Raw genomic sequence first — 230686 nt, 5'->3', positions numbered from 1 at the left:
GAAGATAGAGTTTTTGGAATTGCTTTCTTTGCAGACTCGCATCATTTTTATGTAAATGATCCGCCGTAATCGTTACTCCATTGGCATCAAGTTCGTAACGTGTTATATTTCCGAGCATCATGGCAGCTTGAATTTCACCGGAAATTTCATAGGCCTCGTGCAAAGGGTCTGTACTGAATGCTTCCGGTCTAATCGCATACAAATTTTTTGAAAAGGTCTCGATATTCCCAAATAATTTTGATAATTGCTCACCTGTTAGAACATTGTAATTTCCAATAAATCTTGCAACAAATTCGTTTGCCGGACGGGTATAAATTTCATGCGGAGTACCGCTTTGAGCAATTACTCCATTATTTAAAATATAAATAAAGTCACTTACTGCCATCGCTTCTTCCTGATCATGGGTGACAAGAACAGTGGTCATATTAAGCTCCTGCTGAATTGCCCGCAGCTGTTTTTGTAAATTTTTTCGAATTTGTGCATCAAGGGCACTTAGCGGCTCATCTAGTAACAAAACTTTCGGTTCAGTCACAAGGGAACGTGCGAGTGCAACCCGCTGCTGCTGTCCCCCTGACAACTCACGGGGATAGGAAGCTTCCTTCCCACCCAATTCTACTAATTCAACAATATGCGCCACTTTCCTTTTGATTGTTTGCTGATCAAGCTTCTTCATTTTTAAGCCAAATTCGATATTCTCTTTAACTGTCATATTAGGAAACAATGCATACGATTGAAAAACCATACCCACTTGCCGGTCTTTAGGTTTTACATTTGTCACATTATTACCGTCAATATAAATCAATCCTTCTTCAGGCGTTAACAGCCCGGCAATCGAGCGTAATAGTGTACTTTTTCCGCAACCGCTCGGACCTAGCAAGGTAACGAATTCCCCCTCATTAATCGAAAGGTTGATCGAATGTAACACAGTTTCTTGATGAAACGATTTTTTTAGATTTTCGATCGTTACAAAACTCATTTTAGACATTCTCCTTTTTCGTACGAGTCGCTTTCACCATAATCGCAGAAAGAATACTAATTAACACAAAGTAACAAACGACTATAGCACTTGCGATATGCCCGCTTTGATTTAATTTTTGATATAAATAGACTTGAACTGTTTCAAAGCTGCCTCCCACTAATAGATTTACGAGGACGAATTCTCCGAACAGGATGGAAAACGAAAGCAAAGCGGATACAAGTATTCCCGACATGATATTTGGTACAATTACTTTTAAAAATGCGGTTAAACGGCTTGCTCCCAGCATTTCTGCTGCCTCCATTAAAGATTCAGCGTGAATGTTTCGCAAGGAATTCCGCGTCCCTTGGTACATATAAGGAAGAATCCCTACAAAATAGGCCCCCATGGTCACAACTACCATCGAAATGCCGCTATTTGTGTAAGCGCGGATTAAACCTACCGCCAAAATAATTCCAGGCATCGCATAGGTCATTACAATCAGTGACTGAATTAATTTTTCTAATTTTGGCGCATAAAGAACAATTGAAAATATCGCGGGAACCATAATCACTAGTGTAATAATCGTTGAACCTAAAGACATGATCAGGGACCGGGCTAAGGAGCTTAAAAAGCGAACATCGCCAAATAGATCGAGATACCATTTAAAAGTAAGTCCTTCAGGAAGAATTGTTTTGTGCCAGGAAGTAGCAAATGAATAGAGAAACGTTCCTATTAACGGGACCAATAAATACAGGAGGACGATTGTAATTGTAATATAATGATAGAATGGTTTTTTCATGATAAATCCCTCCGTATTTTTCTGGTTAACCATTCATTAATTAGCAAGGCAATCACTAAGGTAACTCCTAAAATACAGGCAACTGCGCTCCCCAGCTCCGGTTTTGCAAAAATATCACCGGTTGTTAAGGCACCAATTCTGATGGTAACGAGATTATACGTACTTCCAGCCAGGGCATATGCTGAGGCATAGGCGCCCATAGCATTTGCAAATAGAATACTAAAAGTTCCGGCGATACTTGGGCTGATAATTGGAACCCCGATTTTCAGCCAAAATTGTGCAGGCGAGGCGCCCAGCAGGAAGGCGGCTTCCTTCCACTGTGCCTGAATTCCTTGATAGATGGGATAAAGCATCATAACCGCTAATGGCAACTGGAAATAAACATAAATAAGGACCATTCCCGACCAAGAATATAAATTAAAGCGACTCAGCATGTCCCAACCAAAATATTTAAATAACAGGGTAAATAATCCGCTGTTTCCTAATAAAACAATAAATGCAAATGCGAGCGGAATCCCGGCAAAATTAGCGGTCATATTGGCAAATACTAAAATACGATCCTGAATTCTTTTAGAAAAAAGAGTGATCGAATAGGTTGCGAACACGGCTAGAATAATGGCTATTAGACTTGAAAAAAGGGATATTAAAATACTATTTTTAAAGGCTTGATGATAATAAACATTTTTAATAATTTCTTTATATTGATCAAAGGTAAAACCTGTTCCCCCATTCCCCTGAAAGCTGCTTAAAATCATAAAAAATAGCGGAACAAATAAGAAGAGAAGAATGATGAGAAAAAAAGGAATGATACTGGCAATCAACATGCCATTAAGACGTTTCAATCGGAAAACTCCTTTCTAAAAACCGCAAGCACGGTGGTTTTTTTAGGGAAAACCATTTTTAGTAAGAAACGCCTTCTTACAAAGAAGGCGCCCCTTTTAGGATAGGTATGGATAGCTTTTGCATCGCCGCAGACGGTTGAATCGACAATAATTCACATGCTAAAGGCGCGATCTGCAATTGTGGTATTTCCTCTTTGTATATTCCGGCTTTTACCCGGGGACTAACAATAAACAAAGGAACCTCGCGGTCGGACGCAGTCGTACCACCATGCTGGCCGTCATCATTCATCCCATGATCGGCAGTAACAATGATTTGGTAGCCGGCCTCCAGCCATTTTGGAAGCACACTTGCTAGAATCATATCAACGGCAATCGCGCGATTTCGATACTGCGCAGAATCTGCCGTATATTTATGGCCATCATCATCAATATTCATCGAATGAACATAGAGGAAATCTGGCCCATATGATTGAAGAAGATAATTAGCATCGGCAAATAAATGCGAATCAGGATAATGGTCCTCCCAGTAGAAAATTCCTCTTTCAATCGGTTTCTGGCCATCTAATTGAATCCGATCAGTACCTGGATTAAACGGAGCTGAATTATAAAGTTCACTTACCCAATAATAAGATGCCGTTGCATTTTTCAGTCCATTTTTCTTTGTTAAGTGGAATAAACTTTCTTCATGTGACAACCTGACTGTTTGATTGGTGGTAATTCCATTTTTAACGACAGGAGTCCCGGTTAGTAACACCTCATATAACGGGCGTGATAGACTCGGTAACTCCGACTTCACCTTAAACCGTGAAGCGTTTCCTTTTTCTATCAGATGATGCATATAGCCCATCTGGCTGCTAGCAGTATCATAGCGCAACCCATCCAACATGATAAAAATAAGCTTATTTGACATTAACAAGCACCTGACTTTGCCATAAATCTAATAATTGTTGAACTGTTTGTTCCCACGCCTTCATATCTTTTACCGGTCTTACATTTTTGTACATGTCATCCGGCAGAAGTTTTGCTTTGGCATCCTCCGGAAGTTTTACATTTTGACGAATTGGTCGTGCGTAGCCTCGTGCTAGATTTGCCTGCCCTGCATCTGAGAAAATATATTCTCTAGCAAGTTTGGCGGCATTAGGATGTTTAGCATATTTATTAATAACAGAAGCATAGCCTGACATGACCGATGTTTCTTCAGGAATGACTACATCAAAACGATTCGGATCAATTTGGTCACGGTAACCAAGACCATTAAAGTCCCAAACTAAAGCAACGTCGACTTCTCCTTTTTCTAACGCGGTTAACTTGGGATCTGTTGTGACTAAACGGCCCTTTTTAGCTAAATCTTTAAAGAAGTCTACACCTGGCTGGATGTTTTTTTCATCTCCTCCATTAGCAAAGGCAGCAGCCAATACGGCAAATTGGGCTTGGCTTGCTTTCAATACATCCCCAACCGTTACTTTATAATTTCCATCCACTAAATCCTTCCAAGTTTTTGGTGGGTTTTTGACGTTTGTTTTATCTGTAATAAAAGCGATGGTACCGGTATAGCCCACCATCCAGTGACCCTCATCATCCTTTGCCCAATCTGGGACATCATTCCAATAAGAGGTTTTATATGGAAGCGTCAAGCCTTTTTCTTTTGCAAGCGGACCGAAGTTAATCCCTACATCACCAATATCAGCGGTCGCATTCTCCTTTTCTGATTCAAATTTCGCAAGTTCCTCTGCGCTCGACATATCGGTATCGGTGTGTTTAATATTGTATTTCGATTTTAAATCGTCCCAAGTTTGTTTCCAGTTTGCCCATGCATCCGGCATTCCAACTGAATTTACTTCTCCTTCTTTTTGTGCCTTTTTCGTAATCTCTTCAATGGAAAGATTCTTGCTGCTATCATCCTTTTTTGTCCCCGATGATGATGTACTAGAACATCCTGCAATAAGTGAAACGGATAGTAATCCAACAGCGGCCATTTTAAACAGTGACCTTTTCCCCATAACCATTCCCCCTTTTTTTCTCATGCCTTTTTGGATTTGTTTTACACTTTAAATCGTACCAAAACAAAGTAAAGCCGATATGAAACAAACATGAATATTTTGTAATACTTTATTAAGAGATTGCAAAGAATATTCAAACTCTTAAAAATAAAATAACCCATTCAAGAATGAATGAGCTTAAGTAAGGGGAAAAAGGCTCAGGAAAAAAATACCTGAGCCTATACCTTTATATAAGTAGGATTTATGTTTTAATTGTCTTAGAGGTAGAAATATCGCTGTCATCGATTTCAGCAGCATCGCCTTTTTTTCCGCGAATGAAGAAATAAGATGCTACTACGAGCGCAGCAATAAGTAAGGTTAAAAATATTTGGGATCGCATGGAGTCAATAAAGACCATTGCGACTAAAATGGCGATAATCCCTGCGATCGTTACATAGGTTAAATAAGGGAATAACCACATTTTCACCTTAAGAAGCTCAGGATTTTCGCGCTGGACTTTACGTCGCATTTTTAAATGGGAAACAGCAATTACAAGGTAAACTAATAGCGCTATTCCCCCTGAAGCATTTACTAGAAAGAGGAAGACTTTATCAGGTGAAAAATAATTGAAGATGACACCAATGTAAGCAAAAACCGTTCCAAAAAGCACTGCATTTGCCGGAACACCTTTTTTACTAAGCTTTAAGAACGCTTTTGGTGCATCCCCTGTTTTCGCCATTCCATACAACATCCGTGAATTGGTATAAAGTCCTGAATTTAAACAGGAAAGGACGGCCGTTAAGACAACAAAATTCATTATTTGTGCTGCCGCAGGAATTCCAACATGCTCAAGGACGGCAACGAAAGGACTTTTTAAAAGATTAGCAGAATTCCAAGGAAGTAAGGTAACTACAACGGCAATCGATCCGATATAAAAGATAAGAATCCTCCAAATAACACTGTTTGTGGCAATTCGAACGGCTTTTGCAGGTTCCGCGGATTCCCCTGCGGCAACAGCAACAATCTCGGTACCCATAAACGAGAAAATGACCACCGTAATTCCAAGAAGAATGGAACTGATCCCGTGCGGCATAAATCCACCTAACCCGGTTAAGTTAGAAGCCCCTGGAGCTGTCACGCCTGGCATAAGACCAGATATAACCGCGAGACCAACGATTAGAAACAAAGTGATGGTTGCAACTTTGATGAAAGAAAACCAATATTCAAATTCACCAAAAGATTTTACAGAGTAAACATTGGTGAGGGTTAATAAAATTGTTAAAACTAAGCTTAATAGCCAGGCTGGGATATTTGGGAACCAGTACTGTATATTGGCTGCTCCAGCTGTTGCTTCGATCGCAATTACGATCACCCAGAAGAACCAATAAAGCCAACCTATGGTATATCCGGCCCATGGGCCGATCGCTTCACGTGCATATGTAGAAAAAGATCCACTTGTCGGATTAACAGTAGCCATTTCCCCAAGCATCCTCATGATGAAAATGACAAGCAGCCCGGCTAGTCCGTAAGAGATAATCGAACCAGGGCCAGCAGAGTGGATAACGGCACCACTTCCCATAAAAAGGCCAGCACCGATTACTCCCCCGATGGAAATCATCGTAATATGGCGAATTTTTAACTCTTTTTTCAAATTCTCTTGGTTTTGGCTCAAATTCAACACACCCTTTGTCCGAAATTTAAAACTTTTATGTTTCCTTTATTTCGACAAATATTAATCGGGAAGTATCACCTACTTTCTACTACAATATTATTGTACCAACGGTGGAATCAATTGGAATGCGACAAATATCCCAACATTCCAAATTGTTATTCTCTTTAAATATTATATCCAAGTGAGAAAGCGCATTCATTAGACAAATTGTAAAATAATTCTGCAGGAAGATATGACAAAATGGAAAAAGGGCATCAATGTCTGATGACCTTTTGTTTGTAATTTATTATTAATTGAATAGTATTTACTATTAATCATTTGTTAACCATTCTAAGGAAAAAGATTAAATCGGTAGAAACACTATTATGTCCGAGTTGATGGAGCACTGCTGAGGCGTTCCCGCGATGGTAGGTCCCATGATTGCTGAGGTGTTCAATGATTTCGTAAAGCTCATTTTGAAAAATTTCGCCTTTTGAATTTTGATACGAAATTTTTCCTTCTATTATATACAGTTGGTTGAATTGTTGATGAAGTTGATCAAATGCTTGAATGGCCATAGACGGAATATCAAATTTTATCGCTTCTAAAACGGGTGTTTTTTCACCGGAAATTCGTTTCAGCCACATAGAATCAACCGAATAAATATGTTCAAAAATGGCTGCAAGTGACGGAAAAATGCTGTTAACTTCTTTAATAAAAACCTCCTCATCTAATTGATTAATATGTTCTAAAAGTGTAAGGTTGGCCCAGTGGTGGTATTGAAGTTTTGTTTCCATTGATAATAACATCGTCTCCCCTCCTTCATTTAAATATACTACTCTAATTATATTTTTGAGATCATCCGTTATACAATCGTTAAAACATAGAAATTTCAATTCTGAGCAAAAGTATGTTAGGTAACCCTATTAACATAATAAAAAAGCGCAATATTCGCCTTACAGACTGTCCACAAATCCGAAGGATTTTGGATTTATCGACAGTCTTTTTTGTTTGGCTGCGTTATACTAGTCTGTTGATTTCCGTTCCAGGCGCTTCGCTTTCCGCGGGGCGGCGGTGAGCCTCCTCGTCGCTAAAGCTCCTGTGGGGTCTCACCTGTCCCGCTGCTCCCGCAGGAGTCTTCGCGCCTTCCACTCCAATCAACAGTGTGTAAAAATAAATATAGTACATAAACACAGCCTTTTATATAATTTAGGTAAAAGGTTTAAATGAGGTAGATGAAATGCTTACTAAAAATACACAGATCAATCGTGATCATTTTGCGGATGCAAAAGAAAATAATAGTATGCGATGGACAACCTTAAGAGGTCTAAAAAAATTGTCCATGCCGAATAGGGACATTCGGAATGCCTTTTGTCTATAATCTGAAAGGCGCAATATGCGCCTTGTTGTCATTTATACATCATTTTACAAGTTCCTTCTGATTTTTTTGAAGACGGAATGGTTTATGCGCAAAATACACCTTTGCAATAGCACGGTTATCACAAGCCGAGCATTTTATTTGATATGATGCTTTACTAATATGGGGAGTATCCATTAATGCAATGATTTCCTTCATATGACTGTTACATACCCACATAAGATCACCCGCCAATCATCTTGATATTAATCTACTAGAATACGAATTTTAGAGTACTAGCTAAACCGAAGTTACTTCCTTTTGTAGTTTATCTGGCTTTCTTTTAATTACCTGCTTTGTTACCTCTTCATCCCAGGATAGAGAGACATCTCCGTTGGTTACAAAGGTTTGGCACCCAAGGCGGTAGCCTTTTTCAAGCCATTCTTCCCCTAATTTTCTTTTTTCTTGAATTTTTACTTTATCCAGGTTTTCTGCTCCTTCAATCGCTTTAAAAACACATGTTCCGCAAATTCCTCCGCCGCAACGGTTTGGAAGCTCTCCGTCATAGCGAAGGGACATTCTTAAAATATTCGAATTTTCCGGCACCTCTAATTGTTTATCATTGTTAACAAAATGAATTTTCGGCATCTCCCAAGTCCTCCCTTTTTTATCTTTTATATTAGTAATTCATTTAGAGGGGATTTCCATTTTCCTTTTATTTAGCTTCTCTTTCCGGTTCTGTATATAGGTGATATACGCTTTTTTTGAGTTTTCGATATGAATTCTCATAAAATACTCTGCTAATTCTGTTTCTTGATTACGCAATGCTTTCATGATTTCAATATGTTCTCTTAGAGAATCTTTACGTCTCCCTGGTGTTTCGTATCCCATATTGGCAGCCATATGAATAAAATCAATCAAACTGGAAAGAATTTCAAACAATTTTGGGCTTTTCGATGCTTTGTTGATAAGGCGGTTCATTTGAATATGTTCAAGATTATAATTTTCTTCCGCCCCTGCTTCGAGTTCCATCAGTTCTTGGATTTTTTGATCAAGTTCTACTTTGGTATCCTCATCCATTTTTTCTGCGGCTAATTTGACAGCGAGAACTTCTAAAGAAGAAAGAATCGTAAACACTTCGATAACTTCATTTTCTGAAATATTGGAAACGACTACCCCTTTTCTGGGTACGGTTTTTACAAATCCTTGAGATTCCAAACGGAACAGAGCCTCTCGGATCGGGGTGCGGCTAATATTCAGTTTCCCTGCGAGTTCTCTTTCAATCAACCGGTCACCTGCTTTATATTCACCTTCAAGAATCATTTCTTTTAAGTATAAATATGCATGTTCTCGTACTGATAAAAGATTGTTTTCCTCCCATCTAATATCCATTCATCACACCCGCTTATTTCTAAGTATTTTCATTCCCTTTTATCCGATTATGATAAAAATACCCCGCCATAGATTAGCGCTCCAAGTATCAGTAATGATGGATGAAGCTTGATTTTAATTAAGGCGAAATAACTCACTACAGCTAACAAAACTAAATGAAAGACCCCGCTTTTTTCAAAAGCAGTTAAGAAAAATTGATAAGCCATTACACCTAGCAAGATAGCGATAATAGGCTGTACAGACTTGGTCATAAGCTTGACTCTTGCGTTATCTTTAAATAAATTTACAAATTTAAACAATATTATTACAGCTATGGCAGAGGGAAGGATTGTAGCTGCCAGCCCAACAATTGCGCCAATCGGACCACCCACTTGATAGCCGATAAACCCGCCAATTTTGGTTGCAATTGGACCAGGCAGGGCATTCGCAATCGCTAATATATTCCCGAATTCGGATGCTGACATCCAATGATAATGATTAACGATTTCATTTTGGTATAATGGAATTGTAGCAGGACCGCCCCCATAGCCCAGTAAATTCGAAATTAAAAATGCCCAAAAAATATGCAAATAGATCATGAACTTTTTTCCTTTCTTTTAACAACAACTTCGGACTGTTTGGCGGCAGCTTTTTCTTTACGGTCTGCAATAATAAAGGCAGTAATTAGAAAAATAGCGATTAAGATTCCTGGATGTAATCCTAGGAATTGGACTACGATTAATGATAGGACAGATAGGCTTATCATTTTCGATAAACCAAGTCCTTTTCGACCATTTTGGAAAAACCGGTAAGCCATTTCCGCGAGCATAAATCCAATTACAGGCGTAACCCCTTGCACCATTCCACTCACAATCGGGGAATTCCGAAACGAATACAGTGCGGTTAATAAGGCTAACATTGCAATGATCGATGGCAGGATATGAGCAAGAATGGCCACGGTTGCTCCTAATGTACCCTTTACTTTAAATCCAATATAGGCCGCCATTTTTGTCGCAATTGGCCCTGGCAATGTATTGGCCATCGCCAAAATCTCGGAAAATTCTTCTTCAGATGTCCAATGATATTTTTTGACTGCTTCATATTCAATCAACGGAATGGTTGAGGGCCCGCCCCCGTAGCCTGTTACACCAGTGCGGGCAAACCCAATCGCTAAATCAACATACGGTTTCACATGTGTATCCCCTTTCTTCAACCAAACATCTATTTCTTTGATAACAATCCCTTCCGGTTGAATGAAGATGGGCCTCATTCTGTCTAAGCTTTTAATTGAATGAGCTCACTATTTTTTAATATCTGCTGTAGTAATGACTTCAAGTCCGTCTTTTTCTACATAGTTTTGTAATGCTTGAAGTGCTGCCGTTCCAACTGCTGTATCTTGTTCACCGTTTCCACCGCTTACCCCAATGCCGCCAATCACTTCACCGTTAACCACAATCGGGAATCCACCTACAAAAATCGCAAATTTCCCTGGAAGCATTTGGTTGATACCAAATGCCTCATTCCCAGGCAGTGCAGGACCATTTGGTTCTTTATTAAAGAGGTGAGTAGATCGTTTATGCCCTGCTGCAGTATAGGCTTTGGCAATGGAAATATCGGGACCAGTGATTCGTGCTCCATTCATCCGCTCTAATGCAATGAGATTTCCCCCGTCATCTACAACAGCGATTGTTTCAAGAACATTGATTTCTTCTGATTTTTTCTTCGCCGCCTCAATCATTAATTTTGCTTCTTCTAATTCTAATTTTAATGCTGTTTTCATTTTATGTTCTCCTTTTCATTTTTTTAATAACCGATATATACTGTTTTCAATTGTGTAAAGAATTCAAGTCCCACTCTTCCAGATTCACGGAATGTAGAAGTGCTTGATTTTTTCAAACCACCAAAAGGTGCATTCATTAAATTACCAGTCGTCGTCCGATTTACTTTTACCGTTCCGGCTTGAATATCTTTGGTAAATTGGTTGGCAATCTTCAGATTATTGGTCACGATGGAAGCAGATAATCCGTACTCAACATCATTTGCAACAGCGATGGCCTCTTCATATGTATCCACTTCAATAACGGCCACGACAGGTCCAAAGATTTCTTCTTTAGCAATTCGATGATTCGGTTTTACATTTGTAAAAATGGCTGGTCTTACAAAGTAACCTTTTTCGTAATCGCCTGTTGTTAATAACTCACCGCCATAAACCAATTCTGCACCATCTTCTTTACCAAACTCGATATACTTTAAAACATTTTTCATTTGTTTTTCGTTTGCAAGTGGTCCTATTTTTACACCTGCTTCAAAACCATTTCCAATTTTTAGGGCACTGGTTTTTTCGACAAGCTTTTGAATATATGCCTCTAATACTTCCTTCAATACAATAACCCTGCTCGTTCCGGTACAAGCCTGCCCTGTTAGAGAGAAACCACCATTAACGGTCAGGGTTGCAGCTAAATCAAGGTCAGCATCATCCATGACAATTAATGGGTTTTTCCCACCAAGTTCCATCTGCGTTCGTGTTGTAATAGCAGCTTTACGATGAATGTCTTCACCGGCTGCAGTTGAGCCTGTAAACGTGACAGCCCTTACGGACGGATGGGTTACCAATCGGTCACCAATATCACTTGCCTTGCCCGTTACGAAATTAATAACACCTTTTGGAATGCCTGCTTCGTAAAGTGCTTCAACAAGGCGTACGGCAATGAGTGGTGTGTCAGAAGAAGGCTTAAAAACCACCGTATTACCTGTGATTAAAGCGGGAGCGATTTTTCTGGCAGGAATCGATAGAGGAAAGTTCCAAGGAGTTATGACACTCACCACTCCAAGTGGTTCTCTTTCCGTGGATACCTTCATGTTTGGGTCATCGTTTGGAAATGTTTCACCTGTAAAACTTTGCCCCTCAACAGCATAGTAACGGAGTGTTTGGGCAGAGCGTAACACTTCATTCTTAGCATCATTAACATGCTTACCTTCTTCACGGGTTAACTCTTCGGCTAACTGATCAGCTTTTTGTTCCAGAATACTTGCAGCTTGATTTAAAATGGCTGCTCGTTTGGATGGCGCTGTGTTAGCCCAACCTGGGAACGCCTTTTGGGCAGCTTCAATAGCTAAATTTACGTCTTCTTCATTAGAAGCTTGGAAAACCCCGACTACTTCTTCTTTATTGGCAGGATTTAAACTATTAAACGTTTTTTTGCTGACCGATTCCTGCCAAATCCCATCTATATAGTTATTAAATGTTTCTACTTTTGTAGTTATCACTACGATCACCTTTTTCGTTTATTTAAGTAAAACTTTCTAATAAAAGCGGCCGTCAATTAAACCTTTAACTACAAGATTATTCTGACGGCCTACAAATTAGGAAAGTAATTACTTATTTATATTTTCATAAACTGATATTATTTTGTTTCTACTAATGCGCCTAAATCTTGTTCTAAGTATTCCTTCCATAAGCCATCCATGTACATGCGGCGCATTTTTGCTCCAGTACGTACAATTTCTAGGCAGCGCTGTTGTAACTCTGGTGTGTCTGCGTGGTCAAGCACAATTTTATAACCGCGCTCACCATGGATTTCATCTGAAACAATGTGTAGATCGAAGAATTCAATTTCTTCATCTGTAAAGTTGTATTGCTCACGTAACGCTGGAGTTTGTTTACGGTAAATATCTGGGACCTGCGACTCAAGTCCAACTACTAATGCTGCAGTGGCAACAACGAAATTCTCACGTGCTGCAACCGCGAAACACCAGCTCTGCAATCCTAATGTAGTTGGAGCCATATTTTCAGGATCCATTACTCGTTCACGAGTAGTTCCACATGCCTCAGCGAAACGAATAAGGAGATCCGTGTGGCGGTCAGCAGCAATTTCTTCTTCATACATGTTTTGTAAGGTGAAATCTTTAGCAGCTTCGAATTTTGGATTGGTTGGAGTATTGTGATAAATATACGCTAAGTAATCAGCGAATGGGCCAACGTAGTGGTAATGGTTTTCTGCCCATCTAGCAAAGTGTTTTCTTTCCAATTTACCTTCAGCCCAAGCTAATGTAAACGGTGCCTTTTGGCTATGATTTCCTTTAATCGCTTCCTCTAATTCCTTGCGAAACTCATCTTTTGATAATAATTCTGCCATTTTAAATCTCCTCCTTAGTTTTTATGTAGATTTTAAATGCTGCAATTGGCATTTGATATTTTGTATACCAAAATCCGATAAAAAAAATAAAGTTTACTAGTTTTTTTACCGTTTCCACTATGCTAATAGTGTATTTGGTATACCTTGATTTAATAGTAACCGATAAATGAATACTTGTAAACATAATTTTTAGAATTTTTTAAAGATTATTGAAAAATACTTAATTTTCTCTAATTTCGATTTAGGAATGGACATCTACATGTATGTTTAATAATTTAAAGAGCTCTGCTGAAAGATTATCCAGTGACTCCTCTACGATCTCGCGGCCTATTGCAAAACTCGCTTTTGTTGCGTCACCAATACATCCGTTTTGGGTCATTTCCTCGTAACGATAAAATCCTTGTATTGCTTTCCCAGGTCTTAGCTGTTTCCATCTGCCTTCTTCCTGAATATCCCCTTTTTCTAATTGGTCCATTCGAACAATCTCTGGTGCTAAATATAAAGCTTCTGAAACTTCACGTTCACAGCTGTGACCAAATAAGCTTGAACCAATATAGTTCTGAATCGATTTTTTTGCAGATACAGTCGTTTTTGCATAGTAAACTTCTACATCCAGTTCTTTTGTTAAGGTCAGTGAAGCAACATTGAGTGTAGATTGATTCCCGCCATGTGAATTTAATAATAAAAATTTGTTAATTCCATGACGCTTCAAAGAGGAAATCATATCATGTAAAATCGCAATGAGTGTAGATGGATTCAGTGAAATCGTTCCGGGAAAATTCATATGGTGTTCCGAAACACCCATATTCACCGTTGGCGTAACGACCGCATAGGGAAACATTCTCTCCCCAAGCCGCTTGGCCATCCTTTCAGCCAGAACAGCATCACAGCTTTCCACCATATGGGGACCATGCTGTTCATGTGCTCCAACCGGGATAATTGCAACCTGAACACTTTTTAGTGCTTCTTTAACCTCTTTCCACGTCATCCTGGTTAAATCATAACCCTCCATCACAAATCTCCTTTGAGTATCAATGTACTTTGTATACCAATAAATCAGTTAAAAAAATAATCATCCATTAATTTGAATTGTTGATTGCTTTTTAGGAGCTTGGACTGAAATATTCTCTTGCGAAATTTCAATATCCCGCTGGATCGTTAATTGGCACGTTAATCGGTACCCCTCGTTCACTTTATCTCCAAGCATTTTTACTTCTTTCCAATTCGGCGCTGCTAAATCTTCTGCACCGTTAATCACCTGACATGTACATTTTGTACAACGCCCCATTCCACAGCCATATTTTAACTTTGGTAATAGACGTGTTGCCGCTAATACTACTAAGTTTGCATTATCTTTTACTTCTTGCTCCACTGTAGTTCCATCAACGTGCAGGATAACTTTCGGCATAAAATAGCCCCTTTCTGTTTTTTCTAAAAATTTTGATACTTTTCTGAAGTATACAATCTTTTTGGTAGATAAGTAAACTAAAAATTTTTTATTTTTATCTCGCTTCTTAAAATTTTTATCCGAATTTTCCTCTGAAAATCTATCTTCCTTGAGTTTTTTAAAGAGTAATTATTTAAATATTAAGAATATATTGTTGAATATTTTGTCTCCTTGATATAAAATACAAATTAAGTAGTTTTGGTATACAATGTTCCGAGGAGGTGTTTGGGCATATTACTACTCGCCAATTTGTAAGCGTTTAAAACTATTGAATTAATTTAAAGGAGTGAAGAAATTGGGAAAATATATTGTATTAACGAATAAAGATACCTTTCAAACAAGTCTCGAGAACGATGGTCTAGAACCTGTCGAAACCTACCATTTCTATTTCTTTGATAAATTAAAGGCGAAGTATACGATTGCCAAAGTGTTGGATGAAAAGATTAAGATTAAATTGTTCGAAGAATTTGAAGGAAAAGAATATGTAAACCATATCGGTGTAAAGTTTTTTGAAAGGTTTGAAACGATTGAAGCCGCACGCGAGGAATTAAATGAGATCGTAAAAGCCTCCGGTAACAGTGTGGATTCGGTAAACAGTAAACTTGTAAAATCCAGTGAGGTTGCTGTATAGATATTAATAGAGGCTTACGGCCGGAGAGATGGCAACGTCTCTCCGGTTTTTGCATATTAAATGGTATAAACGTAAAAAAACCCGCCACAGCTGCTATGCTGTGACGGTAAAGCAATTAAAATCGAAACATTAAAACTTAAGTGTTTTTCTCAATGATGCTAATTTTTTCTCCGCTTTTTCAGCAGCTTTTTTAGAATTAAATAAAAAATTTAGCATGTCAGTATCCCCCTGTTTTGTTTGCTATTTGTTATTTTTATTTTACAATGAGCTTTAAATAAACTCAAGACTTTTGTATACCAAATACCAAAATTACAAGTAAATATGGCAGATTTGTGACTGATCTTACTTGAATCTGGATATGTTGGTATACAATTATACAGATTTTAATTGTACCTCAAGTATCGATGTATTACATTTCCTTATAGTTAGGGTGTTGGTATGCTAAGATATCTGCTTTTCTTTGTAATCGTATTATACTTATTTTCTGTGCTTCTGCCCCAATTGCATATTGGCTTTCTTCTTTCCAGCTTGTGCCTTATTATTGTAGTCAGCACGTTTCTTCAAGCAAAACGTTTTGTGCAAATATTAGGAGGTACGTTTTTACTCCTTGGTGTTTTTTTACTTGCTTCAAGCGGAGCTCATTGGAAGCAATATATCCTTTCCTTCGGCCCAATGCTGGATTTACTCACCATGTTTACTCTGATTCCGATCTTAGGAATTCCGATTAAAATTGGCGGCTATAGCGGGGGCATTCAAAGCATTATTCAAAAAAATGTAAAAACCTCCGGACAATTGTATATGATTACCTCCGGAATTTCGTACTTTTTTAGTATTTTTATGAATCTTGCAACATTGCCAATGACTTATTTCTCGATAAGACCCGCACTCGGACTGTATACGGTGAATAACAAAGAGCGCTTCATGAGCAGGGCGATTACAAGGGGCTTTGCAATGCCATTAATTTGGGCACCGGTTACACCGATTGTCGGAATTGTAATTACGATGACGGGCGTTACTTGGGTATCCATACTTCCTTATGTTATACCTTTAAGTATTATCGGAATGGGACTTGATTGGTTTATAGGGGCAAGAAAATCAAAAAGAATGCTTCAAACTCAAAAGAATGTGACAGTGAATGAATTAGCAGCAACGGTTGAATCTGGTCAAATCAACCGTTCTGGAAGAGTCTTTCAAATCTTATTGGCCATTATCATTTTCAATGTCGTGATTTCGCTGGTTGAAACAAGATTTCCTTATCCGTTTTTGATTCTTATTTCTTTATTAGTGATTCCATTTGCCCTCACCTGGTCTTTATTCTTGAAGCAAGGAAAAGAGTTTGGTGTACACCTTTTGGAGCATTTCCAATCTTTTTCCGTTAGTATGAAAGATCAATTCTTTATTTATTTATCGGCAGGCTTTTTCATCTCGGCCATCAATGTTTCGCATACAAATGATCTGTTATATGGCTGGGTCATGAAGTTTATTCACGTGGCAGGTGTGGAAGTTTTCTTGATCTTACTTCCCTTTGTTCCTTTAGCATTAGCTTTTCTTGGTCTCCACCCTGCTGTTTCACTTGCATTAATGATTGAAGGGTTAAATCCACAAGCAATGGGAATTTCCCCTTACATCTTAACGGTAGCGATGTTAGCGGGGGCTGTTTCTTCCTTTTTAGTGGGTCCGTATAATGCTACATTAGGCCTGATGTCCAACATCGTAAAGGAAAGCTCTTATAAAGTATCAAATTGGAATCTTTCCTTCGCAGCCCTCTACATCGGCATCGTGATGGCGTATTTGTTCTTACTGGAATTACTACTAAACTAAATAAAGAAAAGGTGCTCCAGAGGGCACCTTTTCTTTTATCTATCCTTCGAAGGTTTTTGCTTAATTTCTTTGACGATTTCCTTTGCGAAATGGCCGAGACTTCCTTCACAATATCCTCTTATAACTTCAGGGGCGAGGGACATTAGTGCTCTTTGTACATATTCCTGCGGAAATCCCCTTCTTTCAAACTCACTTTCCAATTCAACGGCTGTTTTTACAGCATAATAGGTTGCTAATTTGTTAATTTCAGTTAAACAGCTTTCTTTTTCTAATTTAACCGCACCCAAACCTTGATAGAGTTCCACAATGGGCTTAGGTAGAGTCTTTTCGGTAATAAATAAACCATGGCCATGCTCCAATAAATCTTTCCAATGTCCCATAAATTTAACCCCTTCAATATTTAATGAAGGAAACTTTTCTTTTATTTCTTTCGTATCTAACGTCGTTGCCATATTAACGATCGTGGTTGAAGCAGGTAAATTACTTTCAAGCTTTAAATTTGTAATAAATGGAATAATCGTTGCAGCAGGTAAAGCTAAAATTAACACATCTAATTCCTTTAATTCTTGTTCTATTAGGATAGACCCGTTTGGAAACTGCTCCACAAACTGTTCGGCCTTTGTTTTTAATGGATGATAAATCCCAATCTTCCTATTCATTTTCTCCCATTGCTTCATCATCGCGGTCCCTAATTTACCAATCCCCACAAGCCCCACCTTACATTGTTCCATCAATCGAACCCCCTTTTCAAACCATAATGAAAAAAGGAGTTTCCAAAAGGTCATAGCACTTTTGAAAACCCCTTTATTCTAAAATTATATTTTATATTTTACTAAGAAATTCGTAAACTAGAACACTCTTTTACCATATAAACACGGCAAGTATGGTTGCAAGTAGAAGCCCGGAAACGACTGGGACGAAGTTTTTCCTGGCCAATTCCAACGGAGAAACTTGCAAGAACCCAGCTACTGCTACAAGAGATGACCAAGCGATCAGCGTTCCACCGCCGCTCCAAACTGAACCCATTTGTCCAATTGCCGCCATAACAGCAGGATCAATGTGACTTCCTGGCGCAATGGCTCCAGACAACGCACCCGTTAACGGTAGCCCTGCAAACCCTGAACCATCCAATCCCGTAATGATGCCAACAATTAATATACTGATTGCTGCAAAAAATGGACTATGTGGAATATAATTTTGCCCTGCTTGGATTAAATCAAATAGAAAGGCCGGCTTTGCTGCGGTATCACCTAATGATAGGATAGAACCCGAAAAATCCCCGCTTCCCATGAAAAAGTATCCAGCAATTGGAATGACCGGTGCCATTGCCTTAAAAGCAAAAACAAATCCTTCAGTGATATGTTCGCTAATTTTATCAAGGGCATGAATTCGGTTGAAGGCAATGGTCGCTAGCACTAATAGAATGGTTGCAACTCCACCAATAAAGGCTGCTCCGTCGCCCCCTTCAAATCCTGAACCGCCGCCAATTTTAGTTTGGAACATAAAAATCATAACACCTAGCATTGCCAGAGGAACAATAATGGCAAATAATCTTCCCCATGTTTCTTTTCTTTTGGTAAGCTCAGGACTCTCTTCTGCCGTAGCAGCAAGTTCATTGGCCACATCAAAGAAAGCCTTTTCTTCATTATTCAAGTTATTTACAGACCCGGATTTTTTCCTAATTGCTTTTCGAGATCTCACATAAACAATGGCTAAGGAGGTTACCCCTGTAATAAGAGAAAGAATGAATGCCTTATCTGAAACTGCGGATTTATCAATTCCCGCTGCTTTCGCACTAAGCATTGGTGCTACTTGCATAATATAATCTGAAGAAAGCGCCATACCTTGTCCAGCAATGACAATGACCATTGCGGATGTCATAACAGGCAACCCTGCACTCACGGCTGCTGGAACCAATAATGCACAAATTAATGGAACAGCGGGGGTTGGCCAGAAAAAGAGAGAGATTACATAAGTAGTGACCATTAAAACGATAAAAGAGATATGTCCGTTTACCATTATTTTTTGAATCGGTACAACCATCCTTTTATCCGCCCCAAGCTCCTTCAACGAATTAAGAAGACCAATCATAATGGAAATAATCAGGAAAATACTGAATAGCTCCTTTGCGGCAACTAGATTTGCATTAAAGACCGCTTGAAACCCTGCAATAAGACTCCCTTTATATACTGCTGCGACTAAAAAGGTCCCAATAATAAGAGGTAAAACAACACCTTTTCTAAAAAGCATAATCACAATGACAGCTGCAGTTACAACTAGATAAACCCAGTGAGCTAATGTTAATTCCATATCTTTCCTCCGTTGCTTTATAAGATATTAATCGAATTAATCTTGCAAGGTTTTCATAGCATTTGGCTTTTAAGCGAAGAAATATTGATTTTCAACCAATAGAATATTCAATCAAATTTTCTTTGCTTAACTTAACTATTCAGTTTTTTTCATGAGTCAAAAAATGTTAACCTGAAATTCCAAGGGTTTTTTGCACTTTGTGGATTGTGGATTGTATACCAATATGCTTTAAAAAATAAAAATGAAAAGCCAATTTTTTGGTGATGTTTCCATACCTGCTGAGTTTTTACAATAAGATCCTCATATCCCTCTTATTGTAAGCCCTTTCAATTATACAACGGAGACAAGATTAAACTCAGAAAGTGTATTTATGTACCCTCCTTTCACATTTTTCACTATATAGAGATTGTAAACTATATAGAATGAATTTAATATACCATTAAAAGAGGTTAAATAGCAAATAATTTTGAAAATTTAGATGTTTTTTTATTTTCGTAATTATCTCTTGCTTTTAAAAGGTTAATTCGATAAAATAAAACAAAGCTTTTAGGTATACGGTATACCATAAAATGAATCGAAAATAATTAAGTTATTGAGGTGATCAAAATGCTTAAAGCTGGGATCATAGGTTATGGTACCCTTGGCAAAGCAATTAGCGATTTAATCGTTTCCAATCAAGCAGGCAAGGTTGAAGTCAATTCCATTCTTGTTAGAAAGAAGCCTGGTATAAACGAATCTATTCCGCAAAATTGCGTTGTCACGACCGACGAAACCCTGTTTTTTAATCAAGATTTGGATATTATTATTGAAGCGGCCGGTCATAAAGCGCTACAGCTATATGGGGAAAAGGCCCTTTCCACTGGGAGTAATTTAATCGTACTCTCTGTCGGGGCTTTCGCAGATCATGAATTTTATGAAACCCTGAAAGTTGCTGCAAAAAAACACAATAAGCAAATCATACTTCCTTCTGCCGCCATTGCTGGATTAGACCGAATAGCCGCAGGGGTATTAGGAGAAATAGAAGAAATAACCCTTATCACGAGGAAACAGCCAAAAAGCTGGTATGGGACGATTGCTGAGGAAAAAGTAAATTTAGAGACAATCTCTGAGCCTTATTGTATATATGAAGGCAATGCCAGGAATGCTGCAAAATTATTCCCTGAAAACGTGAATGTATCTGCCGCATTAAGTATTGCCGGGGTTGGTTTCGAAAAAACAAAAGTTCAAGTATTTGTGGACCCAACCATTCAGGCAAATTTCCACACCATAGTAGCAAGGGGCTTTTTTGGTCAGGTTGAAATTAAAGTACAAAATACACCTTTTAAACAAAATCCTAAATCTAGTCCAATTGTAGCAATGAGTGTAGCAAAAGTGTTAAGAAACCTAACAGAATCCGTTATGGTTGGCCTTTAATCTGTTCGTTATGACCCAATAAAAAAGGTTGTCCAAAAGTCTTTTTTTATCCTGGACTTTTTGGACAACCTTTTACCCTTTCCTTTTTTCCTTGCTTTGATTAACAGCTTCAACATACGCCTTTTTTGAATTTTCCATATGGATTTTTGTCAAATATTCTGCCATTTCGCTCTCTTGATTCATAATGGCATCCATAATTTTAACATGTTCTTCCATAGATTGTACGGCTCTTCCTGGGTTCTTATAACCAATTTTGGCGAAAGCACGAATATAATCAGATAATCCGCTCAGTATTTCTTGAAGTTTAGAATTTTTAGCAGCACTATATAAGAGTTGATTGTATTCCCCATGTAAATCAGAAAAAGCCTCTTCATTATCTAAGCATTCTTCAACCTTTTTTATATAGGAATCAATATTGCTTTTTGTTTCTTCATCTAACTTTTGAACGGCCAATTTTGCTGCTAAAACTTCAAGAGAAGATAGAATCGTAAAAACTTCAATAATTTCCTTCTCAGAAATGTCCGCAACAATTACCCCTTTTCTCGGCACGGTTTTTACAAATCCTTGTGACTCCAACCGAAATAAAGCCTCACGAATCGGCGTTCTACTAATATTTAATCTGTCAGCAAGCTCCCTTTCAACCAGCCGATCACCGGTTTTAAATTCACCTTCTAGGATGAGGTCTTTTATGTGTAAATAAACCCTTTCTCTTAAGGAAATTAAATCTTCTGCCGCCCAATTAGTACTCATTAGATCTCCTCCCTTCAACTTTTTGTATACATTAAACCAATTATATCCTACCCGATAAAAAAACATCAAATGATATGGTTCAAATTACCACTAAAATTTTTGAACATTTCGTTTACAAATAAATGTAAATATGCAATTATTCCTCGTAATCTAATAATCTTCGATAGCGCGAGAAATAATCTTGGTTACGATATCTGCCAGCTTCATAACCGTATTTAATCTTGTGGTGTTCAAGGACTCCATTGGTTTATATGGGTCAAGATAATTGACAATCGCCTTCATGTGATAATCACCAACACTTGGCAATCCTTTATTAAGTGCCTTTCCAGGAAAAATAGCCCCTTCTTTCAAAACAATTAATCCAACTTGACTTTCTTCCCCTAAAGCAGCATCAATTGCTACAATAAAAGGTTCATTATGCGTTTGTTTAAGACCTTTCAGAATCTTCTTGAAATTCAGTGCGTGAACCGGTTCTTCTAATGTACCATATACAGGAAAAGGAATCTTTCTATCCTTTAACATTGTTCCCACCATTGGACCAAAAGAGTCCCCTGTGGAACGATCGGAACCTATACATAAAAAAATGATTTCATCTTTCGTACTATCTAGAACTAGTTTTAACTTTTTTGCCATTTTCTCAATTTCTCTTTCCTCAGTCGTTTCTTGTACGGAAAGTAAATCTGGCCTTTCACATTTTTCTAAGAACTTTTTCTTAAAAGGCCACATCACCTTTACCTCCCCCTACCGGTGTTTTATGCGCTGACCTTCTTTGGCACTTTTCATTGCCCATTTCTTTTATTTTATTATAGATAGTGTTAACTTCACCATATATTTATTTAGAATTTTAATTTGCACCCAATAAAGTTCGCAAAATTGTAATAAAAAAACTGCCCAATGATTTTGGGCAGCAACTTTCATTTAATGACTCTAATACAAATCCACATTTGGACTATTGCTATCAACCGAGTCAGAGTTTTGTCCGGGAACGGCCGTTTTGAAGCTTGTAATTTTTTCGTACTCGCCTTTTTGTAGAACGCTCTTATCACCTTTCATTAAATAGGTGTAGGCAATAATGGAGATAAATAATCCAAATGTCCAAGCATTATCCCATAAGAAGCGAAGTCCTGGAATCAAGAGGCCAAGAACCGGGATTGCAACCCCAATGATGAGCGCATATACACCATTTTTATTAAAGCCGCCTGTATAACTGTAGCGGCCGTTTACATCATACAACTCGTGGAGAGCCATTTGCCGTTTACGGACAAGCCAGTAATCCGCGATGGCAATTCCATCAATTGGGCCGAGTAAGGCACCGTATGTTCCCAGCCAGCCAAAAATATAGTTTCCAAAGTTCTCCATGATATACCAAGGCTGAATTAGGATGGCAAATAAACCGGTAACAAGAGCACCGATTCCAAACGTAATCCGTCGGGGATTTAAATTCTCAATCGCACGGGCCGGTGCGACTACGTTTGCTCCTACATTAATGGTTAATGAAGATAGAACAATGACTAAAGTACCTAGAAAAATAACAAATGGCGGGAATTTCGCAAGCAAGGCTACCGGATCCCAAAGTGCCTGCCCGAAAATGACGACTGTTGCAGAGGTTACAGCAATTCCAATAAAAGAGAAAATGGTCATGGTTAGTGGTAGTGAAAAGCTTTGTGCGATCATTTGCGATTTTTGACTTTTTGCATATCGGCAGAAATCCGGGATGTTTAAGGCAAGAGTAGCCCAGAAAGCAATTACCCCAGTAACAGCGGGAAAAAATACTTTTAAAAATTCACCAGCGGTTTGGAATTTAGATGGAGTCGATAAAATAGGCCCCCAACCGCCGGAATTGGTGAATGCCCAGATTAGGAGAATAATTGCAGAGACCCCAACGACAGGAGTCGCAATCAAACTTAAATACTTCATAGCTTGCGGACCTTTATAGGCAACAGCTACGTTTAGGATCCAAAAAAGAGCAAAAACAATCGCGGTATGTCCTGGGAAGCTCCAGAAAGAGAAAGAAGCGGATAACAATGTATCAATGGCACCTGTTCCAATCCAGGTGTTAATCCCAAACCAGCCTGCTGCAACAAGTGCTCTTGCTAAAGCTGGGATGTGTGCACCCTTTGAGCCAAACCAAAGTCGTGCAAACACTGGGTACGGAATCCCAAATTTTGTCCCAGCGTGCGAGTTCAATAAAATAGGAATAAGAACAATAACATTTCCAATAAGGATGGTTCCAATTGCCTGCCACCAGTTCATTCCTAATGAGATCATCCCGCTTGCCATCGTATAGGCTGGGATACATAAACACATTCCAATCCAAAGAGTAGCAAAATTTAGACCTTTCCAAGAATGTTCCTTCATTGTAGTCGGACGGAGATCGTCATTCCACATCTGGCTATTGCTTAAGCTGTCCGCCGCTTCTTTTGTCAAAATGACAATACCATTTTGCTCAATTTGCGTTTTCAATAAAATTCCCCCTTGTTTGGTTTTTCGAAGGATTTTCTGAGTAAAACCAATGCTGTGCATTCGCTAGAGAATATTTATGATCACCATGATATTATTGCCGTATCGTTTATTACTAGTGAGAATATTCTGATTCTCTACATTGCAATTTTTCACCAATTAACTTTTATTACCTTTTAGATTCCCTCACAAATGTAAGCGCTTTAAAATAATGCTGCAGCTTCGTTCATCGCATCACCTTCCTATCAATCTAAAATCGTCCCAAATACAAGAGATACCGAATTGGGAGCAAACCACAACTGCCTACCTTATATTATATATCACCAAATTAGGCTGTCATTGGACAAAAGGTAAAATAATTTAGACCGAATTTTTTATGTTTTGTAAAAAAACAGTCAATGATAAACTATTATTATCGTAACATTTCTAGTCCTCTATTCAATGAGAACCTGTCCTCAATTTCCAACAAAAAACTACACTTACATTCAAAAGAGTACTGTGTTATACACAGTACTCTTTTGAATGAACTACCTTATTAGATTGTTTTCGTGGCAACTGGAACTGACGTTAACACATCTACTAGTCGTTCCATTCCAAGCTTAATTTTTTCAGGAGTAGAATGGCTATAGTTTACACGGAAGGTATTGTGCTTGGGCTCGTTGACATAGAATGGTGCACCCGGAACAAATGCAACTCCCTTTTTAACGGCTTCGCCAAGCAAGGCAGTTGTGTTTAACTCCTCATTTCCTTCTACCCACATGAACATTCCACCTTTTGGCTCCTTACATGTGAACAATCCTGACCCTACTTTATCAAAATATTCCTTCATCAATTTCATCCGCTCATAATAAACGCTTCTGATTAAAGCAATATGTGAATCAAGGTTAAAATCGCGCAATAAATAATAGAGCGCCTGTTGATCGAGCGAACTTGAGTGTAAATCATTCATTTGCTTAGCTTGTGTCATTAGTTTAATGACTTCAGTTGGTCCGGTTACCCAGCCAGTCCTTAAAGCAGGGACAACTGACTTAGAAAAAGTGCTAGTATACAAAACAATCCTCTTATCTGTATCTAAAGCAGCCACCGGCTGATAGACCTCGTCTTGATGGAATTGAATATCGCCATATGGATCATCTTCAAGAATTAGAACATTCTTTTCGGAGCAAAGATTGAAAAGCTCCTGACGTCGTTCCTGACTCCACACCTTTCCATCTGGGTTTGCAAAGGTTGGGATGGTATAGACAAATTTCGGCTGGTAATTTTCAATTTTTTCTTTTAGATCCTCCATGATCATTCCCTGATCATCACTCTTTACAGCCACCACATTTGCACCATACGATCTAAAGACCTGTAATGCTGCTAAATATGTAGGATCCTCTGTGAGGACAACATCCCCTGGTGCAAGCATAATTCGTGAAAACAAGTCGATTACTTGCTGTGATCCAGTTGTAAGCAGGATGTTATCGGGATGTGACAAAATTCCTCTCTTTTCCATTTTCGCTTGAACCGCTTCTCGAAGGGGAATAAATCCTTCTGTTAGTCCATACTGCAAAGAAGATTTGCCTGAAGCAAATACTTTCTCATAGGCAATTTGAACCTGTTCAATTGGAAAAATGTCTTCTGCGGGCAGACCCCCTGCGAAAGAAATAACATGCCCTTGCTGTGTAACCTTTAAGATATCCCTTACGGCAGATGATTCATAGTTTTTGGTTTGGGGTGCAAATGGATAATTCATATAATGTCGCTTCCTTTTATTTAAAGTAAATTCAATCTTTTGATGTAAAAAAATATAATATATTAGATTTATAGTACATTATAAGATAATAAAATTCATTTTGCAAAATATTTAGAAAAATTTTTCGTTTAATTTTGTTTATACGTTATAGCACTAAAGCATTATAGAAATATGTTATAATATATTTATAAAGTAATATACTGTATCCAACAAAGGGGTTATATCATGGATAAGGATATCTTAACGGCTCAAATTGGCCAGCGGTTACGGTACTTCCGTCAGCAACGGAAATTAACTTTGGACGAGCTGGCTGACTTGACTGGGGTTAGTAAGCCGATGCTTGGTCAAATTGAGCGCGGAGCCTCTAACCCAACAGTTTCCATTCTTTGGAAAATTGCAGCTGGCCTGCAAATTCCTTTCGCTTCCTTTTTAGCAATAAATCCTTCTGTTAAAATGATTCGAATGGCTGACCAACCTTTTTTCAAAGAGGATAATGACTTATATGAGGTTTATAATACATTTGCTTCACCAGGTATACCGATTGAAAGTTACCGGGCACGTCTTCATCCAGGCTGCAATCACTATACTGAACCAAATGGAATTGGTGCGATTAAATCAATCACAGTCCACTCCGGTACCTTCTCTATTACCATTGGTAAGGAAGATCAGTATTCATTGCACCAAGGAGATTCCGTCTCCTTTTCAACAGATGTTTTTCAAATTTTTGAAAATATAGATAAAGAAATTTGTGAAATTAGCGTGGTTATTTACTATTCCAGTCCAAACATCCAACTTTAATCATGAAGAGAGGCAGATTTTTTATGAATAATTCAATTGAAACAGTTTATATATTAGAAAACCCAGAAAAGAAGATAACCAGATTTGCTACTGGCAGTCAAATTAGATATGAGGATGTGATAAAAGAAGTATATGGTGTAGCTTCTATCCAAGACCTTCCCATGATGATTCAATTTAATAAAGGTTTTCATGACAGTATTTGTGAGAGGTATGGGATTATAGGAAATAAAATTTCGATTGACCGATTAATCCGTATAGCATCAAAAGACGAACTTCTTCTGTTTAAAAAACAATTGGTTGAAAGATCTCGGGAGGAAATAAAGGGAACCATGGAACAAGTCATTACGATTCCGTGTCCGTTTAACGCAACCATTCGTTTACAGGAAGGAATTTTCGAATGGAATGACAGCGATTTTTCTTATGATTTAAAAACAAGTGCATAAAATACCTGATGAAAAAGGGTGACTCAATGGAGCCACCCTTTTTCTATTCTAATTTTCCGCTAATTTGGTTCTAACTTTTTTACTTGGTGAGTTTCCTTCAATGGGTTCTTCGGCTTGTTTGGCCCGTTTGATAAAGAAGGCTAGAACAAGTGCCAAAGCTGCAATAAAAGTAGCGACAAGGAAGGAATAGTTGATTCCATTTAACATCGCCTTCATCATAACCTGCTGCTTCATCTCAGCAAGTGCTGCCGGTGTTGGCTTCGATGTAAGATGCTTCATCGCCTCAGCACCAATTTCTTTGGCCTGTGATGCTGTGCGGTTTGTCATAATCGTTACTAGTAATGCCGTCCCAATGGCTCCTGCTACTTGGTTCAATGTATTATTCATTGCTGTTCCATGCGGATAAAGTGATTTCGGTAATTGGTTCAAACCATTGGTCGAAACCGGCATCATCACCATAGAAATCCCAAGACTTCGAATAGAATATAAAAGAATGAGATGTGTATAGGTTGTATGCAAGGTTAATTGGCTAAATCCATAAGTGGTAACGGTAACAATACCTAACCCAATGATGGCTAAGATGCGTCCACCGATCTTATCAAATAATTTCCCTGTAATCGGTGACATGATGGACATTAGAAGTGCCCCCGGCAGTAGTAATAGCCCGGCATCCATCGGAGAAATTCCCCTCAAGGTTTGAACATATATTGGAAGAAGCAGCATCCCAGAAAATAATGCCATATTCAAAACCATTGAGATAGCGGATGACAGGGAGAACATTGGGTATTGATAGACCTTGAAATTCAGCATTGGCCGTTCTTGTTTCAATTGACGGAAAATAAAAACAGTTAATGAAATAACCCCGACAATAATGGTTCCATACACTGCCGGGCTATCCCAGCCCTTTTTTCCTGCTGAACTAAAACCGTAAAGAATCCCGCCAAAACCTAGACTCGATAGGAGAAGCGAAATGAAATCCAAGCGCATGTTCATTTTCTCTTTTTTATCTTTGAGCATGAAAAAGCCAATCAATAGAACGATAATGGCAATTGGCGTTACAAAATGGAAAAGCATTCTCCAATCATAATGTTCAATAATCCAGCCGGATAAAGTCGGACCAATCGCTGGGGCAAACATTAGAATTAACCCAAATACCCCCATCGCTGCCCCTCTTTTTTCTACTGGGAAGCTTACGAGCATAACATTCATTAATAACGGCATCAAGATAGCCGAGCCAGAAGCTTGTATCATACGACCCGCCAATAACACAATAAATACATGAGCAAATCCCGCCAAAATAGTTCCGACGGTAAATAACCCCATTGCGACTAAGAAGAGTCTGCGAACCGTATATTTTTGAATTAAATAGGCAGTGGTTGGGATTAATATCCCGTTTACAAGCATATACCCTGTGGTCAGCCACTGAACCGTTGAGGCCTCTACATCTAAATCCTTCATGATGGAAGGAAGGGCTATATTTAATAACGTATTATTTAAAAAAGCAATAAAGGCCCCGACCATCAATACTGCGATGACACCATACGGCGGAGAAGCTGCCTTATTTAACGAATGATCCAAAATTGTATCCCCCTTAGTTGACTTGTATATATTTTCCTGCACCCCTATTGCGCATAAAAAACATCATATACCATCAGTTCAAAAATTGCAACCAAAAAAAATTCAGTCTACAAATAGGATTTACCAACTCAAAAAAATCATGCAATTTAGATTTTTATACAGGTAGTATAATTCGACAAAATTCGAGCGGTGACAGGCACCACCCGAATTTTGTCGAATTAAAAAAAGCCTGCCTTCTTTATTTGTTAAAGGAAGCAGGCTTGTATTTGGAACTTCTTTCGATTTTTAAACCCAATTGTCGTCCCCATTATCCCAGTCACTAAAGTCATTATCATTGTTGTCTTGTTGGTTATCCTGGTCATTATCGTCGATGTTATTTGGACCATCGCCATTTCGTTCTCCATCCCAATCACCATTATCATCTTGGTGCCCTAATTGTTCTTGTAGTTGATCAATTTCATGTTCTTGGAGAATATTTTGGTCCATTAATTCTCTCATGACTTCATGATCCTCTAGATTCTGCAGGGAATTGTATTGATCGAAGCCAATTCGTCCCTGCTCAAATAGATACGTTAGCAAGGCTCCAGCTGCCATTCCCCCTGCAATTCCTCCGAATCCTCCAAAGCCTCGGCCTGGCGAAGAACCATAGTAGTTTCTTGGACCATTATAGCCTCTTTGGTCATATTGATCCCTTCTTGGCTCGTAAATTTGCGGGTGATTCCGTCGGGTTAGCGGGCGAATAATAAGAAAATAGATTAACACGATAATAATGACAATACCGATAAAGGACATATTCTTTTTCCTTCCTTCTTTTAATACGCATAGATATGATGCAATAGTTTACATAGATTTCTAAAGTCAGTCCTTTTATTATGTACAAACAAATACGAATCATATCCTTTTCTATAACTCAAAATCAATTACAATCAAATCCTCCAAGCCAATTTCTTTTAAAAAAGTAAAGACTTCCTGATGTTTTGAATGGGGACCATAATTCTCTAAAGAATGACGATGATCAAAGCGAACCGTCAAACCTACTTCATACCCTTTATTCCGTTCTGAAAAATTATAGCCCTGCTGGATATCAATAATTCCCGGAATTTCATCTTTTAGTGCTAATGTCATGCGGATGGCATCATCTTTTTGTTCCCTTGTTGTCAATTCTGAGAATTTAAGTAATACGATGTGTTCAACCATGGTTCCCGCTCCTATTTTGTATTTAATGTTTCCTTGTCAAACCCTGCGATTCGTTTATATTGATTGGCGATATTCTCAAGTTCCTGCTGAGAAACCACATCATGTAAATGCTCAAACCCATTCGGTGCCCGTTCTTTTACAATTTGCATGACGACTTCCGGCCCATTTTTCCGATTACTTAAAACAATGTTCGCAGTTATAGCTAACCGTGCTGTTTCATAAGCTTTTAAGGCAAGCTCAATATCGGACTGTTCCAGAAGAGCTTGTCCTAATGCATCGGCATCCAAAATGGCTTGGGAAGCACCATTTGAACCAATCGGATACATCGGATGGGCTGCATCTCCTAGGAGCGTGACTCTTCCGAATGTCCATTGCGGCAGTGGGTCACGATCAACCATTGGAAATTCGTAAACGGCATCTGTTTGCTCAATTAACTTTGGTACATTTAACCAGCCGAAATCCCATGAAGCAAATGCAGGCGCAAAAATATCTTTATCAATTTTCTTGTTCCAATCAGCACGTGATGGTAAATCTCCGCCAACTGTAAGTTCAGCAATCCAGTTCACTAAGGAACTTCCTTTTGCCGCTGTTTTAGGACAAACAGGATAGGCAACAAATTTCTGATCCTGATAACCTGCCATAATCATCGTTTTACCCGTTATAAAAGGAGTAAATTCAGATATCCCCCTCCATAGTATCCGACCACTAAATATCGGTAATCCTTCATTCGGATAAAAATGTTTCCGAACAACGGAATGTATTCCGTCTGCCGCAACCATCATATCTGCGCGATAAAAGCCAAGTGACTCTCCTGTTTTTCGATTGACAAAATGAGCAACCACTTCATCACCTACTGTTTCAAACGAAGAAAGATGATGGCCTGTGATTACGGACTCCTCTCCTAGTTGCTCCTTCACTGCTTCTAATAAAAGCATTTGCAAGCGCCCGCGGTGAATCGAATATTGCGGCCAACGATATCCCGCATCGATCCCTCTTGCTTCCTGCCAAATTTTCTGACCAAATTGATTTACATAAATAAGTTCAGCCGTTGGCAAGCCTATTTTATTTAATTTATCGGTTAATCCTAATTCAGTAAGGACACGAACTGCATGTGGCAAGAGGTTGATTCCTACTCCTAACGCCTGAATGTTCTCGACACTTTCAAATACACGCACTGACGCGTTTGCGCGGTGAAGCTTAAGGGCAGTAACAAGCCCGCCAATACCTCCGCCAACAATAATTGCTGTTTTTCTTCTAGCCATCTGAATCCCCTCGCTGACTCTTTAAATTATTCTTAATTATTGCACAATGTATAAATTTATCAACAGAAATGCATAAATTATTAAAAGATATAGTAAAAACTACGAAGTAAAATAAACTCCGTAGTTTTTATGTTTTCGACATTTTTCAACAAAATCCGAGTGGTGACAGGCACCTCGTTATCGATTCCTGTTATTCCGATTTCGTAAGAACGCTGGGATATCTAGTGAATCTTCAGATTGTTGACTTTCTCGGTTATGTCCATATCCTGTTTCTTCTTTCTGCTGCCAATTCCTGTTCCGGGCTGGAGCCTCTTCCTCATGTTTTCGATTGTAATCTTGAACCCGCTCTTCACGGATTACATGTTCCCGTCTGTGCTGAGTTGGGACAGGTCGATGGGAATGGATTTCCCTCGATTGATTGGAGGCTTGATTTGAAGGCGCAGCTTCTTTATCATCAAAACCTGTTGCAATTACTGTAATCATGATTTCATCCTTAAGATGTTCATTTATAATCGAACCAAAAATCATATTCAATTCCTGGTCTGCCGCGGAAGCAACGATATCAGCTGCCTCTTGTACTTCATATAAACTTAAATCAGTGCCTCCGGTAATATTCATTAAAATCCCCTGAGCACCATCAATTGAGGTTTCTAATAATGGACTCGAAATTGCCTTTTTGGCAGCTTCAACTGCACGGCCATCTCCCTTAGCCACACCAATTCCCATCAGAGCTGTTCCCTGATTGGTCATAATCGTTTTCACGTCAGCAAAATCTAGGTTGATAAGCCCCGGAACGGCAATGAGATCCGAAATACCTTGAACCCCTTGGCGAAGGACATTATCCGCTTCACGGAATGCCTGTACCATTGGTGTTTTTTTATCAACAATTTGTAATAAGCGATCGTTTGGAACAATAATCAGGGTATCCACTGCTTCCCTCATTTGCTCAATCCCGCTTGCTGCATTTTTTGCTCGTTTATGGCCTTCAAAACCAAATGGGCGTGTGACTACGCCAATTGTCAGGGCGCCCAACCGGTGGGCGATTTGCGCAATCGCCGGTGCGGCACCTGTTCCCGTTCCGCCGCCCATTCCACATGTAACGAACACCATGTCCGCTCCTTTTAAAACCTCTTCAAGCTGCTGACGGCTTTCTTCAACGGCTTTTCTGCCTACCTCTGGATTCGCTCCTGCACCAAGTCCTCTTGTTAAAGAGCCACCTATTTGCATTTTAATTTCCGCTTTTGAGAGTTTAAGAGCTTGTGCATCTGTATTGACCGCAATAAATTCGACCCCTTGAACTCCATCCTCAATCATTCGGTTAACAGCGTTATTACCGCCTCCGCCGACACCAATTACTTTTATTCTTGCTACCTGATCTATATTTAAATCGAAATCCCACATGTTTGTTCCTCCTATTGAACCACTCTAGTAATGAAAATGGCGTGTTTCTATTTTCAAGAGTATTTTATATGTATTTTATAGTTATCTAATATTTTATCAAGATAATGTGATTTTTTATATAGTCCTGTGGTCACTCAAAAACGATAGGTATTCCTCACCTATACGACTGAAATAAACCAAGACTAATTTTTTTCTTTTTGGTCTCCTTTGATCCCTTGTTGGTCAAGCAAGGCAGTAATCTGTCGAAGATGCGAAGAGTCCTCTACAATCATATAATCTGGTTGAATTGTCTTCTTTTTAATATCAAAAGTCAATTTAAAGCCGTTGTCGACACGGGAATGATAACCATACAACTCATGCCAACGAACTATTTGTTCGGTTTCATATTGATGAATTTGGCTTGCCGCATAGTATTTTCCATTTAGAATAATCCCATTTGGCAAGATATACAAATTGCCTTGATGACGAACAAGGCTAATGATTAAATAGAACAAATAGGCCAAACTGAAAAATGAAGAACCTAGGAATTCAGTTGTAATCACTATTGCTAAGATTACCACTAAAATCAAAAGGGCAAACACAGTTCCCCATTTAACATACTGATACGACCTCGTATGTTTCGTAAGTGGGGTCATCTCTTTCCATTCAACCGGTACCAAAAGACTAGCAAACTCACTCTCTTTTAACGGATAAAGGGCATCTTGTGAAATTTCAGCAGCTTTCTTTAAATTTAATCGATACCGGACTAAATAAATGACACTAAGCAGAAAAATAACGGTAAATACAAAATTAGTTAGAATTCTTAATTTCCCCTTATCTTTAAATAATCTACCTTTGAATATTTTACCATAAATATTCATTCTTTTATGAGTAAAATTGTGAAAGAGTTACAATTCTATTATCTCAATTTTCTAATTAATATACAATCCATTCTAGTGGTTTTTTCAAAAACTTGTAGGATACAAACAAAATTAGATATGATAGAAATAGTTCCTTTTAGCTAAATAAAGCAAGAAAGCATTCTGTAGAGATTATAATCGAAGCTTCCCGGTTCATATTTCTAGCGGAAACAACGGAACTGAAATAGGAATTAGGGATTATGAGCTTTTCAGACGGTGGGCCATATCTCAATGATGGAGGAATTTTTTCATGAAAAAAGGAGTATTACTTCTTGTACTTGCTACAATCCTTTGGGGTGGCAACTATATTTGCGGTCGCTTCTTAGCACCTGCTTTACCAGCAACATTACTAAATACGATTCGCTGGGCTATTTCTACGTTTATACTTTGGGGGCTATTAGCGTTAAATAAAAAGAAATTTCCTATTTTTTCAAAGTGGAAAGAGTTATTGATTCTTGGCTTTTTGGGGATTTTTGCATTTTCAACATTGAATTATTTAGGGTTACGTTCTCTTAGTGCTTCCTATGCGGGAATGATTTCTGCGGGGATTCCAATCGCCATCTTACTTTTTACACCGCTTTTTTTAAAAGAAAAAATTAAAGCAAAATCCTGGTTAGGTGCTCTCGTTTCCATTATTGGTGTTATTCTTTTGGTTCAGGGTAAACAAGGAGGTACCACCTATGCTTCGATGATTGGTATCGTAGAAATCCTTCTATCGTGTTTAGCTTGGGGAGTTTATACAGTCCTTGGGAAAAAGTATGGCAGTAAGATCGATCCATTAACAATGACCGCAGGGGCATCCTTTTACGGTACCATTCTTAGTGCCATTAGTTGTATCGGGACTGTCCATCCGGACATGATTCATATGAATGCTACCGCATGGTTTGCCGTGGCATATGTAAGTACACTAGCATCCGTTTTAGCCTTCTTCGCTTGGAATGCAGGGGTAAAAATAGTCGGTCCTGCTCTGTCTGCACCATTTATCAACCTGCTTCCGGTTTGGACCGTTGTTTTTGGTGTTCTGCTTTTACATGAGCGCTTCTCGATATTAACACTTGTAGGAGGGGTGATTACGATTATTGGAGCCATATTGGCAACATATAGACGGCCAGAGAAGAAGAAGACAAAAAATCATGCCAAAGCATCATAATAGGTCTCAAGTAGATCACAAAAAAGGCCAGCCATTCACACGACTAATATGCTTAAAAATGGGGAATAATGGTTAACGTAAACCCTTGTATATGGGAACTGAAAGACTAGGAGAAATATTAGATGATTGGGAATACAAAACAGGTGGCATTATATAAAAATCGTAATTTATGGTCGGGAACAATGTTTGGTGTAGGGCTGGTTGCATTTTTGGATGAGGCTGTTTTTCATCAACTACTGCATTGGCATCATTTTTATGACAAATCCACAACCACTGTTGGTTTGGTATCAGATGGAATTTTTCATGCATTCAGCTGGTTTGCTACGGTTGGGGCATTGTATATGGTGGCAGACCTTCGCCGCAGAAAGGCTTTTATTTTTAAAAGGTGGCTTGGCGGCGTTTTGCTAGGGGCAGGTGTTTTCAATTTTTATGATGGCACCGTACAGCACAAATTGATGAGATTGCATCAGATTCGTTATAATGTGGATATCCTCCCCTATGACATGGCATGGAATATCATTGCCATTTGCTTACTAATGATCGGTATTGCCCTTCTTGTTCAAAGTGGAAGGGAATCTAATCAGACGGGGGTAAATCAAAAAAATGCACTTGAATAACCATGAATTTGAAAGCAAATTCCCCTTCCTGGAGGATCCACTTTTACTTTTAATCCTGTCCCTTATCTTGGGGCTATTTTTTTATAACGTATTTATTGGTTATAGACAACGTAACCTTTCATATCCACTCTACCGATCCATTTGTTTGGTTTTGGGGATTTGTTGTATCATTTCCGCGTCATTCGGACCATTAGCCTCCCTGGCACATATGGATTTTACTGCCCATATGCTTGTTCATTTGCTGCTTGGAATGCTCGCCCCGCTCCTAGTGGTTCTGGCTAGCCCACTAACGTTACTCTTAGGAACTCTTAAGGTAGAGGCTGCCCGTTCTCTAACAAAAATTTTAAGATGGAAGCTTTTTGCAATCTTAAGCAACCCAATCATTGCTTCAATTCTCAACATCGGAGGGCTTTGGATTCTCTATACAAGCACTCTATATTCCGCTATGGGGCATAATATTCTTCTGCATATGCTAGTACATATTCATGTGTTTCTTGCTGGGTATCTTTTTACTGCGGCCATTATTTATATGGATCCTACACCGCACCGAAAAAGTTACTTATTCCGTGCGATGGTTTTAGTTATCACAATAGCCGGACATGATATCCTTGCAAAATATCTCTATGCGCAACCACCAGCCAATGTTCCCATTAAACAGGCCGAAACTGGCAGCATGTTGATGTATTACGGCGGAGATATCATTGACCTTCTTTTAATAACCATTTTTTGTTTTCAATGGTTCAAAGCTGCCCGGCCCCGAGTCAATATGAATACGGACTTTTATTGATTTTAAAAAGCCGCAGCAGGTCTTCTGCGGCTTTATGTATTCAAGCATTTTCAATAAATCAAATTAAGACAACAACGGAATTCTGTCCCGATATCTCTCTATTAAACGATGGTTGTGTTCATCTGCCCCATCGATATTACCACTTAAGAATACTGGCGGTTCAAATCCGTTATCCGCCATCATTTTAATCGCCTCTGCGAAAATCGCATTTAAAATAACCGCCCCCACCACCGTGGAAGTTGAGCCAAAAGGAACAGCCACTTTTTCATAGGTAAGAGCAGCATCACCTTTTGTGGAGTGGTTATCAATCACTAGATCAACTGAATTGAAGAGGTGTTTTCCACTCTTATGTTTGGAAGGCTGACTTTTCGAATATTCCAATGAAGTAAGTCCAATCACAAAAGCTCCCTTTTTCTTGGCTTCCTGTGCCACGTCAACTGGAACAGGATTGCGTCCGGATGTCGATAAAACAAAGAAAACGTCTTCCGGAAGGATTTCTTGGTCTTTTATAAATTCCAGAGCATAATCGTTTTGTCGTTCTAACTGTGAGGATCTTAATGCCCCCTCGTGAAGCATCAAAGGTTCCACTAGTATCGGTTTAATGGGAACAAGTCCTCCGGCGCGGTAAAAAACCTCTTCTGCTAAAATATGTGAATGGCCGCAGCCAAACAGTTGGACAATCCCTCCGTTTTGAATTGCTTCTGCAACCTTTTCGGCTGCCTTCTTAAGCTTTTCCATTTCATACTTCTCAACTAGTTGAATCTTTTCTTTTGCTTTTTCAAAGTATTGGTTTAACACAATTGACTGCCTCCTAATTTTCTATCATTACATCTATAGTATGTTTCTCCAATTTAAACCTTCTAAAATTGTATTTTACTAAATACCTTCTAAAAGCATCAAGTAGCCATCCTTTTCTCAGCTTCCCAATAAAAAAGAACACATTGTATCCAATGTGTTCGAAAGTGTACCATTTATAGTGCCGGAGCTTCCATCCCCATCAGGCTCCACTCTTCCCGAGCAGGTCCATAAACACCAGGTACCTTCAAGCCAGCTTGGCGCATAAGGACTGTCAGCTGTCCACGATGATGGATAATATGCTTAATGAGGAGTGAAAGCGTCACTGCTTTAGGCATATCCATACCAAATACATTTATCATTTCCGTTAAGGATTGGTCTGTCCACTGTTCTTTTACCGCGTTGCTTGTATCAGCTGTAACCTTTCGAAAACTATCTGCAATTACTTTAGCAGAAGTCGGTACGGTCGTTGCGTTTTCCACAGCACCAACCTGAATTCCGAATTCATTAAGCATTTCAGGAGTACTTGTTACAATATGCCAGGCAATTCTGCCTAATGTACGATCTTCTTGCGATATCGCTTGTTGAAGTGAGCTATCAGTTAATGCATCCAAAACCTTTTGAGTGGATTCCATTTCCTGGTTCCATTCCCCATTAAATTCATTAATAGAAGTATACATTTTACATTCCTCCGTTTTATTTCTCACACTAAAATATGGCGATTTAAAGTATAGCATTAGAGAGCCCATTTACAAAATTTACATTCAACACTGTTCTTTAACAAAAGCCAAGAATTTAAAAAAAGTGCCATCATCCTTCCATAAAAAGATTACTGGCACTTATTCTTTTTAAATCCCCTCGACCAACATTTTTTCAAATGCCCCAATTGTCGTTGGCTTACTAAACAGATATCCCTGCACTTGGTTGCAGCGGTGATCATGTAAAAACTTTAATTCCTCTTCCGTTTCAACCCCTTCTGCTATAACATCCATTTTTAAAATCCGGGCCAAATGGATCATAGCAGAAGTAATTCCGGCATTTTCGGATTGAGAAGAAATATTATGAATAAATGAGCGGTCTATCTTAATTCCATCTAATTTAAAGGATTTCAAATAAGAAAACGAAGAATATCCTGTTCCAAAATCATCAATATAAATCTTAATACCCAATTTCTTTAAATCCTGAATCGTTTGCACGACATCTGCTTCATTTCGCATTAATGAATTTTCCGTAATTTCTATCTCGAGGAATTCACCAGCTACCCCGTACTCCTCCAATGTCTCCCTTACACTTTCCGCAAAATCCTTTTGCAAAAAGCGCTGGGCACTGATATTAATACTGATGGGAATAAGCGGAATTCCTGCTTCTTTCCATTGCACCAAAAGTTCACAAACCCTCTTTTTTATCCATTTGCCCATTGGAATAATCAAGCCTGTCTCTTCTGCCAATGGGATAAAATCAGATGGCGGAATTAACCCTAATCTTGGGTGATTCCAGCGGATTAATGCCTCAGCACTTGTTATTTTTCTTGTTCTTGAATCAACCCTTGGCTGCAGATGGACTATAAATTCATGGTTCAGCAATGCTTTTCGCAGATCTCGTTCAAGAAAAAAAGACTGATAACTCATTTTATCCATAACTGCAGAATAAATTTGAAAATTATTTCTCCCTTGATCTTTAGCTTTGTAAAGAGCAATGTCAGCATGTTTCATTAAATCTATGACATTATCACCGGCCGTTGGATAAATACTAATTCCAATACTGGCTGTCATAAAAAGCTCGTAACCTTCAATAAAAAAAGGATCCTTCAAACTGGCTAGGATATTCATAGCAACATTGGCGGCCTCTTCATCTACGTCAATCGAGGGACATAGAACCATAAATTCATCCCCGCCCATTCTGGCAATATAATTCCCATCACCAATTTGAATGTTTAACCGGCGGGAAATCTGCTCTAATAACTGGTCGCCAATCATATGCCCTAATGTATCATTCACATTTTTAAAGCGATCCAAATCAATATACATAACCGCAAGCTTTTGTTTGGAAGCTTGAGAATAAGTAATCACATTTTTTAGCTTTTCTTCAAACCCTCTTCTATTAAGGAGCTCAGTTAATTCATCATGGGTCGCTAAAAAGGCGTTTAATTCCTGTATCTTTTTTTGCTCCGTAATATCCTTCCCAATCGAATAGATCCCGGTAATATTCTGATCGACAATTATCGGTAGATAAGTTACGTTTAGAAAAATTTGATGTCCGTTCTGGTGATAGACAGCCATTTCAAAATTCTGCGGCTCTCCTTTAAGGGCTTTTTCAAAGCATGAGCGATGAATAGATTGATATTCTTTTACAATCAGTTCCGCGCCAGATTTCTTTTTAAAATTCTCTAAAGAATACCCTAACACCCTTTCCGTCGCAGGATTCATGGTAACAATCTTTGCTGTAGTATCAAAGGTGAACACCGCATCTTGGCTGTGTTGAAATAAGGATTGATAAAGCAGCCTATTTTCCTTAAGCTGTTTTTGTGTATTTCTCAACTCAGTAATATCATAAACTGTCCCGACAAGTTCAATGACCTTGCCGCCCTGTTTAATCGGCGTAACATCTACGTATACCAATCTGCCGAATAAGTCGATTTCATACTGGACGCTTTGTCCAGTAAAGGCCTTTTGATAGTGGAAGAGTTTAATGCTGGCAATATCTTTTGGAAAAACTTCATATGGGCTTTTATTTCGATGTGATTCTGTATTAAAGCCCATACTTTGAAGAAGTTTTCCCTCGGCCATTGTATAAACAATATTCCCGTCTATTCCCCTTTTCAATTTAAAAATACCATTCTCAAGAGTATTTACGGTTTGATTAAAATCATCCTTAAGGGACTTGTGAAATTCAGCTTCCATCTGCTTTTGCTCCGTAATATCAACACGAAAAGAAATATACCGATACGGTTTCCCTTTTTCGTTCAGAATAGGAACAATGGTGGTATGAACCCAATATAGTTTTCCATCCTTTGTTCGATTTTGGATTTCGCCTTTCCAGACTTCTCCAGAACCGATCGTTTTCCACATTTCGCGAAAAAACTCTTTTGAATGAAATCCAGAATTAATCATTCGATGGTCTTGCCCAATTAATTCTTCTATGGTGTACTTAGAAAGTTCACAAAATTTTTTATTCGCAACCTTGATGATGCCCCGCTGATCCGTTATGGCAATAATAGAAGATTCGTCTAACGCATATTTAAGTTCCGAGAGTTCCCTATTCAAAGCAATGATATCCTGGTAGTTTTCTATTTGAGTGAAAAAAGGATTTTCCTGCTGATGTAAAGTTTCCATATTGGGTTTCTCCTTAATCCCATTAGTATAAATATTATATATGGTCACCTCATGAAAATCGACAAATTTTTTATTGGCATCGGTTCTAAAATCATCCGCCTAGTATGTATGGACTTTAAGACTCTTTTTTTAAAATCTGTTATAATCTTAACTGATAAGGAAGTGATGATTTGAAAGAAACTATTCAATTATTAGCGGACATAGTCAATAATCTTCATGATTTTATACAAATATATGTGAGCAGCTCGTTGAATCTTCAATTAACGGATAAGGACCTGCATTTCTGGATCATGGGAATGATTGGAATCGTAGTTTTTCTTTTCGTGCTGGCCACCTCCAGATTTATTGTAAAAATGCCTTTTGGAATTACGATTCTATCTTTCTTATATACAACAACTTTTATGTTTGTTTTAGTATTTGCTATCGAAATCCAACAGGCATTGACGAATCGAGGAAATATGGAATTTGAGGATGCGATCGTAGGTCTTTTAGGTTTTTTCGCGTTTTTCCTAGTATTTGTTGTGATTGCATTTGTATTGTTTACGGCTAGAAGAATCGTAAAATCCTTTTTTAAAAAATAGATTTCCTAAAAAAATCCCCAATACGGGGATTTTTTTATACTATAAATACATTCTAAATAGCTAATCTCCCCCGTCAATTAAGCCGACCGTACTTTCTGCCTTCGGAATTGCAAATTTAATAGTCGGTCAAGTTTTTTACTTAATAGAACCGTTTCTGACGAGGTTAATCCTTTTGTCATTCCTACGGTTATCATTGTATTTCGTACCGTTTCAATTTGGTAAATTAAGTCATCGTTTGTCATATCTAGTAACTCCTTCTATTTGCAACTACAAGATTAAGTTTACCAATTGAAAACGCATTCAGAGAAACAGTATTTATCATCAAATATCGACATTATCCGTTGGTATCCTTGAATTTAACACACTTCCCTATAATTTCCACAAGCAAAAATACTTGAATATATTTCCAAAATTCAACAAAAACTGTTCTCTTCCCGCAAAAACGACTCGGTGTAAGGTTTGAAAAATAATTGACATCCTATGGCATTGATTTTATCGTTATCTATGTTCTACTAATTATTTGGCGTACTAAACCTACTAAAATTTCTGGAGATGTTCATGAAAGAATATGTTTTAAGGCAAAATGCCAAAAATTCTAAGCTGAAATTTACTTTTTTAAAAAAGGACCTGGTATTTACAATCTCCTTTATCTTAGCAATGGCGAGCAGCTTCATTCATCCGCCTAGACTGGAGTATATCAATTTTAAGGTATTAGTCAGCTTATTTAACCTGTTGCTCGCGATTAAGGCCTTTGAAGAACTAAAACTATTAGACAAATTCGCAATTGGGATATTGAATAAATGCAAATCTAGCAAACAGGTTTCTGCTATTCTAATATTATTATGCTTTTTTATCTCGATGTTCGTAACGAACGATGTAGCACTTATCACGTTTGTGCCATTAACCCTTATCATCAGTAAAAAGGCAAAAATTAACATGATGGAAACCATTATCCTACAAACCATTGCGGCGAATATGGGCAGTAGTTTAACCCCGATGGGAAATCCACAAAATTTATTTATTTTCTCCCATTATGGAATAAATCCGGCTCAATTTTTTACAACAATCTTATTGTTGGCATTTCTAGGAGGAAGCTCGCTTTATTTTTCTATTTACCGACTTAAAGGCAAAAAAATAAATATCGCACTAGACCCTATTCCAATAAAAAATCGAAAAAAAGCTGCGGTTTGGGGAATTATTTTTTGTATCATTATTGTTTCCATTTTTGGAGGAATGAGTTACCAGCTTGCTGCGATTATTACATTTCTTACTGCCTGTGTTTTAGATTATAAATTATTAGCAAAAATTGATTATCTCTTACTTATTACATTTATCTGCTTTTTTATTTTTATAGGAAATATCGCAAATATCGAAGCGCTCCGGGATTTTGCTAATGAAGGCTTGAAAGGCTCCACCTCTGTCTATTTTAGTTCAATCTTAGCAAGCCAATTGATTAGCAATGTTCCTGCCGCCATCCTTTTATCAAACTTTACGATGGATTGGAAGCCCTTATTATTAGGAGTCAATATTGGCGGTCTTGGTACAATCATTGCATCACTCGCAAGTGTGATCTCTTATAAGCTATATGCTCAATCAAACCCTGGTAAGAGCAAAAGGTATTTAATCCAATTCAGCCTTTACAACTTTACGTTCTTAATTTTCTTAGCATTGTTACAGTTTTTTATCCTAAGGCTGTTTTAAGCAAAAATGGAGAATTGCTTGAGAAATATAACCAATTAACCTTTGGCTATCAGAAAGATTGGGCCCGTTATGTTTACAGTGCAAAAAGGAAAGAAACCCAGGAAAAACGGCTACTGGAAATGGAGACGGTATTGGGCGAAGGATTTAAATCAATGGAATTGTACAGGCAAAGTAAAAAATAGGGTTTTAAAGATATGGCCACGATTTTGTTTATCGTGACCATATTTTAGTATTTAATTTAGATGAGATTAATTTTCATTTTACATAATATTGTTATGTTTCATCAAACGAAATTTAAATAACATCCTCAAATTCTCTTGCAATTCTTTCAAATGCTTCTTTTATAAGCGGCCTTGGTGACGGGATGCAAATCCTTTGAAAGTCAAGTCCTTCTTCCCCAAACATTTTACCGTCTTCGAGAATAACGTTTGCTTTATTATAGATCCGTTCATGGACTGCTTCTGGTGTCAGCCCATATCTACTGAAGTCCATCCACATAATATAGGTTCCTTCTGGGATTTTCACCTTTACTTTCGGCATTTTTTCTGCTAAAAACCTCACAACCCAATCCATCGTGCCATCAATATATTCTTTTAGCTGTTCTAACCAATCTTCCCCTTCAGTATAAACAGCGATCAGCGCAGAAACGGTAAACGGTGACGGCAAATGCATCCCCATTACCTTATTCATGGTTTTCCTCAGCTCAGGATTTAAAATAATTACATTTGTACAATGAAGCCCTGCTACATTAAAGGTTTTGTTAATCGCAGTAAAAGTGATAATATGGTCCACATTGTCAACGGCTTTGGCAATGGGAATAAACGTTTGATTACTCCGAACGAGGTCCCCGTGAATCTCATCTGCGACAATCAGAACATTATGTCTTTCGCAAATATCGGCTAATCTTTGTAATTCTTCCTGGTTAAATATTCTTCCTGTAGGATTATGCGGGTTACACAAAATAAACATCTTCGTCTTCTCTTGTTTTGCTTTCTCTTCAAAATCCTCAAAATCAATCTGATAATATCCGTCCGCTTCAGGTTTTAGCGCATTATTCTGTACCTCGCGATGATTCGCTTCAATCGCCGCTGTAAATGGGGGGTAAACCGGGCGTTGGATGATAATCCCGTCACCTGGATCTGTAAAAGCTCTTACGGCAATGTTCAACGCATGGACTGTTCCAGGACTGTAGATAATTTCTTCCTTTTGAATATCCCAATCATGTCGCTTTTTAAACCAATGCTGGATAGCCGTAAAATACTCTTCCGGAAAAACGGAGTAACCAAAGATTCGATGGTCAACTGTTTTATGTAAGGCATCAATCAAGGGCTGGGGTACAGGCAGATCCATATCCGCTGTAAACAAAGGAATCGTCTCTTCATCATATCTAGATGTGAGGCCGATCTCTTTTATCAGTTTTCCTCCATCCCATTTTAATGAATATGTACCACGGCGATTCACTACTTCATCGAAGTTGTATTTCATGAACAACACTCCTTTAAAAAAAGCCGAATTAACCAACCAATTTTGGTAAAATTATCATTTTTAGTTTCAAGCCCATTATACTACATATCTTAAACCGAATGAAATTGCATTTTCTAGCAATAGAGGTCCTCATTTCTGAGGACCCTCTCTAAAAATCCTATTATATAACCCAGCCAAACCATTTTACAGACTGTGTAATGACAAGCGGGACTAGAATGGCAATGACGGTTGGAATCAGGAATGCCATAAATGTCCACTTTTTACTTTTGGTTTCCTTATAGATATTGATTAATGTTGTACCACATGGATAATGCAACAATGAAAATAACATCATATTTAATGCAGTCAACCAAGTCCAGCCATGTTCAATAAGAATGGCTTTTAAATCAACAAGACTATCAACTTCAGTCAAAGAACCCGTTGATAAATATCCCATTAACAGGATTGGCAGGACAATTTCATTTGCGGGCAACCCCAAGATAAAAGCCATCATAATGTATCCGTCTAAGCCAAGTAATTTTCCAAAAGGGTCCAAAAACTGTACGGCATACATTAAAATACTTGTATCACCAATATAGAGATTTGCAAACACCCAGGTTAAAATAGCTGCAGGTGCTGCAACTTTCACTGCTCGCATTAAGACGGACCAGGATTTTGTTAAGGAAGAGCGAATGACCGTATCCAGGATTTTTGGTTTCCGGTAAGGCGGCAGTTCTAACGTGTAATGGGTCGGGACCCCTTTAAGGGCTGTTTTGGAAAGAATCCATGAAACAAAGAAGGTAACAAGGATTCCAAATAAGACGATCCCGACGAGAGTCGCAGTCGAAACAAATAATTTCATTCCACCGGTAAATCCCGCAGCCATAAATAACGAAGCAAACACAATCAGGGTACCCCAACGTCCATTACAAGGGACAAAATTATTGGTCAGAATCGCCAGCATCCGTTCACGAGGTGATTCTATAATTCTAGTCGAAATAACAGCAGCTGCATTACAGCCAAACCCCATTGCCATTGTTAGTGACTGCTTCCCATGCGCGCCGACCTTTTTAAACAAACGGTCCATATTAAAAGCAACCCGGGGAAGATATCCGTAGTTTTCTAAAAGAGCAAATGTCGGAAAAAAGATGGCCATTGGCGGCAACATTACCGCAATCACCCAGGTTGTTCCACGATATAAGCCAAGGACTAACATCCCATGAAGCCAATTCGGTGCGTGTAAAAAAGTAAAAACAGCTGTGATATACTGCTCTAACCATCCAAAAAAGTCAGCAATTAAGGAAGATGGAATATTTGCTCCAGCAATGGTAATATAGAAGACCGTTCCCAACATGATTAACATAATTGGAAAGCCGAAAATGGGAGAAGTGAAAATCGCATCTAGTTTTTCAGTCCGAGTATCCCTTTTCGATTTTGTATAGGAGACACCCACCTTGCAAAGTTGATGACTTCGGTCGTACAAATGTTGTACAACCTCATCTCTTAACTTCGCTGTCGACATCTTTTGAGCTTCATTGTATAGCTGTTCGATATTCATTTACGTCTCCCCCTTTAAGTCTTAGGTAATGATTAATTTCACCTAGTAAAGACTCATCACCATCCAATAAACGGAGGGAAACCCAGCGGGAGGATATATGGTCACCGACAATCTCACGTACTTTCGGTTCGATTTTTTCAATTTTTTCTTCGATCTCCTGCGGATATTTCACTGGAATAGGATGGCAAACTATTTCCCCAGTAACAATACGATGAATGGTATCAAGAAGCATGGGAAACCCTTTTTTATTTCTTGCAGAAATTTTGAGTACTGGAACCCCAAGCCGATTTGTAAGCAGATGCTCGTTAATGTTTATTCCTTGTTCTTCTGCAACATCGATTAAATTTATACAAATGACTACATTTTTTGTCATTTCCAAAACCTGCAGGGCAAGATTAAAATTCCGTTCCAAGGATGTGGCATCAAGGACAACGATTGTTACATCTGGTTTTTCAAATACAATGAAGTTTCGTGCCACCTCTTCATCCTTGGAATTTGAAAAAAGGGAATAGGTACCTGGGAGATCGATCAATTGAAATCGAGTATCTTTAAATGCAATGCTCCCCTTTGCAAGTGAAACCGTTTTTCCAGCCCAATTACCCGTATGCTGCTTCAAACCAGTTAAAGCGTTAAACAATGTACTTTTACCTGTATTGGGATTTCCCGCTAAAGCAATCCGATATTCATTCCCCATCTTTCACCAGCTCCCCTTCAATTTTTGAACTCTCCTCTTTTCTTAATGCAATGGTTGTTTGACTTACACGAAAAGCGATAGGGTCTCCCAACGGGCTTTTCCGAACTACCTCAACTAATGCATCTTTTACAAAGCCTAAATCTAATAATCTTCTTCTCATTACACCTTCCAGTTGAATCGAAGTTATTTTAATAATATCGCCTTTTTTTCCATCCTCAAGCTTAATAATATTAGTTGTCCCCATTATTTTTTCACACTCCTCAAAGTTTTTACCGAGTGCAACTTTTTACTAATTATATGTTGTGGTCATAAATTTGTCACCTAATTCGGCAAAGAATTTAAAAAAGCACGTCTGCCTATATGGCAAAACGTGCTCCTCTACAAAATAGCATTTTTAATATTATAGTTATTTAAATCAATCTCTGTTTCCTGTCCTGTGACTAATTTAGCGAGTTCTGCACCGAGGTATGGACCGCTAGTTAACCCAGATGAACCTAACCCATTGGCAACATAAATTCCATTCCAATCAGGCAAAGGTCCGGCTACTGGTAAAAACCCTGGAGTAAAGGGGCGGAAACCAACTCTTGTTTCGAGGACAGTACTGTCTGCTAATCCCGGTGCCGTTTCTAAGGCTTGACTTAAGATTTCATTGATTCCGCCTGCTGTTACACGGGTATCAAACCCTATATCATTTTCATGTGTGGATCCCACAACAACGCGTCCATTATCAAAAGTAAGGATGTATTGGGTATGTGGCGGCATGACAACTGGCCATGAACTTGTATCCGTTTTAGGCAGCTGTAAATGAATGATTTGTGCTTTTTGCGGTTTTACGGAAAACTCAATGCCTAGAGGCTCTAAAAGCTCTTTTGCCCATACTCCTGAAGTAACAATTACATGGTCAGCAAGTAAAGTTTTTTCTTCCAAGGTAATCCCCATTACCCGGTTTTCTTTTATTAGGAGCGATGCATCCCCTTTTAAAAAAGTCGCTCCATTCTTAATCGCTGTACGTGTTAAAGTATCTCGAAGTGCTCGGCCATTAACACGGGCTCCCCCGCTGACATAAACAGAACCGAATTCCTCTGATAAAGGTGGAAAAAGTTTTTTTGTTTCTGCTGGTGACAGAATCTTGATTTCACCGATTTCCGGAGCATCTTCTCTCCGTTTTCGTGCCCGTTCTGCCATCTGTTCGAGTTTATTTGGGTCGTTGTGTAAACTTAAAGCACCCACCCGTTTATATCCGGTTTCTGTTTCACCGTCTGCTTCTAATTTTGCGATTAATTCTGGATAGTAACGGGCGCCGCCTTTTGCTAATTGATACCATATTTTGTTCCTCCGCTGTGATAGCCATGGACAGACTATTCCGGCTGCGGCATCGGTTGCTTGGCCAGAATCTTCCCGGTCAACCATAGTAACTTGTGCACCTAGTTTGGTCAGGTGGTACGCGGTAGAAGCACCGAGAATCCCAGCTCCGATTACAATAATTTTTTGCATCATGACACCTTTTCTTTCAATATTAATTACAAATTTATCCATTTATATATCCCATTCAATCGGAATCAGGATTTGTATATAGGTTACATTATATACGAGCATGTTCTTTTGCTCAAAAACTTCGGCGGGAGTGATGAATCATGGCTAGAAACAAACTTTTGGTTCCTGGTGCAGGCAATGTTCTGGATCAAATGAAGGAGGAAATCGCCAACGAGTTTGGAGTTCAACTTGGTGCTGATACGACCGCGCGAGCAAATGGTTCAGTGGGCGGCGAAATGACGAAGCGTCTCGTTGCATATGCTGAACAATCCTTACGAAATCAACAAGGTCAATAACCTTTGATTTCAAAAGGCTGTCCCAAATTTGGGACAGCCTTCACAAAGAAGTTACAATTTTTTCAATACATAATAACACAAATCCGGATCAGACTTTGTTCTTAACAAATCAATTGCCGTCCAGCCATTTTTAAAATAATGAATAAATACCTCACGGGTCTTCATTCTCCATGCTATCGCAAGCTCAGGATTCTTTTTTTTCAGCGTTTGAAAATTACTCGGTACCGGAACAAAGAGGAAGCCTTCCGCAGTATCCAGCTCCAGAACCGTTTCACTTGGGTTCAAGTTTTCTTCTGAATCACGGTAAACCTTGAGTAACAAACGGCCCTCTACATCATACTCGCTTGGCCTTTCAACCAAATCCTCCCTAACCCACCATTCAACCGTAAACCGGTCGGACGGCATGCCTTGATTTAAATCGTCCTGCATTTCCCCATAACAATTCTCTACATAAGTCGAACATCTTGCTCCAAGCTTATGGAGATTCAAATAGGCATTTACTGTTTCAAGAGGATCATATGTCCATGTAACTAAATCATATCCCATTTTTAATGACTCTTCCTTTTGGGCAAGCTTTAGTTTTTCGCCAATCCCCAGTTTACGATATTCGGGATGAATTCCTAGTGTATGAGAACAGAGATAAATCTTATTATTTTTAAAACCCGGAAAACTATATTGAAAACCAATCAGTTCGTCTTCCAAAAAAGCGCCCAATGCCATGCCGCCGTTTTTAATGGCCGTAATGGTTTGACTGCTTGGTATGGACTCGTATTCACTCCAAATCAGCGATTCCAATTTTCTCAATTCTTCCAGCTCATCAATTGTTTCGAGAGTACGAATAACGATATTCTTTTCGCTCATTCAGTATACCTCCTTTTTGAAATTGTCCTAAAAATGATTATACATCTTCATGCTCGAAATCCATATCTTTCAATGTGACAACCTTTGTTTTTTTAATAAATTTATAGCCTAACCAAGCCGCCAAAAAGATTGGAATCCCCAAATAGGTAACAAGCAAGCCATTCCAGTCAATCTTATCTCCTAAAAATGCCTTATAGTCTTGTCCAAGGATAGCCACCATACATAAAGCCAATGTTAGGAAAGGGCCAAATGGAAACCACTTTGCTTTAAAAGGTAATTCATTTAAATCTCTTCCTTGAGCCACATAGCCTTTACGGAAACGGTAATGGCTGACAGCGATTCCAATCCAGGCAAGAAATCCTGATAAGCTGCAGGCATTCAACAGCCAGAAAAAGACCTTTCCATCACCAAAGATCGATGTTAAAAATGCAAGCATCCCGACAGCTGTTGTTGCATAAAGTGCATTTGCAGGAATTCCACGTGAATTTACTTTTGTTAAAAATTTTGGAGCATTTCCTTCCTTCGCCATTGTCCATAAAAGCCGTGAGCCGGCATACATTTGGGAATTAGCGGTGGAGAGTACAGCCGTTAAAACAACAGCATTCATTACAGAAGCTGCAAAAGCCAGTCCTGCTCGTTCAAAAACTAATGTAAACGGACTTTCTGAAACATTATCAGAGTTTAATAGTCTTGGATCATTATAAGGTACAAGGAATCCAATGATGATGATGGAAAAAATAAAAAATAACAAGATTCTCCAAAAAATCTGTCGAATGGCTTTGGGCATATTCTCCCTAGGATTTTCACTTTCCCCAGCAGAAAAACCAACCATTTCCGTACCTTGAAACGAAAAACCAACAATCATGAAAACGCTAATGATAGAAGCAAAACCACCCTTAAAAGGGGCTTCTCCTGCGGTAAAATTTTTAAATCCGACAGAGTGACCACCCATTATACCTAAGATAATCAAGACCCCAATCACCAAAAAGAGAATGATTGTAGCAACTTTAATAATTGAAAACCAATATTCTGCTTCCCCATAACCTCTTACAGATAAAAAATTTAATAAAAAGATAATAGCGAGAGAAGGAACGCTCCAGAAAATGGACGGAACATTTGGCAGCCAAAATTTCATAATTAAACCGGCAGCCGATAACTCTAGAGCGATAATCATGGCTGAATAATACCAATAATTCCAGCCTTGAGCAAAACCAAAGGCAGGATCGACAAATTTAGAGGAATAGGTGCTAAAGGTCCCGGAAATCGGCAAAAGCGTGGCCATTTCTCCTAAGCTTGTCATTAGAAATAACATCATTAAACCACTTAAGATATAAGCAACGATTGCTCCTCCCGGGCCCGCTTGACTGATTGTTCCCCCGCTTGCCAGAAATAACCCGGTACCAATCGTACCACCGATGGCAATCATGGTGAGATGTCTCGCCTGAAGATTCCGTTTCAGATGGTGGTGTTCGGAAAAATTCGTTTCTTTTTCTGTTTGTAATGCCGTATTATTCATATATGCACCTCTTTTCTCATTAATAAAAACTAACTAGTTTTGTTTAAAAGTCGCAAGAACAGTTCGAGTTAAAATTTCAATTCCATTTAAAAGGGCATCTCGATTAAACGACATATTCGGGTGATGCAAACCAGGGGCTAAGTCGCAGCCTAAACCCAGCATCGCGGCTTTCAAATGCGGGCGTTCTTTTGTGTAAAAATGAAAATCCTCCGCACCAGGTGTGATGACTGCAGGCATAACATTTTCATCACCAATGACTTCTGCAATCGCCTTCGCCATAATTTTCTGTGCCTTGGGATTTACCACAGCAGCATAAACCTTTTCTTTATGTTCAAATTCAATCTTCACCTCAAAAAGTGAGGCAACTTGCTGTAAAATATGGTCAACTTTTTGAACTAGCATATCCATCGTTTCATTTTTTTGCGCCCGTAAATCTAAATGAAATTGGGCAGATCCGGGAATAACATTCGTGTTATCCCCTCCTGCGCTGACTTGAGTCATTTTTACAGAGAAAGAATCAAACGGGTTCAAACGGATTCCTTTTAATTGCTCGACAATCGCGGAAACCACTTCTATGGCATTCACCCCTAAATCAGGACGAGCACCATGCGCATCAAAGCCAATAATTTTAGCGGATACGGTTTCAGCGGCCCCGTGAATAATACCCGGTGATGCCGTCCCCATCGAAAGTTCCTGAATAGGCCGTAAATGAACTCCGTACAAAAAGTCAATATCATCGATTACTTGTTTTTCAATCATTTTTAAGGCGCCATCCCCTACTTCCTCTGCCGGTTGGAAAATTAATTTTAGCCGTCCCGGCAGTTCTAATTGCATTTCTTTTAAAAGAAGCAGCGTGCCTAACACCATCGTCATATGCGCATCATGGCCGCAGGAGTGATTGGCTTGAAACCTCCCATTCACTTCCTGCCATAAAGAATCCATATCCGCGCGAACCCCAACCGTTAGGGGGCCATTTCCTAGTTCCCCTACTACTCCTGTATGGTCCGGAAACGTTCTAACCTCACACCCATTGCTCTTTAAAAAATTTGCTATGAAGCTAGTGGTGTTAACTTCTTTCCAGCTGACTTCCGGATTTTGATGGAAATGCTCAAATAGTTCAAAAATGATTGGGCTTAATTTTTCTAGTGTTTTTTTCATCTATATTCCCTCATTACTTGGATTGAACAGTTTCTTTTTTAATCGTTAATTCTTGAAGCGTTCCCTCATTCACTTCAACACCTAAACCAGGTTTTTCGCTTAGTACCACAAAAGGAATTTGATACTCAAGGTCACCAATATCTTTACTGAATAACAACGGCCCGGTTAATTCTGTGCTGGTGATATTTTTTCTGGCCATCGCAGTATGATATCCAGCTGCAGAGCCAATCGAGGATTCGACCATTGACCCAACTTGGCAGGAAAGACCTGCATATTCAGCTGTTTTAGCCATATGAATCGCAGGATAAATCCCCGCTGATTTCATTAATTTAATATTGATTTTGTCAGCAGCATTTTTCTTGATAATTTCATTTAGGTCGGAACCGTCATGTACACTTTCATCCGCCATAATCGGAATCACCGTTTTCTTTCGAAGCTCTGCAAGTCCGTCAATATCTCCCATCTTGATCGGTTGTTCCAGCCAGGAAATTCTGAGCGGTTCTAATAATGGAAGTGCCTGGGCTGCAGTCGAATAATCTTTCCAGCCTTGGTTAACATCGACTCGAATCGGCACCTCATAGCCAACTGCCTCTCGAACGGCTTTTACTCGTTCTAAATCTTTAAAAAGATCAAATCCAACCTTTAGTTTTAAAGAACTGTATCCGAGAGCAAGCGCCTGTTTGGCCTTTTCAGCCATCACTTCCGGTTCTTCAATACTTAATACCTTTGCAAAGGTAAGTTCATTATGAAATTTTCCGCCGATTAAATCATAGACTGGCTTGGCCGAATATTTACCCATCAGGTCATAGCATGCGATATCAATCGCAGCCTTTGCTGCCGGATTGCCATGGATTCGGCTACCCATAATATGGTGAATTTTTTCAATGGCAAAAGGACTTTCTCCCATGATAAAAGGCAGTAACTGATGTTTTAAAATTTCAATTCCGCTAAAAAATGATTCCCCTGTTACATGTTCATCCGGAACGGCTTCTCCATATCCGACAAGACCATCTTCCGTTTCGAGTTTCACAATAATCGATGGCATATAATCATATGTTTCGTACGAAATAATAAATGGGGATTGTAATGGTAAATGGATTCCAATAATATCTGCTTTAATAATTTTCATGGTGTTTTTTCCTCCTCTACATTTGCGACAGCGTCGTTTTATTGTCGCTAATCGGTTATTTTTATAATATACTGTAAATTTTCAAAAAACAATCCTTTTAGGAGAAATATTTTTTTAGCTTATCCGAAATATTATAAAGTGCCCGCGGGCGTCCTTGGTCATATGGCTGCTCTTCCCCCGTAATTGTAAGTAATTCTTTTTCAAGAAATCTTTTAATTAACCTCTCAGCAGAACGCCGGCTTACCGCTAAATAATCTGCCAATTCCTGTGCCGAGAATGAACGAAATTGATGAAGCCGAACGAAATCAAAAAAGCGGATTAGATTTTTCGCCGTCATTTTAAGTTGATCCGCTAAAGATTGGATATGTTGATTTTCATTTTTTAAGACATATTGTTTTTCATTTTCAAACAAAGGGCCAATCAGTTTTTTGTCTTCATCTAATATAAAAATAGTTGTTTTTTCTGTTGCCTGTTTTTCGGTAAAATATAAGGCTTCTGTCGCATGGTTTTCGGCCTCATTCATCGTATATCCATAACCGATTCCGATTTGTAAAGGCGAATTTATTTTTCCTTCAAGTTCAAGGATTTTTTGCAGATTTTGTTCTTTCAGAGCAACCTCCATTGAGCCGCGATTCGTATAAATAAAAAATGGCTGATGTTGGTCCAGTGATACTCTTGCATTTAATTGCCTTGCCATTTGGTTTAAATGCTGCAGAATCTGCAGGCGAAAAACTTGTTCTTCCTGTTGGGTTGGATAATTTGCTATTTTTATCGAGATGACAGCGATCTGTGAATCCTTTGTTTTCTTTAATCTAGTTAACGTCACTGCCCTTTCTAATCCTTCTTTTAGGGATTGCTTCGGCTGAACCATATAAATAGAAGGAATAGACAATTTCTGCAACTCTTCATATACGGCATGTATACTTGTTAAAGCAAATTGTGTTTTTTTCGCTTTATATAAATCCGCATGGAACTGAACGAATTGTGTAATATCAAAGACTGCCTTCTTTTCTTCTACGTCATAAACCCATGGGTAGTCTTTCACAAATAAAGTTGGGTCCGTAATATGGATTTCTTTTAAGACATTCTCTAAAAATTCCTGCTTAGGCAAATCAATCGAAATCTTTTCCAACGGGATTTTTTCATGAAAGTAAATTGAAAACAATGACAGCGAAACAACGAATTCATTAAATGGAACATAGGTAGCCATCAATTGGATTTCATTTATTTTGTTTTGCCCGAAATAATACGCGATTGCACCCGAGAAAAGTAAAAAATCCACCTCTTTCCCGGCTTGATCAATCAAATGATTAATTTCCCACGGGGAATCATATGTATAGTTGATAAACGAGATTTCCGGAAATAAATGATAATATGGAGATATTGCATCAATATAAAGGTTTGAACCTAACACACCTATCGCGACCATTATGACAACTCCCACCGTTATATTAAATAAGTGATACCATTTTCTAGTATATCATGGTTACGTATATCTTTGGGTCGTTCTTTCTCCGCCCTAAAAACAAAATGGACTTGCCATATAGGCAAGCCCGAATATCTTTCAAATAGTCATATCTCAACCAGTCGGTAACTTCATTTTTTCCATTATAGTTGAAATATAATTTCTAACCGTTCCAATCGTATCACTTCTTTGGCTTGAAGGTTGATTGGCGGATAAAGGTTCAAAAACAAGATCATCATCTTCTATTAACTCTGGGGAATAACTCCGCTCTCCAGCCATAATGCGGCGGATCGAGCAAGCCAACTCTTCGCTCGGACTGTCCTTTAATAAATAACCTCTAACATCCGCTTTTAAGGCTCGCTCAAAATATCCAGTCTTCGCAAAGGTTGTAAAAATAATCACTTTACATCCAGTTGACCTTAAAGCTTCTGCTGCCTCAAGTCCGCTCTTTTTAGGCATCTCGATATCCATCAGGCAAATATCTGGTTGTAGTTGCTTTACAAGTGCAAGGGCCTCTTCCCCATCACCTGCTTGGCCAACCACTTCCATATCTTCTTCCAAATTAAGCAGGGAACCAATTGCCCCTAAAAGCAGTTCTTGATCCTCAGCAATGACAATTCGAATCATCTAGGTTCTCTCTCCTTATCTGGGGTGTCTAATTAAGGAGACTCCCCTTATATGAAGGAGAGTCTCTAAAAATTAATGTTCAGGTTTAACTTGGACTGTAATATTGCGTTTTGCTAAATATTTAATCTCCCGAAAGCTTATAAAATTTTTGCTTTCCTCATCCCATAGGCGGAACTTTAGAGAGCGCAAACTTGTAGCAAGGGTAATGGTTGGTACGTTTTGTAATGGAAGCGTCTGATTATGTGCTTCTTCAAGTTTATAATTTGGAACCCTAGGACTTAAATGGTGAACGTGGTGATAACCAATATTACCTGTAAGGAATTGGATAACCTTCGGAAGCTTATAATAAGAACTTCCTTCAACCGCTGCCTTTACATATTCCCAATCTTTGTCTTCTTCAAAATAAGAATCTTCAAATGTGTGTTGTACATAAAACAACCAAATTCCAACAGCACCAGATAGTAAGAAAATAGAACCTTCTACCAATAGGAACGACTGCCAGCCGATTGCCCAAATGAGCAATCCAACGAGTGCAACGATTAAAACATTCGTTAAATAAGTGTTTAAGCGTTCCTTCTTTTTTGCACCTTTACGGTTAAATCTATTTTTAAGGAGAAAAACATAAATCGGTCCTAATCCAAACATAACAAATGGATTACGATAAAAACGATAGGCTAAACGCAGTCTAAGTGGTGCCGCTAAATATTCCTCCACTGTAAGTGTCCATATATCTCCAGTGCCGCGCTTATCCAAGTTGCCACTCGTCGCGTGATGAACAGAATGCTCATGTCCCCATTGATCAAACGGGAAAAGGGTTAATACTCCCATTGAAGTTCCAATGATCCGGTTGACACTGCGGTTTTTAAAAAAGGAATGATGGGTACAATCATGAAAAATAATGAAAATTCGTGTCAAAAAGCCTGAAGCTAACACAATGGGAACCAATGCTAACCAATAAGAAACGGAAAGGCTAATATAGGCAAGGTACCATAACAGAATAAATGGTACGACTGTGTTGATGAGCTGCCAGACACTTTCTTTTGTCGTTGATTTTTCAAAGGGAGCAACTTGTTTTTTTAAATTTTTCGTGTTTTCTAGGGTCATTTTTGTAATTCCCTTCTTGTTCTGTCGTTATTTAAAGTATATAGGAAGAATATTAGACATGTTAGTAGCAGGTGTCATGTACACGATATGACAAATGTCATGTACGAGCTGATTTTTATATACATGCGTATCTTAATTTGCGATAATTTCCGTGTTTATTTTTTTCAAAAAAAAAACTTCTTATGAGTTACAATACGAGAAAAGAATGAAAATCTGCATTTTGTAATTCCCTTCTTGTTTTGGGTATATAAGGTATATAGGAAGAAAATTAGACTTGTTAGTAGCAGGAGTTGCATGTGTCATGTTAAAGTAGATTACTTTAAAATAATGGGTGATTTGATTGGGTTTCAAGTATAATGAAACATATTCGATTTGCATATGAAATTTCTTTACGAGAAACCTAAATAACGATCGGATAATATAAAAAAACGAGGTTACCACATGAGTGATAAAAATTTTGACGATTTTCAGTTAAGCAAAGAAATAACACGAGCACTTACTATTTTAAAATATGATACTCCTACAGAGGTTCAGAATAAAGTTATCCCATTAGCAATGAAAAATCAGGACCTGGTTGTAAAATCCCAAACCGGGAGCGGCAAGACCGCATCCTTTGCGATCCCTCTTTGCGAGAGAATAGAATGGGAAGAAAAAAAGCCACAAGCATTAATTCTGACACCAACTAGAGAGCTTGCGGTTCAAGTTCGAGAGGATTTTACGAATATTGGAAGATTTAAACGGATTAAAGCCTTAGCCGTTTATGGAAAAGAGCCTTTTACAAATCAAAAAGAAGAATTAAATCAAAAAACGCATGTCGTCGTCGGGACACCTGGACGTGTTATGGACCATATTGAAAGAGGTACTTTAACTTTAGAAAAAATAAAATATCTAATCATCGATGAAGCGGATGAAATGCTAAATATGGGGTTCATTGACGAGGTAGAAGACATCATAAATGAACTTCCTTCAAACAGGGTAACCATGGTATTTTCTGCTACATTGCCTAAAGATGTTGAAAATCTCTGCCATAAGTATATGAAGGATCCCGTGAATATCGATATTGCGGCTTCAGGAATTACCACGGATACAATAGAGCACCGGTTAATCGAGGTAAAGGACGGCGACAAGATTTCCCTTCTAAAAGACGTTACAGTTCTTGAAAATCCAGATAGCTGTCTTATTTTTTGCAGAACAAAAGAGCACGTTGATAACGTTTATACTGAATTGGACGAGGCCAATTATTCTTGTGAAAGACTTCATGGAGGATTAGAGCAACAGGATCGATTTGCAGTAATGGACGGTTTTAAAATGGGGAATTTCCGTTATCTTGTAGCTACAGATGTGGCAGCACGAGGAATTGATATTGATCATGTGACACTTGTCATTAACTATGATGTGCCCATGGAAAAAGAGAGCTATGTACACCGAACAGGACGAACCGGCCGTGCCGGCAATAAGGGAAAAGCGATTACGTTTGCTACCCCTTTCGAGGGAAAATTCGTTAAGGCAATTGAAAAATACATTGGCTTTGAGATTCCGACAATGGAAACCCCGTCATCACAGGAGGTTGAAGCCGGAAAAGCTGCTTTTGATGAAAAAATTAGCGGTCGCCGTGTCGTAAGAAATAACAAAACAGCCCGGATCAACCAAGGCATTATGAAACTCCATTTTAACGGAGGAAAAAAGAAAAAGCTTCGCGCAATTGATTTTGTTGGAACGATTGCAAAAATTCCCGGGGTTACAGCAGAAGATATCGGCATTATTACGATTCAGGATCATTTGTCTTATGTTGATATTCTTAACGGAAAGGGCTCGCTCGTCCTTCAAGCCATGGAGCATACAACGATTAAAGGAAAAACGCTGAAAGTGAGCAAGGCACTTAAATAATGGAATTTGGAAGATTACGACAGTTTTGCTTAGTTTCCTTCATGAAAAATTAATCGCAATAATTTTTCAACAAAACAACTTCAGATGAGTTAAAATTAGAGAAAAAGAGTGCAATTACCGCATGTTGCACCAAGGGTTAAGGAGGAGTTGTAAATGTCTAATAAATATTGTCCTATATGTGGAGAAGATAACCAATGTATGACAGGGTCTGGAGAACATGGAAACTGTTGGTGTGACTCAGAGGCATTTCCGAATGAAATTTTAGAGTTGGTTCCTGCAGAAAGTTTAAGAAAACATTGTATCTGCAAAAATTGTTTAGATACCTATAAGGAAGATCATAAAATAAGCTAAAAAACGCGAGGGCACAATCCTTGCGTTTTCTCATGTTACCGATATTTTATAAATACTAATACCTTTCCTGAATCCTCCAGTTACTTTTTATTGATTGCCTCAGCAAAAATAAATAAATCACGATAATACTTATGTACCTCTGTTACATCAAAGCCATGGGCGGTTAATAATTCCAAGGTGTCCCGATTTAAACAGCATCCATCACAAATTTTTTTCCAAACAGGTGTTAAGCCCTCCTGTAGCGCAGCAAGAACACGATTTTCCATTTTCACATGTTCAAATAAAAGGATTTTCCCATCCGGCTTTGATACCCGTTTCATTTCTAACATGGCTCTTTCCGGGTTGGGAATCGTGCAAAATACAAGAGTGGCTACAACCGTATCAAAGGTATTATCTGCAAATGGTAATTCTTCGGCACTTGCCTGCACCAGTTCAATCGGGACAACCGATTGTTTTTTCTTTTCTAAGGAATTCTCAATCATATATGGACTCGGTTCAATGGCAGTTACCTTTTCAACTTCCATATATAAAGGAAAATTAATACCTGTCCCTGAACCTAATTCAAGTACAGTCCCCCCTGCCTTTGAGAGAAGTTCCTTGCGAATCCCATTAAATTTTTTATTTTCTAATGGACTCATAAAAAAATCATACCATTTAGCAAAAGATCGACTCAAAATCCTCCACTCCAAACAATAAAATCTCAAAATTCTACCTTACATTATATATGAAAAAAATTAAATTCATCATAGTTTCTCTTTTCATTCGACAAAAAACCACAAAAACCGGGTGGTGACAGGCACCTCAAAGTGGTATTCTAGGTTAATGTGAGCAGTATATATCGGGCAATATAAAATAGAAAACGGGCATGCTAGAGGTGAGGAATTTGAATAAAGCCTGGCTTTATGTGGGTTTAACTTGTTTGTTTGAATTAATATGGGTTTATGGATTTAATACAGCAGATACTTGGTGGGAATGGGCTCTTGTTATCGCAGTGATTTTTACTGATTTCCATTTTCTCCCGAATGCCTGTGCTACCCTTCCGACAGGCACGGTTTATGCCATCTTTTCTGGGGTCGGGGCAATTGGAACCGTATTAATGGATGTCTTCCTTTTTGGGGGAAGCTTTAATACAGGTATGATTTTATTTATCCTTCTAATTATTATCGGGGTCATCGGGCTCAATCTGGCAGATAACAAATCAGAGGAAAAAGAATCAGCGAAAGGAGCTGCCTGAGCATGGGCTGGTTGTTTGTTTTTTTAGCTGCAGCCTGCGAGGTCACAGGTGCAGCGGGGCTAAAAATGTATAGCCAACAGAAATCTTTAAAAAATGGAATATTATACATAGGCGGTTTTTGTACTTCCTTTGCTTTTTTATATACCTCCTTCCATTTTTTGCAACTGAGTATTGCCTATATCGTTTGGGTTGGGATTGGGACAGCAGGCGCTGTGACCATCAACATGTATTTATTTGGTGAATCGAAAAACATCGGGCGAATGCTAAGTGTCATATTAATTATCATTGGAGTCATCGGGCTTCGGGTATTGTCGTAAGGAAAAAAAACTCCGAACCATTTTTCGTTCGGAGTTTTTTTAAAATTAAGCCCTTCTAAAGCCTTCCTCTACTAAAAACACTTCTGCCTCTTCATAGGTACTAAAGGTTTCCTCTAGATTTAGGCCGAAATATATATTCCAGGTTTCATCTTCATTGATTAAAAGAAGAGTTTCATTCTCTTTATTCACCCATCGTTCTTCTTCTAGGTCGCCTATAATCGCTGCTTCAGCGATTGGTTTTTCAATAGCAGATAGGCTGGTGATTGCATCTTTAATCAATTGTTTTAAGTCCTCAGCAGAATAGTCACGAATATTGACCATCCCTTTATCATCGGTTTTGTAATTGGGAATACGACCAGCATAGACAAAGCCATTTCCATTTGGATGCAGGTGATAAACGACATTTTTCTTGTCATATACACTTTCATTAAATTGGAAATTTACTCGTCCAAGGGATACATTCACCCTCTCCAATTCAGGGTATGTCTCAATAATCGCAAGTTTTTCTTCAAAAGTTAGCATAGTTGCCTCCATATGTTTAGATAAACATTATTTTATCATAATGTTATAAAAAACATAGGCAGCTCTTCAAATTATTTCCTCATAAATGCTTCTATTTCTTCTACCGAACGAAAAATATCTTTTGAAAGCACTTCGCAACCGTCCTCTGTTACTAAAACATCGTCTTCGATGCGAATTCCAATTTCTTCTTCCTCAATATATAAACCCGGCTCAACGGTTAACACCATTCCCGGTTTTAAGGTCAAATCCTTATAATCGCCCACATCATGGGTGTCTAGTCCTAGAAAATGACTCACACCGTGATAATAATATTTGGTGATTTCACTTTCTTCTTTAATCAGCCCTACTTTGATGCACTCTTCGGCTAAAACTTTCTTTGTATGTTCATTCAATTTTGCATGGGGCACACCTGGTTTGATCAGTGCAGTAGTTTCTCTTAATGCTTTTAAAACAATATTGTAAAATGTCTTTTGCTTTTCCGTGAATTTACCGTTCACCGGAAAAGTATAGCTGATATCCCCGTTATAAAAATGATATTGAGCACCTAAATCAAGCAGTACAAGGCTCCCATCCTCAACCGTTGCATTATTTTTTTCATAATGAAGGATCGTACCATTCTTCCCGCTGGCAACAATTGTTGGGAAAGCATAATCCCGTACCCCTTCGGACTTAAGCGTAAAATCAAAATAGGATTCAAGCTGGTATTCCTTCATACCGGCTTTGGCGTGGCTCATTAAGTTTTTAATTCCTTCATTCGTAATTTCAATCGCTTTTTTAATTTCTTCGATTTCTTCCGGTGTTTTGTAAACACGCAGTTCGCAAATATCAGGATAAACATTTTTTATTTGCAGGTAAGGGTAATTCGCCTGGATTTTCTGAGCAAATTGCTGCGCTTGTGTCGTAACCTTATCTAGCTCTCTTCTTTCCAGGTCTAAATAAATAGTTGAAAATACATTCGTTAAAAGTGTTCGCGACAGAAAGGATTCAAATTGTTCAATGAATTGGATATTGCCGATTCCCGAGACATTTGCAGCATCTTCTTTGGTAATAGTTTTTCCGATCCATTTTTCCCATACAGGATCTGATTTTTCGATAAAAAGATATTCTTGTATGGCGTCATTTGTTTTATGTGCGAAAAAAATAATATTTTGCTCATCAATACCTGTTAAATAAAGAAAATTGCGGTTGGGAGTGAACCTATAGTCTTCATCAGCGGATTTTTGCGGGGCTTTCCCGGCAAACAAAACAAGCAGTGAACGGTCTTCGAGCTGTTCATATAACAGATTGCGATTTTTTACATAAAAATCTTTGTTCATGGAATTCCCTCTCTTCTAAAGGTATGTATATAGTTAAATATACTATACTATAAAAAAATTCATACTTTTTTCTATGCAACCCTTTCACGATACGTTTTAATTAATGAAAAAGGTTTATAAAAGGAGAAATGTATGAAGAAGAAAACAGCAATCGTAACAGGTTCCTCGAGCGGCTTTGGTCTGTTGACTGTGATAGAATTGGCCGTAAAGGGTTTTACAGTAATTGCAACGATGAGGGATTTAACTAAATCTGAGCAACTTTTAGAATTGGCAAAAGAAAAGCAGGTAGTGGATTTCATTCATGTCCATCTCCTTGATGTGACTTCACCTGAGTCTATTCATGCGTTTAAAAGTTTTCTGTCTGGGTGGCCATCTATCGATGTGTTAGTTAACAATGCGGGTTTTGCTGTCGGGGGATTTAGTGAGGAACTTTCAATCGAAGACTACAGAAAGCAATTTGAAACCAATTTCTTTGGTGTAATAGCCGTGACAAATACCGTTCTTCCGCTTATGAGGGCAAATGGTCAAGGAAGAATTATCAATATGAGCAGCATTAGTGGCAGGTTTGGATTTCCGGGGTTATCTGCCTATTCAGCCTCAAAACATGCGCTTGAAGGGTATAGTGAAAGCTTGAGGCTCGAGCTTAAACCATTAGGAATTGATGTTTCGCTAATAGAACCTGGTTCCTATCAAACGAATATTTGGACAAATGTGGATGACTTGATGGTCGATCCTGATTCCCCTTATGCTACTTATCTGAAAAGTATCTTGACAGAAATTGAAAGTGGTCAAGCGGACTATGGAGATCCGATGGAAGTTGCAAAACTAGTGGCGGAAATGGCTACCCAAGTCAAGTCGCCTAAACTAAGATACCCAATTGGAAAAGGTGTAAAATCAAACTTGTTTTTAAAGAATATTCTTCCGTGGGAAAAACTTGAAACATTTATTATCAAGAAACTTAAACAGTAGAAACTAGCCGTTTTTAAGGGCAAAATTTGTGAGGGACATAGAGAATGCCCATAAAAGGGGGCCAAGTTCATTTTGTCCCTCTAAAAATTCATCTCTCCTCAACAATTCGTCCCGGATGTGTATACACATTCAATGACTCATTGCGGATAAATCCGATTGTGGTAATGCCCAAATCCTCTGCCAGCTGGAGGGCAAGTTCCGTTGGCGCTGATTTTGACAAAATCACTTCGCAGCCAATTTTTGCAACCTTCAATAAAATTTCCGAAGAGATCCTACCGCTAAAAACAATGATTTTATCGGCAACAGAAATATTATTTTTCAAACAATATCCGTAAATTTTATCCAGAGCATTATGTCTTCCAATGTCCGTTCTACTCAAAACAATGCCATCATTATCACATAGTGCAGCCGTGTGCGCCCCACCAGTTTCTTGAAAAATAACGGCCGCATTCTCCAATTCCTCAATAAACCGGAAACAATCGTAAACAGATACACTTACATGATAATGGTCATCCATTTTCTTCGCAGTCATCGCATCATTCACGAAAACAAACCCCTGCCGGCTATTCCCGCAACAGGAAGTAATAAAGCGCTTTCCTTGAAGATTTTGATAAAAAGGATTTATTTTTGAGGTTTCGATGTGGACAATGCCCTCTTTTTCCTGAATCCACATGTTGTCAATGTCTTCATATTGGCGAATAACCCCTTCAGCTGCGAGAAAACCAACGACCATATCCTCGATGTACTCCGGGGTACACACAAGTGTTACAAATTCCTCGCCATTAATTTTTACCGTTACGGGAAATTCTGTTACGATGCTGTCCGATACATTCGTGAACCGCCCATTCTTAAACTGGAGAATCTCTCGGTGATTTTTAACTAGATTCATGCCCACTTCCCCCTATGAAGATATGTTTTTATCAAACACAAAAACAGATACAGCAATATCTTCTTTTACCTTAATATCTGAAAAAAGATGAACTAATTTAGCGCCAACGACCTCTTCTAAGCCTTCTGGAAGATTCTCAGAATAAACCTTTTGAATCATTTTTGTTCTAGCCATATGCACCATTTCCGTTCCATCCGGTGATTGGCATATAAACTTTTCGGTTGGAGTCAAATTGCCATAGAGTGTGGAAATCGCCATGTTTTCCGTAAATACCGTATGAATTCTTTCCGGCCCTTTTCCGAACAAATCTTTACGAAGCTTGCGAATAATATCATTGAATTCATGAATTACTTTTGACATTTTACCATCCTCCGGTGCTTCCAAACATTTATTAAAATATTAAATGATTCGTTTTTAAAAATAAAGAGAAATTTCCTGGAGAGAAATTAAAATATTGCGATTTTTTATGATTACCACTATAATTATAGTGTCATTGATGGACTCGATATATTGATTGTATGGAGTCTTTCTATTTAATTTAAAATATTGGATTGGTCTAATTGCAAGGACTGCTATTAAACTACTCCACCATGCAAACATACTGCCCGGAACGAAAAGGCAGCTGTGTTCGTGGTGGAGTTTTTTATTTTTCTTTATAAGGAGGTCAAACATGAACGACAAAATGATTACCGTCAAAATAAATAATCAAAGCTATACAGCAAAGCAAGGTTCAACCATTCTAGAAATCATCAATCAAAATGAAATTCCCCATCCGCAAGTTTGCTATGTTCCAGAGGTAGATCCGATTCAAACCTGCGATACCTGTATCGTCGAAGTCGATGGAATGCTAGTTCGCTCTTGTTCGACTGCAATTTCAAATGGGATGGACATTTCACTTTCTTCTCCGCGTGCGAAGAATGCGCAAACGGAGGCAATGGATCGGCTGTTAGAAAACCACTTGCTCTACTGTACCGTTTGCGATAACAATAATGGTAACTGTAAAGTACATAACACCGTTGATTTAATGGAAATCGAGCACCAAAAGTATCCCTATTCTCCAAAAGCAGATACGAATGCCGTTGATATGTCCCATCCATTTTATCGCTATGACCCGAATCAATGTATTGCCTGCGGACAATGTGTTGAGGTTTGTCAAAACCTCCAAGTAAATGAAACCCTTTCCATTGATTGGGAGGCAGAGCGGCCTCGGGTTCTTTGGGACAATGGGGTCAATATCAATGACTCCTCCTGTGTCAGTTGTGGTCAATGCGTGACCATTTGTCCTTGTAATGCCTTAATGGAAAAATCGATGCTCGGTGAGGCCGGTTTTATGAGCGGAATGAACCAAGGCCTGCTGACATCGATGATTGATTTAGTCAAAGAGGTAGAACCAAGTTACTCTGGTATTCTAGCTGTCTCAGAGGCAGAAGCTGCCATGCGCGAAACACGTACAAAAAAGACCAAAACCGTTTGTACCTTTTGCGGGGTAGGCTGTACGTTTGAGGTCTGGACGAAGGACCGAAAGATTCTTAAAATCCAGCCTTCCCATGATGCTCCCGTTAACGCCATTTCAACCTGTATTAAAGGGAAATTCGGCTGGGATTTTGTCAATAGCAATGAACGGATTACAAAACCATTAATTCGTAAAAATGGCGAATTTGTTGAATCTACGTGGGAAGAAGCACTTGCCCTCGTGGCAAATAAGCTAGAATCCATTCAAGAAGAGAATGGACCAGGTTCCATTGGTTTTGTCTCCTCTTCCAAAATAACCAACGAAGAAAATTATTTAATGCAAAAGCTGGCACGGCAAGTATTTGAGACAAACAATGTCGACAACTGCTCGCGCTATTGCCAGTCTCCTGCAACGGACGGTTTATTCCGGACTGTTGGAATGGGCGGTGATGCTGGAACGATTCGTGATATCGCAAAAGCTGGCCTGGTCATCATTGTCGGCGCTAATCCAGCTGAAGGACATCCAGTCTTGGCAACCCGAATAAAGCGAGCCCATAAGCTTCACGGTCAAAAATTAATCGTAGCTGATCTGCGTAAAAACGAAATGGCCGAGCGCTCCGATATTTTCATCAGTCCAAAGCAAGGCACGGACCAAGTATGGCTCATGGCCGTAACAAAATATTTAATTGACCAGGGCTGGAATGACCAAAAATTCATTGATGAAAACGTTAATTTCTTTGAAGACTTCAAAACGGTCCTTGAAAGGTACACTTTGGATTATGCAGAAAAAATCACTGGAATTACTCAGGAAACACTCATTCAAGTAGCCGAAATGATTCGTGATGCTGACGGTACCTGCATTCTTTGGGGCATGGGTGTTACCCAGAACAAAGGCGGTTCTGAAACCTCCGCTGCGATTTCTAATTTGCTGCTTGCAACAGGAAACTATCGCCGTCCTGGCGCCGGGGCCTACCCTCTCCGCGGACACAACAATGTTCAAGGAGCCTGTGATATGGGAACACTACCGGGATGGCTTCCAGGATACCAGCATGTAACCGATGAGGCTGCACGGACTAAATTTGAAAAAGCCTACGGTGTCATGATTGATGGATTACCTGGCCTTGACAGCATTCAAATGTTGAAAGCCGTTAAACAAGGAAGAATGAAAGCTATGTACTTGGTTGGTGAAGATATGGCGCTAGTTGATGCAAATGCGAATCATGTTCACGACGCATTAGCGAGCCTTGGTTTCTTTGTAGTCCAGGACCTATTTTTCTCTAGAACGGCTCAATATGCGGATGTTATTTTGCCAGCTGCGCCTTCTCTTGAAAAAGAAGGAACCTTCACGAATACCGAACGGCGTGTTCAACGTTTATACCAAGCATTACCAACACTTGGCGAATCAAAGCCAGATTGGTGGATTATCCAAGAAATTGCCAATCGCTTAGGAGCCCATTGGAACTACAGTCATCCAAGTGAAATTTTTGCCGAAATGGCCAGCCTCTCCCCTCTTTTCAGTCAAGCAAATTATAATGACCTTGATGGTTGGAACAGTTTCCTTTGGGGAAGCAATGATGGGGTTAGCACACCGCTTCTGTATGTAGATGGATTTAATTTTCCAGATAAAAAAGCTCGTTTCTCGCTGTCAGATTGGGTTGCTCCTGAGGAGTTCCCGGTTGAATATGATCTTCACATCAACAATGGCCGGATGCTTGAGCATTTCCATGAGGGAAATTTAACAAATAAATCTCTTGGAATCCAGGCAAAAGTTCCAGGAATTTTTGTAGAGGTGTCACCGGAGCTTGCGAAAGACCGAGGCGTTCAGGACGGTTCCATTGTCCGCCTTGTTTCACCTTTTGGTGCACTAAAATTACCGGCGCTTGTTACGGACCGCGTGAAAGCAAACGAACTATATTTGCCGATGAATTCAACGGAAAAGGACTCGGCCATTAACTTTTTAATCGGTACAACAACCGATTTACGAACGAATACACCTGCTTATAAACAAATGAAGGTGCGGATGGAGCTTATTCGTGAAGAGGGAAAAAATCCGCTTCCAAATACAAACCCGCGAAATAAACAACGGAATCCGCAAGCTGGGGTCGAGGTTCAGCGTAAATGGAATCGCCCTGGGTATGTTCATTTAACCGATTAACAAGGAGGTATTTTAGGTGGCACAGCCCATTACGATGATTAAAAAAGAGATTCCTACGAAAGAAGAGCGTGAAAGTGAAAAATTAGCAAACTTGCAAGCGCAGTTAGCTGAAAAGGATGAAGCTTTGAAAAAGCTTATGGATTTAGTCGGTGGGCTTAATCAGAGCGGAATGCTAGATTCGGCTAATGCAATGCTTCAGGCAAAGGAAAAAATCGCTGAAATCGCGCTCCACCAGGTGAACCGTGAGCCTGTGACGAATTTTATTAATAACTTTATGAGTGCATCGATGGCGTTCACCGATTTTCAACCGGAACAAACTAAGAAAATGATTAGTGGTTTAGCAGCGGGGATTGATGAAGGAACGGGATTTGTTCAGAGAAAAAAAAAAGTTGGAGTTCTTGATCTCATGAAGGCCTTGAATGACCCGGATATCAATCGTGCAGTGGGATTTGGGATACATTTCTTGAAGGGTATGGGGAAGAATTTGAAGGAAGATTAGAATTGAATAAAAAAAACCTTAAATTGGTCGCTTATTTGAAGGATAAGCGACCTTATCTTCTTTATCTGTCTTTTTGATTTTACTGTCGAATTAGCCGTTCAATTTCAGTTTCAACAGCATATACGCGTTTATTTAAGGCAGATGTCTTATTATCGACGTGGTTAGCAATTTTTTCGGTGTATTCTCCAAGACTTTTGATAATGTTTTTTTGAAGGAGTTCTTGGCCAGTTTTTATATCTTTTATATCTTGTTTCAATTCTTGCACATCTTCTTCAAGTCGTTCTTGCCCATCTTTCAGATGTTTAAAATCTTGTTTCATATCGTTTAATTCAGATTTTAATCCTTGCACATCTTCTTCAAGCCGTTCCTGTCCATCTTTCAGATGTTTAAAATCTTGTTTCATATCGTTTAATTCAGATTTTAATCCTTGCACATCTTCTTCAAGCCGTTCCTGTCCATCTTTCAATTGTTTAACATCTTGTTCAATGCCGCCAAGGCGTGAATTAATTGGATCTAATTCTTTTTTTAAAACTGATTGTAATACATCAATTATTGCTTTATCCATCATCCTAGACCCCCAAGTTTATTTATTATAGCACAAGAGTTAAAGATTATATTGAAATGAAATTGGAAAAAACCTTTTAAAAAAATGATTATGGAATGAATGTTTTATTTTGAAATTACTTTTTCATGATTTCATCGAAGATAATTCTTTCGATTTGCAGCATAGCGGAAAGTACGTGAAGAAAAGTTTCATGGGGAGTCGAACTTTTTGAAAATCTATCATAATAGTAGTGTACATGCCTAGCTATATCGATTCTTGCTTCATAATCAAAGTGGTAAAAATCAACGATTGGAGCATGTAAACCGTCTCCTAACGGTATGAGCGTCCCCATAACAATTTCCCCATTTTCCGGCGGGATTGCAAGCGGGTCACACACTAGTACATCAATTGTTTTTTCTGTTAAAATATCAACCACTACAAAGAACCGGTCATTATATTTATAGCCAACATAATAGAATTTAGGGATTGCCACCCAAGATTCCCTTAACCACGATTCAATCACAGGTCCCCTATCCAACCCTCGATCCTTTTCGGCTAAATATTCCGCAAGGCAGCTTTCACTATAATTGTAATGGGCATCATACAGAATTCGCCACCAAAATAAATTATGCAGCAGTATATCTTTTTTCTCTTCCCTCGTTTTAAGTTCTTCTACATATTCCTCTAAAAAGGGAGCTACCTCATGAAAATAGGAATCTAGCGTAAAGTCCATAAAATCGCTAAAGGTATCCATCATCCTTTCCCTTAACTCCTCAGAAACAGGATAATCCGGGCGAAAACTTTTTGTATTTGTTCCTGACTGGGCAAACTCAATAACCTTCTCTACAGTTTCCTTCATCTCTATCATGTAAACCAATCCTTTCAATAAAATAGATCTTTTAAATCCACGCTAAAACCATCTAAAAATTTCGATGCAACTGTTCCGCTCTCCGTTTTCAAATCGTGCTGCTCATACATACCTTCACGATTAAGAGAATAAACCGTTACAGAATTCAGCATTGGATTGAGTTATAGAATCATTCCGATATAGGGTGATGTTCCTCTCCTTTTACTTTTCTGACGAAGATGGTTTGCCGTCCCTCTTGTTCATTTTCCTCAAATAAGAGCACTTTCCAATCTCGAAATTCTTTTAGCAGCTCTTGAGGCTGCAATTTATATTGATTAGATACCCCGTTATTCTTGCTTTGTGAGTTGAGATAATAGGTTTCAAAAAACAAATAACCTTCTTCTTTTATAATCTTCTTTAACATGGGATATAACGATCTATCTAGATAGTAGGTAATGACCGCCAAATCAATCGAAGTGTCTTCCCACCAAAGATTGTTCAATTCCGTCAAATCACATACTTGTGGTGTGATATTGCGTTTATCCTTTGCAGCCTGTTCTTGAAGATAGTTAATCGCAACCTCAGATATGTCAACTGCTTGAACCTGATAGTTCAAACTTGCGAGATATAGGCTATTTCCTCCTAAACCGCAGGCAAAATCAAGTGCTGTGCCGCCAAGAAGATAAGGATATAGATTTTTTAATCTTAGATTTGGCGCGGGTACGTCTAATTTATTAAGGCGATCTTGATGTTTAATATTCCATTTTGTTCTAGTATCCATTGGAAAAAGGCTCCTTCTAACTGATTTAAGAATAAATGATAGAAATAGGAATAAACTGTCGGGTGGAAATTCAGAAGATTCGAGGAAAGTCAAAGGAGTTGAACGTCGAGTAGAATTTATAGATTTCTGGTTAATTATAACATCCCATTTTATAGAATGATCAAGCCTTTTAATGACTTCACAAAATTGTAATATATTTTACTGCTCTTTCCGATTTTAATGATAAATATCGTTATGAATTTCTCGTAGTGGGTAAAAAAATAGCCGGCCGCAATGAAAAGAGATTGTTTACACTTCTTCTCTTTTCCTATTGCATTGGCCGTACTAAATAACTAAAAGGATTAACAAAATAAGGCTTATCAGGATAGCTATTTTGCTACTAGTTTTTTTACCTTACACCATCAAGTACCACAAAAAGTTCGGTAAGGGAGGTTTGATGGTGCTGGTAAAGTGCAGAATTCTTCTTGTTCAGTACTGTATTCGTAAGGTCTTGACAGAACATTAAGCAGTTTTTCCATCACATTTAGGTCTCCCTCATTTACCGCAGCCTCGAGCGCCTCTTCTACCCGGTGATTCCGCGGAATAACTGCAGGATTGCTGTTTCGCATTAACTCTAGGGAAGATTCTCTTGATTCCTCCTGTCTCCCTCGTCTTGCCAGCCATTTTTCATGCCATTGCGTAAATTCTGGAGTCCCATTGAGAGGAGTATCTTCCATCTTTTCGATCGTTAGCGCACGGAAGGTATTCGTATAGTCCGCATGGTATTGCTGCATTATTTTGAGGAGATCTTCCACAAGGGTTGCATCCTGCTCTTCCTCGTTAAAAATCCCCAACTTTTCTCTCATTCCTGCAAGCCAATTCTTCTGATACAAATCCATATAGCCGGAAATGGCATCCTGAGCAATATTTACAGCCTCTTCTTGATTCTCATGCAATAATGGCAAAAGTGTTTCTGCAAATCGCGCAAGATTCCAACCGGCCATATACGGCTGATTACCATAAGCATAGCGTCCTTGAACATCGATCGAACTGAATACTGTTTCTGGATCATATGTATCCATGAAGGCACAAGGACCATAATCAATCGTTTCCCCACTAATTGTCATGTTGTCAGTATTCATCACTCCATGAATAAAACCAACTAACTGCCATTTTGCAACCAGCCCAGCCTGCCGCTTAATTACTTCCTTTAGCAGGGAAAGGTATTGATTCTCATTCACCTCAATGTCTGGGTAATGGCGTTTTATTGTATAGTCTGCGAGGATTCTAAGGTCCTCATCACTTCCCCATTTTGCCACATATTGAAAAGTACCGACACGAATATGACTTGCAGCCACACGGGTGAGGATTGCACCTGGCAAATAGGTTTCTCTGGCAATGGTCTCACCCGTTTCTACCACTGCTAAACTGCGGGTGGTCGGAATCCCAAGTGCATTCATGGCTTCACTGATGATATATTCACGAAGCATTGGACCAAGCGCTGCCCTTCCATCGCCCCCGCGGGAATACCGAGTTCTTCCTGAACCTTTAAGCTGAATATCATAGCGCTCTCCTTGAGGGGTAAGCTGTTCACCAAGCAGCAGCGCCCGGCCATCACCTAGCATAGTAAAATGTCCAAATTGATGTCCGGCATAGGCCTGAGCAAGGGGGGAACCGCCCTCGGGAATTCGATTGCCTGCAAGGACTGCGATTCCATCTTCCGACTGAAGTCTCTCGACATTCAAGCCTAGTGATTTTGCTAACGGTCCGTTAAGGATAATTAAATTAGGCGATCTGACAGGGTTTAGGTTTTGACCGGTAAAAAATGATTCTGGAAGCCGAGCATAACTATTGTCAAAATTCCAGCCTGTTTCATTTTGATTTGTCATGGTAACTCCTTTAAAAAAGATGGTTGTTTTTTCCTTCGCTGATAAAGCGTGTTAATTCGCTGATAAAACTAATAAATTCGCCGATAAGCTTCGATAATTCGCTGATAAAACTGATAAATTCGTTGATAAGGTGGATTTCACACCTCTTTTAATGAATTTAAATCATCTACTCCTCATATTAACACTTTTATTGTCCACTTCTTCAAAAACCAATATACCTACACGTCACCGCTATGATTTCTTTTTAAATAACAAATATGAATATAAGTAAATCCCCGCAACCCCAATAACTAACGCCGCAAAGAATAGCTGCATACCAATTGAACCAAACAAACCTGCTATAAGAGAGATAAGTCCAATAACAACTAAAACATAGCCACCAAATCTGTGCGTTTTTTTCCACACATATTCCGAGGCAAGTGTCCATGGTGATCGAAAACCAATAAAATAATTGTGGCGAATTTGCGCCATGTAATTACCAAGTACAATGAAAAGTATTCCAAAAAGGATAGGCACTATCTTTTGAAAAGGGACATAAATCCCAAGTGCACTTGCAATGGCAATTAGGTTCATACAGGATAAAAACAGGATAATCACCAGATTCATAATCGAATAGGCGTTTTTATGCAATTTATAAGATTGCTTTTTCGGGTCTATTACTGGTAAATAGTTTAGGAAAAAAAATAAGACAATAGGCAATGCACCAAGGCTGACAAGTTCCAGTTTAGGTCCATAGCGGTTAACCTCGCCCTTGATCCCCCAATGCACAGGCACTTTATCCGGTAAATTAGGATACGCCAAGAGATTCAGCAGCAATGTAATGATTGCAATTCCCATTGTTATATAATAAAGCTTATTTTTCCTCACACGTTTCTCCCCCTTAACTTTTTTTATCTAGCAGCCACTTAATGACATCCTGCAAAATAGTGGAATTTAACGAGTAAAGGATAAACTGGCCCTTTTTTTCATCGAGAACTAATCCTGCAGATTTAAGGATTTTTAGATGATTGCTGATGGAGGGCTTGCTCATATCAAATTGGTCGGCAATTTCACCCGCTGTTAAATCCTGCTCTTTCAACAAATCAAGAATTTTTCTTCTTGTTGGATCGGCTAGTGCCTTAAAAACTTCGTTCATTTAAGCCTCTCCTTTTATATTTAGTTAATTATCTAAATATATAATACCATATTTTTGAAATAAAAAAAGACCAAAATGGCCTTTTTCATTTAATCAACGTTCCCGGTTTACGATATAATTCAATAAATGCTTCAAAAAAGTAATATTGCGCGGCACTTCCTGTAACCCCTCGATTGCAAGACAGTAATGTTCCCACATCGCTTTTCGAGCACCCTCTAAACCAAGGATAGACACAAAAGTCGACCGATTGTTTTTAGCATCTATTCCGACAGGTTTTCCAAGTAAGACCCGATCCCCTTCCACATCTAGCAAATCATCCTTAATCTGAAAAGCAATGCCGGCATGGCGGGCAAAATTTTTCAAGGCCATCATTTCAGCTTCCTCAACCTGGGCTAGAATCGCTGGCATGATGAGTGACGCCTCAAAGGCGATTCCCGTTTTATAAAAGCACATCGTATTCAATTGTTCGAGTGTCATTGGTTTCCCTTTAGACTCTAAGTCCATCGCCTGTCCCATACACATACTCTCTGTAACCCGAGAAGAATACTGAATCAACTGCAGCACTGTTTTCGCATCAAACTGGTCAATAGAGGCTTGTTCTTCTGTCGCCTTTTGAATTAAAAAGATGCCGGATAATTCAGCAATAGCCGCATTATAGGTCTGATGGAGTGTAGGACGCCCCCTGCGCGTAGATGCATTATCCTGGGAGGGCAAATCATCAAAAATAAGCGAGGCAGTATGCATATATTCCAAAGATTTTAGCAGCGGTACCATCGCTTGCGGAGGAAATCCATAGGCGTTAACCCCCATCACCCAGGTAATAATGGGTCTCAGCCGCTTTCCATCCCCTTCCAAGCTATAATTTGCAGCCTCAATGATTGAATCGTGAAATTCAACTTTGGGAATCGGCAAAAGTCGGTTCATCTGATCACGTATACGCTCAATCGTAGTAGAGAATTCATCCTGCTCTTTCTGTTCATTTTTCAACATCGTAATTACATGATCTCGAAGCAGTTTATCAAAGAAATCTACATCCGCTGCTTTTCGGACCATTTTTTGAATCAGACGATTGAATTTAGGTACACCGGAAGCAAATAGCCTCATCACTTCATTGTATTTTTCTGTGCCCATTCGTTCTTTAAAACGTTTCAGGCCATTAATGGCACGATCGAGAATTACTTCACAAGTCTTTAGATCCGAGTGATACACGTTATGAATTAAATTTGAGATAACCGTCCAGTATAACTCGAAGGGATTGATCAGATCCTTACGCTTCTGATGATATTTTAGATAATAGGTATAGGGAGTGACCGCACCATCCTCCCAATCATGAAACATATCAGTAAAATCATCCGCCAACTGATTATAAATGCCGTAAAAGAAGGTACGGTTGTCAAAACCCTCGTCCTCAGGGGCACTAATAACAGACCTGGCAATCAATCGGGAAAAAGAAGATTTTAAAATGATAGGAAGATAAAGTTCTTCATTGCTATAGTTTGGATTGGATAGATTCTTTTCACGGTCCACTTCCTGAGAATGAAAGAAAACAAAGGATTGCTCAAAAAAACTGTTACGTGTTTCAGGAAGTTGATGGGCCTTAATATATTCAAAGGCTTCTCGAAGTTCTGAATGAATCGGGCGAATCATGTCTTCAATCGCCAAAGCCCACTCCCCCAGCTCAGGCACAGCGCCAGTAATAAGGGTGGTCCGGATTAGATTGGAATATTGTTTTTTCTCTTCATCAGATAAGACTTTGGCATCGAGAAGGTCGTCAATAAAAGGGTAGGTAAGTCCATAGGAATAACCCAGTCGAATCGCTTCATCCAGTTTGCGGGAACGTTCTTCCGGCGAAATCTCCTTGTCCATCTCTTCCGTCACATGCATGACGACACCGCCAATAATTTTAATTAATTTCCGCTGGGCATTTTCCGCGTCCATCCCCTTTGGAATTATTTCTGAAACCGTTTTAAGTTTATTAATTAACCAGATAATCGTAGATTCAATACGTTCCTTCTGGCCCCACCGGTACATTCCGGCCAAACTATACATTTCCGTTTTGACAGGTTGTGTGAGTTGATTTTTCAAGTGATCAACTACCTGACGGATCCTCTTTTGTGTGTCAGGGGAATCCAAGGCTTTACCCAGATCCCGCATAAATATATATGAGATACTTCGATCTAAATAGGGATCTAGTTTTCCTGTATAATCAAGCCAGCGGATATGATTGTAATATCCTGTTCTTTCCTTTTTACGTGAAAAAAAAGAGAGGGATGGATAACGATGAATATGATTATGTTTCCAGGACTGAATGTCTTTTGTTAAGACAGGAACAAAAGTCTTTTGCTGAACCTGGGTCAACAGTGATTGAAAATATTTTGCAGCCTTCTCTTCAGCCTGCTGATAGCATGTATCGGTATCATAAATTAGTTCCTTATTCATCGTAAACATTCCCTCTAGTTTATTTTTCTATTTTAAAAAAATATCCTATATCTAGTAATTATACAAAAATTTTCACTCGACCCTATTAAAATATATTTATATATAGTCCAAAAACAACCGCTTTATACGCTTTTCCTTAAAGGAAATTGAAAAGACCTGTTCCCTCATTACAGGAACAGGTCTTTTTGAAAGAACTCATTTAGCTTTTTGTCACAAGTTTCAATGGTGCTGGAATTTTTTTTGCTACCTTTTTACCTTGAACCACATCTCTCCCGGCATCAGCGATGACAATATAATCTGTATGGCCGAGGTCGGTTAAAATTTTAGAAATATGACTGTTTAACATTCCATGGCGTTTCATGTTACACACTCTCCTCTACTTCTTTTATAGTCGGCATACCGCCCTGCGCACCAAATTTGGTCACCGATAGCGATGCAGCACGGTTGGCAAAACGGACACTTTCCTCAAAGCTCTTTCCTTCCGCTAATGCCACGGCAAAGGCAGCATTGAACGTATCGCCTGCACCTGTCGTATCAACGGCTTCTACCGGAAAAGATGGAACCACTACCTCTTTTTCACCATCGTGAAAGCGAACGCCATTTTTACCTTCTGTGATAAACACTTTGTTTGGATATTGCGCTAATACTACGTGTAGGTCCTGATTTTCAAATAGGATCGCAGCCTCCGATTCATTCGGTGTAAGATAGGCTGCCTTCTCAATGACCTCTTTCCTAATTGGCCTTGCCGGTGCAGGATTCAGCAATAAAGGAACACCAAATTCATGGCATTTTTCGCAAACATATTCAATTGTTTCTTCAGGAATCTCTTGCTGAATCAAGACAATATCTGATTTACGAATTACATCGAGCGCTTTTTCCACAAAATTAGGTGTTACACAATTATTTGCACCCTTCACAACAATAATGCTGTTGTCACCATCTGCAAGGATAATATGAGCTGTTCCACTTTCCAAATGTGTAACCGGTTCCACATAGGTGGTAAAAACGCCATTTTTTTTAAAATTATCAAGAATCGTTTTTCCAAATGCATCGCTGCCAACACATCCAACCATATAAACCTCTGCTCCTAATCTTGCAGCAGCGACTGCCTGGTTGGCCCCTTTGCCGCCAGGCACAGTTTTAAAAGATTCACCAAGAATCGTTTCACCCTTATTTGGACGTCTTGGGGCAGTAACAACTAAATCCATCGATGAACTTCCAATTACGGTTATTTTAGCCATTTTCTTCAACCTTTCTTGTTGTTTGCCTTTCAATAAATGTAACAGGCAATTGAATATTTTTATGTTCCAATTTTTCATCATCTATGATTTGAATCAATAATTTTGCTGCTTCTCTTCCCATATCATAGGCCGGCTGGCGAATCGTCGACAAAGCTGGGTACAGTAAGCTGCTGAGCGGGATATCATCATATCCGATAATTTGCAGTTCGTCCGGAACAGAAATCCCTCTTCTTAACGCCTCATGCAAAATAGCTGCAGCACCAAGATCATTACTGGCAATCACTCCGTCTGTCTCCGGAAATTTTTCAAATAATTCCTTCGCAATTTTTTCAGCATCGTCAAAGGTAAAAGAAGCCGTAGTCATCACATTAAAATTAACATTATAGTTACAAATCTCATTGATTGCACCTTTAAACCGGTCTTGTGCTGTCCCTAATTCAATCGGTCCTCGAAGCAACGTAATCCGCTTGCTTCCTCTTTTTATTATTTCTTGTGCGGCTATTTTCCCGCCAGCCAAGCCATCTGCATAAACGGATGGATGTTCATTAGCTGTCCGATCCAGAAAAACAACTGGAAAATCTAAGTTTTCATAATGACTCGTTTCTGTCTGGTTGGTTGCGGATATGATACCGATTACATTATTTTGTTTAAAGGTATCAATATAATCAATTTCTTTCTTCGGCTTTTCATCAGCATTCCCAATGATCAGCCGTAAACCATGTTCCTGCATCTCGTCCTCTACCCCGCGTGCAAGCTCTGGAAAGAAAGGATTTCGAATATCGGGAAGCAATAGGCCGATTAATCTGGATTTTTTCCTATAGAGAGAACGGGCAACTTCATTTGGTTTGTAATTTAATTCTTGAATTGCTTGCTCTACAAGCTTTCTCGTATCTTCATGGATATAACCTTTATCATTTAAGGCTCTTGAAACCGTCGCTACAGATACTCCAGCTTTTTTCGCGACATCTCGTATTGTAGCCATTATGTTTCACCTCTTATATGTAACCGATTACACATCTAGATTAGCACAGAAAAAACATATATGCAATAAAGAAATTCTTTTAAGATGATATCTTTCCTATCACCATTAATTTGCCCATTAGTGAATAAGATTAAAGCATGGGGTCAGCCCCCCGGTACAATATTGTTTTACTCCGCTGAGTGTCAGGCTCTACATTTGTACCTTAGAAAGAAATCACCATAAAAATTCTTAAAAATAGTTATTTGTCCGTTTCAGAAAAATACCCGTCTCATACTATACGAATGAATGAAAAGGAGGAATACAAATGACACAATCAGATTTGCCTCAGTTAAGCCCACCTCAGTATACTTATTTTAACGAACTTAAATATTCAATTGGCAATGATCCCATGGTGCAGGTGCTTAACTTAATTGAGTTTCCAGAAGATGGAGGATATTTAATCCCTATCATTGTTTTTAGCAGTCGGAAAAAAGCTCGGGCATTGGCGACGATTCTAAATCTGCAAAAAGAATTAGGAAATATCACGGTGAATGCAATCGTCATTTATGATAAATCCATCGTCAGACCATATGGACGTACCTTTACTGCGGAGGGTCTTGTTGATTTATTTGAAGAGGCATTATCTTCAAATCGCTATTTTAAATTTGCTGAAACAAAACTTTTTTCTCCAGATACTCCTTCGGTGTATCCTGTATTCACAAAGAGTGTCATTCAATTTTTTAACGACGACATATCTGACCTCTATAATAATTTTAATGAAGTTGCAGCCTTTGTGTTCAGAGATGTATTAAGAGATGAAATTAATGGCATTCTTATTAATCCTTCAACTGAAATGGATTCATCGGCGACAGAACAAGACGCTGAATAACAAAGTAGGAATGGCTGTTTGATACACCAACCCTATACTAATTTTTTTGGACCCGATGGGATTCTTTTTTATTACTTTGAAAAATGGGATAAAGTATGTAAACAAATGATGATAAAGGAAAAATAAAGAGGAGCCCCTTCGATAACGAAATGGCTCCTCTTTTTATATAAAAAAACATTTATTTCGCTCGCTCAACAAGCTGTAGAAGTTCCTGATCCGGGCCGGGGAATAAAATCATCCGGCCGCCTTCAAGCGTTGGTTTGACTTCATCAGCAGAAAACTCGATTCCCTTTTTCTTTAAAAACTGAATCGACTCATCAATATTTGTTACTGTGAAGGCAAGATGATTAACAATTCCCTTGTCACTATATTCTCCTAAAAATTTAAGATCACGGATCAATTCAATCTCCATATCCGGTTGCGATTCTAGATAGATAAAAGCCATTTCCCGATTCGGATTACTTCCCCGAAGGCGAACCTTAAATCCAAAAATCTCAGTGTAAAACTGAATCGACCGATCCATATCCGTAACAATTATCGCTACATGTTCCATTTTACTAATCATTGCCTATCTCCCCTTATTATGAGTTCAGATCCCATGACTTATTTAAAAACAATACTCATTAATTCTTCACCAGTATATAAACCCTTTATGCCTGGTTTATTTTGGATGTAATCGTAGATTTCTATATTTGAATAATTACTTCGCAGGCCTTTTATAATGGTGGATAAATAGGATTGTGAAGGTTTCTCCCATTCCACTTCGTCTAGATTCCACGGAGCCGTAAAAGTGAAAATGGGATAACCCTTATCCTCGCCAAGGTAAACAATATTTCCGTACCAGGATGATCGAAAAGTAGTCGACCTGTTCTCGATTACTTCATTCAGATCAATATCAATTTCAATTCCACCATTTTCTTGGCTTACGATATCCAAAAATTGTTCAGTCGCGACAAGATATTTCGTGCTATAGGTCATGTTAGCGGGATCTGGTTTTAAACCGATAAAGGCAACACCCTGGAAATCCCAGCCTGCTGCCTTTTTTGCAAAATAAAGAGGATAGGGTATAGTAAAAGCCGACACATCAATTGGCAGGGAACGGTCTCTACATCCTGACTCCACTCTAGTAGACCCTTCAGGACTTCCTCCTTTGATATAACATAAAAATCGTTCAAACTTTAGATTTGATCCATAACTAGCGTACCAGACATATTGTTTCGCTTTATCCATAATGAATCACCCAACTCTATTAAAATTCTTCCTAATGGTAAGCAATCACTTTCAACTTATATGAATGTTCTAAGTTTATTATATCATCCGATTAGGTGATAAGATGCAATGGTCACTTCTAAAATAAAAAATGGGACAGCCTCTGCTATCCCATTTTTTATTTTAGGAGTATGAAAAGTGAAGATATTGCCTGGCTAACTCATTACTAGAAAAAATGGGTGTGGTATATACATTATTAAATAGTTATGTCATTACCAATAGTAAATAATGAGGGATTATTGAAATTTAGTGAATTTAGTGAAGTATTTATCCGATTCTTGGCTTCTGAATCTAATTCATAACGATTATCGCTTATTTTCTTTACTTGATTATCTAAAACATATACTCCTTTTAAAATGTGGGTTGCCCCCAACGTTGTAAGTACAGGTTTCAGGGCATAGTCAATCATTAATAGATGCCCAAAAGTGCCACCAACAGCAATGGGTAAAATGGTCTTATCCTCCAGACTATTTTGTGGCAAGAGATCCATGTAAGTTTTTAACACACCTGAAAAAGATGCTTTATAAACAGGGGTCAAAATAACTATAATATTTGAATCCTCTACCTTCTTATTAGCATCTAAAATTTCTTCACCATTAAATTTTGCATGAATTAATGCTTCTGGTGGAAGCTCGCGTACATTTATGATTTCGGGAGTATACCCACTTGCTTGAAAATAAGTTAAAACCTCTTGGAAAACTCCATTTAATCTTGTTTTCTCAGAGGGACTCCCTGAAATAATGGTAATATTGCTCATGATTCAACCGCCCTTTCTTCTATTAAATTCTCGATTTATTATTTTTTCTTATTCGAAAATTTTATGGATCCCAAATTACCATGGGGGTGTTGTTGAGATTTGAAAGTTCTATATTCGGTTTCTAATTCCGTAAGAGATAACTCAAAAAGATGTTTATCTTCACTCTTATATACATTAAAAGCAATTAGCTTTTCGATTAATTGCTTGCGCTTTTTTTCCACAGCATCCCGAAGTATATTCCCCATCCGAATCACTCCTATTTATATAATTAGTCTATAAATGAAACTTTTTCGTTTGGTTTTTATACTTTATAAATCATAACGATAGCATTTAACTAAAGTATCATGGTTAAAAAATTCCTTCGTTTGATCTCGTTTAAAGCCAAACCATTCATACAATCGAATCGCTTTTTGCATTTTATCACCTGTGTGCAAATACAATTTGTTTGCTCCTTGAGACTTTGCGAATTGAAGACCAGCTTTTAATAATTCTTGTGCTATGCCGCGTCCCCTTGCTTCCGGGTGAACAGCCAATAGCCGAATAATCGGTGAGAAAATCTGTAACTCTGGTCTTTGATAGGCCTTTTCTGAGGATAGAAATAGCTGTAAGGTACCAAGAATATTGTCATTACTTTTGGCAATTAAGATTTTTTCTACTTCAGGATTATCCACAGATGCCTTTATATTAGTTAGGTACTCCTCCCAAACTCGAGCATTTTTATATTCATTCTTATATTGTTGATAACTTTCGACCAATAATTGCTGTACTGCCTCTTTTTCTTCTTCTAGTAATTCTTTTATAACAATTTGATCAATCACAACATATAACACCCTTTCTTAAAAATGAACTAATTCACCCGCTCTTTTAAGGGAGTAAAAAATGATTCTCCCGATATTCTTTGTAGGAATCGTCGCGTCCGTTCTTCCTTTGGTGCAAGGAAAATCTCCAATGGGGTGCCTTCCTCGACTATTACTCCTCCATCCATAAACAAAACACGATCAGACACCTCTTTAGCAAAACTCATTTCATGTGTAACGACCACCATCGTAATCCCCTCTTGTGCAATTTCTTTAATTACTGAAAGCACTTCCCCAACTAATTCGGGATCTAATGCCGACGTTGGCTCATCAAAAAGAATAACCTCAGGATTTAATGCCAATGCTCTTGCAATTCCTACTCTCTGTTGCTGTCCCCCTGATAGTTGAGTCGGATAGTAATGTAACTTATCACTGAGACCGACTTTTGCAAGCACTTGTTCACTTACCATTTTTGCATCCTTTTTCTTTACTTTTTTTGCAACAATTAACCCTTCCATTACGTTTTCTAGCACAGTTTTATGAGCAAATAAATTATAATGTTGAAAAACCATTGCTGTTTGTTGTCTTATAGATAAAATTTCTTTTTTCGTAACCTTTTCAGCATCAACCTGAATATTGCCCATTTGAAAAATACCTGTTTCGGGCCTTTCTAAAAAATTTAAGCATCGTAGTAAAGTGGTTTTCCCTGAACCACTTGGTCCGAGAATCGTAACCACCTCTCCTCGGTTTATTTTGAGATTAATGCCTTTTAACACAGGCAATTTATTAAACGATTTTTTTATTTCTTTTAAAATAATCATGACACGCCTCCTCGACTATACAATGTCACCCGTTTTTCAAGTAAAAATGAAATGCCTTCCACAATGATTGTAAGTCCCCAATAGATGATTCCTGCCGCGATAAATGCTTCAAAGAATTTCAAATTGGTTGAAGCAACAATATTGGCAGCTCCTGTCAATTCTTTTTCAGATACAAGAAAGGCGATTGACGAAGTGTGTAAAAACCCGACAAAGACATTTGTAAAATTGGGAACTGACTGTGCCAACGCCTGTGGAAGTACAATCCGAACCATTGCTTGAAGCTTAGTCATCCCTACTGAGTAAGCTGCTTCCAATTGACCTGTTGAAACACTGATAATCCCTGAGCGGATAATTTCGGATAAATAGGCACCTGCTGCTAACGACAAGGCGATTAAAACAAACAAAACAATTGGAATCTTACTGGATTGGATATTTAAATCAAATCTTGACGATACTTGGTCCACTAGTAATGGAATTCCATAATATATGACCATAATATGCATGATAATAGGGGTCCCTCTAAAAAAGGAAACATACCCATTAGCAGCCTGGTATACAAACCTTGTTTTATAAATCCTTACTAGTGCAACACCCATTCCGATTAAAAAACCAACCAATAAGGGGACAATTGTTAAAATGAGCGTAATGGGAAGAGACTTAATAATTTCTTTAAAAGCGATCCAAATAAAAGGAATATCAATTGTCATTTAAATCTCCCCCTTTTTATGCAGCAACTGATAAATCAGCTTTCTGATATCGATTGAAATATTTTTCTAGTATTTTAAATATCTTCTCAAATAGTAGAACAACTGCATAATAGATAATCGAGAGGGAAATATATACCTCCAGGGCATGCGCAGTTGCTGAAATAAGCGTATCACCTCTGCCCACCATATCCATCACACCAATGGTAAAGGCAAGTGAAGTATCCTTTAATGAACCAATAACTGAGTTTGCTATATTCGGAAAAGCAATCCGTATAGCCTGTGGTAAAACGATTCGAAAGAAGTTCTGAGTGCTGGTCATTCCAACTGAATAAGCTGCTTCCGTCTGTCCTTTATCAATGGCGCGTATCGCTCCCCGAAAAATTTCTGAAAATCCTGCTCCATTACTAATTGCATAAGTAATAATGACAAAATAGATGGCCTCCATCTTAGAAATATCAAGATGAAAAACCATAAGAACAGCAGGGAGACCATAAAATACTAGGAATAATTGGATTAATATCGGTGTCCCGCGAATAAACGAAACATATAGAATCACTAATTGATTCAATAAAGGAATTTTAAACAGCCTCGGTATAGCGGCTGCTACACCGAAGATAAGTCCCAGTAAAATAGATGCCGCTAAGATCTGAAGCGTTACCCCTAGGTAATGCAAGAGGGTTGGTAAAAACTCGATAATTAATAAAGGATCAAATGCTTTCGCCATTTTTTGACAACCTCCAAACACTAACTTCCCTTTATTTAAAAGTTTACAGTGTAGTCCGCTCCTAACCATTTTTTACTTAATTCGCTAACTACCCCTTCTTTTTTCAATTCAACAAGCGCTTCGTCAATTCTCTTTTGCAATGGTGCTTCATCTTTTCTTAGAAGAAAATAAACTTTTGAATTTAAGAGCGGTTCACCGACTACTTTTTGCTGAGCATCAACTGCCTTATTATTAAAATCGACTGAAAATGGTGTTGTAATAGTGGCATCTGCTCTGCCTGTTTTTATTTGATTAATGGTAGAATCCGGCCCATTCCCTGCATAAACAATTTGTATACCAGCATTATGTTCCTTGTTATAATTTTCGATAAATACTGCTGAGTTACTAGTCGGACTCACGATTACCTTTTTCCCTTTTAAATCCTTAATAGAATGAATCTCATTATTATTTTTATTAACTGTTACATTGAGAGGAAATATATTATAAGGCTCTTTGTTAAAAAGAAATTTCTCCTGCCTTTCTTTATTTACTTCCATTTGGTGCGCGATAAAATCAATTTTGTTCGTCTCAAGGCTTAGCAAGAGATTAGAGAATTCCATTGTTTTAAACTCAAATTGATATTCAGGCAACTTTTCATCAATTTTTCGAACTAATTCCACATCATATCCAGTTAACTTTCCATTCTTATCAATAAAGCAGACATTCGGAAACTGTGTTCCTGTTCCCACGATTATTTTTTGTACTTTCGATTTGGAGCTAACTTTCGAAGTTGTTTTCGTTTCTTGTGAGGAGCATGCCCCAAGCATTAAACCCAGTAATAAAGTCATAAATATAGCAATTGTTTTCTTCATCTCGAAATCCACCCATCCTTAAATTCCTAATTATCGTCAACTAGCACAAGGAATATAGAAAAAATACTAATTCCCAGGCATTCACCTATTAAACATATAATTTATGTCGGAATTATACCGAAAATTTACTCTTCTTAACTTTCTCTAGAACTTTTTCTAAATGTTCGATCCCTACTTTTGTTACACCTTCATATACATCCCCCTGACCTATTTCAACAACAGGTACATGACGAACACCATACTTAATCTTTAAAATATCTCTGCGCTCATCATGATGGGTAACATCAACTGTTTCATATTTTATTCCTTTATCCTGTAAATATTGTTTTACCTCCCCACAATAGTGACAACCCTCTTTCGCCCAGACCACTACGGATAATTCTTTACCCATTTTTATTCCCCCCTTTCAGAATTCATTTTTTATTAACAAAAAAGGCTCCCCATTAAAGATTTTTCATCTTAAATAGAGAGCCTCTAGTTGTCTAGCCGGCATAAATTCTTAAATTGTTCAGTTGGTGTCATGATCTGCTGATTCTAGAATCCTCCTTTTAATTCCGAGTTATTTAATAGGAATTCTTTTTTAATCTTGTGCTTTATCCTAACACGTAAAGAAGAGGAATTCTACAGGTTACCTGATAGAAAAATATATTGTTTTCATTCATAAAAACTATAAGAAGAATAGGTAATTCATTAATCCTAAGCTATACCACACGGTGACTTACTTGTTGTTGAATGAAACGATGGCACCCTTCTACAATTACGTCCTTGTCATAATCCAATGATGCTACATGATAGGAATTTGGCAGCACAATCATTTCCTTTTCTGTTGACCCTATGTGGTCAATAATATAATCCGTATTTTCCGGTGGTACGACATGATCTACTGCTGACTTCATTCCCAGAACAGGACAATGTAGGTCTGGTAATATGGCAGGCGTTATGTCCATAAGTGTTTGCAGTTGATGAATGGCTTTAATTGGTACTTTTGAATAAGTGATTTCGTAAGCATCCCTTGCTTTTATGTCAGGATTTCCCTCACTAACATAACGGGGTAATTCTTTTCCTCTGAATTGTTCAAAAGAAGGAAGAGTCAAAGCAGGATTAACTAAGATAATCCCTTTTATTTCCTTATATTTATGAGCAAGCCAAAGCGATAGTGTACCACCCATCGACTGGCCCAATACAAAAACATCTCTACATTCCTGTTTTAATTCTTGATAACCCTTTTCCAATGACTCAAACCATTCTTCATGCGTGCATTCCCCCAAATCTGCATAATGGGTTCCATGCCCTTTTAATCTAGGACCCAAAACAGAATACCCAAATTCATCCAGTCTTTCACCTAGGTAACGGACGCTTTGCGGTGTACCAACGAAACCATGTGAAATGAGAATCCCAATTTTGTTACCCTTGAATTTAAAATTTTCTGCCCCCTTAATAATTGGAAACTTTTCTTTCATCAATATCTACCCCTTTTATGTCCAACTAATCCTATTTAATAAGTATGAATTAATAGTATAAAAAAAGTATAAAATACGATTAATGATAAAGCTATATATTTTTATTTAAAAAAACATTTATCCATTTTTCACTATAGATTGTGCATAACGGTTATCTGGGAATGGGAGTCCAAGATTTCCCCGCAATGTGTCAGATTCATATTCTGTACGGAACAAACCACGATCCTGCAGAATAGGAACTACAAGATCAACAAAACCCGTTAAATTGCTTGGAAGATTGAAGTGAATAATAAAACCGTCTGCCCCATATCCTTCAAACCACGCTTGGATTAAGTCTGCCACTTTTTCTGGTGTCCCAATAAACGGTGTTCTTGGTGTGGCCGCCCTTAGTGCTACCTGTCGAAGGGTTAGGTTTTTTTCTTTCGCTTCCTGCTTAATTCGATCTGTACCACTTTTGAAACTGTTCGAACCCAAATCACCGATTTCTGGAAAGGGTTCATCGAGTGGATACTGTGAAAAATCATGATGTTCAAAAAAGCGTCCTAAATAGTTCAATGCCTGTTCAATCGATACTAAATTAGCAATCTCTTGATATTTCTGTTCAGCTTCTTCCTCTGTTTTACCAACAATCGGCTCGATTCCTGGCAAAATTAGAATGTGATCCGGATTTCTCCCATATTCAGCAGTCCTGCGTTTGACATCTCGGTAAAATTTTTGTGCATTTTCCAAGGTATCTTGATTAGTGAAAATTACATCGGCATCTTTAGCAGCAAGGTTTTTCCCATCCTCAGAAGACCCTGCTTGAAAGATAATGGGCCGCCCTTGCTTTGATCTGCCAATATTTAATGGTCCTTGTACTGAGAAAAATTCTCCTTTGTGATTTAATTGATGCAGTTTTTCAGGATCATAAAATACACCTGATTTTTTATCACGTATAAATGCATCGTCTTCCCATGAATCCCATAATCCCTTGGCGACATCCAGGTATTCAGAGGCGATTCGGTATCTTTTTGAATGATTTGGATGCTCTTCAATGGTTTTGCTAAAGTTTAAGGCTGTTTTCTCTAATGGGGAAGTTACAACATTCCAGCCTGCCCTGCCATGACTAATATGATCAAGGGAAGAAAATTGCCGTGCGATAGTAAATGGTTCACTATATGATGTCGATACAGTACCAGCAAGGCCAATTCGTGAAGTGACAGCGGCTAGTGCCGATAGAATCGTAAGCGGTTCAAATCGGTTCAAGAAATGAGGCAATGATTTTTCGTTTATATGCAAGCCATCCGCAATAAAAACAAAATCAAATTTTGCCTTCTCCGATTTTCGGGCTTGCTCCTTATAAAATTCAAAATTCACACTTGCATTAGTTAATACCTCTGGATGTCTCCAAGCCGCAATATTCCCTCCCACACCATGAATGATCGTTCCCAATTTTAATTGTCTTTTCTTTGCCATCGCACTTTCCTTCCTTTCGCCTTCTAAATTATTCATTATTCCTACCTGAATAGTTGGTATTTGGTTAAAAAAAATATATGAACTCTCCATTGTCAATCTTACCTTCTTATAGGCTGGACAAACGTATTTGAATTATTTAAGGTACTTAACAGTCGAAATGATTGAAATCTTTCTACTTCTTGTTCAATTGGTGTATGTATAATAAATTCATCCACCTGATAAGTTTTGTGAAGATGATTTAAAACATTCTTTACATAATAAGGTGTACCAGCAATAATATCTGCTTCCTGTTCAGTAATTTCATATGATTCACCGGATTGCTTTCCAAAAACTTCTGCTTGCTCAATGGATTGTACCGTAACCGTTCTTCCGCTCTGAAGATTGACTTTGACTATTTTTCTGTCCCCTGCCAATTGTTCTGCTTCTGTCTGAGTAGGTGTAGCAATAACAGCTAATGAAATGATAAATCTTCCATGTGGAAAGCCTTCTCGATATAGATTTGCAGCTTTTTCCAGTACTCCTGCATCACTATTGATAAATTTAGCAAAAACAAATGATATACCCAAATCAGCGGCAAGCTGTGCACTGTTTGCACTTGCTCCAAGAAGGAAAATTTCTGGTTTTTCCTGAGGAATTGGTGTTGCTTGAATTCCTGCAAGAGGATGATAGTCATCTATCGAATTGTGAATTAATTCCGATAAAAAAATCAGCCGTTCTGTAAAATCCTTACCATCATTAACAGTTCCATACTGCAGCGCCTTTGTGGATAACGGAAGTCCGCCTGGGGCTTTCCCAACCCCAAGATTTACCCTTCCAGGTGCCAAATTGGATAAAACATGAAAGTTTTCAGCTACCTTATAAGGACTATAATGCTGAAGCATGACTCCACCTGACCCAACCTGAATTGTGTTCGTCCGTGCCAATAAGTAGGAAATTAGTACTTCAGGTGAGGAGCCAGCCAATTGATCTGTATTGTGATGCTCTGATACCCAAAAACGTGTATACCCCCATTCTTCTGCTTTTTGAGCCAGCAGAACTGTATTTTGTAACGCAGTAGAAGCTGTGCTTCCAGTAAAAATCGGACTTTGATCTAAAATACTAAGCTTATAGCCCATTTATAAATTCCTCCATTTTTATTCCGACTTAACACATTGAAAAAGTTTGTTTTTATTTGCTGATGTTTATCCTAGCACTGAAAATATTAAACTGGCAATACTTTCGGTGATAGGAAAATATTTAATCTTAATAAAAAAATTTTATATAGAAAAGAAACGATTCAGAGAAGATTTCATTTTTTAACGTAAATCATTAGTAAATTCATTCAGACTTCTTGCAAGTCCTCCATGACCAAATCGGATAAACTTCTGCTTATCTTTCTCGAGAATCTTATCTTTGAAAAAATCCAAGAATGCCAAAAGCTGAATCCTCCGATAATGAATATTAACAATGCCGTACTCATAAAACCATTGATCTATCGTATTATAGACTCCCCTATTCACCTTATACTTTTGATTACACCAAATAAAAAACTGTAAATCAGGCAGATTAAGATATTGACTTGTTTCAAAAAATTTTGATTGATTTGTTTTTGAAAAAAAACTAGCTGAACTCTTATTCTTTTGTGATTGCATATTTAACATCCTCCTTTTATACACAACAATACAAACCGGAATACTGGGAATTAAAACAATACTTTCCCTTTTTTTATATTTAACGTTATGATTGAAATTTATCCTACCACCGTGAAGATTGAAAGGGCAATAGATTAACTGATTGAAAAATTTAATCTTCAATTTAGAAAATTTAATTAATAAACCATCATATTTTTCTTCTCAAATTCTTTAACAGATAAAAGAATATCATTCCATAACTTGGAATACTGAAAACCATTTTTCAAATGAGTTGCAAAAATACGTTGATTGATTTGAAGAATATGAGAAACATCTATTTCAATTAAATTGCCATTTTCAAGGTCTTCCTTAATACAGAGGTAAGGTAAAAATCCAATGGCATTTTTGTTAAGAATAAACGATTTCGCTACCTCAAGATGGTCAACTAAAAATTCGATATTTGGTTCAACATTTGCCACTTCAAACAATTTATGAACCCGATTCCAGTCAAAAGCGCCGCATTCAAAAAATACCAATGGCTCCATGGCTAATTGTTGAACAGATATATTTTCTTTAAATTGAAAAGAATGTCCAGGGTAAACTACTAACCTGACAGAATTATTTAGCAGCTCATGCTTTTGAATACCACGATGATTAACATCCTTCATAAAAGCGATATCCAGTTGGTTTTGAAGAAGTTTATCGAGCAATACTTCGTTTGGTGCGGATATAAATTTAAATCGCAATGCAGGATTTTCCTTCTTTATGAAAGGGAGAGCAAATGGTATAAAATATTGGGAAGTAATCATATTTGCCCCAATGACAATTTCTTCAGGATTTTCTTCCCTCTTCAAACGTTTTTTCCCCTCACTATAGGTATTGATAATTTGCTCCGCATAGGGGATAAATGCTTTTCCTTCATCTGATAATGTCAAACTCCTTCCCTTTCTAATAAATAATTCGATACCAAGATCACGTTCTAATGTTTTGATTCTTGCTGTTACGGTTGGCTGAGATAAATACAATGCTTCAGCTGCTTTATGTATACTATCCAAATGTACTACATACATAAAAGCTTCCAGATGATCAATGTTCACTTTCTACAACCCCTCTCTTGATTTTTTTAGAATACTATTTTTGTTAACTAATCCTATAAGGGTTTGCTGCGTTCACAAAACGTAAAAAAGGCTCCTCTACGTGTAATACGTTTAGGAGCCTTTGGGTGACCAATCGGCAGATTTCCAATATTTATGATTTTCTAAACATTCTACTCCAATTAATCCAATAAGTAAAGTGTGAATTAGATAAAATTTTAAACACTCTTTCTCTGGCTTAAAATTCTTCATATACTGCAGGATCTTGATTATTTATTCTCCCATCTGGACGGGTTAATTCAGAAATCATCGACATCTCTGTTTCATTCAAAAAGAAGTCAAATATCGATATATTTTCAAGTTGCCGCTCAGAAGATGCAGACTTAGGAATGGATATGGCCCCGAGCTGATAATGCCAGCGTAAAATTATTTGAGAAATAGATTTGTTATGACCGCCAGCAATCTTTTGAAGTGTTTCGTTATGTAAGACTTCATTTGCCCGAGCAAGTGGACTCCAAGATTCTGTAAAAATATTATTTTCTTTATGCCATTTCCGTTGAGCGGCTTGATTAAAAAATGGGTGCAATTCGATTTGATTGACGCTTGGCTTTACGCCGGTTTCTTTTTCCAAACGCTCCGAATGTTCAGGCAAGAAATTACAAACACCAATCGAACAAATAAGTCCCGATTTTTTTGCATCAATCAATGCCTGCCATGCCTCCACGTATAGTTCCTGTTTCGGATTAGGCCAATGAATAAGATATAAATCATAATAGTCAAGATTAGTGCGATATAGTGATTCCTGAATGGTCGTAACCGCCTTGTCATAGGTTTGATAACGGCCAGGTAATTTCGATGTAATTCTTAAGTCTTCTCTCGGAATAGAACTGCGTCTAACGGCTTCACCGACGGTTCCTTCATTTTCATAATTATATGCAGAGTCAATTAATCGATAGCCTTGATTGATTGCAGATAGGATAGAATTGACTCCTTCATTCCCCTTAAGTTTATATGTACCTAATCCAATCACAGGCAAAGTAAGCCCATCATTTAATAGAATCTCTGGAATAGTTTTCACCAACGAGTCACTCCCTAGTTTTTTAGTAGTTTAAGATTACCATAATTATGGATTATTTTCACAGTTTTAAGTTTTCTGTAAATAGACGTTTTATTGCGATATCTGAAAAGCTGGGTGTGAACCCGATTGCTGCTCTAGTGGCAGAACCTTGAACTGTCAGGTATGTAAATATACTCCCCCTACCCACCAATCAATCCCAACCAGCTCAATTCGATTTTGGACCCCATTTAATACATCTAACCCATAGGAGGTTAATTCCAGCATTGGATTGGAAGCAGGGTGAGGATAATTTGGCAAAGGAATGTTACCTTTAAGCAACGGATACGGTCCTTTCATTAATTCTTTTAAAATAGCTGCCAAATGCAAGTTACTTAAACCATCATTAATTCTCTCTTCCATCATGCGAGAAAACAAATCATAAAATAAACATCCGTCTTCACGAAGGAAGGATAGTGCTAAATATTCAACCTCATTTAAGCCGGTTTGAATAGAGGGAAAATAACATTTATGATCTTGAAGTACTCGAAGGAGAAACGGTAGAGTATGGTTTTTAGATAAAATCCATTTTTCAATATCCACATTCTCAGTGGAGTTATAGGCAGTCCATCCAGTGGTCGCCTCATGGATTTGTTCAGTTGTTATCTTTTTTCTACTATCAAGCAGTCCCAATAATTGTCCTGATGATAATTGCCCTAATCCATAAAAAGGTGTTATACCAGGATACTGATCAATACTTATCAATGAAATATTTTCGCAGCCTTTAGTAGATAATTCCGTTAGTAAGTACATGAGCATGGTTTGGTCAAATCGGTCATGCTCAAACCAGAGAATAATCTCCTCTGACTTCGCTATCCCATTCAATATACGATCTTGATTTTGACAATTTTGAATAAAAATTTCTGATGGAATTTCAAGTTTTTCTTCAAAAAATTGAGCACGTTTTTTTATTTGCTCTTCTTTTGACCAGGTTAAATTTAAGGGACCAAAGTCATACATTTCTCTCCAAACCAGGATGTCACCTTCGATTTGTTTAATTTTATTACCAACTACATCGCCATTTACAATATGAATCATAAGATTACCTCACCTTTATCCTGACTATTTTCTTTCTACCTACAATACCTTATTTAAATAAATTGGATATTCTTCTTTTGTATAGCAAGAAATAGAAAACATGGGGTCACTCCCCCGATGCGAACGCTTTTATCCGCAGGGGGTCGGACCCCATGTTTCTTTTCTTTCCGTATCAAAAAGCAACTTTTAATCGATTGGTTAAGATGTCAGTAAAACGCCTTTTCATAAATGCATTTTGAAAGATTTCTTGACCTGTGATGTTTAATAAATCATTTTTGGTGATACCAAGATCATTTTCTAGGAAATCGATGCCCAAGTCTTCTTCGTAAACTTGGATAATAAATTTTGCAGCCTCTTCAGGCGAGCTAAAAACATGAAAGGATAATGCGGTTCCATTTAATTTCAACCAGTCCTCATTAAAACTTCTTGACCATTGTTTTATTTTCTCTAGGCATAAATGATTGTGATCATCCCAACTATTGTTTAACGCAAAATAAATTTCTTCCATTTTAGTTATTAATTTTATTTTATCAGGGGATTCATCCTTCAATTCGTCCAAAAGCTCTCCAAGGTCTTCTTCAAAATAATATTGATACTCCATTTCCGGATTAATTAACCCTATAAAGGCCGTAGGAAGATAGATAAATTTTAAAAATCCGAAGACACTTTGTGGATTAGGATAAACAGCCCAAGCGTTTTCCGATTGGTCACTATAAGAGTTAAGGATTACCGGATTGATAATCACCGAATTCTGTGTTATGGGTTGGTTCTCAAAAAGGCAACCCCATAACTCCTCATCTAGTCTGATCTTATTTCTCCAGTAATCTGCAATGGAATATTTACTTTGTTTCATAGGACCTCCTAATCAAGTATAAGAATTCCAATTTTTCATTTATCCCATTCATATTCTAATCCTAAATCCTATATGTTTAATCAATCCATTTTAAAAGTAATGCCATGAAATTTTTCACTATCACATTCTAAAAGTTGTTTTGGTTAATATTTATACTATATTCTATATTCCAAGAGTAATATCCTGTTTTATTTATGCTGTTCTGCCATTTTACCTATCCATATTTAATTCGGGCTTTAAAGTAAACTAAAAAAAAGAAAACCACAGTGTTGTCGGGGCACTGTGGTTTATCCTTTAAGAAAGCCATTGTTATTATAGTCCTTAAAAGTTGTAGTTTGCAACTTATAAGCTTTTGTACTTTAGAGTTGAAAAACAAACAAAATTAATATGCTAAGCTGAACAATGCTTTAATATGTGTTAAGTAGCGAACATTACTTGCTTCCTTCATTAAGGAAGCCGGAAGACCTTTTAGTGGAATAGAATTAGCACCAATAGTTGCAACAGCATCTTTACGTCCTAAGCTTGCAAGTGTACCAGAGTTAACTTGAGAAAACTCCTTAAAGGATTTATTTTCCAAGAATGCATATAGATTGTATCCTGTTTGTTCACCCATTTGCCAAGCAATTTGTGCAGTTGGTGGGTATGGACGACCTTCTGGGCCAAAGACAACAGCACTATCCCCTACTACAAATACTTCTTTATGGGATGTAGATTGAAGATATTCGTTTACTGTTGCACGTCCACGATTTACTTCAAGACCTGATTCACCAACTAAAGGATTACCTTGTACACCGCCAGTCCAAACAAATGTATTGGCAACAATCTTTTGTCCATCTTTTAAATCAATTACATTGCCTTCTACATTCGTAACAGGCAGACCCGTTAAGAACTGAACCCCACGAGCTTCAAGACTTGCAGTTGCGCGTTCAATTAATGGGTCCGGCAACACTGGTAGAATTTTAGGACCTGCTTCGACTAGAAGTAATTTCACTTCTTTCGGATCCACGCCATAGCCTCTTGCAAGCTTAGGCATAATATCAGCGATTTCACCAACTAATTCAACGCCAGTTAATCCACCGCCGCCAATTAGAATTGTTGCATCCGCTTCATTTTTCGTTTTAGCATATTCACTAATACGTTCTTCGATATGCTGGTAAATTTTATTGGCATCATCCGCAGATTTTAAAACCATACTGTTTTCTTCTAAGCCTGGAATTCCAAAGTAAGCAGTTTTACTTCCTAATGCCACAACTAACGCATCATATGTTAGATAGGAGCCATCTGAAAGTTTCACTTCTTTTTTATCCACTGAAAAAGACTCAACTTTTGCGATTCGCAATTCAATGTCTTTTCCTTTAAATAACTTCGCTAAAGGCATAGCCACCGCTTGTTCAGCAACACTCCCTGCTGCTAAACGATGAAGTTCTGTAATGATTTGGTGTGTAGGGTACTGATTTACTACTGTAACTTCTGCTTGGTCCTTATTTAAGTATTTACGAATATTGATTGCAGCCAATAGTCCGCCATAACCGGCCCCTAAAATGACGATTTTTTTTGACATAGTATTTCCCCCGTCCGTAGTATAATTAAAATTATTTTGTTGAACGATCTGCAGAAACTTCTAGGAAAGCGTTAAAGAAACGGAAAAGCTTCTGTGCTTGTGGGTCTTTCAACATTTTCAAAATTCCAAATAGGCCGATCACTTCGTTGCTTTCTTCCGCACGGTCTTTTGCTTCAATAACAGTCGCAGCAAGATTTTTCACAGAATCTTTTACGGGTTCTGCAATTTCTTTAATAGCTCCAACCGTATCATTTTTTAAAATCTCATCTGTTGCAACGGACTGAGCAAAATCATAAGACTTCGTTAATAAATTCACAAGTTCAGTCAATTTTGGAAGCTGTTCAACTAATGTAGTCAAAGATTCCTGAACCTCTGGGTTTAATAGCTGATCAAGCACATCGAGTCGTTCTTGTTTCGTTTCTACAGGTTTTTCCATAACATCTAACATAGCGAATTCCCCTTTCGTTAGGCGGCTGTTTGGAATACATGAAACAACTCTATATCCCTATGAACCTGCCTTTTCATCTTGCTGGTACGTTTCATTCTTAATTAATTACTATAAACATAATAATAAAATTGATTTCACAAGGTAAAATTTTATACCTATTAACGATAATTTTCAAGATGTTCGCCCGAAATTTTGGCTCTTTCTGCAAATATCTACTACAGAAATGAAAAAAAAGCCTTCTCAAGAAGACTTTTTTCTCATTCATCATTAATATAGTAATATTTTAATATGGAAACAGGTTTTCACCACATTTTTAGTTAAAAGCCATCTTTAATAAACAATAACGGCTTCATTTTGAACAAGATTGGCGTACACAGTTTTCATCACATCAGGCTTTATGTTCACACAGCCACCCGACCCATTGGTTAGATAGGCATTACTTGCCCAGTTTCTCCGCCATCCGGCATCATGAAACCCAACGCCATCCAACGTAAACGGGGCCCAATAAGTGACTTTAACAGAATAATTCGGATTTCCAACTTCGCTTCCTCTAAGAATGGATGGTGTTTTTTTATACTGGACATACCATACGCCTTTTGGTGTATCTTGGTTGACTCCATGCCAACCTGTAACCACAGAAGATGTCACTTTTAATTGGCTATTTTTATAAATCCAAATCCGTTGATCCTTAATGGACACTTCCGCATACGTATCACCTATGCCATTATTGGATGTAACATGATAGCCGACGCCATATGTGCTCCAACCAACGCCGTAAATATTATAGGCTTTGATTGAGTTTTCCCCTTTTTCAAAGGCCTTCACTATTCGTTTGGTTTCTGCATCAACATCGATTGCCCACCCGTAGGACTTTCCTTTTACTGAAATAACCTTACCTGAATGTGTTTTAAATTTGTAATTTTTATTTAAAGTAGATTGCGAACGATTCATTTCAGCAATCCTGTTCTTAATCCCGCTCGGATCAATGATATACTTCATTTTTTGAGAAAGGGATGCATTCTTGATAACTTCACTCGCTTTTAAAGAATAAATTTTATCCTGCAGTTTATAATTTACAGTTCGGTGCATAAGTTCTTGCAGCAAATTCTCTTCTTTTTTTACCAACGTATTATCCACTATATTAGATTTTATGTATACGGGATTCAAATGAATGACACTATTATATTCCTTTTTCAGATAATCCTTTATGGTACCGTCAACATCAACTAAATGACCAGCTTCGCTGTTTGGAGTGATCATCTTGCCATTTTTCAAAAAGACCACCGAATCACTTGCGCCTTTTAAGCTTTTATTTATAGCTTTGAGTTGATTTTCTACATTTCCCCTAATTGTTTGACTGTGATACTGATCGATATTACTTGGCAGCAGCGCATAATTTTTTTCCTTTGAGGAAGGTAAAAATGTCTTTTGCTTTTTTAATATTTCCTTGACATTATTTAGGTCTTTATTGCTAAAACCCGTTTTTGTATCTTTTCCATTGAAAATTCTATCCTTTCCCACAAAGACTTCGTTTTTTAATACCGTTGATTGTAATTTTTTTAAAGCATGATCTACGGTCAATCCACCAACTTTTGTGCCATTGATTTTAATATTTTGATTGAACCGAGTTGCCTGATAATAATAAATACCAGCAAACACTATGGCTATTAAAACGATAATGGCTATTACTATAGATTTCCCGTTTATTAACATTCTTAATGGGTTATTCCGCCTTTTATGAATTTGTCTAATTGGCATGTAAACCGTATTTCTCATTGACCTTCCCCCTTAGTTGAAACATAGCACCCTTTTCTTTTGGATTTCATTACAGCTTAAGCCTTTGATTGGTTGCCTATATCCTTAGTACTATTTTATTTGATTGAACACTTTGAATTTTGTCATAATTTGTATAAAAATATATTTAATTTTTTTATTATTTTAATCATTCCTAAATTTGGACATAAAAAAGACGCTTTCGAAAGAAAACGTCTTAGATTTCATATCCATAGTAAAAGGGAAAATGGATCCCACTCTTTTACTTTTTATGAAATTTTTTATAAATTTAAGTATTATTTAGGTTTTTCTAACTTTATATGCTATACTTGCATTACCATTTGATTTACCGTTTTATCTGCACCGCTCATTCGTGAGTGGTGTTTTTTATTGCCTTGAATAGGAAAAGCGCAAACGCCTTGGTCAGCCCCGACAAGTGCTGGAGGTCTGGCAGTGAAGTCGTTCTTTGACTTCATTGACAGTACCGAAGCAACCTAGGAAAAAAGCAGTTCATTTTTTCCCTCGAGGGGCTAGGCGATGGAGCTGGACAATTCTCAAAGGCAAAACTTATATATATCCTATCCTTAAATAAAAAAACAGACTCTAAAGTTAGAGTCTGTTTTTTTCATTATTATGCTTTACGAACGTTTGCTGCTTGAGCTCCACGTTGGCCTTGCTCAACATCAAAAGTTACGGATTGACCTTCTTCAAGAGATTTGAAACCTTCGCCTTGGATAGCTGAGAAATGAACGAATACATCTTCTCCGCCTTCACGTTCGATGAATCCGAAACCTTTTTCTGCGTTAAACCATTTTACTTTACCATTTTCCATTTGTGTTGCCTCCTAGTGTGTAATTACACACAATATATTACTATCCTTGCTCTCAGTGATCATCAAGACGAAAAGTTAGAAATCCACTTTCTTTACACCGGACAAAAATAATTCTTTTTTAATATACCACTTCTTCTAAAAAATTACAAGGGGACAATAAAATAAATTAAATTACCTAAAACAATGAAAGCCCTACCTCTCTTTCATCCTTACGGCTCCAATGGCCGTGCCAGTTTGAATTAGGCATAATAAATATATTTGTCCTAAATTAAAACGTTTGATAAAAATCGGAATTGAATATAAGTAGAAACGTCTGATTAATGTGAGGAAATAAAGAAGTTAATGATGAAAAGTTCTTGAATAGGATACATTTCTTCCGTTTAATCACAATAAACGTTAGAGGAATAAACTAGCCGACTTTATTATTTAACAAATCTGTTGCCTGGTTTTCAGTGAGCCCTTTAATTAATCCTAATTCACTTATGAATATCTTCCGCGCGCTCTCTAGCATTTGTTTTTCACTTGAATTAAGTGCTTTACTTTTGTTGATACGCATTAGATCACGCACAACTTCGGCGCCGTCTTTGATATTTCCTGTTTTCAATTTTTCTGAATTAATTTTGAATCTTTCTTTCATTGAAAGATTCGTATCGGTTTGTCCATGCTGAAAAATTTGCAATACGTTTTCAAGTGTAGGTATATCAGAAACTAAGCGAATACGTGATTTTTTTTCTTTCCCGATAGGAATCATTACCTGCATTTTACTGATTGGCATTTTTATTACATAGTATTGGTGTTTCTCACCTAAAACTTCCTTTTCTTCTATTGATTCAATAACACCGGCACCCTGCATTGGATAAACAATGTAATCACCAACTTGAAACAAATAAAACACCTCCAAAATTTAACCTACCTAAGCATAACATATAAATCATTTTTAATCAAATTTATTATTTTACCACCAAACAATATTTCGAGTCAATACATTTTACTTGTTTTTCAAAAAAAAATTCGAGGGGAAATTGCTCAATCTCACATGATAATTTCTGATATCATTCTATTTAACCATTCTGTTATGAATCGCCTCACAACGACAACCTGTATTTAGCATGTAATCTGTACTAATTTCGTAACGAAGGTGACACCATTTTGCAACAGCTGACACGGTCATCTATTACTTCACAGTATAAAATAAAGATAACACCACAGATAACGCTTACAAATACTTGCTTTAATTCTATTCTTAAATAGGAAAGGATGTTGAAGTGTGGACTATTTAGAAGTGATCTCGATCATTGAGAAAAACAAACTGAATTTAGTGAAGATGTTAGAGGGTAAGAACTTATCGAAAGAGCAAATGGATACAATCCAGCACTCGATTGACAACTATAACTATATTATTGAATTAACCGAAATGAATCACTTTGAAAGAGGAAATATACATTAAAAAGGAGCGAGGGTTTCGCTCCTTTTGTTTTGAGGTGAATTCAGATTAAAGAACTTCCTGTTTTAATGATGCTTTAACCAGCGTAATCTGTCCATTTTTAGGAATTAATTCACTGATATTTTCAAATTTTCCGTCTATTTTTGCATTGTCCTGGTTCTCCATTTTATATTCCTTAAAGGACCAGCAAAAGAGCTTTCGTTCGACTTTTCCTTTTTCACCAATGAGGTTAAACCAACTTTGCCCTACATAAAAAGAGTTCATGAGCATTTTATCAATGATAAAAGAAACTTGTTCATTCTCTTCCTCAGGTTCAAATTTGATTTTAGTGGAAAGGGCCAAAATAAAATAGTTTTTAAATTTGTCTAATTCAAGTAATTGAAGATGGTACCTCTTGGACTGCATTTGATTGAAGTCCTTCAAGACTGCTTTGATACTTTTTTCAACGTCGATTTCATATTTGCTCGCATCTCTCAAGGCTGATAAACGAGAATCATAAATGGACAGTGTCACTATATAATGCGCGGCATAACTTTTTGGTTCAAATCCTTCTTTACCAGCTTGCTTTACTTCTTCTGGTACTACTATAAAATTTTTATAATCAGCAAAAAAATTATCGTTCATATCCTATACCTTCCTTCATACCTTGATGAAATGGATGCTATTATCTTTTTCTATATCGCATTTCTCTTGTTATCTTTCAAAATATTTTAGATGGCAGATGAATCGTAGTTGTATTTAAATATATATATTTCTTTATTTAAACCAAGAATCCTTCTTTTTCTTCCAAAAATCCACAAATTTCATGTTTTTAATTACAAAGTCCTATTATTTTTTCTAAAAAATGGTGTTAATAGGACAAAAAAAAGACTGCTAATGCAGCCTTGTTTAATTTTTATTTACTTTAGAAATTCATAGTAATCCTGTGAATGATAGCTCCTAAAACCGCATGATTCATAGAGTCCAAGCGCACGGGCATTTTTGGCTTCCACTTCAAGAAAAATGGAAAGTCCTTTTTGATGCTCCATTTTTACCACTTTAGATAAAGCATTTCTCCCAATTCCCTTCCCGCGAAGTTCGGGATAAATAGCGAAACCGTAGATCCATGCTTCGCCATCTTTTTCATCCACACGCATTTTCCCTGCCGTTCTACCTATCGCTTCAATAATGAGCCATTGTTCGTTACTGTTCTTTCTAATCTCCTGTTGCATCTTACGAGCCTCATTTTCATATAGACCAAAGCCTAAGACATCCAGTTGGACTTCAGCTTCCCAATCATCATGTGAAATCGATGGCCTAACGATAATAGCCGGATCCTCTGTCAATTCTGTTTTGTGCCATTTCATTTGATATTCTGCGACGGTAAAGGTACAAGGAATATTTTTTAAAAACTCCTTTGCCCTTTGGGAGCTGGTAGGAGCATTTAACAAAATGTTTCTGACGTTTCGTTTCTTTACTTCCTCAAGTCCCATTTCAAGCAATTTAGTGAATATACCTCTTCTTCGGTAATTCGGATGGACCATTCCGCAGAGTTCCACTTTGTTCCCAAAATAATAGCTTCCGAGAAAACCAACGAGTCGGCCATTTTCATAATGAAAGAAATCATCCTTACTATTTTCTGCCCGGTTTTCAAGCATATCAAAATTCAACTTCAGGTGAAAGTTCCCCTCTAATTCACAAACCTCCTGAAGAGCTTTAATATCAAGTAAATCTAACTCTGTTAACATTTCAGATCACTCCTTTCACAACGCTTTATTTCTATTCTGGACAAACTCTAGACATTCCTGCTTTTTGGAAAATGTTCTTTCACTTTGTTGATTATCAATAAAATAAACAAAACAAAAAGGCAACGACCAAAGTTGGTTTCGTTGCCTTTTTTGTAAGCGTTAGCTACTATCAATTTATTTTAATACACGTCACGCTGATAACGGCCATTTGATTGCATTTCTTTTAGATACGCTTCAGCTGCATCACGAGCCATTTCGCCTTCTTTTTCAATCACAGTAATTAAGGCTTCATGAACATCCTTTGCCATATGTTCTTTATCACCACAAACGTAGAACGTTGCACCTTTTTCTAACCATGCAAACAATTCTTTGCCGTGTTCAAGCATTTTGTGCTGAACATAAACTTTTTGAGCTGTATCACGAGAGAATGCAGCATCAAGTTTTGTTAGGACTCCATCCTGTTGATATTTTTCTAACTCATCCTGATAAAGGAAATCCGACGCAGCATGCTGGTCTCCAAAGAATAACCATGACTTGCCTGATGCTTTATTTACTGCACGCTCCTCGATAAACGAACGGAATGGTGCAATGCCTGTCCCAGGGCCAACCATGATAATATCACTTTCCCCGGACTCCGGTAGATGGAAGTGTTTATTTGGTTGAACAAATACTGGAAGCGTATCGCCCTCTTGAACGCGGTCCGCACATTGTATCGAGCAAACCCCTTTACGATCACGTCCGTTAGAAGTGTATCGTACAGCACCAATGGTTAAATGTACTTCATTTGGATGAGCGGCAATGCTGCTGGCAATCGAATAAAGCCGTGGCGGCATTTTTCTTAAAAGGGAAACGATTTCTTGGGCAGTAGCTTTCCATGGACCAAAATCACGTAACATATCAAGCAAATCACGGCCAAAGCAATATTCCTTTAGTTGTACAGCGTTTTCAACCACCACAAGCTTTTGAAGCTCTTCATTTTCAGTGAATGCCGCTGCCTGCTGTAGAATCTTTTTATTCAGCAGGGTAATTTCAAAGAAGCTTGTGAGCGCTTCCTTCAATGGCAGTGTTTCACCTTGCTTATTAATAGTGACAACTGCTTCTTCATCCCAATGCATTTCCTCAAGAAGGGCAGCCACAAGTTCTGGATCGTTTTCAGGAACAACTCCAAGAGCATCTCCTGGTACATAAGAAAGGCCAGAACCTTCTAACGACAACTCTATATGTCTTGTTTCTTTATTAGAGCCTTCTCCATTTAAATTTACATTCTTAAGAATCCTTGCTGGAAATGGATTTGTTCTTGAAAATGTTGGTGTAGGTTTGTCTTTTTTTGCATTATCTGCTGTAACTTGCATTTCTCTTACCTCCCAAAGTTGTATATATGCTAGGATAACACAGAGAAAAGAAATCAGGTATGTTTTTTAACACATAATTTTCAAAAATTAAATCCCACTCACCCTCCTAATTGAAAAAATTCCAAATAATTAAAAATAAACTATAAAATCAAACGACAAAAAATGTTTTATTCTATGTTTTTCGATAGTATTTCTGCTCATATTTCCTCAACAATTGTGAGCAATCCTCGTATTTCATAAGAAAGTGACGATGAAAACTCATCATACCCAGAAAGGAAAGAACAAAACAATATTGAATTATACTTCATCAGGGTTAAAAACCTTAAAACAATTCGGAAAGGTTGTGAGTGGATGAGACTTCAGAATGTACAACCTAGGAAAAACTTCAGCTATATCTTCGTTCAATTTCCAGGTATGAAAATGAATGTCCCAATGCTCTCGAACGGTGAGAGAAAGGCGGTGAAAGAAGATATTGCGCTATGTGTCCAACTAAACCGCAATGAAAAAGTCAATCAATTGTATCTTGTGCGCACAGAGAGTATCAAACCGTTTGACTTCACAGATGATGAAATGGGTGCAAAAGCCTATTATCGAGTCATCAGGGAAAAAGAATCCTCTCAAGACTCACACACAAACGAAACCGAAGATTTTGTCACGTTCATTACGGATGAAGTGTCTGTTGTCCAAAAGAAAACGGAAACAGGATATCACTTCGTCTTGGTCTTAAATGAACGCGAAATAGGAATCGTTGCTTCGATTGAAGAAGAAGTTTTACAACCAGTAAACGTTTCATTGACACCTCAAGAAGAAGGGAAAGAGCCTGTCGCAGCTAAGACCGTTTCTTCAAAAAATAAAGCTGTCTTCTATAGGAGGGCTAAAAAGAGGATCTTCTTGGGAGGCCATGTCTTTCAGGATAACGTAGTTTTTGAGCCAATCCGAATTCTTTTGGAGGACGCTAAGAAAAAAGTTGCACTATTTTCTCCTGCCGCATTAGATTTTATCGGTCCGGGTGATTAGAACCAAACCATTTTTATCATGAAGGGATGGTGAAGGATTATTTTTAAAAGGAATATACAACTTCATACAATATCTAATAGAAGCAAAAGGATTAAAAAGGTAATCCTTTCGATTAGATAAATTCATAGATAAAAGGACGTGATAAAGAAAAGAAACTTTTTGCTAATAATAAACTTAAGGTGCTTAACCAATCGGGTTAAGCACCTTTTTTATGATTATCCGTTTATAAAACAATCATCATTAAAGTAATCATTTCAGTAAAGAATTTATAGCCTTGAATTTTTCAGAATGCTTCTTTAGATATTTTGTAGCATCCTGACCTATCATGAACCATATTCTGTTTAAGAACTTCTTCACAATCTTTTTTTCATTTTTGAAAAAAGTTGAATTACCTTCTTACAAATTTATTTCATTAATTTAGTTCTGTTACCTAAGATATTGCGTCCGGATGAAATTGATGTACCAGCGGAGAAACACCCTGCCGACTTACGTTGGTTGGATGACAAACTTTTGACTAAACTACATAAAAACCAATAAAAAATAGAAGCCTAACATTTAATGTACATTTTTGTAAAACTCGTTGGTTATTAGCATGAATTAGATTTTAAAAATTATGGAGGATTGCAATGGAGAAAAAAATAGTTGCACTCGATGTATCGAATTTATGGACTCCTTATATGAATAACACGATGGCTCTATGCGTAAACAAATATGCGTTGCAAACTATTCAAGATCCAGAAATTAACGCTGTTTTTTGCAATGCTTTGAATATAGCAGAGAACATTGTTCAAAAAATCACCGTCATTTTCAATCAGGAACATTTTCCGATTCCCCAAGGTTTTACAGAGGAAGATGTCCATTTAAACGCACCGCGATTGTTTTCAGATGAACTCTGGCTGTTCTATCTGCACCAAATGTCGATACACGGATTGACCGCTTATTCACTTGGAATCACCGCTTCCCGCAGGCCGGACGTTCGTCAATTCTATTTCGAAACATACAAGGAATCTTATGAATTGTACGAAACTACGTTAGGCATGCTGCAATCGAAAGGTTTCATGGAACGTCCCCCCACTATAGCGCTTCCGGAAAAAATCGAATTCGCGGAAAAACAAAACTTTTTAGCCGGCTGGTTCGGGCACCAACGCCCATTAAATACAATAGAAATCTCCAGTCTTTATTTTAATTTGCAGAAAACCATCTTGACTAAAGACTTGGCCCTCGGTTTCAGCCAAACCGCCAAATTAAAAGAGATTCGCCGGTTCATGGAGGAAGTGGTAAAAGTGGCAGCTGAACATATTGAAATTTTTACTACCATCCTTCATGAAGACTTCATCAGTTCTGCCATCACATGGGACACCCATGTTACAGATTCTCAGATTCCGCCATTTTCGGATAAATTGATGATGTTCCATTGCGCATTTTTAATTCAAGCAGCCATGGCTTATTATGGAACCGCCTTATCCGGCGCCATGAGGCGCGACCTCGGGCTCAAATATACGTCTGCCATCGCAAAGGATGTCAAGCTTGCGGAAGACTGCGCAAATATCCTGATTGCCAATGGATGGTTTGAGGAACCTCCAAGTTCCGTTGATCGGCGAGAATTATCTTAGTGAAACTTCACCATAACTGTGATTTTAAGAAGTACACACCCCCCCTTGAGACTCAAGGGGGGTGTGTACTTATCAATTATCCAAGCAAGTACATATTTCTAAATTAGTGTTTTAGTGCTGAATGAATTTTTCCCCATCTTACAAATATTAAAAATATTCAAAATTCTTTACCTCTCCTTTTAAAATTTAGAATGTTTCCCTCCTTTTTTGGAACAATACAATTGATTGTATTAACGAATAAGGAGGTTAATTAGAAATGGATAATCAAAAATTAGCCGATCATGAGTCATTGGATCTACATGAAGTAATTAATTTTAAAACCCTATGCTTAGCGAAATCAAAACTAATGCAAGGACTGGTATTTGATGATGATTTGAGAGCATTAATGCAAAAAGATGTTGAACAATCCATGCAAGCACTTGGAGAATTACAGGCAGTTTATCAACGTGCACCTTTTGAAGCCCCTGTTCCTCAAAACCGGCCAACACCTATAATAAATTGAAAGGAAGTAAAATTCATTGAATAATGACTATTTAGACCCTATAAACTCGTTACATGTGCCTGAGCTAGCTGATACCACATTTGCCATGGATTTCCTCCTTCGTGCCAAAGAAGGTGTCCGCAATATTGCGGTTGCATTAACGGAATCCGCATCACCTGATGTTAGAACCGTCTTACGAAACCAGTTAATGCAAGGGATTGCCATGCACCAAGAAATTACAGAATTAATGATTAGTAAAAAATGGTTCCATCCATACGAATTAAGTGAACAATATCAATTAGACCAACTCTCTGCCAACAATACTTTGATGATTGGCAAAATGAACCTATTTCCTGTTGAGACCAATAGAAAAGGTATGTTTGACCGGACACCTGATGAACATTAACACTGGAGGCTGTAACCAATGAAGGCAGTAACGTATCAAGGTATTAAAAATGTTGTAGTCAAAGATGTTCCAGATCCAAAGATTGAGAAGCAAGATGACATGATTATTAAAGTAACGAGTACAGCTATATGTGGGTCTGATTTACATTTAATTCATGGCATGATTCCTAACCTGCAAGAAAACTATGTTATTGGCCATGAACCAATGGGAATCGTCGAAGAAGTTGGTTCAGGTGTGACTAAACTAAAAAAGGGAGATCGAGTAATTATTCCCTTTAATATAGCATGCGGTGAATGCATTTACTGTAAAAACCATTTGGAAAGCCAATGTGATAATTCAAATGATAATGGTGATATGGGTGCCTATTTCGGATATTCTGGTACGACGGGTGGCTATCCAGGTGGGCAAGCTGAATATTTAAGAGTGCCATTTGCCAACTTTACTCATTTCAAGATTCCAGAGACTTGTGAAGAACCGGATGAAAAGTTAGCAGTTATTGCCGATGCCATGACTACTGGTTTTTGGAGTGTTGACAATGCAGGTGTAAAGGATGGAGATACAGTTATTGTTCTTGGCTGTGGTCCAGTTGGTCTTTTTGCTCAAAAATTCTGTTGGTTAAAAGGGGCAAAGCGAGTCATTGCCGTTGATTATGTCAATTATCGCCTACAGCACGCCAAGCGCACTAACAAAGTAGAAATTGTTAACTTTGAGGACCATGAGAATGTAGGAAGTTACCTGAAGGAAATCACCAAAGGCGGCGCTGATGTTGTCATTGATGCAGTTGGTATGGACGGTAAAATGACTGATATGGAGTTCCTTGCAAGCGGAATGAAGCTTCAAGGCGGAGCATTAAGTGCGTTTATCATGGCTTCACAAGCAGTGCGTAAAGGCGGGACAATTCAAGTTACCGGCGTTTACGGCGGCAGATATAATGGTTTCCCTTTTGGAGATATTATGCAGCGAAATATCAATATCCGCTCCGGTCAAGCACCTGTGATCCACTATATGCCATATATGTTTGAATTAGTTACCACTGGAAAAATTGATCCAGGAGATGTCGTAAGTCATGTACTTCCACTTAGTGAAGCAAAGCGTGGCTATGAGATTTTTGACACAAAAATGGATGATTGTATAAAAGTTGTGTTGAAACCTTAAGGAAGGAGATAAAAAAATGAATTACGCCTTACATGAAGTTCTTGAGGTCCATGAGATGGCTGCATTTAAGACCACTTGTTTAACTAAATCCAAAACCATGAAAGCGTTAGTCACAGATCCGCTATTAAAAGATATTATGCAGCAAGACATTGATGTATCTACGAGACAATTACAAGAATATGCTTCTATCCTTTCCAACGCTAAGCAGTAAATTAGGAGATGAATGAACATGAATCCAATCGTTGAAACTTTAACTGGCATGGACGCACTATCGGATCAAGTGGTTACAATGGATCTGCTTATTTCAGCTAAAAGTGGAATTAGAAATTATGCCATGGCAGTTACGGAGGCAGGAACACCGGAAATTAAAGAATTGCTCACTCGCCATTTAGTGGAAGCTCTTGATATGCATGAACAAATATCTGCATATATGGTAGAAAAAGGATGGTACCATGCTTGGGATACAAACGAACAAATCAGTTTGGATTTAAATAATATCAATACAGCATTGAACTTACCGACATTATAAAAAATATCAAGGAACAGTTTAATACTCACCAAATAAACTGTTCCTAGTCATAAGGGTATCTAAAGAAGAAGCCTTCCCACTATTTTAAAACATACATTAACAAAAAAACCGGCCATTTCTATTTAAGAAAGGCCGGTTAAATTTTGATTGTCTATCTCACTCATAACGGGCAGTAGATCCCCACAGATTCTAAGGAACCCGAAGAAGATAGTGGGGGATCAACTGACCGTTAAGGTCTGATTGGTTCACCTTACCATCAGTGGGGGATGAAGAAAACCCCCACTGATGGAAGGTTCACTTTATTTTGTCTGGGAAATTTCATTAACAATTTCAGTTAATGCCTCCTTGACCGGTGTAGCTGGACGCCCCAGAACCTTTTCGAAATCATTGCTTTAAACTTCCAGAGAGCCGTTGCGAATGCTTTCCTGAATGCCGACTTGGAGCGGGAGGATAAAATCAGGGAGACCTGCATCTTTCATGATAGCAGCATAGGCAGTGTCATCCACCTGCTGCACATTGACATCCTTACCCAGGACATTGCCCAGTTCGGATACAAGTTCTTCCTGGTTCATTAACTTCCCTGACAGTTCGTAGATTGTGTTTTCGTGGCCATTACTGGAAATGACTGCAGCAGCAGCTTCTGAATAATCCTGCTGCGTTGCCCATCCTACCATGCCATTACCTTCTGATGTAACCCATGGTGCCCCTGCCATGGCAGCCTGGATGGTTGGAATTTATTACGAAGAAATGAATAAGAGATACCTGTTTTCTTGATGGCCGCTTCAGTAGCAACATGAGGTGGAGCCATTAGATTAGTGCTTTCTGGAGCATTAGCTATACTTATATAAGTAATAAATTTAACACCGAATCCGTACTGGATGTACTCCAGCACTTTCCGATATAGCATCGCTTGTAGGCATCCGATCCGCTGCAGAGCAAGATAAGTTAAACTATGATGGCTAGAGTAAAATCACTATTCGTAAGCAGCCTCCTAAGCCGTTAAGGAATTTCTTTCAATAAAGCAAGAAGTACTGTAATAATGATTGCTTAATCGAAACAATCGTCCCCCGATTTTTTCAAATATGAAGATCCCATACCCGTTACAAATTTAAATGAATGTAACAAAGCAAGTATACTTTCCTTAGTAAGGGAACCCTAGTCATACATTTTTCTGATTGGGGACGGGCTAAATGAAAATTCTATCAATGATTCAGCCCTGGGCTAGTTTGTTTGTCCTTGGCGAGTCCAAATATGAAACGAGGACATGGAGAACCAACTATCGAGGTCCATTAGCGATTCATACGAGTATAAAAAACCGGACAAGGCCGCCTGCGGCTACCCGAGGGTCCAGGAGCTGCTCCAAAAACACGGATATTCAGAAGAAGACCTCCCGACAGGTGTGATAATAGGCGTTTGTGAACTGAAAAATTGCATAAGAGTGATTGAAAACAATGAAACTTGGGCGGTACTGGAAGATGGGCGAGTTGTTTCCGGTATTGAATTTTTATTAGGTGATTATCGGGTAGGCGGTTACGCCTGGGAAGTGGAAGGGATGCGCACGTTAGAGGAGTCTATTCCTGCAAAAGGGCAGCTTGGTCTGTGGGAGTATCCCGGAATAATTCATTAAAAACTCGTCTTAGTTAAGTCAGCAGGACTTCCTAACTGGCAATACGGCGAATGTGTTACCTAAAATGTAATTAAGTAGTTGCTAGGAGAGCACCGACCACCCTGTGGTAGTCGTATTCTTGTTACCACAAAAGAAGTATCAGGAGAAGGACTTTTTCTGTTAATTGTTATTACCCATCGGCCTAGTCAGTGTATTTACTTACTTCAGAATCTTAGGCCAGGAGCCTCCTCTGCGCTACATGGAGTATATTTTCCCGATACCTCTAAAGACGTACAAATTCAATCCCTTCTCTCCTGTCTATTCTCAAGATTTCTATAAAATGTCTAAAGGCATTTTTCTAGTCGGTTGCAGAAATTCTTTATCAAGTCTATTTAAATCCTCTTTTGTTAGTTCAAGAATAGCAGCTTCCGCATTTGCTAGTACATGCTCTTCTTGTACAGCTTTTGGAATAGCTAGACAATTGTTAGACCAATGATATGAAAGAGATATGGAACACCACTAACGGAAAAAATTGTATGATTAATCAAGTATTATATCATCTTGGTTCAAGGGGTATAGAGTATGAGAGTATGATCTCTTACCATGGCAGCGAGAACATCACATGCCTATTATGGCGATTCCGAACAGTTAGTAGGTGAAGCTATTAAATGACGAAGAGATGAAGTCTTTTTAGTATCAAAGGTATCCTCATCATTCAGGATTAGATATGATTGCCAAGGTGTGTGAAAACAGTCTAAAAAGGTTGGGATCAAAGAAGTTCCATCAGGCAATGTTACTACACGACTTTCAAGGGAATTTTTTACTTTTGTTAATTTATTTTCGTCATGTAGACTCATTAAAAATCAACACTTCCTTTTGTTTTTTTGTACACCTATTAACAAAAAATGCGGCAATACTCTTTTGCAGTATTGCCACCAGTGTATTACTTAATTCTTACCTTATTACTGCTTTAGTTAGAACACCTTCTTGGCAGGATGATAAGCTTCCGTTCAACATCCATTTAGGCAATTATGCTAGGCGGGCCCCACCATCAATAAGAACAGCCGTACCAGTAGTAAAACCATTTTTAGCAAGGTATACATAGGTTTCAGCTATGTCTTCCGGCTTTGCAATACGTCCAACAGGGAGCTGTTGTGCAATGCCGTTGAACAGTGCTTGCCTTTGATCATCTGGCATTCCAGCATAAATTGGAGTGTCTACAATTCCAGGTGAAACCACGTTTACCCTAATAGGGGCTAAGTCTACGGAAAGTCCTCGAACCAATCCTTCAATGGCTGAATTGATTGCCGCTAACGTAGTAGCGCCTTGAGGAGGACGAACGCCATATACACCAGAGGTTAAGGTGATTGAGCTCTCCTTGTTTAAATAGGGAAGTGCTGAACGGACGGTAATATATTGCCCCCAAAACTTACTATCAAATGCCTCTTTAGCACTTGCAACAGACAATTCACTAAAGCGCCCCATTGCTCCTTCTCCTGCGGTTACTACAAGGTGGTCAAATTTTCCTACCATACTGAAAAATTCTGCCACTTTTTCTTCGCTTCGAAAATCGATTTCAATTCCTTCCACATTGCCACCAAGAACTTGTTTTGCCTCATTTAATTTGGAAACAGAACGGCTGGCAATGATCACTTGAGCTGATTGATCGAGAAACGCTTTGGCAGTTGCTAAACCAATACCAGAAGTACCCCCTAAAACAACTACTCGTTTACCATTTAATGACATAGTAAAAACCCTTCCTTCTTAAAACCTTTTTGTATTGAAATTCATTTTGAAATTTTAAAATTATAAAGCATCGTTGGTATTATTCTCATTTAACACAATTCATACAAGTAATCTACCGTGTTTAGTATATGTTTCTGCTAGATATATGAAGGTATAAAAACATTTAGTATCGCTCTGTCACGTGTTTAATGATGGTGATGCCCTTTGGAAGAATTCGTGATATCAAATCCTGCTTGCGGCACATAGAAATACCTGATCCAAACCCCATCTAAAAACGGTTCCCTTTTATCAAGTAAAACATCAATGCCTTTGTCTGTTTTCACAATTCCATCATGGTCCGTGGGCGTATCAAGTTTTACTTCATAATGGGCATGGTCCCCATGGTCCAATGTAACGTAGACACGAACCATTTTCCCTTCAGCCTCTTCACTTTCCAACATTTGGTTCAGCACTTTAACAGCATTTCGGTTAATTTTGCAGTTGATATCACTGTCTCCTATTCTAACAACTTTTATCTTTTTAACTAAGGAATCCTGTAAACAACCTCATAACCTGATTTCACGGTTTCATCCATATTCAATTCCCTAGAAAAATCAAAAAAGATTCCTTACTGATGTCCTCCTTTTTACCTTTCGCTTTTTGTAATTTCTGCCAGAAGCTCGTATGAATGCAGGCGAGCTTTGTGGTCGTAAACTTGGGCAATGGCCATGATTTCATCTGCCTGGCTCTCCTCCAAAAATGTATGCAGCTTGTCCTTTACCGTCTGCTGGCTGCCAACAATCGATGAGCCTAATTGCTGCTCGAGAGCCTTTAATTGGTAGCTGCTGGCCACTTCGGATATGTCATCTACCGGTGGTTGAAGCGGTGTAAGGTTGCCACTCATCAGATTCAAAAATTGCTGCTGTATTGTTGTAAAAAGGCGATTTGCCTCTTTATCCGTTTCTGCTGTAATAATATTCAATGCCACCATCGCATACGGCTTATCGAGAACATTCGAAGGCTTAAACGCCTTACGATAGATCTGTAGAGCACCCAGAGTGTTAAGTGGCGAGAAATGGGCGGCAAACGCGAATGGCAAACCCAGTTCTCCGGCCAGCTGCGCACTGAAGCCGCTTGAACCCAGCAGCCAGACTGGAATATTCAAACCTTCACCTGGAATCGCTTTTATAGGGTTCCCTTGTGCCAGGGATGGATCAAAGTAACCGCGGAGTTCCGCTAATTGCTCAGGAAAGTCATCTCCGGTACTTCCCAAGTCGCGTCTCAATGCACGTGCGGTCCCCTGATCTGTACCGGGTGCTCGCCCAAGACCAAGGTCAATTCGCCCAGGATATAATGATTCAAGAGTGCCAAACTGCTCAGCGATGACGAGCGGTGCGTGATTCGGCAGCATGATTCCTCCTGAACCAATCCTGATTATTGATGTACCGGCTGCCACATGGGACATCACCACAGAAGTGGCGGAACTGGCAATAAACGGCATATTATGATGTTCTGCGAGCCAAAAACGGTTGTAACCAAGTTTTTCAGCAAGCTGTGCGAGTTCCAATGTATGGCGGAAAGAGTCAGCAGGAGTACTTCCGGCTGTTATCGGTGAAAGATCAAGCACCGAGAATGGAATTTCGTTTAGTTTATTTGCATGTTTAGACATAAGTACATCTTCTTCCCTTATCTAATTTTTTTAAAGACTAATCTAATACTGGAATTTCATGAGTTGGAAAGTAAGGCAACACAAACTCTCCAAGCTCCTGGATGACTTCCTCGGGAGGGCGCTTTGAAAAATACAATACAAATGCCAGGTGATTGACACCAATGATTGAAATTGATATAGAATTTCTAATAACTGTTTGCGCCCTACACGAAATCCTAACGGAATCGGAACAGGAAACGAATCGGGATTTTCCGATAAATCGATAAATAAAGTCTGAGTGAAAGGTTTAAACACTCCTGGGGCGTGAATTTCCGACAACTCGCGATACTCGTTAATCAATTGAGTTTGTTGTGGGATAATCCTCGGGTACTGGATCCAGCCGTCCCCATTCTGGGCGATCCATTCAATCGATTGATTGCTGAATCCTGTCACCATGGTCGGAATCGAAGAAAAAGGTTTGGGGATCATTCTCATATCCGTTTCATCGATGATGCCTAAATCGCTGTTGATTGTCGGATTGTCCTCCTTTAACAGCCGTTCAAGGAATGCATAATTCTTTTTAAACAGCCCTCCACTTTCCAGCTTGGATATTCCCAAAGCTGTGAAATCTTTATCCCGGTCTCCTGAAGCCACTCCCATGATCAGGCGTTCGGGAAACAACCGGTCAATAGATGATGCTTCCTTTGCCACTCGGACAGGATGGCGCAGCGGGAGGACCACACTCGCCGTCCCAAGTGCAATATCCTTGGTATGGGCCGCAAGATAGATCAAATAAATCCATACATCATACATTTGACCATTATCATCAATATTCAAATTCTGAATCGTAACGTCCCGAAGCCACAATGCCGCGAAACCATGGTCTTCAATTTTGCGGGCAAGCGACAGCTGATTTTCCAAAATCGGATATTTGGACATCCTTGCCGTCGGAATCGCGAAACCAAGCGTCATTTTATCCTGTTGGTACAACCTGTTAAATGCTCGATGCTGTAATAAACTCACTTCAATTCTCCTTAAATTTTTGTACCAATGTATTTTTCGAACTTTTTAATCGTCTCCTCATTACGGCGATAATACGTCCATTGTCCGATTCGCTTCATTTCAACCAGTCCGCTTTGCAGCAGAATCGATAAATACTGTGAAGTAGTGGATTGCGAAATCCCGGCCTTGCTTTGGATATCCCCTACGCAAACCCCGCCTTCAAATCCTTCATCAGCAATAATATGGGCTTGCGGTGAAAAATGACTGTGGGGATCTTTTAACATTTGAAGAATGCTCACCCTCGTCTGGTTCGATAATGCCTTAAAAATTTCAACGGCTTGTTCATCATTTAAGCGTTCCAATTCCTGCTTCAATGTCATTTGCCTCTTTCTATATCATTTATCACTATCCCAATGGAAGGCTGGATAGATGATCTGAAAGCATCACGCCAAATCGGTAATTCGCGATATTAATATATTAGCCATCTGGTCTGTCCAAATCAAAAGATTTGTTTCGAAGGAGATACGGCGAAAAGCTCCCATCTTAAAAAAGACAACTAAAAAACCTGCATATAGCAGGTTTTTCCGACGGTTCCGCCACTCCATCTTTGAACTTATTCCATTATTTTTAGCTTATACACTTCTCTAGTTGAAACAAGGTCTGCAATATTGTTCCTGTATTCCTGATAATGAGCAGACTGAATATGGTGTTCCAGCGCTTCCTCATCATTCCACACTTCATATAAAACAAAAGTTTGGTCTTCAGATTGGTGCAAGTCATACTTTATACAATCCGCCTCTTCCCTTGATGCCGCTTGTACCTTTTTTTAGTTCTGATAATAGTCCAAAATATAAAAAAAATATATTTACCCCGTTTTTACTGCGCCCGAAAACCCTCTAGCTTACTTTTTTGGCAAAGTATAAAAGTGATGATTAGATAGAATACTGTATTAGTCAGTGGTCTATTAACATTTCGGAGGAAAAATGCCAATGAATACAAAAGAGTTAAGAAATATCCATGCCCTTGTAACAGGCGCTTCAAGCGGCCTAGGATTTTCTATGGCGGAGGCTTTGCTTCACGCTGGGGCCACGGTGGCGTTAGCTTCTAGAGGTGGAACTAAATTGGATCAAGCAGTAGAGAAGTTAAAGCGCGAGGGTTATCCTGCTGTTGGAATTCCTTTGGATGTTCGATCAGAACAATCCGTCAATCAGGCGGTCGAATGGGTGAGAAGAGAATGGGGGAAGCTGGATGTTCTCGTCAATAATGCGGGAATTGGGATGAGGACAGTAAACCCGCGTTTTTTAGTCGAGCCTCAACCATTTTTCAAAGTAACACCAGAGGGGTTTCGAGATTTAATTGAAACCAATCTGACAGGATATTTTTTAATATCTCGAGGGTTTGCACCTTTAATGATGGAACAAGGTCATGGGCGAATTATTAATATTTCTATGAATCATGAGACTATGAAAAGAAAGGGTTTTGTACCTTATGGACCATCGAGGGCAGCCACTGAATCACTCTCATATATAATGGCAGAAGATTTAAAGGAATATGGCATTAAGGTGAATATGCTTTTACCGGGTGGTGCCACTACTACCGGGATGATTCCGGACGAAGTTCGAAAAGAGATTGAATCAAAATCGCAGCTATTAGATCCAAGTGTTATGGCCGAGCCGATTGTTTTTTTAGCCTCAGCTGCTGCAGAGGAAATAACAGGTGAAAGAATAGTTGCCACCGATTTTCAAGACTGGCTTCTCAAAAGAAAATAGTTTTTAATCACAGGGACAGATTCTTTCCTCTTTGAAGAATTGAGCTGTCCAGCTCTGGCGTGGTTATAAGCCAATCCGTCAAGAAGACTAAACAGCAAACCTTCTCGCCAGCTTGTCAAGACTCACGCCTCTCATCAGTTTGGATTTAAAAATATCAATACAGTATTTGAACTTACCGACATTATAAAAAAATTCCCAGGAACAGTTTAACTCTCATCAATAAACTGTTCCTAGTAAACCATCTTGAGTTTTTTTCGCAGAAGTAAATATTTACACTATATAATGAATACAATTCAATTGACTATTTTTATTATGAAAAGGTCGGAGCAGGAAATTCATTAATTTTGATACGAAGTAAACTATAAGGTTTCTGTCGTAAGTCTTTTCCATGATGAAATCTAGGCTGTCGATGTAATTGGTTCACAATGACATACAAATATTGATCCGGACCAATTGAAAAAGTATCCGGCCACAAAATTCTCGGATCATGTGCGATGGTTTCCATTATGCCATTTGGCAATATCTTACGGATACTGTTGTTTTCATAATCTCCAGCATAAACAGTTCCCTTTGCATCGGTGATCATTCCATCAGACGCACCTTTTTCTCCCCAATACTCCACATGATAAGGTAAATCCATGTCCGGTATAGTTCTGTCTCTCAGGGCTTCTGTTGAGATCGAGAACAAATGACGACTGGTTAGTGGAGCAAAAAATAATATCTTTCCATCGGGAGAAATCGCAAGACTATCAGAAGCCAATCTAAATGGAGAGGTTGAACCGTCTTTGTTTCGATTCATTAAAATTTCACCTTCTACTTTCGGTAAAAAATAGGGATCGGGTGAAGTTGAATTTGCTCCATTTAATCGTCTAAACGCGTTTCCATTTTCTAAATCTACGACTATAATAGCTCCTGGTCCTTTGGAAGAAGAATCCGTTATATAGGCATATCCTGCGTTTCCAACTCGAAAATCAAATCGAACATCATTCAGGTAAGTTGTTGGCAGGACAACATCTTCTGTAAAGGTATATACTCTTCTAATTGTATTGGTTTGTAAATCAACAGCGACTAATTTTGCCCCACCTTTAATAGGTTCAGAAAAATTGGGTGCCGCTGTATCTAATACCCAAAGCGTTCCCCTTCCATCAGCAACTACACTTTGGACACTGAGGAAAGTCATTTTGATATTCTCAGGGTTAACCAAATTGGTTTGTAAATTAGGATAAGGCTGCAATTTATCCTCAACAATTTCCGCCACCGTAAATTTAACATCGTCTCCCCATTTCGGAAAGCAAATGAAAATACGACCGGTTTCTGAAACAGTAACACCTGTAGGCATAGCCCCATAAAATGCATAAACTAGTTCTAAATTACCGAAGTATTTTTCAATAGGCAGCATAGGTTTCATGATATCCTCCTCAACCATTTAAACGGGATATCATCTATATATGATTTATATTATTTGTAGTGCATGTTCCTTAATAAGTTTTTCTATACGAAAAGATGAAGGAATTGATTGTTTTCGAAATTTAATAAGTCTGTCAGAAGAAAGGAATCATTTTAATTTAAAGGTCTCCAGATGAAGTAAAATTTAATTAGCAGGCGAAGTTCAATATTCCCAAATCAACATTAAGCTGTTATAAATAGGAATTAGGAAAATTCGCCTTTTAAACTATGTGGAGAAATGTACTTAAGCTAAACTGTCCCGATAGCCACCCATGCAGCAGGGCTGTACCACAAAGAATGAAAATGGAGAGGAAGTGTCAATACTGATACTGACCTTAATCCAGTCAATCCAATCTATAGGCTTGCTAGTTTAACACTCTCCTCTTTTTTTAACAATTGAGCAGTGTCATCTTAAGTATTGTCACTTTTCTATTCTTGAAGAAACTTATTTTAATGCAAGCTTATTGCTGTTAAGGTCACAAGTATTCTATTTTCTTTTTTTTGATTAGGATATAACTTCCGCCATTCAAGTAAGAGGATCAAAAAAACTAATCTTGATATTCCTATAAGATCAAATATCTTTATTATTTGCTCCATTTTCATTTCACTCCAAAGTAGTGGTCGACAACCCAGGCTCGAGTACATGTACCTTAACTTTCGTTTCTACATAAGTATCTGGAAGAGCAACTTCCCAGTGATCTTTTACTTTTTCCCATTCTTTTGGGTATTTACGATGAAAAGCAGTAGCAAATCCAAAGGGATCCACCTTCATTCCATCCTTTACCTGCTTAAGGACTTTCTCTATGGAATTAGAAACGTCTTTTTCTATATAATTTTCTACTCTTTTTGTATTTTTCTTACTCATAATATTTATTTTGCTTCCATTTTGAACAATCATCCCTTCCTTTAATATATATATAGTGACACTCCATTTTCCTTTTTCAATTTTTGGAATCAGATTTGTCTTTGTACTTTTCAGATATAGTGAAATGGTTTGCCCTTTTTTGGGATACCCTGTTATTATAGGTAATTCATTTTGATTTCTTACCCATAATAATCCTTTTGATTCAACTTCATTAATTCTCCCAATCATTTTATCTCTCATAAAAATAGCTGTGCCACCAATGATGGGAGAGACATTCATTTTCCTATCATCATTATTTTGATGCTTGATTTTAATAAGCGGTAATAGTGCACCTCCTCCTTCACTTGTAACCATGAGTTCAAAATCTTTCAATGTAATATTTGCACCAACATACATTTCCGACATCTTTCGAAGCACATCTCCTACATAATTTTCTAATGAAGGTGATAGCTGTAAAATGTCAGATGCCTTTCCATCACTGACATATAAACGAGAATCCTCGCGAGGCTCTGGGTGACGGTCTATGAAGTCAATTTGTCTTCCGAGGTTCCCTCTTTCAGAGAGGGATCGGCCAAAGATATATGTTTTGCAATGTCCCCAAAAAAGTCTGCGTGAATATTCCCGTTGAAGATTGGATGCAGCATCAGCCATGTTTGTTCCAACAGCTGATTTGATCTCTACCTGGGCCTTACCAGAACTACTTTGTTGCCCGCCACTTTGTGATTGAGGAAGGAAGACTTGAACAGTTAATTTAATTTTATTATTTTTTTCTTTATCGATGGCTGCACCTACTATGATGGCTAATTGATTTAGTTCCTTATTATCCCAGCAACCAGTTAGCAAAACACACTGTGAAAGAACAAGAAAGAAGGCAAGAATAGCTTTCATTATTCGAAACAAAGTATCATTCATTCTTTCAATTCCATTCCTTTAAATTTCAGTAAGTTTCATCTATTTTTTTGGTTTTGGTTGCTGATTGGCGGCCTGTCTGTACTTATTAATTCTTCCAGTTAAATGTGGTCGTGTATTTAACATCCACCAAGGAGCACGTATAAAAGCATCCTTCATTTCTCGTCCTATTGTTGGGGCTATTGGTGAAAGGTATGGAACACCGAAGGAGCGTAATTTACATAAATGGATGACTATAGCAATAAAACCAAGCACTAATCCATATAACCCCATCGTTCCAGCAAGCATCATGATGGGAAAGCGAATCAATCTTAAAGCAATTCCTTCTGAATAGCGAGGAACCATAAAAGAAGCAATCCCTGTAACCGCCACAACAATTACCATGAGAGGAGAAACAAGTCCTGCTTGAACAGCAGCTTGCCCGATAACTAATGCCCCTACAATACTTACTGCAGCTCCGACTTGTTTAGGCAGACGGAGCCCTGCTTCACGGAGCGCTTCGAAAACAATCTCCATTATTATTGCCTCTATCAAGGCAGAAAATGGGACACTTTCCCGTAACGATGCCATACTTAATATCAAGGTTGTAGGTACCATCTCCTGATGGAAGCTGGAAACTGCGATATAGAGCGAAGGTAAGAATACAGAAATTAACATAAAGAAAAGACGCATTATTCTTATAACAGAACTAATCAAATAACGCTGGTAATAGTCATCAGGTGCTTGAAAAAAAGAAAAAAAGCTTACAGGAGCAATTAGAACGAAAGGAGTACCATCTACTAAAATGACGACACGTCCTTCCAGTAGGTTAGCTGAGGCGACATCTGGTCGTTCCGTATCAAGTAACTGCGGAAACGGTGAAAAAACATTATCCTCTATCAATTCCTCAATATATCCGCTTTCCAAAACACTGTCGATTTCGACTTTCTGTAGTCTGTTTTGAACTTCATCTATTAATGACTGATTAGCAATTCCCTCTATATAAGCAATGATTATACTTGTATCAGAATAACTCCCGATATTCATTTTATTCATTTTAAGGTTAGGACTTCTGATTTTTCGCCGAAGCATGGAAATATTGACTCCCAAAGTTTCCACAAATCCTTCTCTTGGTCCCCGGATTACACTTTCGGAATCAGGTTCTTTAATGGACCTCTTATCCCATTTGGCTAGCCCTAAAGCCGCTCCTTGTTCCTCATGTTCCATTAAAAGGATAGGGTTTCCATTAGAAATGTTCTTTATACAATCATCATATGTCTTAACAACTCGTATATTTGATAATTGTATCTTTTCACATGTCTCTTGAAGGTTAATCGATTTATCAATTGTTTTAGACATTAAAGGAGCAAGGACGCTAGAATCTATTTGTTCTGTATCAGATAAGCCATCAATATATACAAGGAGGGCTTTTGTTTTTCCGGCAATTAAAAAAGGATGATAGATTACATCGATGCAACCCTTATAAATGGATTTTAGAATTTGAAGATTTTTATCCAACTCTGATGACAGGGGAAGATTTCGGTTACTCATTCCTTCAATAGGATGTTGTTTTTGAGGACGTTTTTTTAAAATCCGAAACAAGTTGAACAAGTCCTTTCTGTTAGCGAATTTCCCATTTACTAAAACATCATTTTTTATTAGACTAATTGATTTTCGATCAAAAAGATCAAAACGAAAAAGGAAGGGTCTGAGATAAAATGTTTGAAAAACAACCTTTTCTAATAATTTGATATACGTGGATGCTCTTTCTTCATAGTATTTCTTGTCCGTATCTTAGCAATAATCAATAATATTGTTGGTAGAACAGTTAACATAAATGGAACATAAAACGGGAAGATGAACTTTGAAAATTCAAACTGTTCCTGTAAATTAGCAAATTCCCAAAGAGCAAATAGAGATATTAATAAGCCGAATGGTAAAACGATTGGCTTGAAGTCTGAAAGGTTCAACCATTGCGCGGTACCCAAAACTAATGCATAAAAGAAGACTGTAATTTTGATATACGCACCTAAAATCCAAATAGTGATAATTCCCGCTTCTAAATGTTCAAAAAAATCAGAAAGACTGATAATCCGTACCGCCTTGAAAACAGGAAAAGTGTAACTAGCAGTCATCTCTCCAAATAGGAAAGTAGTCAGTAAATTTAAACTAACAAGACTAAGCATAACTGCAAATACTGAGATAAAACTCCATTTCAATCCTTTTTCAGGATCTTTTAAAAATGGGAGAAACATAGATATAAGGAATACCTCACTAAACCAAGCCTGCGGGGCAGCGGAACCTTGAAGCAAAGGCAACAAACCATGTTCCAAGATCGGTAGAACATTCTTTGGATCCATGTCTTTAAGAAGCATGATTGTAAATATCGGTATAGGGAGAATGAAAATAGGAATGAATAGTTGGGAAGCTCTCCCAAGCACCTCTACTCCTCCAGTTATAGCGAGAGACGCCATAATAACAGTGCTTCCTATAATTACAATCATTGGAGTTTTTGGTAAAAGGGAAATTCCAATGAAAAAATAATACTCCTTTAGAATGAACCCACACATATACAAGAAAAAGAACACGTAGAATAATCCAAGTATTTTACTTAGAAAGGGCCCAATAATATGTTTACTATATTGAATAAGTGATTCATTTGGATACATCTTATGTAATTTAAAAAGGACAGAAGCAGTAAAAAATCCATTTAAGGAACCTAAAATGGGTGCTGCCCAACTATCGCGTCCCACATATTGACCTGTAATTTCTGGAACCATTAGAACAGCTGTGGCGTAAATCGTTGGATATATCATCAGTGCCATTTGATAGGCTGTAATCTTCCCTTTATCGTGCATAATTCTTACCTCTTTATTTATTTTTATATAGTATCTCTTTAAAAAAATAATAAATGCAGGCTGTAAAAAACTAATTAGATGAAAATAACAAGGCGTAGCAATTGCTGTAAAAAAATGACCTGACAATGGCAAAAATCAAGATCTCACGCAGTGTACCATTAAACAATTTGACAGGAGGCACGCGGAGGTAACAACTGAACCATTTTTAGGAACAAATATCCGCATATATGGTAGAAAAAGGGAAAGGAGTCGTGCCTCCTTTCCCTTTTTGTTTTTTTCTCATTTTTTAATGATTTTAATATTCTTTTTCTCCATCTTTTTGATACCAATTCACCACCTTTATCATTCTTTTTAAGTTTAAAGCCAACGCCGAAAAGAGGCATTCTTCAAGAATTTTTTGAATGCCCCTCTTATAATTTTTAAATAGGTTGTGTTTCGTCTTCATGGTTCCGAAGGACCTCACACCAGAACCATTTTGTATTCAGTTGTTTTTGCTCTTGTATGAGCTAAGAAGTGAGGTCCAGATGGCTTTCCTGAGGATTTAATAACCCATAGTCTGTCGATAATGCGGGAATAAATGTGATTCAACGCTTCTCACGCAGCAGGCAAGTTTCATACGTTCCTCCTGGTCGAGATGCAACAGTGAGCTGGAATGGGCCTGATTTAATTTTTAAAAATAATTACAACCAGCCTATCCTCATTCAGGCGAAAACACTCTAGGACAAATTGATTGTTAATGTTTATTCTTCTGATGTCATTACTTATAGACCTAAAAATGTTCCATCTCTTCCAAAGGATCGAAATTACATGCCCAAGTGAGGTTACTCACTTGGGTTTTTATAGAAAATTTAATATTTGAAGGTTAAGAAGGATATCTCACCACTACATGTAACACGGCCTCTTCGTCACCGATATTCTTATAAAGATGTTTGCTCGCAGCTTCAAACTTAATGGAATCAAACTGTTTGAGTTGGTATACCCTCTCCTCTACTTTAAAGCTGATATTTCCCCTCATTACCGTCACAAATTCCATTGCTCCTTTATGATGCGGCTCCGGAGAGTACATGGCTTGCGGTTCAAGAAATGCTCGATATATTTCCATTGTTGGTCCATCTGTATTCCGAAAAACTGTCTCTACTCTCCATGTTTGGTCTGGCCCATAAATCATAAAGCCCTCTCCACATCTCGAAAGATCGACATGATCGTCCATTACTAAAATTCTTGTTAAAGGGATCGATAACCCTTCTGTAATTTTCCATACAACTCCTAATGTGGGATTCGTTTCTCCCCTTTCAATCTTTCCTAACGTGAGCTTGCTAACACCTGTTTTTTCGGCAAGCTCCTCGAGGCTCAATTTTTGTTCGCTTCTAATTTTCCGAAGCAGCCCGCCCATTTGTTGAATTAATTTTCTTGTTTGTTCATCTTCTAATCCCTTCATTCGGTCCTCCATATTTTTTATATATTTTAATATACATTTTATCAGTTTTAATATATTATACTATACTGTAACTTATTTTAGGAGTGAGTACTTTGTGGAAGAAGAATATTGTTGAATTTCCCCGATTTTTATCGATTGGAAATATTTCAAATGGTTTTGTTGCCTGGCTATTCGGCGCAACTGGACCATTACTGATTGTTTTACAAGCAGCTTCGAAAGGCCACCTATCTGATTCAGCGATTACATCCTGGATTTTTGCTATTTATGGAATTGGGGGATTGCTATCGATTGGTCTCTCTATGTATTACCGCCAGCCGATTGGATATGCTTTTTCGATTCCTGGTGCAATTCTTGTCGGAGCATCCTTATCTCATTACACATTTAGCCAGGTAATTGGTGCCTATCTCGTGACAGGCATCGTCATTTTTCTTTTAGGAATATCTGGAATGATTGATAAATTAATGAAGGTCCTTCCTATGCCAGTCATGATGGGAATGGTTTCCGGCGTCCTTCTTCCTTTTGGTACAGATATGTTTCGTTCTGTTCTCGAAAATCCCTTGTTAAATGGAATTCCTTTTCTAGTATTTCTTGTTCTTTCTTTTTTCGGAAAGCTGTCAAAAAAATTCCCTCCCATTGTTGGGGCTATTCTCACATCTATTGTTTTATTAAAAATATTACCAGGAATTCAAGTTCATGGTGTATCATTTTCTTTGGCGGTACCGCACGTGGTCTTTCCTTCCTTTAATCTATCTGTGATGGGAGAACTGGTTATTCCGTTAGTGCTTACGGTCATCGCAATACAAAATGCTCAAGGAATTGCTGTTCTGGAGAGTGCGAATTATCTCCCGCCCATTAATTCTATGACGAGTTGGAGCGGGATTGGATCGATTCTCAATGGATTTATGGGCGGCCATTCTGCTTGTATTGCCGGTCCAATGACTGCCTTATTAGCAAGTAAAGAATCTGGATTGAAAGATAATCGTTATGCCGCTGCAATCGTATTAGGAATTTTGTCTTGTTTATTAGCTGTTTTTGCACCAATGGCGGCAGCCGTTCCCCATTTGATTCCCTCCTCATTAATTAAAATGCTGGGCGGGCTGGCCATGATTAATGTCCTGATTGACTCTTTGAAGACGAGCTTTTCAGGGCGTTTTAAAACAGGTGCTTTATTTTCATTTTTGATTACGATTTCTGGAATTTCTCTCTTCCATATCGGGGCACCTTTTTGGGGATTGGTTGGAGGAACCTTATCTTCCTTCTTCTTAGATCGAACAGATTTAAAACCTTCTGCTTCACAGAATCAAACAACTCAATCGGTTTAATAGTCACAAAAAATGGCTTGGAGTTTCTGAACTGCCCCCTGTCAAGTAGACAGTGGAAATAAATAAAAAGATATTAGACGGCTTTAGCCCTGTATTCTAAGGGGCTAAGGCCGTTTAGTCTTTTTTGTAATCGTTCATGATTATAAAAATGTATGTACTCCTCAATTAAAATTATTTCCATTTACATAATAAACAGTAATCTCATTATCAGCGCATCCTGGTCATCTGCTAGATTGCATGTCTTATTGAAAACAGAACAATGATTATTTTTAAATGATAAATCCCCTTAAAATTCAGAGTACTATTTTTTCTATACAACGAGTAGACTTTCACGAATCTCTAGGCGAGACGTATCCCTTGCAATCATGATTTCTTCATTCGTCGGAATGACCAGCACTTTAACCGGTGAATGTTGATAACTAACAAACGTTTCTCTTCCGCTCACTTGATTGAGACCAGGATCCCAATACACCCCCATAAATTCCAGGCCTTCCAAAACACGAGCACGGATCAGGTTACTGTTTTCTCCAATTCCAGCTGTAAAGATAATCGCATCAAGGCCCTTCATCTTTACCGCGTACGTCCCGATATATTCCTGAATTCTTTGTGCAAATACTTGTAACGCAAGCTCTGCCCTTTTGTGGCCTTTCTCCGCTGCCTCCTGAATATCCCGAAGATCACTTGAACAACCAGATATCCCGAGCAGGCCACTTTCCTTATTTAAAATCTCCACCACTTCCTCAGCGCTCTGACCCGTTTTCTGCATGATATAGGTGATCAGCGCTGGATCAATATTTCCTGACCGCGTTCCCATCGTCACCCCTGCAAGCGGCGTAAATCCCATCGACGTGTCAATTGATTTACCTCCATCAATGGCCGTAATGCTTGCTCCATTTCCGAGATGGCAGGAGACTAAACGAAGCTCCTTAAGAGGACGTTTCAACAATTCCGCACAACGTCCTGAAACATATTGATGGCTTGTCCCATGGAACCCGTATTTACGCATTCCGTATCGCTGATAATAATGGTACGGCAAGCTGTAAAGAAAGGATTGTTCCGGCATCGTTTGGTGAAAAGCAGTGTCAAATACTGCTACAGAAGGGACTTCAGGCAATAATTCACGAAAAGCATTAATTACGATCAGGTTGGCTGGATTGTGAAGTGGAGCGAGCTCCGATACTTCCTCAATTTCTCTCAATACATCATCATGGATCAGGACAGATTCACTGAATTTTTCTCCCCCATGAACAACACGGTGACCGATTCCATCGATTTCTTCAAGTGATGAAATAATTCCTAAACTGGTCAGCTTATTCAACAGGAGTTTAACTGCTTCCATTAGAAACTTTCTGTTTCTTAATGACTTGTACGCTCATAATCATCTTCCTCACTGTTATTCGAAATTAGAGAGTTTGTTCAAAAGAAATGAATCTATCACCAGCAAGCTACCTAACCACCTTCTCCGAACACTTATCTCCTCCCTTCTGATCAATTGTCTTTTACCAGACTGTTTATTTAAATTTATTGTATAGTAGATTATTGTACTTATCAGAATTTTTGGACATAACTTACTATTCATGGATGAAAGAGAATAATAGGAGGATAAAGCAGCAGTTTTTAAGTTCATATAAACGAGGAAAGAATCCCTCTCGAATAAGAGGGATTCTTCCCAAAGCAAGTGATACCTGTTTTAATGGCTTTGCTATTTCTATGATTTGATATGGTAACCGTCCACTTCAAGAACTTTAAACTCGTAATGACCATGACAAATAGTATCGCCTTCAACCAAATCAATTTTTTAGGATAAAATCCATCCGCCAATGGATATCAATATCCTCATCATCTAAATCTAATCCGAATAAATCATTTATTTTACTTAGAGCAATAGAAACCCTTCATGATATGGGTCTTCATTATCGATAATAAATTGATGCATACCCGTAATCCAAGCTGAGCCCGTAATCTGTGGAATAATGGCCGGGTAATCCCCCACTTGGCTTTCACCTGCAACCCTGCCAGTAAACTGAGAATCAATGATGCTCTCATGAACAAACTTGTCACCAATATTTATTTTTCCATTTTTGTAATGCACCGCTATTTTTGCACAAGTACCCGTACCACAAGGAGAGCGATCGATTTGACCATTGCCAAAAATAACAGCATTTCTGTAATCTACATCATTTTTTGTTGACTTCAAGCTAAACTCGATTAAATCGATTGAATTGATCTCTGGTTTAAAAGGATGTTGAAATTTAAACTGCTCATTTGCAGCACTTTTGATTTTATTTCCTAAATCGATTAATTGTTGTTGTTCTTCACTTACAAGTTTTAGACTGAATTGTTCAGCATTCACAATTCCAAATATGCTACCTCCAAATGCAACATCAACCAGAACATTCCCAATACCTTCGACATGGACGTTAACTTTTTCTTCTAAGACGAAGGCTGGCACATTTGTAAAAGTCACTTGGTTTACCTTGTTGTTCTTAAACTCGACCTCACATCGGACTATTCCCGCGGGTGTATCAACTTTTATATTCCTTTTAGCCTCAATCCTTCCAATATTTAAAGCGGTCGTAATCATACCAATAGTTCCATGTCCGCACATATTTAGATATCCATTGGAATCCATAAAAATAACCCCGATATCACATTCTTCCGAACATGGTTCAGTAATGATCGCACCAAACATATCTTTGTGCCCACGCGGCTCATTCATTAATAATTTTCGGAGACAATCTAATTTACTTTCCAAATACTGCTTTTTTTCCATCATGGTAGTTCCTAAAATCCTGGGAGCGCCTCCTGTAATGATTCTTGTAGGTTCGCCCATTGTATGTGAGTCAATGGTTTGAATATATTGTGAAAAGTTAATCATCCAGATTCTCCTTATCTCTGAAAATTAAAATTCTTTATTTCATACATTTTGTTTTTTACTTCCACACTTCTTTGTAGACTCGAAGAAAATTGCCTCCTAATATACGGAGAATCTCCTCTTCAGAATAACCTCTTTTTAATAGAGCCTTCGTTAAATTAGGTAGCCTAGTTGGTTCTTCTATCCCTTCGGGGTACCTCCATGGAGGCGGAGGGTATGAATGTTCCTTCCATTTTCCAGTACTAATGAGCTGAGTGTATAATCGGTTGGCTTCCTCCTTACTGGCTATACCATCCATACCTTCCCAATAATCCAAACCGATTCCAATATGCCTAACCCCGACGAGGTCTTTGATATAGTCAATATGATGAACCAGGTCTTCCACTGTAGTATGTTTCTTCTTGGCTACAAAAGTGGGAAAAGCAACTACACCAATTACCCCGTCCTTTTCTGCCACCGCTTTAATTTGATTGTCCTTAAGATTCCGAGGGGAAGGGCATAATTCATATACGTTGGAATGACTGAAAATAACAGGTCTTTCTGACGTTTGAATCGCCTCCATCGTTGTTTGATGGCCTGAATGGGTTAAATCCACCAAAATCCCGAGACGATTCATCTCCTTAATTGCGTGAATGCCAAACTCACTTAGCCCGCAATCAGTACGTTCATCGCATCCATCCCCTATAAAGTTCTTAACGTTGTAACAGAGTTGGATGATTCTGACTCCTAAACGGTGATAAACCGACAAAAGATTCAAATCTGATTCAATGGGAAGCGAATTCTGAAAATGAAAAATGATGCCCAATTTCTTTTCTTGTTTTGCTTTATATAGATCTTCAGGTAAGGTCACAAGCAGCAAATCATGTGATTGTTTCTCAATTTTCTTCAGCCATTTGGCGATGAGACCGATTGTTTCATGACTGCTATTATTAACAGCGACTGTGGGTGCCATTGCAGTAGCCCCTCCGTCCATCCACAATCTAAAATAATTCTCTAATGACCCCAATGGGCAGGCTGAATCAATTACGAAAGCTTTCTGGTAAAGAAGCAGGTAATTTTTATCATCCAATTCCAATTTATTTAAACCTCCTCCATTATTACTAATAGATCCCGGCCTTCAATTAATATAGATAATTCATGATGAAAGTGCCTTACGTGAAAAAAACCTAAAACAAAAGGGAAAAGCTGAGCCTTTCCCCTTCGACATGGAGTAATGGAATTAATAAAAATATATGTTTATATTATTCTAGTTTTTAGCACTGCTTATGATAGATTTATATTGAAGGGATGTCTCCCAGACACGCGCAAAGTTCCCCCAAGTGATCCCTTCTAAGTCTGACGTGGAGAATCCACGCTTTTTCATCCGTTCAATCAGGTTGGGCACATCGGCGGCTCCATCCAGCTCTGGATTACTTGGCAGCTTGCCGCCTATGCTTTCAAGCGCTTCTTCATCCATATAGTTTGTAAAATCAAACCCGAAGCCAAGGTGCCGTGTCCCAACGAGGTCAGCGATGTATACGGCATGATCGATAAACCGATCGATTCCCGGATGCTCAGGGTCCACAAACGCTGAGAATGCATTTAGCCCAATAACACCATCGCGTTCAGCGATCGTCTTTATCTGTTGGTCCGAGAGGTTTCGCGGAATCTCGCATACTGATTTTGCATTGGAATGTGATGCAAACACGCCTGGACCAGGATAAGCCGCTATCGCTTCCCAGAAAGTTTTTTCATTTAAATGGGATAAATCCAGCATGACTCCAGCGGCAGCCATCTGGTTTAACAACCTGCGCCCTTTGGCAGTAAGACCGCGAACTTCGCCGTTACCTGGGCCGCTGAGCCCCGTTAACCATGAACCTTTTCCTGATTTGGCAAGCGCTCGCGCCTCTGAGTAGTCGTATCCTGGAAAACCGCTGGCAAAAGCATTTGCCTCATTCCATGTCAAAAGCCCTGAAGTGAGTCCCAGATCACACAAATCAGAAAATAAGGATGGATCCTCGTCAAGGGCTGCCATACCTTCAATAGTCAACAAAAGTGCAAGTTTTCCCGAGGCGATTACCGCTTCTGCCTCTGCTGGTGTTTTTACCAGGGCAATCTCGCCTGGAGATTCTTTCAATTCGGAGACAAGCGCAGCCATTACTTCGCGTGTACGTAATGATGCCCGATGAGTTTGATCCAACTCTATCCAAATGGTTAGTCCAAGTGCAGATATTCCGGCTGCCCTTAGTACAGGCAGATGACGCTCAGATATCACACGCCGCTCTCCCCGAGATCTGCGCCAGATCACATCTACAAGGATATCGCTGTGAAGATCGATTAATGGCATGGATTTTAGGCCTCCAATCGTTTATGTCTAAGTTTTGCTGTTGCTTCAGCATCAACCGTCCAAGAGGATGTTTGAATCAGGACACCATAATCGCGTTCAGCACTTTCTTGCGATACATAACCATTTCGTACATCTTCCAATACCTTGTCCGGGCTTCGGTGTAATGGATTGCCCCATCCTCCTCCCCCTCCGGCACTGCTGACCAACACATCGCCAGCTTCCAATGGCTGGTTGATGGCCCCTGTTTGTTCTTCCCTTTCAGTTTCAGGCCATACAATAATATGGTTAGGTTCCGCTTCATGGCCTCCATTAAGCGCCCAGGGACGTGTCTTCGTTTTCTTTAAGATCGTTACCGCATTTCCTGGAGCAGTGAAACGGTAAATACGGGTTGCTCCCAGACCTCCACGGTGTTCTCCGGCACCACATGAATCCTGACGCAGATAGTATCCTTCGATTAACAGTGGAGCTTTATTTTCCAATACTTCAATCGGATTATTTCGGCAGCCCGGTTCGGAAAGGTGCATAATCCCATTTTCGCCGTCGCCTCCAGCATGAGCGCCAAAGCCGACTGCCTCATTCGTGGCTTCCAGCCAGACTTTTCCTGTAACAGGGTGTGTACCCACTCCCATGACAGAGACAACCTCTCCTCCTGAACATGCTGGCACAAGATCAGGCATGGCAGGTGCTAAGGCCTTCATAATGATTTCCGGTATATGAATGGAAGGCCAAATGGTAAAGGTAGCCGCCGGGTACTGCGCATTAACGAGTGTACCTTCCGGGGCAATTACCCTCAATGGACGGAAGTTTCCATCGTTTGCTGGGGCATCCGGTGTAGTAAGACCCTTGAATGCAAGTGCTGAAACCCCTTCTGTAATTCCAAGAGGCAGATTAACAGGACCTTTTACAGCAGGATCTGTACCAGTGAAATCAACAATAAATTCATCATCTGTAACGGTGACCGTAACCTTGATTTTGATCATTTTATCTTTTTCTACTCCGTCATCATCCACCCAATCCTCGGCAGTCCAAGTTCCTTTTGGCAGTGCAGCAAGACGGGTCCGAGCAATTCTTTCACCATGGTTCAGGATTTCCGAGATGGCTGCCTTATACGATTCCAGACCAAACTTTTCCACCAACTCCTGAATCCGCCTCTCTCCTGTACGGCAGCAGGAAATTTGAGCATTCATGTTGCCCACAACACGATCAGGAATCCGTGTATTGAACCGAATTAAATTTTCCACTTCCATGTCACGGACACCACGTTTGTAAATCTTCAGTGCCGGCAGAACCAGCCCTTCGTTATGAATGCTGGTAGTGTCCAAGCAATAACCTGGATCCTGCTGGTTTAAGTCAAGCCAGTGCGCTTTACATGCTGCATATCCCACCAGCTCATCACCAAAGAATATTGGTGAACTTACCAGCACATCAAGCGTGTGGTTTGAACTCCAATATGGCCAGTTAAAGAGAATCACGTCTCCAGGATGAATGTTTTCCTCTCCTAAAAACTCCACCATTTTTTGAAGGGCGAAATCATTCCCGCGGGTAAAGATAGCGAGCCCCGGAGATTCTGCAAGGAGTCGGCATTTACGGTCATAAATGCCAAGACCGAAGTCCTGAATCTCATAAATGATCGTGTCATAGGCCGTCCGCTTTAAATTCCGCATCATTTCTCTCGCTGCTGACAGCAGATAGTTATGAATAACTTGAACTTGTATTTGTTCCTCGTGTCGATTTAATTGCTTCTTCTCCTCGGTTTTGACTCGCAAATTTCTCGTCATGCTATACCTCCTCTATCATTATGAATAGCGATGGTCAGTTCCCCATACTCCCCAACAGTTAAAATATCACCTTGATGTAGGACAGTAGTGTGGCTAGGCTCTTCAATGATGGCTGGACCAACCACCTCATCACCGGCAAGCAGCTTGAATCTGTCATACACAACATACTCCACCTGATTACTCTCTTTTGATTGGAATACGGAACGACTTCCTTTACGGGCAGCAAACACATCACCGTTACCCGCTTCAAGCTTCGCAATCCTAGGTTTTGCCAGAATGCCGACAGCACGTACTCGAAGTGTGACAATCTCTACAGAGTCCGTTGTTTTGTGCCCATATTGCACCTCATGAGCGTTCCCAAAATCTTCAGCGATCTTTGCGATATCAGACTGGGTCAGATTTCCCCCAGGAATTTCAATCTTAACGGTGTGTTCCTGACCTTCATAGCGAAGTTCGGCCCAGCGGACAAACTTGCAGTCTTTCGGAGTAAAGCCGTCTTGACGAAGGGACTTACGGCCTTCATCCTCCAGATTTCCATATAATTTGGTGATTTCACTGATATCGGCGTTAGCAAGACCGGTTACAAAGGTTTGGGCAAAATCGTAAACGACATCTACCATCATCATCCCCCATGCAGAGAAGTTACCTGCGCCAGGTGGAATGATGACGGTTGGAATCCCGATTTCCCGTGCAACGTTGCAAGAAACCAGGCCACCCCCTCCTCCGAAACCAAGGAGTGCAAAATCTTTAGGATGATATCCTCTTTCGACAGAAATTTCCCGGATCGCACCGGTAATCTTTGCTTCACTGATTCGTACAATTCCTGCTGCGGTTTGTTCGACTGAAAGGTTAAGCTTTTCAGACAGCTGCTTGATCGCATTGCGGGATAACCTTGGATCAATGGTCATGGCTCCGCCAAGAAAATTCTCTTCATCCAAGTAACCGAGAATGAGTGCGGCATCCGTAAAAGTCGCGTTTTGTCCGCCTTTACCGTAACATGCCGGCCCCGGATCCGCTCCTGCACTTTTTGGACCAACTTGTAACGCTCCTCCGTCATCAATCCATGCGATACTGCCACCACCTGAACCAATCGTCCTAATATCAATCATAGGAGTCGAAATTGGCAGGTTTTCTACCGTTGCCTCATTCTCAATGGAAATTTGTCCATCTACCACCATGGTCGTGTCAAGACTCGTTCCCCCCATGTCAAGGGTAATCAAATTAGGATATCCTGTTAATTCCGCAAGATAAGCAGCCCCAATGGCTCCGCCTGCAGGACCGGACATGACTGAATGGACTGGTTCTTCCTTGGCCGCTTTTGCTGTCATCGCTCCGCCTCCTGAACGGGTAAGCAAGAACTGTCCTTTATAGCCCTCTCCTTGCAATTCGTTTCCAAGACGGTCTAAATAGGTGCGCATAATCGGCTTGATATAAGCATCAATCACGGCAGTACTAGTACGTTCATACTCACGATACTCACGAGTCAACCTATGTGATAATGTAACGGAAACCTCCGGGTACTCCTGACGCAGTACTTCCTCCATTTCAAGTTCATGCTGCGGATTAATGTAGCTATGCAGGAAGCAGACTACTACTGAAGGAATTCCCTCTTCACGAAGTTCTTTAGCTAATTGAATTGCGCCTTCTCGGTCAAATGGAGTTAGGACATTCCCCTGATAGTCCAGGCGCTCACCCACCTCAAACCTCCTGTGACGCGGCACTAATGACTCAGGTTTTCGATATTTGAAATTGTACATCACGTCCCGGTCAGTACGTCCCAGTTCATAAACGTCCCTGAATCCTTTTGACGTAATGATTGCCACATTCGCACCCGTACGGGTTAAAAGAGCATTCAAACCAAGAGTCGTTCCGTGGACAAAGTAATCAATTTCTCCAAAACTTACATCTGCCTTACGAAATCCTTCAAGCACACCACTTGCCGGGTTACGCGGTACTGTTTCTACTTTTTCAAGGCGTAAGTCGCCTGAAGCTGGATCAAGGGTTACAACATCGGTAAACGTTCCGCCAACATCAACTGAAATTCGCATATTCTAATCCCTCCTGTTTCTTCTACTAAAATCATGTTTAAACATTGTTAATAGCAATGAAACTTGAGGGAATGAATAGATTTTGTATATGCTATTATGTTTAAATCCATTAACCCTCTTCCCTTCCATTGTTTTCGATAAAAATCTGTTTCGTTTTCATTGAATTCAAAGTACAGATTCTTTACATAGAAGTTCATCTAGGCTGGATTTGTAAGAACAATCTAAAAAACTTGTAACCATAACGCTTTCTACCTAATAACAATTTTTTTCTTCCTCACCTCCCTAATGGAATACTTTAGTAGCTCACACATTTTAATAGCTAAACTTTTAAACTCGATTTTTTTCCAAAGGGACAAAATCCAAATCATAACCAAAGGCACGCGGGCCGCAAACTTCGATCGCTTTTTCCGTCTTCATTCTCTCATGTGCAGGAATAACAACAATCGATCCCCGATATCCATACTTCACAATATCGGTTCGGATTGGTTCTGCAGTTTCAGAGTCTAGTATAGTAATAAGATCTGGTGGTAAGCACACCAATTCATCATCAATCGTCAGCTTCAGCCATTCATTTTGAAAGTCAATAACAGCAGTACACCCTTTATAGCTTCCAATGCCTTCCATCACAATTTGCCCCATGGAAAAACCTTTCGTACTTTCCGCGCCAAAGTCTCTATTAATATCGACAATTTTCCCTTTAAAAGCACTCCAGCCGCCAGTTACCTTCTCTACTACTTCAATCGAATCATGATGCAGATTTCTTGCTTCCCTTACTTTTCTTCCCAATTCCAGTGTCAAGCTGACTGTATTCGGAATACATGTTTGCCTCATCTGTTCTCCCGTCATCGGATATCCTGCAATCCAGCTGATGCCACCATAGGACATAGCTGTTTGCCGAACGATGTTCTCCGCCATGTAAGCGTCTTCAGAATCAATGATAGTTGCATATCCTTTTTCATTAATAGAGGCTACGGGACTGGCCGAAACTCCACCAATATGAAAGGAAGTCATTTGCAGTTCCGGAAAAGCTCTCCCCATTCCGTCTCCGTCAATAACAGGCAGACCCATCTCTCCTGCAACCGCCATCGGCACAGTCGTATTCACTCCTCCAGCTTCTGGCGGGATGACTCCAACAAAATCACGTTGCAAATATTCACTTAGCTTTTGAAACGCAATATCCAATTCGTTTCCATTTGGAGTCTTTTCAGTTAAAACCACTGGTGCTCCTAAGCACCCGCACATCGCAATCATGGCATCATCAGGAAGATCATCCGGGTTTATTAACACAATCTCTTTCCCTTTGTTTAGGACGTTATAGGCCCATAACAGACCAATTTCCGGATCGCCGCCCCCTCCGGTTGCGAGAATGGAAGCTCCTAAAGTAATATCGTCGATATCCTGCCTTGTTAACGTCGTGTATTCACTGACTCCCCATTTTTCTAAAAGATCGTATACGCTCACCCTTGTTCCTCCTAACACTACTGAAAAAATTTTAATAGAAAAGACTCCGCTCCGTTTTGGTTAATACCTCACAACCATTTTCAGTAATAAGGACCATATCCTCAATCCTGACTGCCCCGACTCCCGGAAGATAAACCCCTGGTTCAATCGTAAGTACCATATTTTTTTCCAGAAGGTCGTTTCTTCCCTTATCAATAATGGGCCCTTCATGAATATCCAGTCCTAAACCATGTCCTGTTAAATGCGGGAAGTATTCCCCATACCCCAAATCTTGTAACTTATTTCTTGCTATGTAATCTACCTCTCCGGCACGGATGCCAGGGCGAAGAGAACGGATCGTGTCCTGCTGAATTTTTAATACTTCATGAAATAAGCGTTCTTGTTCCAGTGTGGGATCCCCTACTGAAAACGTTCGCGTAATATCCGAACAATAGCCTTGATAGATCCCGCCCATATCCAGCAACATTAATTCTTTAGGCTTTAATAATTTATCTGATGCAAATCGTTGCGGAAGCCAGCTGTTTTCTCCTGAGGCTAAAAAGGGTTCAAATGAAGGGTTTTCCGCACCTTCCCTTAACATCGCATATAGCGCAATAGCTGTTATTTCATGTTCCTTCATCCCTGGCTTTGCTGCTTTAAGGGCTTCTTGCATCGCTTTATCAGCAATTTTCGCGGACTTGCGAATTATTTTAATTTCTTCGTCCGTTTTAATCATACGCAAGTGTTCAAGGTCAGGTGCAATGTTGGTGAACTGGGCATTAGGTAACTTATTCTGTAAGTATTGGTACGTTTTATAGTTAAGTTCCTCAAGCTCAATCCCTATTTTCACATGATTAAATTGGTTAAAATAATCATTTAATACCGTTAAATAATCTGGAGTATCCTCTGGGAAAGAACTGATGTTGTTTATCCAGCAATCCCTCTCGGCACGAATTAAATCCAGCCTTGCAACAATGTATTTTATATCTTTCTGTGAAACTGCTAAAATACTAGATGCTGCCGTGTTCATTCGTAATCCGGTAAAATATCTGGTATTAGCCCTGTTAAACAGAAGACATAGGTCAAGATGCTTTTCCTCCATGATCTTTCTCAAGCTTTCAATTCTCTCTGTAAAATCTTTTATTTTCACTTCTCTCACCTGTTCCAGCTCATCTATTTTAAAAAGCTGGTGAGCAATCATAGTTATTCTTAAAAGGACGAACAACAAATAGATGACTTCACCAGCATTTTTTCAAACCATTGGTTTCTATAATAAATCTTTAATACTATTTTCGAATTCAGGATTAATTAAATAAACCTTTCGAGGGACACGAGACTCGATATTGGAAGTAGCTTGGCTTGCAAGTTCAAGAACCACCATCGCTTCAATTAACGGTTGACAAATTTCGTCAATCTGCTCCGGCAAATACTCTATTTGTTCGGCCAATTCCTTTCTCTCGATAAATGGCTGATTTAGAATGGTTTTTACCACAAGCTTACTATTTTGATCTTCTAGTGTTCCTTGAATCAATTGAGTATCCATTATTTTACTCCCACCTCTTGTTTTGCCATTAATTTCTCAACAGGAACATAATCAAAGTCATAACCAAAATAGCGGGGACCAAATGTTTGAAGTCCTTTTTCCGTTTTCATCCGTTCATGCGCCGAAATTAGAATGATTGATCCTCTATATCCGTATTTCATAATATCTGTACGGATGGGTTCTCCGGTTTCAGTATCTACAATGGAAATCAGGTCCGGGGTAACACATTTTAATTCGTTATCAACCCTTAAATTTAACCATTCATTTTGAAAGTCTAATTCTGCAATTTGACCTTTATAGTCCCCAACGCCTTCCATAATGACTTTTCCAAGTGAAAATCCTTTAGTCATTTCCCCGCCAAATTCTCTTTGAATATCGACGATTTTCCCATTGAATACGTGATATCCTTCAATATTTCTTGTATTTTTAATACTTTGCAGAATTCCCCTAACAGGATCTCCATGGCTCTTTCTTGCTTCCATCACTGCTTTGCCGACATCCCAGGCAATACTTTGAGAATTCAAGATGGATGTTCTTTTTACGTCTGCACCTGTCATCGCGTATGTGGCTACCCATGAGATACCTCCATAGGACATGGCAACCTTTCGAGCAATAGACTCCGCCATTAAGTCATCATCCTGTGTATCGATTACCGTTGTGTTCATACGATCATCCGTTGACACAGTTGGCGATGCGTGAACACCTTGTGTTGCCCATGAAGTCATTTGCAATTCCGGAAACGCGCGGTTCATTCCATCAACATCGATAACAGGCAGCCCCAGTTCTGCTGCCACTGCATAAGCAACGATTGAATTTACCCCGCCGCATTCCAAAGGAATGGTTGCTTCGAGCTTTTTGCCCATATAAATCTCCAACGTCGAGACTGCCTTATTTAAAACATCTTCATTTGGTGGCTTCTCCGTCAATACAAGGGCTGCTCCTAAAGTTGCCGGACTGGCTACTAAGATATCATCAGGAATATCAAGGGGATCAATCATAACAATATCCTTTCCCTCATCCAATACCTTATAGGCCCATAGCAAACCGATTTCCGGATCTCCTCCTCCTCCGGTTGCCAGGATCGATGCCCCCAGGGTAATTTCTTCTATGCTCTTCTTATCAATCACGCGATAATTGCTAATATCCCAATCTTTTAAAATATCATATACGCTCATGTTTACCCTCCTCTGTTGCTTTAGCTAAAAACTTTTCCTTTTACGCGTACTCGGACTTTTTGCTTTTTGCCTGGCATATAGGCGAATGGAATTTCTTCCACATCAATAATTTCTTCGGTACCTGCGATGGCACCAGCTATCTGTACATTTTTCTTAGCCTGGGCAACAACGCGATCGATGGCATCATTGCGATTTTCGACGGCCAGGTCTACGGCCATTTCTGCTGACGCTCCAATTTCTGCAATGGTTGTCCCAACTGCTCCTCCAACCTCAAAGTGATTAGGCAGGATTACTTCGGTCGTTCCTTCGATGTTATGCTGCGGAACAGCAAGGGCTCCTCCACCGATAAAAATGGCAGGGATCAGGCCAGATTCCGTTTTCATTTGATCAATGGCGATTTCAACCCGTTCTTTAATTCTTGCGTTTGCTTCCCTAACTAAGGCTGGTGATAACGCATCGATTGCTGCTTTATGTGTGACAAAATCGGTATCAAAAATAGCCAATTTACTATTTAAACGCCCCGTGGCTACTGCAATATCATGAACCGTTAAAATTGGGCCTCCAAATGACTTGCCAAGCTTGACCAAATTATAACCAACGCTTTCAGGGCCTAATCCAACTACTTTATCCCCCTGAGTTTTAATGATGGTACCCCCTCCAAGGGCAATGGATAAGAGGTCAGGACAGCGTACATTTGTTTTCACTCCACCAATGTTGACGGTAATGGAGGATTCTCTTGGAAAACCATTTACAATATAGGCAACATCTGTAGAAGTTCCGCCCACATCTACAACGGCACCATTTTCGATTCCAGAAAGATATACAGCGCCTCTTACGGAAGCAGCGGGACCGGAAGCTACTGTAAAGATAGGGTATTCGATAGCATGGTCAGCGTTCATCACACTTCCATCATTTTGCACGACAAATAATTTCGCATTGATGTTCCGATCTTTCACAGCTGTTTTAAATGCTTCTACTGCCCGCTTCATAATCGTTTTTACGGAAGCGTTCAAGATCGTTGAGTTCTCTCTCTCAAGCAATGAAATAGAAGCAATTTTATGAGATTGGGTAATGAAAACTTCTTCTCCTAGGTACTCTCTTACAATTTCCGCTGCTCGATCTTCGTGTTTTGTAATGATTGGGGAGAACACACCGGTGATGACAACAGAGCCTACCTTCCCCTTCATGGCTTTTGCTGCACCCATGATGGCTTTTTCATCAAGCGGCACAATATCCTTGCCGTTATATTCAGAACCGCCGCGAATAATATGAACATGTTCCTTTCCTCCAAGAGCTGCTATTAAGTCCGCTGGCCATCCTGTCATTGGTGGAATGGCGGTGGTGGCAGGTGCACCCAAGCGGAACACACCAACTCGATCAAGGTTTCTCCTTTCAATAATGGCATTGGTTGTATGTGTAGTCCCAAAAGAAACCATTTCAATTTTTGAGTGGTCCACATTGCTATTTTCTAATAAAACATCTAATGCATTAATGATTCCTGTCGTAATATCTTCCGTCGTTAATGACTTGGTTTTCGAAACTACTTGTTTTCCTTTCATTAATACGCCATCGGTAAATGTTCCTCCGACATCAAATCCAATCCTGATTTGTTCTGACATCTGTTACCCTCCTCATTATGTATACCTAAGGTTTCTTTATTTCCATTAAAGCTAAAACTATTTTATAAAACCTTCACTCGAAAGAATCGATATTCCGAGTGAAGTTTTTTTTCAAGTTGCACAATATTAAAAAAATATCCTTTATTCTGAAAAATCAGTGCAATATTTCCCCTTCAGTTTCCCGAATAAATAAAATCGTTATCAGGGTTACAACCATGAATACTTGGATAAAGGAAACTGTTGCACCAAACACCCATCCTAACCCAATAACAAATCCGATTAAAGATGGGGCAATGGTATTGGCCCATCGCTGTCCTGCGACACCAAAACTGTAACCAACACCGCGAATATTTGTTGGATAGATTTCACCAAACCAGGTATTCCAAACACCCCAAGCACCCAAACTGAAGAATGCCAAGGCAAAGTTAAAGATATAAAGCTCCGTCAGATTTGAAGAGTAAGCAAAAGCAAAACCAAAGATTGCTGCGAATAATACAAATGCAAACATGACTTTTTTCCGTCCAAATCTACTTGTAAGCTGTGCAGATACGAGGTATCCAGGAATCTGGGCAACCGCAGATAATGCCACAAATCCCATACTTTGTCCCATGGATAAACCTTTTTGCTGCAGCAGAGTCGGTATCCATGTGTATAGTCCCCAGTATCCAAACGAGAAAGCAAAATTGACAATCGTTTGTAATAGAGTCGTTTTCAACGTCTTACCTCTGAAAATTTCTAAAAAGCTTCCTTGTTTCTCTTTATAAACAACCAATTCTGTTTGATCACTTATGTTTGTTTGACCTTCACTTAATTCCTTTAGAACCTTTTTGGCTTCCTCTACTCTCCCCTTGCCTGCCAGCCAATACGGAGACTCAGGAATTTTGGCAATCACGAAGGCCCATAATCCTGCTAATGAACTAATGAATAATATCGCTCTCCATCCGCCTAAAAACCCATCTATTTGCATTAGCAAACTTGTCAATCCCAGCGCAATTAATGTACCAATTGGCCAGCCTGCAGATAAATAAACCGCTGCTTTACCACGCTGTTTTACCGGAAGCATTTCTTCATAGTACGGGAAGACACAGGAGAGGACTCCTCCTAATGCAAAACCCGATAGTAATCGTAATGCGTAAAGTGTATCGTAGTTAGGTGATAACGCACTGATAAGCGACACTACTCCATAACAAAGTAAACTGTAGGTAATCGTTTTTTTACGACCGATTTTATCTCCAATGGCTCCCCATATATAAGTTCCTGGAATCATTCCTAGGAAAATTGCGCCAATAAGGGAACCTACTTGAACAGGGGTTAAATGGAATTCAGCAGCAATCGCACCACTAATCATAATAATGATCATCATTTCCCAAGCTTCAATCACGAAAGCAAAAAACAATGCGAACCCTACAAACCTATGCTTTTTTGTAAACGGCATGCCTTCAAAAAAAGAACCTACTTCAACTGGTTTTTCATTCGTCTTAGTAGAAGCCAATACATCCATTTGGACACTCTCCCCTGAACAATTTATTATTTTAATTTTTTATTGAAACCTGTTGAAACAATTGAAAATCCTCTACTTCGTCAGCTGGTGGTGACTGATAACCGACAAGTTTACTATGTGTCCATGCCAAACTTTGTTTTAGTTCTACTAAAAATTCCGCATATTTAAATGGGGCCAAGCTTGCATCTATGACTGGCACACCCAACTCTTCCTGCAGGGTTTCAAACAACCCATACTCACCAGTACATCCTAATACAATTACATCTGCACCATCTTGTTCGATTGCTTCCTTTGCAGCCTTTTTGATCCTTCTTATTGTCTCTTCATGGTCTTTTTGAAAGTCATGAACGCCTAACTCAAGAGACTTAAATGAAGCTAATTTATGTCCAAAACCATATTTATGAACATTTTCTTTCATTTCTGGAATCCACTTTCGGCGTCCAACGACAATTGAAAAGTTTTCTCCCAGCGTGGTAGCAATATGCAGAGCCGATTCTGCTGGTCCGGTTATGACCATTTTTTCGGCTACCTCACGGCAGGCTCTTAATGCTGGGTCATAGAAACAACCGATAATGGCAGCGTCATACCCATCCTCTTCCGCCTTTTTCACTGTCCTGATTAACTCGGGAATCACCATCGCTTCATAACAGCTATACTCAATATGGGTCGGCCCTACTCCAGCAAAAGAAACGACATCCACCACTGTATCCGGACTTTTATACTGTGCAAATTGTTTTCTAAAATCATCATCAAAGGCCTCGGTATGCAGAGGATTAATAAATAAAATTTTCTTAGACATTGCTTCTACCTCCTACTTATAAAAATTTTCTAAATTATCAAACTTTCTATTTTGATATTACCATATTTATTTTGATATTGGTGTAATTATTTTGTAAAAAAAATAAAATTTTTTATATTGTAAAATTTCAGTCTTCTATTCTCTCGATCCGAACTTTTTCCGTTCCATTTAACCAAATTCGTTCGCCTACAGCCTCTAAAAGTCCGTGGCAATCATAATCAATTTGTGCAAATACATTTACGGGTTCATCACCTTTATTGCTGCGTGTATGCTCTGCCCCATAATAGATTGCGAGTACTTCCGATACTTCCGGATCAGAATCCACCGGCCAATCCCTCCAGTAGATCACTTCCCCAATACTTGTGGAGATCGTTTGATTTTCTTTTTTAGGCTTGTTGGTTGTCTTGATTTCAAAATTAACTTCCCTGCCTGACCATCTCGAGTGCTTTACCAAACTAGAAAGGGGGAGGGCCTCCCAAACGATTTCACACGTTTAAGGGGCCTTCTTTTCTAGCAAGGGGGCCGGCAATTTTTCTCCATTTTCAAAGGTGAATAAAATCCGCCGCATGTTCCACCTCCAGATTAATTTCGGTTTGTTTGCCTGTAATTGATAGTTTGCTGTTCATCTACCTCTAAAGCATCGGCCTTAATGACAACTCCATACTGCTCCAGTGCTGCCTGTCTATCGATATATCCATCTATTACGTCATCGAGCACGCGGTGGATTTCACGGTCAAATGGATGGCCAAATCCACCGCCTCCGCCCGTCTTCACAATAACCTTGTCACCATTCTTCATTGCTTTTGCATTAATTTTGAGTGCATTTTCTTCTTGTTCTCCGCTATAAATCGTTACCTCAGGCGCATAAGCTTCGCGGCCTTCAAAAAGTCCCCATGCAGGAGTCTTTGAACGTTCAAACCAAAGATATAAAGAAGCTTCATCAGCCGCAACCTCGTATCCTCTTACTAGACCAAGACCTCCGCGGTTTTTACCAGCACCGCCAGAATTTGGCCTAAAACCATAGGTTGTTACTTTAAATGGGTATTTATCTTCCAGAACTTCGATAGGAAGGTTCTTAAAGTCACCATTAACATTGTTAATCAGTCCGGATTGACCATCATTGGCAGCAAATCCACCCCATCCGCCTGCAGTCGCTTCTACATTTAAGAATGGTGTATTACGGCGCGGATCAACCCCTGCAAATGTGATAATCATTGAGTCCCCATAATGGGCACCAGCACTGTTTTCTTTAAGAGCTGGAGAAAGAGCTTGGACTACAAGGTCGATTAAGAGACCTAAAGCGGAAAAATACCAAACACATGCAGCAGGCTGTTGCGCACTAAAGATCGTTCTTTCCGGCACTACTACATTTAGGGTTTTAAAATTCCCTCCTGTTACAGGTGCTTCCGGACTGATTAGTTGTTTAAAAGCAACCCGGCAGGCAGAAATGGTTTGTGCAAGCCCGCAATTCGTCATTCCTCTTACCTGGTCATTTGAACCGGTAAGATCAATCGTAATATTTTCTCCTTGTACGGATACTTTGACTTTAACCTTTACAGGTTCATTTGACACTCCGTCATTATCCAAACAGCCTTCTGCCTCATATACACCATCTGCAATACTAGCAATCTTCTCACGATCTAAAATCTCGGACTGTTTAAAGATATCACTGATCGAACGATTGACTTTTTCCAGTCCAAAGCGGCTGATGATTTCATGATATCTCTTTTCACCTGTGCGGCATGCAGCGATTTGGGCATTTAGGTCTCCCAATGCTGCTTCGCTAAACCGGCTGTTGGTGATGATTAAATTGATAACATCCTTGCGCGGTTTACCAGCATCATAGATTTTCGTTGGCGGAATACGCACACCTTCTTGATAAATTTCAGTTGCATCCATCGAGAATCCCGGATCCTGAGCACCTACATCCAGCCAGTGGGCACGGTTGGCCGTAAATCCGACAAGCTCATCGTTATAAAATACTGGTGAAATAACCGTGATATCATTTAGATGAGTCCCTGTCAGATAGGAATCATTCATAATGTACACATCACCTTGTTGATAGTTTTCAACCCCGCCAATATATTCCGTATTAATTTTAATACATTCATCCAGATTGCCTAAAAAGATAGGGAGACCAGCTGATTGTCCTAACAATTCAGCGTTTTTATTAAAAATACCAACACTGCAATCCTTCATTTCGTATATGATTGGTGAAAATGAGCTTCTAGCCAAACTTGCATTCATTTCGTGTGCCGCGGAAATAAATGCATTACGAATAATTTCAGTGGTAATAGGATTTTCTAAAAACTGACTGGTTTTTACTGCAGTTTGTGCATCCATTCTTACACTTCCTCCTTTGTTATTTCAAGATTTCCCAGAGGGTCTACTTCTACTTTATATCCACTTGGGATAACGGTAGTTGTCCTTGGATCTTCTACGATGGCTGGCCCATAAAAACGGTGACCGTACTTCAAATGCTCCGTAGTAAGAACCGGAGTATTTAATTCTGTACCGTTCCAAACAATCTGTTTATTTTTTCTTGCAACAATATCAGTTTCTGTTTTGACTCCGCTTTCCTCAGAACGTTCAGCTTCTCTTTCAAGTTTACCGTAGCCTGTTACACGAAGATTTACTGCTTCAATGACACCTTCTGGATTGTTATGTCCATAAATTTTCCCATGCATCTCATGGAAAAGTCCCGCAATTTGATCAATTGATTGTTCATCGATTATTTCAACAGAAAGTGGTACATTAACTGTATATTCCTGCCCGACGTAGCGAATATCGATCGTGCGTTGGAACGACATATCTTCCTGTTTCACTCTTTGTTGTGTCAAAATATTGTCTGTTTCCACTTCCATTTCTTCGAAAAGTGAAGCCATTTTCTGCTTATCACTCTGTTCCAGCAGGGAAACAAAAGTGCGAACAGCATCATGACGGATGTCGGTTTGCAGCATGCCCCAAGCTGAAAAAGTACCGGCAACAGTAGGAATCAGGATTTTTTTAATTCCAAGAAGATCAGCAATTAAAACAGCATGCATTGGTCCAGCTCCGCCAAAAGCAACAAGGGCAAAATCACGAGGATCTATTCCTTTACTTACGGTTAATGTACGGATGGCATCTGCCATTTTTGCGTTTGCGATGTCGCAAATCCCCTCAGCCGTTTCAATCACTCCCAAGCCTAACTGGTCTGCTATTTCTTTAATCGCTTTATAGGCTGCATCACGGTTTAATCTCATATTTCCGCCAAGGAACCCTTCTTCATCAAGTCGTCCCAAAACCAGGTTCGCATCCGTTACAGTAGCTTGAGTGCCGCCATTGCCATAACAGGCAGGCCCAGGATCTGCACCCGCACTTTTTGGACCAACACGCAATCCTCCGCCCTCAATCCAAGAAATGGAACCGCCTCCTGCTCCGATGGTGTGAATGTTTACCATTGGAGTGAGAATCGGAAATTCTTCCAAGCTTGTTTCAGATGTTACGTCCGGTTCTCCATCGATGACAAGGCTTACATCGAAGCTAGTTCCTCCCATGTCTACACAAATCAAGTTTTTATAATCCGTCATTTTTCCAAGACTAAGACTGCCGACTGCTCCGCCAACCGGGCCAGACATAAGCGTTTGAATCGGCATTTTTTTCGCAACTTCGGAGGTCATTACACCGCCATTTGATTGCATGATATATAAATCTCCTTCTAAACCTCCTTGCGCTGTTCTTTTTTCAAGACTGGCAAGATAGTTTTCAACAATTGGAGCAACATAAGCATTGATCACAGTTGTGCTTGTACGCTCGTACTCACGCCATTCGCGCGCAATTTCATGCGAAAGAGATACTGAAATGTGAGGCGCTTTTTGTTTAATGGCCTCTTTAATGGTTGTTTCATGTTCCGGATTTTTGTAAGCATGTAGAAGACTAACAGAAACAGAATTGAATCCGCTTTCAATTATTTCATCAATCACATCATTTAATTGGCTAAGATTAAGGCTTGTATCAATTGTGCCATCAGCTAACACACGTTCTTCTACCTCAAAAACATTGCGTCTCTTCACTAATGGTTCTGGTTTTCGGTATGTAATGCTGTACATATCTGGACGATTGGCACGACCAATTTCATATACATCCCTAAACCCTTTTGTTACTAATAGGGCCACACTGGATCCTTTTCTCTCAAGAAATGCATTAAGTCCGGCTGTTGTTCCATGAACAAAATAATCAATTTCACTAAAATTCTCTACTAGATTTTGCATTCCTTCTATTACACCATCAGATAAGTTTCTTGGTGTGGTTAATATTTTTTCAGTTTGATAACTTTTTTCTTTCTTATCGTAAAGCACTAAGTCTGTAAAAGTTCCCCCTATATCAATACCTAAACGATACCGCGTCACAAAACCCTCTCCCTTTCATAAGTAAAATGTAGTTTTTTATTTTGTTAATAGATTAAAAAATAAAAATTATATTAATATTCAGATACTTTGATCTAAACTTTTCTACCCAGCCCTATTTACTAGTGGAAGCTGCCACTTCACCCGTTTGAATGAATTCACGAGTAAGATGGTTGAGCCGTTTACATCCATCTGCCGTTACAACCACGATATCTTCAATTCTCACGCCAAATTTACCATTTAAATAAATGCCAGGCTCAATACTAATGACCATTCCTTCTTCTAAAAGCTGATTGTTATCCGAAGTTACAAATGGTTCCTCATGAACCTCAATCCCTAAACCATGCCCTGTTCGATGGGTGAAATGATCCCCATAGCCCGCTTCGCTAATGATGCCTCTCGCTACCCCATCTATTTCCTTTAATGGAACACTCGGCCTCACAGCTTTGACTGCCTCTTCCTGAGCCTGTTTCACAATTTCGTAGACCTTCTGCATTTCTTCAGTTGCCTGTCCTCCTACAAGTACTGTTCTGGTCATGTCTGAACAATAATGATCTTTTATTCCTCCCATATCAATCACGACCATATCACCTGCAGCAATAAGAGTGTCATCAGATTGATGATGAGGAATCGCACCGTTTTTACCTGCACCAACAATAGGATTAAACGACAGTTGATCCACCTGTTTCAACGCAAACAGCCGCTTGAGTTCATCAGCTACTTGTTTCTCAGTCAACCCAGGTTTAATGAAATCAATAACTTGCTGCAATACTTCATCCGCAACAGCGCCTGACTTTTCAAGCAATTCTATTTCCTGCTCATCTTTAACTAACCTTGCCTTCCCAATCACCTTTGTACCTTCGACAAACGTTAACTGTTTTTTTAATTTCATCAATTGAATTAGGTTGGAGCTTGGCCATAGATTATCGACGGATACCGTTCCGTTATCTGGTAAAACCTTTGCCAGTAATTCCAGAGATGGGTCTCCATCTTTCCAAAAATAGTTTTTAAATAGCCCGTCTCCAGTTATTTCTTCTTTTGACATTTCATGAACAATCATGGCCGGTTTTCCCAATTTTGGTATAACAATCGCTTGCAATCTTTCATGCGAATCCAACCACGTCCCACTCAAATAGAAAAAGTTAGAAGGAGATGTTACAATGACTGCCTCAATATTTTCTTCATTTAATAATCGCTGGACTTTCTCAATCCGTTTTACATATGACAAAATGATTCACCCTCCATATTGTTAGAATAAGATAAACAGAAAGCCTTGCTTTTAAAATGAAAATGCAAGGCTTCTGGATGTAACAATTCTTAATGATTTCTAAAAAGCAGCTGGTTAGAGATATTAAATTTTTTATCTATTAACTAGTACCCAAACAATCTCACAATCTTCCTGTCTATCATTAAGAGCCCAATGTTCTTCTCCATGAGGAATAAATGTTGCCTGCCCGGACGAAACTCTGTACTCTTTTCCCCCGCTCATTGTTAACATAGAGCCTTTTAATACGATACCGTATTCATCCTGTTCATGTGAACCTGTTCCTGTTAAAGGAATACGGGCACCTGGAGGAATGGACACCGTGCCGATTAAAGTACGGCCACCTTCAACAACAGACTCATCAAAGATGGTTTTCATTGTTACTTCAGGACGGTTCTCGGTAGCAATTTCTTTGACGGTTACGATATTCATTATTTAGCCTCCTTCATTTGACGATGAGAAGAAAGTTCTTTTAATTCTAAAGTTTGAGGATCAATGATGACACCATAGTCTCTTTCTGCCTGTACAACCGTGATATACTCATTTTTTACATCATGTAAAACTTTTTCAACTGGTCTTTTCAGCGAGTTACCATAACCGCCCCCAGTTGCCGTTACAAGCCTGACAACTTCATTTTTATCGATTTGATACTGATTATATTTTCCAAATGGTCCGTCTATTTGTCCATCGGCTTTCACGATTTCAAAATAGTTTGTAGAACCATCCTTTCCTCCATCGGCTCCCCAAACATTATATTTATGACGACCAAAAGAGCCAGTAAAGAATTGGTTGTCTGTCAGAGCACGGTAAGAGCGGACAACTCCATGACCGCCGCGGAACTCTCCAGCACCTGCTCCATCTGTATTTAAGCTATACTCATCAACCAATACACCATTTCTTGTTTCACAAACTTCCACAGGAATATTAAACGTTTCACCATCTAAAATACAGAATTGTCCGGAAGCACCGTCAAATCCCTGCGCTCCTCCCCATCCGCCGACAGAAGGTTCGACAATCAAGAAGCGTTCATCTGTATCCTGGTGTTTTCCAGAAAGAATCGCTACACAGACGGACAAGAAATGTCCGGCAGACAAACGGTGGGGCACAATTGGCGCTAATGCTTTCCAAATTAAATCGGTTCCAAACAGCATCGATTCCCAATACATGGAAACAGGAGCAGGACGCATCGCATTAAAGATCGAACCTTCATCTGTGATGACGCGAAGAGGACGGAATGATCCATCGTTAACGTCCTGAGAAGGATTTGTAACCGCAAGATATACAGTACGAACAGCAGAAGATAATCCGGTGTAGGATGTATTGATCGAACCTGTTACTTGCGGATGGCTGCCTCGGAAGTCACAAATAAATTCATCATCTGTGATCGTCACCTTAACCTGTACTCTGAACGGACCTTCCTCAATTCCATCATCGTCAATATAATCCACTGCCTCATACGTACCATTAGGAATGCCTTTTAACGCTTTTAGCGCTAATTGTTCGCCATGTTCCAATAGATGATTAATCGAGCTAAGTACGGTTTCTTTACTATACTTATCACATAATTCCTGAACGCGTTTTTCGCCTGTTTTCAATGCAGCAATCTGAGCCCACATATCACCTAATGAAAGATCCGGGAAACGAACATTCGCCGCAATGATATCAACAACAGCCTGATTCAAGACCCCTTCGTTGAATAATTTGATACAAGGGAATTGCAGCCCTTCCTGGAAAATTTCCGTTGAATTAGTAGACATCGATCCGGCATCTTTTCCTCCAACCTCAGTCCAGTGAGCTTTATTGGCTGAAAACGCGATTAATTCTCCTTCATAGAAGATTGGCATAACCAGTCCAACATCACATAGATGGGAACCTCCGCCGCCATATGGATCATTAATAAGGATAATGTCCCCTGGTTTTAAATCGCCGGATTTATTATATCTTTCAAGTGTTTCACGAACCATAAAGGAAAGCATCCCAATAAAACCAGTAACCCCGTTCCCTTGAGTAAGCAATTGCCCTTTTGAATCCATTAAACCGCTGGCATAGTCCAAGACTTCATATATGATTGGACTCATCGAGGTACGAGCCAAGGCGTAAAACATTTCCTCCCCGATGGCTACTAACGAATCTTTTACAATGTCTAATGTAAACGGATCCACTTTTGTGGAAACAACTGTATTTGTCATGGTTACACCCCTGTCTCAATGATTAAATTTCCATATGCATCAACAGTTACAGATTGACCAGGATAAACAACAGTTGATGCTGACTGTTCTTCCACAATTACAGGACCTTCAACATATGCATCCGGGCTTAATTTTTCTCTGTCATAAACTTTTGTTTCGATCCAGCCATGGTCTTCGTATAAAACAGGTCTTACTTCCTTTAGTGCACTTTCCAACGTGTTGTCGATATTGCCAAGCTTCGCAATTTCTGGTTTTTTTACTGACCCAAACGCAATTAAGTGCATGTTTACAATTTCGGTTGGAGACTCTTCCAGCTTAAATGTATATAATTGCTCGTGTGTTTCATGGAACTTTTGGATGACTTGATTCATTGTATCAATATTAATTTCTCCATTTTGAACCGGTACTTTAACAGTATGTTCTTGTCCAACATAACGAAGGTCAACAAAACGAGAGAAAAGAACATTCGTCTTATCTACACCTTCTTGCTCATATTGAGAAAGAGCTTCAGCCTCTTGTGCCGCCAATTTCTGATTAAGCTCATCATAATCGACATTATCTACACGTCGAATGAAGGTTTGGATATAGTCATGGCGCAAATCAGTCATCAGCATTCCCCATGCAGAGAAAACGGAAGTGGCTACAGGTACGATGACCTTGCGAACTCCAAGCTCTTTCGCAAGTGCAGGAGCATGCATGGCACCGCCGCCTCCAAATGCTACTAGAGAAAATTCACGTGGGTCATAGCCTTTTCTGACAGATATGAGTTTAAGCGCATTCAGCATATTGGAATTGGCAATACGGATAATTCCAAGTGCTGCATCATCGACAGAAGTATTAAAATGCTTGGCAATTTTTTCATTAATGGCATTTTTAACATTTTCCATATCAACATTGTTATCAAAGTTTTTAGGTGAAAGCCGTCCTACTACTAAATTTGCATCCGTAGTAGTAGGTTCTGTTCCACCCTTGCCGTATGCAATCGGTCCTGGCAATGCCCCTGCGGATTGTGGTCCCACTCTTAAAGATCCACCTTCATCAATCCACGCAATCGAGCCTCCACCGTTGCCAATTTCCACAATATCTACAACTGGAACTTTGATTGGATATCCAGCCGTACGGTCTGTACGCTCAATGTTGTATTCTGTTGTTACTTTTACTTCACCGCCATCGATAAGGGAACATTTTGCTGTAGTTCCGCCAATATCAAATGCAATGATATTTTCTTCACCAAGGAGTTTCCCTAAAATCGCTGCTCCGTAAATACCGGCAACCGGGCCTGACTCCACCATATTAATCGGTGTTTTTTTGGATTGTTCAAAGGTTGTGGTACCGCCATTTGATTGCATGATATATTTGTTGGATTGATTGCCGATTAGATTTAATTTATTTTCAAGACGATCAACATAGGAGGAAGCAATCGGCTTGACATAGGAGTTTAAAACGGTAGTGCTCGTCCGCTCATATTCTCTCCATTCTCTTGTAACCTCATGGGAGGCTGTAACGGCTACTTCCGGCCATAATTCATTAATATACTCTACCTTTTCGATTTCATGAATTGGATTGCTGTAAGAGTGAAGATAGGAAACAGCAATGGCTTCAACATTTTCTTTTTTAAAGTATTCTACGATTTCTTTTAATGATTCCTTATTTAATGCTTGGATTACTTCTCCCTTATAGTTCAACCGTTCTTCCACTTCTTGACGCAAATAACGCTCTACGAAAGGAGCTGGTTTTTGGTATTGAATATTGAAAAGATCAGGTCGGTTTCCGCGTGCAATCTCTAGTACATCGCGAAATCCTTTAGTCGTGATTAACCCTGTCTTTACCCCTTTTCTTTCCGTTAATGCATTAATAATGACGGTTGTTCCATGAATAAATGTCTCTAGCTCTTCTGCATTGATTCCACTTACACGGATTACATCCAAAACCCCTTGTTCAAAGTTCGGAGGGGTTGTATGGCTTTTTGCTACTCCAATTTTTCCTTGTTGATCGACATAAACTAAATCAGTAAATGTTCCTCCAATATCTGTCGCCACTCTCATGTTCTAACCACCAATCTTAAATATAGTTTTTATAATATTTAGCCATTAAAAAATGACTGGGGTAACAAAGCAAAGCACTTTCGCATCCTGATCAAGCGGATTTGTCATATAATGAGGAATAGTAGATGGGAAATGAATGGAATCACCTGCTTTCACAATATACTCCTTCCCTTCTACTTCAACAGCAAGGACCCCTTCTAAGACATAATAGAACTCTTCACCAGGGTGGGTAACTGCTTTCTCATTCGGTTGACCCGGTGGATAAGTAACGATCATAGGCTCTATTGCTCTGCCAGAAAAATTACCCCCAAGTCGTGTATAGACAATCCCTGCCCCTTCCATTCGAAAAGGCTTTTGTTGCTCTTTCGTTACTTTATAATTTTTATTTTCAAAGTCTTCAAAAAATTGGGTAATTGGAATATCCAATGCATCCGCTATTTTTTTTAAAGAAGTAATGGCGATTGATGATGCCGCACGTTCTACTTGTGAAAGAAAACTAATGGATAACCCTGTTTTTTCACTCATCTCCTTTAAAGTAAGTTTCTTATTCATTCGTAACTCTCTTATCTTTTTAGAAATCTCTTCTTCCATTTGCGCCCTCCAACAAACCTTCAGTAAAAACAAAGAAGTATTTTTTAAATAGTGTAATTTTTAAAGTAATACTGTATTTGTTTTCATATAACTATATTAACAGTATTTTTTAAATAAATAAAGTTTTTTGAAAAAATATTTTTTAGTATTTAAATCCGTTAATATGGCTTGTATTCCTATTTTTATTCAGATATAAAAAATACAAAATTAAAAGCTCCTTGATAATCAGGATTATCAAGGAGCTTTCGTTTCTAACAATCTTATAGGTACTTAAATCCCCATCGAGATAAACTTATCTTCTAAATATTCATCAAGGCCTTGATGACCGCCTTCCCTTCCGACTCCACTTTCTTTCATGCCGCCAAACGGAGCTTGAGCAACAGTAGGAACGGAATCATTCATACCAATAATTCCAAACTCAAGGTCTTCTGAAACTCTAACAGCACGACTAATATTTTGTGTATAAAAATAGGCAGCTAACCCATACTCCGTATGATTGGCTAGTTCAATCACTTCTTCTTCTGAATCAAATGGGATGATTGGTGCAACAGGACCAAAGGTTTCCTCATAGGTAATCAGCATTTCCGGACTTACTTCAGCTAGGACGGTAGGTTCATAGAATAATCCATCAGCCAATTCCCCATTCATCCTTTGTCCGCCACAAAGAATCCGTGCCCCTTTGTCCAAGGCATCATTGACCTGCTCCTCTACTTTTACTAAGCTATCTTGGCTTACAAGCGGTCCAACTTGTACATTTGGATCCAAACTATTTCCGACTTTAAGCGCTTGCACTTTTTCAACGAAAATTTCAGAGAATTTCTCAAGAATGGACCGCTGGACGTAGATTCGATTGGCACAAACACATGTCTGACCTGTATTCCTAAATTTGCTTGCAACAGCACCTGCAGCAGCTGCCTCTAAATCAGCATCTTCAAAGACGATAAATGGCGCATGGCCGCCTAACTCCAATGATAGCCTTTTCAATTGTGCAGCTGACTTGGTGACAAGGTGTTTCCCCACTTCCGTGGATCCGGTAAAAGAAATTTTCCTAACTGACGGATTTTCAAAAATTTCATCTGAGATAGGACCCGATTGACCTGTAACCACACTTACTACACCATGAGGAATTCCAGCCATTTCAACCAATTTCCCAAACGCGATTGCACTGATTGGAGATTGGCTTGCAGGCTTCACAATTCCAGTACACCCTGCTGCTAATGCAGCCCCTATTTTCCGAGTCATCATGGCTAAAGGAAAATTCCAAGGAGTAATAGCAGCAACAACTCCGATTGGCTGGCGGATGACCATCAGTCTTTTGTTAGGAGCAGATGCAGGGATCGTCTCTCCATAAATTCGGCGTCCTTCTTCTGCAAACCATTCTAGATAACTAGCTGCAAAAACAACTTCGCCTTGCGCTTCCGTAAAAGGTTTACCCATTTCCAAACTCATGATTTCAGCTAATTGATCTTTATACTCATGCATAAGTGAATGTAATTTTAATAAATATTTAGCACGCTCGGCTGCGGTTAATTTTGACCAGGATTTAAAGGCTTTTTCAGCAGCAGTGATTGCTTGGTTTGTTTCTAATCGTCCGCCGTTCGGAACAAGCGCAACAACTTTTCCTGTAGATGGATTTTTAACCGAAAACGTTTTTCCATCCTGTGAATGGATCCATTCTCCATTCACATACATTTTTAATTCAGTTAAATCAACTAATTCAAGTGTTTTAAACATAATTAAATCTCCTTTATTCCTTATTACTCAAGTAGATTGCGGATTTATTAAATATGGAATGATCGTTAAAATCCAGATACGTTACTTCCATTGTTAGGATCCTCTTTAAGTGAAATCCTTTCATTTTTAAGAAGAAAGGCATATCCAAACGAAGCAATAGCACAAATAACGACAGGGATAATCAACGCCAGGGTGAAATTATGAAGCTTAGCAACTAATACCCCTGTAACAACCGGAGCAAGCCATCCTGACAGGTTCCCGAAAAGATTTTGCAGTCCAGCAAGCTTTCCTTCCGCACCCTTTGGAGCAACATCAGAAACCGTTGCCCATAGAATACCCGCTGCCAAGCCTTCACCACCGATGGCTAAAGAAATTAACAAAAGGGCTGTCATAGCATTTTCTGTATAAATGGTCGGAATAATCGCAAATGGAAATAACATTCCGATCGCTAAAATCGTTTTTCTTGCTTTGATTGAATTCCAGCCTCTTCTAATTAAACGATCAGATAAAATGCCCCCAAGTATATTTCCTAGAAAAGACATAATCCAAGGAAGCATCGTGAAAAATCCGGCTTTTATAAGTGTCATATGCCGTTCAGTGACTAGATAAGTAGGGAGCCAAGTCATCATTAAGTAAGTAAGATAGTTATGCGCAAACAAGCCATATAACATTGGGTAAACATTTCGATATTTAAAAAATTTAAATGGAGAGATGTTTATTGTCGGTACATTTCCTTTTTTCTCCTGTCCAGCCTCTATATAAGCTACTTCCGCTTCGTTTGCGATACGGCTTTGGCTTGGGTGGTTTTTGAAATAAAATAACCAGAAAGCAAGCCAGACAAATCCTACAGATCCAATGACAACGAATGAGGCATGCCATCCCCAATTTTCAATAATCCATGCGAGGATGGGTGTGGTTATTCCAATGCCAATTGCCGTTCCAGAATTAAAGATCCCGTTTGCCATCCCCCGTTCGTGTGAAGGCAGCCAATCTGAAATAACACGAGTATTGGTTGGAAACGCTGGCGCTTCTCCAATCCCCATTAAAACGCGAATACCAATGAGTGCTCCAATCGTTCTGCCAAATCCTGTAAGCACTGTACAAAGTGACCACCAGACAATTGCGATAGAATACGTTAATCGGGCGCCCAGTTTATCCACGATCACCCCGACCGGAATCTGCATCAAGGCATAGGACCAAAAGAATGCCGATCCCAAAACTCCAAATTCAACTACCGAAATCGAAAGGTCCTTCATCATGGAAGGTCCTGCAATCCCCAGAATTGCCCTGTCCATATAATTTGTTGTTGTTGCAATGAAAAGCAGAACGACAACTAACCATCTTCCATTTGTTTTTTTCATAAGGCACCCCATCTTTGATATTAATATTCCCTGCATTTCCCCGTGTACATGTTGTTAACTAGTGTATTAGTAATATTTTCATAACATCAATAATTTCATATCCTGTTAGATTCTAAGATGAGTATCGAAAGAAATTCGAAGCTGTAAGGTGTATAGGCTGCTACTATCATAATGCTAAAAATCTTCCAAATCCCCGTAATAAGCCTTTTCAATAATCTTTTCAATATCAGAAGCTTTGGTTAATCTAGGATTAACAAAAACGTTTCCGCTCCTCATCGAATCTTCCACTAACTTCGGCAATAGATCTAATGAGACTCCCAAATCCTTAATATTAAGGGGAATTTTCATCGCTTGATTCATTTCAATAACCGTTTCAATGGCTTTTTCAGCAGCTTGGATAGTCGTTAATCCGCTTACATCTTTCCCTAATGCAATGGCTATATCCTTATACCGATCGGCACACGCGGGCAAATTAAATTTCATCACAAACGGCAAGAGAGCAGCATTTGCAATTCCATGCGGAATATTAAAAACCCCTCCAAAAGTATGAGAAATGGCATGTACATTTCCCAAACGGGACTGCGAAAACGCTACTCCGGCAATCATAGAGGCAACAAGCATGTTTTCCCTGCTTTCAATATCCGTTCCGACAAAGTAAGCTTTTGTTAAGTTTTCTCCAATCATTTTTATAGCCTGCATCGCAAATGCCTGGCTGACTGGATTAGCCGTCTTGGATGTATAGGATTCAATCGCATGGGTCAAAGCATCCATACCTGTTGCTGCCGTAATTTCCTGAGGCAGTCTTAATGTAAGGGCAGGATCCAGGATCGCTACATCTGAAAACAAATGGGAACTAAGAACACCTAACTTAAAGGACGTTTCTTTATTCGTAATAACGGTTGAATTCGTTGTTTCACTTCCTGTTCCAGAAGTAGTCGGAATCGCAATGATCGGGAGTGGTGGAATCGTAATCTTTCCCACCCCTTCATAATCCAAGATATGGCCCGGATTGACTGCCATTATGGCAATTCCTTTTGCCGTATCAATACTGCTTCCGCCACCTACAGCAAGGACAGCTTCACAGCGATGCTCCTTAAGAAACTCTGTTCCTCTATGAATGGTTTCAGCCGAAGGATTTGGTTCTACCTCATCGAATATTTGATAATCTAGATTAACCGCTTGGAGGGATCTTTCTATTCCTTCCAAAAGATTGGCTCCTCTAACTCCTCGATCCGTTACAATTAAAACGTTCGTTACCCCTAATTCTTTAACGATTTCTCCCGTTTTTTCAGAAACTCCATTACCGCTTTCCACTCGTGTCGGCATAAAATATGTAAACGGCATTAGTGACATTCAGATTCTCCCCTTTTAATAGTATTTTCATAGAGTTTATGCCCTGACTCTTACAAGGCTTTTCGAAGTAATTCTTCTAAACTACTTTGCGTTGGTACTCTTGGGTTATTGCGAATAAGACGATCAATTTGAAGTGTCTTCTCTGCGATCTCAGGAATATCGTCTTCTTTAATCCCAATATCCGAAAGATGTGTTGGCAGCCCAATCTCTTGAAGCAATTCCAATACTGCTTTTGAAGCTGCCAAAGCTGCTTCCTTATCGGAAAGTCTTCCAGTATCTATATCAAACGCTTTGGATATGTTGATCATTTTTTCTGTTTCTACGGATGCATTATACTCCATAACATATGGAAGCAAGAGACCTGTGACCTCTCCATGCGGTGCCTTAACAAGACCGCCAATTGGGTATGCTAACGCGTGGGCTGCAGCTGTTCCCGCATTTGAAAAAGACATTCCCGCAAGTAGGCTTCCCAAAAGCATATTGGAGCGGGCCCCAACGTTGCTTCCTTGCAGCACAGCAAGCGGCAGGTTTTTAGCAATCAGTTCAATCGCACGGTATGCAAGCGCATCACTGATCGGCATCGAACCTTGAAATAAGATATTTCCCTCCGCTTGAATATAAGGTGACGGTTTAGCGGTATAAGCTTCAATCGCATGTGCCAACGCATCAATTCCAGAACAGGCTGTTACGTATGCAGGAAGCCCTATTGTAAGCTCTGGATCAAGAAGGGCCACAGTCGGCCGCAGATAATTATCCGAAATGCCAACTTTTAGGTTATTCTCTGCATCTGTCAATACGGCAACTGAAGTCACTTCCGAGCCAGTTCCTGCTGTCGTTGGTATCGCAATCAGAGGGGCAATCGGACCAGGAACTTGGTTTTCTCCGCCATAATCAAGCGGATGTCCGCCATGGGCGACCAACAAAGCGGAAATCTTCGCCATATCAATGCTGCTTCCTCCACCAAGGCCAATGACTGCATCGATATCCATTTGTGATTTAGCAAACTCATAGCAAGCAAAGGCGGATTCTACAGGCGGCTCCGGTACGACCAGGTCATAGACAACCGTATGGTAGTTGGCTTGTTCCAACAAAGATAGGACTCTGTCTAAAATACCAGCATTTTTGATTCCCGGGTCAGTAACCAACAGTATATTTTTTGCTTTTAAACGTTGCAGGATAGAGTCCAATTGCTGAATCGCACCATTTCCAAAGACAATTCTCTCCGTTGAAAAAAAATCCCATGTGTTTCTCATATCTTCTGACCTCCGCAGTTATAAATTGATGACGACAAGTTTTTCATCGGTCATTTCTTGAATAGCATAATGTGGTCCTTCCTTACCAATCCCGCTATCCTTCACGCCTCCATATGGCATAACATCTGCACGATAGGTTGAGACATCATTGATGATGACACCGCCAAATCGGAGTTCCTGCGCTGCCCGCATGACGAGATTAATATCGGATGTAAACAAACCAGCCTGTAATCCGTATTTCGTATCATTTGCTTGAATGAACGCTTCATCAATATCATCAAACGGAAGTATATTGATAATAGGAGCAAACACTTCTTGGCAAACGACCTTCATTGTTGGCTTAACATCTATTAAAATAGTAGGTTCAAGGATTGATCCATTCCGTTTACCTCCATGTGCCAAAACTGCCCCATCCCTTAATGAATCCTGGATCCATTCTTCTGCACGTTTCGCTTCTTTCTCAGATATCATCGGTCCAATATCTGTCGCAGGGTCTGTTGGGTCACCGACTTTCAAACTTTGTGCGACTTTAACCGACTTTTCAACAAACAAATCGTAGATGTCTCGGTGAACATAAACACGCTGTACAGAGATACAGGCTTGTCCTGCATTCACATAACCGCGCGTCACACACAGCTCAACCGCCCTATCCAAATCAGAAACATCCTTGTGAATGATGTTTGGGGAGTTATTTCCTAATTCTAGGACAACCTTGCGAATCCCCGTATTATTCTTAATATGCCGCCCTACTCCTGGGCTGCCTGTAAAGGTGAACATCGAAATCCGTTCATCCTCTAATAGATATTGACCTGTTTCCTGACCCAATCCGTTCACCACGTTAAGAAACCCTGCTGGTAACCCTGCTTCGGACAAGATTTCTGCAATCTTGCATGCAATAAGAGGGGTTACTTCAGCTGGTTTCAACACGACTGTATTTCCTGCAGCTATTGCAGGAGCTACCTTATGTATGGTGAGATTAAATGGAAAATTAAACGGAGTAATCGCACCAATAACTCCTACCGGAACGCGGACGGTAAACGCCATTTTGTTCTCATTTCCGGGCTGTCCTAGTGGAATACCTATACCCGCGATTCGCTTTGCTTCTTCGGCTGAAGCAATCAAAGTTTGAATTCCTCGATCAATTTCCCCCCGAGCATCTTTCAATACTTTGCCCACTTCATGAACTAGAATCATAGCAAGCTCTTCTTTTCTTTCTTTGGCAATTTCAGCTGCACGCATTAAGATCTCATATCGTTGAATGGTACTTAGCTTTTTGGTTTGAAATGTTTCAAACGCATTGGTTACTGCCTCAGAAACGATCCTTCTAGAAGCATTGCCGACCCTTGAAATTTCTTCTCCCGTATATTTGTTTACAACAGGGATGGTATTTTGATCCAGAATCCATTGTCCATTTATAAAATGTCCATAATTTATCTTATTTTCAAGTGCAACAGTGCTCATAACATTTTCCCCCTCTGACAATCAAAATCGACATTAAAAGGCCGTAAATATTTGACATTAGTTAATTTTTCTTTCCTCATACGACTTCAAATGAAATATCCTATAAAGCGTTTACATTTTTATTAATTCTCCTGCTCAAGAAATTGACTAGTTTTAGATTAGAAACAATTCTCCTCTATCATCCTCCTCTTCGTTTTAAGAACATCTCCAAAATAATATATTATTTTATAGAAAATATACCACATAATATATAATTTTGTAAATATTTTTAAAAATTAAAATCCAACAATTTATCTAGAAAACCTATTAAAATAAGAAAAAGTCTTTGTTTTAATAGGTTTTCTGAAAAATTTAATGATTTAATTTCTAAATGTTTTAATATATTATTTTCAATAAATCATTAAAAGTGATATATTATTTTTAATGAAAAAGTTTTGTATTATCCTAAATTTCTTGATTTGTTCTATTTTTGGAAGGTATATTTACAATAAGAAGAAGTTGATTTTATCGTGTATAATCGGTTACAGACTATTTCTTAAGAAAACCCACAATATTTCATACATTTTTTAGATAGGGGCAATAGGATGATAAAGGAAAAAGAAAGAGGAGAGACTACGGAGTATGTCTACAATTTACTTAAAGAAAGAATATTCGAATGGACGTTAGCTCCTGGGGAAAAAATTAATATCAGACTTTTAGCAAAGGAAATTAACACTAGCCCAATTCCACTTAGAGAGGCTCTATCACGCCTTCACTCAGAAAAGCTCGTAGTTTTACAACCAAACAAAGGTTATCATGTTAGCAAAATTTTAAATGATGACGATATGAAAAAAATGTTAGAAGCTCGTTTTTTAATGGAAACCCATGCAGTGCGAAATATTATCCAGTTCAATAAAATAAGTGTTATTGAAGAAATGTCCAGATTAAACAAGATGATGATTTCAACAAATATGGGGTCTACAAATAAAAAAGTAATTATTTTCACCCATCTAGATCAGCAATTTCACTATTCTATCATGAATGCAGGGGGAAACCCCTTCCTTTCCGAAGCATATCAGGGCATGCATTGTCATCTTCACATTGCCCGTTTTTACCATGTTAAAGGTGAGGTCGACCAAAAAGAGGCACCAGCCGAACATCAAGAAATAATTGAAGCGATTCGTACACGTGACGTATATAGAGCTGAAAAGGCTATTTTCCATCATATTAATGATTCCTTAATGCGTTTATTAGATCGGAAAAAGTAATCATCCGATTGAGTGGTCGACAAGTACTTAAAATTCACAAAAAAGGCTTCTTTATTAAGAAATAGAAGCCTCATTATGTTTTTTAATTTTACTTCTTCAAGATCTTTTAGCATTTCCGTTTGTATGTTTCATTAGTAATAAATATCCTTTCTCTAATTAACACATCAATTGATATGATTCTTTTAAAAGTACTAAAAACTCTTGATTTAGCTCGTCTACACTATGGAATCTAAAATTATTGTGAAATCTGTTTTTGGAAACTTGTTCAATTTTATTAATCTTCTCGTGTTCAATTTGATGGTTTGTTACTAAATTAAAATCTAACCATTTCTTTTTTGGATGAACTCCTCCAAAGGAAGATTTATTCAAAAGATGAATAGATGTCTTTTTAAACTCAATTTCAAATGGACCTATTTCTTCCAATAAAATGAGTATTTTTGAATATATTTCATAAACATTAGATGCCTTATTTGAGAATAATTCATCTTCTGACATATTGTCATCTCCTTATTTCTTTTTACCAAAGTAGATTGTATTATTATTTATTTTGCCTCTTTTTACATCATTTTACCATTATCTTTATTAAACTAAACGCCCTCAATAAAGAAAGCAATATCTCCTGATTTCTCTGTTTCTCTTAGATTTTCATAGTAGTTTACCTTTCGGTAATTACTTAATCGTTGGGTGAACATTACTGAAAAGGATAAAACTGGACTATTTGAGAAAAAAGACTTATAGCCCACCAAACCATTTACTTGCAGAAATTGGAGGATGAGTAAAAAAGTAATCGCATTGGTGGATATCCACATTTCTCATGGAGATTCATTACACCCTTTTTATAAATGTAAAAACCATGCGACACCTATAAAAGTTGATTTCTCCAAAAATCCGGTTGAGAATTATTTTAAAAAAGCTGTGTCAAACTTGGTTGTTGATTTCCGCTCCAGGATACTCGCACCTTCCGCTCCAATCAACGCTGTTTAAAAATAAATATTGTTCTTTAACAAAGCCTAAAAAAAGACAAAACAAGAAAGGTTTCTCGTTTTGTCTCTTTTTGTTCATATCTTTAAAAATCTCTTTGTACATTTTAAAACCGTATGCTGAGGAACATTTTAAATTGCCCATTTTTACGGCTTATAAATTAAAACATAATCACCAGGTCCAGTTAGGGCCACTCCAAGAACAACTGCAATTAAAATAAAGTTATATTCATATCCTCCCTCAGTAAGCCAAAAACCATTTTTACCATGGACAGTAATGATTGCATCAATCATCACAATAATGATTAGGACTGCACCTAACCAGGTGAGGATGCCGGCGGAAAAAAGGAGACCTCCTATAAGTTCAAATATTCCGGCAAGGATTGCCCAGGTTCTTCCACCTGTCTTAATTCCAATCGTACCTAAAAATTCACCGAACTTTACTACTCCTGGTCCCCCAAACCAGCCAAATAATTTTTGGGTTCCATGCCCTACAAACGTAAGACCAATAGCCAAACGTATAATCAAAAGGCCGATATTAACCATTCCCATACCTCTCCTTTCTTTAAGTGTAGATCATTAATATTGACTCACTTCTAAAAGATTTTTGCTTTTTTTATCAGCGCAGATAAATTTATTTGAAATAATTTTTCTAAAATAAAAACAACTAGAGAAGGCCATCGAAGAGCCTTTCTAGTTATTCTTTCCACTTACTGTTCTTTTACCTTCGCACGTTTAATAAAGAACGCTAAAATAAAAGCGGCAAATGCAATACCAGTTGCAACAATAAACGCATCATTAATCCCGTCAATGGTCGCTTGCTGCATCGATTGCCCATAAACCAAATAGGTTGTCAGTTGTTTTCCTGCTGCAGCCGGAATGTGGGCATAACCCGATAAGACCTGCGTAAGCTGCGAAAATTTATCAGCAATAAAAGGATTCGAACTTGTAACAGTATTGGTAAAATCACCATAATGAGCCCCTTGCCTTGTCGACATGACCGTTACAAGAAGCGCCGTCCCAATACTACCTGCAACCTGTCTGGCCGTATTAGAGGCCGATGTCCCGTGCGCACCAAGATGACGTGGTAATTGGTTAAGTCCCTCTGTCATAACTGTCATCATAATAAAGGACATCCCAAACATCCGCATGACATATAGAAATAAGATATGACCATAGCTAGTTGTCATACTTAGACTTGTAAACTGCCATGTGGTTATGACCGTAATCGCTAAGCCGATAACCGCCAGCCATCTTGCACCGATTTTATCAAAAAGAGCTCCTGAGATTGGTGACATAATCCCCATTACGATGGCACCAGGAAGCATCAATAATCCTGATTCTAATGCCGTGTAGCCACGAATATTTTGCAAATAAATCGGCAGCAGAATCATCGCACCGAACATCGCCATATTCACGATCATACTAATAATGGTCGTTAAAGCAAAAATATCATATTTAAAAACTCGCAAGTCCAGCATTGGCTTTTCAGCGGTTAATTCACGCCACACAAAAGCGACTAGAGAAATAATTCCGACCGCTAAGGAAACAATGACGGTACCGCTGTCCCAACCATCATTGCCTGCCTCACTAAAGCCATACAATAAGAAGCCGAAACCTAAGGTTGAAAATAAAAATCCTGGGAAATCAAATTTCGGATTGGTTACCTTCGTTACATCCTTCATCCACAAGAAGCTTAGAATTAAATCAAGTACGCCAATTGGAATAACAATGTCGAACAATAATCTCCATGAATAATGTCCGATCAGCCAACCGGACAAGGTTGGTCCAATTGCAGGGGCAAAAATCATGACAATTCCCATGATCCCCATTGCCTTTCCTCGTTTTTCCGGAGGAAATAAGGCGAAAAACACGGTCATCAATAGCGGCATAATAATACCCGCCCCACTGGCTTGGATAATCCTTCCGATCATCAACATACTAAAATTGGCGGACAGGGAACAAACCAACGATCCTAGTGTGAAGAGAAGAATGGCAGAGATAAATAGTTTCCTAGTCCCAAACTTTTCAATCAAGAAGGCTGTAACAGGAATCGCTATTCCGTTAACCAGCATATAACCTGTTGAGAGCCATTGAACCGTATTCGCCGAAACACCTAAATCATTCATAATATGCGGGATGGCTACATTCAATAAGGTTTGATTCAGAATGGCAACAAAGGCACCAAGCATTAACGCGACAAGCACTTTTCCTGTTCCTGAATTCCCTTTCTCGTCAGCAGCCTTTTCTTTTTCCCGCTTCTTGCTAACTTCTTCTTGTTGTACATCCGCAACATATTCCAAGGCCGGTTCAGCAATCGCCGAATCTTCCAGCATTTCTTCCACTTGATGGGATAAATCCTGCTGGGTATTCGCCTCAACCTCTTCAGTTTCCAAACTTATTACCTTTAATTCATCATCATTGATTTTCGTTTGAACAGGATTTTCCTTACCCTCTTGATCCACCACTTTCGTTGGAAGCATGTTCCGCTTTCTTTGTTTGATCATCGTAAAATTTATAATAAGTAAAACCAATATGGCTAAAATAACATAACCCGTGATATATATGGACATTTTATCACCTACTTATGAACTCTTACTGTTACGTTCATACCAGGGACAATGGCAACACCTTTATTATCATCAATGGATACTTTTACAGGAACAACCTGTGTAACTTTTGTGTAATTACCTGTGGTATTTGTACTAGGCAATAAAGAGAATGTCCCTGAAGTTGCTAAGCCGATTTGTTTTACTTTTCCCTTTAATTCGCTATTTGGGAAAGCATCCACATAAATATCGACATCCTGGCCGACTGCGATTTCATCAATACTTGTTTCTTCAATATTGGCTGTTACCCATAATTTATCCAGATTATAGACTTGGGCAAGCGGTGTCCCTGCGGCAACAAAAGAATCTTGAACGGCATTACTTTGCACAATCGTTCCATCCGTTGGAAGTGTCACATTCATTTTGACAGGTTTACCATCCGCGCCAGTAGTAGTAATGGTTCCAACTTTATCATCATTTGAAAAATGGTCGCCAACATTGGCATTCCAAGATGTTAATTTTCCGTTTGCCGTGGCAGCAATCGTCACCTGTTGTCCAGCAATTTGGGCATTGTCAGTTGTTAAATAATTGACTGATTTATTGTAATAGGCATAAATCCCAAAACCTCCCCCTACTAGGACAAGTAACATAATAATGTTGATTAAAAGTAAACGTTTTGCACTCATTAACCCTATTCCTCCTCTATTGTTAGCTTCTGTAAGACAATCTTTTGCAACCGTAACAGCTCCGAGACATCCTCCTCAGGTAAATCAAGGACATCGTTCATTTTATTGATAAAAATAGAATCCGAAGAATGAAACTGATCTAAGACCGATTTTCCTTTTTCTGTTAAATGGATGGAGACCACCCTTCTATTTTCAGGGGGAATTACCCTTTCGACTAAGCCCATTTGAACTAATCGTTCAATCACATTACTTGCCGTACTGTTCGTCATTCTTAATTTTTCGGCAAGTTCTCCTAAACTAATATTGGGATTCGTCGCAAGCTTGTAGATTGCCTTTAATTGGACTGTCGTGAGTCCTAATTTATCCGCATCAAATTTAATCAGTCTTTTGATGGCTTTATTGATCGCTAAATATGATTCATAGATCTCATTATTTAGTACGGCCATCTCTGCTCTCCTTTCTCTTATTCTTCTAAACTTTCCCACCGGAATATTTCGTATGCGAAATAATCTTTACAGAAATACATTATAATCAGTGGACAATTAAGTGTCAATATAAAAAATGACACATTGTCATATGTCCATTGACATTAAATTATAGGCCTATTATCATATAGTTAGGATGAATTATGACAAATTGTCATATGATGTAAGGAGTGAAATCGTTGCCAAAACCAACGTTTTTAAATTTATCAAAAGAAAAACAAGAAGGATTATTGAAAGCTGCGAAGAAGGAATTTTCACGGGTTCCATTAAATGAAGCATCCATTTCAAATATCATTAAGGATGCTGGTATACCCAGGGGAAGCTTTTATCAATATTTTGAGGATAAGGAAGATGTGTTCTATTTTTTATTAGATGAGCATTCTACTCGGAATAATGAGCGCTTTATTTCCATCTTAAAAATGAATGAAGGAGATTTATTTCAGTCCTTTATCGATTGGTTTAAATCCACTCTCATCACCTTTGAAGAACAGGAAAATCGCCAATATTTTAAAAATACCTTTTTAAACATGAATTATCGAATCGAAAAAGCGATAACACAGAATATTTATGAGGAAAAAGCAAAATGCAGATTCATGGGAATCATACACTCGATCAACTCGGAAAATTTAAATGTACAAAATGAAGAAGAATTACACCATATCTTTAAAATCATGACGGCCGTAATGCTTCGAAATCTCGTTTCTGTCTTTGCGAGGGAAATTCATATGAATGATGCAATGAAGGCATTTTCTTTGGAGCTGGATTTACTTAAAAGAGGGTTCTATAAGCAATAAAAAAATAAGTGCAAGGCCCCTCCCATATACTGGATAGGTGCCTGGCACTTATTATATTTCTATACTATACAATTAAACGCTCATCATTAAAGTAAATCATTTCTGTAAGAAATTTTGGATCTTGAATTTTTTTAAATGCCTCTTTTGCTTCTTTTTCTGTGTCAAATTCAAACATGTTAACATTGTTTTTTGAATAGACTGTGATGATCCACATAAAAATATATTCCTCTTTTCATAGATTAATAGAAATGATTTAACTAAACGGATTTGCTATACAGCTGTTTCTTTCTTGATTTCCAAGGCATTTGTTTCCTTATTTGCCCTAATTTCTTCATTCAGTTTACACGCTTCTTGCAGATATTCTGTCTCATACCCACTTTTAAAGCCCCAAACATAAAATACTAGGGATAAACCGGCAATTAAGAGCATATCCCAGCCGTATGGGATAATGTCCTTTCCGCCAAACTTGTTACTTCCTAAATAGGATACACACATCATACATAATAGGTATACAACCATCCATAGACCAGCGAGAAAATTCCGGCGGAACCCCTTCCATTTCACTTTTATTTGATAGTAAAAATAAATCGGAAGACCAATCATAATAAATAATAAGACCTGTCCGGTTAACGGCCAACATGCCCAATATAAGGTTAAAGAAGCAAAAACAAACCCGCATGGAGCAATAATGCTCAGTCCTTTTAGCTTGATTGGCCGATACAAACGTTCCCCTGTCCTTCTTAATGTCATGACGGTAACGGGTCCTGTAATATAAGAAATTAACGTCGCAACAGAAATGACTTCCGCGAGTTTCCCCCAGCCTCTAAACAAGAACAAAAATAGAAACGATACAGCCAGGTTTAAGAACATTGCCGGACGTGGTACGCCATACAGCGGATGAATTTTTCCAAACACTGCCGGAAAATACTTATTCTTTTGCATCCCATAGATCATCCGCGCTGTTGTGGCGGTATACGTAATAGCTGTTCCTGATGGAGAAATAAAAGCATCAGAATAGAGTATGATGACGAGCCAGTTCAGGTTTAGTGCAATAGCCAAATCAGCAAAAGGAGAATTAAAATTTAACAGATTCCAGCCATGGACAAGTAAGGAAGGATCGACAGACCCAATAAAAGCAACTTGCAAGAGAACATAGATCATCGTTGCAATCAGGACCGAACCTACAACCGCAATTGGGATGGAACGGCCGGGATTCTTAGCCTCACCTGCCATATTGATTGGACTTTGAAAACCATTGAATGCAAAAATTATACCCGATGTCGCAACAGCTGTAAAGACACTTGACAAACTATGACTTTCGCCTCCTGAGTTCAACGTAAAATTCCCGCCATGAAAACCTGCAAATAAGAGGGAGCCAATCGTCAGTCCAGGGATGATGATTTTAAAAACCGTGATTAGAGAGTTCGCTTTCGCAAATAAGCTAACCGTCCAATAATTAATGAGAAAATAGATAAATAAAAATACAGAAGCAAGCAATAAGCCATTTAAGGTTAGACCTCCATTTACTACCAGTTGGTGAGTCCACTGAGCCCATTTCCAAGGCAACGAACTCATATATTGAACAGAAGCAATGGCTTCAACGGGAATAACAGAAACAATGGCAATCCAATTGGACCAACCGGCAAGAAACCCAATAAACGACCCATGAGAATATTGCGTATATTTCACCATTCCCCCTGCTTCAGGGAACATCGAGCCTAATTCACAATAAGAAAGAGCAATAAATAAAATAACCGTCATTCCGATGAGCCAGGAAAAAATCGCTGCAGGACCGGCGATTTGAGCCGCTCTCCAAGCCCCAAATAACCAGCCAGATCCGATCATCGAACCTATCCCCACCATTGTTAAGGCAAACGTTCCCATCCTTCTTTGTAATTGATTGTTCATCCATTCAACCTCTTTCTTGTTTAAATAACTTTTAAAAAATACAGAGATCCCATTCCTGAGCCAAATGTTTTAATAATCTAACACCTGTCAGGCTATTCCCAAATTCATCAATTGCCGGTCCATAAATGCCGATTCCACAACCGTCTTGAAAGGGATAATCTCTATTTTTATTTGGCGGAACTAAGGCTAGGATCCCTCCGGATACTCCGCTTTTTGCCGGGAGCCCGACAAATGCCGCAAATTTACCGGAAGCATTGTACATTCCACAAGTAATCATCAAAGCTTTGGTCAGTCTGGCCACTTCTTTAGGCAAAACCTGTACGTGTTGGATAGGATGATAGCCATCATGCGCCAAGATCATTCCAATCATGGCGATATCTTCTGTAGTCACTTCCAGCGAACAAAGCTTTAAGTAAACTTCAAGTGTTTCCTCCACCTCGGCTTCTAAAAAGCCAGTCTCTTTTAAATAGTAAGCCAAAGCCCGGTTTCGATGAGCTGTTTGCCATTCGGATTGAAACACTTCCTCATTCAGGTTTGGACGTTTTCCAATCATCCTCTCAATTAATTGATTAACATTTTCTAGTTTACTTTGCGACGAATCCCCAGGAAGCATGGAAGCAACAGTAATGGCACCTGCATTGATCATCGGGTTAAATGGCTTTCCCGGTTTATGCATTTCCAAACGAATGATCGAGTTAAAGGGATCACCCGTTGGTTCGACATCAACCCGGTCCAACACATAAGAAATACCACGGGTTACACATGCTGTAATAAAGCTGATTACTTTTGAGATACTTTGTAATGTAAATGGGACTTGCCAATCCCCTGACCGGATGGTTGAACCTGTTGGCAATGCAATACAAATTCCCAGCTGAAATAGGTTTGCCTTCCCCAAAGCGGGAATATAGCTAGCACATTGGCCTTCCGTGGCAAAAGAGCGAAAATGAGTCACCAATTCATCCAACCCATCTATTCTTTGATCATGAACCTCTTGTTTTATCACTTGAACCAATTTCTTCAATCCTCCTTTAAAGTTTTTTTCATCAATGAAAATGAAATCTCCTTTTTATCAAAAAATGTTAAAGTTAGAAAACGCTTTCGAATTGTAACTAGAAAAATATAATTGATTCTATAATCTGCACTACAAAAGAAAACGTAAATCTACAGAAAGTTTTTTATCTTTAAAATAAAATTTTTTAACCTGGCTCTGGCATTGTGTTCAGATATTTCTACCTGTATACTGATGTTCAGACAAACAGGAAGTGATCATCTTGAATTTCAGCCCACTACTTAAAAAGGACATCCATACACTTATTTTGATGTTGATAACGGTCCCATTAGCAGGTGTCATCAATTTTTATCCAATCAATGCCGCCTTCCGAATCAGTTTTGGGGTGCCTACCTTTTTATTCTTTTTGTTATTATTTCGTAAGATTCCGCCTGTCTTACCTGGTTTTTTGACCGCTATAAATATTGTAGGATTTCGTATCCTGCTAGAATTTATCCAGGATGAGCATTTTCATTGGGTAAGTTCTTTTCAAGACAATTTTTCAAGCTTTTTCTTTTATTTTGCTTATGCTTGTTTCTTTTATTTAGCAAGAGTCAACCGATTTCATAACCGGCTTTTGGTCATCGGATGGATTGGCATTTTCATCGAAATCCTATCTGATGTCGTTGAATTGACCGTTCAATACATCGTTTTAAGTACAACGATTAAATTCTCGGCGATAAGTGAAATCCTGATGATGGCGATTTCGCACAGTTTTATTGTTCTTAGCTTTTTTACCATCATGCAGCTGTATCAGGCGCAAGAAAGAGAAAGACAAATTCGAAAACAAAATGAGCATATGCTCCTGTTGATTTCCAACCTATATGAAGAATCGATTCATTTAAAAAAAACGTTGGTCAATGCCGAAAACATCACAAAAAAATCCTATGATTTATACAAAGGCTTATCTGAGTTGAAAAACGTTCCGAGTATTGCCAATTCAATCGAGGATTTCTCTAGGGAGGCGTTGAATATCGCTGGAGAAGTTCATGAGATTAAAAAAGATAATCAGCGTATTTTTGCAGGACTTTCGAAGCTCATTTCCGTTGAACGTTTTGCGGATTATATGGAACTAAACGAACTGATTTCCATCATAAAACGGACAAACGAAAAATATGCCTCTTTACTAGGTAAAGAGATTCACATTGAGTATTCCATTAGTGGAGTTCATCCTCCCTACCACGCGTTCACTCTTCTATCAATCATCAATAATATTGTCACAAACGCGGTAGAAGCAATCGACCATGTCGGAACCATCACCATTAACGTACAAAGGAATCTAGAAACAATTGAATTTCAAATCGGCGATAACGGACCTGGTATCCCATCAAGGCGAAAAAATGCAATTTTTAAGCCAGGGTTTACCTCGAAATATGATCAGTCCGGAAATCCCTCTACTGGTATGGGATTATCGTTTGTTAGAGAAATGATGGATCAACTTGAGGGTGAAATATCAGTGGAGGATCAACCAGAAGGAACAGGATCGATTTTTACGATTCAATTATCTGAGACTCAGTTAATAAAGAAAGGGTGATTCGATGCGTTTTTATATCATCGACGATGATGAAGCAGTTCGTTCGATGTTGGCCCAAATCATCGAGGACGAGGGTTTAGGGGAAGTGGCTGGGGAGGCAGAAGATGGTTCATTAATTGATGGCGATAATCTGAACATGCTTAACATCGAAATTTTATTAATTGATTTGTTGATGCCAAATCGGGACGGATTGGAAACCATCCGGCAAATAAAATCGAGGTTCGAAGGGAAAATCATCATGATTTCTCAAGTAGAATCAAAAGAATTAATTGCTGAAGCCTATTCGCTTGGCAGTGAATACTATATTATTAAACCGGTAAACAGAATTGAAGTTTTAACGATTTTTCAAAAAGTTATCGAAAAAATCCAATTGGAAAAATCGATACACGATATTCACAAGTCTCTTCATGCCGTGCTTAAATTCAATCCATCACCAAGACAAACAAATCCTATGAATAAAAAAAACATCAGAAATTCCGGTCAATTTCTATTAACAGAATTAGGAATAGCAGGTGAAAATGGCAGTAAAGATTTACTGGACATCCTAGAATATTTAGACCATAATCAACAAACTGACATTTTAAATAATCGATTTCCGACCCTTAAAGAAATTTTTATCGATTTGGCAAAAAAAAGATTGGGAACTGATGTCCCAGTCGCGGAGTTAAAGAAAGAAATCAAAGCAACCGAACAACGGGTGCGCCGGGCCATTTATCAGTCGTTGAATCATCTGGCATCCCTTGGTCTAGCCGATTTTTCGAATTGGAAGTTTGAGAATTATGCTTCAAAGTTTTTTGACTTTGCAACCGTCAGGACCAAAATGGCAGAATTAAAGAATGGCTCTGCATTATCAACATCGCTAACCCGAGTCAATACGAAAAAATTTATTCAAGTCCTTTATTTTGAAGCACACCGGGTTCATTCTGAACAATAGCTTACATGTTTAACAAAAAAACTTCACGGAATTCTTGTTTCGTGAAGTTTTTTCTTTGAGATCTATCTATTAGTAATCTTATTTATAATGACCGGATGCCCCGTAACCCTTGATCGTTATTTTCACGTTGTAATGAATGGGAACCTTACTGAAGGTTTGATCCCAATCCTTTTTAACTTTTTCCCATAGTTTCGGATTTTCAATTTTTATACGGTTGCCAAAACCAGCCACGTCTACTTGATATTTCTTTTGCATTTTTTTTACTGAATCTTCGACCAATTGTTTTACGGCACTTTCGATTGACGCTTCTGCCCTTTTAAGAAAAGAATTTTCAAACGGTGTACTGGATGTTACCCGATGCTCCATTAATATCCCTTTTGATTCAATATTGACATCAAATGAGATGGTTTTTCCCCTTATATGTGGTGTGATTTTACTTTTTATGGTTTCAATCTCATACATAATCAGCCTTTTTGACTGTTGATCAAAACTTTTGACCACACCGCCTTTTTCTTTTCCCGCCAACCAGGTAATTCCTTCTAATTCCTTCTTATTTAAAAAACCACGCAATTTTTTTGTCTTTCCATCTATCACTGCAGCTCCGGCAAATTCCACTTGTCCATTTGCTGAAACCACGTTTTGTAGTAGAAAACTGGAACCCGATTGGAGCTTGCTATCCAATTTAATAATCGAGACTGGAGGTAAAATCCTGGTTGTTCGATAAGCATTATCGACGATTCCAAACAAACGGAACGCAGGAACTTCTCCTTCCTTCTTGGATATTAAGGAATCGCTTGCTCTCCCATTACTGACAACCACCAGACAGCTTGGGCGGAACTCATTATCCCGAAGATACAGATCAAATAACTCTTGCAAACTGAACGATCTCGCCAGTTCTTCCCCAATAACCACGACTTTCATATGTGAGGCATTTAAGGGAAGGTCCGACCGTAATGATAATTCCCGCACCTCTTGGATAAGAGAATTTCCCTTTTCAGAAATATTCAAGTAGGAATTTTTTTGTGATTCTTCCCCTTTACTCGATGAGCTGGCGATTTCTGGCGTAATAAGTTGGTAAGTGATAGTAATTGCATTTTCCTTTGAATCCTCTGCGTCTTTCTCATTCATCATTTTTTCGGAGTTTGAATCCTTATTTGTATCTAGGGCCATTCCTACCCCAAGACTTAACTCCTCGATTTCATGGCTGCTCCAACAGCCAGTGAGGGAAAACAGAAAAATAACAGACAGTGAACCAAAAAGAATACGAACTAACAAGTGTTTAAACTTCATGTTGCCCTTCTCACCCATTTTGCGATGATGAGAAGGAAAAGTGGCATTACACCAAATAAATACAATGCAGCATTCCCAATTACATCACCAAGCTTAAAAACATCATTTAAATTTTTAGGAATCATGGAAATTAAATAAATAACCGGTACCAATCCAATCATAAATGGATGAATATTCTTTTTAAAAATTTGCGCCAGTCCCAGTGCAGCAGCATAGTGTGCAATTGTATAAATGGTAAACATTTGCATAATCCAAATCGCCAGCAGCAATGATTCAAATCGTTCAAAAATCAAACCCGAGATTTCAAAACTTCGCAGCAGATCAAGTGTCGGCCATGTTCTTGTGACCACCTCATCCGCTGATAATGCACCAATTACAAGGACGACGGTAATGATATAAAATATTAAAGGAATCGTAATACCCACTATCACGGCTTTTACTGCTTTATTTGGCTCACTCATAAAAGCCACAAGGAACAGCATAACCTCAGGTCCAGTAAATGCAAGCGCCGTTGTTTTTACCCCTTTTAGCACTGGTATAATTCCCGCCCCCAATACGGGACGTAAATTATCGATCTCAAATATTTTGAAACTCAAAAAAATGGCGAGCAAAAAAAGGACGACCGTTATCGGTAAAATAATATCAAAATGTCGTGCAATTGGATTAATTCCGCCCATCATTAAATAAAGCCCCACCAACATGAATGGCAGGATAATCGCCCAACTGGGGGTTCCTTCCAGCAATAAGAACTTTGTTACTTCCGTCAAGGAACGGATTTGAAAACCGGATGTGGCGAGAAAATAACCAATAACAAGTAAACCAAGAAATCCGCCGACCCACTTGCCTACAATATCCTGACTATAGAGATAAAAAGTTTTTTGCGGAAATCGCTGGCCTAACTTCGCAATAATAATTCCTGCAAGGATTGCTAGCAGCCCACCTAACAAAACGGTGATCCATACATCAGGAGTACCCACCTTATCTACGGACGCCCTGGGCAAGGTGAGGATTCCTGTGCCAAGAATCGCGTTGATGATGATAACAGCTGCCTGGGAAGTCGTGATTTGATCTTTAGGATTTAGAATCATACCTTACTCTTCCTTTCACGATACATTATCCCTTCCGTATCTTATCTTTCGGATGATTCACTTTTGGACGTTCCTTCATCATCATAAGAGGCATGCGAAACATAAAGTCCTTCCAATCACTTAAACGATAAGGAGCCGCCGGACTCACATATGGAGTGCCAAAACTTTTTAATTTCACTAAATGGGCGGTTAAGAAGATGAAAAATAAAATCACCCCGTACAAACCTAAAACTGCAGAAAAAAGCATGGCTACGAAGCGAAGGATACGTAGCGGTATCCCTCCGCTATATTGCGGAATGGCAAACGATGAAATAGCCGTTAAAGATACGATAATGACTAAAATATTGCTCACAATCCCTGCCTGTACAGCGGCTTCACCAATAATTAATCCACCGACAATGCCCATTGCCGGACCAATAGGTTTTGGCAGACGGAGCCCGGCTTCCCTCAAAATTTCTATGGAAATTTCCATGAATAAGGCTTCAATCAATGCCGGGAATGGAACCCCTGTCCTCGAACCTATAATGGAAATCGCTAACTTAGTCGGAATCATCCCTGGGTGAAACGAGATAAAAGCAATATACAGCGCTGGTGTGAAAAGAGCCAGAATCGATGCCAGATACCGAAGTAATCGGAGCAGCGTACCGGGAATCCATCTTTCATAATAGTCTTCCGGTGATTGTAACATCATGCTAAAGGTAACCGGAACAATTAATGCAAAAGGCGTTCCATCCAGTAAAATGGATACCCGGCCTTCCATTAAAGCAGCCATTACTCGATCAGGACGCTCTGTACTCTGCACCTGTGGAAAGGGGCTTCGGTAATTATCTTCAATCAACTGCTCGACATAACCGGATTCCGGGATATGATCAAGATCAATTTTCTTTATGCGCGTTTCTACCTCTTGAACTAAATCCGGGTCGACAATTCCTTTAATGTAAGCAACCACCAAATCTTTTTTTAAAGTCCTACCAACTCGAAAATTTACAAAGGTTAGATTTTCAATTTCACCGTTTCCTCGCAAAATTGAGGTATTATCCCTCAAAGACTCCGTAAATCCAACGCGAGGCCCTCGGACTAAAGACTCAGATACAGGTTCTTCTATCGCTCTTGTTTTTAATTTTGTGGTACCTAAGACGAGCACCTCTGAAGACCCATCGATTAAAAGTGCTGCAGAGCCTGTTAGGATTTTAGCAGCTGCCACTTTTATCGAACCTATCTCTTCAATTTCACTAATCGGGATCACTTGGTTTTTTAAAAATTCATTTAATTGATTTCCTTTTACTGCGGATAATTCATGTTTTAATTCTGAAGAAAATTCAACCATTAAGGATGAAATAATTTGTTTATTTATGAGTTCTATATCAGATAATCCAATGACAAAAATGAGGCATGCCCCTATCCCAGTACGCCCCATGTTAAACTCCCGATAATGGACATCCCAGTTTTGACCGATTTCTTGTTTTACTAATTCTAAGTTTATAGGTAAGTCGTCGGTAAAACTTGTAGCAGATTCTTGAGAAACAGTATCTCGTCCATAAGCCTTTTTGTCTGCAAGTCTGTTTATTTTTAGTTTTCCCATTGATTAATCACTCACTAGTTGTTAATCTGCGAACCAAGAATAGATCATTTTGGACTGTGTATGTACCATCATTTTTGTCTTTTATATAGGAATTTAAACCATTTTGGTTCAGTTCCAATTGGATATAATTGCACAAATGAATTTGTAAAAGATGCAACCATCAGCCAACAGTTACTTACATCCTTGACCCCCCTATGGCTGTCAGATCGGCAAAAACTTGGAAAAAAATCGGAACGGAAGATTCAAAATTACTAAGCAGAAGAGAACTCAAAGGAATGAAAAGGATATCATGGGGTGAGTGCACAAAAGTAATGACCGATTCCATGCAAAAACTGCTTTTGAAACATTTTACAGAAGAGTAATTACTCTAGTTTCTCCTCTACTTGTTTTATTTATTACGGTGGTTTTCTGTGGTGCTTTTCAAAGCAGTGGGATTTCTATAAAAAACACCCACAAAAATTTATAAATAAATTTGTGAGTGTTTTACCGTTTTATATTTGGTTCACTATGTTAGCTTTTTAAATCTCTTGGTACAAATATATGGAAACACTGTTATACAATTTGAAGACATTCCTAATGAGATAAAACAATTGTGTTCTCTCGCACCATTTGAATAAAATACTTCATAATTCTATTATCTTCTGTTAACTCTGGATGAAAGGAACAACCCAAAAATTGACCTTCTCGAGCTAACACAATGCGCTCTTCATGTTTTGCTAGAATTTCAACATTTTCACCGGCATCTACAATATGTGGTGCTCGGATAAAAACAGCAGGAATATCTTCCCCTATTCCATGAATGGATAGCTCTACTTCAAAACTATCTACTTGGCGTCCGAATGAATTCCGTTCAACCACTACTTCCATTAACCCAAGATGAGGCGTATCATATCCGACGATTTCTTTTGCTAATAAAATCAGACCCGCACATGTTCCAAACATCGGAATTCCTTTGTCAGCTAAAGCACGAATGGGTTCTAGTAAACCGTAACGGTCCAGCAGCTTACGCATTGTTGTACTTTCCCCGCCAGGTAATACCAGACCATTTATTTCTTTTAGATCCTCAACAGATTTAACAGAAATGGCCTCACAACCAAGTTCTTCGATTTGTCTAATATGCTCTCTGACTGCACCTTGTAATGCAAGTATCCCAATTTTCAGCATGTTACCAACCACGTTCCTGCATACGTTCGCTTGCAGCTAGCGTTGAAATATCGATACCTTTCATCGGTGTCCCTAACTCTTTTGAAATTTCAGCAATGAGTTTATAGTCTTGATAGTGCGTTGTTGCTTCAACAATGGCACGTGCGAATTTTTCTGGGTTATCCGATTTGAAAATACCTGATCCTACAAATACACCATCTGCTCCAAGTTCCATCATTAAAGCTGCATCGGCAGGTGTCGCTACCCCACCAGCAGCAAAATTTACAACTGGTAATCGCCCTAATTTTTTGATTTCGAGTAATAATTCAAATGGTGCTCCTAAATTTTTTGCTTCTGTCATTAATTCATCTGTACTCATTCCTACAACGCGTCTTACTTGCGCATTCACTTTTCGAATATGACGAACAGCTTCTACAATATTTCCTGTTCCCGGTTCACCTTTCGTACGTAACATGGAAGCTCCTTCTCCAATACGACGAGCAGCTTCCCCTAAATCACGACACCCACATACAAATGGTACGGTGTAGTCGCTTTTTAATAAATGGTATTCTTCATCAGCAGGTGTTAATACTTCACTTTCATCGATGTAATCAACGCCCATTGATTCTAATACACGTGCTTCTACAATATGACCAATACGTGCTTTTGCCATTACTGGAATGGTTACAGCGTTCAATACTTCCTCTACTATACGAGGATCCGCCATACGGGCTACGCCCCCAGCTTTTCGAATATCGGATGGTACCCGCTCTAAGGCCATAACAGCAACTGCACCTGCAGCCTCTGCAATTTTTGCTTGCTCGGCATTAATGACGTCCATAATTACGCCGCCTTTTTGCATTTCTGCCATTCCACGTTTTACTCTCTCAGTTCCAACTTGTTTCATAAAAAAACCTCCATACCTTTGATGATTCCTAGTATAATAGAAATTGACTTTATGAAAAGGTTCAATTTTCAAAAAAACAATGTGGTCAGCTGGGGGAATTGCAGATGGATATGCTTATGTTTAAATTGGATAAAAGTACAGAAAAGCCCTTATATGAACAGCTTTATATCGGCATCAAGGATGCCATTATCCATAAACAAATTGAAGTTGGAACCAAATTACCATCCAAAAAAAAATTAGCTGAATTTTTAAATATCAGTCAAACGACGATTGAAATTGCCTATTTCCAACTTATTGCAGAAGGCTATGTGGTATCTAAACCTCGGATTGGTTTCTTTGTAGAAGAGATCGATGAATTACCCTATATTGAAAAAGAGCATTTAAACATGCCTATAGAGAAGGTCGAGAAGAAAAACTATCAATTTGACTTCCATCCGGGAAAAATTGATACCGACTCATTCCCATTTTCACTTTGGCGAAAATATGCAAAAAATTTATATGATAGTAGTTCAAAAGAGTTTTTACAAATTGGAGACCCTCAAGGAGAATTAGCATTAAGAGCTGAAATTTCAAAATATCTTTATCAATCGAGGGGGATTGTATGTAAACCAGAACAGATTGTCATTGGTTCGGGAACGGAACATCTACTTCCAATGATTCTAAGATTACTTGAAAATGATTCAAAATTTGCCCTTGAGAACCCTGGCTATTCTGCTATCCCCAAAATACAATTAGAAAATAGAGCCATCCCGATTTCGGTAGATGAAGAAGGTTTAATGGTGGATGAACTTGAAAAAACAAATGCAAACGTTGTTTATATTACACCTTCCCACCAATTCCCAACGGGCGCGGTACTATCAGCAACTAGGAGAACGCAGTTATTAAACTGGGCAGCAAAAGATGAAAATCGCTACATCATTGAAGACGATTACGATAGTGAGTTTCGATATATCGGAAAACCCATTCCTGCACTACAAGGCTTAGACCAAAACAATAAAGTCATATATATGAGCACTTTTACCAAATCATTAATGCCTTCATTACGTGTTGCTTATATTGTATTACCGTCAACATTATTACAAAAATATAAAGAGACATTTAGTTTTTACTCAGCAACTGTACCGAGATTTGAACAACATATATTAGCGAACTTTATGAGAGATGGTTATTTTTCAAAACACTTAAACCGTATGCGGAAAATTTATCGTAAAAAACATGAAAAATTAACTCAAATATTTAAAACGTATTATCCAAATGTTATCATCACTGGAGACCAAGCAGGAATGCACATTTTAATTTCTGTCCCCCTGTCAAAAAGTGAGGATCAATTAAAAAAGATTGCAGAAAAAAACAATATTGTCATCTATCCAGTAAGCGATTATTTATTAAAGCCAATTGAATACCAATATCCAACCTTTCTATTTGGCTTTGGCAGTATACCAATCGATCAAATAGAAAAAGGCATTCACCAATTAATGAAATGCTGGGGAATATCAAAAAAATGACATAGGGATTTCGTGGCTTTTTTTGCCCACTTCGCTGTTAAAAATCTTAGATTCCGGGTCCTGCCCCAATCACGCTAAAGCGAATATCCCCATAAAATTAAAAACTGCCAAATAGGGTCGTCTCCTTGGCAGTTTTTAAAATTAACACGAACTTTTCAAATTATCTTTTAATACCTCTTTAAATCTTTTTGGATCATCTACCCGTATCGCTACCTTTGAATATTCTTTTTTTATACCCATAATCAAAGTAGCTTCGACGGGCTGCTTTAATTTTAAAATAACATCTGGTTGGACAGGTTCAAAATCACGAGCTATGAATTCAATTGTATCTTTGTTGCGTTTTTTATTTAACTGTTCCGGATCATCGAATACTTCCTCAATGTCAGACCACTTTATTTCTATCTTCTTCATTAAGCCGAGTGAAATATAAATGCTCTCTTTTGTTACGAGCAACGGATTATGGCGTACAACTTGAATATCGCCTAAAAAGAAAATAAGGGTATATACGTTAAGGACCAGCATAATGATTGATAACACCATAGACCTATCATGAAACATCCAATGGAGCCCAGCCATTTCAATAACAGTTGCGTGAATTAGCATGATTTGAAACGCTATTAAACTGGATTTTTGATGCAGAGTAAATACGTTTGGGCCGACCGTTGTTTTCTTTCTCCAGGAAGCAAAAGCATAGTAAAACATGAGCATTTCTGAACAAATCACTCTGATAATTGGATAAGATTTGAACTGTTGTTCTACCGCATTTGAAAAGGAAAATATTACCGGAAGAGTACTTTCCTTTACTGACCGGGCTATTTTCGGCAAATAGATAAACAACGAACCCAGAACAAGGATTTCCAGCAGCAATAGGCCGCCTTCCACAGCAAACCCTACCCATGTCACAGCTTCAAATGGTGCCAAATACTTGATTGGAATCAAGATGCGCACAATCACAAGCCCACCAGCGACTCCCAAAACCATGTTTCTCCAATTGAATTTTCGTTTCCATACCAAAAGTAAAACAGGGGCAATGAATGCCAAATCAATCATGGAAGCCACAACTATAATATTTGTATTTTTAGGTAATGCTAGATTACCAATTGCAGTATGGTACAAAGAATAATTTGCAGCTAACACAAACAGCAACAAGATCAGCAAAAAATTTCGGTTAAAAGTTCTTTTTAACAACAAAGCGTTCACCCTGACCTTTTTTCTTTAATTATACCATATATTACCTGTTTATATATTGGTATCTACTTCACCTGTTAAAGTTCTAATGTTCTGAAGTTCAGAAAACTAACGCTTTTTCACGAGAAGCATAACGCTGTATCTACATTAAAAAAGAAACCAGACTGTAGTGAGGTCAGGTTTCTTTTTTAGATTTTTTCAGCAAAAATTAGTGGTTTAATTGTTTGATTAAGCTATAAACCAAGCCAACATTATTTATATTCGAAACTCTTTCTATTATTACTTTTATACCTTATATCGATTTCAAAAATCTGTCACAACTTCCCCTCTACCCCCATGTCCTTTTCGTCAGTTTTTCTTTATATAGACGGTGAAAGGGTGGTGCAATTATATGCAAATAAAATCAGGTAAAATTGACGGATTCGAACAATATTCTCAATTCTCTTCACTTAAGGAATTTAATAGCCAACTAGAAATGTGGCTCGCAATACATAAGAAGGATTTTTCAAAAGGTGAATTAGTTGGACTAAAACGGCTGGTTTGTTTTTCGGCAAAAATCCCTGGCGTTTCCAATGCAAAAATTGGCACCGTCTTAAAAGCGATTCATGAAGAATATCATGACAATGGCATTTCCCGGTCAACCTTTAAACGGATGATCCAAAAAGCAATCAATTTAGGAATCATGACTGTATATGAAACCGAAAGAAAAAACGGCTCACAATCGAGTAACCTTTATGTATTTAATCGTTTTCCTCAAAGTGAACCACCAAAAGAGGAAAAAATGGACCACCCTAAAACTAGCAATCTTCATAAAACAAATAATCAAGAGATAAATAAACGTAATCAAGAACCGTCTGTTGAAATCGATCACACTTTTGTTAGTGACCGAGTACCGAAACCTTTTGTGGAATTAGTAAAATACTTCTTTTCTGATGCTAAAACCATTGAGGAATTTTGGCAAATGGTGAATATTGCAGCCTATCGAGGTGACCGGGAAAAGGAAAAAGATCAAGTCCTCGAAACAGCCATTCAAGCATTTAAGCAATTAGTTAGAAAGCTAAAAACAAATTCCATCGTCAAAAAACCAATCGCCTATTTTTATGGAATTCTTGAGAAAAAATTTGAAAGGCTTTATTTTGAGGAATTATGGGATATGGGGGTTAGACTGAAGGAACAGGATTAAACATTGATTCCATCCTTTGGATTTAAATTGATTGTCTGTTAATATAGTGTGTGTGAATAAGACATTGTAAGTGTTAGGGGAATCATAATGGGAAAACTTTTTAAACTTATCATGCTTCTTATAGGTGCTTTTGTGTTAATTTTTATTATCGTTGGAGTTGTCAATGGAATTCCGCATATCTTAGATGAGAAAAATGCACCACAACAAAGTGAAAAAGCTCTGCCAGGTAAAGCAGACTACGATCAAATTCGCGTAGGAGATGTAAAGACTGGCGAAGGTGGCATGACTAAAGCCGAAGTAGAAAAAATACTTGGGAAACCAACTGACCAAACCCTAGGCCAATCAGGGAAATTGAAAATGGAAGTCTACACCTATGCTGCAAGTGCTGGTCCGAATTCGATATTGGTAACGTTCATACATGGGCACGTCTCTGGTAAAACCCAGACTGGACTCGAATAAAATCTAATTCATTAGAATTTCACCAGTCATATTTACTGATTGACCGAATATCTATAGTGTATGGGAAACGTAAGTCTTTACTTCTTCTTAGTGAGACCGGAGGATAGAAAATTCACTTAGGTTAGGAGGGCGAATGAAGATTAACCTAGAGGTTATGATTCAGTTGCTTACGCTCATAGTGATGATGATCGGACTTGCTGTCAAGGAAAAGTAAGACTTAACCACCTGGTAAAACGAGCCACATAATTGGGGCTCGTTTTCAGTTTGATTATCAGTACCTTAATTTGTTCCTGAAACTAATCCCTTTTTGCTAACCGATCTCGGTCTTCAAATTTCGGAGGTTGCTCCATCCATCGTCTCTCAATCATTAAATCCATGCCATCTTCTCCAAAAGCTCCTGCTTTCGTAATAAAACTGGCGTACATCGCACTAATATCCCTACGCATGGATGCAGATAATCCAGCTCCATAAGCTGCTATACCAAGATTAGAAAGAATACCAATAATATAAAGCATCAATTGGTCCGAAAATGGCGGTATGGTTGAATCTGTAACACTTTGGTCCCATGACATTGCATTTGGGATATCACTTTCTACAAGTACATCATGAATAGAATTTAGAAAATGTTTCGTTAAGTGCCTTCCTCTCAGGAAATAATCTCTTATTTCTTGTTCTTGAGCTACCTGCGAAAAACCTACACACGTTGCTCTTCCTATTTCATTTTGAAAAGCATTAAGCATCAAATGGGTAACTTCTATTCCCAACAAGGAACGTTTGCGACCAAACCAGCCTGTTAAAAAATTTTCTTTGTTGATATAGTCAATTTCAATTGGATAGGTCATATAAGGAATCCGAACAAAAGTACCCTTATTTTCCATTAGATTCACTACATCATTGTATAATTGCGAGGCATCATCGAAGAAATCTTTATACATTTTACGTACATCTTCTCTTGCAGCTGATGTTAAACCTGCAGTATGGGAAGCAATTCCAAAACGACAAATTTGCAATACATACTGCATATAAAACATATCGGAAAAAAGTTTTTTGGCCCCAGGAATAACATGTTTCTCTACCTTAAATCCTTCTGGTACTGCAATTTTCTCCTTTAGAAATAATTGCTCTGTATCATTCATATGTTTTTTGGCAATGTTTTTCGTTTGCTCGAGTAAGGGAAAAATGTCTGGGTCTGAATAGGATTCCAAAAAGTGGTGCATTATACAATCCACCATACTGTCGTTAACATACGTACCCCATAAGACTGATACTTCTGCGCTTGTTAGTTTTACGCTCTCATCCTTGTTTTCCATAACATGTCCACCATCCTTTTTCCTCTATATCAACATACTAGAACTGATAATATTTACAGGTATTTATGTTCATTGAAGTGTTAGAATTATGCGTTATATTAAAAATTTTTGCTATACCTTTAATTTTTCAAATGGATCGCCTTGTGATAGATTTTCCCATGTAAATAATTGCTATACAGTTTTGATTGTTGTCTTGTTTTTTTTATATCCAAAAATTATTTAATAATGCCTAATACAAAAAGTTCCCCATTTGAATTGAATGGGGAACCTAAAAAACTTTATAGAAGGATTAATTTTTTGTAAGTTATCTGAAATTAAATTGTAATGCTCTTATCATTAATTTAATAAAAATCTGTGCTATAATTTTGACAAATTCAGATAATTACATAAAGTTTATCGGATATCATAATGGGAAAAGGTATTGGTGGAACAAATGCTATACATATGGGATATTGAAAAGATCATTGAAAATACTCTACATCAACATAATTTAGATATAAATTATGAATTTAACAATCATCTAACTGTACCCATGAGTTATAACGTATCGACAAATACGATTAAGTTTAACTACTTACAAATTAACGGATATAAAGAAAAATTGAACTTTAAAATTAAAGAGACTGATGAAAACTTTGTTAAACTTATTCTTTATCGCGTACTCGGGTACTATTTAGATTTTAAGAAAAACAAACATGATACAAGGATTCTAATGTATGGTGAAGATGATGAAATCGAGCAGCTTAAATCATTAATCGAAACAAATGCTTGGAAATACGGAAGAACATTGGTCCCTAAACATTTGGCAGAATCTTATGAAAGAGTCCGCGAATTAGATAAAATGCTGCTAGCTAGTCCTTAAACAAATTAGCAATTTAATATTTCAGCCTTTTAAAATTATTAGAATAACACTATCGAAGGCGGTTACATCACTGCTTATAATTAATCCTTCATGAGTATATTATAGAAACGTTTTTCAAATGCTCATCTTAAAAAATATTCCTATATATTTTCGGTAACTCATACTCAATTGTTGTCAACTACATTCGAAGATTTGAATCCTAAAAAAAATTAAAAGAATTCCTGCTGTTTTTCATTTACCCATTTTTTTACCGATAAAAAAACTAACCGAAAGAAGGATCGATTAGTTTTTTATGATTAATTTTTACTTAAAGTTGTTTATACCATCGGCCTGCAGCCTCAACTTCTTCCAATGTTAGTTGGTGACCTCTATTTTCCCAATGAATTTCTACCTTCGCATTTGCCTTGTCTAATAAAGATTGTAGTTCAGCGGACTCTGTTGGAGAGCAGATTGGATCATTTGTTCCAGCTGCAATAAATACTGACTTCCCTGATAAATCAGGAAGTTCGATTCCTCTTCTCGGTACCATTGGATGATGGAGAATCGCACCCTTTAAGGCATTTTGATAATGAAATAATAAACTTGCCGCAATATTCGCCCCATTTGAGTAACCGATGGCAATGATATTATTTCGGTCAAAACCATACTTTTCCGCTGCTTCATCTAGAAACTCATTTAATTCTTTTGTCCGGAAAATAAGATCCTCTTCATCAAAGACCCCTTCCGCTAATCTTCTAAAAAAACGGGGCATGCCATTTTCTAATACATTCCCGCGGACACTTAAGACATTCGCCTCATCATCCATTCTTCCTGCAATCGGCAACAGGTCTAACTCTGTGCCACCCGTACCATGCAGTAATAATAACGTTGGTTTAGTTGGGACTTGTCCCTTATTGAATATATGCTTCATGATTAATCTCCCTCCAGAACGTTCATCATTGAAATGAACTATTTAGGTCTTTCGATTTCAAAAATTTCACCAATTTTGGCGTAATAATTCCCAGCCAATCTACTTACCGCTGCCAAACCCTTGGGATCAATTCTCCCTTTTTCATAAAGATCATTTTCGATATGAAATTGAACCACTTTTCCAATAATTAAATCAGATCCCGGCGAATCCGAACCTCCCAATTCTAAGGATTGTTCCAATAAACACTCCATTCGAATTTTTGCTTCTTTTATTCCCGGTACAGAAATCTTCACGCTTTCTACTGGAGTTAATTTCGCTAACTCTATTTCACTTTGATTCGCTGGAAGACTGGCAGCTGTTTTATTTACTTTTTCCACATTTTGTTCATCCACAATATGAACAACAAATTCTTTTGACTCGATGATATTTCTTGATGTATCCTTTCGTTCCCCTTGTGTACGTTGAATCGATAATGAAATCATCGGAGGATTGGATGATATGATATTAAAATAGCTAAATGGTGCTCCATTCAAAACCCTGTCTTTTGACATCGATGTGACGAAAGCAATCGGTCGAGGTATGATGCTTCCTATTAGGAACTTATAATTATCCCGTTCAGACAATGTGGCTGGGTCAATTGAAAGCACAGTAATCATCTCCTTTTGTAAAATCAGTTTAGTTCTCTTACTTCAAATGGTAGCAATCCTCGTTTTATTTGTCCTCTACGAGGCTCATACTGTGATGGCAACATTAATTTTTCTCCCATTGTCGCTTGTGACTCATCATGCGCAAAACCCGGAGGATCGGTTGCAATTTCAAAAAGGATTTTCCCATGTTCCCTAAAATATATCGCATTAAAGTAGTTTCGATCCTGTACTGGTGTAACGCTATACCCATTTGCTTGAACGAATTGTTTCCAATCTAATTGATCCTCATCATCTTTCGCCCTCCATGCAATATGGTGGACAGTACCCACACCCATTTGGCCTCGACCAATCGGAGTTAATTTAATGTCGATTATATTTCCGATTTCAGCTAAGGAGCGAAAGCGTACAAAATCCCCCTCTATCCCGATTTTTTCTAATCCTAAAACATTTTCTAACAATTCCGCTGTTTTATTTGGTTGAGAGGATAAAAGAGTGGCCCCGCCAAATCCTTTTATGGCTACATCCGATGCTACTCCACCAAAGGTCCATGTATTTGCTTCCCCTTCTTCTCTTTCTACGATTTCCAAATGAAGCCCATGTGGATCATCAAATTCCAGGTATTGCTCGCCAAAACGTTCCATTTTCGTAAAAGGAATGTTAAACTTTTCTAATCTTTTCTCCCAAAATCCAAATGCACCTCTCGGAACTGCATATGAAGTTACTCCTACTTGACCATCTCCAATGATTCCTTGATGTGCACCTGTCCATGGAAAAAAGGTTATAATTGTTCCTGGTTTTCCACCTTCGTTACCGAAATAAAGGTGATAGGTTTCAGGATCATCGAAATTGACCGTTTGTTTGACAAGTCGTAATCCTAAAACTCCAGCATAAAAATCTACGTTTTCCTGCGGATTACCTACGATGGCTGTGATATGGTGAATCCCCATTGTTTTCTTGCTCAATTTTCTCACTCCTTTTAGAATGTAAAAATCCGTTTTTTAAAGGAACTGAATACCTTATTTTGTTCCAATTTGGAATTTGAAATCTTAAAAAATTCGAGAATCTCGATTTCGAGATTTTTTAGAAAAATAAAGCATCTAAGGCATATTGACCAGGACCGACTAAAGCTATACCGATCGTAACGGCAATCAAAGTTAAGTTATACTCATACCCATTTGATGTTGCCCATACTCCATTTGGACCATGCACTTTCACGATCGCCATTATCATAGTACCTGCAATCATAATTCCCGCAAGTGGCGTTAAGAGTCCTAAAGTAAACAAAATTCCACCAATTAGTTCTGCTAATCCAGCGAATAAGGCCATGGTTACTCCCGGTTTCACACCAACGGATTCAAACCAGCCTCCTGTACCTTTTAACCCGTAACCACCGAACCAACCAAATAATTTCTGAGCACCGTGACCAATAAATAATATACCAACTACTAAACGAATTATTAATAAACCAATATTAATCATTTCTGATTCCTCCTAAGTGTCTTTATCTTGGATTCGAGATATTTATTTAAAAAAATAAAATTTTATATTGTATTCTTTACTTTTTCCAATAACCGAACCAATGTCTCTGCCTCATCAGAATTTAATAAATGAAACATATCCTCAATTAACTCATGATGTTTCGGCATGATTTCCTCCATAAATTGATTTCCATTATCCGTTAATGTCACATGGATTACTCTTCGATCATGTGGACAGTCATTTCTCTTTAACAAGCCTTTTTGTTCTAATTTATCTATCACATAGGTCATCGACCCACTTGAGATTAAGATGCAATGGCCAATCTGTTGGATAGTCTGTTTCCCCTTTTGGTAAAGGACCTCTAAAACTGAAAATTCGGTAATACTCAGCTTGTTTTTGGTCATTTCTTCCTTTATGCGCTCATGGATAGCTTTTGATGTTTGCATTAAGACCAGAAAGGGTAAATTCTTGCATTTTCGCTCCACTTAAATCACCTCCTAAAATCTCGGAATTAATTATCTTGAATATGAGATAATTATAATTCTTAACATTTTTCATGTCAACACCTATTTTTATTCATGCAATTTCCCCAATTAGAAAAAAAGGCAGCATAACTTATAAAAGTCATGCCGCCCTAGTCCAATTTTCAATTCTTGTCTAAATCAAACATTCACTAAATTAAAATGATCAAACTCTTTTTATTTTGATATGTTTACAATTCCTTTAAAGCTACGCTTTTTTTGATAAAAAAATTGTTTGTATGCCAAAAGAAGAAAGTAGATGATTGAAATTCCTAAGACTAAAATCCATAAATTGAACATCCATTTATTCCCCCAAATGCCTATGAATGAAAATAGCGCCGGCAAAGTTAAGGTTATCCATGATTGAATAATAGCTACTTTTCCAACAAATTTATTGATATTGATTTTTTGTGTATTGATTACAAAAAATAAAAACCATAAAAATGACCACAAAAGCCATGTCATTGCATTTACTAGATCATGAAAATGGATGATGGATTCAATCACATACCCGAGCGCGATAATAGACACCCATAAAGAGTAGTAACCCAGCCCGCTTCCATTCATTCCTTTTAACAGAGTAATTCCGACGTACAAATAGGTTAGACCGAACAAGAAAGTGGCAGCTTTTTCATATAAAAACCAGTGATCTTGACCGGAAACAATAGTTAAATAAAAAGGAGCGATGACTTGGAACGCCCCAACAAACAGATTAAAAATTCCAACGTTTTTTTCATCCGCTTTTCCTAAAAGCATAATCCCATTTAAAAATAATGCAGCACCAGATAAGAACAATCCGATTATATCCATTTTAATTTTTCCTTTTCGTTTTTTTATATTACAAATAGAGATCAGTCTTTTAAATAATCAAAAGTTTTTACTTTTTAAAAAGTCGTATGACGTCCAACAAGCATTTCTTATTATACTTATACTCTATCAGAGAGTAAATCCTTTCTATATCTTAAAAAAATGGAAATTGTTTGTTTCACCACAAATAAATTAGGAAGCAATATACTCATTTACTTTTTTTAACAAAAACGAGCTTCTCCTTTTAATAAAAACCGTCAAACCCAAGGTAAAACACCTTTTATTGGTGATTACATATTATGCATTAACGAAAACGCCTAGGGGGAGTCCGAATGATCATACATGTGGTGAGCGCTGGAGAGACGCTCTGGCAAATTACCAACCGCTATGCTGTAAATATGAATACAACAGTTCAATTAAATGGGTTACCCAACCCAAATCAATTACTAATAGGACAGTCGTTAGTTATTCCAAAACCTGGGACATCCCACATCATTAAGTATGGGGATACTTTATGGTCTATTTCTCAACAATACGGCGTCACGATTCAGGCGATTATCCAAGCGAACCAACTAACAAATCCAAATGTTTTATATCCGGGGACCAAACTATTTATTCCTGCAATTACACATATCGTTCAATCAGGGGAGACCTTATGGCAAATCTCCAACAGGTATGGTACCACGGTTCAGGCAATCATCAGTGAAAATCACATTCAAGACCCTAACACGATTTATCCGGGTATGCAATTGGCAATCCCAAGAACAAAACCAACGATTGAAGTAAATGCTTATACGTATCAATCGAACGAAACAACTGTCGAAAACTTTAATGAATTTGGGCATCTACTTACTTATTTTAGCCCATTTGCTTATATGATCAAGGAAGATGGGACATTACAACCGATGAATGACCAGGTAATGGTTAATGCGGCAAAATCTAAAAATATCGTACCCATGTTGGCGATCACAAATTTCACCTCCACACAAGCTGGATCAAATTTAGCGCATGTTGTTTTATCCAATCCAGATTTAAGAGAAAAAGTACTTACCAATGCTCTTCAAGTGATGGATTCTAAGGGCTATAAAGTGTTAAACATTGATTTTGAAAATGTACACCCGGAGGACCGCGAGAATTATAATCAATTTTTACAATTAGCTGTTGACCGTCTGCATCCAAAAGGATATTTGGTCTCAACTGCTCTTGCACCAAAGGTAGGTGCAACCCAAGCAGGGCTGTTATATGAAGCACACGATTATGAGGCACATGGGAGAATTGCTGATTTCGTGGTGCTTATGACCTATGAATGGGGATATCGACTCGGCCCTCCGCAAGCAATCTCTCCTATTAACCAAATGCGAAGAGTTGTGGAATATGCCTTATCTGTTATGCCAGCAGAAAAAATATTTCTAGGATTCCAAATTTATGCCCGTGATTGGCTTCTCCCACATGTTCAGGGCCAAGAAGCCGAGACGTTTAGCCCTCAAGAAGCGGTAAGAAGGGCCGTTAAATATGGTGCTTCTATTCAATATGATACGACCGCACAATCACCATTTTTTCGCTATGTAGATGAGCAAGGCCGGGGGCATGAAGTTTGGTTTGAAGATGCACGTAGTGCTCAAGCTAAGTTTGACATGGTGAAGCAATATAACCTGCGTGGTGTCAGTTACTGGGCATTAGGTTATCCATATCCACAAAACTGGGCATTATTGAATGACAATTTTACGATAAAAAAATTAGCTTTGTAATGGTGAATCTGGGATATGAAGGACAAATCTTGGGATACCCGTGAAATGTCCTTCATCCAGGCAATAAATGAAACAGAACCATTTTACACTTTAAAGAATACATTCACTCTCGACTATTTCAATTAACTCCTTCAATTGCTCTATACTTTGATTTAAAGAAAGTGAATAATAACGCTGAGTTCCTTTTTGTTCAATTTTAACGAGTTGGAGATCCCGCATGATTTTTAAATGGTGAGAAATCGCTGGTCTCGATAAACTGGAATGTTCAGCAATTTCATTTACACTTAACGGTTCTTGTTCTGCCAGCAAAAGAATAATATCCTGCCTTGCCGGGTCACTTAACGTGTTAAATAACGGAATACACGCCCTAAAAACATCAATCGCTTGTTTTGTCATAACTCCAAGAGCCCCCTTACTTTTCACCAGCGACATACATCGCAATTTTTGCTCCCAGGCTCCTTGGCAAAAACTTTGCTGCAAGTGCACCAGCTTTATTTAATCCACCTGTAATAATTACCCGTTTCCCTCGCATCATTGCCTGGTAACCTTGTTGAGCTACTATTTTTGAGGACATGGCCCGACTGAACATTTTTGTTCCTTCCACACTGGCAACAGAACCAAAATTGGTCTTTGTGGCACCAGGGCATAGAGTTGTAACCGTAACGCTGCTTCCTTTTAACTCTTCCACAAGTGCTTCTGAAAAGGAAAGAACAAATGCCTTTGAGGCGTAATAGACAGCCATTAATGGCCCCGGCTGAAATGCGGCTGTACTGGCGACATTCAGGATTCTCCCCTTATTCCGTTGTTTTAAACTTGGCAGAAAATAATAGGTTAATTCTGTTAATGCTGTAATATTTAGTTGAATCATCTTTGATTGCTTTTGAAGGTTTAGGTCATCGAAGTTCCCCATTAATCCAAAGCCAGCGTTGTTAATCAGAGCATCGATATGAATTCCCTTTTTTTCAACTTCTTGAAAAACTTCATTAGCTGCTCCAGGTAAGCTTAGGTCTTTAGCAATGACTGTAACTTCTATATGGGTAAAGGTATGTTTGATTTCTTCTAATTTTTGTTGATTTCTTGCAACTAGAACAAGATTGTATCCGTCAGCAGCAAACAGTTTTACGAACTCATATCCTAAGCCGCTTGTAGCTCCAGTAATTAATGCTGTCCTATTCACTCACTCGTTCCTCCAAATGGTTTGTATTTTATTTAAAAAATAGATTAGTTATGTTCAAATGTTTAAACATTTAAACATATAATAATTAAATATCCTCTCAATGTCAATTACATTGAGAGAAAGATCACTAATTATAATCATTTACTTATGCTTTGAATTTTTCTGATCATGACTCAAGCATCTATTTAACATTCTCAATAAATAATCTGGAAAGCAGCGACAGTGTTTTATACTTGTTATAAACAAGATAAAAATATCTTTCATCATCGAAGCCATCTATTTCATGCATTTTAAGTAATTGTTTTTTTGCATATTCTTTAGCGGCTATTTCTGAAATAATGGCAATGCCAATGTCAGCCATTACAAACTGAATTAATGTCTGACCGCTTTCTGTATAGGCAATGATGTTCATTTGTTCTTTAGAGATTTTTTTTTTTTTTAATAATTTCTCGACCATAGCATGTGTTCCTGATCCGGATTTTCTCATAATAAAGGGATATTTCACAAGTTCCTGAATCGTGACTGGTCCTTTAATCTTTGTTTGATTTGAAGTAATGAGGACCAGTTTTTCTTTAAACAGTCGAGAATAACAAAGTTTATCATTTTCAAATTTCCCACCTAATAATCCCACATCAACCGTACCATTTAGCACTTTATCGATCACAACCTTTGAAGAAGATTGTTCAATTTGAAACACCACATTCGCATATTGATCTCTAAAGTCCTTGATCATTTTTGGAAGAATAAATTGCCCTGGAACAGAACTTGCCGCAACCCGTATCATTCCCTTCAATTCATTCATCCCTTCTTTTAAGTCGAGCATGGCTTCATCCTTTAAAAAAAGTAATTTTAATGCCCATTGATACAAACGGCTCCCATAAGGCGTAAGGATAATCTCCCGCCCGACCCGATCAAACAGTCTCATATTCAAAGTTCTTTCTAATGCTTTTATATGTGAACTTACCGTTGATTGACTCAAGAAGATATCCTCTGCTGCCTTAGAAAAGCTTTTATGCTCGACTACCTTTGTAAAGACAAAAAGCTGGTGTAAATCCATTGGATCATCCCCTCTGTTTAGACCTATTTGTATTTAATTAATCGATAAATAGTGATTGATAAAATCGATAAATCGAATTAATCCCATCATACCATTTTTTCTACCATTACAGCCCCTCGCCCCAACTATCTATTCTTTCGATACTTATAAATCTATCTTATCGATATTTCGAATTGCGTAATAGTCAAAATGACCGTTATATTAATGTATAAATGAAACCCTCAGAATGCCCTGGATATCTCCGGGCATTTTTGTATGCATCAGCATGATTGGACAATTTCATAAGGACGATTCTCATGTTATTGACCAAAAAGGAGGAGATAGGTTAATGAATCTTTATCGGAAAGTTTTCAAGGAATATTGGAATCCCTACATAGCCATCAGTATTGCAGGTCTTGTCAGTGCATTGTACTTTGGAATTACAGGTACAGTTTGGGCAGTTACGGGGGAATTCACCAGGTTAGGTGGGCATATCTTACAATGGTTCGGTGTTGATGTGTCGCAATGGGCGTATTTTCAACTGGTGGGCATCAAGGGGACTCCCCTCAGTCGGACCGATGGGTGGATTGTCATTGGGATGCTCGTTGGCGCACTGATTATGATTCTACTAAGCAATAGTTTTAAAATTCGCGTACCCAAACAAAAGCGGCGTATAGTACAAGGTTTTATGGGAGGGATCATCGCAGGGTTTGGCGCACGCCTTGCCCTAGGATGCAACTTGGCTGCCTTTTTTACGGGTGTGCCTCAGTTCTCATTCCATTCTTGGATTTTTATGTTGACTACTGCCATTGGAACCTACTTTGGCGTTAAGGTTGTAAATACCAAATGGTGGCGTGGAAAACCGACCCTGATGAAAGGGTCGATGAGCCCAGTTATCACCTCAAATGTAAAAAAGAGGAATATACAACCTGTGCTTGGTCTTATTTTTGCCTGTCTGTATCTTGCAGTTATTCTTTACTTTTTCGCAACAGGCAAATCACTTCTGGCGGTTGCCTGTATAGCAGGAGCCCTATTCGGGATTCTAATTGAACGCGGGCAAATTTGTTTCACTTCTGCTTTCCGTGACTTATGGGTCAGCGGACGGGCTGTAATGTCCAAGGCGATTTCCGTTGGGATGATGATTAGTGTTATCGTAACTTTTATCTATATTCAAAACGGCTCAGTCGCCCTAATCAAAATGGCTGCTCCTAGCACGGCTATTGGCGGACTCCTGTTCGGGTTTGGCATTGTACTTGCCGGTGGCTGTGAGACTGGCATGATGTATCGTGCAATGGAAGGCCAATTGTTATTCTGGGTGGTAGGCGTAGGTAATATCGTAGGCGCTACAGCTCTTGCCTATGGCTGGGATCATCTTGGCATCTATCATGCACTTGTGGAAAATTGGCCAAAAGTGAACTTAATCGAACAATGGGGACCAATGGGAGCACTATTCGGAACACTGGCCATGCTTGCTGTTTGGTTCTTCCTATCAAATTGGTGGCAAAAGCGGTTCCGTTACGGAAAAGGAATCCAATATCAAAAAACGGAGCGGGTTTCTCACGTTACAAAGGAGGCTTAATACATGTCCCAGGTAATGGATGTCAACTACACGCTTGATATTCGCGGCGAGCCATGACCGTACCCTGTCATATTTGCGCTGGATGCGCTTAAAACCATGAAAATCGGGGAAGTCTTACAAGTTATCGCAGATTGTCCGCAATCCTTTCGAAGTGTTCCTGAAGAAGCCGTCAAACATGGCTATCAGCTTCTGAAAGAGCCGCAAAGAGTCGGGCAGGATATCTATTTTTATATTAAGGTAGTAAAATAGCAGACCGTTTACAAAAGCGATCTCTTCCTTTAAAAAGTAACGGTGGCAGACACGAAAAAAGTCTGCCACCGTTACTTATTTTTATAATTAAGAAACGGCACCGAAGCTATTACACCATGGAATAGAAAAGGTAGTTATTCCCTAATTAAATATGCTAACATAGTGGTATTAAATCAATGAGGTGAAGAAATTGAAAAACAAAGTCATTTTACTCTCTTCAGATCAGCTTGGCAAAGGAGAACCAGGACTAGGTGAAGGAATATTAGAAACCTTCTTTACAATTCTTAAGCAAAAGGAAGAACTGCCTGCGGCTGTTTTTTGTATGAACCGAGGTGTGTTTACACTAACAGAAAACTCGCTTGTTTCTCTCCAATTAAAAGAACTGGAAGAAAAGGGTGTTGACGTTCTTGCGTGTAAAACATGTGTAGACTTTTATGAGCTAAATGATAACCTTGTAGCTGGGAAAATCAGCGGGATGGACCATTTTATTGAATTAGCCTCAAAATATGAGGTCCTAACCTTATCTTGATTTTGAAGAGGTTTCCCATTAGGTATCTGTCATTTATTTAATTAAATCTAAACAATGTTGAGATACAACAATCGGGTGCTTTAATGCAACAAAATAGGACAATTATTACAACATACTTTTTATACATCAGCCATAAATTAAGACATATCAAAAACTGCACCTACAATTATTGGATAACATCCAAAATTGAGGTGCAGTTCATTACCTTTAACTTATTCCTCTAGCCATTAAGCTTTTTAATAAACACAACTTTAAGGTAGTTTCCTTCCTTAAATTGCTTAATTGTTTTAAAGTCCTGTGGTAATGAAAATTCCTCTTCTATGCGGTATTTCCTGTTGCTCTCCTTAAATGCAGCATCAATAAAACCTTTGAATTTTTTCATGTCAAACGCAGCACAATTTGTCGAAGCGACAATTACCCCATTATTCTCTGTAATCGCAATCGCTTCTTTCAGGAGATTTTTATAATCCTTTTCTGCACTAAAGGTAAATTTCTTAGACCTTGCAAAACTAGGAGGGTCAAGGATTACCATGTCAAAGGTTAGCTTTTTCTTACCAGCATATTTAAAATAATGAAAAACATCTTCCACAATAATATCGTGGGCTTCATAATCAATTCCGTTCACACTGAACTGCTCAATCGTCTTCGGTAAACTACGATTAGCCAAGTCAACACTGGTAGTTTTTGCAGCACCACCCATTGCGGCAAAAATAGAAAATGCCCCGGTATACGAAAAGGTATTTAATACAGTCTTTCCTTTAGCGTACTTATCACGAATTGTTCTCCTCACATCGCGTTGATCAAGAAAAACACCTACCATTGCTTCTTCGTTTAAGTAGACAGCTAAATTAACCCCATTTTCTTTGACAATAATAGGAAACTGTCCTCTTTCTCCATCCACAAATCCATCTTCTTCGATATATTTTCCCTCAATATTAAAGCGCTTCTTCTGGTAAATTGCTTTATATTCAACTAGATTCTTAAGTGTTGCAAGCACATGGTCTTTATACGTATAAATCCCTCGACTGTACCAATTGATTAAGTAATAGCCATCGAAATAATCGATGGTTAAGCCGCCGATTCCATCACCTTCAGCATTAAATACTCGAAAGGCGGTCGTTTCTTGATCTTTAAAAAACGATTTTCTTTTGTCTAATGCAGCCCTAATCTTTCTTTCAAAAAACAATTGGTCAATCTTTTCATCCTTATTATGAGTAAGCACCCAGCCATACCCTTTGTTTTGCTTACCGTAATAACCTTTTCCTATAAATGTATGTTCTTCATCAACAAGGTTAATCAACATACCCTCTTCTATTAAATCAGATGCGTTATTAATCACTTGTTTCGATATAAGGGGATAACCTTCCTTATACTTGTTAACGAACGATGCCTTCACCTTTACACTCACTTCTGATCCCATGATCTCCATCCTTACCTTAAGTTACATTCTATTGTTACATATGTAGACATAATTTAAAAGAAAACTTGTCACAACCTTCTCTCCGTTTACAGAAAAAGAAGCACCAAAGGTCGGTGCTTCCATTCTGAACTTTACATTTGATATCCATTCACAAAATCGGTGATTGTTACCATTTCATCTTCTGTAAGTTCTCTCTTTACGTATTTCTCATATTCGACTTGTATTTTCTGTTGATCCCCGCTATAAGTATCAGTAATTCTTGCAATCGTTCTTAGCAAGGTAACTTCCTGATTAAATTCCTCTTTTGAAATCGGCTTCCAATGGGAAAGGACATATGTATCTGCATCAAATGTTTCTAATCTATCTAAAAGTTGAAGTGTTTCCTTGATTGTATAGTTTTCTTTTTCCGAAAAAATATCGGGATAAATGCAGTCGCCTAAAAATAAAATCTTTTCTTCTTTGATATACACGATGACAGAATCTGAGGCGTGATCACCTCCAACCTGCTGAACTATACAGGTTACTCCTCCAAGGTCTATCTCCACTTGATTTTCAAAAACTACATCGGGTAGGACAATGGTGATATCTCGGTGGTCAGTGTATTCCTGCTTAATTGCCTTCGCACAAAATTCAATCTCTGTTCCTTCCTCCACCCTTGCATCTATCGCCTCATCCGACCATGAAAGATGAATGAATTTCTCCATTTCCTCTTTTGTTTCTTTGGAGGAAAAAGATACTGTATTTGTTAATGCTGGAAGGCCGAAGATATGATCCCAATGCCAGTGTGTTAGAACGACTATATCAGGATTTGGGACTTGCCTTTTTGAAAGTTCTGCTAAAAAATATTGGGCATGGTTTTCGGAGTTACCTGCATCAATCATCAATGTCTTGTGATCCCCAACCACCATCCCAAGAATGGGCCTGTCCGTCTCAGAAATTGGAGTGATATACCAAAAGCGCTTACCTATTTTCTCAATTGAATGCATAACTGATTCCCCCTTTGATTACTTGCATTTATTATTATTTTCCCTTTTTATTTAATGAAGAGCTCCAAAAGAAATTATCTTTTTTTCACAATAACAGAATGATAGCTGTTAAATAATTTGAGAGATAAGTTTTTTGTAAATTCTTGTGCTTCATGAATAAAAGCGGTTAGGACTGGACTAATGTATTCTGATGAACGGACCTCAAGACCTAGATTTTGGTACACTTGAGGTGATAAGTATGAAGGAGTAACCTTCGGCAAGGTTGAGGGAATTGCCAACTCCGGAAGTATGGTAATACCAACCCCTTCTTGAACCATGGCAATGATGGTTGCTATGTCACTGACTTCAAATTGAATGTTGGGAGTTATTCCTTGTTCCCTATAGACTGCACGCAGTAAACGATCACATTCCTTTGGCATGATCAGAGGCTCACTACCGATTTCTTTTACTAGTATAGGCGATTGATTTCCCAAAGGGTGTTGCTCCGGAACAATTACAACCATTTTATCCTGTAATAAGGGAATAAATTCAAATTCATGCTTTTCCTCTGTGACCACACCGACATCAATAACCGACAATTTAATCCAATTTTTCACTTCTTCATAATTTCCTTCATAAAGAGTGACATCTACACCTGGAAACCGTTTTTTAAAGGAACTGATCATTCCTGGTAATAGTTTCGTTGACATACCTGAAATGCTTCCAATTTTTATCGTTCCTGTTTCAACGGCTGTCATTCCGCTTGCTTCGTTTACAATTTTTGTTTTAATCGTTAGCAAGTCCTTAATCAAGCTCGTGATACGTTCTCCAATTTCTGTAACACTAATCCCATTCCTGTGTCGGTTTAATAATTTTATATTTAACTCGGATTCCAAAGCTGCTATTGCTTGACTGACGGCAGATTGGGAAAGGCCGATTTGCTCCCCGGCTTTTGTAAAACTTTTCGTTTCAACTACCTTTAAGAAAACTTCTAATTGAAAAATGGTCATAGATTCCCTCTTTTATATCCATTAGCTTTTACTTATTTAAGAAATTAAAAGTATTAATTTTACTTATATTATCACTCATCATATACTACAAGCAAGAAAATATGAAAGGTGAGGAAATTTCATGAGTATCTTACATGCAAAGGGGCAAGGAATTCTGAAGGAAATCCAAACAAGTAAATCAGTGCTGATTGATTGCTGGGCTCCATGGTGTCCTCCTTGCAGAATGATTGGAGCCGTTTTGGAAGAAATTGACGAGGAATTGGAATTAAAAATAGTAAAAGTGAATTCCGATGAAAATGAGGAGTTTATAAGTCAGTTTGAGGTACTAGGAATTCCGACATTATTGTTTTTTCAAGATGGTAAGCTGGTGAAGCGGATAACAGGTTTTCAACCTAAAGAAATGCTGATGGAATCCTTAAAAAAATACGGCTTGGTTGACTAGGAATTTTTTTCCACAAATCTTCTGATTAAACCTTGACATGGTACATCCTAAAAGGCTGCTTTTAGCAGCAGAAAAATGCCAGGCACCATCCAATTTTTTGGTGCCTAGCATTATTTTATACGGTTAGATCCATAAAAAGAATTCTAAGCTTTATAATATAGCGGAAGCGAAGCCGCTTATGTTAATCCAAATACTGTCTTAAACCAGCTCTGGTCTCATTAAACTATTGCTCATTATTCCTGTTTTTGCTGTTGTATCGTTACTTTTTTGGGCGGATTTGGATAGTTTCCCTTTCCTGCATCATCTGGACCCGTAAGGTCGTTTCTTTGGTCCAGTACTTTACCTGTATACTCAATCGGATTGTTCTTAGTCATGGTTTCACCTCATTTAAATAGATTAAAAAATACACTTTTAGGATTCGTTATTATCCCCTTGAATATTTATACTCTTTATAGATTCTCGAGAATATTCCTTATGACCCTAAACTTCAAATACCCTCTTTTTTCCGCACTTTCAGGTTTCACCGCTCGGTTTAGACCTGAATAAGCTAATAAAAAAAGTTGATCATTCATGAAAAAATCAACTACCAGAGGGTGATGCCTTATTAGACATTTTGAAGGAAAATGGGTATGGGGGGAACAGAAATTGAAGGTTTACCGGGTAAAAGGAACGGATAATAAAGTAGAATTATTAGAGATAACGAATGATGGGATTGTGAAGGTTAAAAATTTAACAACCAATGAAATCATTGAACTTTCAGAGCAAGCCTTTGAAATCGCATTTGAACCAACGGAATATAAATTTATTGCTTCAGTAAGTCCAAAGGCACAAGTGCAAAAACAAGAAATTACACTGGCGGATATTGATTCGATGATGGAAAACGCGCAAATAGAAATCGTTGAGCTTTTTGGCAAATGTACAATGGTTGCGGTCCAATTTGCAAACGGTTTTGTCCTTACAGAATCAACTACTTGCCAAGATGCAGCATATTACAATAAAGACACGAATACCCAGAATTGTTTAGATCGGATCAAACAAAGAATTACGGAATTAGAAGGCTATAAATTTCAGTATTAATAAGAGGGGCTAGTGATGTGCAAATCACTGGCCCTTTCTCATTTGACGGATTATTTAAGCTATTGGTCTGCTGAAACACGCCTCAAAGTGGATGGTCTTTTTTTAGTCAAATTGGATGGTTATCATTCCATCCGGTTACGATATGATTTAATTATAAAAAAGTAGAACTCTAAAGAAAGTAAATTTTAAGAGGTGCAACATGAATATATTGATAGGTTTAGTTATCTTAATTTTAATTATTTCTGTCGTTTTGACCCTATTTGTAACCGGAAAACCAGATGAAGACTACAGTAAATCCACAAAAAGAAATACAACGAACTTAACCTTAATTTATGTAGTCATTATTTTTATCGCTCTGATTTCACTAGGAATCTATATTTGGTTGACTCTGTAAATAAACAGGGTCCACTACTTTATTGGAATACATTAAACGGAGATGATGAAAGATGACATGGGCTGTGATTTCGATTGTACTCGTCAGTCTGGTAAAAATTTTAATGACCTGTCTTCCAACCGGTCCAGTGGAATGGCTAATCAATAAATTTGAAACTCATACAAAACTTACCAACATGAATGCCGTCGTTACCTTTGGCGGGAAACTACTTGAAGGTGAAAACAAAATGGGCGTACTTCAATCATTTAATGAGGCTACATTTTTAAAGAAGCATTATATTTATCCGGGAACAGAGGAATTATATTTACACCCTGAGAACAGTGAACTTCCCTTCGTCATTGAAACAAAAGAAGGTAAAAAAGATGTAAGGGTATTTGTGTACTGTTCCAAGCACAATGTGGAAGTAGTCAAACAGTACAAGAAAAAGGTAATAGCCTATCAACTGCTTTCAAAAAGCCTTCAAAAATGGTCTTTTTCTGCATAACAAAATTAAGTAAAGGCGGTCTTCTATATGACCGCCTTTTCTAATTTTTATCATTTTGTAACAGCATTCAAAGCATCAGCAAATCTTTTAATTCCTTTATGGATATTTTCTTCTTTTTCCCTTGAAAAAGTAAATCGAACAAATCCCTTCTCTGAGCCCATTGTTGAACCGGGTACATAGATGACCCCTCTTTTAATGGATTCCTCTAGCAATTGATTTTCATTCACTTCCTTTTTTATCCTGCACCAAATATGAATTCCGCCATTAGGAATATAAAAATCAACCTGATCTTTTAAAAATGACTCAAGACTGACGACAATTTGATTTCTTCTGCTTTCTAACTGCTTCACTAAATTTTTTATATGATATTCAAAATCGCTTGAATCTAAAAAATCATTGGCAATCCATTGTGTATAACTTGCATGTCCATAATCAACCTGCTGCTTAGCATCTGATAACCGTTCAATCACCGCTTTTGGACCAATAATCCATCCAATCCTCAGACCTGAAGCAACAATTTTCGTTAGTGAGCTAATATATAATACATTTCCGTTCCGGTCTAATGATTTGAGCGTTTGCATCTTTTCCCCTGTAAAAGAGGTTAAACTGTACGGATCATCCTCTACAATCGGAATTCCATATTCGGAGGATAACTCCAGAACCTTTTTTCTCCTTTCTTCCGACATTAGCGTCCCTGTGGGATTTTGATAAATAGGATTCATAAAAATCATTCGGATTCGATGTTTTTTATACAATGTCGTTATATCTATAGGGTTAATCCCTTCCTTATCCATTTTTAACGAATAGGTTTTGATTCCGGCTGATTTAAATACAGGCAGATTATAATGATAGGATGGGTTTGCAATCGCAACGGCGTCTCCAGGTTTTAATAAACATTGGACGACAAGATGCAAAGCTTGCTGTGCCCCTGATGTAATTAAGATCGATGATGGGTTCGTTTCTATACTGCGAAACTGTTTCACATGATTCGCTAGCGTTTGCCGGAGGATCACATTCCCTTTGGGATGATCATATCCCAATGTTCCGATAAACGATCGGTTGAAAGTAATCTCTCTTAGGGAAGTCAGCGGAAAAAGATCCTGAGACAATTCCCCACTTGCTAAATTAATTAGATTTTGCTCGACCATTTCTTTATGGATTCTTTGAGTGACAGGCAAATTAGGTAGAAAGGAACCTGCCTCAATGTACCGATTCCAGCTAGGAATCCGTTTCTTGGCTATCCCCCAAATATCTTTGCTGACCGTTGTTCCACTGCCTCTATTCCGATCAATGAGTCCATTTGCTTCCAATTCGTCATAGGCAGAAATAACCGTGCTTCTGTTGATTCCAAGCTCTTTCGCCAAACCTCTTTCAGATGGCAGTGGTTTATCAGGAGGAAAGGTTCCATCTGCTATCCCGTTTTCGATATAGTCAGCCAGTTGTTTATAAATAGGTATTTTCGATTCTCGATCCGGTTTCCAATCCATTGGTTACATCCTCTATTTCCATTTACTCTGTAAAACTATTGTATACTTTTTCAAGATCAAAAAAAAAGCATTTAAAATAAGAACAAGGGTCAGTGTTTTGATCACTGCCCCTGCATAATTTGATATCCCTTTATAATCAGCCAGAGGATAAATAGACTCCAAATGCTGATAATGAGCGAACCAGCTACCCAATTTTTCGGCTTTCCCTTTTTCAGCATTTCTTCTGCTTTCCGTTCACAATCAGAAATTACATTTTTAGGAATCATCTTTAAGGCAAACATAATTCCCAATGGAACAATAATAATATCATCCAGGTAGCCTAGGATTGGTATAAAATCGGGGATTAAATCAATGGGACTGAAGGCATAGGCGACAACACCAGCCGTGAATGTTTTTGCATACCAAGGAACTCTTTTATCTTTGCATGCAAAGTAAAGAATAAATATTTTTCGTTTCAAATTTTTCGCCCAAGTCTTTATTTTACCCATGCTTTTCTCCTTAAAAATGAACGATTTCTTATATATTATGCGAATTTTATTCTATCCGTTAGTATTGACCACCGCAGACATATTTTAACTGAATATAATACATTCTTTTCGTTATACTTAGTCTTCTCATGCCATAAAATCACTCCTTCAAAACTATTTCTGTTCATCATGTATCATCGTCGGGTCTAAAAGGACTCTAAAGCAAATCTAAAAAAAGTATAAAAATAGAAAGAATTGGGAAGTAAATTCTTAATAATTAGGAAAGAACACCTAAGGAAAGAATTGAAAATGTTAATACGCCCTTTCAATAATTACGAAATTATTATATTATTATATTATTTTAGAAAAACAACAACATTAAATATTTAGAAGGAGCAATTTGTATGCCACAAAAAATTCCATTTTCAACCTATGCTGTCATTGGTACGATGTTGTTCGGACTATTCTTTGGTGCGGGAAATTTGATCTTCCCTATCCAGATGGGACAGCTTGCTGGAACGAACTTTTGGCCGGCACTAATCGGCTTTTTAATTACAGCCATTGGGCTGCCTTTTATGGGAATTCTAGCGATTGGTCTATCTGGAAGTAATGGCTTGCGAGACTTAGCAAGCCGCGTCCACCCGGTTTTTGGAGTCGTTTTCGCTATGGCGCTATACTTAACAATTGGGCCGTTTTTCGCGATTCCACGTACTGCAACAGTACCTTTCGTTGTTGGGTTTGAACCGTATATTAATCCAGCGCACACTAGTCTTTATCTTGGACTCTTTAGCTTTTTATTTTTTGCAATTGTCTATTATTTTTCATTAAATCCTGCAAAAATTATGGACTATATTGGAAAATATTTAACACCAGCGTTTTTAGTATTTTTATTCGTGTTAATCATCATTGCCATCGTCAAACCAATGGGCCATTTTGGTAAACCGACAGGCGACTATAGCGGTCTTGCTTTTATTACAGGCTTTAAAGAAGGTTATAACACAATGGATGCCTTGGCCTCCCTCGCATTCGGTATTGTTGTCATTAACGCAATTAAGAGCCAAGGCATTACAGACCCGAAATCAATTGCAAAAGCGACGTGGAAATCAGGCATTTTTGCGATGGGACTTATGATGCTTATTTACGGACTCATCACCTATATGGGGGCATCCAGTGTTTCAGCAATAGGGAAATTCGATAATGGCGGTTTGATTTTTGCGGAGGTAGCTCAGTTTTATTTCGGTTCATTCGGCAACATTTTATTGGCTATCATTATCGTACTCGCTTGTTTAAAAACGAGCATCGGACTGATCACTTCATGCAGTGAATTTTTCCATGAAGTTTTTCCAAAGGTAAGCTATAAATGGTTCGTGGCAATCCTTTGTCTTGTTTCGTTCATAATCGCAAACTTCGGCTTAACGAATATCATTCAATTCGCGATCCCAGTATTAATGTTCTTGTATCCACTGGCCATAGTTCTTATCTTATTGGCACTTTGTTCACCACTTTTTGGCAATAAACGAAGTGTTTATGCAGTGACGATGCTCCTAACATTTTTTGTAAGTATCTTCGATGGTTACAGCACATTAGTCAGCAGTTTACCGGGAGCTACTATTGCTTTATTCGAATCGATTAAATCGTTTTATGTAAATTATTTACCGCTCTATGATATTGGGCTTGGATGGATCTTACCAGCAGTTGTTGGAGCCATTATCGGCTATTTGTGGCCAACACGGTTAAAAAAAATGGAAATACGATAACTAGAGAAGGGCCATCAAATCTTTGCTATTTGATAGCCCTTTTCTAATGTTTATTATTTTTATATTGAAAAACCTTTCGTGGTCAACTCTTGAAGCTACTGTTTAAGGTCCAGTCTGTCAACGAATGGAGAAGTTAATTGACATATAAAATATCTCCTTAAAAATGGTTTAAAACCAATTCAATCCTTTTAATTTTTTAGTTCATACCTTTAAGTTCATCATACCCAACATATCTAAACCACCTCTAAAACAAATCTAAAAAATGTATAAATAATGGGGTCAGCCCCCCTTTTATTGTTCTTATAGAAAATTTGAATTTAGAAACTGTCTATAAAATTCAAAAAGGTCCTGTTAAAGGGACCTTTTTAATTTCCGGTGAGATTACTAATGTTTTGTGAGGTACAGTTAAGCTTATGCATTAACCAAGCTTGCGGTACCTTGTTGATGTATTTTTAACGGCTGCTTAATAGACCCCACTGGGCTTATTCAAAAGGAAAATTCATAATAATGTCCCTACATTCTAGCCTTTTTTAAAAGGTGCCCTTCCAATTTTTTACTTTTCACATATTTTGTTATTAACTGGTGAAGGGAGGTTCGATATTATGTCTGATGGTGTAGGCGGAGGAGCATTTGCCTTAATCGTTGTATTGTTTATCCTGCTAATCATTGTAGGCGCAGCTTTCATGGGTGGCGGATTTTATTAAAAAAGTGAATTTCAATTTCTAATGAAAAGGGGGACTTCCTATGTGCTTTGGTGGATACGGTTATGGATATGGCGGCGGCAGCTCTTTTGTTTTAATCGTTGTTTTGTTCATTCTTTTAATCATTGTTGGAGCAGCTTGTTTTTATTAATTTGATTAAGACCCTAAAATTAGGGGTTTTAAGAAGGAAAAAGCCTGAAAAAGGCTTTTTTCCTATTACATTACTTACGTATTCAACAATTTATAAATACGAAGAAATTGGACTGTTGACCTCTTTTTTTAAAAAAATAATCCTCATTCCTATTCCCATTAATACAACATTGGAAACCCTTTCTTACCATGATTTACTCCCTCCCGCAACAAAATATTTATCCTAAAAATTAAAAAAATATGTTATATTCAAGTAAATCAAAATTTGAGGTGAGTTCATAATGAAACTACAAACAAAACGTGCCTATAATTTTAATGCTGGTCCCTCTGCCTTACCGATTTCCGTTCTGGAAAAAGCACAACAAGAATTAATTGATTTCCGTGGAACGGGAATGTCTGTGATGGAACTTAGCCACCGCAGCAAAGCGTATGAAGTAGTACATAATCAAGCAATTAGCAATTTAAGAGAATTGCTGTCTATTCCTGAAAACTATGAAGTACTTCTCCTTCAAGGTGGAGCGAGTCTTCAGTTTTCTATGATTCCGATGAATTTTTTACAGCCGGGAAAACAAGCGGCCTATGTGATGACAGGATCTTGGTCTGAAAAAGCATTAAAAGAAACCGCACTCTTTGGGGAGGCATATCAAGCTGCATCTACGAAAGAAGACAAGTATCGCAGCATTCCTAAGCTTGATAAATTGCAGTATAAACAGGATGATGCCTATGTGCACATTACTTCCAACAATACGATTTACGGTACGGAGTGGATGGAATACCCAAACACTGGAGACGTTCCGTTGATTGCCGATATGTCGAGTGATATTCTTTCTAGACCAATTGATGTCAGCAAATTTGCTTTAATCTATGCTGGTGCTCAGAAAAACCTTGGTCCATCAGGCGTAACCGTTGTGATTATTCGCAAAGATTTCCTTGAACAAGCGAATAGCAATATCCCGACAATGCTGAAGTATAGCACGCACTCTAAAAACAATTCATTGTATAACACACCACCAACCTTTGGCATTTATATGCTTGGCGAAGTTCTTAACTGGGCTCGAGAGTTGGGTGGAATAGAGGCGATTGCTGAGCTAAATGAGAAAAAAGCAAAACTCATTTATGATGCAATCGATTCAAGTGAAGGTTACTACATCGGCCATGCCGAAAAGGACAGCCGTTCATTAATGAACATCACCTTCAACTTAAAAGATGAAGAATTAGAAAAGAAATTCTTAGAACAAGCAAAACAAGAAGGGTTCGTCGGCGTAAACGGTCACCGTTCTATTGGCGGCTGCCGCGTGTCTACTTACAATGCAGTTCCTTATGAAGCTTGTAAGGCATTTAGCGATTTTATGGTGAAGTTTCAGAAGGAAAATAACTAATAAAAAATGAGGCTGCTAAAACTAGCAGTCTCATTCTTTTTCCAATACAAGCCGAAACATTTCAAACAATAAGAAGTTAAAAAAGATCCAAACTCCTCCATAGACATACCCACCCATTATATCGCTTGGAAGAACATCAGTCGTTACAATGTTTGCTATGGTTACACAGACTAATAGAATAATCCCAAATAAGGGTACCATAATCGTTGTGATATTCGCTTTAGAATGCCGGACAAGTAAAAAGATACATGTTCCATAAATGATGATGAAAATCATCGCATTTAGATCAGGAAAATTAGCTGAATGAAATTTCCCTACGAAACCATAAGACTGAAGGTATAGGAAGGCCTCCATGAGCAATTCATGAAAGGTCTTTGCTCCTCCGACAGTAACAACAAGCAGTAAATACTCTAATCCCCTATTCCGCCCTTTTCTCCATACCCGAATAACGGTTATCGCTATGATGATTCCAAGAAGATAAGGAAATTGTAACACTAAAAAGCCTCTCATCCATCCCAAATATACCGCAGACTTAACCAGATATTCCGTTACTTCATTGAATTCTAAAAAGTCATTCGCTAGATAGTCTTGTGCAATTCCAAACATTAGGGTAACCAACCCAATAAAAGCGAGCGTAAGAAAAATAAGAAAGATTTCAGTTGCCCGGATCGTTTTAAAACGAAAGATTAACCATTTTACGAAACGAATGAAAAAGTCCTTAATTTGATTTTTATAAAAACGATACACTAAATACCCTGCTAATACTATGGCAAAAATAATAATAAAAATGACAAAATATTTACTAGCTGCATGATGGAAAACCTGCCAGCGAGGCCCCAATACCTTTCCAAGTGTAATAAAGCAGAATCCCCAAAGGAACGAACCAATATAAGCTGATATAAAAAATTTTCGGAACGGCATTTTGGAAATACCTGAAATATAACCGGTGAAATGTCGAATTCCCGGAATGAAATAAGCAATGACCAATAATTTACTTCCGGATCGTTCAAACCAGGCAGCTGTTTTTCTATAACGTTCAGGTCCTAGATGAATATATTTCCCGTATCTTTCGATCAGTTTATATCCCCCTGCCCTCCCAATCCAGTACGTAACTGTAATACCTGCACCACCTGCTAAAAAAACGGTCAGGAGTGCCATAATGTAATTCATTTTTCCCTGATAGACAAAATATCCTGCATAACTCATTAAAAACTCCCCAGATATAGGTAGAGCCATAAGTTCAAGAAAAATCCCGATAAAAAGAATCAGATAACTATGCTGTTCAAATAAAGTGATTAAATGTGACATAGATAATGCCTCCAAATTTTTAAGAGAAACGAACTAAATCATTAGTCCTAACATCAATGTAGCACGATTGATAAATAGATTTGGCATTTTCATGAATTATTAATCCATTATACAGAGAACGTACAATTTAATTTATAGACCAAGCTTGCTTATAAATAAAATGAATGGATATTACCCTTATTGGAAAAATAATTTAGTATCTTATTTACCCAAAATACTCTTTGAGCGCTGTGGAGGAAATAAAATGGCAAAAAAGAAAGATAAATTCGCAAATTACCTAAGTAATATTTCATTAAATTTAAAAGAAAGTGCCTATTTTTTCGCTGATTACAAACTTAACAACGTCAGCGATCTAAAAATCTTCGCTGAAAAAATGAAGGAATATGAAACCAAAGGAGATACCTATGTTCATGAAGTCATCCAAGAATTAAACAATGCCTTCATTACCCAAATCGAACGCGAAGATATCCTAGCACTAACCATGACAATGGATGATGTTTTAGATGGATTAGAGCATACTGCTTCTCTTTTTGAAATGTATTCTATTACCAATGCAGACGAATTCATGCTCCAATTTGTTGAAGGGATCCGAAAATGTGCAGATGAAATCGACATAGCCATCGAATTGTTATCATCCAAAAAACTACAACCCATTCGGGAACATTCAATCAAAATTAAAGATATTGAGTCAAAATGTGATGGAATCCTACGAAAATCCATTAAACATTTGTTCGAGGTTGAAAAAGATCCGATTCGAATTATTCAATATAAGGAAATTTATGAAGAGCTCGAAGATATCGCCGATTACTGTCAATCTGTAGCCAATACATTAGAAACCATTATTATGAAGAACTCCTAATTTCAACTGAAAATAAAATTAACTTAAGGAGGATCTCATGACAATCATTGTTATCATCATCATTCTTGCCTTAGCTTTCGATTTCATTAATGGCTTTCATGATACGGCAAATGCAATTGCCATGTCGGTTTCTACAAGAGCTCTATCACCACGTTTTGCTGTGATTTTTGCGGGGGTTTTAAATTTTATCGGTGCAATCACCTCTCAAGCAGTAGCAAAATCAATCGGTGGAAAAATCGCTGATCCCTTCCATATTGAAAATGGAATGGCCATCGTCATTGCCGCCTTACTATCTGCAATTTTTTGGAATCTGATTACTTGGTATTTTGGGATTCCTTCTTCATCATCCCACACATTAATTGGATCAGTCGCAGGAGCTGTTATTTTTGGATCAGGACTACATTCCATCAACTGGGTAGGATTCACTGACATTATTAAAGGTTTAATTATTTCTCCCTTTTTAGCTTTTTTTGTAGGCTTTATTCTCATGAAAATATTAAGAATCCTTTTCAAAAATGCGAATCCTCACCGTGCCACCCGTGGTTTTCGTTCGATTCAAATTATAGCCGGAGGATTAGCTGCATTTTCACATGGGGGAAATGATGGTCAAAAAACAATGGGGATTATTGTTTTTGCACTTGTGGCAGCCGGATATCATTCAACCCTTGATGTCCCTTTATGGGTTCAGGTCATTTGCGCAGCAGCAATGGGCCTTGGTACCATGATTGGCGGTATGCGGATTATTAAAACGGTAGCTAAAAAATTATTTAAAGTACAACCCATTAATGGATTTGCTGCAGATTTATCATCCTTTGCCGTCATGCAGGGAGCAACTTTATTAGGTGTTCCCGTTTCAACTACTCATGTTGCCTCCTGTTCGATATTAGGTGTTGGATCTGCAAAGCGATTTCGAGGTGTCAATTGGGGTGTTGCAGGAAGAATGGTCATAACATGGGTGATTACCTTACCGATTTCTGCTGCCATTGCTGGCATTTTCATAACCATCATAAAGATTTTTTTATAATACTTTATTTAGGTGACTTGATTTTCCTCATGGACAATCATAAAAATCCCATCTGATTTAAATTCAGATGGGATTTTTTTTAGGTGCACAGAAACATCATCTAATTGTGGCCTTATTTCTTAATATTTAATTGAAATGCATGCTGTAAGGAATTGATTTCCTTTTCTATACTTGGGAATTCAACAATTTTCGGAACATTTTTTATCAATGGAGATGTTTCTCGGTCGGCGGCATTCGCCATTGTTTCAAACACATAAAACAATTGAGCAAGAGTATCGTCACTAAGAACCGGACGTTTCGACAGTAGCGAGCATTTTTCCAATAAGTACCCTAGCTGTTCGATGGAAAAAATAATGGGCCAATAATACTCTAAAGCCTTTTGATTAACCGGAATCTCACCTGTTGCTGTATCATACATAGTTCGTAAATTATTAAGATTCGTCCTCATTTTACTTCGCTCTCTGCTTTTTCCCGCATCAAAACCTTCTCCTTTGTCTGAGAAAAGGATAAATAAAAACTGTGCCTGGCTTCTTATCGTTTTCGTGATGTTATGCGGCAGACGACTTGAAGCAGACCGCCTCCCTAGCAATAAGACCCCTAGAATACCAATCACAATTCCAATGATGACGTCAAGAATTCTGGCAGATGCAAAAAAGGAAAAGCTATAGTTTCCTTGACTTCCACTCTCCGCCATCAATAAGGCATTGGGCGTAAAAAACAATGCGGCTAGCCCATAATTTTTGACAATAAATAGTTCTGTTATAAAGGTTAAAAGCAGAACAAAGAAAGCAATCATGTATCCAGTTGGCTGTGTTGAGAGTACCAGGCTTGCGATGAGAATCCCAAGGATTGTACCTATTCCTCTTTGAATCGCCCGATGGTAGGTAGACACGATTGTAGCTCCCGACATGACCGCTACACAGGATAAAGGTATCCAATAGGCCCGATTAAAGCCAAACTTATACGCGATAATGGCAGCAATCATGGTAACGACGCCAAAACGTAAGGCTGAAATGAAAACAAACGAGTTTTTATCAAAGGCTCCTAAAAAAATCGTTTTTAGAGATTGCTTCGACAATTCCATCTCTGGGCCTAGTTCGGTAATTGGTTTTTGCAAAATCGCTTCAGCCTCATAGATTCTTGCCCATATCGTGTTTTTGGATTGATCCATGTTTTTTTGCTCTACGTCTTTTTCCCCACGTCCGTTCTGTTCAAGTGATTGGGCTATATTACGAATCGATTCACCCATTTTTGGCGGCAATTTTGTATGCTCTTCTGGAATGTTTTCTAGGACAGTCATAAAGATCAAATTTGCATGATTATGTAATAAATATAATCGTTGAAAAAGGTCCGTTTTACGCCATGATATGTATCCCGCTGCAAGCATTTCTTCCGCTTCTTTAAAAACGGTCATTACTCGTTGTCTAGCAGTATTCAAGTTATTGGAGCCAATTGAATCAAAAAAGGATGCCAGTTCTACATATTCTCGTTTTACCACATCTTGTTCAGGAGCATGGGGATGAAAAAACCAACCGATCATGGCAATCACCCATGATAAAGCGCCGCCAAGAAAAGCAAGACCGGCCCGCAGTGGAGCAAGTTCAGGTTGAACGGGCATACCTGATGTCATCGCAAAAATTAAAACGAAAAAGATGGCGGATGGTCCTTTAATTTTTAAAGCACCAAAAATAAAGATTCCAATACCTCCGATGAGCCCCATTAAAATAGCGGCTGCCAGTGGGTGTGGAGCTGCAACTGTTCCTAAGAACGTAACGAAGGTTATCCCCAGTAAGACAAAGAATAACTTTTTTGCTCTTTGAGCATAAGGAATATGAAAGACGTATAAATAAGTAAATCCCCCCATTCCGGCTAATAATCCATAATGAAAATTCCCCAGGAGTAATCCAATCATAATGGGTAACGATGCAGCCAATCCCGCGCAAAATGCTTTCAACCAAGGGAATGGCATCTTATTTACCTTTAACGCTTGTCTGATAATGGAAGTGACTTTAAGAGAACCATTTTTGTTTTCTCCCATTCGGGTCGCCTCCTCTCTATGATGTTTAAGAAAATAAACATTAGAAAAACCAGACAGCATGCTGTCTGATTTTTCTAAGTCATTGTGAATATCGTGATGTCTGTTTATATTTCCCATTTCTCCATATCTGTATGAAAAATAATCAAAAATGCGTGAAGAATAAAATTGAGGCTTACCAAGAACATTGGTACAACAAAAAGTGGGTTTCAATAATAGGATGTGGAAAATAAAATAGCGAAAGTGGAAAATAAATTTTTAAAAAGAAAAGCTACGAGTTCTTTTCAAAGAAAAAACACTGATAATCATTGATTATCAGTGCCCTCTACCCAAAATTTGGTGGTGCCTCTAAGTAGAATCCGCTAATTGGTAACTTAAATCTGAAAAATACTTTCCAGTATAGCTAATGGGCTGTCAAACCTTATCTCGAAATTGCTTCCTGTATAATAAAAATCAAGATCAGTAACTCCATCAAAATGAATGTAGATGTTTGCGATTTCTTCTTTCCCTTTCGTAATCATTATTTTTCCAGTTTCATCTGTAAATGCCTTAAAATGAAGGATGTCAAAAGAGGCTCTGACTGAATCATTCCTCTTTCGAATGACAAATCCTCTTTCACGAAAATAATCTTCAAACACATCAAGAAATTCCAGTCTTTTTTCTATTAACCCTGTCTGAACCGTTTTTTCATAAAGGCCATGATCCTTTTCCCTTAAACTAAGTAGCTCTTCCTTATTAAGACTCATTTTTTCTTCTCCTTGGGATTTTTCAAATATAGCTATTATAAATATATGGTACTACTATTATCATGAAAAGTGTAGAATTTCAGCACCTTGCCCTTACCTAAAACTAAAATATGCTCTTTCAAGAGAGAAGTCAGCTTATTTCCCGCTTCCGTACCGGCAAAAGAAGCGGTATTGACCATGGTAAACGGGAAAACGAAAATGAAAGAAATAATCGCCTTTTTCATGGATGTTTTACTCCCTTATTTATTATTTTTACCATTTTAGTATTAATAAATTTTTATTTCTTATGCCCGCATCCTCCAATGCTTTACTAAACTTTTATAAAGGAAAATCTGATATAGTAGACTTAATGAGGAATAGAAAGGAACTTTTTTTAAATGAAATGTATTTCTATTGATTTAGATGGAACACTATTAAACTCTGACCATGAAATTTCTGAAGAAAACGAAAAAGCTTTAAACGAATTAAAAGCGCAAGGTCATGAGCTTATTTTAAACACTGGAAGAGCTTTGGCGGATGTCATTCAACTAAAAGCCGTGCAAAATTTGGAGATTCCTATTTTTTGTATAAATGGTTCTGTTTTGTATTCACGGACAAATGAAATGTTGTATGAGGCGACTTTGTCGATTTCCACCTTTAAAGAACTTCTTCCAATTTTGAAAAATTTAGGCGCAGGTATTCTTGTCTACACGAATCATGGTGGTTTTCCTTCCACTTTGCCTCCATTAAAAGATAAGAGTAAAGAAGAACTCGACACGTTTTTTCAAGAATACAATTATGATGAAATTCTTGAACTTAAAGAGTTGAAGATCTATAAATTAATTGCTTTGGTGCACAATGACCAACTCGAAAAAGTCGATGAAATAAAAGCGACGTTAACAGGTAAATTTCCGATTACGATGGCTTCCTCCTTTCCGAATAATGTGGAAATAACGTCAGGAGACGCTCACAAAGGAAAGGCCCTATTGAAGTACCAAAAAATGTTGGGGCTATCTTTTGATGAGATCATAGCCTTTGGTGATGGCGGGAATGACCTTGGTCAATTTGAAGTAGCCAATATATCGGTTGCAATGGGTAATGCCCCCCTTTATGTGCAAGAAAAAGCGGACCTAGTTACAAAAACAAATGATGAAGACGGTTTTGCTTATGCAGTCCGTCATCTACTGCATTTAACGAAGACTCCGGTTGGGCAGCATTAATCAAAAAAGCCTTCACATTCATCAGAATGGAAGGCTTTTTTGTGTTCGGTTAATCTTGAACCATTGCTTTTTGGCGGCATGCTTCAATCGCATCGATCATTAGGTGGTCTAAATGGTTGGTGTCCAAAACCTCTAAACCAGCAGCCGTAGAACCGCCCGGGGTGGCCACTTCATCTGCCAGTTCAGCAGGATCCGCATTGGTTTTTAGCATTTCTGCAGAGCCGGCAATCATGTTTGCCACTAGTTTCCTTGCTTGTTCCTGACTGACACCGGACTCTAATGTGATTTTTTCAAGTGCTTCCGCGACTCGGTAGATAAAGGCCGGAGCGCTTCCGGTGACAGCTGTCAATTCATGAATTTGCTGCTCTGTTACTTTTTCAAATTCACCAATGCCGTTAATCAAGGCTTCAATCCAATCTTGCTGTTCTTGTTTTACATTTTGCCCAAGTGCATATAAGGTCATCGACTTTCCTAATTTTGCAGCTGTATTAGGCATCACCCATGCTACAGGTGTTCCTTTAGGCAGCTTGGACTCGAGATAAGTTGGACCGATTCCAGCTGCAACCGTGATGACCACTTGCCCATTCATGAGTTCTGCTAATTTTGCGAGAATCGAATCATGGGATTCTGGCGGCATAGCGAGTATGATGATATCCATCATGCTGACCTCTTGCTGCCAGTGATCGGTTGTTCCCACCTCATAGGTTTCTCTTATGTCATGCAGCCGCTCTTGGTTTCCATTATTGCCGACAAGAATGGAAAATTCCTTCTTGTTAACTCCTTCTATAAGTGCTTGAGCCATGCGCCCTGCCCCGATAAACAAAACATGTTTTTTATTATTATTCATTGCTGCTTCACCTTGATTTTCTAAGTTGAATATGTTGCTTAGCTTACCCAATTGGGCGAATAAATCTTATGAAAAAATACTTTTTATCGCGTCTATTAATTTTTGAAAGAAATCCGCGACCTTTTGAAAAAATCCTTGGTCTACTGCATTTTGTACCTTCTGTTTAACGTCTTGTGCAAGATTATCGAGTTGAGATTGTACGTTATCAAAATTGATGTTCAGATGACGCATTTTATCAAATAGGTCAATTAACAGCTGACGATCTTTCTCACTCAGGCTGATGTTCAACGTTTTTAATTTTTCATCCACGATGTTGGCAATATCCTCTTTCGTTGCCGGATGCTGTGCGGCAATCTCTTGTTTAATCTCGGTTAACAGCTGACTGACTTTATCGGAATCCATGCCCTCTTTTTTGGCTAAATTAGTTGCTAAGCTCAATTCCTCACTAGCAACTTCCGTACGGTCCTTATTTAGGTTTGTACCTTTTCCGGTATCATAGGCTTTATAGATCCCCACAAGGGCGGAATGTCCACTGACTTTAATCGGGGAGGCAACATCTACTTCTGCATCCTTAACCCCTGCCGTTAACAAGGCATTTGCATACATTTCCTTTGTAACCTCGGTAATATTTTCAGGGGTTACGATGTTGACGACAATTCCCTCACCTGTGTCATCTCTAGTAATTTTTGCTGAGGAATACATATTGGCATGGGGATCCCCTTTTATATAGTTCACGAGGTCTTGTCCGGTTGCTGTGATCTCTCTTACTTGGCTCGGGTCGATCACATCTAAAAGTTTTTTGACTTCGTCTTTTTGGGCAGCAGATAATTGTGCCCCGTACACGACTACTGGCGGTCCATATTTTTCATTAATGCTGTCATTATCACCACTGGAGGCAAGAGTAATGCCAGAATTTCTTACAAATAATGTTGTGATCAGAACCCCAGCGATTGCCGCTCCTTTTAAAAATCGATTCCATTTCATTTTTTAAGTCTCTCCTTTTCCCATAAATGACCTTGGTTTATTACAGAAACCTATTTTACTCTATCATGCTAAGATTTTCATGTGAATAGGTTTTAAGCCGTATTAATTTTTGTTTTCTATGATTGGTTGCCTTTTTCCGCTGATAGCACTTGTATGTATTCAAAAAAGAAAACTCGCCGATTGGCGAGCCCATCATTTATAAAAATTAGAATCAACTAAACTGGCTTTCCAGCGTTTTAATTTTTTCATAAAGCTCCTTGTTAACAGGAGTGGATACACCATGTTTTTGACCAAGCTCCAATACGGTACCAGAAAACAAATCCACTTCACTCAGGCGTCTCGCTTCCACATCCTGCGCCATCGAAGGTTTTCCAGTTGGACCTAAGGTTGACAGGACATCTAACCAATAGTTCAAATCCTCTTCTGTTAAGTGGATTCCCTCTTTTTCAGAAAGCTGAATGACCTCTCGCATGGCGGCAATCATAGTGTCTCTTGCTTGCCCTTCTTTTTGAATATCACCGTAATTCCCTTGATAAACGGCAACCGTTTGATTGACGCCGACATTTAACATAAATTTCCCCCATTGCCGCCTTTGCATGTTCGTATCAATCTCATAAGGCAACTCCATTTTTTCAAAAAATTCGGCTACTCGCTTTGTTTTGTTTGAAATCACTCCTGGCTCCCGATCACCAAAACAAAGCATCCCCATATGATCAAAGGTAAGTTGATTCCCAACCTTAACGGCATCCATGCCTTGTGCGACGCAGTATAAAACCTTATCCATTCCAAAGGCTTCCCCGATAATTGCTTCGCTTGAGATTCCGTTTAAAGCTGATAATATGACGGTATGTTCACCAACATGATGTTTAACAGTCTGTATTGCATCATGTAATCCATTAAATTTTACCGCAAACAGAATTAAATCAGCAGGTTCACAGTGATCTTCAGGGGAAACATATTGAAATTCGCAGCGTTCGCCGTTACAAAAAACCCCATCTTCCTGGTACCGTTTAATCCGGTCCTTATCTGCAATAACTCGCAAATCCCCTTTAGGCATCTTTTTCGATAAATGGTTTCCAAATAAAATCCCTAATGCTCCCAACCCAATGATCGATACTTTCATAATCTCTCTCCTCTCTAAAAATTCATTTTTGACTGCCCGCCATCGACATTGATGCTGGCTCCGACAATCCAAGAGGCTTTCTCAGATGCAAGAAATGCTGCAACATTCGCGATTTCCTCTGGTGTTCCGAACCGCCCGGCGGGAATTTCTTTTTTAACAAAATCTTTAATACTCTCCGGATCCTCTTCCAAACGTCTTTGCCAATTGGCACTTTCATGCAAGATACTACCCGGTGCTAAACTATTGACCCGAATTCCATATGTAATCACTTCGTCTGCCAATGACTTGGTGAAGCTGATGAGAGCAGACTTCGCATTGTTATAGGTGACTTTACCACCGCTTTCTCTGCCGTAAATGGAAGTAATATTAATAATCGCACCTGAACGCTGTTTTTTCATTTGTTCAACAGCCAATTTACTTAAATGAATCGCAGAAAAATAATTCAACTCCATCGCCTTGTAAAAGAGCACCATCTCCGTTTCGGTCGCTTTACCGCCATTGCTGCCGCCGGCATTGTTGATCAGGACGTCAATGGTTCCGAATTGTTCAACGAAATCATGTATGAGCTTGATGCGTTCATCTGCGTTCGTTAGGTCTGCTTGAAAGATCGTAATACTGCCGCCGATTTCTTCTTTTGTTTTTTCTAATGCATCCAGTCCACGGGCAGTGATGGCAACGTTTGCTCCCTCAGCTACAAAAGCCTTGGCGATGGCTTTCCCGATCCCTTTTGAGCCGCCGGTAATTAGAATGTTTTTGTTATGTAGTTGTAAATCCATTGTATAAGCTCCTTTTTAAAATTGCGAAAATATTGAACTATTTATATTATAACGGTTTAGTGGGTAGATTTTAAAAAAGCTACTTATTCTTTTTCCAAAACTTTCACTCCTCAACGGCAAAGTAACATCCTTTCAAAAAAATGACACCCCCATTTTCAGGAGATGCCGAATGAATACCTATTTCTGATACTTAGACAACTTTGATGTGACTGACCCTGGCTTTCTTTCCGGTGCTTTCGCTTTTAGACCGGAAGCCCAGGAAACTTGCGACTCATATTTTTCTGTTTGCTCCTTCTTAACCAGGAATTGCAGCCGCTCTTTATTCTTTTCGAGCGATTCCTCAAGCGTCTTCAGCCGGCTTGGCGGGAAAGAAAGCCCTGCTAAAATGGTCGTAACCGTTGGATCACATTCCGAAATATAGGTACCTTCAAATAATTCCAAAGGCTCGCCAATTTTTTCAAAAACTTGTGGCACATTGATCAGTTTGGATACCGTTTCTGGACCCTCATAAATTAGTCCGGCGCGGATAACCCCAACCGTATCAACAGGACAGAAAATCGAGTGCGCCCATGACCGTTGAATTTTGCTGGAAACGTCTGCTGATGTCCTCGCTTCCGTTACCGTCGCCGAAGAAATAAGCGTTACTCCTCTTGTATTTAGAATATTCATGAGATCTGTCTCATCAAAATTACCAAAAAATGAGCTCTTCTGCGTCACTTGCAACACATAACTGATCGCTTCCATGACCTGACGATTCGAAGAGAGATAAATTTGTTGTTTACTTGATTGCGGGTTCGCCTTGCGCATTTGATCGTTATCGACTAGGAACACGGAAGAGATTCCCTCTATTTTCGAAATCTGTTCTATGCATTCTGCTGCATTGATCCGGTTGCCTGCTAACACATTGCGTTCAGGAACAATCGCAATTGCCCCAATGTTAACGCCAGGCAGCTGGTCTAATAAAATGTCAATTAACAGAGGGCTCATCCCCGAGCCTGATCCTCCGTCTGTTGAGAATGCAACCAATAATAATTTGATGTTTTGAAAGGATTTTTTCACAAAATCAATCATTTCGCGATAATGCTCATGAACGGCACGCAAACCGACTGAACGGTCCTGCCCTGCACCATTATAACCTGGGACAAAATACTTTTTCTCTACTTTCGTGTTGACTACACCATCACGTTGATTCGTATTGATAAGGGCGGTTTGAAAGCCCATTGTCGATGCTATCTCAGCAATATTTCCACCAGCTTGACCTACACCCAAAATTCCGATTGATTTCACCAGATCGCCTCCTTATCTACTAAAATAATACTCACTTATTATGAAAATAGACTTGTTCATGAAAAAAAGCTCAATTCTCCGAAATATTTTCCACATAAATATTAAAATATTTTGACATACTGATAAAAATAATGTAAATTAACAAATGTACGAACGTTTTTTAAATAACTAACATTAATATTCGTGTTTGGGAGTGTAACTCATGGAAAATGTTTTTGATTACGAAGATATACAATTGATTCCTGCAAAATCTATAGTAAAAAGCCGTTCAGAATGTGATACATCGGTAACTTTTGGTGGCCATAAATTTAAGCTTCCAGTTGTACCAGCCAATATGCAAACCATCATTGACGAAAAGATTGCCATCTTCCTTGCGGAAAACGGTTACTTTTACATCATGCACCGTTTCCAGCCAGAGAAGCGAATTGATTTTATAAAAGATATGAAAAAACGAGGTTTAATTGCTTCCATTAGTGTCGGTGTTAAAGATGGAGAATATGATTTCATTCAACAGCTAGCAGATGAAAACCTAACACCTGAATACATTACAATTGATATCGCACACGGACATTCCAACGCCGTGATCGAAATGATTCAACATATTAAGAAACTCCTACCAGAAAGCTTCGTTATTGCCGGAAACGTGGGAACACCTGAAGCAGTAAGAGAATTAGAACATGCCGGTGCGGACGCAACAAAAGTAGGAATCGGGCCTGGTAAAGTTTGTATTACAAAAATTAAAACAGGCTTTGGAACTGGCGGCTGGCAATTAGCTGCATTGCGCTGGTGTGCCAAAGCTGCAACGAAACCGATTATCGCTGATGGCGGAATTCGTACACATGGAGATATTGCTAAATCCGTAAGATTTGGAGCAAGTATGGTGATGATTGGTTCCCTCTTTGCCGGCCACGCGGAATCTCCAGGTGAAACGTACGAGAAAGACGGAAAATGCTATAAAGAATATTTCGGTTCTGCATCCGAATTCCAAAAAGGCGAACGTAAAAACGTCGAAGGTAAAAAAATGTATGTGGAACACAAAGGAAAATTAATCGATACATTAATCGAGATGGAGCAGGATCTTCAATCTTCTATCTCTTACGCTGGCGGAAACAAATTAGATGCCATTCGTACCGTGGATTATGTGGTCGTAAAAAATTCCATTTTCAATGGCGATAAGGTTTATTAAGTAAAATGAGCGGGTTCAAATACGAACCCGCTCATTCTTTTTCGCTCAAAACTAGTATTTTTTCCAAGGATTTCCTACCAATGTAATTAAACTGTAATAGTACTCTACTAACTGTAATACTAATCTACTCCTGGAGCTCATAGTCATAGAAATAGCTAAGAGATTCACAAGTGACGAACGAGATCCAGGAGGGAAAGTATGTTAAAGAAATGTATTACCGCCATTACCATTTTGGTTTCACTTCTATTCACAACCCCAACGTTTGCGTATACCGTTAAAGATGGAGACACGGTGGAAACGATCGCGCAAGACCATTATTTAACCTTAAAGGAATTATCGAGGCTAAACCCGCAAATTGAAAATATGAATGTCCTTTACATAGGGCAATACATCAATACGATCAAACCTAAACATAAAATTGGAAAACCTCTTCAGATAGGGAAGTTCACCAATACAACACAAACCAAATACATAACGGAAGCAGACTTAAAAGTTAGACAAGCGATTCGCAAGTCGAAACCAAAAATACATACAAACAGCACACCAAAATCCATGGAAGTCTCCGCTTATGAAAAAGATTTACTAGCTCGGCTTGTTAGAGCTGAAGCTCAAAATGAGCCTTTTAATGGCAAAGTAGCAGTGGCTTGTGTGGTCCTAAACCGCGTGGAAAGTAAAAGGTTTCCAAACTCTATTAGATCTGTGATTTATGCTAGAAACCAGTTTCAGCCCGTTTTAAATGGTCAAATCAATAAACCAGCCGATAAGGAATCAAGGGAAGCCGTGAATGAGGCATTGAGCAGTAAACGAGATTTAGTCGGCAGCTCCTTATTTTTCTATAATCCCAAAATCGCACAAAGCCGCTGGCTCGATACCCGCCCGACCACACTAGCAATTGGTCGTCATGTTTTTAAAAAATAAAAGGATCTCACATTGAGATCCCTTCTTATCTATGAGCGAACCTCAGAGAACTTCGGTATTCGAATAAGCAATCCGGTTATAAAAATCACAATTAAAACCGGAATCAGCCAGCCGAGTCCATCCTCATAAAAAGGTAATGCCCTATTATAAAATTCGATAATCGGTGCCAGCCAGCCAAAATATTCAATGTTCAGAAGCTGACATAGGGTTTTAAACCCATCAATAATACTGATCAACAACGTAACAGTAATTGCCGTTACATAAACCATCTGGGCATGCTTAAATAGTTTTGAAGTAAAAGTCAAGAGCATGAGCACAACCGCTAATGGGTAAAGAAACATTAAAACAGGAATGGAAAAATTAATGATATTGGCCAATCCAAAATTTGAGATGACAAAACAAACTAGAGAAAAGAAAACAACCCACGCCTTATAGCTTAACTTTGGAAGCAATGAATGGAAATATTCCCCACAGGCTGTGACCAACCCGATACTTGTCGTGAGACAGGCAAGAATAATAATAACCGATAACATCACGGTTCCTAACGTTCCAAAGTAGTAATAGGCTGCTTTTCCAAGGACAGGTCCGCCTGTATCAAATAACCCGAATCTTCCTGTGCTGGTAGCACCTAAATAGGCAACACCTGCATATATAATTCCTAGGAAAACAACTGCTACCAGTCCGGACTTTGCAGATGTAATCAGGACACCTCGTGCAGAAGTAACCCCCATGGAACGAATCGCATTGATGACAATAATTCCAAATACAAGGGACGCCAGTGCATCCATTGTGTTATACCCTTCCATGAATCCTTTTAGGAACGCCCCGCTCGAATACGCCTCTTGCGGTGCCCCAATAGGACCTAATGGTTTAACGATCACCATAAATAATAAAACAAGGATCAGGATAATGATTGCAGGAGATAGAATTTTCCCAACATTGTCGACAATCTTTGCCGGATTTAATGAAAACCAAAGAGTTACTACAAAAAAGATGAGAGTAAAGATAAAAAGTCCAATATGTCCATGGCTTTTGCCAACAAACGGTGCAATCCCAATGTCGTAAGCAACGGCACCCGTTCTTGGTGCAGCAAAAAACGGCCCAATCGTTAAATAAAGCAGTGCGGTAAAAACCACCCCATAAATTGGATGAACCCGGCTGGAGAGCTCCTGTAGATTTTTACTTCCTGAAAACCCCATCGCCAAAATCCCAAGGAATGGCAAACCAATTCCGGTAATCAAAAATCCTACGACCGCCATCCAAATTTGCGAACCTGCATTCTGCCCTAGTGATGCTGGGAAAATTAAATTTCCTGCTCCAAAAAACAAGGCAAAGAGCATGACTCCAATAACAAAATATTTCGAAAATGGTAACTTGTTTTGCATAAAAAAGCTTTTCCTCCTAAATTTTACAACGGTTGATAATCTAAAATATCGTCTGAATTTACTATATTAGCAAAATAATAATACTCTTCTTGTTCGTGAAATGCAACACAAACTCACATTATTTTAACAATTCAAAAAAAAAACGCACCCAGTTCTTGAAAAAAAAGTAATAAAAAAGATGAATGTACGGATTTTGGAGGTTCATTCACAACTGTGGATATAAAAACAGCTTGGAGAATCACCCCCAAGCTGTTTTACCTATGAACGTAAAAACTCCGTTTCCAATTTAATTGGGTTTTCTTTTACCATAGCCTTCTCTGCTAAATAGATTGGAAATGTCACAGTAATCGTCGTCCCCTCATTTGGGACACTCTCAATTTCCAGCTTCCCTTTCATCATTTGAATGGTCTTCACCGCGACCATTGACCCCAGCCCGGTCCCTTTTTCCTTACTACTATAATACGGTTCCCCAAAACGATTAATTTGTTCCTTTGTCATTCCTACGCCCGTGTCGCTCACTTTAATCGTTAAATCTTTTTTATTTAAAAAGGTTGTAACTTCCAACTCCCCACCATTCGGCATGGCCTCAACCCCGTTTTTCATGATGTTCAAAAAGCATTGACGGAAATAATTTGCATTCCCAAGCACTGAACCGGGTACAAGCTGATCCTTAATCTTTACTGAGTTCATATTTGCCCAGGGCTTCAATATATCAATAATATTTTTGAATTCACGTTCAACGAAAATTGGTTCTACCTTCTCCGTTGCCGGTTTGGCGAAGGCTAAATAGTCACTAATAATCGTCTCTGCATTATTGAGTTCTCTCGCCACATGTTCAATATATTGCTCTTTCTTTTCCTGAGATAGATTCGGATCTTTTAGCAGCTCAATAAATCCTTTTACCACGGTCAGTGGATTCCGAACCTCATGTGAGATACTTGCTGCCAGCTGGCTGACAACCTCCATTTTTTCCAATTTCACCATATTGGACCTGACATGAATCGTATCCATCAAAATCTCTAGCAGGTAGACAGCAAAAAATACGATCACAGGAGGTAAAATAATAAAGTAGAAAATATACGCTTCAGTCACTTTAAAGAAATCAGACATCATAACGGCCATATAGGTTGTAATGATTTCCAGAAAAAAGGTAATTACAGCTGAAAATAACAGCTTTTTCTTTTTATTTACTTGATTGAACTTTGTGGAGAAAAAGGCCGTAGCAATAAAGATGACCACATAAACAATCAGTGTTAAAAAATTAAACCCATAAATCGCAAACCTGCTGACCAATAAAATGATCAAAAGTGCAGCCCCAGTTGGCCAGCCGCCATAAAGGGTTCCAATAAACAGCGGGATTTGTCTCAGGTCATGTACACAGTATTGATCAATATAGATTGGGAATTTCATACATAAAATAATCGGTAAACCCATGCAGGCAGTAAGTAGAATACTCTTATACTTTTTAAGCCGCCTCACATTATCATATAAAACGAAAAACATTAGAATACTCACAATAATATAAAACAAGTTATCTAACACATTATGATTAATATAAACGAAGTGCATCGTTGCATACTCCTAACTATGTTGGTTAGAACGTCTTGTAAATTATACAACAAGAAGGGATATGCAGGAAGAGGTTTCTACTATAATGGTGTTCAGAAATAGATTCCAATCATAAATTTTCTTTTGTTCTTACCAAAACTCTATTTTTGTATTATTCTAAATATAGAATACAAACTTTTAGGAGTGTGTTAAATGAATACGATGTTTATTGCCGGACATGCAAAATTACCCTCAGGTATGGCAGCAAGCAATTTGTTTGAAACGTTAACGATCACAGCAGAAATAGATAATCATTATGGAGTGATTGTGGATGCTGCATGCACCCTGGCAACGGATCACGGCAAAGATTATATTGCTAGACTCTTAAAAGGCCATAGTCTTCGTCATGGAATTGATAAACCACTCGATGATGTAAAAAGATTTTACAATGGAAAAGCAGCAAATGCTCTAATTGCTGCATTGAAGGACTTATATAAACAGTTTGAGTCGATTAAAAAATAAGCGATTTATTGAAACCGGCAATAAGTTACATACTAAAACCCCGGAGGCTACTAACTCTCCGGGGTTTTACGATTCAATTTAATTATCCATTTTTACTGTTTCCTTTTCAAATGGCCAAGCCGGTAAGGAATTATTTAATGGTTTATCCTCCCGGTACCCGAGAACGTATTCCGCCTGCATAATTGTGTGGATCTCTCTCGTCCCTTCATAAATCACCGGAGCCTTTGAATTTCTTAGGAATCGTTCGACCGGATATTCACTTGAATATCCGTAAGCCCCATGGATTTGCACCGCATCATCTGCAGCTTTATTCGCAAAATCACAAGCCTGCCATTTTGCTAGCGATGTTTCGCGTGTATTTCGGACACCTTTGTTTTTGAGCTCCCCTACACGATAAACTAATAATCGGCTCATTTGTAAACCTGCTTCCATGTTTGCAATCATTTGTTGAACCAATTGGTGTTTGCCAATTTCTTTCCCAAATGTCTTCCGTTCATGACAATAATTCACACTCTCTTCTAAAGATGCCATGATTAAACCAACTGCACCAGCCGCAACCGTAAAACGTCCATTATCAAGGGCAGCCATGGCAATTTTGAAGCCTTCGCCCTCTGCACCTAATCGGTTCTCTTTTGGAACTCTTACTTGGTCAAAGAATAATTCCCCTGTATTACCAGAGCGGATTCCCAATTTCCCTTTGATGGCACGTGATGAGAACCCTGGCATCGTTCTTTCGACGATAAATGCAGAAATTCCATGATGTTTCTGGGCTTTATCTGTATACGCGAATACGATGAAATGATCAGCAACATCGCATAAGGAAATCCATGTTTTTGAACCGTTTAGTATGTAGTCATCCCCATCACGAACGGCAGTGGTTTGTAGTGAAGCAACATCTGAACCAGCTCCAGGTTCTGTTAAACCAAATGCAGCAATTTTTTCACCCTTCGCTTGTGGAACCAGGTATTTTTGCTTTTGTGCTTCTGTTCCCCATTGCAATAGAGTTAAACTGTTTAGTCCTGTATGAACCGAAACCGCTGTACGAAACGCTGTATCCCCTCTTTCTAGTTCTTCACAAACGATTGCCAGTGCATTATAATCCATCCCGCTTCCGCCGTACTCTTCGGGGATACAAACACCCATTAGGTTTAAATCACTTAAGCGCTTCCAAATTTTTGGATCGAAAGCCCCTTGTTCATCCCACTCTCTCATATTCGGAATAATTTCTTTATCTACGAAACTTCTAATCATTTTTCTTAGCATTACTTGCTCTTCTGAAAAATCAAAATTCATCTTGAACACTCTCCATTTTTATTAATTTTTTAACTCTAACGAATTAATCCCAGAGTCAATAATTTTTTTCTGGATAAATTGTGAAATCTCTTCAGGAGTATAGCCTGCTTCTTGAAGGATCTCAATGGTATGCTCTCCCGGCATTGGCGGGTGGCGTTCTACTTTTGTAGCTGTCCTTGATAGTTTTATTGGAGAGCCTACTAGTTTTACTGAACCTGCCTCAGGATGATTGACTTGAACTACCATATCCCGCTCAATCACCTGTGGGTGGTTAAATACCTGATCCATGGTTTGGATTGGGCCGCAAGGGATATTATTTTTAGAAAACAACTCCATCCAAATATCAGAAGGCTTTAATTGAAGCTGATTTTCCAAAATATTCGTAAGTTCAATCCTATTTTCTACCCTTGCTTCATTTGTTCTATATTTTTCATCTTTAGCTATTTCGGGAATCTCCATTACTTCACATAATGTTGTAAACTGGCGGTTATTCCCAACAGCGATAATAATTTCTCCATCCATAGCTTTAAATATAGAATACGGGACAATATTTGGATGGTCATTTCCGAGCCTTTGCGGCACATTACCTGAAATCAGATAATTACTGGCTACATTTGCAAGTGAACTAACCGCAGCGTCCATTAGAGACATATCAATTTTTTGACCCTTCCCGGACCTCTCTCGTTCTAAAAGGGCTGCTTCAATGGAAATAGCTGAATATAATCCTGTAAGAATATCAACCATTGCTACGCCAATTTTAAATGGACTGCTGTCTTGATTTCCCGTTATACTCATCAATCCGCTCATTCCTTGGATTATATAATCATATCCGGGAAGATGGCGATAGGGGCCTGATTCTCCAAAGCCTGTGATCGAACAAAAAACTAATTTTGGGTTATTTTCTTTCAATGAATCATAATCCAGTAACCATTTTTCCATCGAGCCTGATTTAAAGTTGTGAATCAACACATCCGCCTCTTTAGCAAGTTCACGGATAATGTCCCTGCCTTCGTCAGTTTTTAAGTCAATCGTCAGGCTGCGCTTATTCCGATTGGCACATAAGTAATAGGCACTGACGCCATTTTGAAAAGGAGGTCCCCATCCTCGTGTTTCATCACTTCCACCGGGGGCTTCCACCTTTATTACATCTGCGCCCAAGTCTGCTAAAATCATTGTGCAGTAAGGACCCGCAAGCACACGCGTTAAATCCAATACTTTAATCCCATCTAATGCACCGCTCATGTTACCTCCTCCCCTTTTTGAAAAAAAAACATTTTTTACATACAAAAAGCCAGTCCTTTCCACTTAATGTGTTAAGGACTGGCTACATGATCCATTTCATCCAACCTGGTAAGGCTGGTATTGGAATCTTCTCAGTCAAATATTTTAAAATCAAAGACGGACTTCACTACCTTCAGCTGTAAAGGCTGATAGGGAGAAGTTATCTTCATTTTAATAGAATCTTCTGAATAGTTCAAGTATATTTTAAATATATTTGGGGAATTAATTTTTTATTTTCCTACCTATGATAATATTCGTTTCTCCCCATCAATCGCCTGAATCGGATCAATATTTTGCGTAAATTCTAAGGTGCCAATATATTCTCCATTTTCATCCCGAACCGCAAAATAACGAATATAAACATATTTGTCCTTAAATTTAATCCAGAAATCCTCCACATCTTTTTTACCTGCTTTAAAATCTGCGAGCAGTTCTTCGACGACATGGACACTTCTTGGCGGATGGCAATTTTGAACCGTCCGCCCGATAACAGCTTTCGTACGGGCAAAAATCCTTTCTTTTCCATGTGAAAAATAACGAACAACATCGTCCTGGTCAATAAAGGTGATATCCACCGGTAAATGGTTTAACAGCAGCTCGAGCTGTTTTAACGATAAAATCCCGGTTTCCATCTTGATATACCCTTCAGAGATGGCATTCTCTGCAAGTGCTTGTCTTTCAGGCTTCCAAACATCAGCAGGCTCCGTCAGGCAAAAGCCAATTTCATCACTTTCATGGGCAATTTTCACCCATTCATCTTCGGTCAGATTGTTGAGAGCCATTGGGAACAAAATATTTTCTTCTCGGTAAATCATATCATTTACTTCATTGATGATATAGGTAACTACCTGAACAATGCCCTGCTTATCTCCCTCGTAATGGGACAATTTTTGTTTGGCATCTTTAATCGCATCACGAATAAAGTCATCGATTCTCCACATATTCGTAGAAGGACCATAGATTCCATATTTCTCGAGGTACGGGAAAATTAAATGTTCCTTGCGGTTAAAATGCTTGTCTATATCAAGTAAAAGATTACAATCTTCCAGGAGTTTATAAACATTCTCAGGTGAATCTTCCTTTTCAAATTGCCATAAATGGATTTGAACCTTTGTTTTGATTAATTTTTCTAATTCCCTATTTTCCAATTTAAAGGTATGGACCGGATGCCCTGGCTGTTCCTCTGGATGCTGTGAGTGCTGCTCCTCTTCGATTGAGCCTTTAAACAAAGCGGTGTGCGCTGCGTATAAACGCTTCACTTCTTCTGCGGGCAATGTCCCCTCTTGGGTAAAATCATGTTGGATTTGTGAAATTTCATCAACGGTAATTTTACCGATGAGCGCATTAAAATGGGCTTTTACCTCTTCCACACTTCTTCCATTATGAAGATCCGTAAAAATTTGTTTAATCATCTCAAGGCGTTCTGTATTTTTTAATGAAAATTGTTCACGATTATTAATCATTTCACTCATAACGATTCTCCTTCGCTAAAGCATACTGTACCTTAGTGATAACTTTTCTCAAGAATATCACGCAAACCCTCAAAGGTTTGTGATTTATATCATTACTACAATGCAAAACAAACAATGTTCACAAAATAGACATGATGAATCGACAAAATTCGGGTGGTGCCAGGCACCGCCCGAATTTTGTCGATTGGAAATACCTGCTATTATGACCTGATGATAATTATCACATCCAATTTAAAATTTGAATGGTATGATGCAAGGGTGTTAGTAAATAAATAAATTGAAATGGGGTTATATAGTGAACTTTCCACAACTGAAAATAGGTCATATGATGCCGAGAGTACCGATTATGCAGGGTGGTATGGGTGTTGGCATTTCTTTAAGTAAGCTAGCTTCAGCTGTTGCGAATGCCGGCGGGATTGGCATAATATCCGGTACTGGAATTTCAGTTGATGAAATGAGGACCCATATAAGACGAGCTAAAAATCTTGTCAAAGATGCTGGATATATTGGCGTAAATGTATTATTTGCCATGAATGATTTTGCGGAAAAAATGAAAGCTGCCCTTGAAGAAAAAGTGGATTTTATTATATCAGGCGCTGGAATCTCACGAGATATGTACGCATGGGGAAAACAGGCGGGAATACCCGTCATTTCGATTGTCTCTTCGGCAAAATTGGCTAGAATTTCTGAACGTCTTGGCGCCGCAGCAGTGGTCGTTGAAGGTTTTGAAGCAGGAGGACATCTTGGTACTGAGCGTCCTATGTTGGATATACTTCCGGAAGTTGTAGAGGCTGTTTCCATCCCTGTTATTGCTGCAGGAGGAATTATGACGGGTGATGATATTGCAAAAGCGATTGGAATGGGTGCATCCGGCGTGCAGATGGGCACTCGGTTTGTGGCAAGCGAGGAATGTGATGCACCACTTGCCTTCAAAAAGAAATATGTGGATGCACGTAAAGAAGATACCGTTTTGGTTAAAACAACAGTTGGCCTCCAAGGAAGAGCCATAATCAATAACTTTACAAAATTGATCAGTGGTCCTGATAAATTGAAAATTGCTAAATGCCATGATTGTCTAAAAAATTGTTCCTATCGTTTTTGCACACTTGATTCCCTCCTTGTATCTGTTGGAGGAGATGTGGACAATGGGTTAGTTTTTGCTGGTGCAAGAGTAGGAGAAATAAAGGAAATTCTTCCGGTCCAAAAAATCATTGACAATCTTACAATTGAATATGGTTTGGCTGTAAAAAATGCTTAAGGGTCAATTTTTTACTAGAATGAAACACTCTCTGCTTACCTATTGCTGAAAAGCTAACAAATCCCGGGTGCAGATTTAAACACTCGGGACCATTTTTAATTTACCCTCCCATTAAACCTCTAATCTATTTGCAAAACCTTCTTTATCGAACGTGACAATCCATAACCTGCATATACCCCGAAAACATTAAATATCAAATCATCTACATCCAGACTTCCTCTTTTGGTAAGGAATTGCAGAACTTCAATCATTGTAATCATGATAATAGGGACGCCGAATCGTTTTAGATTACTGACAGTCGATTTACTGGCTATGATCATGGCAAAAATCCCAAATGGGATAAACAATAAAACATTTGCTGATAAGTTATAAAACGCTATTAAGAATGAAACCTCCCCACTTAAATAATAGGAGATCGTTTTAAAAGGAACTAAATTATATGTTTGATATTCTTGATTGGATGGCCTGAAAAACAAAAGAACCAGCAAGGAACACGAATACAAGAATAAGAAAGTCGATACTACTCGTTTTGAAATAGACATCGTGTTTCCTGTAACTAAAAAAATTAAGAAAAAAATAAAAATGGTCAGACAGAACCAAACCACAATCAAAACGACCGGATGAAGATAATTAAATAATTTTAACCAAATTGGAAGCAAAGCGGCAAATAAGCCCTGCGATACAATCATAGAGAACCAAACCGTCCATTTTTTTGAAATCATTGAAGAACCCCCGTCAAAAAATCAATCCTTACCCATTCTACCACCAAAAAAAGCAGCGGGGGGAAATCTTATTTATCGACAAAATTCGGGTGGTGACAGGCGCCACCCGAATTTTGTCGAATTTCAATGCATAAGATTAAATAGCTTTTCTTCTGCTAAATTGGTGTCAATCGGGCAGACTTTTGCATCTCTTCCGTATTGCCATGCCCATACTAAACCAGGACATCTTGGTTTTTTCGGGTTAAATTTTGGTTTGCTCCGTTTGGTGCTGATTCCTTTTTCAGGCTTCGCACTCCACAATACTGCTTGATTTTTCAGGCGTTCCTCTTTTTGAACGGCTTCACAGTAGGCACTATGAAAATTGCCGACCATTGGGTCATGATAAAATCCCGCCCTATATGAACTGGTATAAAACGTTTCCACCCAGCCAATTAACCACTCAGCATCCGCTTCGTGAAAACGTTCTACATTTGCGAATATAACAGTCCCTTTACGAATTCCCAGCCTTCGGGCATGGTAAATAGCATTCCGCGCCATTACTTTTCCCTCTTGCCGCCCAACAGGGTTGTTAAAATCATTATAAATAGGCATAACTTTAATGCCTTTCGATCTTAAAAACCGTAGTTCGTCCTTCGTAAGTCCCTCGCTAGCATTTGGCACCGTGCTCAAATATCTTCCCCAAAAATCCGGTACCCCAAAGTTCCTTTGGACACATAGTAATACTTCCTCATTAGCATTTACTGCAGAGTCTACACCCCAAAAAACTGCCATACTGCACCTCCATTTCCATCTATATGTATATGCGGAGGATACTTATCCTAATGTAAAAATCGATTAAGACACCCACTAGCATTTATTATAAAACTTAAAAAAGCGCCCTCTTAATGGAGAGACGCTTTTAATCAATCTATATTGTTTCTGTATCAAGCACTTGATGAAAAAATTGTAACACTTGCTGGTACGTATCCCTTGCAGAGTCCACTTTGTAGGAGACACGGGTATTATTGAAAAATGCATGGGCTGTGTTTTGATAAATCATAATCAAATTTTTCAAATCCAAATAACCACCATTTTTTAGGTGAATCGTTTATAAAAAAACTAGCTTTCTCAATTTATTTTCCACTTTGAAAAATATATTTTCCAACTTTTGATTTTATTGTCCAGTTTTTGAATTATATTCCCCACTTTTATTATAATATTTACCAGTAAATGAAACATCAAAAAAGACAACCCTCTTTAGGTTGTCTTTCATCATGCCTGGCAACGTCCTACTCTCACAGGGGGACAGCCCCCAACTACCATCGGCGCTGAGAAACTTAACTTCCGTGTTCGGTATGGGAACGGGTGTGACCTTCTCGCCATTATTGCCAGACTATTTATATGAGGTATCATTCCCTCAAAACTAGATAATACAGAAGAAGTTTTTAGTAAAAACGAGTTCACCTTAAGACTATGGTTAAGTCCTCGATCGATTAGTATCAGTCAGCTCCACATGTCGCCATGCTTCCACCTCTGACCTATCAACCTGATCATCTTTCAGGGATCTTACTAGCTTGACGCTATGGGAAATCTCATCTTGAGGGGGGCTTCATGCTTAGATGCTTTCAGCACTTATCCCGTCCGCACATAGCTACCCAGCGATGCCTTTGGCAAGACAACTGGTACACCAGCGGTGCGTCCATCCCGGTCCTCTCGTACTAAGGACAGCTCCTCTCAAAT

General features: G+C 38.6%; 228 protein-coding genes, 2 rRNA genes and 8 pseudogenes (1 of these 238 cut by a window edge). 62 read left to right on the top strand and 176 right to left on the bottom strand.

Going from position 1 to position 230686, the window contains the following annotated elements:
* From M028_RS0125040 to M028_RS0124955, 17 genes are all read right to left on the bottom strand, one after another.
* Positions 1–976: the 5' portion of an ABC transporter ATP-binding protein gene (locus tag M028_RS0125040; protein ID WP_026576289.1), read on the bottom strand. 29 nt of this gene lie to the left of the window's left edge; 976 of the gene's 1005 nt are visible here — the first part of the coding sequence; it begins with the start codon at positions 974–976; the stop codon falls past the left edge of the window.
* A gap of 1 nt (position 977) precedes the next feature.
* The gene (locus M028_RS0125035) at positions 978–1757 is read right to left on the bottom strand and encodes an ABC transporter permease (RefSeq protein ID WP_026576288.1); all 780 of its coding nucleotides are present in this window, start codon (positions 1755–1757) and stop codon (positions 978–980) included.
* Positions 1754–2599 (bottom strand): ABC transporter permease subunit, encoded by an 846-nt coding sequence (locus M028_RS0125030; RefSeq protein ID WP_026576287.1) that lies wholly within the window; start codon positions 2597–2599, stop codon positions 1754–1756. The genes M028_RS0125035 and M028_RS0125030 overlap by 4 nt, the downstream gene beginning before the upstream one ends.
* 76 nt (positions 2600–2675) lie before the next feature.
* Positions 2676–3509 carry an alkaline phosphatase family protein gene (locus tag M028_RS0125025; protein ID WP_026576286.1) on the bottom strand — a complete coding sequence of 278 codons (834 nt, stop codon included), beginning with the start codon at positions 3507–3509 and terminating at the stop codon, positions 2676–2678.
* The gene (locus M028_RS0125020) at positions 3499–4599 is read right to left on the bottom strand and encodes an ABC transporter substrate-binding protein (RefSeq protein ID WP_026576285.1); all 1101 of its coding nucleotides are present in this window, start codon (positions 4597–4599) and stop codon (positions 3499–3501) included. Before M028_RS0125020 ends, M028_RS0125025 begins: the two co-directional genes overlap by 11 nt.
* Positions 4600–4840: 241 nt before the next feature.
* The gene (gabP, locus tag M028_RS0125015; RefSeq protein ID WP_035424676.1) at positions 4841–6250 is read right to left on the bottom strand and encodes a GABA permease; all 1410 of its coding nucleotides are present in this window, start codon (positions 6248–6250) and stop codon (positions 4841–4843) included.
* Positions 6251–6564: 314 nt separating this feature from the next.
* Entirely contained in the window at positions 6565–7038 is a 474-nt protein-coding gene (locus M028_RS0125010) for a DinB family protein (protein WP_026576283.1), read from the bottom strand.
* 611 nt (positions 7039–7649) lie between these two features.
* Positions 7650–7826 carry a hypothetical protein gene (locus M028_RS33100; RefSeq protein ID WP_155925787.1) on the bottom strand — a complete coding sequence of 59 codons (177 nt, stop codon included), beginning with the start codon at positions 7824–7826 and terminating at the stop codon, positions 7650–7652.
* Between the two features lie 60 nt (positions 7827–7886).
* Positions 7887–8234 carry a 2Fe-2S iron-sulfur cluster-binding protein gene (locus tag M028_RS0124995; RefSeq protein ID WP_026576282.1) on the bottom strand — a complete coding sequence of 116 codons (348 nt, stop codon included), beginning with the start codon at positions 8232–8234 and terminating at the stop codon, positions 7887–7889.
* Positions 8235–8273: 39 nt separating this feature from the next.
* A complete protein-coding gene (locus M028_RS0124990; protein ID WP_026576281.1) occupies positions 8274–8978 on the bottom strand; it encodes a GntR family transcriptional regulator in 705 nt (234 codons plus the stop codon).
* A gap of 47 nt (positions 8979–9025) precedes the next feature.
* A complete protein-coding gene (locus M028_RS0124985; protein WP_026576280.1) occupies positions 9026–9556 on the bottom strand; it encodes a chromate transporter in 531 nt (176 codons plus the stop codon).
* A complete protein-coding gene (locus M028_RS0124980; protein WP_026576279.1) occupies positions 9553–10149 on the bottom strand; it encodes a chromate transporter in 597 nt (198 codons plus the stop codon). Before M028_RS0124980 ends, M028_RS0124985 begins: the two co-directional genes overlap by 4 nt.
* Positions 10150–10257: 108 nt before the next feature.
* Positions 10258–10737: a GlcG/HbpS family heme-binding protein gene (locus M028_RS0124975; RefSeq protein ID WP_026576278.1), complete on the bottom strand. Its 480-nt coding sequence runs from the start codon at positions 10735–10737 to the stop codon at positions 10258–10260.
* Between the two features lie 23 nt (positions 10738–10760).
* Positions 10761–12224, bottom strand: coding sequence for an aldehyde dehydrogenase family protein (locus M028_RS0124970; RefSeq protein ID WP_035424673.1), 1464 nt, complete (start codon positions 12222–12224; stop codon positions 10761–10763).
* Between the two features lie 137 nt (positions 12225–12361).
* Complete coding sequence (locus M028_RS0124965; protein WP_026576276.1) at positions 12362–13093, bottom strand: TenA family transcriptional regulator; 732 nt, start codon at positions 13091–13093, stop codon at positions 12362–12364.
* Positions 13094–13334: 241 nt separating this feature from the next.
* Positions 13335–14105 (bottom strand): creatininase family protein, encoded by a 771-nt coding sequence (locus M028_RS0124960; RefSeq protein WP_026576275.1) that lies wholly within the window; start codon positions 14103–14105, stop codon positions 13335–13337.
* 60 nt (positions 14106–14165) lie between these two features.
* On the bottom strand, positions 14166–14501 hold the full coding sequence (locus tag M028_RS0124955) for a 2Fe-2S iron-sulfur cluster-binding protein (RefSeq protein WP_026576274.1): 336 nt from the start codon (positions 14499–14501) through the stop codon (positions 14166–14168).
* A gap of 334 nt (positions 14502–14835) precedes the next feature.
* On the opposite strand from M028_RS0124955, the gene M028_RS0124950 reads away from it, so the two are divergent.
* Positions 14836–15171, top strand: a complete 336-nt coding sequence (locus M028_RS0124950) for a hypothetical protein (RefSeq protein ID WP_026576273.1) — start codon at positions 14836–14838, stop codon at positions 15169–15171.
* Between the two features lie 438 nt (positions 15172–15609).
* Positions 15610–16992, top strand: coding sequence for a hypothetical protein (locus tag M028_RS0124940; RefSeq protein ID WP_026576272.1), 1383 nt, complete (start codon positions 15610–15612; stop codon positions 16990–16992).
* Positions 16993–17027: 35 nt separating this feature from the next.
* Here the strand turns inward: M028_RS0124940 and M028_RS0124935 are convergent, their stop codons facing one another.
* Positions 17028–17723: an NAD(P)-binding domain-containing protein gene (locus M028_RS0124935; protein ID WP_035424670.1), complete on the bottom strand. Its 696-nt coding sequence runs from the start codon at positions 17721–17723 to the stop codon at positions 17028–17030.
* 130 nt (positions 17724–17853) lie between these two features.
* Positions 17854–19302, bottom strand: a complete 1449-nt coding sequence (locus tag M028_RS0124930) for a hypothetical protein (RefSeq protein ID WP_026576270.1) — start codon at positions 19300–19302, stop codon at positions 17854–17856.
* 606 nt (positions 19303–19908) lie between these two features.
* Between M028_RS0124930 and nadX the strand changes: the two genes are divergently transcribed.
* Positions 19909–20715, top strand: coding sequence for an aspartate dehydrogenase (gene nadX / locus M028_RS0124925; protein ID WP_026576269.1), 807 nt, complete (start codon positions 19909–19911; stop codon positions 20713–20715).
* A 72-nt stretch (positions 20716–20787) separates the two neighbouring features.
* Here the strand turns inward: nadX and M028_RS0124920 are convergent, their stop codons facing one another.
* The 4 genes from M028_RS0124920 to M028_RS0124905 all read right to left on the bottom strand — a co-directional run bounded on the left by M028_RS0124920 (position 20788) and on the right by M028_RS0124905 (position 25660).
* Positions 20788–21465, bottom strand: coding sequence for a GntR family transcriptional regulator (locus M028_RS0124920; protein ID WP_026576268.1), 678 nt, complete (start codon positions 21463–21465; stop codon positions 20788–20790).
* Between the two features lie 150 nt (positions 21466–21615).
* A complete protein-coding gene (gene yyaC / locus M028_RS31040; RefSeq protein ID WP_051591240.1) occupies positions 21616–22191 on the bottom strand; it encodes a spore protease YyaC in 576 nt (191 codons plus the stop codon).
* A gap of 201 nt (positions 22192–22392) precedes the next feature.
* Positions 22393–23928 carry an NCS1 family nucleobase:cation symporter-1 gene (locus M028_RS0124910; RefSeq protein WP_026576267.1) on the bottom strand — a complete coding sequence of 512 codons (1536 nt, stop codon included), beginning with the start codon at positions 23926–23928 and terminating at the stop codon, positions 22393–22395.
* 532 nt (positions 23929–24460) lie between these two features.
* Positions 24461–25660: an aminotransferase-like domain-containing protein gene (locus M028_RS0124905; protein WP_026576266.1), complete on the bottom strand. Its 1200-nt coding sequence runs from the start codon at positions 25658–25660 to the stop codon at positions 24461–24463.
* Between the two features lie 225 nt (positions 25661–25885).
* On the opposite strand from M028_RS0124905, the gene M028_RS0124900 reads away from it, so the two are divergent.
* A complete protein-coding gene (locus M028_RS0124900; protein WP_026576265.1) occupies positions 25886–26458 on the top strand; it encodes a helix-turn-helix domain-containing protein in 573 nt (190 codons plus the stop codon).
* A gap of 23 nt (positions 26459–26481) precedes the next feature.
* A complete protein-coding gene (locus M028_RS0124895; RefSeq protein ID WP_026576264.1) occupies positions 26482–26901 on the top strand; it encodes a hypothetical protein in 420 nt (139 codons plus the stop codon).
* Between the two features lie 48 nt (positions 26902–26949).
* On the opposite strand, the gene M028_RS0124890 is transcribed toward M028_RS0124895, so the two are convergent.
* The 6 genes from M028_RS0124890 to M028_RS0124865 form a co-directional block, all read right to left on the bottom strand.
* Positions 26950–28422: a DHA2 family efflux MFS transporter permease subunit gene (locus M028_RS0124890; RefSeq protein WP_442852806.1), complete on the bottom strand. Its 1473-nt coding sequence runs from the start codon at positions 28420–28422 to the stop codon at positions 26950–26952.
* Positions 28423–28764: 342 nt separating this feature from the next.
* Positions 28765–29271 (bottom strand): hypothetical protein, encoded by a 507-nt coding sequence (locus M028_RS0124885; RefSeq protein ID WP_026576262.1) that lies wholly within the window; start codon positions 29269–29271, stop codon positions 28765–28767.
* A gap of 111 nt (positions 29272–29382) precedes the next feature.
* Entirely contained in the window at positions 29383–29676 is a 294-nt protein-coding gene (locus tag M028_RS0124880) for a Dabb family protein (RefSeq protein WP_026576261.1), read from the bottom strand.
* An 11-nt stretch (positions 29677–29687) separates the two neighbouring features.
* Entirely contained in the window at positions 29688–30938 is a 1251-nt protein-coding gene (locus M028_RS0124875; protein ID WP_026576260.1) for a flavin-dependent oxidoreductase, read from the bottom strand.
* A 177-nt stretch (positions 30939–31115) separates the two neighbouring features.
* The gene (gene ftsZ / locus M028_RS0124870; protein ID WP_026576259.1) at positions 31116–32339 is read right to left on the bottom strand and encodes a cell division protein FtsZ; all 1224 of its coding nucleotides are present in this window, start codon (positions 32337–32339) and stop codon (positions 31116–31118) included.
* Between the two features lie 182 nt (positions 32340–32521).
* Positions 32522–33199, bottom strand: a complete 678-nt coding sequence (locus M028_RS0124865) for a hypothetical protein (protein ID WP_081810885.1) — start codon at positions 33197–33199, stop codon at positions 32522–32524.
* 289 nt (positions 33200–33488) lie between these two features.
* Between M028_RS0124865 and M028_RS31035 the strand changes: the two genes are divergently transcribed.
* From M028_RS31035 to M028_RS0124850, 3 genes are all read left to right on the top strand, one after another.
* Positions 33489–34388, top strand: coding sequence for a DMT family transporter (locus M028_RS31035; protein ID WP_051591239.1), 900 nt, complete (start codon positions 33489–33491; stop codon positions 34386–34388).
* Positions 34389–34510: 122 nt separating this feature from the next.
* Positions 34511–35005, top strand: coding sequence for a DUF2243 domain-containing protein (locus tag M028_RS0124855; RefSeq protein ID WP_026576257.1), 495 nt, complete (start codon positions 34511–34513; stop codon positions 35003–35005).
* Complete coding sequence (locus tag M028_RS0124850; RefSeq protein WP_026576256.1) at positions 34992–35792, top strand: cytochrome c oxidase assembly protein; 801 nt, start codon at positions 34992–34994, stop codon at positions 35790–35792. Before M028_RS0124855 ends, M028_RS0124850 begins: the two co-directional genes overlap by 14 nt.
* Positions 35793–35855: 63 nt before the next feature.
* On the opposite strand, the gene M028_RS0124845 is transcribed toward M028_RS0124850, so the two are convergent.
* From M028_RS0124845 to M028_RS31030, 3 genes are all read right to left on the bottom strand, one after another.
* Entirely contained in the window at positions 35856–36590 is a 735-nt protein-coding gene (locus M028_RS0124845; RefSeq protein ID WP_026576255.1) for an SIS domain-containing protein, read from the bottom strand.
* Between the two features lie 173 nt (positions 36591–36763).
* The gene (locus M028_RS0124840; protein ID WP_026576254.1) at positions 36764–37267 is read right to left on the bottom strand and encodes a DinB family protein; all 504 of its coding nucleotides are present in this window, start codon (positions 37265–37267) and stop codon (positions 36764–36766) included.
* A 168-nt stretch (positions 37268–37435) separates the two neighbouring features.
* The gene (locus tag M028_RS31030; protein ID WP_051591238.1) at positions 37436–39919 is read right to left on the bottom strand and encodes a sensor domain-containing protein; all 2484 of its coding nucleotides are present in this window, start codon (positions 39917–39919) and stop codon (positions 37436–37438) included.
* A 170-nt stretch (positions 39920–40089) separates the two neighbouring features.
* Here M028_RS31030 and M028_RS31025 point away from each other — a divergent pair, with 170 nt between their 5' ends.
* Entirely contained in the window at positions 40090–40500 is a 411-nt protein-coding gene (locus tag M028_RS31025; protein ID WP_035424664.1) for a hypothetical protein, read from the top strand.
* A 77-nt stretch (positions 40501–40577) separates the two neighbouring features.
* Here the strand turns inward: M028_RS31025 and M028_RS32400 are convergent, their stop codons facing one another.
* On the bottom strand, positions 40578–40742 hold the full coding sequence (locus M028_RS32400; RefSeq protein WP_081810884.1) for an aspartyl-phosphate phosphatase Spo0E family protein: 165 nt from the start codon (positions 40740–40742) through the stop codon (positions 40578–40580).
* Between the two features lie 316 nt (positions 40743–41058).
* On the opposite strand from M028_RS32400, the gene M028_RS0124820 reads away from it, so the two are divergent.
* Positions 41059–42201 carry an SLC13 family permease gene (locus M028_RS0124820; protein WP_026576253.1) on the top strand — a complete coding sequence of 381 codons (1143 nt, stop codon included), beginning with the start codon at positions 41059–41061 and terminating at the stop codon, positions 42199–42201.
* A gap of 14 nt (positions 42202–42215) precedes the next feature.
* Positions 42216–42383 (top strand): YdeI/OmpD-associated family protein, encoded by a 168-nt coding sequence (locus M028_RS32395; protein WP_231510890.1) that lies wholly within the window; start codon positions 42216–42218, stop codon positions 42381–42383.
* Between the two features lie 112 nt (positions 42384–42495).
* Here the strand turns inward: M028_RS32395 and M028_RS0124810 are convergent, their stop codons facing one another.
* The 5 genes from M028_RS0124810 to M028_RS0124790 all read right to left on the bottom strand — a co-directional run bounded on the left by M028_RS0124810 (position 42496) and on the right by M028_RS0124790 (position 47411).
* Entirely contained in the window at positions 42496–43686 is a 1191-nt protein-coding gene (locus M028_RS0124810) for a MalY/PatB family protein (RefSeq protein ID WP_026576252.1), read from the bottom strand.
* A gap of 160 nt (positions 43687–43846) precedes the next feature.
* Positions 43847–45223 carry a nucleoside recognition domain-containing protein gene (locus M028_RS0124805; RefSeq protein ID WP_026576251.1) on the bottom strand — a complete coding sequence of 459 codons (1377 nt, stop codon included), beginning with the start codon at positions 45221–45223 and terminating at the stop codon, positions 43847–43849.
* Positions 45198–45917: a FeoB small GTPase domain-containing protein gene (locus M028_RS0124800; RefSeq protein WP_026576250.1), complete on the bottom strand. Its 720-nt coding sequence runs from the start codon at positions 45915–45917 to the stop codon at positions 45198–45200. Before M028_RS0124800 ends, M028_RS0124805 begins: the two co-directional genes overlap by 26 nt.
* Positions 45907–46161 (bottom strand): FeoA family protein, encoded by a 255-nt coding sequence (locus M028_RS0124795; protein ID WP_026576249.1) that lies wholly within the window; start codon positions 46159–46161, stop codon positions 45907–45909. The genes M028_RS0124800 and M028_RS0124795 overlap by 11 nt, the downstream gene beginning before the upstream one ends.
* A gap of 134 nt (positions 46162–46295) precedes the next feature.
* Positions 46296–47411 (bottom strand): NAD(P)/FAD-dependent oxidoreductase, encoded by a 1116-nt coding sequence (locus M028_RS0124790; RefSeq protein WP_026576248.1) that lies wholly within the window; start codon positions 47409–47411, stop codon positions 46296–46298.
* A 140-nt stretch (positions 47412–47551) separates the two neighbouring features.
* Between M028_RS0124790 and M028_RS0124785 the strand changes: the two genes are divergently transcribed.
* Positions 47552–47746: an alpha/beta-type small acid-soluble spore protein gene (locus M028_RS0124785; RefSeq protein WP_026576247.1), complete on the top strand. Its 195-nt coding sequence runs from the start codon at positions 47552–47554 to the stop codon at positions 47744–47746.
* 51 nt (positions 47747–47797) lie between these two features.
* Here the strand turns inward: M028_RS0124785 and M028_RS0124780 are convergent, their stop codons facing one another.
* The 7 genes from M028_RS0124780 to M028_RS0124750 form a co-directional block, all read right to left on the bottom strand.
* A complete protein-coding gene (locus M028_RS0124780; RefSeq protein WP_026576246.1) occupies positions 47798–48607 on the bottom strand; it encodes a GNAT family N-acetyltransferase in 810 nt (269 codons plus the stop codon).
* 37 nt (positions 48608–48644) lie between these two features.
* A complete protein-coding gene (locus tag M028_RS0124775; protein ID WP_026576245.1) occupies positions 48645–50123 on the bottom strand; it encodes an amino acid permease in 1479 nt (492 codons plus the stop codon).
* A gap of 33 nt (positions 50124–50156) precedes the next feature.
* A complete protein-coding gene (locus M028_RS0124770) occupies positions 50157–51281 on the bottom strand; it encodes a M20 peptidase aminoacylase family protein (protein ID WP_026576244.1) in 1125 nt (374 codons plus the stop codon).
* Between the two features lie 13 nt (positions 51282–51294).
* Complete coding sequence (locus tag M028_RS0124765; RefSeq protein WP_026576243.1) at positions 51295–52410, bottom strand: mandelate racemase/muconate lactonizing enzyme family protein; 1116 nt, start codon at positions 52408–52410, stop codon at positions 51295–51297.
* Between the two features lie 97 nt (positions 52411–52507).
* Entirely contained in the window at positions 52508–53839 is a 1332-nt protein-coding gene (locus M028_RS0124760) for a hypothetical protein (protein ID WP_026576242.1), read from the bottom strand.
* 150 nt (positions 53840–53989) lie between these two features.
* Positions 53990–54502 carry a response regulator gene (locus M028_RS0124755; RefSeq protein ID WP_026576241.1) on the bottom strand — a complete coding sequence of 171 codons (513 nt, stop codon included), beginning with the start codon at positions 54500–54502 and terminating at the stop codon, positions 53990–53992.
* A 72-nt stretch (positions 54503–54574) separates the two neighbouring features.
* The gene (locus M028_RS0124750) at positions 54575–55606 is read right to left on the bottom strand and encodes a fatty acid desaturase (protein WP_026576240.1); all 1032 of its coding nucleotides are present in this window, start codon (positions 55604–55606) and stop codon (positions 54575–54577) included.
* Between the two features lie 441 nt (positions 55607–56047).
* Here M028_RS0124750 and M028_RS0124745 point away from each other — a divergent pair, with 441 nt between their 5' ends.
* On the top strand, positions 56048–57493 hold the full coding sequence (locus tag M028_RS0124745) for a DEAD/DEAH box helicase (RefSeq protein WP_026576239.1): 1446 nt from the start codon (positions 56048–56050) through the stop codon (positions 57491–57493).
* Between the two features lie 153 nt (positions 57494–57646).
* Entirely contained in the window at positions 57647–57844 is a 198-nt protein-coding gene (locus tag M028_RS0124740) for a cysteine-rich CWC family protein (RefSeq protein WP_026576238.1), read from the top strand.
* Positions 57845–57924: 80 nt separating this feature from the next.
* Here M028_RS0124740 and M028_RS0124735 read toward each other — a convergent pair whose 3' ends face one another.
* Positions 57925–58518 carry a class I SAM-dependent methyltransferase gene (locus tag M028_RS0124735; RefSeq protein WP_026576237.1) on the bottom strand — a complete coding sequence of 198 codons (594 nt, stop codon included), beginning with the start codon at positions 58516–58518 and terminating at the stop codon, positions 57925–57927.
* 191 nt (positions 58519–58709) lie between these two features.
* Here M028_RS0124735 and M028_RS0124730 point away from each other — a divergent pair, with 191 nt between their 5' ends.
* Positions 58710–59078, top strand: coding sequence for a DMT family transporter (locus M028_RS0124730; protein ID WP_035424660.1), 369 nt, complete (start codon positions 58710–58712; stop codon positions 59076–59078).
* Between the two features lie 2 nt (positions 59079–59080).
* A complete protein-coding gene (locus M028_RS0124725) occupies positions 59081–59395 on the top strand; it encodes a DMT family transporter (RefSeq protein WP_026576235.1) in 315 nt (104 codons plus the stop codon).
* A 45-nt stretch (positions 59396–59440) separates the two neighbouring features.
* Here M028_RS0124725 and M028_RS0124720 read toward each other — a convergent pair whose 3' ends face one another.
* Both M028_RS0124720 and M028_RS31020 read right to left on the bottom strand, forming a co-directional pair.
* Positions 59441–59917, bottom strand: a complete 477-nt coding sequence (locus M028_RS0124720; RefSeq protein WP_026576234.1) for a hypothetical protein — start codon at positions 59915–59917, stop codon at positions 59441–59443.
* Positions 59918–59988: 71 nt separating this feature from the next.
* A complete protein-coding gene (locus M028_RS31020; RefSeq protein WP_035424657.1) occupies positions 59989–61233 on the bottom strand; it encodes an aminopeptidase P family protein in 1245 nt (414 codons plus the stop codon).
* A gap of 132 nt (positions 61234–61365) precedes the next feature.
* Between M028_RS31020 and M028_RS0124710 the strand changes: the two genes are divergently transcribed.
* The gene (locus M028_RS0124710; RefSeq protein WP_026576233.1) at positions 61366–62202 is read left to right on the top strand and encodes an SDR family oxidoreductase; all 837 of its coding nucleotides are present in this window, start codon (positions 61366–61368) and stop codon (positions 62200–62202) included.
* Positions 62203–62290: 88 nt separating this feature from the next.
* Here M028_RS0124710 and fdhD read toward each other — a convergent pair whose 3' ends face one another.
* Both fdhD and M028_RS0124700 read right to left on the bottom strand, forming a co-directional pair.
* Positions 62291–63091 carry a formate dehydrogenase accessory sulfurtransferase FdhD gene (gene fdhD / locus M028_RS0124705; RefSeq protein WP_026576232.1) on the bottom strand — a complete coding sequence of 267 codons (801 nt, stop codon included), beginning with the start codon at positions 63089–63091 and terminating at the stop codon, positions 62291–62293.
* 12 nt (positions 63092–63103) lie between these two features.
* Positions 63104–63451 (bottom strand): DUF2294 domain-containing protein, encoded by a 348-nt coding sequence (locus M028_RS0124700; RefSeq protein ID WP_026576231.1) that lies wholly within the window; start codon positions 63449–63451, stop codon positions 63104–63106.
* Between the two features lie 310 nt (positions 63452–63761).
* Between M028_RS0124700 and fdhF the strand changes: the two genes are divergently transcribed.
* Positions 63762–66698 (top strand): formate dehydrogenase subunit alpha, encoded by a 2937-nt coding sequence (gene fdhF / locus M028_RS0124695; RefSeq protein ID WP_026576230.1) that lies wholly within the window; start codon positions 63762–63764, stop codon positions 66696–66698.
* A 16-nt stretch (positions 66699–66714) separates the two neighbouring features.
* On the top strand, positions 66715–67197 hold the full coding sequence (locus M028_RS0124690; RefSeq protein WP_026576229.1) for a DUF1641 domain-containing protein: 483 nt from the start codon (positions 66715–66717) through the stop codon (positions 67195–67197).
* A 79-nt stretch (positions 67198–67276) separates the two neighbouring features.
* Here the strand turns inward: M028_RS0124690 and M028_RS31700 are convergent, their stop codons facing one another.
* The 10 genes and pseudogenes from M028_RS31700 to M028_RS0124640 form a co-directional block, all read right to left on the bottom strand.
* Positions 67277–67765: a hypothetical protein gene (locus tag M028_RS31700; RefSeq protein ID WP_051591237.1), complete on the bottom strand. Its 489-nt coding sequence runs from the start codon at positions 67763–67765 to the stop codon at positions 67277–67279.
* Between the two features lie 112 nt (positions 67766–67877).
* Entirely contained in the window at positions 67878–68609 is a 732-nt protein-coding gene (locus M028_RS0124680) for a hypothetical protein (protein WP_026576227.1), read from the bottom strand.
* A gap of 169 nt (positions 68610–68778) precedes the next feature.
* Positions 68779–69369 carry a class I SAM-dependent methyltransferase gene (locus tag M028_RS31695; RefSeq protein ID WP_051591236.1) on the bottom strand — a complete coding sequence of 197 codons (591 nt, stop codon included), beginning with the start codon at positions 69367–69369 and terminating at the stop codon, positions 68779–68781.
* A gap of 401 nt (positions 69370–69770) precedes the next feature.
* Positions 69771–71237 (bottom strand): protein adenylyltransferase SelO, encoded by a 1467-nt coding sequence (locus M028_RS0124670; protein ID WP_026576226.1) that lies wholly within the window; start codon positions 71235–71237, stop codon positions 69771–69773.
* A gap of 231 nt (positions 71238–71468) precedes the next feature.
* Positions 71469–72104, bottom strand: a complete 636-nt coding sequence (locus M028_RS0124665) for an SdpI family protein (protein ID WP_026576225.1) — start codon at positions 72102–72104, stop codon at positions 71469–71471.
* A 13-nt stretch (positions 72105–72117) separates the two neighbouring features.
* On the bottom strand, positions 72118–72372 hold the full coding sequence (locus M028_RS0124660) for an autorepressor SdpR family transcription factor (RefSeq protein WP_026576224.1): 255 nt from the start codon (positions 72370–72372) through the stop codon (positions 72118–72120).
* Between the two features lie 93 nt (positions 72373–72465).
* A complete protein-coding gene (locus M028_RS0124655; RefSeq protein ID WP_035424654.1) occupies positions 72466–74820 on the bottom strand; it encodes a polyprenyl synthetase family protein in 2355 nt (784 codons plus the stop codon).
* 205 nt (positions 74821–75025) lie between these two features.
* Positions 75026–75172: pseudogene (locus M028_RS32390) on the bottom strand (RbsD/FucU domain-containing protein); the annotation flags it as partial.
* A gap of 1 nt (position 75173) precedes the next feature.
* Positions 75174–76052 carry a ribokinase gene (gene rbsK, locus M028_RS0124645; protein ID WP_026576222.1) on the bottom strand — a complete coding sequence of 293 codons (879 nt, stop codon included), beginning with the start codon at positions 76050–76052 and terminating at the stop codon, positions 75174–75176.
* Positions 76045–77034, bottom strand: a complete 990-nt coding sequence (locus M028_RS0124640; protein ID WP_026576221.1) for a LacI family DNA-binding transcriptional regulator — start codon at positions 77032–77034, stop codon at positions 76045–76047. Before M028_RS0124640 ends, rbsK begins: the two co-directional genes overlap by 8 nt.
* 304 nt (positions 77035–77338) lie before the next feature.
* Here M028_RS0124640 and M028_RS0124635 point away from each other — a divergent pair, with 304 nt between their 5' ends.
* Positions 77339–77902 (top strand): hypothetical protein, encoded by a 564-nt coding sequence (locus M028_RS0124635; protein WP_026576220.1) that lies wholly within the window; start codon positions 77339–77341, stop codon positions 77900–77902.
* Between the two features lie 178 nt (positions 77903–78080).
* Here the strand turns inward: M028_RS0124635 and M028_RS0124630 are convergent, their stop codons facing one another.
* The 24 genes from M028_RS0124630 to M028_RS0124515 form a co-directional block, all read right to left on the bottom strand.
* Positions 78081–78467, bottom strand: a complete 387-nt coding sequence (locus M028_RS0124630; RefSeq protein WP_026576219.1) for a VOC family protein — start codon at positions 78465–78467, stop codon at positions 78081–78083.
* Between the two features lie 38 nt (positions 78468–78505).
* Entirely contained in the window at positions 78506–79132 is a 627-nt protein-coding gene (locus tag M028_RS0124625; RefSeq protein WP_026576218.1) for a hypothetical protein, read from the bottom strand.
* Positions 79133–79367: 235 nt separating this feature from the next.
* Positions 79368–79928, bottom strand: a complete 561-nt coding sequence (gene ssuE, locus M028_RS31010) for an NADPH-dependent FMN reductase (RefSeq protein ID WP_035424650.1) — start codon at positions 79926–79928, stop codon at positions 79368–79370.
* 38 nt (positions 79929–79966) lie between these two features.
* On the bottom strand, positions 79967–80173 hold the full coding sequence (locus M028_RS0124615; protein ID WP_026576217.1) for a Fur-regulated basic protein FbpA: 207 nt from the start codon (positions 80171–80173) through the stop codon (positions 79967–79969).
* Positions 80174–80236: 63 nt separating this feature from the next.
* Entirely contained in the window at positions 80237–80746 is a 510-nt protein-coding gene (locus M028_RS0124610) for a GNAT family N-acetyltransferase (RefSeq protein WP_026576216.1), read from the bottom strand.
* Between the two features lie 29 nt (positions 80747–80775).
* The gene (locus M028_RS0124605; protein ID WP_026576215.1) at positions 80776–81546 is read right to left on the bottom strand and encodes an amino acid ABC transporter ATP-binding protein; all 771 of its coding nucleotides are present in this window, start codon (positions 81544–81546) and stop codon (positions 80776–80778) included.
* On the bottom strand, positions 81543–82253 hold the full coding sequence (locus M028_RS0124600; protein WP_026576214.1) for an amino acid ABC transporter permease: 711 nt from the start codon (positions 82251–82253) through the stop codon (positions 81543–81545). The genes M028_RS0124605 and M028_RS0124600 overlap by 4 nt, the downstream gene beginning before the upstream one ends.
* Before the next feature lie 16 nt (positions 82254–82269).
* Positions 82270–82977, bottom strand: a complete 708-nt coding sequence (locus M028_RS0124595) for an amino acid ABC transporter permease (protein WP_026576213.1) — start codon at positions 82975–82977, stop codon at positions 82270–82272.
* Positions 82978–83012: 35 nt separating this feature from the next.
* On the bottom strand, positions 83013–83828 hold the full coding sequence (locus M028_RS0124590; RefSeq protein ID WP_026576212.1) for a transporter substrate-binding domain-containing protein: 816 nt from the start codon (positions 83826–83828) through the stop codon (positions 83013–83015).
* Positions 83829–83940: 112 nt separating this feature from the next.
* Positions 83941–84219, bottom strand: coding sequence for a glutaredoxin family protein (locus tag M028_RS0124585; protein ID WP_026576211.1), 279 nt, complete (start codon positions 84217–84219; stop codon positions 83941–83943).
* 310 nt (positions 84220–84529) lie between these two features.
* Positions 84530–85288: an alpha/beta hydrolase gene (locus tag M028_RS0124580; protein WP_026576210.1), complete on the bottom strand. Its 759-nt coding sequence runs from the start codon at positions 85286–85288 to the stop codon at positions 84530–84532.
* A gap of 117 nt (positions 85289–85405) precedes the next feature.
* Positions 85406–86743, bottom strand: a complete 1338-nt coding sequence (locus M028_RS0124575; protein ID WP_026576209.1) for an LLM class flavin-dependent oxidoreductase — start codon at positions 86741–86743, stop codon at positions 85406–85408.
* A 98-nt stretch (positions 86744–86841) separates the two neighbouring features.
* Positions 86842–87858 carry an LLM class flavin-dependent oxidoreductase gene (locus M028_RS0124570; RefSeq protein ID WP_026576208.1) on the bottom strand — a complete coding sequence of 339 codons (1017 nt, stop codon included), beginning with the start codon at positions 87856–87858 and terminating at the stop codon, positions 86842–86844.
* A gap of 180 nt (positions 87859–88038) precedes the next feature.
* Complete coding sequence (locus M028_RS0124565) at positions 88039–88374, bottom strand: hypothetical protein (RefSeq protein WP_026576207.1); 336 nt, start codon at positions 88372–88374, stop codon at positions 88039–88041.
* Between the two features lie 176 nt (positions 88375–88550).
* On the bottom strand, positions 88551–89450 hold the full coding sequence (locus tag M028_RS0124560; protein WP_026576206.1) for a LysR family transcriptional regulator: 900 nt from the start codon (positions 89448–89450) through the stop codon (positions 88551–88553).
* 235 nt (positions 89451–89685) lie between these two features.
* The gene (locus M028_RS0124555; protein ID WP_026576205.1) at positions 89686–90528 is read right to left on the bottom strand and encodes an aldo/keto reductase; all 843 of its coding nucleotides are present in this window, start codon (positions 90526–90528) and stop codon (positions 89686–89688) included.
* A 153-nt stretch (positions 90529–90681) separates the two neighbouring features.
* Complete coding sequence (locus M028_RS0124550; RefSeq protein ID WP_026576204.1) at positions 90682–91599, bottom strand: DUF1835 domain-containing protein; 918 nt, start codon at positions 91597–91599, stop codon at positions 90682–90684.
* A 172-nt stretch (positions 91600–91771) separates the two neighbouring features.
* A complete protein-coding gene (locus M028_RS0124545) occupies positions 91772–92452 on the bottom strand; it encodes a hypothetical protein (RefSeq protein ID WP_026576203.1) in 681 nt (226 codons plus the stop codon).
* Between the two features lie 382 nt (positions 92453–92834).
* Entirely contained in the window at positions 92835–94013 is a 1179-nt protein-coding gene (locus M028_RS0124540) for an NAD(P)/FAD-dependent oxidoreductase (RefSeq protein WP_026576202.1), read from the bottom strand.
* Positions 94014–94044: 31 nt separating this feature from the next.
* On the bottom strand, positions 94045–94461 hold the full coding sequence (locus M028_RS0124535) for a DUF1641 domain-containing protein (protein ID WP_026576201.1): 417 nt from the start codon (positions 94459–94461) through the stop codon (positions 94045–94047).
* A 330-nt stretch (positions 94462–94791) separates the two neighbouring features.
* Complete coding sequence (locus M028_RS0124530; RefSeq protein ID WP_026576200.1) at positions 94792–96237, bottom strand: L,D-transpeptidase family protein; 1446 nt, start codon at positions 96235–96237, stop codon at positions 94792–94794.
* 320 nt (positions 96238–96557) lie between these two features.
* Entirely contained in the window at positions 96558–96710 is a 153-nt protein-coding gene (locus M028_RS33090; RefSeq protein ID WP_155925781.1) for a hypothetical protein, read from the bottom strand.
* A 155-nt stretch (positions 96711–96865) separates the two neighbouring features.
* Positions 96866–97066, bottom strand: a complete 201-nt coding sequence (locus tag M028_RS0124520; protein ID WP_026576199.1) for a cold-shock protein — start codon at positions 97064–97066, stop codon at positions 96866–96868.
* Between the two features lie 409 nt (positions 97067–97475).
* Entirely contained in the window at positions 97476–97967 is a 492-nt protein-coding gene (locus M028_RS0124515) for a CarD family transcriptional regulator (RefSeq protein WP_026576198.1), read from the bottom strand.
* Between the two features lie 366 nt (positions 97968–98333).
* Between M028_RS0124515 and M028_RS0124510 the strand changes: the two genes are divergently transcribed.
* A complete protein-coding gene (locus tag M028_RS0124510; protein ID WP_026576197.1) occupies positions 98334–98513 on the top strand; it encodes a DUF3896 family protein in 180 nt (59 codons plus the stop codon).
* 45 nt (positions 98514–98558) lie between these two features.
* On the opposite strand, the gene M028_RS0124505 is transcribed toward M028_RS0124510, so the two are convergent.
* The 3 genes from M028_RS0124505 to M028_RS31005 form a co-directional block, all read right to left on the bottom strand.
* Positions 98559–99134, bottom strand: coding sequence for a hypothetical protein (locus tag M028_RS0124505; protein WP_026576196.1), 576 nt, complete (start codon positions 99132–99134; stop codon positions 98559–98561).
* A 275-nt stretch (positions 99135–99409) separates the two neighbouring features.
* Positions 99410–100237 (bottom strand): GNAT family N-acetyltransferase, encoded by an 828-nt coding sequence (locus M028_RS0124500; RefSeq protein WP_026576195.1) that lies wholly within the window; start codon positions 100235–100237, stop codon positions 99410–99412.
* Between the two features lie 179 nt (positions 100238–100416).
* Positions 100417–101589: a sulfite reductase subunit alpha gene (locus tag M028_RS31005; RefSeq protein ID WP_051591235.1), complete on the bottom strand. Its 1173-nt coding sequence runs from the start codon at positions 101587–101589 to the stop codon at positions 100417–100419.
* Positions 101590–101940: 351 nt separating this feature from the next.
* Between M028_RS31005 and M028_RS0124490 the strand changes: the two genes are divergently transcribed.
* The 7 genes from M028_RS0124490 (at position 101941) to M028_RS0124460 (ending at position 106790) form a co-directional block, all read left to right on the top strand.
* Positions 101941–102606: a hypothetical protein gene (locus M028_RS0124490; RefSeq protein ID WP_026576194.1), complete on the top strand. Its 666-nt coding sequence runs from the start codon at positions 101941–101943 to the stop codon at positions 102604–102606.
* A gap of 626 nt (positions 102607–103232) precedes the next feature.
* The gene (locus M028_RS0124485) at positions 103233–104219 is read left to right on the top strand and encodes a DUF3231 family protein (RefSeq protein WP_026576193.1); all 987 of its coding nucleotides are present in this window, start codon (positions 103233–103235) and stop codon (positions 104217–104219) included.
* A gap of 256 nt (positions 104220–104475) precedes the next feature.
* A complete protein-coding gene (locus tag M028_RS0124480; RefSeq protein ID WP_026576192.1) occupies positions 104476–104721 on the top strand; it encodes a hypothetical protein in 246 nt (81 codons plus the stop codon).
* Positions 104722–104737: 16 nt separating this feature from the next.
* Positions 104738–105106 (top strand): spore coat protein, encoded by a 369-nt coding sequence (locus M028_RS0124475; protein ID WP_026576191.1) that lies wholly within the window; start codon positions 104738–104740, stop codon positions 105104–105106.
* Between the two features lie 18 nt (positions 105107–105124).
* Positions 105125–106261, top strand: coding sequence for a zinc-dependent alcohol dehydrogenase (locus M028_RS0124470; protein ID WP_026576190.1), 1137 nt, complete (start codon positions 105125–105127; stop codon positions 106259–106261).
* 16 nt (positions 106262–106277) lie between these two features.
* The gene (locus tag M028_RS0124465) at positions 106278–106472 is read left to right on the top strand and encodes a hypothetical protein (protein WP_026576189.1); all 195 of its coding nucleotides are present in this window, start codon (positions 106278–106280) and stop codon (positions 106470–106472) included.
* An 18-nt stretch (positions 106473–106490) separates the two neighbouring features.
* Positions 106491–106790, top strand: a complete 300-nt coding sequence (locus M028_RS0124460; RefSeq protein WP_026576188.1) for a spore coat protein — start codon at positions 106491–106493, stop codon at positions 106788–106790.
* Between the two features lie 299 nt (positions 106791–107089).
* Here M028_RS0124460 and M028_RS32385 read toward each other — a convergent pair.
* Positions 107090–107655 (bottom strand): annotated as a pseudogene (locus M028_RS32385) (SDR family NAD(P)-dependent oxidoreductase); the annotation flags it as partial.
* Positions 107654–107777, bottom strand: a pseudogene (locus M028_RS33085) (transcriptional regulator); the annotation flags it as partial. The pseudogenes M028_RS32385 and M028_RS33085, both read right to left, overlap by 2 nt.
* A 277-nt stretch (positions 107778–108054) precedes the next feature.
* On the opposite strand from M028_RS33085, the gene M028_RS30995 reads away from it, so the two are divergent.
* Together M028_RS30995 and M028_RS33720 are read left to right on the top strand one after the other, a co-directional pair.
* Entirely contained in the window at positions 108055–108417 is a 363-nt protein-coding gene (locus M028_RS30995) for a 2-oxoglutarate dehydrogenase E1 (protein WP_231510889.1), read from the top strand.
* A 467-nt stretch (positions 108418–108884) separates the two neighbouring features.
* Positions 108885–109033, top strand: a pseudogene (locus M028_RS33720) (aldo/keto reductase); the annotation flags it as partial.
* Positions 109034–109425: 392 nt separating this feature from the next.
* Here M028_RS33720 and M028_RS0124435 read toward each other — a convergent pair.
* The 6 genes and pseudogenes from M028_RS0124435 to M028_RS32380 all read right to left on the bottom strand — a co-directional run.
* The gene (locus M028_RS0124435; RefSeq protein ID WP_026576185.1) at positions 109426–110142 is read right to left on the bottom strand and encodes an SDR family oxidoreductase; all 717 of its coding nucleotides are present in this window, start codon (positions 110140–110142) and stop codon (positions 109426–109428) included.
* Between the two features lie 185 nt (positions 110143–110327).
* A complete protein-coding gene (locus M028_RS0124430; RefSeq protein ID WP_026576184.1) occupies positions 110328–110627 on the bottom strand; it encodes a heme biosynthesis protein HemY in 300 nt (99 codons plus the stop codon).
* 140 nt (positions 110628–110767) lie between these two features.
* Positions 110768–111790, bottom strand: a complete 1023-nt coding sequence (locus M028_RS0124425; protein WP_026576183.1) for an LLM class flavin-dependent oxidoreductase — start codon at positions 111788–111790, stop codon at positions 110768–110770.
* Between the two features lie 37 nt (positions 111791–111827).
* Positions 111828–112792: pseudogene (locus tag M028_RS30990) on the bottom strand (TIGR03571 family LLM class oxidoreductase).
* Positions 112793–112803: 11 nt separating this feature from the next.
* Positions 112804–113151, bottom strand: coding sequence for an ArsR/SmtB family transcription factor (locus M028_RS0124415; RefSeq protein WP_051591233.1), 348 nt, complete (start codon positions 113149–113151; stop codon positions 112804–112806).
* A gap of 233 nt (positions 113152–113384) precedes the next feature.
* Positions 113385–113579: pseudogene (locus M028_RS32380) on the bottom strand (putative quinol monooxygenase); the annotation flags it as partial.
* A gap of 181 nt (positions 113580–113760) precedes the next feature.
* Here M028_RS32380 and M028_RS0124405 point away from each other — a divergent pair.
* Positions 113761–114540: an SDR family NAD(P)-dependent oxidoreductase gene (locus tag M028_RS0124405; RefSeq protein ID WP_231510887.1), complete on the top strand. Its 780-nt coding sequence runs from the start codon at positions 113761–113763 to the stop codon at positions 114538–114540.
* Between the two features lie 310 nt (positions 114541–114850).
* On the opposite strand, the gene M028_RS0124400 is transcribed toward M028_RS0124405, so the two are convergent.
* The 4 genes from M028_RS0124400 to M028_RS0124380 all read right to left on the bottom strand — a co-directional run bounded on the left by M028_RS0124400 (position 114851) and on the right by M028_RS0124380 (position 120597).
* The gene (locus tag M028_RS0124400) at positions 114851–115948 is read right to left on the bottom strand and encodes an L-dopachrome tautomerase-related protein (protein WP_035424642.1); all 1098 of its coding nucleotides are present in this window, start codon (positions 115946–115948) and stop codon (positions 114851–114853) included.
* 642 nt (positions 115949–116590) lie between these two features.
* Positions 116591–117763 carry a Ger(x)C family spore germination protein gene (locus M028_RS0124390; RefSeq protein ID WP_026576179.1) on the bottom strand — a complete coding sequence of 391 codons (1173 nt, stop codon included), beginning with the start codon at positions 117761–117763 and terminating at the stop codon, positions 116591–116593.
* A gap of 39 nt (positions 117764–117802) precedes the next feature.
* Complete coding sequence (locus M028_RS0124385; protein ID WP_051591251.1) at positions 117803–119290, bottom strand: spore germination protein; 1488 nt, start codon at positions 119288–119290, stop codon at positions 117803–117805.
* Positions 119291–119478: 188 nt separating this feature from the next.
* The gene (locus tag M028_RS0124380) at positions 119479–120597 is read right to left on the bottom strand and encodes a GerAB/ArcD/ProY family transporter (protein WP_026576177.1); all 1119 of its coding nucleotides are present in this window, start codon (positions 120595–120597) and stop codon (positions 119479–119481) included.
* Positions 120598–121170: 573 nt separating this feature from the next.
* On the opposite strand from M028_RS0124380, the gene M028_RS33710 reads away from it, so the two are divergent.
* On the top strand, positions 121171–121317 hold the full coding sequence (locus M028_RS33710) for a VanW family protein (protein ID WP_269320960.1): 147 nt from the start codon (positions 121171–121173) through the stop codon (positions 121315–121317).
* A 142-nt stretch (positions 121318–121459) separates the two neighbouring features.
* Here the strand turns inward: M028_RS33710 and M028_RS0124370 are convergent, their stop codons facing one another.
* Positions 121460–122035, bottom strand: coding sequence for a helix-turn-helix domain-containing protein (locus tag M028_RS0124370; RefSeq protein ID WP_026576175.1), 576 nt, complete (start codon positions 122033–122035; stop codon positions 121460–121462).
* Positions 122036–122127: 92 nt separating this feature from the next.
* Between M028_RS0124370 and M028_RS0124365 the strand changes: the two genes are divergently transcribed.
* The gene (locus M028_RS0124365) at positions 122128–123357 is read left to right on the top strand and encodes a benzoate/H(+) symporter BenE family transporter (RefSeq protein ID WP_051591232.1); all 1230 of its coding nucleotides are present in this window, start codon (positions 122128–122130) and stop codon (positions 123355–123357) included.
* A 73-nt stretch (positions 123358–123430) separates the two neighbouring features.
* Here M028_RS0124365 and M028_RS32365 read toward each other — a convergent pair.
* The 27 genes and pseudogenes from M028_RS32365 to M028_RS0124235 all read right to left on the bottom strand — a co-directional run.
* Positions 123431–123523: pseudogene (locus tag M028_RS32365) on the bottom strand (IS3 family transposase); the annotation flags it as partial.
* Between the two features lie 144 nt (positions 123524–123667).
* Positions 123668–124690, bottom strand: a pseudogene (locus tag M028_RS30985) (acetate kinase); the annotation flags it as partial.
* 543 nt (positions 124691–125233) lie between these two features.
* Positions 125234–126235, bottom strand: a complete 1002-nt coding sequence (locus M028_RS0124355; protein ID WP_035424636.1) for a proline racemase family protein — start codon at positions 126233–126235, stop codon at positions 125234–125236.
* A gap of 55 nt (positions 126236–126290) precedes the next feature.
* Positions 126291–127307, bottom strand: a complete 1017-nt coding sequence (locus tag M028_RS0124350) for a dipeptidase (protein ID WP_026576172.1) — start codon at positions 127305–127307, stop codon at positions 126291–126293.
* 171 nt (positions 127308–127478) lie between these two features.
* Complete coding sequence (locus M028_RS0124345) at positions 127479–128558, bottom strand: dipeptidase (protein ID WP_026576171.1); 1080 nt, start codon at positions 128556–128558, stop codon at positions 127479–127481.
* A 5-nt stretch (positions 128559–128563) separates the two neighbouring features.
* Positions 128564–130336: a hydantoinase B/oxoprolinase family protein gene (locus M028_RS0124340; protein WP_026576170.1), complete on the bottom strand. Its 1773-nt coding sequence runs from the start codon at positions 130334–130336 to the stop codon at positions 128564–128566.
* Entirely contained in the window at positions 130333–132384 is a 2052-nt protein-coding gene (locus tag M028_RS0124335; RefSeq protein WP_026576169.1) for a hydantoinase/oxoprolinase family protein, read from the bottom strand. The genes M028_RS0124340 and M028_RS0124335 overlap by 4 nt, the downstream gene beginning before the upstream one ends.
* Before the next feature lie 327 nt (positions 132385–132711).
* The gene (locus M028_RS0124330; protein ID WP_026576168.1) at positions 132712–133845 is read right to left on the bottom strand and encodes a DUF917 domain-containing protein; all 1134 of its coding nucleotides are present in this window, start codon (positions 133843–133845) and stop codon (positions 132712–132714) included.
* Between the two features lie 31 nt (positions 133846–133876).
* Positions 133877–134974: a M24 family metallopeptidase gene (locus tag M028_RS0124325; RefSeq protein WP_197031472.1), complete on the bottom strand. Its 1098-nt coding sequence runs from the start codon at positions 134972–134974 to the stop codon at positions 133877–133879.
* Between the two features lie 117 nt (positions 134975–135091).
* Positions 135092–135367: a hypothetical protein gene (locus M028_RS0124320; RefSeq protein WP_026576166.1), complete on the bottom strand. Its 276-nt coding sequence runs from the start codon at positions 135365–135367 to the stop codon at positions 135092–135094.
* Positions 135367–136542, bottom strand: coding sequence for a DUF917 domain-containing protein (locus tag M028_RS0124315; protein ID WP_051591230.1), 1176 nt, complete (start codon positions 136540–136542; stop codon positions 135367–135369). Before M028_RS0124315 ends, M028_RS0124320 begins: the two co-directional genes overlap by 1 nt.
* A gap of 20 nt (positions 136543–136562) precedes the next feature.
* Positions 136563–138161 (bottom strand): hydantoinase/oxoprolinase N-terminal domain-containing protein, encoded by a 1599-nt coding sequence (locus M028_RS0124310; protein ID WP_026576164.1) that lies wholly within the window; start codon positions 138159–138161, stop codon positions 136563–136565.
* 154 nt (positions 138162–138315) lie between these two features.
* Positions 138316–139662: an MFS transporter gene (locus tag M028_RS0124305; RefSeq protein WP_026576163.1), complete on the bottom strand. Its 1347-nt coding sequence runs from the start codon at positions 139660–139662 to the stop codon at positions 138316–138318.
* A gap of 31 nt (positions 139663–139693) precedes the next feature.
* Positions 139694–140461, bottom strand: coding sequence for an aspartate/glutamate racemase family protein (locus M028_RS0124300; RefSeq protein ID WP_026576162.1), 768 nt, complete (start codon positions 140459–140461; stop codon positions 139694–139696).
* Positions 140462–140588: 127 nt separating this feature from the next.
* Positions 140589–140945, bottom strand: coding sequence for a DUF3830 family protein (locus M028_RS30980; RefSeq protein ID WP_269320959.1), 357 nt, complete (start codon positions 140943–140945; stop codon positions 140589–140591).
* 98 nt (positions 140946–141043) lie between these two features.
* Entirely contained in the window at positions 141044–142804 is a 1761-nt protein-coding gene (locus M028_RS0124290) for a hydantoinase B/oxoprolinase family protein (RefSeq protein ID WP_026576161.1), read from the bottom strand.
* Between the two features lie 2 nt (positions 142805–142806).
* Positions 142807–144849, bottom strand: coding sequence for a hydantoinase/oxoprolinase family protein (locus tag M028_RS0124285; protein WP_026576160.1), 2043 nt, complete (start codon positions 144847–144849; stop codon positions 142807–142809).
* Between the two features lie 112 nt (positions 144850–144961).
* Positions 144962–146074: a M24 family metallopeptidase gene (locus tag M028_RS0124280; RefSeq protein ID WP_026576159.1), complete on the bottom strand. Its 1113-nt coding sequence runs from the start codon at positions 146072–146074 to the stop codon at positions 144962–144964.
* A 132-nt stretch (positions 146075–146206) separates the two neighbouring features.
* Positions 146207–146542, bottom strand: a complete 336-nt coding sequence (locus tag M028_RS0124275; RefSeq protein WP_026576158.1) for a cupin domain-containing protein — start codon at positions 146540–146542, stop codon at positions 146207–146209.
* Positions 146542–148299, bottom strand: a complete 1758-nt coding sequence (locus tag M028_RS0124270) for a hydantoinase B/oxoprolinase family protein (RefSeq protein ID WP_026576157.1) — start codon at positions 148297–148299, stop codon at positions 146542–146544. Before M028_RS0124270 ends, M028_RS0124275 begins: the two co-directional genes overlap by 1 nt.
* Before the next feature lie 2 nt (positions 148300–148301).
* A complete protein-coding gene (locus M028_RS0124265; protein ID WP_026576156.1) occupies positions 148302–150344 on the bottom strand; it encodes a hydantoinase/oxoprolinase family protein in 2043 nt (680 codons plus the stop codon).
* Between the two features lie 45 nt (positions 150345–150389).
* Complete coding sequence (locus M028_RS0124260; protein ID WP_026576155.1) at positions 150390–150935, bottom strand: helix-turn-helix domain-containing protein; 546 nt, start codon at positions 150933–150935, stop codon at positions 150390–150392.
* A gap of 270 nt (positions 150936–151205) precedes the next feature.
* Positions 151206–152669 (bottom strand): NAD-dependent succinate-semialdehyde dehydrogenase, encoded by a 1464-nt coding sequence (locus tag M028_RS0124255; protein WP_026576154.1) that lies wholly within the window; start codon positions 152667–152669, stop codon positions 151206–151208.
* A 65-nt stretch (positions 152670–152734) separates the two neighbouring features.
* Complete coding sequence (locus M028_RS0124250; protein WP_026576153.1) at positions 152735–154030, bottom strand: MFS transporter; 1296 nt, start codon at positions 154028–154030, stop codon at positions 152735–152737.
* A 174-nt stretch (positions 154031–154204) separates the two neighbouring features.
* A complete protein-coding gene (locus M028_RS0124245; protein WP_026576152.1) occupies positions 154205–155383 on the bottom strand; it encodes an iron-containing alcohol dehydrogenase in 1179 nt (392 codons plus the stop codon).
* A gap of 50 nt (positions 155384–155433) precedes the next feature.
* Positions 155434–156636, bottom strand: a complete 1203-nt coding sequence (locus tag M028_RS0124240) for a hydroxyacid-oxoacid transhydrogenase (protein WP_026576151.1) — start codon at positions 156634–156636, stop codon at positions 155434–155436.
* An 18-nt stretch (positions 156637–156654) separates the two neighbouring features.
* Positions 156655–158097 (bottom strand): aldehyde dehydrogenase family protein, encoded by a 1443-nt coding sequence (locus tag M028_RS0124235; RefSeq protein ID WP_026576150.1) that lies wholly within the window; start codon positions 158095–158097, stop codon positions 156655–156657.
* 584 nt (positions 158098–158681) lie between these two features.
* Here M028_RS0124235 and M028_RS0124230 point away from each other — a divergent pair.
* Positions 158682–159344: a GntR family transcriptional regulator gene (locus M028_RS0124230; protein WP_026576149.1), complete on the top strand. Its 663-nt coding sequence runs from the start codon at positions 158682–158684 to the stop codon at positions 159342–159344.
* Positions 159345–159500: 156 nt separating this feature from the next.
* Here M028_RS0124230 and M028_RS0124225 read toward each other — a convergent pair whose 3' ends face one another.
* A complete protein-coding gene (locus tag M028_RS0124225) occupies positions 159501–159839 on the bottom strand; it encodes a DUF5655 domain-containing protein (protein ID WP_026576148.1) in 339 nt (112 codons plus the stop codon).
* A 276-nt stretch (positions 159840–160115) separates the two neighbouring features.
* Here M028_RS0124225 and M028_RS33070 point away from each other — a divergent pair, with 276 nt between their 5' ends.
* Entirely contained in the window at positions 160116–160328 is a 213-nt protein-coding gene (locus M028_RS33070) for a hypothetical protein (protein ID WP_026576147.1), read from the top strand.
* Positions 160329–160471: 143 nt separating this feature from the next.
* Here the strand turns inward: M028_RS33070 and M028_RS0124215 are convergent, their stop codons facing one another.
* The 4 genes from M028_RS0124215 to M028_RS0124200 form a co-directional block, all read right to left on the bottom strand.
* Positions 160472–160870, bottom strand: a complete 399-nt coding sequence (locus M028_RS0124215) for a DoxX family protein (protein WP_026576146.1) — start codon at positions 160868–160870, stop codon at positions 160472–160474.
* A 164-nt stretch (positions 160871–161034) separates the two neighbouring features.
* The gene (locus tag M028_RS0124210) at positions 161035–162897 is read right to left on the bottom strand and encodes a DHA2 family efflux MFS transporter permease subunit (RefSeq protein WP_026576145.1); all 1863 of its coding nucleotides are present in this window, start codon (positions 162895–162897) and stop codon (positions 161035–161037) included.
* 8 nt (positions 162898–162905) lie between these two features.
* Positions 162906–163559 (bottom strand): HlyD family secretion protein, encoded by a 654-nt coding sequence (locus tag M028_RS0124205; RefSeq protein WP_026576144.1) that lies wholly within the window; start codon positions 163557–163559, stop codon positions 162906–162908.
* A gap of 5 nt (positions 163560–163564) precedes the next feature.
* Positions 163565–164005: a MarR family winged helix-turn-helix transcriptional regulator gene (locus M028_RS0124200; protein ID WP_026576143.1), complete on the bottom strand. Its 441-nt coding sequence runs from the start codon at positions 164003–164005 to the stop codon at positions 163565–163567.
* Between the two features lie 209 nt (positions 164006–164214).
* Between M028_RS0124200 and M028_RS0124195 the strand changes: the two genes are divergently transcribed.
* Positions 164215–164838: a TetR/AcrR family transcriptional regulator gene (locus tag M028_RS0124195; RefSeq protein ID WP_331280336.1), complete on the top strand. Its 624-nt coding sequence runs from the start codon at positions 164215–164217 to the stop codon at positions 164836–164838.
* Between the two features lie 64 nt (positions 164839–164902).
* Here M028_RS0124195 and M028_RS33455 read toward each other — a convergent pair whose 3' ends face one another.
* From M028_RS33455 to M028_RS0124180, 3 genes are read right to left on the bottom strand one after another with little or no spacing between them, the layout of a single operon-like run.
* Entirely contained in the window at positions 164903–165052 is a 150-nt protein-coding gene (locus M028_RS33455; protein ID WP_197031471.1) for a hypothetical protein, read from the bottom strand.
* A 56-nt stretch (positions 165053–165108) separates the two neighbouring features.
* Positions 165109–166746 (bottom strand): APC family permease, encoded by a 1638-nt coding sequence (locus tag M028_RS0124185; protein WP_026576141.1) that lies wholly within the window; start codon positions 166744–166746, stop codon positions 165109–165111.
* Positions 166747–166777: 31 nt separating this feature from the next.
* Positions 166778–167758, bottom strand: a complete 981-nt coding sequence (locus tag M028_RS0124180; protein WP_155925775.1) for a glutaminase — start codon at positions 167756–167758, stop codon at positions 166778–166780.
* A gap of 250 nt (positions 167759–168008) precedes the next feature.
* Here M028_RS0124180 and M028_RS0124175 point away from each other — a divergent pair, with 250 nt between their 5' ends.
* Together M028_RS0124175 and M028_RS0124170 are read left to right on the top strand one after the other, a co-directional pair.
* Positions 168009–169328, top strand: coding sequence for an ATP-binding protein (locus M028_RS0124175; protein ID WP_026576139.1), 1320 nt, complete (start codon positions 168009–168011; stop codon positions 169326–169328).
* A 4-nt stretch (positions 169329–169332) separates the two neighbouring features.
* Positions 169333–170262 (top strand): response regulator, encoded by a 930-nt coding sequence (locus M028_RS0124170; protein ID WP_026576138.1) that lies wholly within the window; start codon positions 169333–169335, stop codon positions 170260–170262.
* A gap of 78 nt (positions 170263–170340) precedes the next feature.
* Here the strand turns inward: M028_RS0124170 and M028_RS0124165 are convergent, their stop codons facing one another.
* The 5 genes from M028_RS0124165 to pdxS all read right to left on the bottom strand — a co-directional run bounded on the left by M028_RS0124165 (position 170341) and on the right by pdxS (position 176272).
* Positions 170341–171552 (bottom strand): Ger(x)C family spore germination protein, encoded by a 1212-nt coding sequence (locus M028_RS0124165; protein WP_026576137.1) that lies wholly within the window; start codon positions 171550–171552, stop codon positions 170341–170343.
* Positions 171549–172640 carry a spore germination protein gene (locus M028_RS0124160; protein ID WP_026576136.1) on the bottom strand — a complete coding sequence of 364 codons (1092 nt, stop codon included), beginning with the start codon at positions 172638–172640 and terminating at the stop codon, positions 171549–171551. The genes M028_RS0124165 and M028_RS0124160 overlap by 4 nt, the downstream gene beginning before the upstream one ends.
* A gap of 25 nt (positions 172641–172665) precedes the next feature.
* On the bottom strand, positions 172666–174222 hold the full coding sequence (locus tag M028_RS0124155; protein ID WP_026576135.1) for a spore germination protein: 1557 nt from the start codon (positions 174220–174222) through the stop codon (positions 172666–172668).
* A 573-nt stretch (positions 174223–174795) separates the two neighbouring features.
* Positions 174796–175386 (bottom strand): pyridoxal 5'-phosphate synthase glutaminase subunit PdxT, encoded by a 591-nt coding sequence (gene pdxT / locus M028_RS0124145; RefSeq protein ID WP_035424627.1) that lies wholly within the window; start codon positions 175384–175386, stop codon positions 174796–174798.
* 1 nt (position 175387) lies between these two features.
* Positions 175388–176272, bottom strand: a complete 885-nt coding sequence (gene pdxS / locus M028_RS0124140) for a pyridoxal 5'-phosphate synthase lyase subunit PdxS (RefSeq protein ID WP_026576133.1) — start codon at positions 176270–176272, stop codon at positions 175388–175390.
* 104 nt (positions 176273–176376) lie between these two features.
* Here pdxS and pdxR (M028_RS0124135) point away from each other — a divergent pair, with 104 nt between their 5' ends.
* Entirely contained in the window at positions 176377–177777 is a 1401-nt protein-coding gene (pdxR, locus tag M028_RS0124135; RefSeq protein WP_026576132.1) for a MocR-like pyridoxine biosynthesis transcription factor PdxR, read from the top strand.
* A gap of 141 nt (positions 177778–177918) precedes the next feature.
* Here pdxR (M028_RS0124135) and M028_RS0124130 read toward each other — a convergent pair whose 3' ends face one another.
* Positions 177919–178965, bottom strand: coding sequence for a beta-carotene 15,15'-monooxygenase (locus tag M028_RS0124130; protein WP_231510884.1), 1047 nt, complete (start codon positions 178963–178965; stop codon positions 177919–177921).
* Positions 178966–179356: 391 nt separating this feature from the next.
* On the opposite strand from M028_RS0124130, the gene M028_RS0124125 reads away from it, so the two are divergent.
* Together M028_RS0124125 and M028_RS0124120 are read left to right on the top strand one after the other, a co-directional pair.
* A complete protein-coding gene (locus M028_RS0124125) occupies positions 179357–180148 on the top strand; it encodes a hypothetical protein (RefSeq protein WP_026576130.1) in 792 nt (263 codons plus the stop codon).
* An 87-nt stretch (positions 180149–180235) separates the two neighbouring features.
* Entirely contained in the window at positions 180236–180607 is a 372-nt protein-coding gene (locus M028_RS0124120) for a hypothetical protein (protein WP_026576129.1), read from the top strand.
* 296 nt (positions 180608–180903) lie between these two features.
* Here M028_RS0124120 and M028_RS0124110 read toward each other — a convergent pair whose 3' ends face one another.
* The gene (locus M028_RS0124110) at positions 180904–181917 is read right to left on the bottom strand and encodes a DUF3231 family protein (RefSeq protein WP_026576128.1); all 1014 of its coding nucleotides are present in this window, start codon (positions 181915–181917) and stop codon (positions 180904–180906) included.
* A 433-nt stretch (positions 181918–182350) separates the two neighbouring features.
* On the opposite strand from M028_RS0124110, the gene M028_RS0124105 reads away from it, so the two are divergent.
* A complete protein-coding gene (locus M028_RS0124105; protein ID WP_026576127.1) occupies positions 182351–182779 on the top strand; it encodes a hypothetical protein in 429 nt (142 codons plus the stop codon).
* Positions 182780–183086: 307 nt separating this feature from the next.
* Here the strand turns inward: M028_RS0124105 and M028_RS0124100 are convergent, their stop codons facing one another.
* From M028_RS0124100 to M028_RS0124075, 6 genes are all read right to left on the bottom strand, one after another.
* Positions 183087–183689 (bottom strand): alpha/beta hydrolase, encoded by a 603-nt coding sequence (locus tag M028_RS0124100; RefSeq protein WP_026576126.1) that lies wholly within the window; start codon positions 183687–183689, stop codon positions 183087–183089.
* Positions 183690–183727: 38 nt separating this feature from the next.
* Positions 183728–184336, bottom strand: coding sequence for a flavin reductase family protein (locus M028_RS0124095; protein WP_026576125.1), 609 nt, complete (start codon positions 184334–184336; stop codon positions 183728–183730).
* A gap of 23 nt (positions 184337–184359) precedes the next feature.
* Complete coding sequence (locus M028_RS0124090; protein ID WP_026576124.1) at positions 184360–185298, bottom strand: ring-cleaving dioxygenase; 939 nt, start codon at positions 185296–185298, stop codon at positions 184360–184362.
* Between the two features lie 118 nt (positions 185299–185416).
* Positions 185417–185815 (bottom strand): DoxX family protein, encoded by a 399-nt coding sequence (locus M028_RS0124085; RefSeq protein ID WP_026576123.1) that lies wholly within the window; start codon positions 185813–185815, stop codon positions 185417–185419.
* Positions 185816–185877: 62 nt separating this feature from the next.
* On the bottom strand, positions 185878–186300 hold the full coding sequence (locus tag M028_RS0124080) for a MarR family winged helix-turn-helix transcriptional regulator (protein WP_026576122.1): 423 nt from the start codon (positions 186298–186300) through the stop codon (positions 185878–185880).
* Positions 186301–186513: 213 nt separating this feature from the next.
* Positions 186514–187146, bottom strand: a complete 633-nt coding sequence (locus tag M028_RS0124075; protein WP_026576121.1) for an AmiS/UreI family transporter — start codon at positions 187144–187146, stop codon at positions 186514–186516.
* A gap of 329 nt (positions 187147–187475) precedes the next feature.
* On the opposite strand from M028_RS0124075, the gene M028_RS0124070 reads away from it, so the two are divergent.
* Positions 187476–188891, top strand: a complete 1416-nt coding sequence (locus tag M028_RS0124070; RefSeq protein WP_026576120.1) for a LysM peptidoglycan-binding domain-containing protein — start codon at positions 187476–187478, stop codon at positions 188889–188891.
* Between the two features lie 90 nt (positions 188892–188981).
* Here the strand turns inward: M028_RS0124070 and M028_RS0124065 are convergent, their stop codons facing one another.
* From M028_RS0124065 to M028_RS0124055, 3 genes are all read right to left on the bottom strand, one after another.
* Entirely contained in the window at positions 188982–189287 is a 306-nt protein-coding gene (locus M028_RS0124065; RefSeq protein WP_026576119.1) for an ArsR/SmtB family transcription factor, read from the bottom strand.
* A 16-nt stretch (positions 189288–189303) separates the two neighbouring features.
* Positions 189304–190068 carry an SDR family NAD(P)-dependent oxidoreductase gene (locus M028_RS0124060; RefSeq protein ID WP_026576118.1) on the bottom strand — a complete coding sequence of 255 codons (765 nt, stop codon included), beginning with the start codon at positions 190066–190068 and terminating at the stop codon, positions 189304–189306.
* 181 nt (positions 190069–190249) lie between these two features.
* Entirely contained in the window at positions 190250–191125 is an 876-nt protein-coding gene (locus tag M028_RS0124055) for a selenium metabolism-associated LysR family transcriptional regulator (protein WP_026576117.1), read from the bottom strand.
* A gap of 226 nt (positions 191126–191351) precedes the next feature.
* Here M028_RS0124055 and yedE point away from each other — a divergent pair, with 226 nt between their 5' ends.
* The 3 genes from yedE (at position 191352) to M028_RS0124040 (ending at position 193461) form a co-directional block, all read left to right on the top strand.
* A complete protein-coding gene (gene yedE / locus M028_RS0124050) occupies positions 191352–192683 on the top strand; it encodes a selenium metabolism membrane protein YedE/FdhT (protein ID WP_081810878.1) in 1332 nt (443 codons plus the stop codon).
* Positions 192684–192752: 69 nt separating this feature from the next.
* On the top strand, positions 192753–192932 hold the full coding sequence (locus M028_RS32360; RefSeq protein ID WP_269320958.1) for a sulfurtransferase TusA family protein: 180 nt from the start codon (positions 192753–192755) through the stop codon (positions 192930–192932).
* A 190-nt stretch (positions 192933–193122) separates the two neighbouring features.
* On the top strand, positions 193123–193461 hold the full coding sequence (locus M028_RS0124040) for a DsrE family protein (RefSeq protein WP_026576115.1): 339 nt from the start codon (positions 193123–193125) through the stop codon (positions 193459–193461).
* 220 nt (positions 193462–193681) lie between these two features.
* Here M028_RS0124040 and M028_RS0124035 read toward each other — a convergent pair whose 3' ends face one another.
* The 3 genes from M028_RS0124035 to M028_RS30970 all read right to left on the bottom strand — a co-directional run bounded on the left by M028_RS0124035 (position 193682) and on the right by M028_RS30970 (position 196856).
* Entirely contained in the window at positions 193682–194881 is a 1200-nt protein-coding gene (locus M028_RS0124035) for a class I SAM-dependent rRNA methyltransferase (RefSeq protein WP_026576114.1), read from the bottom strand.
* A gap of 131 nt (positions 194882–195012) precedes the next feature.
* The gene (locus M028_RS0124030) at positions 195013–195867 is read right to left on the bottom strand and encodes an MBL fold metallo-hydrolase (protein WP_026576113.1); all 855 of its coding nucleotides are present in this window, start codon (positions 195865–195867) and stop codon (positions 195013–195015) included.
* Between the two features lie 74 nt (positions 195868–195941).
* The gene (locus tag M028_RS30970; protein ID WP_051591229.1) at positions 195942–196856 is read right to left on the bottom strand and encodes a LysR family transcriptional regulator; all 915 of its coding nucleotides are present in this window, start codon (positions 196854–196856) and stop codon (positions 195942–195944) included.
* A 121-nt stretch (positions 196857–196977) separates the two neighbouring features.
* Between M028_RS30970 and M028_RS0124020 the strand changes: the two genes are divergently transcribed.
* Positions 196978–197298, top strand: coding sequence for a thioredoxin family protein (locus tag M028_RS0124020; RefSeq protein ID WP_026576112.1), 321 nt, complete (start codon positions 196978–196980; stop codon positions 197296–197298).
* 233 nt (positions 197299–197531) lie between these two features.
* Here M028_RS0124020 and M028_RS33065 read toward each other — a convergent pair whose 3' ends face one another.
* Positions 197532–197672: a hypothetical protein gene (locus M028_RS33065; RefSeq protein ID WP_155925773.1), complete on the bottom strand. Its 141-nt coding sequence runs from the start codon at positions 197670–197672 to the stop codon at positions 197532–197534.
* A gap of 271 nt (positions 197673–197943) precedes the next feature.
* On the opposite strand from M028_RS33065, the gene M028_RS31680 reads away from it, so the two are divergent.
* Genes M028_RS31680 through M028_RS0123995 form a run of 4 tightly spaced genes read left to right on the top strand, consistent with a single transcriptional unit; the run spans position 197944 to position 199253 of the window.
* Positions 197944–198375 carry a Gp49 family protein gene (locus M028_RS31680; RefSeq protein ID WP_051591228.1) on the top strand — a complete coding sequence of 144 codons (432 nt, stop codon included), beginning with the start codon at positions 197944–197946 and terminating at the stop codon, positions 198373–198375.
* Between the two features lie 15 nt (positions 198376–198390).
* Positions 198391–198540, top strand: coding sequence for a hypothetical protein (locus M028_RS33060; protein WP_155925771.1), 150 nt, complete (start codon positions 198391–198393; stop codon positions 198538–198540).
* A 34-nt stretch (positions 198541–198574) separates the two neighbouring features.
* Positions 198575–198769, top strand: a complete 195-nt coding sequence (locus tag M028_RS0124000) for a hypothetical protein (protein ID WP_026576110.1) — start codon at positions 198575–198577, stop codon at positions 198767–198769.
* Between the two features lie 52 nt (positions 198770–198821).
* Entirely contained in the window at positions 198822–199253 is a 432-nt protein-coding gene (locus tag M028_RS0123995; protein ID WP_026576109.1) for a YfmQ family protein, read from the top strand.
* Positions 199254–199303: 50 nt separating this feature from the next.
* On the opposite strand, the gene pdxR (M028_RS0123990) is transcribed toward M028_RS0123995, so the two are convergent.
* A complete protein-coding gene (gene pdxR, locus M028_RS0123990) occupies positions 199304–200740 on the bottom strand; it encodes a MocR-like pyridoxine biosynthesis transcription factor PdxR (RefSeq protein WP_026576108.1) in 1437 nt (478 codons plus the stop codon).
* A 101-nt stretch (positions 200741–200841) separates the two neighbouring features.
* The gene (locus tag M028_RS0123985) at positions 200842–201228 is read right to left on the bottom strand and encodes a YkvA family protein (protein WP_035424622.1); all 387 of its coding nucleotides are present in this window, start codon (positions 201226–201228) and stop codon (positions 200842–200844) included.
* 383 nt (positions 201229–201611) lie between these two features.
* On the opposite strand from M028_RS0123985, the gene brnQ (M028_RS0123980) reads away from it, so the two are divergent.
* The 4 genes from brnQ (M028_RS0123980) (at position 201612) to serC (ending at position 205194) form a co-directional block, all read left to right on the top strand.
* Positions 201612–202964 carry a branched-chain amino acid transport system II carrier protein gene (brnQ, locus tag M028_RS0123980; RefSeq protein WP_026576106.1) on the top strand — a complete coding sequence of 451 codons (1353 nt, stop codon included), beginning with the start codon at positions 201612–201614 and terminating at the stop codon, positions 202962–202964.
* Between the two features lie 602 nt (positions 202965–203566).
* Positions 203567–203668 (top strand): YjcZ family sporulation protein, encoded by a 102-nt coding sequence (locus tag M028_RS32355; protein WP_081810877.1) that lies wholly within the window; start codon positions 203567–203569, stop codon positions 203666–203668.
* Positions 203669–203708: 40 nt separating this feature from the next.
* Positions 203709–203816, top strand: a complete 108-nt coding sequence (locus tag M028_RS32350) for a YjcZ family sporulation protein (RefSeq protein ID WP_081810876.1) — start codon at positions 203709–203711, stop codon at positions 203814–203816.
* 280 nt (positions 203817–204096) lie between these two features.
* A complete protein-coding gene (gene serC, locus M028_RS0123960; RefSeq protein WP_026576104.1) occupies positions 204097–205194 on the top strand; it encodes a 3-phosphoserine/phosphohydroxythreonine transaminase in 1098 nt (365 codons plus the stop codon).
* 30 nt (positions 205195–205224) lie between these two features.
* On the opposite strand, the gene M028_RS0123955 is transcribed toward serC, so the two are convergent.
* Positions 205225–206502, bottom strand: coding sequence for a VTT domain-containing protein (locus M028_RS0123955; RefSeq protein ID WP_026576103.1), 1278 nt, complete (start codon positions 206500–206502; stop codon positions 205225–205227).
* 244 nt (positions 206503–206746) lie between these two features.
* Here M028_RS0123955 and M028_RS0123950 point away from each other — a divergent pair, with 244 nt between their 5' ends.
* Together M028_RS0123950 and M028_RS0123945 are read left to right on the top strand one after the other, a co-directional pair.
* Positions 206747–207361, top strand: a complete 615-nt coding sequence (locus M028_RS0123950) for a DUF47 domain-containing protein (RefSeq protein WP_026576102.1) — start codon at positions 206747–206749, stop codon at positions 207359–207361.
* Positions 207362–207398: 37 nt separating this feature from the next.
* Positions 207399–208385, top strand: coding sequence for an inorganic phosphate transporter (locus M028_RS0123945; RefSeq protein ID WP_026576101.1), 987 nt, complete (start codon positions 207399–207401; stop codon positions 208383–208385).
* A 112-nt stretch (positions 208386–208497) separates the two neighbouring features.
* On the opposite strand, the gene M028_RS0123940 is transcribed toward M028_RS0123945, so the two are convergent.
* The 3 genes from M028_RS0123940 to M028_RS0123930 form a co-directional block, all read right to left on the bottom strand.
* The gene (locus tag M028_RS0123940; protein WP_035424617.1) at positions 208498–210423 is read right to left on the bottom strand and encodes an FUSC family protein; all 1926 of its coding nucleotides are present in this window, start codon (positions 210421–210423) and stop codon (positions 208498–208500) included.
* A gap of 371 nt (positions 210424–210794) precedes the next feature.
* The gene (locus M028_RS0123935; protein ID WP_026576099.1) at positions 210795–211166 is read right to left on the bottom strand and encodes a hypothetical protein; all 372 of its coding nucleotides are present in this window, start codon (positions 211164–211166) and stop codon (positions 210795–210797) included.
* A 35-nt stretch (positions 211167–211201) separates the two neighbouring features.
* Positions 211202–211390 carry a hypothetical protein gene (locus M028_RS0123930; RefSeq protein ID WP_026576098.1) on the bottom strand — a complete coding sequence of 63 codons (189 nt, stop codon included), beginning with the start codon at positions 211388–211390 and terminating at the stop codon, positions 211202–211204.
* A gap of 153 nt (positions 211391–211543) precedes the next feature.
* On the opposite strand from M028_RS0123930, the gene M028_RS0123925 reads away from it, so the two are divergent.
* On the top strand, positions 211544–212365 hold the full coding sequence (locus M028_RS0123925) for a Cof-type HAD-IIB family hydrolase (protein ID WP_026576097.1): 822 nt from the start codon (positions 211544–211546) through the stop codon (positions 212363–212365).
* Between the two features lie 49 nt (positions 212366–212414).
* Here M028_RS0123925 and proC read toward each other — a convergent pair whose 3' ends face one another.
* The 5 genes from proC to M028_RS0123900 all read right to left on the bottom strand — a co-directional run bounded on the left by proC (position 212415) and on the right by M028_RS0123900 (position 217382).
* Positions 212415–213212 carry a pyrroline-5-carboxylate reductase gene (proC, locus tag M028_RS0123920; protein WP_026576096.1) on the bottom strand — a complete coding sequence of 266 codons (798 nt, stop codon included), beginning with the start codon at positions 213210–213212 and terminating at the stop codon, positions 212415–212417.
* A gap of 66 nt (positions 213213–213278) precedes the next feature.
* Complete coding sequence (locus M028_RS0123915; RefSeq protein ID WP_081810875.1) at positions 213279–214196, bottom strand: DUF1002 domain-containing protein; 918 nt, start codon at positions 214194–214196, stop codon at positions 213279–213281.
* A gap of 211 nt (positions 214197–214407) precedes the next feature.
* Positions 214408–215319, bottom strand: a complete 912-nt coding sequence (locus tag M028_RS0123910) for a ketopantoate reductase family protein (RefSeq protein WP_035424616.1) — start codon at positions 215317–215319, stop codon at positions 214408–214410.
* Positions 215320–215333: 14 nt separating this feature from the next.
* Positions 215334–216095, bottom strand: coding sequence for an SDR family NAD(P)-dependent oxidoreductase (locus M028_RS0123905; RefSeq protein ID WP_026576094.1), 762 nt, complete (start codon positions 216093–216095; stop codon positions 215334–215336).
* A 177-nt stretch (positions 216096–216272) separates the two neighbouring features.
* Positions 216273–217382 carry a hypothetical protein gene (locus tag M028_RS0123900; RefSeq protein WP_026576093.1) on the bottom strand — a complete coding sequence of 370 codons (1110 nt, stop codon included), beginning with the start codon at positions 217380–217382 and terminating at the stop codon, positions 216273–216275.
* 202 nt (positions 217383–217584) lie between these two features.
* On the opposite strand from M028_RS0123900, the gene guaC reads away from it, so the two are divergent.
* Together guaC and M028_RS0123890 are read left to right on the top strand one after the other, a co-directional pair.
* Complete coding sequence (guaC, locus tag M028_RS0123895) at positions 217585–218568, top strand: GMP reductase (protein ID WP_026576092.1); 984 nt, start codon at positions 217585–217587, stop codon at positions 218566–218568.
* A gap of 198 nt (positions 218569–218766) precedes the next feature.
* Positions 218767–219486: a cell wall hydrolase gene (locus M028_RS0123890; protein WP_026576091.1), complete on the top strand. Its 720-nt coding sequence runs from the start codon at positions 218767–218769 to the stop codon at positions 219484–219486.
* Between the two features lie 29 nt (positions 219487–219515).
* On the opposite strand, the gene brnQ (M028_RS0123885) is transcribed toward M028_RS0123890, so the two are convergent.
* A complete protein-coding gene (gene brnQ, locus M028_RS0123885; RefSeq protein ID WP_026576090.1) occupies positions 219516–220871 on the bottom strand; it encodes a branched-chain amino acid transport system II carrier protein in 1356 nt (451 codons plus the stop codon).
* 258 nt (positions 220872–221129) lie between these two features.
* Positions 221130–222440, bottom strand: a complete 1311-nt coding sequence (locus tag M028_RS30965; protein WP_081810874.1) for a sensor histidine kinase — start codon at positions 222438–222440, stop codon at positions 221130–221132.
* 192 nt (positions 222441–222632) lie between these two features.
* On the opposite strand from M028_RS30965, the gene M028_RS0123875 reads away from it, so the two are divergent.
* Positions 222633–222941, top strand: a complete 309-nt coding sequence (locus M028_RS0123875; RefSeq protein WP_026576089.1) for a DUF3870 domain-containing protein — start codon at positions 222633–222635, stop codon at positions 222939–222941.
* A gap of 78 nt (positions 222942–223019) precedes the next feature.
* On the opposite strand, the gene M028_RS0123870 is transcribed toward M028_RS0123875, so the two are convergent.
* The 3 genes from M028_RS0123870 to M028_RS0123860 form a co-directional block, all read right to left on the bottom strand.
* Positions 223020–224234 carry an acyl-CoA dehydrogenase family protein gene (locus M028_RS0123870; RefSeq protein ID WP_026576088.1) on the bottom strand — a complete coding sequence of 405 codons (1215 nt, stop codon included), beginning with the start codon at positions 224232–224234 and terminating at the stop codon, positions 223020–223022.
* A gap of 21 nt (positions 224235–224255) precedes the next feature.
* Positions 224256–225476, bottom strand: coding sequence for a CaiB/BaiF CoA transferase family protein (locus M028_RS30960; RefSeq protein ID WP_051591227.1), 1221 nt, complete (start codon positions 225474–225476; stop codon positions 224256–224258).
* Between the two features lie 281 nt (positions 225477–225757).
* Entirely contained in the window at positions 225758–226987 is a 1230-nt protein-coding gene (locus M028_RS0123860; protein WP_026576087.1) for a DUF438 domain-containing protein, read from the bottom strand.
* 277 nt (positions 226988–227264) lie between these two features.
* On the opposite strand from M028_RS0123860, the gene M028_RS0123855 reads away from it, so the two are divergent.
* Entirely contained in the window at positions 227265–228245 is a 981-nt protein-coding gene (locus tag M028_RS0123855; RefSeq protein ID WP_026576086.1) for an NAD(P)H-dependent flavin oxidoreductase, read from the top strand.
* 119 nt (positions 228246–228364) lie between these two features.
* Here M028_RS0123855 and M028_RS0123850 read toward each other — a convergent pair whose 3' ends face one another.
* The 5 genes from M028_RS0123850 to M028_RS0123825 form a co-directional block, all read right to left on the bottom strand.
* Positions 228365–228967 carry a VanZ family protein gene (locus M028_RS0123850; protein ID WP_026576085.1) on the bottom strand — a complete coding sequence of 201 codons (603 nt, stop codon included), beginning with the start codon at positions 228965–228967 and terminating at the stop codon, positions 228365–228367.
* A gap of 123 nt (positions 228968–229090) precedes the next feature.
* Positions 229091–229738: a glycoside hydrolase domain-containing protein gene (locus M028_RS0123845; RefSeq protein WP_026576084.1), complete on the bottom strand. Its 648-nt coding sequence runs from the start codon at positions 229736–229738 to the stop codon at positions 229091–229093.
* A 136-nt stretch (positions 229739–229874) separates the two neighbouring features.
* Positions 229875–230021, bottom strand: coding sequence for a dienelactone hydrolase family protein (locus M028_RS33055; protein ID WP_155925769.1), 147 nt, complete (start codon positions 230019–230021; stop codon positions 229875–229877).
* Positions 230022–230222: 201 nt separating this feature from the next.
* Positions 230223–230339: ribosomal RNA gene (rrf, locus tag M028_RS0123830) — 5S ribosomal RNA — on the bottom strand.
* An 80-nt stretch (positions 230340–230419) separates the two neighbouring features.
* Positions 230420–230686 (bottom strand): 23S ribosomal RNA (locus M028_RS0123825); the annotation flags it as partial.

The sequence above is a fragment of the Bacillus sp. UNC438CL73TsuS30 genome, from assembly GCF_000482325.1.
In the GTDB taxonomy this organism is placed as follows: Bacteria; Bacillota; Bacilli; order Bacillales; family Cytobacillaceae; genus Neobacillus.
The sequence above is the reverse complement of the archived record's forward strand: the minus strand, read 5'-3'. Positions and strand labels throughout refer to the sequence as shown.

Excerpts from the sequence above, each read along its gene's own strand:
- M028_RS31020 (WP_035424657.1), bottom strand. The coding sequence starts at position 61,233 with ATGAACAAAGATTTTTATGTAAAAAATCGCAATCTGTTATATGAACAG.
- M028_RS0124310 (WP_026576164.1), bottom strand. The coding sequence starts at position 138,161 with ATGTCAGAACAAATCAGGATTGGATTTGATGTCGGAGGAACATTTACC.
- M028_RS0124965 (WP_026576276.1), bottom strand. The coding sequence starts at position 13,093 with ATGGCAGAATTATTATCAAAAGATGAGTTTCGCAAGGAATTAGAGGAA.
- M028_RS0124755 (WP_026576241.1), bottom strand. The coding sequence starts at position 54,502 with ATGATTCGAATTGTCATTGCTGAGGATCAAGAACTGCTTTTAGGGGCA.
- rbsK (WP_026576222.1), bottom strand. The coding sequence starts at position 76,052 with ATGGCTAAAATAACCGTAATTGGAAGTTCATCGATGGATTTAGTTGTT.
- M028_RS0124485 (WP_026576193.1), top strand. The coding sequence starts at position 103,233 with ATGGAGAAAAAAATAGTTGCACTCGATGTATCGAATTTATGGACTCCT.
- M028_RS0124055 (WP_026576117.1), bottom strand. The coding sequence starts at position 191,125 with ATGGATTTACACCAGCTTTTTGTCTTTACAAAGGTAGTCGAGCATAAA.
- M028_RS0123890 (WP_026576091.1), top strand. The coding sequence starts at position 218,767 with ATGTTAAAGAAATGTATTACCGCCATTACCATTTTGGTTTCACTTCTA.
- M028_RS0124550 (WP_026576204.1), bottom strand. The coding sequence starts at position 91,599 with ATGATTCATATTGTAAATGGCGATGTAGTTGGTAATAAAATTAAACAA.
- M028_RS0124255 (WP_026576154.1), bottom strand. The coding sequence starts at position 152,669 with ATGTTTAAAACACTTGAATTAGTTGATTTAACTGAATTAAAAATGTAT.
- M028_RS0123930 (WP_026576098.1), bottom strand. The coding sequence starts at position 211,390 with ATGAAAAAGGCGATTATTTCTTTCATTTTCGTTTTCCCGTTTACCATG.
- M028_RS0124235 (WP_026576150.1), bottom strand. The coding sequence starts at position 158,097 with ATGAGCACTGTTGCACTTGAAAATAAGATAAATTATGGACATTTTATA.
- M028_RS0124405 (WP_231510887.1), top strand. The coding sequence starts at position 113,761 with ATGAATACAAAAGAGTTAAGAAATATCCATGCCCTTGTAACAGGCGCT.
- brnQ (WP_026576106.1), top strand. The coding sequence starts at position 201,612 with ATGCCACAAAAAATTCCATTTTCAACCTATGCTGTCATTGGTACGATG.
- M028_RS31695 (WP_051591236.1), bottom strand. The coding sequence starts at position 69,369 with ATGGATACTAGAACAAAATGGAATATTAAACATCAAGATCGCCTTAAT.
- M028_RS0123955 (WP_026576103.1), bottom strand. The coding sequence starts at position 206,502 with ATGTCACATTTAATCACTTTATTTGAACAGCATAGTTATCTGATTCTT.
- M028_RS0124340 (WP_026576170.1), bottom strand. The coding sequence starts at position 130,336 with ATGACGAGAAATTTGCGAGTCAAAACCGAGGAGAAGAAGCAATTAAAT.
- yedE (WP_081810878.1), top strand. The coding sequence starts at position 191,352 with ATGCCCTGGATATCTCCGGGCATTTTTGTATGCATCAGCATGATTGGA.
- M028_RS0124160 (WP_026576136.1), bottom strand. The coding sequence starts at position 172,640 with ATGATTCTAAATCCTAAAGATCAAATCACGACTTCCCAGGCAGCTGTT.
- M028_RS0124465 (WP_026576189.1), top strand. The coding sequence starts at position 106,278 with ATGAATTACGCCTTACATGAAGTTCTTGAGGTCCATGAGATGGCTGCA.
- M028_RS0124720 (WP_026576234.1), bottom strand. The coding sequence starts at position 59,917 with ATGCTAACTTTTGAAGAAAAACTTGCGATTATTGAGACATACCCTGAA.
- ftsZ (WP_026576259.1), bottom strand. The coding sequence starts at position 32,339 with ATGTGGGATTTCGATTTAAATATAGATCAGGTAGCAAGAATAAAAGTA.
- M028_RS0124745 (WP_026576239.1), top strand. The coding sequence starts at position 56,048 with ATGAGTGATAAAAATTTTGACGATTTTCAGTTAAGCAAAGAAATAACA.
- M028_RS0124850 (WP_026576256.1), top strand. The coding sequence starts at position 34,992 with ATGCACTTGAATAACCATGAATTTGAAAGCAAATTCCCCTTCCTGGAG.
- M028_RS0124590 (WP_026576212.1), bottom strand. The coding sequence starts at position 83,828 with ATGAAGAAAACAATTGCTATATTTATGACTTTATTACTGGGTTTAATG.
- M028_RS0124840 (WP_026576254.1), bottom strand. The coding sequence starts at position 37,267 with ATGTATACTTCTATTAATGAATTTAATGGGGAATGGAACCAGGAAATG.
- M028_RS0124785 (WP_026576247.1), top strand. The coding sequence starts at position 47,552 with ATGGCTAGAAACAAACTTTTGGTTCCTGGTGCAGGCAATGTTCTGGAT.
- M028_RS0124625 (WP_026576218.1), bottom strand. The coding sequence starts at position 79,132 with ATGGATAAAGCGAAACAATATGTCTGGTACGCTAGTTATGGATCAAAT.
- M028_RS0124335 (WP_026576169.1), bottom strand. The coding sequence starts at position 132,384 with ATGCGAATTTCAGTTGATGTTGGCGGAACGTTTACCGATGTTGTAACC.
- M028_RS0124530 (WP_026576200.1), bottom strand. The coding sequence starts at position 96,237 with ATGAGAAATACGGTTTACATGCCAATTAGACAAATTCATAAAAGGCGG.
- M028_RS0124085 (WP_026576123.1), bottom strand. The coding sequence starts at position 185,815 with ATGATTAATATTGGTTTATTAATAATTCGTTTAGTAGTTGGTATATTA.
- M028_RS0123850 (WP_026576085.1), bottom strand. The coding sequence starts at position 228,967 with ATGATTTCAAAAAAATGGACGGTTTGGTTCTCTATGATTGTATCGCAG.
- M028_RS0124670 (WP_026576226.1), bottom strand. The coding sequence starts at position 71,237 with ATGACAAATCAAAATGAAACAGGCTGGAATTTTGACAATAGTTATGCT.
- M028_RS0124250 (WP_026576153.1), bottom strand. The coding sequence starts at position 154,030 with ATGAAAAAAACAAATGGAAGATGGTTAGTTGTCGTTCTGCTTTTCATT.
- M028_RS0124930 (WP_026576270.1), bottom strand. The coding sequence starts at position 19,302 with ATGGAATTAACATTAGCTCACTGGGTTTATCTAGTTGTAACTGCAGCT.
- M028_RS0124290 (WP_026576161.1), bottom strand. The coding sequence starts at position 142,804 with ATGGATGCACAAACTGCAGTAAAAACCAGTCAGTTTTTAGAAAATCCT.
- M028_RS0124480 (WP_026576192.1), top strand. The coding sequence starts at position 104,476 with ATGGATAATCAAAAATTAGCCGATCATGAGTCATTGGATCTACATGAA.
- M028_RS0124435 (WP_026576185.1), bottom strand. The coding sequence starts at position 110,142 with ATGTCATTAAATGGTAAACGAGTAGTTGTTTTAGGGGGTACTTCTGGT.
- M028_RS0124630 (WP_026576219.1), bottom strand. The coding sequence starts at position 78,467 with ATGATTAGTAAAATGGAACATGTAGCGATAATTGTTACGGATATGGAT.
- M028_RS0125020 (WP_026576285.1), bottom strand. The coding sequence starts at position 4,599 with ATGGGGAAAAGGTCACTGTTTAAAATGGCCGCTGTTGGATTACTATCC.
- M028_RS0124575 (WP_026576209.1), bottom strand. The coding sequence starts at position 86,743 with ATGGCAAAGAAAAGACAATTAAAATTGGGAACGATCATTCATGGTGTG.
- M028_RS0124505 (WP_026576196.1), bottom strand. The coding sequence starts at position 99,134 with ATGAACGATAATTTTTTTGCTGATTATAAAAATTTTATAGTAGTACCA.
- M028_RS0124935 (WP_035424670.1), bottom strand. The coding sequence starts at position 17,723 with ATGGAACAATGTAAGGTGGGGCTTGTGGGGATTGGTAAATTAGGGACC.
- M028_RS33455 (WP_197031471.1), bottom strand. The coding sequence starts at position 165,052 with ATGTGGATCATCACAGTCTATTCAAAAAACAATGTTAACATGTTTGAA.
- M028_RS0124805 (WP_026576251.1), bottom strand. The coding sequence starts at position 45,223 with ATGAATATCGAACAGCTATACAATGAAGCTCAAAAGATGTCGACAGCG.
- M028_RS0124070 (WP_026576120.1), top strand. The coding sequence starts at position 187,476 with ATGATCATACATGTGGTGAGCGCTGGAGAGACGCTCTGGCAAATTACC.
- M028_RS0124770 (WP_026576244.1), bottom strand. The coding sequence starts at position 51,281 with ATGAAAAAAACACTAGAAAAATTAAGCCCAATCATTTTTGAACTATTT.
- M028_RS0124995 (WP_026576282.1), bottom strand. The coding sequence starts at position 8,234 with ATGCCGAAAATTCATTTTGTTAACAATGATAAACAATTAGAGGTGCCG.
- M028_RS31035 (WP_051591239.1), top strand. The coding sequence starts at position 33,489 with ATGAAAAAAGGAGTATTACTTCTTGTACTTGCTACAATCCTTTGGGGT.
- M028_RS0124245 (WP_026576152.1), bottom strand. The coding sequence starts at position 155,383 with ATGTCACTAATGCCGTTTACATATTTTATGCCGACACGAGTGGAAAGC.
- M028_RS0124205 (WP_026576144.1), bottom strand. The coding sequence starts at position 163,559 with ATGAGTGCAAAACGTTTACTTTTAATCAACATTATTATGTTACTTGTC.
- M028_RS0123870 (WP_026576088.1), bottom strand. The coding sequence starts at position 224,234 with ATGAATTTTGATTTTTCAGAAGAGCAAGTAATGCTAAGAAAAATGATT.
- M028_RS0125035 (WP_026576288.1), bottom strand. The coding sequence starts at position 1,757 with ATGAAAAAACCATTCTATCATTATATTACAATTACAATCGTCCTCCTG.
- M028_RS0124520 (WP_026576199.1), bottom strand. The coding sequence starts at position 97,066 with ATGGAAAATGGTAAAGTAAAATGGTTTAACGCAGAAAAAGGTTTCGGA.
- M028_RS0124640 (WP_026576221.1), bottom strand. The coding sequence starts at position 77,034 with ATGGCTACAATACGAGATGTCGCGAAAAAAGCTGGAGTATCTGTAGCG.
- M028_RS0124265 (WP_026576156.1), bottom strand. The coding sequence starts at position 150,344 with ATGAGAGTGGCGACAGATATTGGAGGAACATTTACTGATTTAGTTTAT.
- M028_RS0124985 (WP_026576280.1), bottom strand. The coding sequence starts at position 9,556 with ATGATCTATTTGCATATTTTTTGGGCATTTTTAATTTCGAATTTACTG.
- M028_RS33100 (WP_155925787.1), bottom strand. The coding sequence starts at position 7,826 with ATGTGGGTATGTAACAGTCATATGAAGGAAATCATTGCATTAATGGAT.
- M028_RS0124710 (WP_026576233.1), top strand. The coding sequence starts at position 61,366 with ATGAAGAAGAAAACAGCAATCGTAACAGGTTCCTCGAGCGGCTTTGGT.
- M028_RS0124865 (WP_081810885.1), bottom strand. The coding sequence starts at position 33,199 with ATGAATATTTATGGTAAAATATTCAAAGGTAGATTATTTAAAGATAAG.
- M028_RS0124905 (WP_026576266.1), bottom strand. The coding sequence starts at position 25,660 with ATGAATTATCCATTTGCACCCCAAACCAAAAACTATGAATCATCTGCC.
- M028_RS0124570 (WP_026576208.1), bottom strand. The coding sequence starts at position 87,858 with ATGGGCTATAAGCTTAGTATTTTAGATCAAAGTCCGATTTTTACTGGA.
- M028_RS0124165 (WP_026576137.1), bottom strand. The coding sequence starts at position 171,552 with ATGAAGTTTAAACACTTGTTAGTTCGTATTCTTTTTGGTTCACTGTCT.
- M028_RS0124810 (WP_026576252.1), bottom strand. The coding sequence starts at position 43,686 with ATGAAATACAACTTCGATGAAGTAGTGAATCGCCGTGGTACATATTCA.
- M028_RS0124605 (WP_026576215.1), bottom strand. The coding sequence starts at position 81,546 with ATGATTATTTTAAAAGAAATAAAAAAATCGTTTAATAAATTGCCTGTG.
- M028_RS31030 (WP_051591238.1), bottom strand. The coding sequence starts at position 39,919 with ATGGAAACTTTACATCAGCAGGAAAATCCTTTTTTCACTCAAATAGAA.
- M028_RS0124880 (WP_026576261.1), bottom strand. The coding sequence starts at position 29,676 with ATGGTTGAACACATCGTATTACTTAAATTCTCAGAATTGACAACAAGG.
- M028_RS0124200 (WP_026576143.1), bottom strand. The coding sequence starts at position 164,005 with ATGGCCGTACTAAATAATGAGATCTATGAATCATATTTAGCGATCAAT.
- M028_RS0124300 (WP_026576162.1), bottom strand. The coding sequence starts at position 140,461 with ATGTCTAAGAAAATTTTATTTATTAATCCTCTGCATACCGAGGCCTTT.
- yyaC (WP_051591240.1), bottom strand. The coding sequence starts at position 22,191 with ATGTGGCCTTTTAAGAAAAAGTTCTTAGAAAAATGTGAAAGGCCAGAT.
- M028_RS0124120 (WP_026576129.1), top strand. The coding sequence starts at position 180,236 with ATGGGAAAACTTTTTAAACTTATCATGCTTCTTATAGGTGCTTTTGTG.
- M028_RS0124780 (WP_026576246.1), bottom strand. The coding sequence starts at position 48,607 with ATGAGCGAAAAGAATATCGTTATTCGTACTCTCGAAACAATTGATGAG.
- M028_RS0123995 (WP_026576109.1), top strand. The coding sequence starts at position 198,822 with ATGACATGGGCTGTGATTTCGATTGTACTCGTCAGTCTGGTAAAAATT.
- guaC (WP_026576092.1), top strand. The coding sequence starts at position 217,585 with ATGGAAAATGTTTTTGATTACGAAGATATACAATTGATTCCTGCAAAA.
- M028_RS0124460 (WP_026576188.1), top strand. The coding sequence starts at position 106,491 with ATGAATCCAATCGTTGAAACTTTAACTGGCATGGACGCACTATCGGAT.
- M028_RS0123910 (WP_035424616.1), bottom strand. The coding sequence starts at position 215,319 with ATGAAAGTATCGATCATTGGGTTGGGAGCATTAGGGATTTTATTTGGA.
- pdxR (WP_026576108.1), bottom strand. The coding sequence starts at position 200,740 with ATGGATTGGAAACCGGATCGAGAATCGAAAATACCTATTTATAAACAA.
- pdxT (WP_035424627.1), bottom strand. The coding sequence starts at position 175,386 with ATGCTGAAAATTGGGATACTTGCATTACAAGGTGCAGTCAGAGAGCAT.
- ssuE (WP_035424650.1), bottom strand. The coding sequence starts at position 79,928 with ATGAGCAATATTACCATTATTTCAGGGAGTCCCTCTGAGAAAACAAGA.
- M028_RS0124490 (WP_026576194.1), top strand. The coding sequence starts at position 101,941 with ATGAGACTTCAGAATGTACAACCTAGGAAAAACTTCAGCTATATCTTC.
- M028_RS0124660 (WP_026576224.1), bottom strand. The coding sequence starts at position 72,372 with ATGAACGAAGTTTTTAAGGCACTAGCCGATCCAACAAGAAGAAAAATT.
- M028_RS30965 (WP_081810874.1), bottom strand. The coding sequence starts at position 222,440 with ATGCACTTCGTTTATATTAATCATAATGTGTTAGATAACTTGTTTTAT.
- M028_RS0125025 (WP_026576286.1), bottom strand. The coding sequence starts at position 3,509 with ATGTCAAATAAGCTTATTTTTATCATGTTGGATGGGTTGCGCTATGAT.
- M028_RS0123985 (WP_035424622.1), bottom strand. The coding sequence starts at position 201,228 with ATGGGTAAAATAAAGACTTGGGCGAAAAATTTGAAACGAAAAATATTT.
- M028_RS0124225 (WP_026576148.1), bottom strand. The coding sequence starts at position 159,839 with ATGTCAGAAGATGAATTATTCTCAAATAAGGCATCTAATGTTTATGAA.
- M028_RS0124125 (WP_026576130.1), top strand. The coding sequence starts at position 179,357 with ATGCAAATAAAATCAGGTAAAATTGACGGATTCGAACAATATTCTCAA.
- M028_RS0124940 (WP_026576272.1), top strand. The coding sequence starts at position 15,610 with ATGCTAAGATATCTGCTTTTCTTTGTAATCGTATTATACTTATTTTCT.
- M028_RS0124020 (WP_026576112.1), top strand. The coding sequence starts at position 196,978 with ATGAGTATCTTACATGCAAAGGGGCAAGGAATTCTGAAGGAAATCCAA.
- nadX (WP_026576269.1), top strand. The coding sequence starts at position 19,909 with ATGCTTAAAGCTGGGATCATAGGTTATGGTACCCTTGGCAAAGCAATT.
- M028_RS0124385 (WP_051591251.1), bottom strand. The coding sequence starts at position 119,290 with ATGAGTAACCGAAATCTTCCCCTGTCATCAGAGTTGGATAAAAATCTT.
- M028_RS32400 (WP_081810884.1), bottom strand. The coding sequence starts at position 40,742 with ATGACAAACGATGACTTAATTTACCAAATTGAAACGGTACGAAATACA.
- M028_RS0124075 (WP_026576121.1), bottom strand. The coding sequence starts at position 187,146 with ATGGATATAATCGGATTGTTCTTATCTGGTGCTGCATTATTTTTAAAT.
- M028_RS0124585 (WP_026576211.1), bottom strand. The coding sequence starts at position 84,219 with ATGGGTAAAGAATTATCCGTAGTGGTCTGGGCGAAAGAGGGTTGTCAC.
- M028_RS0125010 (WP_026576283.1), bottom strand. The coding sequence starts at position 7,038 with ATGTTATTATCAATGGAAACAAAACTTCAATACCACCACTGGGCCAAC.
- M028_RS0124240 (WP_026576151.1), bottom strand. The coding sequence starts at position 156,636 with ATGAGAAACACATGGGATTTTTTTTCAACGGAGAGAATTGTCTTTGGA.
- M028_RS0124565 (WP_026576207.1), bottom strand. The coding sequence starts at position 88,374 with ATGCAATCACAAAAGAATAAGAGTTCAGCTAGTTTTTTTTCAAAAACA.
- M028_RS0124170 (WP_026576138.1), top strand. The coding sequence starts at position 169,333 with ATGCGTTTTTATATCATCGACGATGATGAAGCAGTTCGTTCGATGTTG.
- M028_RS0124820 (WP_026576253.1), top strand. The coding sequence starts at position 41,059 with ATGAAAGAATATGTTTTAAGGCAAAATGCCAAAAATTCTAAGCTGAAA.
- M028_RS0124425 (WP_026576183.1), bottom strand. The coding sequence starts at position 111,790 with ATGTCTAAACATGCAAATAAACTAAACGAAATTCCATTCTCGGTGCTT.
- M028_RS0124370 (WP_026576175.1), bottom strand. The coding sequence starts at position 122,035 with ATGAAGGGATTAGAAGATGAACAAACAAGAAAATTAATTCAACAAATG.
- M028_RS0124600 (WP_026576214.1), bottom strand. The coding sequence starts at position 82,253 with ATGACAATTGATATTCCTTTTATTTGGATCGCTTTTAAAGAAATTATT.
- M028_RS32355 (WP_081810877.1), top strand. The coding sequence starts at position 203,567 with ATGTCTGATGGTGTAGGCGGAGGAGCATTTGCCTTAATCGTTGTATTG.
- M028_RS33060 (WP_155925771.1), top strand. The coding sequence starts at position 198,391 with ATGTGCAAATCACTGGCCCTTTCTCATTTGACGGATTATTTAAGCTAT.
- M028_RS32350 (WP_081810876.1), top strand. The coding sequence starts at position 203,709 with ATGTGCTTTGGTGGATACGGTTATGGATATGGCGGCGGCAGCTCTTTT.
- M028_RS0124540 (WP_026576202.1), bottom strand. The coding sequence starts at position 94,013 with ATGTCAAAAAAAATCGTCATTTTAGGGGCCGGTTATGGCGGACTATTG.
- M028_RS0124035 (WP_026576114.1), bottom strand. The coding sequence starts at position 194,881 with ATGGGATCAGAAGTGAGTGTAAAGGTGAAGGCATCGTTCGTTAACAAG.
- M028_RS0124065 (WP_026576119.1), bottom strand. The coding sequence starts at position 189,287 with ATGACAAAACAAGCGATTGATGTTTTTAGGGCGTGTATTCCGTTATTT.
- M028_RS0124885 (WP_026576262.1), bottom strand. The coding sequence starts at position 29,271 with ATGTCCTTTATCGGTATTGTCATTATTATCGTGTTAATCTATTTTCTT.
- M028_RS0124275 (WP_026576158.1), bottom strand. The coding sequence starts at position 146,542 with ATGAATATCGTAACCGTCAAAGAAATTGCTACCGAGAACCGTCCTGAA.
- M028_RS0124875 (WP_026576260.1), bottom strand. The coding sequence starts at position 30,938 with ATGGCTAGAAGAAAAACAGCAATTATTGTTGGCGGAGGTATTGGCGGG.
- brnQ (WP_026576090.1), bottom strand. The coding sequence starts at position 220,871 with ATGCAAAACAAGTTACCATTTTCGAAATATTTTGTTATTGGAGTCATG.
- M028_RS0124890 (WP_442852806.1), bottom strand. The coding sequence starts at position 28,422 with ATGGTCGGGGCCTTTATTGCTTTTTTAAATAATACGTTATTAAATATA.
- M028_RS0124725 (WP_026576235.1), top strand. The coding sequence starts at position 59,081 with ATGGGCTGGTTGTTTGTTTTTTTAGCTGCAGCCTGCGAGGTCACAGGT.
- M028_RS30960 (WP_051591227.1), bottom strand. The coding sequence starts at position 225,476 with ATGAGCGGTGCATTAGATGGGATTAAAGTATTGGATTTAACGCGTGTG.
- M028_RS0124355 (WP_035424636.1), bottom strand. The coding sequence starts at position 126,235 with ATGATTAACTTTTCACAATATATTCAAACCATTGACTCACATACAATG.
- M028_RS0124990 (WP_026576281.1), bottom strand. The coding sequence starts at position 8,978 with ATGGATATTAGATGGGAGGAAAACAATCTTTTATCAGTACGAGAACAT.
- M028_RS0124790 (WP_026576248.1), bottom strand. The coding sequence starts at position 47,411 with ATGCAAAAAATTATTGTAATCGGAGCTGGGATTCTCGGTGCTTCTACC.
- M028_RS0123940 (WP_035424617.1), bottom strand. The coding sequence starts at position 210,423 with ATGGGAGAAAACAAAAATGGTTCTCTTAAAGTCACTTCCATTATCAGA.
- M028_RS0124920 (WP_026576268.1), bottom strand. The coding sequence starts at position 21,465 with ATGAGTACTAATTGGGCGGCAGAAGATTTAATTTCCTTAAGAGAAAGG.
- M028_RS0123860 (WP_026576087.1), bottom strand. The coding sequence starts at position 226,987 with ATGAGTGAAATGATTAATAATCGTGAACAATTTTCATTAAAAAATACA.
- serC (WP_026576104.1), top strand. The coding sequence starts at position 204,097 with ATGAAACTACAAACAAAACGTGCCTATAATTTTAATGCTGGTCCCTCT.
- M028_RS0124185 (WP_026576141.1), bottom strand. The coding sequence starts at position 166,746 with ATGAACAATCAATTACAAAGAAGGATGGGAACGTTTGCCTTAACAATG.
- M028_RS0124975 (WP_026576278.1), bottom strand. The coding sequence starts at position 10,737 with ATGAAAACAGCATTAAAATTAGAATTAGAAGAAGCAAAATTAATGATT.
- pdxS (WP_026576133.1), bottom strand. The coding sequence starts at position 176,272 with ATGAAACAAGTTGGAACTGAGAGAGTAAAACGTGGAATGGCAGAAATG.
- M028_RS0124260 (WP_026576155.1), bottom strand. The coding sequence starts at position 150,935 with ATGGAAGAAGAGATTTCTAAAAAGATAAGAGAGTTACGAATGAATAAG.
- M028_RS0124415 (WP_051591233.1), bottom strand. The coding sequence starts at position 113,151 with ATGACATTGAAGCAGGAATTGGAACGCTTAAATGATGAACAAGCCGTT.
- M028_RS0124740 (WP_026576238.1), top strand. The coding sequence starts at position 57,647 with ATGTCTAATAAATATTGTCCTATATGTGGAGAAGATAACCAATGTATG.
- M028_RS0124110 (WP_026576128.1), bottom strand. The coding sequence starts at position 181,917 with ATGGAAAACAAGGATGAGAGCGTAAAACTAACAAGCGCAGAAGTATCA.
- M028_RS0124500 (WP_026576195.1), bottom strand. The coding sequence starts at position 100,237 with ATGTTAACAGAGTTAGATTTACTTGATATTAAAGCTCTTCAGGAGGTT.
- M028_RS0124215 (WP_026576146.1), bottom strand. The coding sequence starts at position 160,870 with ATGGTTAATATCGGCCTTTTGATTATACGTTTGGCTATTGGTCTTACG.
- M028_RS0124760 (WP_026576242.1), bottom strand. The coding sequence starts at position 53,839 with ATGGTCGCGATAGGTGTGTTAGGTTCAAACCTTTATATTGATGCAATA.
- M028_RS0123915 (WP_081810875.1), bottom strand. The coding sequence starts at position 214,196 with ATGAAATGGAATCGATTTTTAAAAGGAGCGGCAATCGCTGGGGTTCTG.
- M028_RS33065 (WP_155925773.1), bottom strand. The coding sequence starts at position 197,672 with ATGACTAAGAACAATCCGATTGAGTATACAGGTAAAGTACTGGACCAA.
- M028_RS0124270 (WP_026576157.1), bottom strand. The coding sequence starts at position 148,299 with ATGACAAATACAGTTGTTTCCACAAAAGTGGATCCGTTTACATTAGAC.
- M028_RS0123950 (WP_026576102.1), top strand. The coding sequence starts at position 206,747 with ATGGCAAAAAAGAAAGATAAATTCGCAAATTACCTAAGTAATATTTCA.
- M028_RS30970 (WP_051591229.1), bottom strand. The coding sequence starts at position 196,856 with ATGACCATTTTTCAATTAGAAGTTTTCTTAAAGGTAGTTGAAACGAAA.
- M028_RS30995 (WP_231510889.1), top strand. The coding sequence starts at position 108,055 with ATGGAGAACCAACTATCGAGGTCCATTAGCGATTCATACGAGTATAAA.
- M028_RS0124580 (WP_026576210.1), bottom strand. The coding sequence starts at position 85,288 with ATGAAAGAAAAGTTTCCAATTATTAAGGGGGCAGAAAATTTTAAATTC.
- M028_RS0124305 (WP_026576163.1), bottom strand. The coding sequence starts at position 139,662 with ATGGATGTATTGGCTTCTACTAAGACGAATGAAAAACCAGTTGAAGTA.
- M028_RS0124960 (WP_026576275.1), bottom strand. The coding sequence starts at position 14,105 with ATGGAGGGTTATGATTTAACCAGGATGACGTGGAAAGAGGTTAAAGAA.
- M028_RS0124315 (WP_051591230.1), bottom strand. The coding sequence starts at position 136,542 with ATGAGCGTATATGATATTTTAAAAGATTGGGATATTAGCAATTATCGC.
- M028_RS0123875 (WP_026576089.1), top strand. The coding sequence starts at position 222,633 with ATGAATACGATGTTTATTGCCGGACATGCAAAATTACCCTCAGGTATG.
- M028_RS0124155 (WP_026576135.1), bottom strand. The coding sequence starts at position 174,222 with ATGGGAAAACTAAAAATAAACAGACTTGCAGACAAAAAGGCTTATGGA.
- M028_RS0124895 (WP_026576264.1), top strand. The coding sequence starts at position 26,482 with ATGAATAATTCAATTGAAACAGTTTATATATTAGAAAACCCAGAAAAG.
- M028_RS33090 (WP_155925781.1), bottom strand. The coding sequence starts at position 96,710 with ATGAAGTCAAAGAACGACTTCACTGCCAGACCTCCAGCACTTGTCGGG.
- M028_RS0124615 (WP_026576217.1), bottom strand. The coding sequence starts at position 80,173 with ATGGGGAATATACTTCGGGATGCTGTGGAAAAAAAGCGCAAGCAATTA.
- M028_RS0123935 (WP_026576099.1), bottom strand. The coding sequence starts at position 211,166 with ATGAGTCTTAATAAGGAAGAGCTACTTAGTTTAAGGGAAAAGGATCAT.
- M028_RS0124730 (WP_035424660.1), top strand. The coding sequence starts at position 58,710 with ATGCTAGAGGTGAGGAATTTGAATAAAGCCTGGCTTTATGTGGGTTTA.
- M028_RS0124030 (WP_026576113.1), bottom strand. The coding sequence starts at position 195,867 with ATGCATTCAATTGAGAAAATAGGTAAGCGCTTTTGGTATATCACTCCA.
- fdhF (WP_026576230.1), top strand. The coding sequence starts at position 63,762 with ATGAACGACAAAATGATTACCGTCAAAATAAATAATCAAAGCTATACA.
- M028_RS31700 (WP_051591237.1), bottom strand. The coding sequence starts at position 67,765 with ATGATGGATAAAGCAATAATTGATGTATTACAATCAGTTTTAAAAAAA.
- M028_RS0123925 (WP_026576097.1), top strand. The coding sequence starts at position 211,544 with ATGAAATGTATTTCTATTGATTTAGATGGAACACTATTAAACTCTGAC.
- M028_RS0124680 (WP_026576227.1), bottom strand. The coding sequence starts at position 68,609 with ATGATAGAGATGAAGGAAACTGTAGAGAAGGTTATTGAGTTTGCCCAG.
- M028_RS0124390 (WP_026576179.1), bottom strand. The coding sequence starts at position 117,763 with ATGAATGATACTTTGTTTCGAATAATGAAAGCTATTCTTGCCTTCTTT.
- M028_RS0124775 (WP_026576245.1), bottom strand. The coding sequence starts at position 50,123 with ATGAATAATACGGCATTACAAACAGAAAAAGAAACGAATTTTTCCGAA.
- M028_RS0124655 (WP_035424654.1), bottom strand. The coding sequence starts at position 74,820 with ATGTTTACGATGAATAAGGAACTAATTTATGATACCGATACATGCTAT.
- M028_RS0124700 (WP_026576231.1), bottom strand. The coding sequence starts at position 63,451 with ATGTCAAAAGTAATTCATGAATTCAATGATATTATTCGCAAGCTTCGT.
- M028_RS33070 (WP_026576147.1), top strand. The coding sequence starts at position 160,116 with ATGAGTAAAAAAGTAATCGCATTGGTGGATATCCACATTTCTCATGGA.
- M028_RS0124100 (WP_026576126.1), bottom strand. The coding sequence starts at position 183,689 with ATGAAGCATATATTCAATAAGGGACAAGTCCCAACTAAACCAACGTTA.
- M028_RS0124900 (WP_026576265.1), top strand. The coding sequence starts at position 25,886 with ATGGATAAGGATATCTTAACGGCTCAAATTGGCCAGCGGTTACGGTAC.
- M028_RS0124795 (WP_026576249.1), bottom strand. The coding sequence starts at position 46,161 with ATGGGGACAACTAATATTATTAAGCTTGAGGATGGAAAAAAAGGCGAT.
- M028_RS0123905 (WP_026576094.1), bottom strand. The coding sequence starts at position 216,095 with ATGGATTTACAACTACATAACAAAAACATTCTAATTACCGGCGGCTCA.
- M028_RS0123845 (WP_026576084.1), bottom strand. The coding sequence starts at position 229,738 with ATGGCAGTTTTTTGGGGTGTAGACTCTGCAGTAAATGCTAATGAGGAA.
- M028_RS0124595 (WP_026576213.1), bottom strand. The coding sequence starts at position 82,977 with ATGGCGAAAGCATTTGATCCTTTATTAATTATCGAGTTTTTACCAACC.
- M028_RS0124750 (WP_026576240.1), bottom strand. The coding sequence starts at position 55,606 with ATGACCCTAGAAAACACGAAAAATTTAAAAAAACAAGTTGCTCCCTTT.
- M028_RS0124000 (WP_026576110.1), top strand. The coding sequence starts at position 198,575 with ATGAATATATTGATAGGTTTAGTTATCTTAATTTTAATTATTTCTGTC.
- M028_RS0124105 (WP_026576127.1), top strand. The coding sequence starts at position 182,351 with ATGCTATACATATGGGATATTGAAAAGATCATTGAAAATACTCTACAT.
- pdxR (WP_026576132.1), top strand. The coding sequence starts at position 176,377 with ATGGATATGCTTATGTTTAAATTGGATAAAAGTACAGAAAAGCCCTTA.
- M028_RS0124800 (WP_026576250.1), bottom strand. The coding sequence starts at position 45,917 with ATGGGGAATGAATATCGGATTGCTTTAGCGGGAAATCCCAATACAGGT.
- M028_RS31005 (WP_051591235.1), bottom strand. The coding sequence starts at position 101,589 with ATGCAAGTTACAGCAGATAATGCAAAAAAAGACAAACCTACACCAACA.
- M028_RS0124345 (WP_026576171.1), bottom strand. The coding sequence starts at position 128,558 with ATGCCATTAATCGATCTTCACAGCGATATCCTTGTAGATGTGATCTGG.
- M028_RS0124855 (WP_026576257.1), top strand. The coding sequence starts at position 34,511 with ATGATTGGGAATACAAAACAGGTGGCATTATATAAAAATCGTAATTTA.
- proC (WP_026576096.1), bottom strand. The coding sequence starts at position 213,212 with ATGAATAATAATAAAAAACATGTTTTGTTTATCGGGGCAGGGCGCATG.
- M028_RS0124210 (WP_026576145.1), bottom strand. The coding sequence starts at position 162,897 with ATGTCCATATATATCACGGGTTATGTTATTTTAGCCATATTGGTTTTA.
- M028_RS0124320 (WP_026576166.1), bottom strand. The coding sequence starts at position 135,367 with ATGGATACTCAATTGATTCAAGGAACACTAGAAGATCAAAATAGTAAG.
- M028_RS0124535 (WP_026576201.1), bottom strand. The coding sequence starts at position 94,461 with ATGTTAGATGTTATGGAAAAACCTGTAGAAACGAAACAAGAACGACTC.
- M028_RS0124545 (WP_026576203.1), bottom strand. The coding sequence starts at position 92,452 with ATGAAACAAAGTAAATATTCCATTGCAGATTACTGGAGAAATAAGATC.
- M028_RS0124400 (WP_035424642.1), bottom strand. The coding sequence starts at position 115,948 with ATGAAACCTATGCTGCCTATTGAAAAATACTTCGGTAATTTAGAACTA.
- fdhD (WP_026576232.1), bottom strand. The coding sequence starts at position 63,091 with ATGAATCTAGTTAAAAATCACCGAGAGATTCTCCAGTTTAAGAATGGG.
- M028_RS0124955 (WP_026576274.1), bottom strand. The coding sequence starts at position 14,501 with ATGCCGAAAGTTATCCTGCACGTTGATGGAACTACAGTGGAGCAAGAA.
- M028_RS0124380 (WP_026576177.1), bottom strand. The coding sequence starts at position 120,597 with ATGCACGATAAAGGGAAGATTACAGCCTATCAAATGGCACTGATGATA.
- M028_RS0124635 (WP_026576220.1), top strand. The coding sequence starts at position 77,339 with ATGACACAATCAGATTTGCCTCAGTTAAGCCCACCTCAGTATACTTAT.
- M028_RS0124765 (WP_026576243.1), bottom strand. The coding sequence starts at position 52,410 with ATGAAAATTATTAAAGCAGATATTATTGGAATCCATTTACCATTACAA.
- M028_RS0123945 (WP_026576101.1), top strand. The coding sequence starts at position 207,399 with ATGACAATCATTGTTATCATCATCATTCTTGCCTTAGCTTTCGATTTC.
- M028_RS0124230 (WP_026576149.1), top strand. The coding sequence starts at position 158,682 with ATGATAAAGGAAAAAGAAAGAGGAGAGACTACGGAGTATGTCTACAAT.
- M028_RS0124470 (WP_026576190.1), top strand. The coding sequence starts at position 105,125 with ATGAAGGCAGTAACGTATCAAGGTATTAAAAATGTTGTAGTCAAAGAT.